The following is a 226,833-nucleotide window of genomic DNA, read 5'->3' on the forward strand; positions in this document are numbered from 1 at the left end:
CGAATCCGGGGTCGGTTCCGGGCAAGGATCCGGGGTCGGTTCCGGGCAAGGATCCGGGGTCGGTTCCGGGCAAGGTTCCGGGGTCGGTTCCGGGACGGATGCGACGGCCCGGGTCCGTCCGCTCGTACGCGGCCAGCACCAGATGCACGCCCTGGAGTTCACCGGGGACCACGACGCCGAGCGCGCGTTCCGGCACCGCAACGACGAGCTGATGTACGTGGCCGACGGCGCCGCCGAGGTCGAGGCCGACGGGCGGATCCACCGCCTGGGCCGTGGCGACACGCTGTACCTCACCGGCGGGGTGGAGCACCGCTGGCGGGCGGTGGAGGCGGGCACGCGGGTGCTGCTCGTCGCCGTCGCCGATCACGTCGAGGCCGTCGTGGACCCCCTCGGCTGAGGCGGGACCAAAAGCCCCCGGCTGAGGCGGGACCGGGCCCCTTCGGCTCCCGGGGGGGGGTCAGTCCCCCGTGCCGGCCTTGCGCAGGGACCGGTGCACGGACCAGGCGACGGAGACCAGGGGCACCGCCACCACGGCCCCCACGATCCCGGCGGCGATGGCTCCCGCGACCACCGACAGGGCCACCACCAGCGGGTGCAGGCGCACCGCCCAGCTCATCACCAGGGGATGCAGGAGGTGCCCTTCGATCTGGCCGATGACCACGATGAGCGCGACCACCAGGGCCGCCACGAGCGGCCCCTTGGTGGCGAGGGCGACGACGGCGGCCACGCCGAGGGCCACCGGGGAGCCGATGAGCGGGACGAAGGCGGCGACGAACTCCAGCAGGGCGAGCGGGACGGCCAGCGGGACGCCCAGGAGGTAGAGCGCGATGCCCACGAGGACGGCGTTGGTCGCGGCCACGAGCACGATGCCGTGGGTGTATCCGGTGAAGGTCCGCCACGCGGCGCGTCCGGCGACGGCCACCCGGTCCCGTACGCCCAGCGGCAGTTGTCCGCAGAACCAGCTCCAGTGCCGGTCGCCCGAGTGGATGAAGAAGACGGAGCAGAACAGCGCCAGGGCCACCACGGTGAACACCGCCACGACCCGTCCCGCACCGCTCAGCGCCGTGCTCAGCAGGGTGGAGCGGTGGCTGGAGAGGTAGTCGCCGATCTTCGACTGGACATCGCTCAGGGCGTGCGCGTCGAGCCGCAGCGGCGGACCCTGGAGCCAGGTCTGGATGCGGTCCAGCCCGACCTTGAACTCGCTCACCAGCGCCGGCCATTCCCCCGCGACGGCCTCGCCGACCAGCGCGAGGGCGCCCAGCACCAGGATCAGACTGCCGATCAGCGAGCAGGCCACGGCGAGCCCGCGGGGCATCACCCGGGCCAGCAGCCCGGCCGGCGGGCGCAGCATGGCCGCCGCGACCAGACCGAGGAAGAGGGCCAGGGCGATCTCGTGGAACCGTCCCAGGACGGCGAAGACCGCGTACGCCGCCGCGCCGACGACCAGCAGCCGCCAGGCGTACCCGGCCGCGGTCCGCAGGGCCGGGGTGACCGGGGTCGCCGCCCGTGCGGCGGCCGGTGACCCCGTGCGCCCCGGGGTACGGGCCCGGCCGGTCCGGCCGGTCCGGCCTTCGCCGAGGGGACGGCCGCCGGGCGGGAGCCGGCGGGCGGGCCGCGTCACGAGTCGCCTGGTCATGTGCGGCCGCACCTCCGGGGTGTGTTGGTCCCCTCGGGCTATCACCCCGGTGGCGGCGGCCCGGTGCGCCGCGCAGCGCGTTCGCCCGAAGGCCTCATCCGCGCTGGGCCGAAGGAGCGGGCCCGGCCGTTGCCCCTCCTTCGGCGAGTGCGCTGGTCACAGGGGGTTTCCCGGGCCGGACCGGCGACGGGCGACGGGAAACCCGTCGACCCCGGTGCCCGCCGGGGACAGGCTCTTGGTGTCAGCACGGAGCAAGACCCGAGGGGACACCCACCATGCGCAAGATGATCCGCGGCGCCGCCGCCTTCGCCACCGCCGCTGCCGCCGTCGTCGCCCTGAGCGGAGCCGCCGGGGCGTCCGGCGCGCAGCCGGCCGACACCTGGGCCGGGTGCCCGGACGGGGCGGTCTGCATCTACCCGCAGAACCAGAACCCGGCCGTCAGCCCGAGCCACGTCTTCTACAGCTACGGGGCGCACAACCTGAGCAACCAGTTCGGCAACCACTGGGTCCTCAACAACCAGTACGGCGGGGCCACCGCACGCCTGTGCGCCGGCTCCAACGGGGCCAACTGCGGCAACCCCATCGCCCAGGGCACCGGGGTCTACGCCGACCTCGGGCCGATCAACTCGATCACCCTCAACCGCTAGCGGCCCACGGGCGGGTCCGCCCGTTCGACACCCGCAAGGACGTTCCGGAGACCGGCCCGCGGCCGGGCTCCGGAACGCCGTCGTTTCACGCCACACCGCACGCTTGGCCGGTCGGCCGTCCGACCCCCGCGCTAGCCTGGGCACCTGCCTCTCACAGCCTGGGCGCACATTGCCATGGGGGACCTCTTGGAGGATCCGGACCGCGCGAGCGGGACAGCGGCTGCCTTCCCCGCCCAGTTGAGAAGGCTGCGCGTGCAGCGCGGCCTGTCGCTGGGCGAGCTCGCCCGCCGGACGCACTACAGCAAGGGCTACCTCAGCAAGATCGAGACCGGCGCGAAGCCGGTCACCCTCGACGTGGCCCGCAGTTGCGACCGGGCCCTCGGGGCCGAGGGCGAACTCCTGGGGCTGGTACCGGAACTCGCCCCCGACATCGACGGGTCCGGGCCGTCCCCGACAGGATCGCGAGCCGGGGCGGCCGGACCGGCCGCCCCGCCCCACCAGCGCGGTCCACAGGCGGACGGCGCGTGCCCCTACCGCGGCCTGTCGGCGTTCACCCCGCAGGACGCCCGGTGGTTCTTCGGCCGGGAGCGGGCCACGGCCGCCCTCGTCGAGCGGGTCCACGACCGGCTCGGCCAGGGCCCGTTGCTCCTCGTCGCCCGGTCGGGCGCGGGCAAGTCCTCGCTGCTCAGCGCGGGTCTGGTGCCGACACTGCGGAGCGGCGGTTTCCCGGCGGCGGGGGCCGACGGATGGCCGATCGTCCGGTTCACCCCCACCGCGCACCCGCTGCGGGAACTGCTCGACGCCACCGCCAAGGTGGTGGGGGGCGATCTCGACGTCAACCCGGGGCAGCTGAGGGCCCGCCCGGAACTGCTGCTCGAATCCGTCCACCGGCTGACGTACGGCGCCGGCACCCTCCCCGGCGCGGACGGGCGCAGGCTCCCGACCGTGCGGCCGGTGCTGCTGGTCGACCAGTTCGAAGAGCTGTTCACCCTCTGCTCCGACGAGGAGGAGCGCCTGGCCTTCGTACGGGTGCTCCTCGCCCTGGCCTCGCCGCCGGGCGTTTCCCCGGCCTCTCCCCCGGTTCCTCCCGCGGCCGCGCCGCCCGGGTCCGACCCCGCCGTCGTCGTGCTCGGCGTGCGGGCCGACTTCTCCGGGGAGTGCCTGGACCTTCCGGAGCTGGCCGCCGTGTTCAGCGACGGGCTGTTCGTCCTGCCCCCGATGTCCGTGGCGGAGCTGCGCGAAGCGATCACGCGCCCGGCGGAGCTCGCCGGGCTCGTCCTGGAGCCGGGGCTGGTCCCGCTGCTGCTGCGGGACGCGGACGTACGGGACCCCGTACGGGAACCGGGCGCCGGGGATCCCGGTGCCGCGGACCCCGCGGCGCGCCCCGGCAGCGGTCCGGAGGCCTGGCCCGGGGAGGCTCCCTCCAGCGCCCTGCCCCTGATGTCCCACGCGCTGATGACCACCTGGCAGCGGCGCGAGGGAGCCACGCTGACCGTCGCGGGATACGAGTACGCCGGCGGCCTCCAGGGCGCCGTGGCCCGCAGCGCCGAGCAGGTGTTCGCCAAGCTGGACCCGGCCGAGCAGCGGATGGCCCGGCGGCTCCTCGTCCGGCTGGTGCACATCGCCGACGGTACGGGGCCGACCCGGCGCCGGATGGGCCGCACCGCCCTGCTGGAGGGGCAGGCCGACACCGTGCGGGCCGCGGCCGCCCTGGGGCCTGTCGCCGAACCCCCGGCTGCCCCGCGACGCCTGGCACGCCCTTCGGGCGACGACGGGAGTTTGACGAGAGTCCTCGACGCCTTCGTCCGGGCCCGGCTGATCAGCGCGGACAGCGACACCGTCGAGATCACCCACGAGGCCCTGCTGCACGCCTGGCCCCGGCTGCGCGGCTGGATCCGCGCCGACCGGGCCGGGCTGCTCGTCCACCAGCACCTGGCCCAGGCCGCCGACGAATGGGTGCGCGAGGCCCGCGACCCGTCCGTGCTCTACCGCGGCAGCCGCCTCGCCACCGCCCGCACCTGGGCCGACGAGCTGGACGGCCGCAGCCGGCTGGGCCCCCGGGAGGCGGCCTTCCTCGACGCGAGCCGGGCCGCGGAGGAGGCCCGCCACCGTCAGGAGCGGCTCCGGGTCCGCCTGCACCAGCGGATGCTGGCCACGCTCGTCGTCCTGCTCCTGCTGGCGCTGACCGCCGGCGGGGTGGCGTACCAGCAGCGTGCGGGGGCGCTCGCCCAGGAGCGGACCGCCCGTTCCCAGGCGCTGGCGGCCCGGTCGCTGTCGCTGTCCGCCGGCCAGCCCGAGGCCTCCATGCTGCTCGCCGGCGAGGCCTACCGGGCCGAAGCGACGCCCGAGGCGCGCGGCGCCCTGCTCAGTACCCAGTCCCAGCCCTTCCTGGCACGGCTCGACGGACACGGCGGGCCGGTCAACGCGGTGGCCTTCGCGCCGGACGGCCGACTGCTGGCGACGGCCGGCTCCGACGGGAAGGTCCTGCTGAGGCGGGTGGCCGACCGGAGCACCGTGGCCGCCTTCACCGCGCCCGGCCGGGTGCGCGCGGTCGCCTTCAGCCCCGACGGGCGGACCCTGGCCGCCGGTTCCACCGACGGACCGGTCCGGCTCTGGCCCCTCGGAGCGGACGGCGGAGCGGGCGGCGGCTCCGTGTCGGTGCTGCCCCCGGGCACGGCGGGCGCCCGGGCGGTGGCCTTCGCCCCCGACGGGGGCACCCTCGCCGTCGCCACCGCCGACGGGACCGTCCAGTTGCGGGACACGGCCGGGGAACACGGCGTGCGCGCCGTCCTGACCGGGCACACCGCGCGGGTCAACACCCTGGCGTACGCCCCGGACGGCCGGAGCCTCGTATCGGCCGGCGCCGACGGGACCGTACGGCTGTGGGACACGCGGCGGGCGGAGCCGGCCGGTGTTCTGGAGGGGCACGCCGGGGAGGTGCTGGGCGCGGCCTTCGCACCGGACGGCCGTACGGTCGCCACCGGCGGGGTCGACCGTACGGTGCGGCTGTGGGACGTCGGCGGGCGGCGCGAGGCCGCGACCCTGGCCGGGCACAGCGACGACGTCAACACCGTGGCCTACACGCCGGACGGCACCACCGTCATCAGCGGCGGCGGCGACGGCACCACCCGGCTGTGGGACGTCCGCGGCGGCCGGCTCACGGCCACGCTGGCCGGCCACACCGACTACGTGCTCGCCGTCTCCGTGGATCCGGCGGGATCGGTGCTCGCCACCGCCGCGTTCGACCAGTCCGTCGTGCTCTGGGACCTGCGGGGTCCGGTGCTGACGGCGCGTCCGTTCACCGAGGTGTGGCACGCCGCGTACAGCCCCGACGGGAAGCTCCTGGCGACCGCGGACGCGGACCACACCGTGCTGCTGTGGGACGTGCCCGAACGGCGGGTTCTGGCCACTTTCTCGGGGCACGCCGAGACGGTGTTCTCGGTGGCCTTCGCCCCCGACGGACGCACCCTCGCCTCCGCCGGAGCCGACGGCACCGTACGCCTCTGGGACACCGCCGCCCGCACTCCCCTCGCCACCCTCACCGGACACACCGGGACCGTGTTCTCGGTGGCCTTCGCCCCCGACGGACGCACCCTCGCCTCCGCCGGAGCCGACGGCACCGTACGCCTCTGGGACACCGCCGCGCGCAGTCCGCTCGCCACCCTCACCGGGCACACCGACTTCGCCAACGACGTGGTCTTCAGCCCCGACGGACGGACCCTGGCCAGCGCCGGGGACGATCTGACCGTCCGGTTGTGGGACGTGGCCGGGCGCCGCCCGCTCGCCGCGCTCAGCGGTCACGCGGGAGCGGTGCGGGCCGTCGCCTTCTCCCCCGACGGGCGGACCCTGGCGAGCAGCGGCAACGACGGCACCGTACGGCTGTGGGACGCGGAGCAGCGGCGCGTCACGGCGGTGCTGAACGGGCACACGGGATCGGCACGGGCCGTCGCCTTCTCCCCCGACGGGCGGACCCTGGCGAGCAGCGGCAACGACCGTACGGTGCGGCTGTGGGACGTCCCCGGACACCGGCTGCTGGCCGCGCTGTCGGGTCACACCAACGCGGTGTGGGGGGTCGTCTTCTCCCCGGACGGGCGGACCCTGGCGAGCAGCAGCAACGACGGCACCGTACGGCTGTGGGACCCGGACCCCGGCGCCCGGCTGGCGGCCGTCTGCCGGACGGTGGGCCGCCTGGGACCGCGGGAGCGGCAGGCTCCGGCGCCCGGTCCGCCCGCCGGGGCGGCGCGCCGCTGCTAGGCCGTCTCTTTCGGATCTTGCCGCGGCCTAAGCCGTCCGGGGTTTCCTCCAGGGTTTCCCGTTGCCCGTTCGGGTGGTGCCACGTCCGGTCCTCGACGGGGCGCGGCGGGGGCCGACAGGCTGGTCGCGAGTGCGGCGCCGCCGGTCAAGTGCCGGTCGGACGGACGCGCTTCGCCACCACCGCCCCCGTGAAACGAGGTCTCCCATGGCGTCTCCCCTCGCGCCTCCCCCTGTGCCTCCCCTCGCGCCTCCCCTCCTACTGCGCCGAACAGGTCTCATCGGCACGCTCCTCGCGCTCTTGGCCGTGCTGCTCTGCACCCCCGCCACCCCGGCCGCCGCCGAGGGCGATTGCCGGGTCCTGGCCCCCGGGGCCTCGGCGGCGGCCGAGCGCGCCGTCGCCGCCGGCTGCGAACAGGTGGGAAAGGGGGTCTGGTACACCTGGGGCGGTGGTCACGGCCCCACGCCCGGTGCCACCTACGGGCAGGTGGACCCCACCGATCCGGCGAGCGAGCACGATCCCGAACGGCTCGGCTTCGACTGCTCGGGGTTCGTCCGCCACGCGTACGCGCGGGCCACCGGCTCGGACCCGCTCGACGGGGTGGCCAGTGCGCAGTACTACACGCACCGGGCGGCCGCCCGCTTCACGGCCGCCCAGGGGCTCGCGCCGCTGCTCCCCGGCGACCTGCTGGTGTGGGGGACCTCCCGCGACCTGCACCACATCGCCCTCTACCTCGGGGCGGGGAAGATCGCGGAGGCCCGCCAGTCGGGCACCAAGCTGATGGTCAGTGAGGTCACCGACGCCCGGCTGTCGACCGGCTATTACGGGGCGGTCCGCGTGGACACCGGCCCGGTCACGGGACACGTGTTCCAGACCTGGGGCACCGGTGTCTGGACCAAGGAGCAGCCCGCGACGGGGGCCGCCCGCGTCTACGCCTTCCCCGGGCCGACGACCATCCGCGTCGGATGCCAGAAGCACGCGGAGTCCGTGACCTCGGACGGCTACACCAATGACGCCTGGTCCTACCTTCCGGACTATCAGGCGTGGATGACGAATATTTACGTCCGCGGGGCGGCTTGGCTGGAAAACGTGCCTACCTGTCGTTGATCATCCGTAAGGTCGGAAACGAACCACAAACCCCCCAAGCCGGCCGACCCGGCCCATTTCGAGGAGCAACGTGCGTCCGTCCGCGTACCCGTCTTACCCGTCGCACCAGTCCACCCTTCCGTCCCTCCCCCGCGCACGGCGCCTGGCCGTCGGCGCCGCCCTGCTCGCCGTCGTGGCCGGCGGTACGCTGCCCGCCACCGCCGCCCACGCGGCGACCGCGCCCGGTTCCGCCTCCCAGGCTCCCCTCCAGCCGGCCGCCGCGCCCGATCTGGAGGCGCTGACGCAGGCGTTGCGCAATACGACGGCGGCCGGGGCCCCCGGGGCGATGGCCCGCTTCACCGGTCCGGACGGGGTCCGGACCCGGGTGGAGGGCGTACGGGACCGGACCACGGGCGCGGCGATGGACACGCGGGCCCGCTTCCGCATCGGCAGCGTCACCAAGACGTTCTCCTCGGTGGTCCTCCTCCAACTGGTGGACGAGGGGCGGATCGAGCTGGACCGGCCGGTCAACTCCTACCTTCCGGGCCTGCTGCCCGACGACCGGATCACGGTGCGCCACCTGCTCACCCACCGCAGCGGCCTGGCGGACTACACCAACGCGATGTTCGAACACACGGTGCCCGGCTTCGAGGCGGTGCGGAACAAGGTGTTCACGTACCGGGAACTCGTCGGCCTCTCGCTCGCCGAGCCGAGGACCACCGAGCCCGGGGTGGCGTACAAGTACTCGAACACCAACTTCGTGGTGGTGGGGATGCTGATCGAGAAGGCCACCGGAAAGCCGGTCGCCAAGGAGTACGAGCGGCGCATCATCAAGCCCCTCAAGCTGAAGAACACCTCTTACGTGCACCCCGGCACGGCCATCAAGGGCCTGCACGCCAACGGCTACCTCCACCCGGACGAGGAGGGCGCCCCGCTGGTCGACTCCACCGAGCAGACCGTCTCCTGGGCGCAGTCCGCGGGCGCGATGATCTCCAGCGCGGCCGACCTCAGCACCTTCATGTCCTCCCTGCTCGGCGGGAAGCTGCTGCGCCCGGAAACCCTGGACGCCATGCTCACCGTCACGCCGACCGACACCACGAACACCCGGTTCTACGGGCTGGGCCTGCGCCGCTACGACCTCTCCTGCGGTGCGCAGGTCTACGGGCACACGGGCACCGTGCAGGGGTTCTACACCTACGCGTTCACCACCCGGGACGGCAAGAGCTCCCTCTCCGCCATGGCGAACACCTCCAACCGCGGCCAGGCCAACACCGCCCTCGGCGGCACCCTGGAAGCCGCCTTCTGCGGCAAGGCGCCGGCCGTCGGCAAGGCCGCCGCGCGCGGCTTCGCCTTCGCCCCGGCCGCGGCGGAGGCGGACCTCCCCGAGAACCGCTGACGGCGATTCCCGGACACCGGGAGGCTCCCGCCCCTTGGCCTGGGGGCGGGAGCCAGGAAAGCTGAACTCCGCATTCCCGCACGGGCGTTGCCCGTGCGACCGATGAGGAGGACACGATGGCCGACGTACCGCCCGTGAAACGTTCCCGCAGGGGGCCGGGCCGGCGGGCCCGCAGGATGCTCGCCGCCACGGCGGGGGCCGTGACGCTGGTCCTCGCCGTCCCGGGGATCGCGTACGCGGCTCCGCCCCCGGCCCTGCCCGGCAACGCGGACGGGCTGGAGCAGAGCTTCCAGCCGGCCTACGACTACGACCGCGACGGCTGTTACTCCAGTCCCGCCATCGGTCCGGACGGCACCCTCAACGGGGGCCTGAAGATGGGCGGCGACGTCAACGGCCAGTGCCGCGACCTCTCCGACCTCGACAACACCAACGGCTACTCCCGCGCGAAATGCAACAACGGCTGGTGCGCCGTCATGTACGCGCTCTACTTCGAGAAGGACCAGGTCTCCCTCGGCCCCGGCAGCGCCGGGCACCGGCACGACTGGGAGCACGTCGTGGTGTGGATCCAGAACAACCAGGTCGCCTACGTCTCCACCTCGGAGCACGGCAACTTCAAGGTCCACGCCGCCTCACAGATCCGCTTCGACGGCACCCACCCGAAGATCGTCTACCACAAGGACGGCATCAGCACGCACTGCTTCCGCGCCGCGAACTCCAACGACGAGCCGCCGGAGAACCACAAGGGGACCTGGCAGTACCCGACGCTGGTCGGCTGGAACGGCTACCCGGCCGGGCTGCGCGACAAGCTGAGCCAGGCCGATTTCGGCAGCGCCCTGCTCGGCATCAAGGACGGCCAGTTCAACGGCCACCTGGCCAAGGCCAAACCGGCCGGCATCCCCTTCGACCCCAACGCGTGACGGTCGCCGCCCCCGGGTGCGCACCGCCGGGCGGACCCGGGGGCGGGCGGCGGCGGGGCTCCGGATAGGGTCCCCGTACCGCCCCTGCCCGGCCGACGGCCGCCCTGCCCGGAAACCTGCCGCCATGAGTACCGCGCTGCACCCCGCTTCGTCCCCCGACGCCTCCGGCTCCCCTGAGGCCTCCGGCTCCCCCGGGGCCGAAGTCCCCGGGGCGCCCCGCCGCCGGATGATCGGCGGCCGGGCTCCGGCCCGGCCCACGGCCGCCGCCGCGATCCACAGCATCAGCGCCGCGACGGCGGTCCTGTTGTGGCTCGTGGCGGTCGGAGCCATGATCCACGAGCCCATCCTCATCCCCCCGCTGGCCGCCAGCGCCGCCCTCGTGCACAGCGCGCCCACGCTGCCGCTGGCGCAGCCGCGCGGGGTGATCATCGGGCACATGGTGGGAGCGGCCGTCGGCTACGGCGTGCTGGCCGTGGCCGGAAGCAGCGCCTGGGGGGCCGCCGTGGCCGCCGGTGTGACGCTGGCGCTGGTCATGGCCGCGCGCACCCCGCATTCACCCGCCTGCGCCACCGCCGTGGTGGTCGTGCTCCAGAGTCCGGTGGCGGCCCGGTTCGTCCCGCTGCTGTTCGGCTCGACGGTCCTGATCGTCCTGACCGGGTACGCGGCCTCCCGGATTCGCCGCAAAGCGCCGAGGTACCCCGCCTACTGGTGGTGACCGTACGTGACCGCGGGCGGCGTTCGAGATGCGCCCGCGGTGTACTGCTGGTTCGCTGAAAGCCGCCCGGCGTCCCCCCACAGCGCCCAGGAGTGATCATGAGTGCAGGCGAATCCCACGGCCGGTCCCGGCAGCTGCGCGACAAGGCGCAGGAACTGGACGAGGCCGCCACCCGCTCGACCGACCCCGACGAGAGCCGGCGACTGAGGGACAAGGCGCGCCGGCTGCGCGAGCAGAGCGAGCAGGAGCGCGTCATCGACGACCCGGGCATGGACCTGCGGTAGCCCCGGCGGGCGAGCCGGGGCCCGGCCGAGGGGCTACGAGGCCATGGGGCTACGGGGCTACGGGGCTACGGCCGCCGCGGGGGCCTCGTCGAGCTCCCACGCGTGGCGCTTGAACTCGCGGACGAAGTCGGCGTGGTCCTCCCACTGGCGGGCGATGCCGCGCAGCACGTCCCAGTGGTGCTCCACCGCCTGGTCGATGACCCGGCGGACGGCCGGCTCGGCCGTCTCCCGCTGCGCGATGAGGCTCTTCGCCACCGAGGCCTCCAGGGCGGCGTTGCGCAGGGCGCGCAGGGCGCGGGAGGTGTCGTCCATCCCGAAGCCGTTCTCGCTGCCCGTCTCCTCGGCGAAGAGCGGGGTGAGCCGCGCCTCGATGAAGGCGGTGATCCGCTCGAAGTGGCGTACGTCCATCGGGGGCTCCATCTCGGGTCGCTGCGCTGTCCGGCGCGAACCGGGCCCGCACCGGCGATCATTATCCCGCAGCCGGGCACCCGCTCCGTTCCGGGGGCGGCCACTAACGTGGCCGCATGAACGAGCTGGAGGAGCCGGACGCGCCGGACGGCGTCGAGGTCATCGCGTTCGCCGACGGCGCGGCCTTCGAGGAGTGGCTGGCCGGGCACCACACCCGGCACGAGGGCGTGTGGGTCAGGCTGGCGAAGAAGGCGTCCGGGATCGCTTCGGTCTCCTCGGACGAGCTGGTCGACATCGGGCTCTGCTACGGCTGGATCTCCGGGCAGCGCCGCTCCCTGGACGAGCGGTACTACCTGCAGAAGTACGTGCCCCGCAGGCCCCGCAGCCTCTGGTCGCAGGTCAATGTCGACAAGGTGACCGAGCTGACGGCCCTGGGACGGATGCGCGAACCGGGGCTCGCCGAGGTGCGCAAGGCGCAGGAGGACGGCCGCTGGGCGGGGGCCTACGCCTCCCAGCGGACGGCGGAGGTGCCGCCCGACCTCGCCGCGGCCCTGGCCGGGGACCCGGCCGCCCGGGCGGCCTTCGAGGCCCTGGACCGGACCGGGCGCTACCTCGTCGCCCTGCCCCTTCTCCAGGCCCTCACCCCGGAGACCCGGCGGGCCCGCCTGGAACAGGCCGTACGTCTCCTGGCGCGGGGCGCCGCCGGCTGACCCGGCCCGGCCCGTCCGGTCCCGTTAATCCATTGCCGAGGAACCGGTGGCCCGGCTAGGTTCGCCCGAGCCGTCCGGGGCGTTCCGAGCCGGCACTGTCGACGAGGAGGTGTGGAGCACATGCGCACGAGTGCCCAGCAGGTGAGCCCGCGCACTGACCCTTTCCGCCTCCTCACGACGGAGACACCTTGTCGCTCCACATCACCCCACTGACCGACCCCGCTCACGGGGCACACAGCCGACGCCTCGCGTGGCTGGCGTCCGACGCCGATTCCGTCCCCGTCGGGACGGCCTTCCTGCGCCTGTTCGACGGCGGACAGGAGCACCTGGCCGAGCTGACCCTCCACGTCCATCCCACGGAGCGGCGCCAGGGCGTCGGCTCGAGGCTCCTCGACGCGGCCGTGGCCGCCGCTCGGGACAACGCCCGACGCTGCGTCACCGCGCAGGCCGAAGCCGGATCGCCCGCCGATCACTTCCTGCCGGCCCACGGCTTCCGCAAGGTGCTCACCTTGAGGTTCGCCCGCTTGCCGCTGGCCGACGTGGACCCCGCCGCCCTCGCCGCGATCATCGAACGTCCGCACCCCGGCTACCGGCTGGAGTCCTGGCGGGGAACCGTCCCCGACGGCCTCGCCCGGACGTTCGCCGCCTCGCGCCGCGCCATGGACGACATGCCCATGGAGGACACCGACCACGGCATCACGATCTGGGACGTGGACCGGGTCCGGGCCGCGGCGAAGGCCGTTGAAGACCGCGGGGAGCAGCTGCACACGGTCGTCGCCATCGACACGGCCGACGGCTCGATCGCCGGGTTCACCGAGCTCGTCGTCCCCGGCGACGGCAAGGGTGACGGCCAGCACTACGGCACCGCCGTGCTGCCCGAGCACCGCGGACACGGGCTCGGCCGATGGATGAAGGCCGAGTCCATCCGGCAGGCCCACGCGCGCCATCCGGACCTCGGCGGCCTCCTGACCGACACCGCCGACAGCAACACGCACATGAGGCACATCAGCGACAGCCTCGACTACGTGCCCACGCACACGACGGTCCAGTACCAACTCGACCTGTAGGGACGAGCGGCCGACAGGCCGGACCCGGCTTCACCTGGTCCGGCCCGTCGGCACGTTCACAACGGATCGGCCCCCGGCCTACCAGCGGACCGGAAGGCGGCTCACGCCGTGCATCAGGGTGCCCGGCAGCCAGGCCGGCGGGCCGGCCGCCGGGTCCTCGGCCAGGTCGGGGAAGCGTTCGAGCAGGGAGCGGATGGCGATGCGGCCCTCCATGCGGGCCAGCGGGGCGCCGATGCAGAAGTGGATTCCGTGGCCGAAGGCCAGGTGGCCCTGCGGGACGCGGCCGATGTCGAAGGCCCCGGGGTCCGCGAAGCGGGCGGGGTCGCGGTCGGCACCGCCCAGGGAGACGAACACGGTGGCCCCGGCCGGGATGACGGTGCCGCCCAGGTCGAGGGGTTCGCGGGCGTAGCGGTACGTGGTGTGCTGCACGGGGCCGTCGTAGCGGAGCATCTCCTCGACCGCTCCGTCGATCAGTCCGTCGAAGTCCCCGCGCAGCGCGGCCAGTTGTTCCGGGTGGGCGAGCAGGGCCCGTACCCCGTTGGAGATGAGGTTGACGGTGGTCTCGTGGCCCGCGATCAGCAGCAGGAAGGCCATCCCGATGACCTCGTCGGAGGACAGCGAGTCCCCGTCCTCGTCGCTGGCGCGGATCAGCGCGCTGAGCAGATCCTCGCCGGGGTCCTTGGACTTGGCCCCGATGAGCTCCACGAGGTACCTCCCCATCTCCCGGTTCGCGACGCCGTTCGCGTCGACCGAGGTGGGGGAGACGATCTCGTTGGACCAGTAGCGGAACCTGGCCCGGTCGAGGTCGGGGACGCCGAGCAGCTCGCAGATGACGGTCATCGGCAGCGGGAACGCCAGCGCTTCGATCAGGTCGCCGGCGCGCTCCGGCCCGGCGGCCATCGCGTCGAGCAGTTCGTCGGCGATCTGCTGGATCCGCGCCCGCATGCCCTCCATCCGGCGCGCGGTGAACTCCCTGGAGACCAGACGCCGCAGCCGGGTGTGGTGGGGCGGGTCGGATTCCAGCATGTTGGAACTCACGGCGCTGATCTGAACGTCCGCGAAGTCGCCCGCAGTGCGCCAGTCCTTGGACAGGGCCGGGTGGTTGAGCGCGCGGCGCCCCTCTTCGTGCCCGACGATCATCCAGCTCGGCTCGGGATCGCCGGCATTGAGGACGATCCGGTGGACGGGCCCCGCCGCACGCATCCTCTCGTAGAAGGCGTACGGGTCGGCGTCGAACTCTTCCGCGCCGGCGCTGATGTCCATGACTGGCATCGGACCACGGTACGCCCCCGGTTGGGGCCCGGCGAGGGTGGTTTCCGGACACTCCGGGGCAAGACTCCGATCACGGTAGTCTGCGGCCTTCGCCATACGAAAGAGGGGGACGGCCATGACGACCGCATGCGAGGTAGTCCGGACGACGGTGGAGGTCGTCACCCGGGACGGCGCCGCCGATGCCTATCTGGCCCGGCCCGACGGCGAAGGCCCGTACCCGGGGGTGCTGTTGTACGTGAACGCCCTCGGGATCCGTCCGCACGTCAAGTCCGTGGCGGACCGGATCGCGGCGGCCGGCCACGTGGTGCTGATGCCCAACCTCTTCTACCGCCACGGGCGCGCACCGGTGTTCGAGCTGCCGGAGTTCGTGGACTTCGACCGGCAGCCTGAGCTCTTCGACCGGATCGGACCGGCCCTGCGCTCGCTGACCGCCGAGCTGGCGATGCGCGACGCGGAGGCCTATCTGGAGCGGCTCGCGGGCCTCCCGGACGTGGCCGCCGGGCCCGTGGCGATCACGGGGTACTGCCTGGGCGCCCGGCTGGCCCTGCTCACGGCCGGTACGTATCCCGAACGGGTGGCCGCCGCGGCCGGTTTCCACGGCGGGTTCCTGGCCACGGACGCGGCGGACAGTCCGCACCTGGTGGCGCACCGGGTCACCGCCGAGCTCTACTTCGGCCACGCGGACCAGGATCCGACGCTGCCGGCCGAGGAGATCGACCGGCTGGGGAAGGCCCTGGCGGCGGCGGGCGTCCGCCACCGGGCCGAGGTGTACGAGGGCGCGGCGCACGGCTACACCCTGGCCGACACGAGCTCCTACGACGCGGCCGCGGACGAGCGGCACTGGGCCGCGCTGTTCGCCCTGCTGGACCGGACGTTCTGAACTCCGCGGGCCCGGCTTCCTGCCGGGCCCGCGGAGTCACGGGGCCGCGCCGCTACGGGGCCGCGCCGCTACGGAGCCGCCCCGCTACGGAGCCGCGATCACCGGCACTGGCCGGACCGGGGTCCGGCCACGGTCGTCGCGGTGACGCGCGGCGCCGGTTCGTTGGCCTCGCAGCGCAGCGGTCCGACGATCCGGCCGCCCGCGAACTCGACGCCTCCGGTGTTGGCTACCAGGGTCACGGGACCGGTGATCGCGTCGCCGGCGCAGTCGGGACCCGCCCCCTCGCCCGCGGCGGAGCCGATCACCACGGAACCGCTGGTGTCGCGCACCGTGACCGGGCCGTCCAGCGTGGATCCGCAGAGGGACACGGCGAGCGCCCCGTCGGCGGAGAACGGACCGGTGACGCGGGCGTCCGAGACGGACAGCGCGCCGCCGGGCCGGACGGTGAGCGGACCGCTCTGGCTTCCGCCGGAGGCGACGCAGAGCGATTCCCCGGCCGCCACGGTCAGCGGTCCGTGGTGGTCGGTGGTGACGCAGGGCCGGCTGAATCCGACGGTGACCTCGGCCGGTTCGCCGGTGGAGCTCGCCGTGTGGTCGGCGTCGGGGGTGTGGGCGGCGCTGATCCGGTGGGTGCCGGGGCGCAGGGCGCTGGTGGTGAGGCGGGCCTGCCCTCCGTCGAGTGGCACGGTGGCGAGCGGGGTGGTCCCGTCCGAGAAGGTGACGCTGCCGCCCGGGGCGGTGGCCGGGTCCTCGGAGCCCGTCACGGTCGCGGTCAGGGCGACGGCGTGCCCGAACAGCGGGGTGGCGGTGTCCGTGGTGAGGGTGGTCGACGTCCCGTAGCGGAAGGAGACGACGGCCTTGCCGTCGCCGTGCTGGACGCCCGACCGCAGGGTGGCCTCGGAGACACCGGCCTCGGCTCCGGCCGCGTAGCCGCTGCCGCCACCGCCGCCCGCGCCGTAGAGGTTGCCGGGGTTGCCGCCGCCGGAGCCGCCGCCACCGCCGCGCCAGCCGCCGCCACCGCCCCCGCCGCCGTTGCCGCCACGGCCGCCGTTGCCCCCGGTGCCGCCGGAGCCGGGGTTGGGCTGGCCCGTGTACTGGTCGATGTCGCTCGCGTTGCCTCCCCCCGCGCCGATCGGGTTGGTCCGGGTGCCGGTGCCGTGCTGGGTCTGGGTGCCGCCGGTGCCTCCGGCGCCGGATCCCTCGGGGCCGCCGCCCTCGCCGCCGTTCTCGCCGGCGGGCCCGCCGCCGTTGCCTCCGTGCAGCAGGGGGCCGCCGTTGCCGGCGCCTCCGCCGGCTCCGGCCACCAGGATCCGGTCGGCCGGGCCGAAGGCGCCGGTGCGCAGATCGGTGGCGCCGCCGCCGGAGCCGCCGCCGCCGTGCGCACCGCCGCCGCCGGTGCCGTGGCCGAAGCCGCCGGGCCGGGCGTACTCGCCGTGCCGGGAGGTTCCTGAGCTGCCGACACCTCCCCTGGTGATCTGGAGGGCCTGGCCGGGGGCCACGGCGAGGACCGCGCGGGTCCGGCCGCCGAGGCCGCCGGGCGCGCCCTCGTTCGGCGGGTTCGGGGAGACGAAGCCGGCGGCGCCGCCGCCTTCGGCTCCGTACAGGTCAACGGTGAGGGCGCTCACCCCGGAGGGCACGGTGAAGACGTCGGTGCCCGCGGTGGCGTACGTACAGGTGGGCGGGGAGCTGGTGAAGACGCCCGCCGGGCCGCAGGAGCCGGACGGCGCGTCCGCCGGGTCGGCGGACGCGGCGAGGGGTGCCACCAGAGCGGCGAGGAGGCCTGCCGTGCCGAGGACGAGTGCGGTCCGGGAGACGGGGCGGGGAGCGGGGGCGGGTCTGTGTGAAGTCATGGTCCTGATCGGGGTGGTGGGGAAACGGGGGCCGGCCATACCGGTCAGACGCCGTCGTCGGCGCACAGCGCCCAGGCGTCGGTGTAGGTGTTGGGCGAGCTTCCGCCGCCCGTGTGGCTGTAGGCCGTCCAGTAGGAGGCCGTGGTGGTCCCGTCGCCCACCGCGGTGCCACCGGAGTTGCTGGGGTAGCTGCCGCCCAGGTGGTCGCCCGGCGAGCCCGGTCCCGTGAAGGCGGTGGTCGTCACGCTGCCGCCGCTGATGGCCGCGCCTCCGCTGATCAGCTTGCCGTCGTTGCCGCCGCAGCCGACCGTCGCGGTCTGCCCCGACGTGGCCGCGGTCGGGCCGCTGACCTCGCTGTAGCGCACCTTGACCGTGGTGCCGCTGATGTTGATGTTGCTGCCGCTGCAGATCGCGTAGGCGTACGTCGTGTTGCCGGTGCCGCCGCCACCGCCGTTCCAGCCGACCGCGGTCCAGGAGTCGGGGTTCGTCTCGCCGTCGGCGGCGGCCTTCTGGCCGTAGGCGTGCCCGGCGTCGTTGAAGGTGGGGAAGGAGGCGATCGGCTTGAGGCTGCCGACGTCGGCCGGGGTGATCCGGGCGCCGCCGCCGAGCAGGCGGGTGTTGGCCGGGCAGGTGGCGGTGACGAGGCCGACCGTGGAGGCCGTGGTGGGTCCGGCGACCTTGTTCATCACCACCTGGGTGTGGTTGATCAGGTCGCTGGTGAAGCACACCGCGTAAGGGGTGCTGGAGAACGAGGCGTTGACCGCTCCCCCGCTGCCGCCGATGCCGAGCCAGTGCGTCACGTCGGTGCCGACGACGCCGGTCGAGCCGGTGTACTCGGTGCTGCCGTCGGGGCTGGGCGCGGTGCCGTCCACCTTGTTGCCGTTGGACGAAGTGCCGGTGCCGATGGCCTGGTTGATTCCGCCACCGGAGATGAGCCCCGAGGAGCAGTCCGCGTGGGTGGATATCTCGGAGAAGGTCGCTGCGGGTCCGGAGGTGGCCCCCGGAGTCTTCACCGTCACGCCGACGGTGTTGGCGTAGGCCGATCCCGGCACCAGAAGGGCCAGGAGGGTGCCGATGACCAGTGACTTTCCTGCGACGGCGCGCCGCAGAACTGTCTTTGGCATGTAATTTTCTCCCTCATCCAGAGTCGCGCATGCGGACATTAGCAGTCCATTTCGCGCGCATCTACAGCGAGAACCAGCTGTCTCACCTAGCAGATAAGGGCTTGTCGCGTCCGACCTGCGGTCAGGACGCGAAAAGGCGGCGGCTCCCGGCATGCCGCCCGGAACCGCCGCCCTGGAGGAGCGGACTACTCGACGACGAGCTCGACGGGGATGTTGCCGCGCGTGGCTCGGGAGTAGGGGCAGACCTCGTGGGCCTGCTTGACCAGCAGCGTGCCCGTCTCCCCCATCAGCGCCTCGGGGAGTTCCACGCGCAGGACCACGGCCAGACCGAAGCCCGCGCCGTCCTTGCCGATGGAGACCTCCGAGGTCACCGAGATCTCGCTGGTGTCGACCTTGGCCTGGCGGCCGACCAGCCCGAGGGCACTGGCGAAGCACGCGGCGTATCCGGCCGCGAAGAGCTGCTCGGGGTTGGTGCCCAGACCGCTGCCACCGAGGGCCGGCGGCATGGCCAGCGCCAGGTCGATCTGACCGTCGGAGCTGACGGCGCGGCCTTCGCGGCCGTTGGCGGTGGCGACAGCGGTGTAGATCGCGTCCATCTCGGGGGTTCCTCTCACGGGGCGGAGGCGGGGCCGTCGACCGACGACCTCGCCCCATCAATATGGCACACAATTAAGTTGTGCACAATTCAGTTGCCGACACGGCACCCCGGGTACACTTCCCTCCATGACCGAGCAACCGACCGACGCCCTACCCGACCAGGACTTCCTGCGCCTCGACGGCCAGATCTGCTTCGCGCTGGGCGCGGCGAACCGCGCCTTCGGCGGGCTCTACCGGGTCGTCCTGAAGGACCTCGGCCTGACCTACCCCCAGTACCTGGTGATGCTGGTGCTCTGGGAGCACGGCGAGATGCCGGTCAAACAGGTCGGGGAGCACCTGCGGCTGGACTCGGGCACACTCTCCCCGCTCCTCAAGCGCCTGGAGGCCGCCGGCCTGCTCGTGCGCGAGCGCAGCGCAGCGGACGAACGGTCCGTGCACGTACGGCCCACCGAGGCCGGTACGGCCCTGCGCGCGCGGGCCGTCGAGGTGCCCCGGCGCATCGCGGCCGCGACCGGCTTCCAACTCGGCGAGATCAAGGAGCTTCAGGACCGCCTGCGGCGGCTCACCGCCGCCCTGGACGCGGCGGCCGGGCCGGAGTAGGGCGTACGGCCCCCGAGGCGGAGGATCCGTCCGGGCGCCACAGCGGGTGCTCGCGCCGCGCCCAGTCGGCGGTCACCGAACCCGTCCGCATGCCGCGCCGGGCCTCCGGGTCGCGGACGGCCATCACGACGTGGCCCGCGACGGCCACCGTCATGGCGATGGCCAGCCAGTCGTGGACGAAGGTGGCCCCGGTCCGCCAGGTCAGCGGGGCCAGCCCGGTGAACCACATCAGCAGACCGGTGCCGAGCATCACGAGGGCGGCGCCGGTGCTCCAGCTCGCGTAGAGCTTCTGCCCGGCGTTGAACTTGCCCGCCGGGCGGGCGGCCGGCCGGTGGTCGCGGCGCAGGGCGGAGCGGAGCCAGGTGCGGTCGTGCGGGCCGAAGCGGTTCAGCCGGCGCAGGTCACCGCGGAAGGCCCGGGAGCCGAGCCCCAGCAGGACGGGCGCCGGGATCAGCAGTCCGGACCACTCGTGGACGGTGACCACGAGGTGGCGGCGGCCGACGAGTTCGGCGAGGGGCGGCAGGTAGAGGCAGGCCGCACTCGCCAGGCACACCCCGGTGAGGGTGGCGGTGGCCAGGTGGACCAGCCGCACGGCGGGGCCGAACCGGCGTACGCGGGCGGGGTGCCCGGCCGCGGACTCCTCGGGCGAGGCTACGGATCCGGCCTGCCCCACCTGTGCGGCGTGTTCGGTCTGTCCGGCGTGTCCGGCCTGTCCGGCCGGGAGTTCAGACGGTCGGGGCATCGTCGCGTCCGTTCGATTTGCCGACCCAGGCGTCGACGTCGTAGCCGAGCTTCTCCCAGTAGCCGGGCTGGACGTCCCGGGTGACGGTGATGCCCGACAGCCATTTCGCCGACTTGTAGAAGTACATGGGGGCCGCGTAGAGGCGCACCGGGCCGCCGTGGGCGTGGCCGAGGGGCTTGTCCTGCATGTTCAGGGCCACCATGACGTCCTCGCGGCGGGCCTGCCGGAGCGTGAGGCTCTCGGTGTAGGTGCCGTCGAAGCAGGTGAACCGGATGGCGCGCGCCTCGGGGTGGACCCCGGCGGCGTCCAGCAGCCGGAAGAGCGGGACGCCCTCGAAAGGGGTCTCGGGGACCCGCCAGCCCGTCACGCACTGGACGTCGCGGACGATCCGGGTCTGCGGCAGGGCCCGCAGCGCGTCGAGGGTGTACGTGGCCGGGCGCTCGACCAGGCCGTCGACGGTCAGCCGGTAGTCGGCCGGGCCGCGCTCGGGAACCGAGGACGCGACCGAGTAGTAGCGGAACCCGCCGCCGCCCGGCAGCAGTCCGGTGAGCCCGGTGGGGTCCTTGCTCGCGGCCGAACCCAGTACGGCGTCGAACCCGGCCTGGAGCTTCGGCGCGAGGGCCAGACCGAGGGCCCCGAGCCCCACCATCCCGAGGACCAGCCGCCGGCCCACGGGGGCACCGCGACCGTCGGGATCGGGATCGAGGTCGGCGTCGGGAACGGGGCCGAGGTCCGGGCCGGGTCGCTGGTCTGTGCTCACGTGGCGATTCGACCACCCGCGGGCCCCGGACCGCCAGGGTCCGGGCCCGCCCGTCAGACTTCCGTAAGACGCTCACGTGCACGTACGCCCCTACGCCCGGAGCCCGGCCGGGCCCGGAGGGGGGCCGGCTAGGCCCCGCTCGCCTTGAGCATGTCCTCGCGCTCGACGAGCTTCACGCGCTCGCGACCCTGCGGCTCGCCCAGCGCCTTCTCGGCGGCGTCGAGCTTGTACCAGCCCTCCCACGTCGTGAAGCGGACCGCCTTCTGCGCGAGGAAGGTCTCTACCGCCTCGGGCTCGGGAGCGGCCGGCGTCAGCAGGTTGCCGTCCGCGTGGTCGGCGAGCAGGCTGGCGACCGTCTCGTTCGCGTCGCCCTTGGTGTGGCCGATGAGGCCGATCGGGCCGCGGCGGATCCAGCCGGTGACGTACGTGGACGCCAGGTGCGCGCCGGCCTCCATGACGCGGCCGCCCTGGTCCGGAACCGTGCCGGAGTCGACGTCCCACGGCAGCTTGGGCAGCTCGTCGGAGAGGTATCCGACGGCTCGGTAGACGGACTGGACGTCCCAGTCGGTGAACGTGCCGGTGCCCTTGACGTTGCCGGTGCCGTCGAGCTCGGTGCGCTCGGTGCGCAGGCCCACGACCTTGCCGTCCTCGCCGAGGATCTCGGTGGGCGACTCGAAGAAGTGCAGGAAGAGCTTGTGCGGGCGCTCGCCTATGTCGCGGATCGCCCAGTTCTCCAGGGTCTTGGCGACCATGTCCGCCTGCTTGTTGGAGCGGCGGGTGGTGATCGAACCCTCGTCGTAGTCGATGTCCTCGGGGTTGACGATGACCTCGATGTTCGGCGAGTGGTCCAACTCGCGCAGCTCCATCGGGCTGAACTTGGCCTGCGCGGGGCCGCGGCGGCCGAAGACGTGGACCTCGAGGGCCTTGTTGGCCTTGAGGCCGTCGTGGACGTTCGCCGGGATCTCGGTCGGGAGCAGCTCGTCGGCGGTCTTGGCGAGGATCCGGGCCACGTCGAGGGCCACGTTGCCGACGCCGAGGACGGCGACCTTCTCGGCCTCCAGCGGCCAGGTGCGCGGGACGTCCGGGTGGCCGTCGTACCAGGAGACGAAGTCGGCGGCGCCGTAGGAGCCGTCGAGGTCGACACCGGGGATGGTGAGCGCGCGGTCCGCGGTGGCGCCGGTGGAGAAGATCACGGCGTCGTAGAAGGAGCGCAGCTCGTCGAGGCTGATGTCGTTCGGGTAGTCGACGTTGCCGAAGAGGCGGACCTGCGGCTTGTCGAGCACCTGGTGCAGGGCGGTGATGATGCCCTTGATGCGGGGGTGGTCGGGCGCGACGCCGTAACGGATCAGGCCGAAGGGTGCGGGCATCCGCTCGAAGATGTCGATGGACACACCCGGCTCGGTGGCCGCCTCGGACTTCAGCAGGGCGTCGGCGGCGTAGATGCCGGCGGGGCCGGCACCGACGATTGCTACCCGCAGGGGGCGAGGCATGGCTGGGTTCCCTTCGAACGGCGAAAGACTCGATCAAGGGGAACCCTAAGCTAAGGGCAGCCTAACCCGGCACCCACCCCCGGTTTATGACCCCATAACCCGGACTTATGACAACCCCAAGCAATGCTTTGGAGCGCTCAGCGGAGGCCGCGGCCGCCGCAATGCCCGGGACAGCCGTCGCGGCCGCCTGATATCCCTGGGCCGCATGGACACCGCGCCCACCGCCTCCACCGTCCCCGAGACCCCGCACGACCGCCGCCCCCTCCTCTTCCTGGACGTAGACGGCCCGCTCATCCCGTTCGGCTCCCCGCACGGACACCCGGTCCACGCGGCCCCGGGCACGGCCGACCTCTCCGGCGGCCACCCCCTCCTCACCCGGGCCGATCCGGCGCTCGGCCCCCGGCTGGCCGGGCTGCCGTGCGAGCTGGTGTGGGCCACGACCTGGGGCGAGGACGCGAACCTGTGCCTCTCCCCGCGGCTCGGACTGCCGGCCCTGCCGGTGGTGGAGTGGCCCGAGCCCTCCGCCGAGGACGGCCGCGGCGCGGTGCACTGGAAGACCGGCGGGCTCGTCGCGTGGGCGGCGGGACGGGCGTTCGCCTGGGTCGACGACGAGATCGGCGACGCGGACCGCCGCTGGGTGTCCTCCCACCACTCCGGCCCGGCCCTCCTGCACCGCGTCGACCCCCGGCTCGGCCTGGGTAACGCCGACTTCACCGTCCTGGAGGCGTGGCTGCGCGCCCACCGCGCCTGAAGCCGGGCGGCCGAGGCCGTCCCTTTCTGCCCACGGGCCGGCCCTGCACCGGGCCCGGCCCTGTAGCACCTCTGTAGCACCCCTGGACCACCCCCGGGCGCCACCCGGCGTACGCCCGGGGAACGTTCGCCGCCCGCCGCGCCAACGCGCCTGGCTTCGGCCGCCGTCCGGCATGGGTAGGCTTCCCGCGACACAGTGTGCGGGGCGGGGTTCGGGGTGGGGTCATGGGGCGTCAGATACGGGTGCGCGGTGCGGTACTGACGGCCGTGCTGCTGCTGGCGGCCGCCGGCTGTTCCGGAGCGGGGAGCGCAACCGGGGCGGATCCCCGCGACGACCCGAAGCCGGGCGGCGCCGCGCCCTCCGCTTCCGCGTCCTCCGGTGCTCCCGCCCGGTCCGGGGCTCCCGCGGACGGGAAGCCCCCCACCGGTGACGTGCTCCCCGGCATGGTCGCCGCCTCCGTGGCCCGTACCCAGCTGGCTGCGCTGAAGGTGGCGGCCCCGGGAACCATGTCCGGCTACAGCCGGGACAAGTTCACGCACTGGGCGGAGCAGGGCGACAAGTGCGACACCCGCGAGGTCATCCTCCAGCGGGACGGCGCGAACGTCACCCGGGACTCCCAGTGCAAGGCCGTGTCCGGCACGTGGAAGAGCCTGTACGACGAGGTGGTGGTCACCGAGGCCTCGAAGATGGACATCGACCACATGGTGCCCCTCGCCGAGGGCTGGCGCTCCGGCGCGGCCGGCTGGGACGCCGCGAAGCGCAAGGCCTTCGCGAACGACCTGACGCACCCCCAACTGCTGGCGGTGACGGCCTCGTCGAACCGGTCGAAGGGCGACCAGAGTCCCGATCTGTGGCAGCCGCCGTCGAAGGCGGCCTGGTGCCAGTACGGGCGGGCCTGGACCACGGTCAAGTCCGCGTACGGTCTGACCGTCACCGAACCCGAGAAGAAGACGCTCTCCACCATGCTGGACACCTGCGCGGGCTGACGCCGTTCACCCCACAAGCGTGCACCGCGGGACCGTGCACCGCGGGGCCGCTCACCCCAGGACCGCGATGCCCAGCGGACGCGACCCCGCCGCGAGCCGGCGGCTGCTCCCGCTGTCGAGGTCCACGACCGTGATGCCGTTCCAGTAGCCGTCGCGGGTGTAGCCCCCGGTGACGTAGGCCGTCCGCCCGTCCCGGGACACGGCCACGTCCTCGTGCGGCCCGTCCAGCGGGTACACCCGCTCCGAGCCGTCCGGGGAACGGACCGTGAGGGAGGGCCCCTTGCCCTTGCCCGGTTCCACCGCCCCCGTCCCGACCACGAGCAGGCGGCCGTCCTCCGTGACCGCGGCCCCGTGCTGATGGGTGTCGGCGGTCATCTCCTCCACCGTGGTGCGGCCCGTGGCCGGATCCACCACCGCGAGCCGCTCGCCCTCGAAGGGCAGCAGCAGCATCCCGTCCGCCGGCCGTACGACGGCGTAGTGCGGCTTCAGCCAGGAGCCGAGACCGCCCTCGGTCCCGTACGGGGCGACCTCGATGCGGCGCGGCGCCGCCGACGCCGTGCTCGTGCCGGGGCCGCCCGGCCCGACCGGCACGACGGTGACGTCGAAGGAGTCGTGGCCGGTGACGTACACCTCCGAGCCGTCGCGCGCGACGTCCACGTCGAAGGGACGCCGGCCCACCGGTACCACCGCCGTGACCTCGGTCCTCGCCGTGTCGATGACCTCCAGGACGCCGGTGGTCCCGGGCACGTTGACCCCGACGTACGCGTGCGCCCCGTCGGGCGAGAGCGCGATGCCCATGCCGCCGCCCCGGTACTCCCCGCCGGTGACAGGCCCGGTGCCGGTGGTGCGGTACGGGATCAGGGCCGACCGGGTCCGCGTCCGCGTGTCCACGACGGCGACCCCCTCGGCCGTGGCCACCCAGGCCCGGCCGTCCGCGCCGACCACCAGGCCGTACGGGGCCCTGCCCACCGGCACCGAGCCGACCGTGCCGCGTTCCGGGTTTACGAAGCTGACGGTGTCGGCGCCGAAGTCGGCGACCAGCAGGGTGCCGCCCGGAGTGGCGGAGGCCGTCGGGAGCGGAGAGGCCGCGGGGGCGGCGGCCCGCGGCGCGCCGGGGGTCGAGCAGGCCCCCAGCAGCAGCGCTCCGGCGAGGGCCGCGAGGGCGGTACGGGTGCCGCGTACGCGGCGGCGCGGGTGCGGGCGGTCGTACTGCGGCATGGCGGTGCCCCTCTCGGTTCCGGGGGCGGGGCCGGTGGTGCGCCCGCTCCCCCGTACCCATCCTCACCTCGCGGGGCCGCCCGGCCGCTCGGCCCGGCGGCCGACAGCGGGGTCGGCCGATCGGTCGATGCGGGGACGCGCCGGGCAGGGGCGGATCAGGGGTAGGGGCGGATCAGGTAGGGGCGGATCAGCCCTCGTACTCGGTCAGGTCGATGCCGTGGAGGTTGAGGAGGGCGTGCGTCTCCGGGTGGTTGATGTCCTTCTCGGCGGTCATGCCGAGCTTGCGGATCACGTTCTCGGACTCGTCGTTGCCCGCCCGGTTCACGGCGACGACCCGGTCGAGGCCACGTTCCTGGAGGGCGAACTCCAGGGTGGCGTGCGCGGCCTCGGAGCCGTAGCCCTGGCCCCAGTAGGAGCGGCCGAGCCGCCAGGTGATCTCGGCGGCGGGCAGGACCTCGGGCAGCCACCACGGCATGGAGAGACCGACGGCTCCGATCAGCTCGCCGGAGGCCAGCAGCTCCACGGCGAAGATCCCGAAGCCCTCCTCGTCCCACTCGTCCTCCCACCGCTCGATGGTCTCGGCGGTCTCCTCCAGGTCGAGGGTCTCGCCGTCGCCGATCCAGCGCATCACCTCGGGGTCGGCGAGGATCTCCGACAGGGGGACGAGGTCGTGCTCGGACCAGCGGCGGAGGAGGAGGCGGGGGGTACGGATCTCGGTCATGCCTCCCATCCTGCCGAACGCGCCGGACATCGCGTAATCGGGTCCCCCACGGGGCGGCCGGCGGGCCCCCGGGCGGGCCCCGCTAGGCCTCCGGAGCCACCTGGCCTGCCGCCTGAGCTGCGGCCTTACCCGCCGCCTGACCTGACTCCCGGCCTGCCGCCGGACCACCCGTCCGATCCCCCGCCTGATCCCCCACCGGGACGGTGATCGCGTCGAGCTGCGCCCGCAGGTGGACGTGCGAGTCGACCGGCTCGTGCACGATCCGTCCCAGCGGCGCCGGGAGGGATTCCACCCGGGTGTGCGGGTCGCACTCGTAGAAGTAGACGAGCGAGATCAGCTCCTCGGCGGGCGCGTCGGAGGGCGGTGGCAGCACCCGGTGGCGGCCCGCCCGCCACCGGTCGCCCGTCCAGCGCGCCATGAGGTCCCCGATGTTCACGGTGAGCGCGGCCGGATCGTAGGGGGCGTCCTGCCAGCCCTCGGCGTCGGTGTGGATCTGCAGTCCGCCCGCGCCGAGCTGGCGGTCCAGGACGGTGACGGTGCCGAAGTCGGTGTGCGCGCCGATGCGGAACTGGCCGGGCAGCGGCGGCCCGACGGTCTCGGTGCCGGGATACCAGTTGACGTTGAACCCCCAGGTGGGGTGGCCGGTGTGGCGGGTGAAATGGTCAGCGCCCAGGCCCAGGGCGCCGGCCAGCAGCTCCAGCAGCTCGTCGGAGAGCGCCCGCATCGCGGCCAGGTACTCCGTCACCAGCCCGCGCAGCGAGGGCACTTCGGCCGGCCAGGCGTTGGGCCGGAACCACTCGGCGTCCACCGAGGCGATCCCCGTCGGCTCCTCCGCGGCCCAGGACCAGGATTCCTTGAGGTCCGGCGGGGAGGCCGCGCCCTCCGCGTAGCTGTTGGCCTCGGCGCCCGGCCCGAGCCAGCCGCGACCGCCGACCGCGACGGCGTACGGGGCCTTGGCGGCGGCCGGGAGCCGGAAGAAGGTCCGCGCCGCCTCCCGGATCCGCCCGGGCAGCTCCGGATCCACCCCGTGCCCGGTCACCAGCAGGAATCCGGCCGCCTGGAGGGCCTCGTCGACGCGGGAGGCGACCTGCCTGCGGACCTCGGGCCCGCCGGAGCGCCACGGGCCGAGATCGATCACGGGGACCTGCGAACTCACCACGGCGGACCTGCTTTCCGGATCGGAGGGCTGCACCCAGGCCGTCCGGCCCGGCCCGGGCGGGCTCTTCCGGCCCCTGCCGGGCGGGCAGGATCCCGGATCCGAAAGGGACGGCCTAAGCGGGCGGGCTCAGGGTGTACCGGACCGTGCCTTCCCCGGAGCCCGCCCCCGTGAAACCGGCACGTCGCAGCACCCCGTGCGCGGGGTCGTCGGGATGGTCGGCCTCGGACGCCAGCAGGGTGCAGCCCGGCTGCCCGAAGGCCCAGCCGGCGAGGGCCTTCGCCGCTTCGGTGGCGTAGCCGTTGCCGCGCGCCGGCGGGAGGATGTCGTAGCCCAGCTCGGCGCGGCCCTCCGCGTCCGGGGCCCCGTGGAAGCCCATGGCGCCGATCGCCAGCCGGTCGCTCGCCCGGATGAGGGCGTACGGGCCCCAGCCCGGCCGGTAGGTCCCTTCCTCGCGCGCCTCGGCCGTCCTGCCCGAGGCGTACCGCGTGCCCTCGCCGGGCCCGTCTCCGGCCCAGACGAAGCCTCCGGCGCCGCCCGCGTACAGGTCGGCCGCCGCGTTCGGGGTGATCTCGCAGAGCACCAGGCGCTCGGCCCGGACGGGGTCGGCGTACCAGCGCCAGACCGTCAGGCGGGCCCGGCCGGGGAGTTCGCCCCGGCCCGTGGCCCAGAGCAGGGTGAGCCAGGGCTCGTGGCCGCGCGGGAGGTGCGGGAAGAGCCGGTCCAGGACCCGTTCGGCCAGTGCGGGGTCCGGCTCCCAGTCGTGGACGCCGAGTCCGCCGAGGATGTCGTGGGTGTGCAGCAGGGTCTCGACGACGCCCATCGCCGCGAAGCCGTCCGCGCCCGCGGCCCCGGCCGGGTGCCACGCGCGGGCACCGGGTCCGGCGAGTGCCACGGCGGCCGACAGGAACCCGCCGGAGGCCTCGATCATGTCGACCAGGCCGGCCGGGCCGGTGCCCTCCTCGGCCCGGATCTCCAGCGGGACGTACGCGGCGGTGGCGCGGACCGTGAGCTGGGCGGCGTACGCGGTGAAGTCCTCGGTCACGTGGACGGCGGTGTCGCGGCAGCTCCACTCCAGGCCGGCGGCCGGAACGTCCCAGTCCAGGTGCGCCACCTCCCGCAGCGCCCGGGTGGTGAGCGACACCGCTGTATCGATGTCCTTGGAATTCATGATCGTCATAGGCGGCACCCTAGGGGGCTGTCCGGGTGCCGCCAAGGGGATATCCGTGCCCCACGGCCGGTGGTCCCGGTGGCGCGCCTGCGGGCCAGGGCCGGGGCGGGGGCGCTACTGCTTGTGCTCGGACGGCGCGCTGACCGCGCCCCGGTGAAGGGCGGAGCAAAACGGTGGAGATTTCGACGAGGGACGTCTTCGGGGCGCCGTGCTGGGTGAGCCTGATGGCACGGGACCTCGGCGCGGCGCAGCGGTTCTACGGTGCGGTCGCGGGCTGGCGGTTCCGGACCGCGCGGCTCGGCGAGGCCTTCGCCGTCGCCGAGCTGGACGGGATGCCGGTGGCCGGGATCGGGGCGCTGGCCGGAGACCTCGCGGTGGCCGTGGCCTGGACCCCGTACTTCGCGGTCGACGACGCCGACGTGGCGGTGGACCGGATCCGCGAGCGCAGCGGCACGGTCGCGGTCGGCCCGGTCTCCTTCGAGTCGGGGGGCCGCGGGGCGCTGGCGGCGGACCGCGACGGGGCGGTGTTCGGGATCTGGGAGGGCCAGGTCTCCTCGGGCTGGCGGGTCGGTTCGGGACAGGCGCCGGCCTGGCTGGAGCTGCGCACCCGGGACGCCTTCGAGTCGGCGATCTTCTACGGGGAGGTGCTGGAGTGGGCCACCGGCCGCGCCGGATGCTGCGAGGTCGCCTACGAGGAGGATCGGGTCGTGCTGCGCCAGGACGGGGAGCCGGTGGCGCGCCTCGACAGCGGTCCCGTGGAGCCGGGTTCGTACAGTCCGTACACCCGGCCGCGCTGGCACGTGCACTTCCGGGTGCCCGCGCTGGAGCCGGCGGTGGAGGCGGCCGTCGCACTGGGCGGCCGCACGGTGTCCGAGCCCGCCTCGAGCGCGACCGACCGATGGGTGTCCCTGCGCGATCCCGACGGGGCGCTCTTCACCCTCACCGAGTCCCGGACGGACGGCGGGGCCGAGGGGTAGGCGGGGTCCGGCGGGTGGGCCTGGGCCGGCGGGTGCGTCGGGGCCCGCAGGTGCGTCGGGTCCCGCAGGTGCGTCGGGGCCGATGGGTGGGCCTGGGCCGGCGGGCGGGCCGGGGCCGGCGGGTGCGTCGGGTCCGGCAGGTGAGTCGGTGCCGATGGGTGGGCCTGGGCAGGCGGGTGGGCCGGGGCTACGGCAGTCGGCGGGTGCGGGTCCAGTCGATGAGCTCGGCCGCGGACCGGGTGTTGACGACCCGGTCGGCCGTCACCCCGCATTCCAGGGCGCGTTCGCAGCCGAGGGTCTGCCAGTCGAGCTGTCCCGGGGCGTGCGCGTCGGTGTCGATCGCGAAGAGGGTGCCCGCGGCGACCGCGAGCCGCAGCAGTCGGCGCGGCGGGTCCAGCCGCTCCGGCCGGCTGTTGATCTCCACGGCCGCTCCCGACTCGGCGCAGGCCGCGAAGACGGCCTCGGCGTCGAACTGCGACTCCGGCCGTGTCTTGCCCGTCACCAGCCGCCCGGTGCAGTGGCCGAGGACGTCGAGGTGGGGGTTGCGTACGGCGGCGACCATCCGCCGGGTCATCGCGGGGGCGTCCATCCGGAGCTTGGAGTGGACGGAGCCGACGACGAGGTCCACCTCGGCCAGGAGTTCCGGCTCCTGGTCCAGCGAACCGTCGTCGAGGATGTCGCACTCGATGCCGGTGAGCAGCCGGAACGGGGCCCAGGTCGCGTTGAGTTCGGCGACCGTGCGCAGCTGTTCCCGCAGCCGGTCCGGGGAGAGTCCCCGGGCGACGGTCAGGCGCGGCGAGTGGTCGGTGAGCACCGCCCAGTCGTGCCCGAGGGCGGCGGCGGCCCGGGCCATCGCCTCGATGGGGCTGCCTCCGTCCGACCAGTCGGAGTGCATGTGGCAGTCGCCGCGCAGGGCGGCGCGCAGGGCGAGGGCCTCGGGGCTGGGCGGCGGGCCCACGGGGTGGGCCGCGGCCTTCTCCTCGAGCCCCCGCAAGTAGGCGGGGATGGTTCCGCCGAGGGCTTCTCGGACGACCTGGGCGGTTTTCGGGCCGATGCCCTTGACCGCTTCGAGGGTGCCCGCGCGGACCCGGTCGGCCAGCTCGTCCTCGCCCATCCGGCCGACGGCGGCGGCCGCCGTGCGGAAGGCCTGGACCCGGTAGGTCGGCTCCTGAGCGCGTTCCAGCAGGAACGCGATCCGGTCCAGCGCGGCCACCGGGTCCATCTCGTGTCTCCCTCCGCGAAGCGGCGTAACGGCGGGGAGGGGGCGGGGCGCCTGGCCCGCGCCCCCTCCCCGCCCGGGTCAGGCCCCGTCGGCCGGGTCGGCCGACGGACGGAACTGCAGGGCCAGGCCGGCGAGTACGGCGCCGGCCGCCGCGCTCAGCACGGCCGTGGTGCCGGCCCATTCCAGGGAGCCGCCGACCGCGCCGCCGAGCGGGTCGAACCCGGCGACGCCGCCGACCACGTGGAGCCCGGCCACGCCGAGCGCGACCGCCGCGCAGGCCCGCCACGCACCGGCCGTGTCCCGTACCGCCAGCAGCGCGCCGGCCGTCAGGCAGAGCAGGGTGACGGCCAGGGCCAGCAGCCCGCCGGGGTCACCGGAGGTCAGGCCCGCCAGGTCGCCGGGGACGTGCAGCGCGCCGCAGAGGAGCAGGGCGAGTGCCACCGGCCAGCGCAGTATGTGGCGCAGCGCGCCGGTGCCCTGCCGGGCCGGGCCCCGGGACGGGGGCTGTGGCCGGACCTCGGCCTGGGCTTGGGCTTGGGCCTGCGGTGCGGGCTGATGGGCGGGGGTCCGTACCCCGTCCGCCTGCTCGGGACGGCGCTGCGGGGGCTGTTCGCCGGTGCCGAGGATGCTGACGAGCAGGGCCACGTCCTCGATGGGCCGGCCGAGTGCGGCGGCCCGCAGCGTGATGTCGGTCTCGACCAGCTCGTGCGGGGGCTCGCCCAGCAGGGTCACCATCTCGCGGACCTCGTGGACGGGTCGGGCCACGGCTGCCGCGCGCAGGGCCGCGTGGCCTGGGTTGGGGACCTGTCCGGACTCCTTGAGGAGGTTCACCAGATCGGTGACCTCCCGGACGGGACGGCCGGTGGCGGCGGTCTCCAGGAGGGTGTGCGCGGGCGCGGACGCGGAGGCCGGCGCGGGCCGGGGTACGGGGTCCCGGCCGGGTGCGGCCCCCGTCCCGGGACCGGCCGGCGGATCGGCCTGGGCCTCGGGAGCGGTCCCGGAGCCGGTCCGGGACTCCGGCTCGGGCGCGTACCCGGGGCCGAAGTCGCGGTCGCGGTCGAGGTCGTCCGTGTCGGGGTCCGACGGCCGGACGGCCGGGGGGTCGGGGAGCCGGCGCGGTTCTTCGTAGTCCGTCGCGGCGAGCGTGATCGGGTCATTCATGGAAAGCTCCGTTCGCCGACGCGCGGGTCTACACATCGCACGCCGGTCATCGTGCGTCATGGGAAGCGCACGCTTTGTTACATTCAGCGGCACCCGGCCCCGCTGCGCCATTCGGGGCGGGCAAACGGGGGTCCCCCGCGGTGCCGCGGGCCCGGTCGGCGGCCGTCCTGGGCATGGTGGGGGGCATGAAAGGTACGGAGGTACTGACCGACGCGTTCGGCCGGATCCGGGACGTGGTGCACGAGGCGGTCGACGGGCTGGAACCCGGGCGGCTGGACGCGCGGATCGATCCCGGTGCGAATTCGATCACCTGGCTCGTCTGGCACCTGACCAGGGTCCAGGACGACCACGTGGCGGATGCGGCCGGCTGGGAACAGGTCTGGCACGCACAGGACTGGGACGAACGGTTCGGGCTCGCGCTGCCCCGCGGGTCGACCGGCTACGGGCACACCGCCCGCGAGGCCGAGGCCGTCCGGGTCGCCTCCGGGGAGCTGCTGCTGGGGTACTTCGACGCCGTCCACGCGCAGACGGAGCGGTTCCTGCGGGGGCTGTCCGCCGCGGATCTGGACCGGGTCGTCGACGAGCGGTGGGATCCGCCGGTCACCCTCGGGGCGCGGCTGGTCAGCGTGATCGCCGACGACCTCCAGCACGCGGGTCAGGCGGCCTTCGTCCGGGGCGTGCTGTCGAGGGGCCGCTGATGGCTTCCGCGGGAGCCCTCCTCCTGGCCCTCCTCCTGACCACCACCCCAGCAGCCACGGCGACGGCCACATCCCCCTCGGGCCCCGGGCCCCGGGCCGGGGCCCAGGCCGGAGCCCAAGCCGGGGCCGCCCCCTTCGGCGGAGCCGGGGCCGCGTTCGGCGGGGTCGGGGCCGGGCTGAGCGAAGAGCGTTCGGGCGACGGCACCGGTGCCATCGTCGGTGAGCGGCCCGTCGTCGAGACCGACCGGGGAGCGGTGCGCGGGCGGGAGGCCGCCGGGTACTTCACCTTCGAGGGGATCCCGTACGCCGCCCCGCCGACCGGACCACTGCGCTGGCGGCTTCCGGAGCCCGCCGCGCGCTGGGCCGGCGTACGGGACGCCGGTGCGCCCGGGGCCCGGTGCGTGCAGCTGCCCGCGGTGGGGCCGGGAGCCCCCAGCGGCTCGGAGGACTGCCTGTTCCTCAACGTCACCGTTCCGGGTGCGGCCATCGGCGCCGGACGGCCCTCGTCCACCGCCGTGATCGGACCCGGCGCCCACCCGGCGCCGATGCTCCCAGCGGGGGCGGCCGGCCCAACGGGGGCGGCCGGCCCGGCAAGGGCAGCCGACCCAATGGGGGCGCCCGGCCCATCTGGGTCGGCCGACCCAACAGGAGCGCCCGGCCCGGCGGGGGCGGGTGTGGACGTCGGTGTTCGGGCGGTCGGGAGTTCGCAGGGTGCCGGGACCAGCGGCGTCCCGGCCCGGCCCGTGATGGTCTGGTTTCACGGCGGCGGGTTCATGAACGGCGCCGGGGATCTGTACCGGCCCGGCCGGCTGGCCTCGGCGGGAGGGGCCGTGGTCGTCACCGTCAACTACCGGCTCGGGATCTTCGGTCTCTTCGGGCATCCCGCCCTCCACGGAGCCCCCGCCTTCGCGCTCGCCGACCAGCAGGCCGCCTTGCGCTGGGTGCGGGCCAACGCCGCCCGGTTCGGCGGCGATCCCGGCAACGTCACCGTGTTCGGCGAGTCCGCCGGCGGCCTGAGCGTCTGCCTGCACCTCACCTCCCCCGCCTCGGCCGGCCTGTTCCACCGGGCGATCGTGCAGAGCGGGTCCTGCTCCCTCATCGTCCCGGCGCATTCGCTGCTCCCCGCGCTGCCCGCCTACGAGCCGTTCGTGCCGGAGTCCCGGACCGTGGCCCGGGGAGCCGAGGCGGCGGTCCGGCTCGGCTGCGGCCGCCCGGCCGACGCGGAGGTGCTGGAGTGCCTGCGCGGCCTCGCCCCGGAGGTCCTGGCGACCCCCGGGCTCATGACGCTCTTCTCCGCGGTGTCCTACGGCACCCCGCTGCTCCCCACCGAGCCCCGACGGGCCCTGGAACGCGGGGAGTTCCACCGGGTACCGGTGGTGCAGGGCTCGACCCGCGACGAGATGCGGATCTTCCTCGGGCAGACCCTGGCGGCCTACCCGGTCGCCGACGCGCAGGCCCACCGGGCCCGGCTGCGCGCCGCGTTCGGGTCGCGGTCGGCGGGTCTCGTCGAGGCCGCCTATCCGGTGACGGCCCATCCGACGCCCGCGCTGGCCTTCGCGGCCGCGCTGACGGACGCCTCCTTCGTGTGTCCGCAGCTGCGGGACAGCCGGGCGCTGGCCCGGCACGTGCCGACGTACGACTACGGGTTCGACGACCGGAGCGCACCGGACTTCACCGGGCTGCCGCCGGTGCCGGGGTTCCCCTACGGGGCCTCGCACGGGTCCGAACTGCCCTACCTCTTCGACACCGGGCTCCCGATGACCGCCGCGCAGCGGGTGCTCGCGGAGCGGATGACCGGCTACTGGACCCGGTTCGCGGCGACCGGCGATCCGAACGCCCCCGGGACGGGGCCCTGGTGGCCCCGCTCCCCCGCCGTACTCTCCCTGGCGCCGCAGGACTCGGCGCCGCAGAACTCGGGCGGCATCCGCCCCGTGGACGCGGCGGCCCGGCACCACTGCGGGCTGTGGGACTCCGTAGGACAGGCTCTCGAAAGGGCGGGCTCGTGACCGGTTTGACCGACATCCTTCAGCCGTTCGTGGACGACGGGACCCTGCCGGGGGCGGTGGCCCTGGTGGACCGGGGCGACGGCGGGGGGCCCGAAGTGGCCGCCGTGGGCAGCGCGGACGCCGGGGGCGAGGCCCCGATGGTCCGCGACTCGATCTTCCGGATCGCCTCGCTGACCAAACCGGTCACGGCGGCGGCGGTCATGATGCTGGTGGAGGACGGCCGGTTCGCCCTCACCGACCCGGTCGCGCCCTGGCTGCCGGAGATCGCCGGACCGGTGGTCGTACGGACTCCCGCGAGCCCGGTCGACGAGGTGGTCCCGGCGAAGCGGGCGGTGACCGTGGCCGACCTGATGACCTTCCGCGCGGGGTGGGGCTTCCCCTCCGACTTCGCGCTCCCGGCGGTCGCCCCGCTCTTCGGCGAGCTGCGGCAGGGTCCGCCGCGGCCGCAGGACGTCGCGGCGCCGGACGCGTGGATGGCCGCGCTGGGCCGGATCCCGATGCTGTACCAGCCCGGCGAGGCCTGGCTCTACAACACCTGCTCGGACGTCCTGGGCGTGCTGATCGCCCGGGTGGCGGGGTGTTCGCTGCCGGAGTTCCTGGCGGAGCGGATCTTCGAGCCGCTGGACATGCCCGACACCGGTTTCGCCGTACCGGCGGGGCAGTCGGGACGGTTCGCGCACCTGTACCGGCCCGGAGCGAACGGGGGCCTCGACCTCGTGGACGCCCCCGACGGGCAGTGGAGCGCCGTCCCCGCCTTCCCGTCCGGCGCGGGCGGGCTGGTCTCGACGGTGGACGACTACCACCGCTTCGCCCGGATGCTGCTGGACGGGGGCGGCCCGCTGCTCTCGGCCGATTCGGTGCGGCGGATGACCACCGACTGGCTGACCCCGGACCAGCGGGCGGGCGCCGAACTGTTCCTGGAGGGCCAGGGCTGGGGGTTCGGCGGTTCGGTCGACGTCACACCGGCCGACCCGTGGAACGTGCCGGGCCGCTACGGCTGGATCGGTGGCACCGGCACCGCCGCCCACATCGTCCCCTCTACGGGGGCCGTCGCCATCCTGCTGACCCAGCGGGAGATGACCGGCGCCTCGCCGGCCCCGGAGACGATGCGGGCGGTGTGGGCCTACGCGGCCGCCCCGTAGGGCGCCGCGCCCCGACCCCCTCCTGCCTCAGTGGTTCTCGGTCGGCCGCAGGTCGCGCGGGATCAGGGTCCAGGTGGTCGCCGCGGCGGCGATCGCGAGGACACCGGCCATCAGGAACGCCGGGGTGATCGCGAGGGTGTAGGCCTGCGAGGCGGCCTCGAGCAGGGTCCGGCCGAGGCCGCCGCCGAGCTGTTCGGCGGTGTGGGCGGCCTCGCCCACGGAGTCCCGTACGGCGGCCAGCGTCGTGGAGTCCAGGTCCAGGGCGGGGAGGTTGCCGCGGTAGAGCGCGGCGGCGGTGGAGCCGAGGATCGCGACGCCCATGGCCGAGCCGAGTTCGTAGCAGGTCTCCTCGATGGCGGCGGCGCTGGAGACCTGGTCGGCCGGGGCCGCGGAGATGAGGGTCACCGAGGCGACGGTGGTGGCGATGCCCGCGCCCAGGCCCATGATGGTGAGCGCGACGGCGAAGGCGGGGTAGCCGAGGCCGGTGAACTGCTGGAGGGTCCAGGGCAGGGCCATGCCCCCGGCGAGGACCACCAGGCCGCTGCCGAGCACGTGGCGGATCGCGAAGCGCTGCATGAGGGTCGGGGCGACCATCGAGGCGCAGATCAGCGCGAGCGGTGCGGGCAGCAGGCGCAGGCCCGCCTCCAGCGGGGTGTAGCCCTGGCCGTACTGGAACCACTGGGTGACCAGGAACAGGATCGCGCCCATGCCCACCATGGGCAGGAAGATCGCGGTGGCGGCCACGCTGAAGGCGGGCTTGGTGAAGAGACGGACCTGGAGCAGGGGGTTGTCCACGCGCAGCTGGCGGCGGACGAACAGGGTCAGCGACACGACAGCGATGACCAGCAGGGCCCAGGGCAGCGGGTCGGCGACACCGCTCTTGCCGAGCTGCTTGATGCCGCCCGCGAGAGCGAGCATGCCGACGATCGACTGGCCGACGCCCGTCCAGTCCCACTTTCCGGCGGAACGCGGGGAACGGGATTCGGGGAGGTAGCGCAGGCCGGCCGCGACGATCACCGCGGTGACGGGCAGGTTGAGGAGGAAGGCGGAGTGCCAGCCGTAGTCCTGGACGAGCAGGCCGCCGACGACGGGGCCGAAGGCCATGCCGCCGCCGAAGACGGCGGCCCAGACGGCGAGGGCGAAGGCGCGTTCCTTGGCGTCGGTGAAGACGGTGCGCAGGATCGACAGGGTCGAGGGCATGATCGCGGCGCCGCCGACGCCGAGGAGGGCGCGGGCCGCGATGACGTGCCAGGCCTCGGTGGACAGGACGGCGATGAGCGAGGCGAGGGCGAAGATGCCGAAGCCCGCCATGAGCAGGCGCTTGCGGCCCCAGCGGTCACCGAGGGCGCCGGCGGTGACCAGCAGCCCGGAGAGGGCGAGGGCGTAGATGTCGATGATCCACAGCTGCTGTACGGCGCCGGGCTGGAGGTCGCCGACGAGCGAGGGGAAGGCCACGTTGAGGATCGTGGTGTCCATCGAGATGAGCAGGAGACTGCCGGAGAGGATCGTGAGCACGATCCAGCGGCGCGGGTCCTGCGTGGGGGTGTGCATGTGGGTTCCGTTCACGGTTGTTTCACGGTCGTACGCGGGAGGGGTTCGTGGGCGTGGTCACGCGGCCGGGGAGGGCCGGGTCCCGCCGAGGAAGGAGGTGAGGACGAGCCGGCCGATGTCGCGGCGGGCGAGGTGGCCGTCGCGGACGCCCTCGGCGGCGGCGTCGAGCAGTCCCCACAGCGAGTACCAGATCCAGTACGCGGGCAGGTCGACGCGGAGCCGGCCGAGGCACTGGCCGAGGGCCAGGAAGGCGAGGGCCCGCTGGTCCTGGCGCTGGATCCCGGCCCGGAACTCGGGGTCGGCGAGCACGGTGGCGTCGCGCGAGGTGAACCCGTACAGGTGCGCGGCGGGCAGCAGCCCGGTGACGAGCCGCTCCAGCGCGGCGTCGAACTCCGCGCCGTCGGCGTCGGCCGGCAGGTCGGCGGGCGCCAGGCATCCGTCGACCACGTGGATCGCCCGGACGGCGACGGCCTTGAGGAGTGCCTCGCGGGTGGCGTAGCGGCGGCTGAGCGTGGCGCGACTGGTGCCGATGCCCGCGGCGATGTGCGCCATGGAGGCACTGTGGTCGCCTGCGAGCACGCGTGCGGCGCCGTCCAGCAGCTCTTCGTCGTTCATCATGCGATCCTCCTTCGTATCAAACGATACAAATTTGTCTCACATGAAGCAAGTTTGTTGCGCGACATGCGCAGGCGGATGCGCCCGTACGCTGTTCGGGTGATGACGGACGAGAAGCAGGGTCTCGAGCAGGCCCGTGCCGCGGCGGCCAAGTACGAGAAGTGGAAGGAGAACGGCGTGCTGCTGCGCGCGTTCTTCTACATCGCCGGCACGCACCTCTTCGCCGGGTTCGTCTGGCTGCTGTTCGTGCTCGGCGAGCACGCCGAGCGGTAGGCCCCGAACCCTCCGGGGCTTCAGCCCTGTTCTTCCGTGCCCGTACGGGCACGGGCGCCCGAGCGGGTGCGGCCCGCGGTCTGGGCGCGTTCCGGGTGGCGGCGCACGTACTCGCGCTCCAGTTCGTCCATCCGCCGGGTGTGCGTGAGCAGCGCGTCGTCCGATCCGTGCAGCAGGGTCTCGTGACGCGTGCGGTGGATGGCTTCGAGCTCCTTCATCAGGCGACCCTCTTCCAGCCCGTCCGCCGACGGCCCGGCCTCACGGGCCTCGCGCTCCGCCATGGCAGGTCACCTCTCCCTGGGCCGGGCCGGGCGCCTCGCCCGGCCGCACTCATCCCATCATCACCGACGGGAATGGATAGACACTGTCTACCGGCGAGTGGTAGACACTGTCTATGGATCAGCGTGATCATCAGGCCACCGGGCTGCGCGAGCGGCTGATCGACGTCGGCGTGGAGCTCGTGACGAGCGAGGGGACCGCCGCGCTCGGGCTGCGCGAGATCGCCCGCCGCGCCGGGGTCTCCCACGGGGCGCCCCGGCGCTACTTCCCCACCCACCACGCACTGCTCTCCGCCATCGCCCGGCGCGGTTTCGAGGAGTTCGGCTCCCGCGTCCCGGCCGCGATGGCGGGCCCGGACGCGGACGACCCGCGCGGGCAGGTGCGGGCGCTGGGATCCGCGTACGTCGGCTACGCGCTGGAGCACCCCGGCATGTTCGAGCTGATGTTCCGCCACGACCTGCTGGACGGCGGCGGGCGGGACGGGCCGTCGGGAGCCCGGCTCCGCGATTCCACGCTGCCGATGTTCGAGCTGCTCGTCTCCCTGGTCGCCCGGTGCGGGGCGGGCGACCAGCCCCGGATCACCGCCGCGGCGCTGTGGGCCAATCTGCACGGCGTGGCCCAGCTGTGGTCCCGGGGCAGTCTGCCGCTCGCCCTCGACGGCGACCCGGCGGCCTCCCTCGACCGGCTCGTCGACGCCGCCGTCGACGCCCACCTGCCGGAGCGCCGCCCGTGAGGCCCCGGCTCGCGCTCTGCGTCAGCGCGGCCGGCGCGATGCTCGTCGCCCTGGACGGGACCGTGCTGCTCATGGCGCAGCCCACCATGCGGCGAGACCTCGGCGCGAGTCTGGCCGGGGTCCAGTGGACCAGTGGTGCGTACCTGCTGAGCGTGGCCGCCTTCCTGGTCCTCGCCGGGCGGCTGGGCGACCGGTACGGGCACACCCGGCTGCTGTTCACCGGCGTACTCGGCTTCGCGGCGGCCTCGGCCGGCATCGCGCTGGCTCCCGGGGTCGGCTGGGTGATCGCCCTGCGCGCGGCCCAGGGGCTGTTCGGAGCACTGCTCCAGCCGGCGACGCTCGCCCTGCTGCGGCTCGCGTACCCGCCCGGCCGGATCGGCGGACCGATCGCGGTGCGGACCGCGGCGATCGGGCTGGCCGCGGCGGCCGGGCCGCTCATCGGGGGCGTGCTGGTCGAACGCTTCGGCTGGCGCGCGGTGTTCGTGGCGAACGTCCCCGCCGCCCTCGCGATCGCGGTGGCGGCCCTCTTCGTACGGGTCCCCGCGCCGCCGCCCACGGAGCCCGGCCGGATCCGGCCCGGCGGCGCCGCCCTCCTCGCGACGGCCCTCGCGGCGCTGGTCCACGCGCTGGCCGGCGTACCGGAACACGGCTGGTCGGGGCCCCGCACCCTGGCGGGCTTCGCCGCGGCGGGCGCGCTGGCGGCCCTGCTCGTACGGTCGGAGCGCCGCTCCGCCCAGCCCCTGGTGCCGCGCCCGGTGGCCCGCTCCGTCCCGGTGACGGCGTCCGTCGCGCTGCTGGCCGTCATCTCCGCCGCGGTGTTCGGGGCGCTGTTCGCGGCCGGCTTCGCGCTCCAGGACGCGGCGGGGCTGGATCCGTTCGCCACCGGGCTGCGCGTGCTGCCGATGACGGCCGCCATGGTCGTCGGCGCACCGGTGGCGGGGGCCCTGCTGCGCCGGTTCGGGGCCCGCGGGACGGCGATGGCGGGGACCGCGCTGGTGGCGCTCGGGATCACCGGGCTGGGTCCGGGCTGGGGGTTCGGGGTGCTCGGCGCGGGCTTCGCCGCGGTGATGGTGACGGCCACCGGCACCGTGGTCGGGGACGCCCCGGCCGGGTACGCGGGGGTGGTGGGCGGGCTCAAGCAGACGGCGATGAACGTCGGACCCGCGCTGGGCATCGCGGTGGCCGCGGGGACCGGGGCTTCGGTCGCGGTCCTGACGGTGCTGGCCGCGGCAGGACTGCTCCCGGCCTCCCGGCTGCCCACCTCACGACGGCCGACCCCCCAACGGCCGGCCTCCCGACGGCCGACCGCCCAGCCGACCGCCGCCCAGCCGCCCACCTCACGACTCCCCGCCCCGCCGCCGGCCCGGGACGGAGGCGCGGGCCACGCAGCCGCGGGCCACCTCGTCGGCGAAGGCGCGGGCGAGCGGGGCGAGGGCGGACCAGCGCCGGACGGCCCAGCCGACGGTGAGCGGCGGGAGGGCGGGGACCGGCACCAGGCGCAGCGGTCCCTCTGATCCGGGGACCTGCCAACCGGGCAGGGCGGGTACGACGGCGTGGCCGAGGCCCAGTTCGGCGAGGAGGAGGGCGGTGTCCCAGTCGGCGGCGCTGGTGTCGGAGCTGATCCGGATGCCGGCGTCGGCGAGGGCGGCGTCGAGGTGGGCGCGGGAGGCGGAGTTCTCGGGCAGCCGGATGTGCCGGATGCCGCCGAGGTCGGCCGGCTCAAGGCTGGAGCGGGCCGCGAGCGGATCGTCGGCGCCGACCGCGAGGACCCAGGGCAGTCGCATGACGGGGCGCTGCTCGATGCCCCGCACGGGGGCGCCGATGGTGATCCACGCGAGGTCGAGGTCCTCGGCGGCGAGGGCTTCGAAGCAGCTCCGGCTGGAGTTCTCGGTCCGGAACTCCAGGCTGACCCGCGGATGGCCGCGCCGGAAGGCGACGATCGCCTCGGCCATGAAGTGGCGCACCGTGGTGGCCCCGGTGGTGACCCGGACGGAGCCGCCGTCGCCCCGTACGAGGGCGTCGAGTCGGCGCAGGGCTCCATCGAGCCCGGCGATGCCGTCGGCGGCGGCCGCCCGCAGGATCAGACCGGCCCCGGTGGGCGAGACTCCGCGCGGATGGCGCTCCAGGAGCGCGGCGCCGGTCTCCTTCTCCAGGCGGCGGATGTGCTGGCTGACGGCCGACTGGGTGCGGCCGAGGTCGCGGGCGACGGCGCTGAGACTGCCGGCCCGGCAGACGGCGACGAAGACGCGGAGATCATCAAGGGTCACCACACCCAAGGTATCCCTTGGGTGTTGCCAGAAATCCGGAGGATTGACGTGGGTCCCCGGCTCCCCGACGATCAGTTCACGGCCCAGGGCGGCAACCCGGGTCCGCCATCGCGAGGGCGGACCCGGGTGTCGACCCGCCGGCGTCAGGCCTCAGCCGTACGGGCGAGCTTGGCCATCACCTCGTCGCGCAGGAGCTCGTACTCCGTGCGCAGACGGCGCCATTCGCCCTCCGGCGGACGGGACATGACGATGCCCTCGGTGATCTTCTCCTTCGGGCCGAACTGCTCGCGGGTGAGGTCGATCTCTATGCCCATACCCAGGCGGTTCCACCAGTGGTAGTCCACGCGCTCGCCGTCGACGAGGACCTCGCCGCGGATCAGCTCGCCGCCCAGCAGGTCGTTGAGGACCATGGCGGTCACACCGCACTGGTCGCGGGCCGGGTTCTCCCGGGTCCATCGATCGCGGTACTCGGGCGTGCACGTCTGCTCGCTCCAACTGCTGCGGACGGCACGGTCGATGTCGGTCAGAAGGAAAGGCGTCATGTCGCTCATCCTCGCAACCGGCACTGACATATATCCATACCCCGGCCGACCGTCCGGTCGGGTCTGTCGCGTTCTTGTCAGTCCCGCCGCCGATCGGTCGCGTTCCTGTCAGTCGCACACCGCTCGGCCGTGCGCCGGGTGGGTCCAGAGTCCCTCCCGGGCGAGCAGCGGGAGGACGCCTTCACCGAACCAGTACGCCTCCTCGAGGTGCGGGACGCCGGAGAGCACGAACTCGTCGATGCCGAGCCGGTGGTACTCGATGATCCGGTCGGCCACCTCCCGGTGTGCTCCCACCAGGGCCGTGCCCGCACCTCCACGGACCAGGCCGATGCCGGCCCACAGGTTGGGCGTGATCTCCAGGTCGTCGGAGCGCCCTCCGTGCAGGGCCCGCATCCGGTGCTGGCCTTCCGATTCGCTGTCGCGCAGGACCGCCTGGACCGATCGGATCGCCTCGGGGCCGAACCCGTCGAGCAGCCGCCGGGCCTCGGCCCACGCCTGCCCGGCGGTGTCCCGGGTGATCACATGGAGCCGGATGCCGAACCGCAGTCGCCGCCCCGCGCGTGCGGCGCGTGCTCGTACGCGGGCCAGCTTCTCCGCCACCTGCACGGGCGGTTCCCCGAAGGTCAGGTAGACGTCGCTGTGGAGTGCGGCGACCTCGATGGCCGCCGGCGACGATCCGCCGAAGTAGACGGAGGGCACCGGGTCGGGCAGCCGGCCGAGCCGGGCGCCCTCCACGCGCAGATGCGATCCGTTGAGATCGACCGACTCGCCGGCCCACAGCCGTCGCACGATCTCCAGGAACTCGCCGGTCCTGCCGTACCGGGCATCCTTCTCCAGGAAGTCACCGTAGGCGCGCTGCTCCCGGCTCTCCCCACCGGTGACGACGTGGAGGAGGAGCCGGCCCTCCGAGTGCCGCTGGAAGGTGGCGGCCATCTGGGCGGTGAGGGTCGGGGAGACGAAGCCGGGCCGCAGGGCGACCATGAACCGGAGGCGTTCCGTTTCGCGCGCGAGCATGGCGGTGGTCACCCAGGCGTCCTCGCACCAGGCACCGGTCGGGGTGAGCGCGCCGTCGAAGCCCAGCTGTTCGGCCGCGACGGCGATCTGCGCGAGGTAGCGGACGGTGGCGGGCCGCTGTTCCTCCTTGCCGCCCGCGGCCACGTCGTGGCCGCCGCCCACCACGTTGCGGCCGTCGCCGTACGTGGGCAGGAACCAGTGGAAGGCCAGGGTCACCGTTCGCCCGACCCGATGCGCCGGTTCGGGCCGGAGTCGTGGGCGGCCAGGAGGTCCAGGACGCTGTCGGCGCCGGCGATGTGCCGTACGAGCCGTTCCAGACCGAGCCCGAAGCCGGCCGTCTGTATCCCGGACCGCTTCTTCCATTCCGCGTACACGTGGTTCGGCTCACCGCCGAGCAGCCGGGACTGTTCGGAGATCTCGTCCGCGTCCTTCGGCCGGAGCCCTCCCGTGGCCAGTTCACCGTGGCCCGCGGGCAGCATCAGATCGTAGGTCTCCTGGAGCCCGTCCTCACCCTGCTGGTAGAGCGAATCGCGTACGCCGAGCGGATAGCGGTGGATCCAGAACGGTGAAGTGAATTTCTCGGTGAGGATCCGCTCCTCGTCATGGGTCAGATCGGTGTTCTGCGGCTCCCGCGGTCCCCTCCCGGCGAGATCGAGCGCCTCGGCGAAGGAAATGCGCGGGTAGGGGCCGCTCCGCAGGCCGGCCAGGCGCTCCGCGGCCCCGTGCCCCTCCTCCGGGAGGATCGGCGCCAGCTGGCGGGCAAGCCCTCCGAGGATGCCCTCGGTCACCGTGAACACCTCGTTCGCGTCCACGGCCCGCCACTCCACCACCACCTGAAAGAACGTGTACAGGTGCCTGCCCGAAGTGTCCTCGCCGTCCATGAGGAGACGCAGACAAGGGGTGACGCAGTAGACCCGGTCCGCATGTTCGAGAGCCATCTGCTTTTCCACCGAATGACTCACGGGAAGCTGATAGGCCCATTTACCCTCGACCGAAACGCGGTCGCCCTCGTCCTTCACGTGCGGGCGCGCCCGGTCCCCGAGGACCGCGACGGAGTGCCGTGCGCCCGGCTCGGCCTGAGAGGACAGCAGTGCGGGAAGAATTTCCAGGAAATCTTGATCGAGAAGGCTGCGGCGCAAGGCCTGAAGGATCCGGCCGGTCCACTGGTACGACTGCGCGGGCGAGAAACTCACTATCACTCCGAATCATTCCGGTGAAGTCGTGTCGATTACCGCTCCTCTCTTTTTTGCACCCCACCGGCAAGCCACAAACGCCAACCCGCCACTATGGCCTGATCCTTCTGCACACCCTTCGGCCTGCGCTCCCTTCGATGCCGGGAAGTGAACAGCGGCCCGATCAGTGCGATCCGTCACGAGAAGGAGCTCGTCGTCCGGCCCGGGACCTGAAATGGAGAATTCAATTCCTCAGCCCGATCCGGACAGTTTTCACCGGCGTGCCTTTACCCGTTGCCCGCCGAAAGTCTCCGCGATAGCGTGAGGCATTTCCATGACGGTGCTCTTGTCGAAGCAAGGATGTGCTCATGGCCGAAGTGCGTACGGGTGGCCTCGGATTCTTCGATCTGGCCGGCAAGGTGGCTGTCGTCACCGGCGGCAGCAGCGGCATAGGGGCCGCGTGCGCCCGGCGTCTCGCCGAGGCCGGAGCCCGGGTGGTCGTCGGCTACGACTCCGGCGAGGGCCGCGCGAAAGATCTTCTCGCCGCCCTTCCCGGCGAGGGGCACGTCGCGATACGCATACCGCTCGACGACTCCGCCGCCGTGCGCAGGGCCGCCGGCCTCGTCGCCGACCGCCACGGTGTGGTCGACGTACTGGTCAACTCGGCCGGCACCACCAAGCAGGTCGCCCATGCCGACCTCGACGGGCTGACGGACGCGGAGTTCGACCGGATCCTGACCGTGAACGTACGGGGCACCTTCTCCGTGATCCGCGCGTTCACCCCGCTCCTGCGGTCCTCCGGTGACGCGGTCGTCGCCACCATCTCCTCGATATCCGGCTCCACCGGGCTGGGGAGCAGCATCGCCTACTGCGCCGCCAAGGCGGGCCTGGACGTCATGACCACATCGCTGGCGCGCGTGCTCGGCCCCCAGGTGCGCGTCTTCAACCTCTCGCCGGCAGCGGTCGACACCGGCTTCGTCCCCGGCCGCGATCCGGCCGCGGTCCGTACCCAGGCGGCGTCGGCGCCGCTCCGGATCGCCGCGGACCCGGACGACGTGGCCTGCTCCTTGATCGGCGCCGTCACGTCGCTGCGGCTCAGCACCGGCACCGTCGTCGTCATCGACGGCGGCGTACACCTGTAGACCGCCTAGCCGCCGGCGAGGAGTTCGCCGATGACGTGGCGGGCGATGGCCGCCATGACCGGGTTCGTCTCCCGGTAGTAGGTCAGTTCCATGAGGGCGATCGACAGGGCCCAGCCGCGGGCGCGGGTCCACATCGCCCCGTCCGCGTCCAGTGCTGCCCGGAAGGCGGGGCGGGCGGAGGCCGGGAGGACGTACCAGGCGGCGATCAGGTCGACGGCCGGTTCGCCGAGGCCGGCGCAGCCGAAGTCGATGACGGCGGCGAGCCTTCCGTCCGCGAGGAGCAGGTTCCCGGGCTGTAGGTCGGCGTGGATCCAGACGGGCGGCCCGGGCCAGGGCCCGGCCCGCAGGGCCTCCTCCCACAGGGCGGTCGCCGCCCGCGCGTCCAGGCCGGCGTCGGCGCTCGCGCCCAGTTCCGCGATCGCGGTACGGGTCGCGGCGTCCCGGGCCGTCAGGGTCTCGCCGCGGTAGGAGGCCGGGGCGTCCGCCGGATCGGCCCGGTGCAGTGCGGAGACGAACTCCGCCAGGTCCCGGGCCAGGAGGTCCGGCTCCGCGATCCGGCCGGGTACGGGGTTCTCGCCGGGGACCCAGCCGAAGACGGACCAGGACCAGGGATAGCCCTCGGCCGGCCGGCCCATGCCGATCGGAGCGGGAATGGCGGCCGGCAGGCCCGGAGCGAGCCGCGGCAGCCAGACGTGCTCCATGGCCACGTCCCCGGCCGCGCCCGGCGTGCGCGGAAGGCGTACGACCAGGTCCGCGCCCAGCCGGTACATCGCGTTGGAGGTGCCGGCGGAGTCGACCCGCTCGACGGGCAGCCCCGCCCACCGCGGGAACTGGCCGGCGATCAGCCCGCGCACGAGGGCGGCGTCGATGTCGGGTTCGTCGGCGTGCATTTTCCCGGCGGGGGCTTTCGCGGCTGGGGTCTTCGCGGCCGGGGTCTTCGCGGCGGGCATGAGCACCTTCCTGAAAGATCCGAAGATCGTGGCCTCCACGGTAACCGCCGTGCCCCCACGCCCCGGAGCCCGGCTCGGCTGGGTGCCGGGCCGGGCTCGGTGGGGGTGTCGGGTGGTCCTCATGGGGCGGGGATCACGGGGACACCGCGAACCCCACGGGTCGCCGGGTCAGGGGGTGAACGTCCAGCGCTGGGCCGGGGTCGTGGCGCAGGCGACCCGGGTGAGCTTGGTGCCGTTGGCCGTGGCGGAGCCGGCCGGGGTCAGGCACTGGCCGGAGTTGCGCAGGCTGCCGTCCGGGCCGGTCTGCCAGCTCTGGCCGGAGCTGCCGTTGCAGGTCTGGACGGCGACGGCGGTGGCCGTGGCGGCGTCCAGGCAGACTCCGCCGAGGCCGGTCAGCCGGCCGTCGCCCTGCAGGGTCCAGCGCTGGTTGGGGCCGCCGTGGCAGCTGTAGAGGGTGGGCTGGGTGCCGGGGGTGGTGGCGCTGCCCGGGAGGTCGACGCAGGTGGCCGAGGCACCGTTGACCAGGGTGGCGGCCGCGGGCAGCGGGGTCGGGCGGCCGGTGAGGGTGATCTCGGCGGCGCTGGTCCAGGGGCCGCGGCCGCCCGCCTCGGTCAGGGCCTTGAGGCGGAGGTAGCGGCCCGCTTTGGCGGACAGGGAGACCGACTTGAGGGCCGCCGTGTCGGCGAAGGTGCCGGTGGCCACGGGGGATCCCCAGTCGGTGGTGGTGTCCGAGACGTAGACCTCGTAGCCGCCGATCCGGCCGTTGACCCCGCCGTCCTGGCGGGGCAGGTAGCCGAGGCCGTCGGCCGTGTAGCGGGCGCCGAGGTCGATCTGGATCTCGTGCGGGAGCGGCGCGGGGGCGGAGCCGGACCAGGCGGTGTGCCAGATGGTCCCGGTGTTCCCGTCGAAGGCATTGCGGGCGGCGCCGTTCTCGCCGCTGGTCTCCTGGCTGTCGGCGGAGACCAGGGTCCAGGCCGACTGCGGGACCGGGCTGGAGGTGACCGGGATGGGGTCCGCGGCCGGGACGGAGGTTCCGGTGGCCGAGACGCTGAACGCGGCCGACTTCGTACCGGTCTTGATCCACAGGATGCCGCCGCGGTCGGCCGCGTCGAAGAACCAGCCCGTGGCCGCGGCGTCGTAGGCGGCCTTGCCGGGCAGGCGGGTGAGGGCGGCGCCGTCCACGGTGACCGTGCCGGGCGCGGTGGCCACGTGGAGGCTGAACTCGTAGCCGCGCGAGGCCGGTTTGCCCGTGTAGCTGCCGGCCGGGGCGGCGACGGACACGCTGACCGTGCCGGAGCCGGAGGCCGGGGCGGTGACGTCCACCTGCTGGCGGGCGAAGGCTCCGCTCTGGTGGGCACGGGTGATGCCGTCGTCCTCGTACAGGCTGAAGGAGGTGGCTCCGCGCGGGTGGATGTCGTAGGTGAGGGTGGAGACGGGCTTCTCCCCCGTGTAGTTCATCTGCGGCCACATCGGGACGATGGCGCCGCCCTTGACGAACAGGGGCAGGGTGTCGAGCGGGGCCTGGTAGCCGTTGAGCCAGCCCGGCCCGGCGTAGGTCTTGCCCGTCCAGTAGTCCGTCCACGTACCGGCCGGGAGGTAGATGCCGTCGCGCACGGAGGTGTCGGAGACGACGGGCGCGACGAGGAAGGAGTCACCGGCCATGAACTGGCCGCTGGTCAGGTTGCCGCGCGCCACCGGGTCCTCGGGGTACTCCAGGACCATCGCGCGGGTGCTCGGGACGCCGGTCTCGTGCGCGGTCCGGCTCATCGTGTACAGGTACGGCATCAGCCGCATCTTGAGCTGGAGGTACTTGCGGTTGATCGAGAGGTAGGGCTCCGCGAACCGCCAGGGCTGCTTGTCCTGATAGCCGGCGGTCGGGCCGGTCGCGCCCCAGCCGGACATGGTCATGAAGGCCGGGGTGAAGGCCTTCCACTGGAGGTCGCGGGCGTACGTCTTGGGGCTGCCGGCGAAGATGCCGTCGACGTCGCCGGTGGCGTAGTTGAAGCCGGAGAGGCCGGCGCCGGTGACGGCGGGGACGTGCCAGCGCATGTCGTCCCAGGTGCCGTTGGTGTCACCGGTCCAGACGACGGCGTTGCGCTGGGTGCCGGCCCAGCCGTCGACGGTCCAGACGTAGCGGCGGGCGTCGGAGTTCTTCTCTATGCCGTCGACGGCCTGTTGCACTCCCGAGAAGGCCGTTTTGTAGCCGCCGCCGATCCAGGCGACGTCGGTCTTCACGCCCCGTGAACCGGCCACCCCCACCTCGTCGTTGATGTTGCCGAGGCCGGTCGAGGTCCACAGGCCGGTCTGGAAGCCCTTGGCCTTCAGCGCGTCGACCGTGGACTTCAGGGGCGCGGTGTAGCCGCAGCCGTAGCCGTCGTTGGGCAGGAACCAGCCCGAGGGCATGTCGGCGGCGCGGGCGTCCGTGGCGTAGCCGACGACGTCCGGGGTGGTCTGGTGGCGGAGCCGGTCGTGGTCGCCCTGATAGGTCGGGTTGGACGCGTTGAAGCAGTCGGCGTTGCCGAGCTCGAAGCCCCACGCCGGAGCCATGAAGGGCTTGCCGCTGACGTCGGTGTAGGCGTCCAGGACGGTTTTGAGGGAGTCTCCGGTGAAGTACCAGGCGTCGAAGCGCTTTTCGTCGTGGGTGAGGGTGGTGGGCGCGTTGAAGCCGTACGAGCCGGGGGCCCAGGTGTTGCGCATCACGCCGTAGTTGTTGGTCGACACGTAGAAGGGCGCGGGGCTGGCGTTGTTGTTCTCGCGCCACTTGTTGTCGACCGCGATCGGGACGGTCTTGCCGCGCAGCGCCCATTCGCCCAGCCGCAGGCCCGTTCCGTAGAACTGCTCGTCCGTCCCGCGCGCCAGGTACTGGGTGGTCTGGCTGCTGGTCCAGGAGGTGGGCTGGGTCTCCTGCCAGACGAGCGTGGAGTTGTCGGCCCGGTAGACGGAGAACTGTAGCGGGGCCTTGTTGGCTCGGATGGTCAGGGAACCGGTGGTGATCTTGTAGTACGTACCCGCGTCGGTCCAGGCGGTGCTCACCGGGCCGAAGTCGGTGGTGGGGGCGAGGTCGGTGCCCGCGGGGTCGTTGGTGAAGGCGCCGTCGGGCGAGAGCCAGAGCCGGAAGATGTCGGCGCGGGCGACGACCACCCGGGCCTTGGCCCCGCCGGCGGTTGCGATGGTGAAGGTGTTCCCGGACTGGGTGATGCCGGTGGCGTTGCCCGCCGTGGCGGGGGCCGGTGCCCGGGCGGCGGCCGAGGCCGGGGAGGAGAGGGATCCGGCGGCGGCCAGACCGGTCACGGCGAGGGCCGCGGCGAGCAGCGCCGCCACCGGCGCGCGGTGGCGCCGTGGGCTCCTGCGGATGCTGATGAGTCTCATGGGGCGGCTCCTCGTGCAGTCCGGACTACGGACACACCTTTTGGCATGCACCGGGCAACATAGCGCCCCGGAGGCCCCATTTGAAGGAAGTTGCTCGGAATAGCTGGTCAGCGAGCAGCTTTGAGCATGCGGAGCTCTGCCGGTCCTTCACTCGTATGGCCCACCCGCCCTGCGCGGACCGTCCGGCGCCACGACCCTGAGACGAACTACGGACTTTTCTGGAGGGCCCTGCACTCATGGAACAGGCGCGACAGCCCGCATCACCGCAGCAGCCCGCATCGCTCCGTCAGCTCCTCCTCGCCCCCGGGACCCTGCGACTGCTCGTCCTCTCGGCGCTCATCGGGATCCCGGTCTCACTGTTCGCCTTCGGCTTCGTCAGCCTCGAACACGAACTCCAGCACTGGCTGTGGCACACCGCGCCGGACCTGCTCGGCTACTCCCGCGCCCCCTGGTGGTGGGGCCTGCCCACGCTCACCCTCGCCGGACTGCTGGCCGCGCCGATCATCACGCGGATGGCCGGCGCCGGCGGACACGTCCCCGCCTACGGCTTCGGCGGCCCGCCGACCATGCCCCGCGAGACCCCGAGCGTGATCCTGGCCGCGCTGGCCTGTCTGCCCCTCGGTGTGATGCTCGGCCCCGAGGCACCCCTCATGGCGATCGGCAGCGGCCTCGCCCTCCTCAGCATCCGCGCCGCCCAGCGCGCCACCCAGCCCGAGCTGGCCACGGTGCTCGGCATGGCCGGATCCACCGCCGCCATCAGCACGATCTTCGGCAGTCCGCTGATCCCGGTGGTGATGGTGCTGGAGGGAGCCGCCCTCGTGGCCGGGGGCCCGCGCCTGTTCGTACTGATCCTGCCCGCCCTGCTCGCCAGCGGGGTCGGAGCCCTGGTCTTCACCGGCTTCGGCCACTGGACCGGCCTCGGCATCGGCGCGCTGACCCTCCCCCAGGAACCCGCCGCCGGCCTGCCCGACGCGGGCGACTTCCTGTGGGGCATCCCCATGGCCGCCCTGATCGGGGTCGTCGTCGCCCTGGGCAAGTCCGCAGGCCTGCGCGTCCACGCCTGGACGGGCACCTCCATGCAGCGGATCGTCCTGTGCGCGGTGGCCGTCGGCGTCTGCGTCACCGGCTACGCGCTGATCACCGGACGCTCCCCCGAGGAGGTGGCGCTGTCCGGGCAGAACACCGTCGGCCAGCTGGCCGCCGAGCCCTCGTCCTGGGCGGTGGGCGCGCTGGTGGCCCTCTCGGTCTTCAAGCTGATCGGCTGGAGCATCGCCCTGGGCAGCCTCCGGGGCGGCCCGATCTTCCCGTCCATCATGATCGGGGCCGCGATCGGCGTCGCCTTCGGCAGCCTTCCCGGCTTCGGCATGGGACCCGCCCTGGCGGCCGGCATCTGCGCGGCCGGAGTGGCCGGCACCCGGCTCCCGGTGACCGGCGTGGTGCTGGCCGCAGCCCTGCTGGGCAAGGAGGCACCCACGCTGATGCCGCTGCTGGTGATCTCGGCGGTGACGGCCCTCCTGGCCTCCTCCCTGATCGACCGCGCGCGCCCCGCCGACCCGGCCCACCTGCAGCCCGCCCCGGCCGACGCCTGAGCCCGCGGGCGGGCCGGGGCCGGCCCGCCCGGGCCGGGCCCCGGCGGCTCGGGCCGGCCCGCTCAGGCCGGGCACCTCAGGCCGGGCCGGCGGGCAGGGCCGAGTACGGGTGGACCTCGATCCGCATGGGCGGCTCGGCGAGCAGGCCGATGATCTCGTCGCGCAGTTCGTCGGCGAGCGGGCTGTTCTCGTAGGCGTCCTTCGCCTCGCGGCTCCGGAACACCTCCATGTTCCACAGCACGTCGGGGTCGGCGTCCTCGCGGGCGATGATGAAGCGGTCCGAGGACCCCGACTTCTCCATCCCGGCCGTGGCCAGCTCGAAGAGCTTGTCGCCGAGTCCGGGCTTGGCCCGCATCTTGATCAGGTACGCGGGCTGGTCCTGCAGTGCCATGGTTCCTCCTGCTGTTTCACGTGGGCGGTCCTTCGACGGCCCATCGGCCTGGAACGCCGTTCCACACTCAGTCTGGAACGACGTTCCATCCATGTCAAAATGGTGGAGTGACACCACCGACGCGCAAGAAGTCCGAGCGGCGCAGCGACGCCCTCTCCCGTGAGCGGATCGTCGAGGCCGCCGTCGACCTGCTGGACACCGCGGGCGAGAGCGGGCTGACCTTCCGGGCCCTGAGCGAACGTCTGGCCACCGGCCCCGGGGCCATCTACTGGCACGTGGCCGGCAAGGGCGAACTGCTGGCCGCGGCCACCGAGCACACCGTCACCACCGCCCTCGCCGGCGGGACGGACGGACCGCCGGAAGAGATCCGCGCCGTCGCCCTCGGCCTCTTCGACGCGATCGAGGGGCACCCGTGGCTCGCCGCCCAGCTCGCCACCCAGCTCTCCCACCACCCCTCCGGGCCGGTGGCACTGAGGGTCTTCGAGACCATCGGGCGACAGGTGTACGCGCTGGACGTGCCCGCGAGCAGCTGGTTCACCGCGACGTCCGCGCTGGTGCACTACATCCTCGGCGCGGCCGGCCAGCACGCCGCGAACCGGATGCGCGCCCGCGACCTCGGCCCGGAGGCCGACCGCGACGCCTACATCGACTCAGTGGCGCAGTCGTGGAAACAGCTCGACCCCGGGGACCATCCCTTCATCCGGGCGCTCGCGGACCAGGGACTCGACCATGACGACCGCGCACAGTTCCTCGCCGGTGTCGATCTCATCGTCGCGGGCATGACCGACCCTTTGCCCTTTTCATAGCCTTTGGTGACGAACCATCGCTTTCCTCGCGCGCTCTCACAGGCCGGCAGCCGTACCGGCCGCCTCCGCACAGGGCTCAGGAGTCACGCACGATGAAGCACGGCACACGCCGGGAGGCGCGGCACGGACACGGTCGGATCGAGGGACACAGCGGCGACCGGCCGCCCCGCTGGCGGCGGTGGCTCGGGGTGGCCGTCCCGCTGGTCACCGTGTGCGGGCTGGCCGCCGGGGTGCTGATCCACCTCGACCCGTTCGACGACACCGGCGACATCGTGCACCTCGACGAGCCCGGTACCAGGGCCCGGGGGAAGGGCGGTGGCGCGTCGGACGACCCGCTGACCCTGCTGCCCACGGGACCGGCGCCCGAGCTGAAGGTGTCCGGCACCATCCCCGAGGACGGCAGCAAGGTGATGGTGACCACCCTCGCGGGGAAGAAGTCCCATTTCACCGGCAAGGTCTGGCTCTGGGTGCCGCCGCAGTACCACGACCCGAAGTACGCGCACAGCGGCTTCCCGGTGATGATCGCGCTGCCCGGCGGGCCCGGCTTCAACGAGAACTACTGGAGCGGGAGCAACCTCAAGCTGGAGGCGAACATCTCCAAGTGGTCCAAGGAGGGCGCCAGCCTCCCCTTCATCCTCGCCATGCCCGTACTGAACCCCGGATCGGACAAGAACGGGCTCTACTGGGACGGCAGCGACATTCCCGGCCAGCCGAAGATGGGCACCTGGCTCACCGAGGACGTCCCCGACCTGGTCCGGGCGACGTTCCGTACGATCAAGTCCCGCGACGGCTGGGCCTTCATGGGCAGCTCCTCCGGCGGCTTCGCCGGGCTCAAGGCGGTGCTGCAGAAGCCCGACCGGTTCCGGGCCGTGATCGCCGGCGGGCCCGACATCGTCCCCGACTCCCGGTTGTGGAACGGCCACCCCGAGGAGAAGGCCCAGAACAGTCCGCCCGAGCTCGCGCGGAAGCTGATCGACCGGGACGGACCCGAGGTGGACCTCGCCTTCCAGGTCGGCACCAAGGGCAGCGACGTCCAGAACCGGCCGCCCATCGAGAAGTTCATCAAGGACTACGGCAAGGGGCCCGTGAAGACGAAGTTCCACGTCGACCAGGGCGGCGGCCACGACGCGTACAGCTACGTTCCCGGCATGTACGACGGCGGGCTCATCCAGTGGGTCAGCACGCTCATGCGAGGGCCCGTCCCCAGCCCGTGACGGGCGGCGGGCTCACGGCCAGGACCGGCGCCGCCGGGGAGCCGTGGCGGTGCCCGCAGGGGTCGAAGACCATGACCACCGGCTGCCCCGGACGCTGGCGCCAGGAGATGCGCTCGGGGGGTTCCTCGCACACCGGGCAGCACGGCAGCGGACCCGGCCGGCTCGCCGGGCCGGGCGGGCTCGCCGGGCTCGGCCGGCCCGCCGGGTTCAGCCGCCTCGGCTCCACCCGGTACTCGGGGGCGGCCGCGAGCTGCGTGGAGTACGGATCGCTCATGGAGACTCCCTGGTCGTGCGGTTGGGCTGATCGCACTGTGCCATGGACGTGCCCCGTTGCGCACGGGTGAATCCTCCAGTGTTCCGGCGATGTTCCGCAGGTCAGAGGTGTGCGCCGGGGGCTCCTCCCGGCCCTCCCGGGATCGCGCCCCTCAGCGCGGCCCTTCGGCGACCTCCACCACACCCGATTCGTACGCGGCGATGACCGCCTGGGCGCGGTCGCGGACCCCCAGCTTGCAGAAGAGGCCGGTGATGTGGTTCTTGACCGTGGAGACGCTGATGTCCAGCTCCGCGGCGATCTCCGTGTTGTCGTGTCCGGTGGCCAGTAGCCGCCAGATCTCCCGCTCCCGCGGGGTGAGTCCGGCCGGGACTCCGGCCGTCGGGCGGGCGGGCCGCTCGGGGATCCGTACGTACGTGGAGATCAGCCGGGTCAGCAGGCGCGGCGCCACGGCGGCCTCACCGGTGTGGACGGTCCGGATCGCGGCGGTCAGTTCCTCCGGGGAGACGTCCTTGGGCAGGAACCCGTAGGCCCCGGCCCGCAGGGCGGCGACCACGTACTCGTCCATGTCGAAGGTGCTCAGCGCCAGGACCCGGCACCGCGGCAGCAGCCCGGACAGTTCCGCGGTGGCCCCGACCCCGTCCAGGACCGGCATCCGGATGTCCATGACGGCCACGTCGGGCCGCAGCCGCTGCGCCAGGGCGACCGCCTCGGCGCCGTCCCCGGCCTCGCCGACGACCTCGAACTCCGGCTCGGGGGCCAGGATCAGCGCCAGGCCCCGCCGGACGAGCGGCTGGTCGTCCGCGATGAGCACACGGATCATCCGCGTTCTTCCTCTCCCTCTCCCCCGGACGCGTCCGGCCCGGGCGGCGCCGGCAGGCGCGCCGCCACCCGGAATCCGCCGCCGGCCAGGGCGGCCGCCTCCAGGGTGCCGCCCTGCAGGGCGACCCGTTCGCGCATGCCGATCAGACCGTAACCGGAAGCCTGAGCCGGCCGCGCGGGCCGGTCCCCCGACCCTTCGTCGCGGACCTCCACCGTCACCTCGTCCGGACGATACGTCAGCCGTACGTGGGCCCGGGTGCGCCCGGCGTGCTTGCGGGCGTTGGTCAGCGACTCCTGCACGATGCGGAACACCGTCAGGCCGAGGGCCGGCGGCAGCGGGCGGACCGGTCCGTCCACCGTGAACCCGGTCTCCAGGCCGCCGAGCCCGGCTTCGGCGACGATCCGGTCCAGGTCGCCGGGACCGGGCTGCGGGGCCGGCGGGGTGTGTTCCGGCTCCTCCCCCGCCCGCAGCACGTCGAGGAGCTGCCTCATCTCGCGCAGCGCCATCCGCCCGGAACCCTCCAGGGTGACCAGGGCCTCGCGGGCCGCCCCCGGGTCGTGCGCGAGGTTGGCCCGCGCCCCGCCGGCCATCAGCTGCATGGTGGTGATGTGGTGCGCCACGATGTCGTGCAGCTCGCGGGCGATGCGGCGGCGCTCGTCGGCCACCGCCCGCTCGGCGAGCAGGATGCGCCTGGCCTCGGTCTCCTGGTGCCAGCGGCGCGTCAGCAGCGCGGCGGCGACGACGAGGAGGACGGCGACGGTGTTGCCGAGCAGGCCCATGTACCCGGTCGTGCCGCCGGAGCCGCTGCCGACCACCGTCAGCGGCACGGCCGCCAGGGCGGCCGCCGCCGTGACCGCCGGGCCGCGCACGCGGGCCACGGAGTAGAGCGCGACGGTCGCTCCCGCGGAGAAGTGCGGGCCCTGTGCCGTGATCAGGTTCAGCGCCACGCCGAGGGCGAGGACGGCGCCGAGCACGGCGACCGGCCTGACCCGCCGGGCCAGCAGACAGGGCGCGGTCAGGACCACCAGGACGAGGGCGGACACCGAGAGGGGCCGGCCGTTCCCGGCCGCGCCGAACGCATAGCCGACCAGGTCCACGACGGCGGCGGCGATGGCCACGAGGGCGTCGTTGCGGGTCCAGTTCAGGGCCCGGACCCCGTTCGGGATCCAAATCCCGTTCGGAGTCCGGGCCCCGCTCGGAGTCCGGGCCCCGTTCGGAGTCCGGGCCCCGCTCAAGGGCCGGGCCCCGCTCAAGGGCCGGGCGCCCTCGGGGCGCAGGTCGTCCGTCGTGGTCATCGGCATATTCCCATCCTCCCATCGCGCGGCCCGCGGACCGTGGGCCCCGAGGAGGAGGGCGGACCAGGACCGGAGTCCTGGTCGGGGCCCGCACCGGTCTCTGGTCCCGGACGAGAGCTCCTCCCGGGACCCGACGTTCGGGGACGCGGCCGGTGATGAGCTGGTGAGCAGGCCGGGGACCCCCGGCCGCCGCCCCGTTACGGAGGACTCCTTGATCCGCGCCCTGACCGCCTTCGCCACCCGAAGTCCATGGAAGGTCATAGCCCTCTGGGCCGTACTGGGCATCGCCCTGACGATCCTCGGCCAGGCTCTGGTCTTCCGCGCCACGCAGCCGAGCGCCGGCGCGTTCCTTCCGGCCTCCTACGATTCGGCGGCCGCGCTCGAGGTCGCGGAGGAGCACTTCGGGGTCGAGCCCGATGCCAACCCCCTGACCGTGCTGGTGGCCCGCGCCGACGGTGCGCCGCTGACCGCCGCCGACGAGCGCAGGATCGACGCCGAGGCGGCGAAGCTCACCCGGCAGCGGATCGTCATGCCGCGGCCCGAGGACACCCCGCCCTTCCTGGTGCAGGACCGTTCCCAGCTGCCCCGGATCAGCCCGGCGATGACGGCCCCGGACCGGAGCTTCCGCTTGCTGTCGGTCGAGTTGACCGGCAATCCCATGGATCCCGGCATGCAGGACCTGTACCGGGCGTTCCGGGACCACACCCGGGCCGAGTTGGCGGAGGCGGGTCTGCGGACCGGGTTCACCGCCGGGCTCGCGGACACCGTGGACACCGCCGACGCGGAGGAGACCCGGTCGAAGATCGTGGGCGCCGTGATGCTCGCGGTGATCGTACTGCTGCACGTGCTGGTGTTCCGCGGCGTTCTGGCGGCGCTGCTGCCGCTGGTGGCCGTCACCATCATCGGCGGAGCGGCGGCCGGGGTCGTGGTCGGCGCCGCGCTGCTGACCGGCATCGACCTCGACGCGTCCACGCCCCAGTTGATCAGTGTGGTGCTGGTGGGCATCGGCATCGACTACTTCCTCTTCCTGCTCTTCCGCTTCCGCGAGCACGTGCGCGAGCACCCGGAGCAGTCGGGCCGGGCCGCGGCGGCCGAGGTCGCCGGCCGGGTCGGTACGGCGATCACCTGTGCGGCGCTGACCATCGTCGCCGCGTTCTCCACCCTCGCGGTGGCCACCTTCGGCCAGTTCCGGGTGCTGGGCCCGGCCATCGCCGTGTCCGTACTGGTGATGCTGCTCGGCAGCCTGACCCTGATGCCGGCCATCCTCGCGGTCACCGGCCGCAGGATGTTCTGGCCCTCGCGGGCGCTGAAGCGGGAGCCCCGCGAGGGCGTGGCCGCGCGGACGGGCGGCCTGGTGGCGCGGCGGCCGCTGATGCTGGTGCTCGCCTCGGTGGCCCTGCTGGGGGCGCTGGCCGCGGGGACGGTCGGAATGCGGGTGGACTACGGGCAGAGCGGCGCGGACGGGGGGCGTACGGCCGCGGCGGCCACGGCGGCCGAGATCGCCCGCGCGCTGCCCGCCGGGGTGTCGGATCCGGCCGGCGTGTTCGTGACCGCCTCCGACGGGAGCACGCTGACGGCCGAGCGCCTCGGTGGACTCTCCCGCGCGCTGGCCTCGGTCGGCGGAGTGGGCCGGGTGGCACCGGCGGTGCTGAGCGAGGACCGCCGGGCGGCCCGCATCGACGTGTTCCCGACCGCCGATCCGCACGGACAGGAGGCCCGCGACCTGGTGTCCGGACCGGTCCGGGAAGCGGTGGCCGCGCACCGGCCCCCCGGTACCGAGGCCCATGTCGGCGGTACGGCGGCGATCTTCTCCGACATCGCGTCCGCGGTGGACAAGGACCTGAAGGTGGTCTTCCCGGTGGCGGCGGCGCTGATCGCGCTGATCCTGTTCCTGCTGCTGCGCAGCCTGCTCGCGCCGGTGGTCCTGATGCTCGCGGTGGGTCTGGGCTTCGTGGCCACGCTGGGTGCCTCGACGCTGGTGTTCCAGCACGCGGCGGGCCGGCCGGGCGTGGACTTCTCGCTGCCGCTGGTGCTGTTCCTGTTCGTGGTCGCGCTGGGCACCGACTACAACATCCTGATCACCGACCGGATCAGGGAGGAGATGGACCGGCCCGGTCCGGCCCGTGCGGCCGTGGCCCGGGCCGTGCGCCACACGGCGCCCGCCATCGCGACCGCGGGCCTGGTGCTGGCGTTCTCCTTCGGGAGCCTGGCCGCGAGCCCGGGGTCCACGACGCGGCAGATCGGATTTGCGACGGGCCTCGGGATCCTGCTGTCCGCGTTCGTGCTGTCGATCGTGCTGGTGCCGGCCCTGGCCTCGCTGCTGGGCCGCTCCCTGTGGTGGCCGGTCGGGCCCGGCCGCGACGTGCGGGAGCCGGCGGCGGAACCCGTGCCGCGGCCGGCGCCCGAACCGCTCACGGCCCGCTGAATCACCCCCTGAGCCGGGGGGCCGGTGCGCGGAGCCTCGTAGAAGCTTCTCCGCGACACCGGCCCCCCCTCGCTCAGGCGAGCTTGGCGACCTCGGGGTGCTCGGCCAGCCAGGCGCGTACGGCCTGCTGTTCCTTGCCCTTGCCCGATTCCTGGATCTTGGCTTCCAGGCCGGTGAGCTGGGCCTCCGTCAGCTTGAAGGACTTCAGCCACTGGGCGACCTTCGGCTCGTCGGCCGCGAAGCCCTTGCGGGCGACGTTGTGGATGCCGTCGCCCTTGCCCCAGGCGCCCTGCGGGTCCCCGAGCTTCGTCAGCTCGTAGGAGGCGTACGCCCAGTGCGGCGACCAGAGGACGACCGCGACGGGCTCCTTCTTCTCGTAGGCCCGCTTGAGCTCGGCCAGCATGCCCGGGGTGGAGCCGTCGACGATCTTGTACTCGCCGTCGAGCCCGTACTGCGGCAGCACCTTGTCCTTGAGGAGGCCCATGGCGCCGGCGCTGGGCTCGATGCCGATGATCCGGCCCTTGAACTGGCCCGCCTTGCCCTTCAGGTCGGCGAGGGTCTTGACGTCCTTCACGTAGGAGGGGACGGCCAGCTCGATCGAGGTGGGTCCGAACCAGGAGCCGAGGTCGTCGAGCTTGTTCCCGTACTTCTTCCAGTACTCGGCCTGCGTGGACGGGAGCCAGGCGTCGGTCTGGAAGTCGACCTGGCCGCCCGCGAGCCCGGTGTAGAGCGCGCCGAGCTCCAGCTGGCGGGCGTCGACCTGGTAGCCGCGGCGCTCCAGGAGCTCCTTCCAGAGGAAGGTGGAGGCGATGCCCTCGTCCCACGGGATGTAGCCGATGCTGAGCTTGCGGCCCTTGCCGATGTTCTCGACGCCTGCCCCGCCGGCGGCGTTGACCTGGGACTTCCCGGAGTCGCCGAAGATGCCGATGCTGCCCGCGACCAGGGCCAGCACCACGGCCGAGGCCACGGCGAAGACGGGCTGCGGGCGGTGGCTCCACACCTTGGCGGTGCCGGTGGCTGCGGAGCGGGCCTTGGCGAGGGTGCGGCGGCCGAGCGGGGAGACGTGGCGGCCCAGGGCGCCGGTCATCCGGTCCAGGTACATGGCGAGGATGACGATGGAGATGCCGGCCTCGAAGCCGAGGCCGATGTCCACGCTGCCGATGGCCCGGTAGACGGCGCCGCCGAGGCCGCCGCCGCCGACCATGCCGGCGATGACCACCATGGACAGGCCGAGCATGATGACCTGGTTGATGCCCGCCATGATGGTGGGCAGCGCCAGCGGGAGCTGGACCCGTACGAGGGTGTCGCGCGGGGTGGTGCCGAAGGCCTCGGCGGCCTCGACCAGTTCTGCGTCGACCTGGCGGATGCCGAGTTCGGTCATCCGGACGCCGGGCGCCAGCGAGAAGATGATGGTGGCGATGATGCCGGGCACCACGCCGACCCCGAAGAAGATGATGCCGGGGATGAGGTAGACCATGGCCGGCATGGTCTGCATGAAGTCCAGGACGGGCTTCATGGCGGCGCTGACCTTGTCGGAGCGCGAGGCCCAGATGCCCAGCGGGATCGCGAAGACCAGCGTGACCAGGGTGGCGACCAGGACCAGCGCGAGCGTGGACATGGCCTCGGGCCACAGGGCGACGGAGTCGACCAGGGCGAAGCCGGCGAAGGCCAGCAGGGCGGCGAGCAGCCCGCGCAGCCACCAGGCGGCGACGGCGAGGATGCCGGCCAGCAGCAGCGGGTTCGGCGCGTTCAGGACGGCTTCGATGCCGTCGTAGAGCCCGGTGACGAGCGTGGCGATGGCGTCGAACAGCCAGGACAGGTGGCTCTGGAGGAAGTCGACACCGCTGTCGACCCAGGATCCGAGGTTCAGGCGGGGCATCAGGCCGCCACCTCCGTGCAGTCCAGCGCGGCGCGTCGCTCGTCGCCGATGAAGGCGACGAGGCGGCCCTGCGGGACGGAGCCGAGGACGGAGCCGTCGTCACCGGTGACGGTCACGTCGTGCGGGACGCGGGCGCTGACGGCGCACACGTCGGCGAGCGGGGTGCCCGCGGAGACGGTGGGGCAGCCGCAGTCGGGCCGGCCGCCGGCGGCTCCGGTCATGACGGCGTCGGCCGTCAGCACCCGCGAGCGGTCCACGTCCTGGATGAACGAGGCGACGTAGTCGTCGGCGGGGCGGGTGAGGATGTCCTCGGCCGTGCCCTGCTGGACGATGCGGCCGTCGCGCATGACGGCGATGGAGTCGCCGAGCCGCATGGCCTCGTTGAGGTCGTGGGTGATGAAGACGATGGTCTTGCCCAGGCTCTTCTGGAGTTCGAGCAGCTGGTCCTGCATGTCGCGGCGGATCAGCGGGTCGAGCGCGCTGAAGGACTCGTCCATCAGCAGCAGGTCGGCGTCGGTGGCCAGGGCGCGGGCGAGGCCCACGCGCTGCTGCATGCCGCCGGACAGCTCGTCGGGCCAGGACTTCTCCCAGCCGCCGAGCCCGCAGAGGGCCAGCGCTTCGGCGGCCCGCCGTTCGCGCTCGGCCCGGGGGACGCCCTGGACCTCCAGGCCGTAGCCGGCGTTCTCCAGCACGTCGCGGTGCGGGAACAGGGCGAAGTGCTGGAAGACCATGCTGATCTTGGTGGAGCGCACGCGGCGCATCTCGGCCGGCGAGAGGGCGGTGAGGTCCTCGCCGTCGAAGAGGATCCGGCCCGCGGTGGGCTCCAGCAGGCCGTTGAGCATGCGCAGCAAGGTGGACTTGCCCGAGCCCGACAGACCCATGACGACGAAGATCTGGCCGGGCTCGACGCGGAACGAGGTGTCGATCACCGCCGCCGTCGTACCCTCGGCGCGCAGCTCGTCGCGGTCGGTCTCGCCGCTTTCGAGCGCGCGGACCGCTTTCGCGACGGCCGCTCCGTTGTCGGGTCCTTTACCGAACACCTTGTACACGTGCTCGGCTATGAGCGTGGACACATACACCTCAAGGGTCGTACCGAAGACGACCCACCGGCGTGCGTGCGGCCGGCGGGCCGTGGAGCGCGACGGGATCCGCCCGTCACCCGCGCCCCGGCCGCTGTCGGCCGGCGGACGAGTCCGCTCCAGCAGCGCTGATGCCCGCACTTAACCTCTGCAAACGGTGAAGTGAGTCATGTCACTTACGCTGCGTCGCCGCCCGCATCCACGACCACGCCCGCGCAACCGGATTCCGCTTCCTGCGGGGCCGCGGCTTCGGGGCCCTCCGGGTCGGCGAGCATCGAGGCCCGCAGGTGCGCGAGCACCCGGGTCAGGAGGCGCGAGACCTGCATCTGCGAGATGCCGAGGGCGGCGCCGATCTGGGCCTGGGTGAGCTCCTCGCCGAAGCGCATCGACAGCATGCGCCGCTCGCGGTCGCTGAGGCGTTCCAGCAGCGGTGCCAGGGTCTGGATGTCCTCGACGCGCTCCAGCGCCGGCTCCTCGGCCCCCATGGTCTCGGCGAGGCTGTGGCCCTCGGTCCGGCCGTCGGCCCGTTCGGAGCCCGGGGCGTCCAGGGAGCCGCTGGTGTGGCCGTTGGCGGCGACGAGCCCCTCGATGACCTCCTCCTCGGTGAGCGAGAGGTGTGCGGCGAGGTCGGCGACCGTCGGCGGGTGGTCGAGGAGCGCGGTCAGCTCCTCCTTCGCCTTGGCCAGGTCGATGCGCAGTTCCTGGAGCCGGCGCGGTACGCGGACCGCCCAACTGGTGTCGCGGAAGTGCCGCTTGATCTCGCCTGTGATGTACGGCATGGCGAGGGAGGCGAACTCGACCTCGCGGGCCGGGTCGAACCGGTCGATGGCTTTGATCAGGCCTATGGTGCCGACCTGGAGCAGGTCGTCGAGGTCGCCTCCGTCGCCGCGGCCGCGGAAGGGGCGCATCGCGAACCGGACGAGCGAGATGTTCATCTCGATGAGGGTCTCGCGGACGTACCGGTACTCGGGGGTGCCCTCGTCGAGCTCGTGGAGCCGGCGGAAGAAGAGCCTCGTCAGCTCGCGCGCGTCCGCGGGGGCCACCTCGCGGGGCTCCGCGATCCGCGGCGGGAGCGCGGTGGCGGCGGGCTCCGCGGCGGGGCCCCGGTCTGCGGCGGGGCCGGTAACAGGGGCGGCGGGGCCGGGGGCGGGCACGGCGGGGGCGGGGGCGGGCACGGCGAGCCGGCCGGCGCAGGGGCCGGGGCGGCGCCCGGTGCGGGCACCGGCCCGGGCACCCGGAAGGGATCCGGGCTGGGAACCGGACACGGCGCCGGGCACGGCCCCGGAAAGGGACTCGGTGCGCGGACCGGGCAGGGCCCCGGAAAGGGAGCCCGGCAGGGGGCCGGAAGGGGGGCCGGCGGTATGGGAGAACGGGGCGGGCATGGGCACGGGGTCGCTCCTTGGGCTGGTCGGCTTGCGGCGCAGGACCTTGATGGGCGTACACCCTAGCCGGTTCCGGATCCGTTCCCCAGTTCCCTTCCTCCTAGATCAACCGGCCGGGGCCCGGCCATATTTGCAGCAGGCCCCGTTCCGGTCGCACATCGGCCGTCCGGCCACAGCACCCTCGACCGACCGGTCAATTCCCCTCGGCCGCGGGCCCGGTGGCGGTTGCCGGAGCGGCTTCGGGGGCCGCTCCCCCGGGGGCGCCCGAGGTGGTGCGCAGGGCCCGGATCAAGGCCTCGACACCGGCCTGCGCCTTGGCGCGCGGGCAGCCCACATTGAGCCGTACGAAGCCCGCGCCTTCGGGCCCGTAGGCGGTTCCGGGCATGATCGCCACCTTCTCGGTATGAATCAGCTCACGTTGGAGCACCTCGTCGGGAACTCCGAGGGGCCGGAGATCGATCCAGGCGAGGTAGCCGGCCTGGGGCGGCTGCCAGTCCAGCTCGGGGAAGGACCGCAGAAGCCGCTCCCGCACCAGGTCCAGGTTGCCCGCGACGTAGGCGTTGAGTGCGTCGAGCCAGGGCCCGCCCTCGCGGTACGCCGCGATGTGTCCGGCGACGGAGAGGACCGCCGGGGAGGACAGCCCGTCGGCGTCCTTGAGCAGGGTGAGGTAGCGCCCACAGGACTCCGCGTCGCCGAAGATCCCGTAACTGCCGGTCAGCGCGGGAATGTTGAAGGACTTCGAAGCGGAGGTCACGATCGCCCAGCGGCCGCCCGGGCGGCCGTGCAGCGCCCACGGGCGGTGCCGGTACAGGGCGTGCGCGAGATCGGAGTGGATCTCGTCGCTGATCACCGCGACCCCGTGCCGCTCGCACAGCGCGGCCATCCGCTCCAGCTCGGCCCCGCTCCACACGTGTCCGGTGGGATTGTGCGGGGAGCACAGCAGCAGCACGCTGGTGTCGGGGCGGGCCAACTCCCTTTCCAGGGCGTCCCAGTCGTGGAGCGGGACCCCGCGGAACTCCCGGCCGCGGGCCGCGAGCAGGCGCGGGAAGGCGTCGTAGGCCGGGGTGTGGACCACGACCCCGTCACCGGGCGAGGACCAGAGGTCCAGGATCCGGCCGACCTGGTAGAGGACGGCGGGGGCGTAGGCGATGCGGTCCACGTCGACGGGGGTGTCGTAGCGGGTGGCGTACCAGTGCCGGACCGCGGAGAGGAAGTCCTCGTGGCGCCAGCGGGAGTAACCGAGGACCCCGTGCTCCAGGCGGCCGCGCAGGGCGGCGAGCACCTCGGGGGCGGTCTCGAAATCCATGTCGGAGATGGTGAAGGGGAGCAGGTCGGGCACCCCGAAGCGGTCCTCGACGTAGTCCCACTGCGTGCACCAGGTGCCGTGCCGGTCGACCGGCACGTCAAAGTCGTACGCGTCTTCCATGTCAGCCGACCGGGGTGAGCTCGGCGATGGCGTCCTTCACGGACTGCACCTGGGGGCCGATGATGACCTGCACGTTGTGCTCGTCGAGCCGGACCACGGCGATGGCTCCGAGCTTCTTCAGCCGGGCGTCGTCCAGCAGCGCGGCGTCGCCGACGGTCATGCGCAGGCGGGTGATGCAGTTGTCGAGGGCGTGGATGTTGGCCGGGCCGCCGAGGGCTTCGAGGATGGCGACCGGGTCGTACTTGCCGGCGACCAGCTCGGCCTTGGGGGCGTTCGCGTCGGCGGCGTCCCCCGTGTCGGCCGTTTCGGGGCCGGTGGGCTCGTCGTCGCGTCCGGGGGTCTTGAGGTTGAACTTGGTGATCGCCCAGCGGAAGAGGAAGTAGTACACGGCGAACCAGATCGCGGCGATCACCGGGACCAGGTACCACTTGGTGGTCGTGCCCTGGAGGACTCCGAAGACCAGCAGGTCGATGACGTTGCCGTCGGTGTTGCCGATGTACACGCCGAGCACGGCGGAGACCAGGAAGCCGAGGCCCACCAGGACCGCGTGGATCAGGTACAGCCACGGGGCGATGAAGAGGAAGAGGAACTCGAGCGGTTCGGTGACCCCGCCGACCACGCAGGCGACGACACCGGAGATGAGCAGCGCCTTGATCTCCGGGCGCATGGTGCGCTTGGCGCAGTGGTACATGGCGAGCGCGGCGCCGGGCAGACCGCCGAGGTACGCGGCCATCTTGCCCTGGGACAGGAACTGGGTCGCGGTGTGCGCCGCGCCCGAGGGGGTGGGGCAGGAGAGCTGGGCGTAGAAGAGGTTCAGGGCCCCGCTGACGTTCTCCCCGCAGACCACCCCGGCTCCGCCGGCGTCGGTGAAGCGGAACAGGGCGACGAGGATGTGGTGCAGGCCGATGGGGCGCAGCAGCACCTCGCCCATGCCGAAGAAGAAGGGGCCGAAGACTCCGGCGTGCGCGATGCCCGTGCCGACGGAGGCGATCCAGCCGCCGAGGGTGGGCCAGACGAGCGGGACGAGGAGTCCGACGATGCTCATGGCCAGGGCGGAGACGATCGGGACGAAGCGCAGGCCGCCGAAGAAGGCGAGCGCGTCGGGCATCTGCTTGGTGCGGTAGCGCTTGTGCAGCAGGGCCACGATGACACCGACGGCGACCGCTCCGAGCAGTCCGGTGTCGATGGACTTCACGCCGAGCACGTCGGCGATGCCGTAGTGCGCGATCTCGCCCTTGTCCTCGAAGTCCACGCCGCGCGTGGTGAGGAAGAAGTTGACCGCGAGGTTCATGGAGGCGAAGCCGACGAAACCGGAGAAGGCGGCGACGCCCTTGTCCTCGCGCGCCAGGCCGAGCGGAATCGCCATCGCGAAGAGGACCGGGAGGAACTTGAAGGCCACCAGTCCCGTGTTGGACATCCAGGTGAAGGCCAGCTGGAGGGGTTCGTTGTCCAGGAAGGAGAGGTTCCGCAAGACGGCCGGGCTGGAGAGCGAGGAGCCGACGCCGAGCATGATGCCGCAGAAGGCCAGAAGGGCCACGGGCAGCATGAAGGTCTTGCCCAGGCCCTGGAGGAATTCCCAGAGCGCTGCCTTCGTCTTCTTCATGGTGGATCTTTCGTCCGGATTCGGAGGGGGTCGCACGTAAAGGGCTCGTACATAAAGATTCCGTTCTGTGAACGGACGTCGCTAAGAGGAGAAGGACCCCAATCCATGAGGCCCGAGTCCTCCCTCGCCGCCCTCTTGTGCGGAGCTTGTGAACGCAGCACTCTGAGCGGACGACTCAGGGGGGTCTGCATTCATGATCAAGAGATCGCGTTTATTACGGCGCTGTGGAGCCGTACTCGCACTCGCCTCGGCGCTCGCACTCGGGGCGGAAACCGGGGCCTCGGCCGCGGACCAGCCTGAGGGGGTGGTCCTGTACGCCGGAGCGCCCGGAGCCGTCGGCGACAGCTACCTCGTCCTGCTGGATCCGGCGCGCGCGGGTTCCCGTACGGACCGGGGCCGGTCCGTGGTCGAACGGTTCGGCGGCTCGGTCGCCCGGACGTACGACTCGGCGGTCAACGGCTTCTCCGTCCGGATGACGGAGCGCCAGGCCCGGCGGCTCGCGGCCGATCCGGCCGTGACCACGGTCGCGCAGAACCGGAAGCTGCGTCTGGACACCACCCAGCCGACCCCGCCGTCCTGGGGGCTGGACCGGATCGACCAGCGCAGGCAGCCGCTGAACAACGCGTACACGTACGCCTCTTCGGGCGGAACGGGCGTGACCGCGTACGTCATCGACACCGGGGTCAACATCGGCCACAAGGACTTCGGCGGGCGGGCCCGGTACGGGTACGACGCGATCGACGACGACAACGTCGCCGAGGACCTGCACGGGCACGGCACGCACGTGGCCGGAACGGTCGCGGGCACCACCTTCGGGGTGGCCAAGCGCGCCAAGGTGGTGGCCGTCCGGGTCCTCGACGCGAGCGGGTCGGGCACGACCGAGCAGGTGGTCGCCGGAATCGACTGGGTGACCCGCCACGCGGTCAAGCCGGCCGTGGCGAACATGAGCCTGGGCGGTGACCCGGACAGCGTCCTGGACGCGGCCGTGCGGGGTTCCATCGCCTCGGGCATCACCTACACGGTGGCCGCGGGCAACCAGGACAAGGACGCCTCGACCCACTCGCCGGCCCGGGTCTCCCAGGCGATCACGGTCGGGGCGACGAGCAGCCACGACGCCCGCTCCTCGTACTCCAACTACGGTTCGCTGGTGGACCTGTTCGCCCCCGGCGACTACATCACCTCGGCGGTGTACTGGGACGACGAGTGGAGCACCCAGATGTCGGGGACCTCGATGGCCTCCCCGCACGTCGCGGGCGCGGCGGCGATCTACCTGTCCCTCAACCGCACCGCCACCCCGGCCCAGGTGGCGACCTACCTGAAGTCCAAGGCCACCACCGGGGCCGTGCTCGACCGCGGTTCCGGCTCCCCGGACCGCGCCCTCTACCTGGGCAGCGTGGCGAACCGGGTGGTCACCAAACGCGTATCCAACACCAAGGACTACGCGGTCGGGGACCTGAAGACCATCAGGTCCCCGATCACGGTCAGCGGGGTCGAGGGCAGCGCCCCGTCCAAGCTGGAGGTGGAGGTGTCCGTCAAGCACCCGGACTCCGGCACCTTGCGGATCGACCTGATCGCACCCGACGGGACGGCGTACCCGATCAAGGACGAGTACACCGACTGGGGCGAGAGCGACCTCGTCGGGCTGTACTCGGTCAACGCCTCCTCGGAGACGGCGAACGGGGTGTGGCGGCTGCGCGTCTACGACGCCTTCGCCGGCAACACCGGGTACCTCGACTGGTGGGCGCTGCGGTTCTGAACGGCACGCTTCTGAACGGCAAGGTCTGAACGGCAAGGAGGCGCGCTCCAGGGCCAAGAGCCCTGGAGCGCGCCTCCGTTCACGTCCGCCGGATGCCGGCCGGATCAGCTGCCCGGGACGGTGTCCACGAAGGCCGTTCCCGCGGTGCGGTAGCCGCCGACCTTGGCCGCGACCTGGGCCGGGGTGAGGACCTGGTCCTTGACGTGCAGGACGTAGTCCACCTTCTGGTCGTAGGCGCGCGGGGTCGAGCCCGGCTGCCCGTTGAGGTCGATCAGCCACTGGTTGAAGTTGATCGACATGCCCCGCTCGGGCAGGTACTTGGCGTCGTGCGTGCCGAAGACCTGACCGTCGATGTAGTAGGTGATGACGCTGTTGTCGATGGTGAGCACCAGGTCGTGCCAGCCCGCGTAGCTCAGCCGGGACTCGGTGTGCTGGTTGACGGCCACCCACGGGTCGGCCTGGTACGTCTCCCACGAGGTGGTGTAGAGGATGTTCGAGGGCTCGCCCCAGCCGCCGTTGGGGAGGTACTCGAAGTCGTACTCCGAGTAGTCGTCGGCCAGCGGGGCCTTGAGGTCGTTGATGGGGAAGAAGGTCTGCACGAGGTGGTCCCCGTCCGGGCCGTACTTCGGGGCGTCGGAGAACTTCACCCGCGCCGCGTACGTACCGTTCTTGAACTTCATCGTCTTCGTGAGGATCTCGGTGTGCTTGGTGCTCTCGCCGGTGCCGGCCGTCGAGGTCTCCAGATTCATGATCGTGTTGCCGCCCTCGGCCGCGAAGGTGACGTTCTCAGGCGCCCAAGTGGCGCCCGGGACACCGGGCCCGCCCGCGTTGGAGCGCACGCTCCAGCCGTGGGCCCCTATCGCCGGGTCCGAGGAAGAGGTGTAGGTGAAATCGTCGAAGAGGGTGGCTCCGGCCGGTCCCGGGTCGGTCGGGGTCGGCGTGGGGTTGGTCGGCGTCGGGGTCGGGTCCGTCGGAGTCGGCGTCGGGTCGGGGACGTTGCCCCCGGGCGCGGTGCCCCAGACGGTGCCGGTGCCCAGCTTGGCGGTCACCTTGTCCCAGTCGGCGTACGCCGTGCGGGACCCGTCGAAGGAGTAGTCGTCGGACTGGCGCAGCGTCTGCCAGTCGGCGCGGTAGAAGCGCAGCTGCATGTCACCGGTGTCGGCGCCCGGGGCGAGGCTGCCGGCGCCACCGGTGAAGGTGATCTCCAGATAGCGGTCGGCGGTGGCCGTCGGGGTGGCCAGGGTGCCGAAGGTGCCGGTGATGTTGGCGCAGCCCTTGACCGCCCAGGAACAGGCGAACCGGTACTGGGTGGTGGGGCTGTCGGCCTTGAAGTAGTAGCGGAAGGAGACCTGGTTCAGGGCGACGGTGCCGGAACCGTTGTTGACCACCTTGAACCAGGGCTCCGCCTGGTCGGCGGTGGCGCCGGTCGCGCTGGTGCGGTACTGGACCTTGACGGAGTCGGCCGCGGCGGTCGCGGGCAGGGCGCCGAGGGCGGCCGAGCCGAGACCGGCGGTCAGGGCGAGGGCCAGGGCTACGGCCGTACGGCGCTTGCGGACGGGGGCACGGTCAGGGGTGTGGCCGGGGGCGTGGGTCGGGGTGCGCATGCTGCGTTCCTCTCGGGGTGGGGGGAGGGAAGGGATCGGCCGCGCACGCCGAGGGCGGCGAGCCGGGTCTGGTGGTGGCCTTGGCGCCGGAGGAAGTCCGGCCAGTCGCGGTGCGCCGACCAGGCGGTGTCGGCCAGGGCGCACAGGCGGGGGAAGGCCAGGTATTCGAGCTCGGCCGGGGTGCTCGCGTACTCGGTCCACAGCTGCGCCTGGGTGCCGAGCACGCGGCGCGCGGCCTCGGGCTCCCAGTGCGCGGGGGCGGGGTCGTTGTCGTAGACCCCGCGCAGGTCGAGCACGCCGCCGTCCTGGCCGCGCGGTTCGCCGGGGTCGGCGGACTGCGGGTAGTCGAGGTAGGTGGAGCGGTAGGGAGTCATGATCACGTCGTGGCCGCGCAGGGCGGCGGCCCGCCCGTGGTCGGCATCGAGCCAGGCCAGGGCCGTGAACGGGGCGGGCAGCTCGGTGCCGGTCCCGGTCCAGCCGAGCGGGCGGCGGCCGAGCCCGGCCAGGTGCTTCGCGGCCTCGCCGAGGAACCAGCCGTGGAGGGCGCCCGGGCCGGGCAGCCCCTCGGCGGCGACCCGGGCGCGGGCGGCCGGGGAGCGTTCCCATTCCACCCGGGGGCATTCGTCGCCGCCGAGGTGCACGTAGGGACCGGGGAACACGTCCGCGACCTCGTCCAGCACGCCCCGGCAGAAGTCGAGCACGGCGTCGTGGACCCCGAAGACGTTCTCGCAGACGCCCCAGCGGGTCCACGTGTCCAGCCTGACGGCGGGCCGGTTGCCGAGTTCGGGGTAGGCGGCGAGGGCGGCTCGGGCGTGGCCGGGCATCTCGATCTCGGGTACGACGCTGACCCCGCGCCGGGCCGCGTAGGCGACGAGCCCGGCGAGTTCGGCGCGGGTGTAGGCCCCCTCGTGCGGGATCCCGTCGCCCGCGGTCTCAGCGCGGCGGCCGCCGATCTCGGTGAGCCGGGGGTAGGCCGCGACCGGCATCCGCCAGCCCTGGTCGTCGGTGAGGTGGAGGTGCAGGACGTTCAGCTTGTGCAGCGCGAGCAGGTCCACGAAGCGGCGTACGTACGACACCGGCTGGAAGTGCCGGGCCACGTCCAGCAGGGCTCCGCGCCAGGCGAACCGCGGCCGGTCGGTGATCCGTACGCAGGGCAGCGACCAGCCGGCGGCCGGCGTACGGGGCTGCGCGCGCCCGGCGGCCAGCGCCTCGGGCGGCAGCAGCTGGCGCAGGGTCTGCACCCCGTGGAGCAGCCCCTCGGGGCGGGCTGCGCGCAGCAGGACGGAGTCGGGGCCGACGGTGAGGGCGTACCCCTCGGCGCCGAGGGGCTCCTCACCGGGGCCCGCGGAGGCCGTGTCGCCCGGGGTCAGGAGGAAGGCGATCCGCCCGTCGGGGTCCGGTGCCAGCGGCAACCCGGTCGCGGGGGTGAGCAGTTCGCGCAGCAGACCGGCCGCCGCCTCGGCGCCGGGACCGGCGCGCAGTCCGGTGCGGTGGTCCAGGGTGAAGCGGCCGGGCAGGACGGTCACCGAGTCGGGGCGCGGGACGAGCGCGAGGTCGGAAGGGAGGGAAGGGTCGGCAGCAGCGGCGGCAGCGACGGTCACGGTCTCGGGGATTCCTCACCTGGCCGTTCGTCAACTCCTCTGACAACTCATGCGAGAGGGAGTGGAGTTGACCAACTGACCAATTGGTTAGCTGAGTGGCTAGAAGGTGACACGCCCCGCGTGCGCCGTCAACCCTGCACGGGCCCACAAATTTCGGCGGACTCCTCGCGTCACCCTCCCCTGAGTGGTTAGATACACATGACCAGTTGGACAGGTGAGCAGAGAGAAATGGGGGCGGGCCATGACAAAGGACGCAACCGACTCGTCAGGATCCGTACTCAAGCGCGAACGGGTCCGCGAGCACCTGCTGGGGCTCATCGACATCCGGCGGCCCGGCGACGCGATCCCCTCGGAACGCACCCTGTGCGCCACCCTGGAGGTCTCCCGCCCCACCCTGCGCGCGGCGGTGGACGAGCTGGTGGCCACGGGCCTGCTCGTACGCGAGCACGGGCGCGGGATGTTCGTCGCGCCCGCCAAGATCACCCAGGAACTGGCCGCCGACGAGGCGGCTTTCGCGATGCGGCAGGCCGCCGGCCACTGGTCCAGCCGGATCCTGGAACACTCCACCGTCCAGGCGGGCGCCCGCATCGGCCGCCGCCTGCGCATCTCCCCCGGCGCGAGCCTGCTCTACATCGCCCGACTGCGGCTGGTGGACGGGGCCCCGATGGCCATCGAGCACCTGCACATCCCGGCCGACCTGGTACCGGCACTGACCCCCGCGGAGCTGGAGGCCGGGGACCTCTACGAGCACCTGCGCGACCACCACGGCGTGTACGTCCACGAGGCCCAGCAGTCCATCGAGCCGACCGTGGTGAACGAGGCGGAGGCGGGCCTGCTGGACGTCCCGCTGCTCTCCCCCGCCCTGCTCATCGAACGGCTCACCACCGATTCCACCGGCCGGCCCGTGGAGTACGTGCACTCCGTCTACCGGGGCGACCGCTACCGGATCGTCTCCCGCCTGGCCCTAGGAGCTTCCCCGGGCTCCGCACGGCCCGACGGCCACCACCCGGGGATCCCGCCCGGCGACCTCGGCCGCCGGACGGTCATCACCTCCACCACGACCGGGGACGTCCACACGAACAATTGACCGCCCCGAACGGCCGATGCAGGCTCGCGGACGGCCCGGTCAGGCGTGAGGGGCCCGGTCAGACGCGGACGGCCCGGTCAGGCGCGGACGAAGACCGCCTTGAGGTCGTGGGCCTTGTCCATCGTGACGTTCACCTGGTTCGCGGTGATCGCGTAGCGCTGCCCGTCCAGCTCCCACGCGGCGATCCGGTACCCGCGCGGCGGGGTGGCGGTCACCTTGATCGAGGTCCCCGGCCGGTACGGGCCCCAGGTGTCGGGGCGCAGTCCCTCGCCCAGCGTCAGGGCGTAGCGCCCGCGGAGCTCGGTGGGGGCGCGATAGCCGGCGATGAGCGGGGTGGTGATCCGGGCGACGGCCGCGTTGTTGTTGTAGGCGTCGCCGAGCGGCTGCCCGTCCCAGGTGTTCTCGGTGTTCGAGTACTGGTTGACGGCCGTGCAGGGACCGCCGCAGGCCGAGGAGTAGGCCATCAGCGTGTGGAACCGGCGGTCGGGCGTGACGTAGCCGGTGCTGTAGGGGGTGGTGAGGTAGGGGCGGTAGTCGGCGCCGCCCATCTGCTCGTCCAGGGTGGCGCGGTCGTGCCACAGCCCGAGGTTGTGGCCCACCTCGTGGCCGAAGTTGTACCAGAGCGCCACGGTCCGGTAGTCGACGACCGAGTACGCCTGGTCGTCGGTCTTCTCGCTCGGCGGCTGCGGCAGGCTGCCCTGCCCGCTGCTCGTTCCGTTCGGGACCTCGATCATCAGGGAGACCAGGTCGGCGCCGTACTTCTCGCGCAGCGCCGCGGCCGGGGCGCCCAGCCGGGGCTCCCTCGGGTTGGAGATCAGGCCGTGGACGACCGGCGCGGTCTCCTGGTCCGCCGGGGCGTAGTAGTTGGCCTTGTAGGTGGCCACGATGTCCACGCTCGCCTTGATGTCGCTGTCGGCGAAGGCGTGGTTGATGCTCGTCTCGGCGAAGGCGATCCGTGCGAGCATCGCCTCCTCGCCCCCCATGCCCCACTCGGCGCGCGGGGTGTAGCCGACGACCATGTCGATGACCACCGGCTCCGCGGACGCGGCGCGGGTCATCAACTGCCTGCGCGCCTCCGCGATGACCGCGGGGTCGGGGTTCTCGTACTGCGGGTCCGCGTCGTCCTGCGGGGGCTTGACGTGGAGGTCGGGGTCCTCCTCCGTGATCAGCAGCCGCCCCGGTTCGTTGCGGGGCTGCGCGATGCGGAACGCCGTCTCCCCCAGGTCGAGGAGGGCGTCCACCCCGACGGTGTCCGGCCTGGCCCCGGGGTCGCAGACTCCGGTGGTCGACAGCACCACCCGGCGGTGCACCCCGGACCCGACCGGGTGCCCGTCGAGCTTGACGACCTCACCGCTCCACTGGACGGTGCCTGCCGCGGGGTCCCGTTCCACGCCCGACTCCACGACCTCGACGGAGGTGTCGGGGAACGGCCTGAAGGTGTGCCTGCGGGGGGTGCCGAAGGGCTGGTCCGTGCACAGCCAGCGGTAGTCGGCCAGGTCGAGGTCGATGGTGCGGCTGCGCAGGACGTGGCCGGGCGGCGGGGGCTCGGCCGCCGGGTGCGCCGGCGCGGCGGCCAGGGCGGGCGGCAGTCCGAGGGCGGTGGCGGAGAGGGCGGCGAGCAGCCCGGTGGCCAGGCCGAGACGAGAGATGATCATGGGCGTACGAACGCACGTCCCACCGGCCCGGTCCACGCCGACACCCGCTCCCCCGAGCGCGTCACCCGGGCACGCCGCCCCCGCTCACCCTGACGGGCCCGGTGCGGCACGGTCGGCCGACCGGCCGTTGCGCCGGCCGCCGCTTCACCCTTCACCCCGCCCGCCGCGTCATCCGTTACGTCACCCGGAAGCCGATGGCGGCCGGGGACCGGTCGAAGGTCAGCCGGTCCCAGGTGGGGAAGGCGAGGTCGGTGACGGCGAGCAGCCGGCCGGAGGCGTCGTGCAGGGTGCGGCGTACGGTGAGGCCGCCGGGCTGGGACGCGGCCTGGGGCGAGTTGGTCCGGGTCATGGTGATGGTCTCGGCGACCCGGCCGGCCCGCGCGGCCCCCTCCAGCCAGTGGTGCAGGGGACCCAGGTCCTCGTCCCGGACGCCGGCCACCAGGCGGTCCCGGTAGCGGGCCAGCTCGGGGGTCCGTACGACGGTGCGGGGACAGAGGTACGTCACCGCGTGCCGCCGGGTCTGGCCCGTCGGGCCGCTCTCGCGGTGGTGATGGACCAGGGTCTGCTCCCCGCCCCGCATGCCGAGCTGGTCGGCGAGCGCCGGAGCCAGGGTGACGAGGGTGAGCCAGGCCTGGGCCTGACCCCCGGCGGGAGCCTGCGCGGGCGGGGCCACCGGGGCGGGGGCGGCCTGCGCCGCCGGGGCGGGGCCCGCGGTCGCGGCGCCCGCCTGGAGCGCCACCGGGAGCGCCACCGGGAGCGCCACCGGGGGCACCAGCGGGGGCGCAGCCGGGGGTTGCCGCTCCGCCGGCGGGAACGCCGGCCGGGTGCCCCGGCGCCCGGTGACGACCAGGCCGTCCTCCCTCAGGTACTGGAGGGCGGCCCTGATGGTCTGCCGGTTGACCTCGTAGCGGGCGGCGAGGCGTCGCTCGGAGGGAAGGCGGGCGCCGGGGGTGAGTGCGGTGAGGTCGATCTCGCGCCGCAACGCTGCGGCGATCCGCTGGTACTTGGGCATGGCGGCCGGGCCGCCGCCCCGCGAAGGGGAGGGCATGGCTTCTCCTCTGACGGGAGGTCAAGGACTGCGCGGTCTGCTCGACCAACGTAGCATTGGTCTATACCTGTCGGTGAGAGGGGATCCGCTATCCGGACCCTCTTTGGCCGGAACCGCACGCTCCCTCAGGACCGCAGCGGGTTGGGAAGCGGCAGGTAGCGGGAGTCCGCACCGTCGGCGCGGGTCCAGCGCAGCAGCAGGTTGGTCTTGGCCGGGAGGGTGGGGGCGGCCAGCAGGGCGGCGACCTCGGGCAGGTCGTGGGCCTCGCCGCAGCGTCGGAACTCCGCGCGGGCGGCGGGCCACAGGTCCCCGGCCGCCTCCGGATGGCTCTCCGCGAGCGCTCCCGCCACCTCGGTCAGGTGGTTGACCACCAGGCAGTAGACGAGGCGCTGCCAGGCGGCGTCCCGGTCCAGGTCCGGGAGGAGCTTCACGCCCTCCGCGTCCCGGAAGAGGGCCTGCGCGGGCACGCCCTGGGCATCGACGGCGACCAGGGTGTTCTGCAGGTGCGCCTCCAGGACCACGCCGTGCCGGGCGAAGAGGTGCAGCACGGGCGGCACCACCTGGCGCAGGTACGCCCGCCACCACTCGGCCGGGTCGGCGGTTCTCGCCAGCGGGCTGCCCGGGTACCCCTCCGCCAGCGCGGCCGCCAGCAAGGGGGTCAGCCCGGGCTCCGTGTGCGCCGCCAGGCCGTCGCGGACCAGGACGGCGAGCTCCTCGAAGGCGAAGGCGGCCGTCCGGTACCCCCGGTCGGGCAGCCAGGCCGCGACCGAACCGGACCGGCGCAGTTCCGCGAAGCCCGCCTCGACCGCGGCGTCCGTGCGGCGCAGTTTCAGCAGGTCGTGCCGCCACAGGCGGCGCACGTCGTTGGTGATCCGCACGTCGAGGCTGAACTTCACGAACAGATCGCGGGCCGCGCGGCTGCTGGTACCGGTCCCACTGCCGGTCTCGCTCACACCTCCGCCTCCGCCTCCGCCTCCGGTCCCGCTCCCGCTCCCGGTCCCGGTCCCGCCGGGAACGTAGAGGGTCCGGATCGAGGCGGTCGGCCAGACCGGCACCCGCCCCGTCCCCAGCGACAGCAGCCTCCCGTCCTCGAGGGCCTCGCGGACGGCGGGCCTGCCCACGACCAGGTCGAGCTGCCAGGGGTGGGCGGGCAGCAGCCGGTAGCCGGCCGGCGGGCGCGGTCCGCCGAGCGCCCGCGCCAGCGAGTCGATCGCGTCCGCCGCCGCAGGGCCCCCTTCCTCGGCCACCTGGTCCTCGCGCACGCCCAGGAAGGCCAGCGGGAAGCGGGCGTACGCCTCGGGGGCGTACGGCAGCCAGCCGTTGGCCGGCCCACCGCCGCGGGCCTTGGGGGCCGGGTGGTGGGGGTGCCCCATGACCAGCGACTGTTCCGACCGGACGTACGGGTCCGCCGGCGGCGGCGTGACCGCCCGGGCGGCCAGCAGCGCGGCGATGGTCGCGCGGCTGTCGGCGATCTCGACCGGGAGTTCGCCGTTGGACACCCCGGTGTACCGGCGCAGTTCGTCAGAGACGAGTTTGACCAGCTCGGTGTGGGTCAGCGGATGCCAGCCGGACCCGGTGCCCAACTCGGGCCGCTCGGGCCTGCGCCCGGAACGCACCCGCAGCAACCGCCCGCTGCCCGACAGCCGGTACGCGCACCAGCCGTCCTCCCCCGAAGCCCCGGAACCCACGGAACCCTCGGAGCCCGCGGACCCCCCTGCGGCTCCTGCCCCTGTGGCTCCTGCCCCGGCGGACCCGGTGAGCGGGACCGGTTCGGCGGCCTCCCGCAGGAGGCAGTTCAGGAGCGGGGCGGCCGCGAAGGTGTCGGCGGCGGCGTTGTCGGTGGCGTTGAGGTCCACGAATTCCATTCGGTCCAGCCGGAGCGCCGGAGGTGCGCGGGGCGTACCACCGGCCGTGATCTTCAGTATCCGCGATGATGAAGTGATCATCACGTCACCCGAGAGGACCGGGGCCCTGGATCCCAGCATGCACCTCCCCGCCCCCGCCGCCGAAGAGGCCGTGGCCGCCGCACTGGCCGCGACGGCCGAAACCGCCCCCGCCGGCCCGCCCGGCACGCCCGGCGCACGCCCCGGCCTCGGGGCGGCCTACGCCGCCGCACTCCCCGGCGCGCGCGCCGCCGTCCTCACCCGGCTCTGGCGGGCCTTCGCCTTCGAGCCGCTGCCCTGGATCACCCACCGGGAGCGTGGTTCCGGCGCGCTCGTGCTCCGGCTCGCCTCGGGTTCCCGGTTGGAAGGCCCCCTCCCCGACCCGTACGCGACGACCTTCTCCGCGGTCCGTACGAGCGCGCGACCCGTGACCGAGCTGCTGCTCGACGGGCGCCCCTACCGGCGGGCCGCCCCGCTCGTGGCGGCGCTCGGGCTGCCGTACGGGGAGGGGTTCGCCGCCGAACTCGACGAGAGCACGGCCTCCCTCGCCCTGTCCCGCGCCGGCCAGCCGGCCGATCCCGGGACCGGCGACATCCAGGGGCTCGCCGCCTGGGAGTGGGAGCAGCGGGTGGTGGACGGCCATCCGTACCACCCCAACTGCCGCTCCCGTCCCGGTTTCACGGTGTCCGAGCAGCTCGCGTACGCACCCGAGCACCGGCCGGTGGTCACCCTCGGGCTGGCCGTCGTACGGGCCCGCGAGTGCCAGGTGACAGGGGAGTGGCCGGACCGGTGGCGGGAGGCCGGGCGGATCCTCGTACCGGTCCACCCCTGGCAGGCCGCGCACGTGGTGAAACAGGGGCAGCCGGAAGGGATCGGACACGACGACGGGAACGGACAGGGGAACGGACACGGCGACGGGAACGGGAACGGACACGAGCTGCGGCCCGGGCCCGCCGCGCACCCGCTGATGGCCCTGCGCACCCTCTCCCCCGCCGGGGGCGGACCGCACGTCAAGACCGCCCTCAGCACCCGCCTCACCTCCTCCGTGCGTGACATCTCCGTCTACTCCATCGAGACGGCCGCCGCGGTCTCCGCCTTCGCCCAGAGCCTGTCCGAGCGGCTCGACGGCCGCCTGCACATCACCCGCACCCTGGGCGCCGTCACCGCGGGCGCCCCGGACCTGGCCGCCGTGCTCCGCGAGCCGCCCGAGGCGTACGCGGACCGGGGCGCGGGCGAGCGCGTCCTGCCCGTGGCCGCCCTGGCGCTGACCCCGTACGCGCGCTCCGACGCCTGGCGGGCCGGTTTCGCCCGCCTCGCGCTGTCGGTGTGCCTGCGGGTCCTGGACCTCGGAGTGGCCCTGGAGGCGCACGGCCAGAACCTCCTGGTCGTCCTGTCCGCCGACGGCGCCCCGCTGCGGCTCGTGTACCGGGACCTCGCCGACATCCGGATCAGCCCGGCCCGGCTGGCCCGCCACGGTCTGTCGGCGCCACCGCTGTCGGGGCGGCTGATCACCGACGACGTGACCCTGCTGCGCCGCAAGCTCTTCGGATCGCTGGTGGCGGGTGCGCTCGGCTCCACGGCCGGTTCGGCCGCCGCGCTCGCGGCGGACCTGGCGGCGGCCGGGCCCGGCCTGCCGTCCACCGCCGACACCCGGGCACTGCTGACGCAGCCGCTGCCGACCAAGGCGCTGACGCTGATGCGGCTGAGCCCGGGGGTGCCGGGCGACCAGTGGGCGGAGCTGGACAATCCGCTGACCCCGGCCTAGGCCGGGGCACGGGCGGCTACTGTCCGATGGCATGGGATCGACTTCGCACCTGAACTCCGTCCGGTCGTCCTACGACGCCGTCGCCGCCGACTACGCCGCACTGCTCACCCGGGAGCTGGAGGGCAAACCGCTGGACCGGGCGATGCTGGCCGCCTTCGCGGAGTACGTGCGCGGGGACGGGCCCGGCTCCGGCCGGGCGGTCGCGGACCTGGGCTGCGGCCCGGGCCGGGTGACCGCGCACCTGGACGGCCTGGGGGTACGGGCCTTCGGAGTCGACCTGTCGCCCGCGATGGTGGCCGTGGCCCGCCGGACGTATCCGGGGCTGCGGTTCGAGGTCGGTTCGATGGCCGCGCTGGACATCGCGGACGGGGTCCTCGGCGGGGTGCTCGCCTGGTACTCCACCGTCCACACGCCCCCGGCCGGGCTCCCCGCGCTGTTCGCCGAGTTCGCCCGGGTGCTGGCCCCCGGCGGGTACCTGCTGATCGCGTTCAAGGCGGGCGACCGGCAGCTCCGGCTGGACCACGCGTACGGCCATCCGGTCGACCTCGACGTGTACTGGACCCCGCCCGAGCTGATCAGCGAGCTGCTGGCGGGGGCGGGCCTGACCGAGACGGCCCGCCTGGTCCGGGAACCGGACGCCACCGAGAAGTCCCCGCAGGGCTTCCTGCTGGCCCGCCGGGCGGACTGACCGCGTACTGACCGCGTACTGACCGCGGGCGGAGCGCGGCGCGGCCGGGTCCGGACGGCGCCCCGGCCGCCCGCGCATGGGCCGTTCGGGGGGCAACCCGGCCCCCGTGGGCCCGCCTTCGCCCCGAACGGGCGGCGCGGTGGCAGGAAGGAGGGATGACCCTCCACCGCCGCCAGGTCCTCGCGGGAGCCGCCACGGGCGTCCTCGCCTCGATCGGCGCGACGGCCCCCGGCGCGAGGGCCCGTACGGCGCCCCAAACGGGGCCCCGCCGCGCGGACCCGGACTACGGGGCGCTGGCCCAGTCCCTCGACGGCCGGTTGGTGACACCGGGCGACCGGGACTACGACGAGGCCCGGCAGCTTTTCCAGCCCCGCTACGACGCGGTCCGGCCGGGCGCGGTGGCCTACCCCGCGCACCCGGGGGACGTGGCCGCCTGTCTGGACTTCGCCCGGCGCTCGGCCGTCCTCGTGGTGCCGCGCGGCGGCGGCCACGGCTACGCGGGCTGGTCCACCCGCGAAGCCGGACTCGTCATCGACACGGGCGCCATGGCGGAGGTGGCCCTGGATCCGGGGCCCGGGTCGGAGCCGGGGCCCGGGTCGGAGCCGGAGTCCGGGTCGGAGCCGGGCCCCGGGTCGGAGCCGGGCCCCGGGTCGGCGCCGGGGTCCGGGACCGGCGTCCGGATCGGCGCCGGCGCCCGGCTCGGGGACGTGAACTCCGTCCTCGCCGCACGGGGCCTGGCCGTCCCCACCGGCCTGTGCCCCTCCGTCGGCATCGCGGGTCTCACCCTCGGCGGCGGGCTGGGCCTGTCCTCCCGCTCCTGGGGCGCCACCTCCGACCGGCTCACCGGGATGACCGTCGTGACCCCCGACGGGACGGTCCGCGAGGTCGGGGCCGACCGCGAGCCCGAGCTCTTCTGGGCCCTGCGCGGCGGCGGTGGCGGCAACTTCGGGGTGGTCACCGAATTCCGCTTCCGTACGCACCCGGTCTCCGACTGCGCCTTCGCGGAACTGCGCTGGCCCGCCGACGGCTCCCCCGCCGTCCTGCGCGGCTGGCAGCGCTGGCTGGAGGCGCTGCCCGATCCGTTCTGGAGCCAGGTGGAATTCACCGTAGACGGCGGCCCGGTCGGCGCCCCGGCCGTGCGGGTGCTCTGCCTGGACGGCGGGCTCGCCGAGCTGGAACGGCAGCTGACCCGGCTGTCCGACCTGGTGGGCGGCCCGCCCCGGGACAGCTGGACCGTCGTGCGCGGCTACGGGGACACCGTCCGGGCGATGGCCGGCTGCCCGGACCGGAGCTCCGCCGCGTGCCGGCTGCCCGGCAGCCTGCCGGGCCACGATCCCCAGGGCCGGCTCGGCCGCGACTCCTACGCCGCCCGGTCCGATTTCTGGGCCCCGGACGGGCTCACCGAAGCGGCCGCGTCCGCCGTCCTGGCCGCCCTGCGGCGCTACGCCGGGAGCGTGCCGCGCGGCGGGTTCGGCGTGGTGCAGTTCGACGGGGTCTGCGGCGGGGCCCTCAACCGGATCCCGGCGCGGGCCACCGCCTTCGCGCACCGCTCGGCCGGGTTCCTCGCCCAGTACCTCGTCTACTGGCCCGGCGCGGCTCCGGCCGCCGACACCGTCCGGCACCAGGGCTGGCTCGACGGGCTCTGGCAGGACCTGCGGCCCTGGGCGGGCGGAGCCGCGTACCAGAACTACGCCGACCCGAAGCTGACCGGCTGGCGCGAGGCCTACTACGGGCCGAACCTGGCCCGCCTCGAAGAGGTCCGGCGCCGCTACGACCCGGACCGGCTGCTGCGCTTCCCCCAAGCCGTGTAGCCCTCCCTCCCGCGCCCTCGCCCTCCCTCCCATCCCCGAAGAAGGAGACGGACATGCGACGTACGTTGACGGTGGCGGCGGCCACCGCCGCCCTGCTGCTGCCCGGCGGACCCCTGCCCGAGGCCGAGGCCGGCACCGCCCCGGCCCAGGCCCCGGCTCCCGCCGTCGACCGCTGGTCGGCCCGGGAGGCGGAGACGTTCTGGACTCCGGACCGGATGGCGTCCGCGGTCCCGATCAGCCGGGGCGGCGCCCCGGCGGCGGTGGACGGGACCGGCCGGGACTTCGACGGCATCCCGGTCGTCGGCCGGATGTTCGTCATGAAGGGCGGCGGCGCGTACTTCTGCACCGCGAGCGTGGTCGCCTCCCCCGGCCGCGATCTGGTGCTCAGCGCGGCGCACTGCCTGCTCGGGACGGACGCCCGGCAGGTGGCCTTCGTACCGCAGTACACGGCCCAGAATCCCCAGCCGTACGGGATGTTCCCGGTCCTGCGGGACGCTGCGGGGCTCTCCAAGGTGTGGATCGACCCGCGCTACCGGAAGCTCGGCGCGGACAAGGGCGCCGCCCTCGACGTGGCCTTCGCCCAGGTCGGCCCGGACGCCGACGGCTTCCCCGTGGAGGACGTGGTGGGCGGGAACCGCCTGGTCACCGGCGCCGCGTACGCGCACCCGAAGGTCTCGCTGATCGGCTACCCGGCCTCCGCCGCCCGGCCGCGGCTGTGCGTGAACCGGACGACGAAGTTCACGAGCACCGATCCCGGGATCCCCGGATCGTTCCTGCGGATCGACTGCACGGGGTATCCGGGCGGCACCAGCGGCGGCCCGTTCCTGACCGCCTTCGACGAGCGGACCGAGACCGGCGACGTGGTCGGGGTGATCGGCGGCTGGAAGACGGGCGGGGACACCCCCGACACCTCCTACAGCTCCTACTTCGGCGCCGACATCAGGAAGTTGTACGAGCAGGCTCTTGCCGGGGCGCGGGTGGCGTGAGCACCCGCACCCGGCGGGTGCGGCGCGGGTTGCCCACCGTGCGCGGGGTCGCCGGCAGCCCCGCCGCGGTCAGCGCTTCGGCGGGCGCGAGGCCGAGCTGGCGGCGCAGGTCCGCGAGGGCGGTGTGCACGGGGCCGAGGATGACCTCGGCCCGCGGATGGGCGTACGCGAGGGCGTGCGCGGCCGTCTCGATGGCCTCGGCGGCGTCCTCGGCCGCGCCCCGGCTCCACCCGCCGGGGGCGGTGTGCCCCCAGGGCCCGAGGGCGTCGTAGAGGTGGCAGGCGGCATCGGCCACGGCGTCGGCCTGTTCACCGACGCCGGGCGCCGCGATCGTCGGGAGCTCCATACCCGCTCAACGAGCGGAGCCCGCCCGGGGAACGAAGGCCGCCCCGGGGCAGCGCAGGCCGCCGCGTCGCTCACCTGGACACCGGGTCACATGGACACCGCCTGCAGCCACAGCGGCAGCAGCAGGAGCGAGACCAGCGAACTCTTGATCACCACGGCGGCGGAGAGGTCCACGCCCACGTCGTAGCGCTGGGCGAAGATGAACAGGTTCTGGGGCGTCGGCATCGCGGCGATCAGCACGAGGTACGTGAGCCACTCGCCCCGGACCCCGAACAGGGCCCCGCACACCGCCCACGCGAGCAGCGGGAAGGCCAGGCACTTGAAGCCGATGAGCGCCAGCTCCTCGCGGGTGGTGCCCCGGACGTCGAGGCCGATTCCGCCGAGGTGGAGCCCGAGGGCGAAGAGGGCCACCGGTGAGGCGCTGTCGCCGACGAAGGCGGCCCCGTCGAGGACCACCGCGGGGACGTGTACGGAGAGCAGGTTGAGCAGGATCCCGGCGTTGCAGGCCAGCACCAGCGGGGTGACGAGCGAGGCCCTCACGGCGCGGGCCAGGCGGCGGGCGGGGCCGCCCGAGCCTGGTCCGGCACGGCCCAGTTCCATGATGGCGATGACGACGAGCGACAGGACGCAGACCTGGAAGAGCAGGACCGGGAAGATCGGCGCCGCCGTCCCGAAGAAGGTGATGAAGACGGGGACGGCGAAGTAGGCGGTGTTGACCTGGACCCCGGCCATCACGCGCAGCGCCACGGTCCGCGGGTCGCGCAGCCCGGCCGCCGCCGAGGCGGCGGCGACGGCCGCGACCGCGAGGGCGGCGGCCGCCGCGTAGCCGCCGATGGCCCGCCAGTCGAAGAGGGCGGCGAGGTCCGCGGCATAGATGTTGCCGAACAGGTAGCACGGCACCGCGAAGAGGAAGGCGTAGTCGGCGAAGGCCTTGGAGGCCTCCGCGGGGACCACCTTGCGGCGCGCGAGGAACACCCCCGCGCCGAAGGCCAGCGCCACCGGGATCAGCTTCTCCAGCGCGGCCGCCCCGCCCATGCGTACGTGCTCCCCGCTGTTCACCGACCAACCGACCATTCGTGCCGGGCGCAGTCTATGCCGGGCCGCCGCGGCGACCGGAGCGGGCTTGACCCTGACGTGCGGGTCAGGGTTTAGCGTCGGCGCACCCACCCGCCCCGGCCCGGTGGCGGCCGCCCGCGCCGCCGTCGGCCGCGCCCTGCCGAGGAGCCCCGATGGCCACGGACCTGCCCCGCACCGCACGCGAGATCCGGCTCGCCGCCCGCCCCGGAGGGCTGCCCGAGGAGGGGGACCTGGCCGTCGTCGAGGCACCGGTGCCGGAGCCCGGACCGGGCCGGGTGCTCGTGCGCAACCGCCACTTCCTGGTGTTCCCCGGGCTGATCACCCTGATGGGCGGTGCGGTTGAGGGGTTGCCGCTGCCCCCGCTGCGCGCCGGTGACACGCTGTTCGGTCCGGCCGTCGGCGAGGTGGTGGCCGCCCCGGCCGGCAGCCCGCTGCGGCCGGGGACGCTCGTCTCGCACCTGCTCGGCTGGCGGGAGTACGCCCTGGTGGACGCCGGCGACTGCGCCCCGCTGGACGACACGCTGCCCGACCCGGTGGCGTACCTCGCCCAGGGCTCGGCCCCGTACGGCGCGCTGACCCGGCTCGCCGGGGTCCGGCCCGGGGACACCGTCCTGGTCACCGGCGCGGCCGGCGCGGTCGGGACCCTCGCCGGCCAGACGGCGCGGCTGCTGGGCGCGGGCCGGGTGATCGGCACCACCGGCTCCCCGGAGAAGGCCGAACGGCTGGTGGCGGAGCTGGGCTACGACGCGGCCCTGCTGAGGGGTGGCGGGCGGTCCTTCGCCGAGCGGCTCGCCGGGGCGGCGCCCGGAGGGATCGACGTACTCGTGGACACGGTGGGCGGTGAGCAGTTGGCGGCGGCCCTCGGCGCAGCCCGGCAGGGCGCCCGCTTCGCACTGGTCGGCGCGCTCTCCGGCCAGTTGGCGCCGGGGCCGGCCGGGGGCGGGGCCGGGGCCGGGGGCGTCGCCCCGGTGGAGGTCGACTCGTTCCGCCTCGTCGTCCGGGGCGTCTCGGTGCGCGGGTACCTCGGTTCGGAGCATCCCGGCGTGGAAGAGGAGTGGACCGGCCGCTTCGGGGCCTGGCTGCGCTCCGGGGAGATCGGCTTCCCGCACGTACGGATCCCGGGCATCGAACGGGCTCCTCAGGCGTTGCGGGAGTTGACGGAGGGACGGCACTTCGGCGCCGTGGTGGTGGAATTGCCGGGGTAGGCCGGGTACGAACACGAGGGGGTCGGCACGGGATGCGGATCGGTGACGCCGCGGCGGCGGCGGGGACCACGCCGAGGGCGCTGCGGTTCTACGAACAGCGCGGACTGCTCGCCCCACAGGGCCGCAGCCCCTCCGGCCAGCGGGAGTACGGACCCGGGGACGTGGCCAGGATCCGGATCATCCGCGACCTGCTGGCCCACGGGTTCACCGTCGAGGACCTGCGCGGCGTGGCCGACCGGCTCCACCTGCTGGCGGCGGACCCGCCGCCGTCCTGCGGCTCCGGCGGCGGGGTCGTCGGCCACCGGCTCTCCGTCCTCGACGCGGAGATCGAGCGCCTCACCCGCCTGCGCGAGGCCCTGGCCCGCCGGGCGGGCGTCGCCGGCCCGACTGCCGCCCGCGCACCGCAGCCGGTGCCGGACCTGAAACGGGGGCCGAGGCCGTAGCCGGCACCGGAGTCAGGGCCGGGGTGCCGGACCCGAGGCGGGATCAGGGCCGGGGCCCGAGCCAGGGCCGGGGCCTGAACCAGGGCGAGGGCCAAGGCCGGGACGAGGCCCGGGGCCGGGGCCCGACCCAGGGCCAGGGCCAGGGCCCGAGCCAGGGCCAAGGCCGGGGCCCGAGCCGGGGGCGATGCCCTGCCCGGGCTGTCGGGGCCGGGCGGGGCGCGGTGTTCGGGGTCCGGGCGGGCCGCGGCCGCATACGCTGGGCCGATCATGAGCGAGCGCGCCCGATCCCGTTTCCGCACCCTCTTCCGAGCCCGGCCCGGATCCCGGTCCCCGGCCGGACCGCCGCATGGATCCGCGTCCGGGGCCCCGTCCGGGGATCGACCCGGATCGGTGCACGGGTTCTCCCCCGGGTCCCGGCCCGGATCGCCGCCCCGGTCCGGGCCGGTCGAACCGGGCTCTTCGCCCACCGCCCCGCGTGGGCAGTTCGCGGTGGCGCTGCGTACGCCGGCGCGGGCCGCCGAGCCGCTGCTCGCGCAGGCGCCCGCGGCCTGGCAGCGGGTGCTGCCGTACGCCGTGACCGCCGTGTGCGTGCTGACGCTGCTGCCGGTGACGATCGCGGTGCTGACCAACGACTACAAGGCGGGTGGCGGCTGGGCCGGGGCGCTGGGCGTGGCCCAGACCCTGCCGCTGCTGCTCGCGGTGACCCGGCCGCTGCCCGCGTGGGGGCTGGTGCTGACCGCCGATGTGGTGGGGGCCGCCGTACTGACCCAGGCCGACCGGGTGGCCGGGCACGCCTGGCCGTGGACCCCGATGGTGATCATCGGCTACCTGGTGCTGATGGCGTGCCTGGGGCTGCGCGAGTCCATCCGGACCCTGGTCGGGGTGTGGCTGGCGACCGGGGTGGCGGGGGCGGTGCTGTGGGGCTTCCGCCCGGACGGGACGACCAACACGGTCGCCCTGCTGTTCGTGCTGGCCGGGGTGGTGCTCGCGCTGACGGGGGCGCTGCGCGGGCTCGGCGACGCGCGCCAGAAGATCGCCGAGCAGGAGAGCATCAGCGAGGCCGAGCGGTCCCGTCGCACCCTGCTGGAGGAACGGGCCAGGATCGCGCGGGAGTTGCACGACGTGGTGGCCCACCACATGTCGGTGATCACGGTACAGGCGGACTCGGCGCCGTACCGGCTGCCCGGCATGGCGGAGCCGGTGAAGGAGGAGTTCGCGGCGATCGCTTCGAGCGCGCGGGAATCGCTGGGCGAGATGCGGCGGCTGCTGACGGTGCTGCGCGGCGACGAGGCGAACGGCGCCGACCGGACCCCGCAGCCGGGGATCGGCCGGTTGCAGCAACTGGTGGAGGCGACCGTACGGGCCGGGCAGCCGGTGGAGTTGGCGCTGGCCGCGGGCGCGGCCGGGGCGGCGCCGCCGGCCGTGGACCTGTCGGCGTACCGGATCGTCCAGGAGGCGCTGGCCAATGTGGTGCGGCACGCGCCGGGTGCCCCGACGCGGGTCTCGGTGACCTTCGACGAGGAGGAGGTCCTCGTCCTGGTGGTCAACGGCCCCGCGCGGGACGTGGTGATGGCGGTGGAGACCTCGGGCACCGGGCACGGGCTGGTGGGGATGCGGGAGCGCGTACGGTTGACGGGCGGGACGCTGGACACCGGTCCGCTGCCCGACGGCGGCTTCCGGGTCGCCGCCCGCATGCCCATCGACACCGCTTCCGAGGACCCAAGTTGACCATCCGCGTGATCATCGTCGACGACCAGGCCATGGTGCGGGCGGGTTTCGCCGCGCTCCTGTCGGCGCAGGCCGACATCGACGTGGTGGGCGAGGCGCCCGACGGGCGCCAGGGGATCCAGGTCTCCCGGACCGTCCACCCCGACGTGGTGCTGATGGACGTCCGGATGCCGGAGATGGACGGGCTCAGCGCCGCCCGCGAGCTCCTCGATCCCCCGCCGGGGGTGGTGCACCGGCCGAAGGTGCTGATGCTGACCACCTTCGACATCGACGACTACGTGTACGAGGCCCTGCGCGCGGGGGCCTCCGGCTTCTTGCTGAAGGACGCCCCGCCGGCGGATCTGATCGCGGCGGTACGGGTGGTCGCCTCGGGCGAGGCGCTGCTCGCCCCGTCGGTGACCCGGCGGCTGATCGCGGACTTCGTCGAGCGGCGGCCGGTGCCGCGCCGCGATCCCGCGCTGCGGCTGAACGGGCTGACCCCGCGGGAGACCGAGGTGCTGGAGCTGATCGCGCGCGGGTTGTCGAACCAGGAGATCGCCGGCCATCTGGTGGTCGCCGAGCAGACGGTCAAGACGCACATCGGCCGGGTGCTGGGGAAGCTGGACCTGCGGGACAGGGCCCAGGCCGTGATCTTCGCCTACGAGGCGGGGCTGGTGCGGCCGGGCGACGGCGGCTGAACCCGACCGCGACCGGACCCGACGGCGACCGACCCCGACGGCAGCCGAACCCCGTCCGGCCGTCGCGTCTCCTCCACCCCCTACCGGGGTATGACATCCGACTTGGCTCCACGGTGCGACGCCCGCCGCGGTACCTCCTTCTTACCTTCCTCCTCGTCACGAGGAGAGGAGAAGGGGCATGCGCCGCTTCGCAAGGACCCTGGTCACGGCCGCGCTGGCGGCGGCCGTCGTCGCCGGCACCGCGGGATGGGCCGCCGCGGACGCCCAGACGGCGGTCACCGGCCCGCCGCCGGGCACCGCCGCCTGGCGGGCCGACACCGTGTCCGGGCGGCCGCTGCCGGATCCGGCGCGGGCGGCGCCGGCCGAGGTCGCGCGGTTCTTCGCCGGGCTGGACGCGTCCCGGGCCCGGGAGCTCGTACGGGCCCACCCGCTGGTGGTCGGCAATCTGGACGGGGCTCCGCTCCCCCTCAGGTACGAGGCCAACCGGCTCGCGGTGACGGCGACCGGCGAGCCCCGCTTCGCCTCGCTGGCCGCGCCCGGCCGGCAGATCCTGGCCTTCGACCCGCGCGGACGGGGCACCGTCGCCGAGGTGTTCGGGGACCTGGAGCGGACCGTGCACGTGGCGGTGATCGTGCCGGGCTCGGACAACGACGCCACCACCTACGACCGTGCCCGGGCGGCGCACACCGGCCCGGCGGGCATGGCCGGCTCCCTGCGGTCGGAGACCGGGGAGACGGCCGCCGTCATCGCGTGGACCGGCTACACCACCCCCGTCGGGGTGGGGCTGGACACGGCCCGGGGGCGGCTGGCCCAGGCGGGCGCGGTCCGCCTCGCCCGGTTCACCGAGGGGCTCGACGCGGTCGGCGCACCCGACCCGGTGCTGTTCTGCCACAGCTACGGCTCGGTGGTCTGCGGGCTGGCGGCCCGGCACACGGACGCCACCGACATCGTCGCCTTCGGCTCCCCCGGGATGCGGGCCGGCAGCGTCGGGGGGCTCGGTACCGGCGCCCGCGTCTGGGCCGCGCGCGGGCCCTCCGACTGGATCGCCGACGTGCCCAACGTGGAGTTCGCGGGGCTCGGCCACGGCGCCGATCCCACCTCGGCGGCCTTCGGTGCCCGCCGGATCGACGCCGCCGACGTGGCGGGCCACACCGGCTACTTCACCCCCGGCACCCGGTCCCTGAAGGCCTTCGCCGCCATCGCGACGGGAGCGGCCCGATGAGCGCGCCCTCCGTCCTCACCAGGGCGCGGACGGCCGCCGGCCGGATCGACGCGAAGACGCCCGCCCACCGGGACCGGGCGATCGACGGACTGCGGGCACTGGCCCTGCTGGCCGTTCCGACCGGGCACTGGCTGCTCGGCGGGTTCACCCTCGACTCCGAGGGTGCCCTGCACAACGCGAGCCCCCTCTCCGCCTTCGGCGGCCTGGCCCCGGCCAGTTGGGTGCTGCAGATGCTCGGCGTCTTCTTCCTGGTCGGCGGCTACGCCTCGGCGCTCTCCTTCCGGCGGCACACCGGATCGGCCGGGGCCTGGCTGAAGGGCCGGGTGGCCCGGCTGGGGCGGCCGGTGCTCGGGGTCACCGCGGTGTGGGCGCTGGCCGCGCCCGTGCTGTACGCGGCCGGGGTGCCGGAGGCCACCTTGCGGACCGGGGCGAAGCTGGTGATCCAGCCGCTGTGGTTCGTCGGGGTGTACGTGGTGGTCACCGCGCTGACCCCGTACTGCGTGCGCGCCGCGCGGCGGTTCGGCGGCTGGGCGGCGGCCCCGCTGCTCGCCTCGGTCGCCGTCGTGGACTTCCTGCGCTACGGGCCCTTCGCGGACTCGGTGCCCGGATGGGTGGCCCTGCTGAACATCCTGCCGGGCTGGCTGTTCGCGTACCAGCTCGGCGTGGACTGGGGCGAGGGCCGGATCGGGCGGCGCGGCGGATGGCTGCTGCTCGCGGGCGGGAGCGTGTTGTTCGCGGCCCTGCTGATGGTCTTCCACTACCCGGCGTCGATGGTCGGCGTGCCCGGCGAGGCCCGGACCAACTCGCATCCGCCGTCGCTGCTGGTCCTGGCCCTGGCCGCGGCCCAGTCGGGTGCGGCGGTCCTGCTGCGGGACCGGCTGGCGCGGCTGCTGTCCCGGCCGCTGCTGTGGGCTCCGGTGGTCGTGATCAACCTGTGCGCGATGACGATCCTGTGCTGGCACCAGACGGCGATGCTGGCGGCCGCCGTACCGGGGTCGTTCGCGGGCGCTCTGGCCGGGCTGACGACGGCGCCGGACAGTGTGGGGTGGATCGTGGCGCGGCTGGCGTGGATGCCGGTGTTCGCTGCCCTGCTGGTGGGCATCGCCCGGTACGCACGCCTGTTCGAGCGGCCGAAGGCAGGCCTGACGCGGGCCACGGCGGTGCGCGGGACCGTGGCGGGCCTGCTGGCGGCCGGATTCGCGGTGTTCGCGCTGGGTCTGGCGTAGGGCCGCGGCCGGAGCACCCGTACGACCGGAGCACCCGTACGAAACGAGAGCGCCGCTTCCCTCGGGGAGCGGCGCTCTCGTGCGTTCTCGGTGCGCGCGGTCAGGCGATGGAGGCGGCGACGATCGCGGCGACCGCGAGGTTGCAGGAGGCCGTCACCCACACGGCGGGGTGCGGCTCGGGGTCGACCACGATGGCCCCGAGCTTGCCCGGGGTCACCAGGTCCAGCAGCAGGAAGGCCACGGCCATCAGGACCAGGCCGAGGACGCCGAACACCGCCGTGGACAGCAGGCCCTTGCCGAAGTCCTCGTAGGTGGTCCAGATCGAGGTGAAGACGATGCCGCCGATGCCGAGCAGCGCCGACGAGAGCATCACGGAGGCGTTCCGGTTGCGCTCTTCCCAGATCTGCTTCGGCAGTTTGCCGGGGGTCAGCACGTCCACCAGGACGATGCCGAGGATGAGCAGCACCAGGCCGACGCCGCCGAAAGCGGTGGTGCGGCCAAGTCCGTTGATGATGTCGCTCATTGGGAAGCCGTCTCCGGGGTGGGGTAGGAAGTACGTCGCGTGCCTGTCGGCGCGGTGGCCGAATCTATCGCACCGCATGGCACCCGACCATGGGGAGGTCAGGAAATGGCAAAGCTCAGGGCCGCGCGGGCCGGGGAGGCCGCGGAGCTGACGGAGCTGGTCATGCGCTCCAAGGCCCACTGGGGGTACGGGGCGCGGTTCCTCGCGGCGTGCGCGCCGGAGTTGCGGATCGGGGTCGGGGACGAGGTGCGTCGGCGGATCGTGGTCGCCGAGGGCCCGGCCGGGGCCGCCGGGTCGCGCTCCGGCGACGGCCCGGCCGCCGTGCTCGGACTCGCCTCCCTCGACGGGGAGCCGCCGTTCGGGCGGCTGGGGCTGCTCTTCGTCGAACCGGCCGCCATCGGCGGGGGCCTGGGGCGCCTGCTGTACCGGGACGTCCTGCGGCGCGCCGCCGGGCTCGGCTTCCGCCGGCTGCTGATCGACGCCGATCCGCACGCCGCGGGGTTCTACCGGGCGATGGGCGCGGTGGCCCCGGGGCCGGTGCCGGCGGCCGACCCGGGGGCCGCCCCGGGGGCGGAGGCATCCGGCGGCGGGCTGGTGCGGTTCGAGGTGGCGCCCGTGGCCCTGGCCGGCTGGGCGCGGGCCTGGACCGGCGGCGGGTCGGCCGTGCACGTGGGCAACGTCGCCGAGTACAACGCGCAGTTCGCGGACGCCTCCCTGGACCGGGAGCAGCGGGCCGCCCACCACTACGCCTGCCTGGCCGCCTTCTACAGTCCGCGGCCGGCCGCGCTGGTGCTGCCGCGCGCGGTGCCGCCGGGCTGGATCTCCCTGCTCGGCCGGCAACTGGACTGGCCCGCGGGGGTCGAGGTGTACGACGGGCTCGCGGAGCGGGATCCGGCCCTGTCGGACGCCGTACGGGCCCGGCCGGCGCTGGCGGCACGGCTGACCGGCGCCGGGATCGGGACCGGGATGGGGACCGAGACCGGGCCCGGGCCCGGGAGCGGAACCGGGACCGGCGCACGCCTCGTACCGTGGGGCCTGACCGCCCCCTTCGCGCGGCTGGCGGGGCAGGGCTGGCGGCCGGACGAGCTGCGGTACGAGTCGAAGTCGGCGGCGCACGGGCTGTTCGGGCGGATCCTCGCGGCGGGCGGGCATCCCGCGATCACGCTGCCCGCACAGTGGCGTGCGGACACCCGCAGGTCCGCGGTCCGGCTGCTGGCGGCCCGGACCCGGGCGGGGAAGAGCACCGTCCTCAAATCGGAGCACGGCGTGGGCGGCTCGGGCACCACGGTGCTGACCCCCGAGCGGGTCCGCGCGGCGGGCGGGGCCCGGGCCGTGCTCCGGGCCCTGCCGCGCGGGCCGCTGCTCGTGGAGGAGTACGTACGCGGACCGGCGGATCCGGCCGAGCCGCGCGACCTCACCTACGACGGGTTCGTGGACGCGGCCGGCCGGGTCCACGAGGTCGGCGGGGCGGTGATGGACGTGGCGGACGGCGGGTACCGCGGCGCGACGGTGGGGCCGGGGGTGGTCCCCGCGTGGGCGGAGGAACCCCTGCTGGCCTTCGGGCGGGCGGTGGGCCGGGAACTGTCTGCGGCGGGCTACCGGGGCTGGTTCGACGTGGACTTCGTCGCCGACGGCGCGGGACGGCTCGCCCCCACGGAGACGAACCTGCGCCTGACCGGGCCGTCGGTCGCCTTCGTGGTGGCGGCCCGGCTCGACGAACTGCGGGGCGCCGGGCACTTCGTCAGGATCGCCGACCGGGTGGAGCTGGGCGCCCGGCTGCCGGAAGCGGCCTTCGACGAGCTGTGCGGGCGGCTGTCCCGCCGGTGCGCGCGGATCGGCGCGGTGTTCCTCCCCGCCATCCCCACCGGCGCCTTCGAACCGGCGCCCTGGATGGGCGCCCTGGTGGCCGCGACCGGCAGGGAGCTGCTGGACGCGGCCGAGCGGCTGGTGCGGGAGGAGGCACGGTCCGTCGGGGCGATGTTCGAGCAGGCTCCCGGTGCTCAGCCGGCCGACGCGTCGGTGGCCCGGTCCGCGCCCCGGGCCGACGCCTGCGCCGGAACCGACCCCGATACCGGTGCCGAGTCCGGTTTCACGTCGAAGGCGCTGAGCGGCGGACGGGACGCGTAGACGGCCACGATCGCGGCGGCGATCATCAGCGGAATGTTGAAGGCGTAGACGAGCGCGGCCTGTCGGGGCCAGTCCTGCTTGGCCGCGAGCCGGTAGAAGTTGTCCTGCGGCCACCAGGCGGCCAGCAGGTAGACGATCGCCAGATGGGCGGCCGCGGTGATGCGGGGGCCGCGGCGCCCGTGGCGGCGCATCCGCGACCGGCCGGCGAACAGGAACCACAGGCCGGCCGCGAACGCCCAGCACTCGCACATGTAGAGGAGGAAGAAGAGCGTGGCGTACGGGTTCGGGACGCCGTGGAGGTCCGTCGAACCGGGCCAGAAGATCAAGGTGAGGATCATGGTGAAGCCCGCCACCAGGACCAGCCCCACCACCATGAAGAAGATGAGGTTGGCCCATCCCGCGATATTGGGCCCCGAGTCCCTCCACACGTACCTGCGGCCGTACTTGGCGCCGTACTTCCCGCTCCCGCCCCCGCGGGGATCCTCCCCGTCGCCCTCGCCCGCGCCCCGCCCCGGCGGCATCGGGAGCGCCGACCGCTGCTCGCGGCCCGCCCGGTCCCGGGGGATGCGGGGCAGCCGGACCACGGCGCTCGGCATCATGGCCCCGGGGAGCCTGCCCGCCAGGTGGCGGCGGAGTTCCGCGCCGCTGGGGAGGTCGAAGCCCGGGGGCCAGCTGTCGTCCTCCTCGGGCGGGGCGAGGAAGGCGACGAGCAGGGGCCGCGCGTTCACGCCCGTACCGGACCCCTTGACCTCGGCCAGGAGCGCGGCGCCCACGCTTTCGTGGCTGCGGATCGCGGACTCGACGGGATGCGGGTCGAAGGCCTTGCCGTCCGCGGTGAGCCGGTCGCGGATCCGGCCGCGGAACTCCAGCAGCCCGTCGGGGCGCAGCGCTCCGAGGTCCCCGGTCGGGACCGGTTCGCCGCCGCCGGGCACGGTGAGGTGGATCTCCCCGTCGCGGACGTCCAGGCGGCAGCCGGGGAAGGCGGTTCCGATCAGCGAGAGCTCCTCTGCCCCGTCCAAGGGGGCCGCGAGCTGCGGGAGTTCGAACCGGGCGCCGGTGCCCGCCGCTTCGGTCGGCCCGTAGACGTTGAGCAGCCGGGCGCCGGGCCGCAGCCGGGCGAGCAGGGCGGCCTGTTCGTCGAGGTAGAGACGGTCTCCGGCGACGGTGACCATGCGCAGGGACCGCAGCCCCTCGTCGGGGCGGCGCTGGGTCCGTGCCAGGGACGCCTCCCGGTCGCGCACGAGGAGCTGGGTGGCGGCGCCCGGGTCGGTGTGCAGGACGGTGACCCGCTCGGCGTCGACGGCGCGGCGCAGCGACTCCGGTGTCCAGCGCGGGCCTTCGGGCAGGACGAGCGCGCCGCCCTCGCACAGGGCCCGCGTCCATCCGGCGGCGAAGCCGGTGAGGTGCGGGGCGGCGGTGATCAGGTGCCGGTCCTCGGGAACCGGCCCCGCCACCGCGGCCCACCCTTCGTGGGCCGCGAGGAGCCGGTCGTGGGAGAGGGAGACGGCCCGCCGGTCCGCACCCCCGGTGAACAGCACGGCGGCGGCGTCGCCGCGCGGGGCCCGGTCCGGCGGGTCGGCGGGCAGCGCGCCCGTGGCGACCGCGTGCTGCCCGTCGGTGCGGATCACCCGCAGGGCGCCGCCGTCGTCGAGGCGGGCCTGCTCCGCGGCGTCGGCGAGCAGGGCGAAGGGCCGGACGGCGGCGAGCTGGCTCTGCCCGGTGCGCGGGTTCTCGACGTCGATGACGGCGTAGGCGGCGCCCGCCTTGAGGATGGCGAGGAGGAGGACGACGAGTTCGGCGCGCGGGGCGGAGCCCACGGCGACGACGGCCCCTTCGGGCAGTCCGCGGTCGAGCAGGTGGCGGGCCGACTGGTTGGCCCGCGCGTCGAGTTGTCCGTAGGTGAGGCTGTCCGTGCCCGCGGCGACGGCCTGGGCTCCCGGGGTGTCGCGGGCCCAGCGTTCGAAGCGGGAGAGAACGGTGTCGCCGGCGGGCCGGCCGGAGGGCGTGAAGGGCTCTGATCCCTGCGTCATGGGCCGATTCTGACACCGGGCACCGACAGGGCACGAGGGCCGCGAAAATCCCTCGCACGAGCGATGGTTGATCCACTATCGTCCTGCGCTGGTGCCAACCGGCTACCGGTGGACAGGTTTCGAATGGTCGGAGGCCACATGGCCAAGGAATTGCAGGTGGCGTACGACTGCGCCGATCCGGGCGCGCAGGCGGCGTTCTGGGCACAGGCGCTGGGCTATCGCGTCCAGCCGACGCCGGAGGGCCAGAACGACTGGGCGGCCCTCTCGGATCCGGACGGCAAGGGACCGCGGCTCTACTTCCAGAGGGTCCCGGAGGCCAGGACCGAGGCGAAGAACCGCCTGCACCTGGACGTGCGCTCGGCGCCCGGTCTGAAGGGGGACGAGCGGATGGCCGTACTGGAGGCGGAGGCAGCCAGACTGGAGGCGCTGGGTGCGAAGCGGCAGTACCGCCTGGAGTCCGACGAGGTCAACGAAGGGATCATCGTGATGACCGATCCCGAGGACAACATCTTCTGCCTCGACTGATCTGCCGCCCGGCCTGTCGGCTGACCGGTCGCCGGGCCTGCCGCCCGGCCTGTCGAACAGGGTTCCTGGTCACCCGGGGGCCCCTGCCCCTTGACCTCAAGTTTGGTCGAGGTCCTACCGTTCGGCTCATGGATATGGAAGTAACCGCCTGGACCTCGCTCCACAGCGCGATCAACGCCCAGCAGGACCGGCGCCCGCTCTCGCGGGCCGGACTGCGCCGGATCGCCGCCTTCGCCCGCCCGCACCGGCGCGGGCTCACCTTCTTCCTCCTCCTCAGTGTGGTGACCGCGCTGCTCGCGGTGGCCACTCCGGTACTCGCGAGCCGCGTGGTCACCGAGATCGTCGAGGGCCGCGACAGCGGTACGGTCACCCGCCTCGCCCTGCTGATCGCGCTGATCGCGGTCGCGGAGGCGGGGCTGGGGCTGGTCCTGCGCCGGCTGTCGTCCACCCTCGGCGAGGGGCTGATCCTGGATCTGCGAACGGCGGTCTTCGACCACGTGCAGCGGATGCCGGTGGCGTTCTTCACCCGGACCCGCACCGGGGCGCTCGTCAGCCGGCTCAACAACGACGTGATCGGCGCGCAGCGCGCCTTCAGCAACACCCTGTCGGGGGTGGTGTCCAACACCGTGACGCTGCTGCTGACCCTGACGGTGATGCTGGGCATCTCCTGGCAGATCACCCTGCTGGCCCTCGTGCTCCTGCCGGTGTTCGTGCTGCCGGCCCGCCGGATGGGGGTGCGGATGGCGGCGTTGCAGCGGGAGGCGTCCGCGCTCAACGCCTCGATGGGCACCCAGATGACCGAGCGCTTCTCGGCTCCGGGCGCCACGCTCGTCAAACTGTTCGGTCGGCCCGACGAGGAGTCGGCGGAGTTCGCGGCGCGCGCCGCCCGGGTGCGTGACATCGGGATCCGGACGGCGATGGCCCAGTCGGCCTTCATCACCGCCCTGACCCTGGTCTCCGCGCTGGCCCTGGCGCTGGTGTACGGCCTCGGCGGCCACTACGCGCTCACCGGCACCCTGGACGCGGGCTCGGTGGTCGCCCTCGCCCTGCTCCTGACCAGGCTGTACGCGCCGCTGACCGCGCTCGCCGGGGCGCGGGTGGAGGTGATGAGCGCGATGGTCAGCTTCGAGCGGGTCTTCGAGATCCTCGACCTGAAGCCGCTGATCTCCCAGAAGCCGGACGCCCGCCGGGTGCCCGAGGGGCCGGTGACGGTCGAGTTCGACAACGTCTCCTTCGGCTACCCCTCCCCGGACAAGGTGTCCCTGGCCTCCCTGGAGGAGGTCGCGACCCTCGACGCGCGGGGCGGCACCGAGGTGCTGCACGAGGTGTCCTTCCGCGCCGAACCCGGGCAGATGATCGCCCTGGTCGGCTCCTCCGGCGCCGGCAAGTCGACCATCGCGCAGCTGCTCCCCCGGCTGTACGACACCGACACGGGCGCGGTCCGCCTCGGCGGGATCGACGTACGGGACCTCACGGCGGACTCCATCCGCGAGACCCTGGGCATGGTCACGCAGGACGGCCACCTCTTCCACGAGTCGGTACGGGCCAACCTGCTCCTGGCCCGCCCGGAGGCGGGAGAGGACGAGATCTGGGAGGCCCTGCGCCGGTCCCGCCTCGACGGGCTCGTGGCCTCGCTCCCGGACGGGCTGGACACGGTCGTCGGCGAGCGCGGCTACCGGCTCTCGGGCGGGGAGCGCCAGCGGCTGACCATCGCCCGGCTGCTGCTGGCCGGCCAGCGGGTGGTGATCCTGGACGAGGCCACCGCCCATCTGGACTCCACCTCGGAGGCCGCCGTCCAGGAGGCCCTGGCCGAGGCCCTGTCGGGCCGGACCGCCGTGGTGATCGCGCACCGGCTGTCGACGGTGCAGGCCGCCGATCTGATCCTGGTGGTGGAGGAGGGCCGGATCGTGGAACGCGGCACCCACGCCGAGCTGCTCTCGGTGGGCGGACGGTACGAGGAGCTGTACCGGACCCAGTTCGCGGAGGCCGGCCCGGACGGGGACACGCCGGCGGCACGCGCCCTCCCGGGCGGCGCGGCGGCGGTCTCCGGCGGATGATGGCCAGCGGGGCGGCCGGGACCGGTCCCCCGCATCCGCCGGGACACGGAGTCAGGAGAAGCCGATGGACATCAAACTGGAACTGGTCGCCGTACCGGTCACCGACATCGACCGGGCCAAGGCCTTCTACGAACGCATCGGCTTTCACGCCGACCACGACATCACGGTCAGCGAGGAGATCCGCTTCGTCCAGCTGACCCCGCCGGGCTCGGCCTGTTCGATCGCCATCGGCAAGGGCCTGACCCGGATGACACCGGGTTCGCTGGACAACATGCAGGTGGTGGTCGCGGACATCGAGGAGGCCTTCGCCGACCTCAAGGGCCGGGGCATCGAGGTGACGGAGATCGAGGACATGCCCTGGGGCTCCTTCGTCTACTTCTCCGACCCCGACGGCAACGGCTGGGCCGTCCAGCAGACCACCCCGCGCACGCCCCCGACGGGCTGACCGCGCACGGCCGGGCGGCCCGGGGTCCGGGGTCCGGGGTCCGGGGTCCGGGGTCCGTCTTCAGAAGAACCCCCGTACGTCTCTGACGGAAACTCAGAGTCGTTTGTGCAGGGGGTGTTTGTCCGGCCGAAAACCGGTCAGACGCATGGACAGCGGAGCGCGCAGCCCGGACTGCAGCGAGGCTTCGCCGGTCGGGGCCGTGCGGGAGAACAGTGCTCACGCGCCCCGGCCACCGGCACCACGACTGCCGCACGGGATCCGTGCGGCGCCGGGACCGCCGCCGCCCCCGACCGCCTCGTCCCGGACGAGGCAGCGGGGCGGCTTCCCGGCAGCCCCCGACGACGGCGCTCAGACCGCCGTCCCCGGGCCTCGGATCCCGGCGGCAGGCACCGGGGAAGGCCGTCACGACCTTTCGTACGGGTGGGGTCGGGTGCGCAGGGCGTGGCCGTGCCGCAGGCCCTCGCGGAAGGCCTCCTCATAGGCCTGGTCGCCGAGCTCTCCGCGCGCGGTTCGCTCGAACTCCTCGCGTACGGAGGCAAGTTCGGGTGTGCCGCGTTGCGGGTGGCCGACCGCCTGCCAGTAGGCGTGGCCCGTGCCGTACGCGCGCGCCGCGCCGGCCCCGTCCCCGGTCGCCGCGCGGGCCGCGGCGAGCAGGTCCAGGCCCAGGGCCGTACCGAAGCTGTCGCCCAGCTCACGCTTGCTCTCCAGCATCGCGCGGGCGTGGACGGCGGACTCGGCGGGGCGGTCCTCGAAGAGGCAGATCAGGGCCAGTTGGTAGTCGGCGTAGGCCCGGGTCCAGTGCTCGCCGCGCTCCTCGCAGCCGGCGCGCAGCAGTTCCGCCTCTTCCCGGGCGTCGGTGAACAGGCCGGTTCCGGTGAGCGCGAAGACCCGTACGAGGTGGCAGCGGATCCGGGGACCCGAGTCGAAGGGCGTGCCGGGGTGGGCCTCCAGGGCGTTGTCGGAGACGATCCGCGCGGCCAGCGGGCGCCCGGCCAAGAGGTGGCTCAGGCCCAGCAGGTACGCGGCGTCCAGCGCCGGGCCCCCGTTCCCGTCCGGGCCCTCGTCGAGGCCGGCGGCCAGGGCCTCGCAGCCGACGGCGATCCGGTGGGCCTGCTCCTGCTCGCCCTGGAGCAGCAGGGTCACCCCGAGGGCCCACAGGGCGCGCGCCCGGACCCGCGGGGCCACCTCCTCGGGCCGTGCGGCGGCCAGGGCCCGTTCGAGGTAGCCGCGCGCCGCGTGCAGGTGGCCGCAGCAGGCCCAGTAGAAGCCGGCCCGGGCGGCCAGGTCCAGGGCCCGCTCCGGGGCGGCGGTGGCCAGGTGGTGGTCCAGGGCCGCGCACAGGTCTCCGTGCGCCGCCTCCACGCGCCGGTACCCGGTCCGCTGGGCGGAGCCGAGCCAGTCCCGTTCGGCGGCGTGCACGAGCTCGGTGAAGTACGCGGCGTGCGCGTCGCGCAGCGCCTCGCGCTCCCCGGCCTCGTCGCGCCACATGGCCCCGTACTCCCGGATCGTGTCCAGCATCCGGTACGAACCGTCCGCGCCCCGGCGTACGACGGACTTGGCAACCAGCGTGTCGAGCAGCGGCGGGACGTCCGCCGCGGTGAGCGGGGCGGCGGAGCAGACCGCGCGTGCGGCGGCCAGGTCGAAGGCGCCCCCGAACACGGACAGCCGCAGCCACAGCAGCCGTTCGCGCGGGGCGCACCACTCGTGGCTCCAGCCGATGGCGGTGCGCAGGGCGCGGTGGCGCGGCGGCCGGCCGGGAACGGGTGCGGACAGCGGGCCGATCCTGCGGGCGAGCCGCACGGCCAGTTCCTCGATGGTGTGGTCGGTCAACTGCGCGGCGGCCAGTTCCAGCGCGAGGGGGACCCCTTCGAGACGGGCGCACACGGAGCGGGCGGCCGCGAGCCGGGCCTCGGTCCAGGGCGGAGCCTGCCCGGGGGCGGCAGCGGCGGCCCGCCGGGTGAACAGGGCAAGGGCCTCCTCGGGACCGAACGGGTCCGCTGCGTACGGCAACGGGCCGATGTCCAGGACGCGTTCGCCCTCGAGTCCGAGGGGCTGCCTGCTGGTGAGCAGCAGAACGAGGTGCGGGGCCGCGTCGAGCAACTCCCGTACGAGGTCCCGCACGGCCGCCACCAGGTGCTCGCAGCAGTCCAGTACGAGGAGCAGCCGGCGCTCGCCGATCCATTGCCGCACCGCCGCGGCCGGGGTGCGCGCGGTGTGGTCGGCGAGGTCCAGGGCGTCGGCCACGGTGGCCACGAGGAGCCGCTCGTCGGGGAGCGGGGAGAGGTCGGCCCAGTGGACCCCGTCGGGGAAGGGGCCCACCGGCCGGGTGGTTCCCGCCTGTTCGGCGGGCGGTTCGGAGGGCGGTTCGGAGGGCGGTTCGGCGGGGTCGGCCGCGCCCGCACCCGTACCCGCCGCGAGGTCGGCCGCGCGGCGGGCCAGGCGGGTCTTGCCGACGCCGCCCGACCCGGTCAGGGTGATCAGTCGATCCTCGCGCAAAGCCCGTTCGATCCGGGCCAGTTCACGGGTCCGCCCCACGAAGGAGGCGGAGCCCCCGGCCTCGTACCCGTCGCCATGTCCCAGCACCCGCCCAGTGTGGCGTACGGGGCGGGTTCCGGGGGGCCGGTCACGATCGGGCGGGGTCCCGGGTCAGGCCGCCGGGGGCGGGGGCGGCACCGTTCCGGGCTGCGGATGCACGGGCGCCCAGGGTGCGTCGCAGATGACGCCGCGCCCGTTGGTCACGCAGTGGGTGTGGTAGAGCGTGCCCGTCTTGGTGACGGCCTTGACCTTCACGTCGTTGCCGTGGATGGCCAGGGCGACCGTGCAGACGTCGGCGGGGTAGCCGGTGACCGGCGCCACGGTGAGGTCGGTCCAGGCGAAGTCGCCCCACTGGCCCGTCATATCGCGGGTGCGGCGGCCGAGGTAGGTCTTGCCCTCCTTCAAGACGAGCGCGAACTCCTCGGAGTTGTTGGGCATCTGGTTGTCCACCGAGGCGCAGGGGCCGATCGGACCGGGCACCCCCTGCGGACCCACCGGGCCCAGCGGGCCGAGCGGCCCGGTGGCACCGGTCGGGCCCGGGGCCCCCTGCAGCCCGGCCGGTCCCCCGAACCCCTGCGGCCCCGCGGTTCCGGGAAGGCCGGGCAGCCCCTGCGTGCCCGCCGGACCGGCCGGACCCGCGGGGCCCTGCTGCCCCTGCGGCCCGGCCGCCCCGACGTCTCCGGTCCGCCCTACGTCCCCCTTGGGCCCCGGGTCCCCCTTGGGCCCGGCGAGCCCCTTCTCGCCCTGGAGTCCCGGAGGCCCGGCATCACCCTTGGGCCCGGCGAGCCCCTTCTCCCCCTGGAGTCCCGGAGGCCCGGCATCACCCTTGGCACCGGCGTTCCCCTTCCCGCCCGGCTCGCCCCTGGGACCCGGCGGGCCCGCGTCGCCCTTGGGTCCCGAGGCGCCCTTCTCCCCCTTGGCACCCTTCGGCCCCCGGGGGCCCTGGGCCCCGGCCGGAGCGGGGCATGCGTGCCCGCCCTCCGGCACCGCCTCGGCCCGGTCCCGCCCACATCCGCCGTCGGGCCCGACGGGCACCGACTCCGGCGCCCGGCCGGCCCGTAGCGGCTGCGGGGCACCCGACACCGGGGCGGCGTACGCCGCCTGCGGGGCGGCCCCTCCCCGGAACTCGGCGCCCCCACCCCCGACCGGGTCCCCGGCCGCGACACCCGCACCCGCACGCCCCCCAAAGCCCGAAGCCGGCCCTTCCGAGAAGGGCACCCCGCTCCCGGAACCCGACACCGCACCTTGACCCGAACTCGGCGCAGCACTTGCGCCGGCGACTGGCGCAGCGCCGCCACCGGAGTCCGGCACAACACCCCGGCCGGAAGCCGACGCAGCACCCCTGCCAGGGGCCGGCGCCGCACCCCTCTCGGACGCGACCGTCATGCCCCTCCCCGAATCCGGCACCGCGCCGCCGCCCGAACTCGGCACCGCACCCCCGCCGGAGGCCCGCGCGGCACCTTCCGAAAGCGAGGCCACGCCACCGCCGGAGGCCGCCGCGCCCTCCGAAGCCGACACCGCGACACCGTCGGAGGCCACCGCCGGGACCGTGAATCCGCCCAGTGCCACGGCCATCGGCAGTACGAGGCCGCCGGCCAGCCGGGCCCTTCGTCCGGTTCTTGCTGTGGAAGACATGCGAGTACCCCTTCGCCGAACGGAAATGGTCGTCTGCTCCGGCCGAAGCGAGGGGGAGCATCTCCCGGAAGGGGGTCCGACGAAGATCAAAAACGCCCATGCCGCCGCAGCGTCAGCGAGTTGGTCCAACGACACGCGGTACCGGTACGCCGGACGGCGGGAGGGCGACGCCCACGCCCGCGCTCTCTGTCGGACCGCCTTGATGGAACTTCCTCATGGCCTTCCGATTCACCGCCCGCGCCGCCGGAACCGAAATCGATCCGGACGGCTACTTCACCGAGGCCGCGGAATGGACACTCATTGCCTGGTCACGGCCGGGCAGGGGACGGCCTACGGCTGCGTGCGCGAAGCCGTCCTGGACGGCAACGTCCTTCGCGTCGTGCTGGACCCCCAGGCTCTGGCGGACCTTCGGCTGGAGGACAGCGAAATCGAGGCCGTCATCGAAGCGCCGGCGCACGAGGTGGCCCGGTTCCGGGAGATCCTCGCTCAGGTGCTCGCCTACGGGCGGGCGGACGCTTTGCCCACCCGGGTAGCGGTCCGATCCGAGGGGTGGGGCCACACCGCGCTTGACAGTCGGCATCGGGACGTTGCCACCGGCCAGGCCCCCGATCACCCCGCGGCCCGCGGCCGGCGGTCAGCGTACGTGGAGTCCGAAGCCCGCGCGGCCCTCGGGCTCCAGGCCCTGCCTCAGGTGGAGCGAGGGAATCTCGTAGTCGCCGAAGTTCTGCCGCCGGAAGGGGATGGGCTCCGTCGACTCCAGGGTGAGCAGCCGCTCCTCCCAGGCCTTGGCGGCGACCGCGTAGTCCTCGGCGCCCATCCGGTCGGCGCCGTACAGCACGAACGGTGGCAGCGGCTCGATGCCCGGGTAGTAGAGGATCCCGTGGTGGATCGGGAAGAGCAGGTCGTCGATGGGGCCGTTGATCCCGCGAGCGGCGTAGTGCGACTCCGGGCCGCCGGCGGTCACCGCGAGCAGGGCCCTGCGCCCCGCGAGGGTGCCTTCGCCGAAGCGCTCGCCGTACTTGGTGGCGCTGTGCTCGCCGACCCCGTACGCGAAACGGTAGGTGAACACCCGGTCCACCCAGCCCTTGAGGATCGCGGGCATCGAGTACCACCACAGCGGGAACTGGAAGATGATCGTGTCGGCCCACAGCAGCTTCTCCTGCTCGGCGAGCACGTCCGCGGTGAGCGCCCCGGCTTCGAAGGCCCGGCCCGAGTCCAGGGCGACCTTCAGCGGGCCGGACGCGTGGGGGCCGTAGTCCTCGGCGTCCACGACCGCCTTCCAGTTCATCGCGTACAGATCGCTCACCCGCACCTCGTGTCCGGCGGCCTCCAGCGTGGACACCGCCAGGTCCTTCAGCGAGCCGTTGAGCGATGCGCGCTCGGGGTGGGCGTGGACGATCAGCGTCTTCACGGGAACTCCTCGGGATCGGATGCCTTCGATCCTGGGCCCCGCGGCGCCCGTTGTTCAGGGGCGCGCCTTCCGTCGGACCGGGGTTCCTGGTATCGGCAGGGCCACCCTCGCGGGCGCCGCCGCGGCCATACTGGGCCCATGGACGATCTTGCGGGCTTCCTGCGGACCCGGCGCGCACGGGTCGACCCGGCGGCCGCCGGCATCCCCACCGACAGCCGCCGCCGGGTCGCGGGCCTGCGCCGCGAGGAGGTCGCACACCTTTCCGGTGTCAGCGTCGACTACTACGTGCGCCTGGAGCAGGGCCGCGCCACCCAGCCCTCCGAGCAGGTCCTCGACGCGCTCGCCCGCGTCCTCGGGCTCGACGAGACCGAGCGGGAGCACCTCTACCGGCTCGCCCGGCAGCGCCGCCGCCGCGCGAAGGCGCCGGGCGGGAGGATCCGGCCGGAGGTGCTGCGCGTCCTCGACCTCGTCGTCGGCGCGCCCGCGCTGATCATGGACCACCGGCTGAACGCGCTCGCCGGGAACCGCCTCGCCGGGCTCCTCTTCGGCCGGCCGATGCCGGGTCTCAACATCGCCCGGCACCTCTTCCTGGAAGAGGCCGAGCGCGGCCTCTACGCCGACTGGGAGCAGTGCACCCTCGACGTGGTCGGGCACCTGCGCCTGGCCGCCGGCCAGTACCCCGAGGACCCCGGGCTGACCGCGCTCATCGGCGAACTGGCCATGGGCAGCGAGCGCTTCCGCCGCCTGTGGGCCCGCGCGGACGTGCGCGCCCGCACCCACGGCCGCAAGGCGTACCGTCACCCGCTGGTCGGAGTGCTGGAACTGCACCAGGAGAACTTCGCGCTGCCCGGCGACTCGGGCATGGAGCTGCTGGTCCTGTCCGCGGCCCCCGGCAGCCCCGCCGAGGACGGACTGCGCCTGCTCGCGGGCCTGGGCGCGGACGGCGCCGACGCCCGTCCCCCGGCGAACGTCCCCGTACGCGACTGACCGCACGGGCGGCTCGCCCGGCCCCGGCCGCACCGGCCGACCCGCACGGCCGACCCGCACCGGCCAGCCACCTCCGGCCGCCCGGCTCCGCCCGGCCGTCTACGGCGCGAGCACGTCCAGTTCCTCCAGCGCGCCCACCGCGATCTGCCGCGTCAGCGCCTCCGCGCGGGCCGCGTCGCCCTCCCGTACGGCCTCGGCCACCCGCACGTGCAGGGTGACGGCCGCCGGGTCGGGGTCGTGGAACATCACCGCGTGCTGGGTGCGCCCGGTCAGGACCTCGGCGACGACATCGCCGAGCCGCGCGAACATCTCGTTGCCGGAGGCGTTGAGCACGATCCGGTGGAAGGCGATGTCGTGGTGGAGGTACCCGTCGAGCTGGTGACCGCGTGAGGTGCGGACCATGCCCAGGGCCGCCTCGGTGAGCTCGGCACACTGCTCCGGGGTGGCCCGCAGCGCCGCGAGTCCGGCCGCGACCGGTTCGATGGCCGAGCGCAGCACGGTGAGGGAGCGCAACTGCCGCGGTCGGTCCGCGCCGGCGAGGCGCCAGCGGATGACGCGCGGGTCGTAGACGTTCCACTCCTCGGTGGGGCGCACGGTGACGCCGACCCGGCGGCGGGACTCGACCAGCTGCATCGATTCCAGTACGCGGACCACCTCGCGGACCACCGTCCGCGAGGCGCCGAAGCGTTCCGCGATCTCGTCGGTGCGCAGCACGCTGCCGGGCGGGTGCTCCCCGGCCGTGATCGCCAGGCCGATGGTGTCCAGCACGTGGGAGTGGAGCCCTTGGCTGCCCTGCTCGGCCGGTCCGCCCGGTGCGCCCGGCACTTCAGTGGTCATGGCGTAAGCGTACGGTGACCAGCGAATGGCCAAAAGGTGTGATGTTTTACCGAGAACCTCTTGAATAAGTACTACGTAATGGGCTTCAGTGGTGCCCAGGCCCTCCGGGGCCCATGTCAACGAAGACGAAGAACGCGAAGAACGCGAAGAACCCCAAGAACAACGAAAACGAGGTGCGCGATGACGCGCGTCATTGTGGTGATGGGCGTGGCCGGGACGGGAAAGACGACCGTGGGCCGGCTCATCGCCGACGCGCTCGTCCTCCCCTATGCGGAGGGCGACGCCTTCCACCCGGCGGCCAACGTCGCCAAGATGTCCGCCGGCACCCCCCTGGACGACGCGGACCGCCGGCCCTGGCTGGACTCGATCGGTGAGTGGATGCGCAACCGGGCCCGCGTCGGGGGCGGGGTCATCTCCGCCTCCTCCCTCAAGCGGGCCTACCGCGACCGGCTCCGGGCCGTCGCGCCGGACACCGTCTTCGTCCACCTCACCGGCGACCGGCCGCTGATCGAGGAGCGGATGGCCGCGCGCAAGGGGCACTTCATGCCCACCACGCTGCTGGATTCGCAGTACGCCACGCTGGAGCCGCTCCAGCCGGACGAACTCGGCGTCCTCGTCGACGTGTCCGGGTCCCCGGAGGAGATCACCGCGCGGGCCCTGGCCGCCCTGCGCCGCCTGCCGTCGCCGGTCGCGTAGCCGCACCCGCCCGGGCCGCACCTCACGCCTCCCCCTCACCCACCCCACCCCACCCCACCCCCGCCCACGCCCCGCGCCACCCTGTCCTGCCCGCAAGCGAGAACGAAGGAACCGTCACCGTGACCAGTCTCAGCGTCGAGACTCTGGCAGCGGCCGCCACCGAGCCGATCACCTCGGCCGGCAACACCCAGCTGGGGATAGCCGTCCTCGCGGGCATCGCCGTCATCGTCCTGCTCATCACGCGCCTCAAGCTGCACGCCTTCCTGGCGCTGACGCTCGGATCGCTCGCCCTGGGGGTGTTCGCCGGCGCCCCCCTGGCCAAGACCGTCTCCAGCTTCACCACCGGGCTCGGCGCCACCGTCGCGGGCGTCGGCGTACTCATCGCGCTCGGCGCCATCCTCGGGAAACTGCTCGCCGACTCGGGCGGCGCGGACGAGATCGTGGACACCATCCTGGCGCGCGCCAAGGGCCGGGCCATGCCCTGGGCGATGGTGCTGATCGCCTCGGTGATCGGCCTCCCGCTCTTCTTCGAGGTCGGCATCGTGCTGCTGATCCCGGTGGTCCTGCTCGTGGCCAAGCGGGGCAACTACTCGCTCATGCGGATCGGCATCCCCGCCCTGGCCGGCCTGTCCGTGATGCACGGGCTGATCCCGCCGCACCCCGGCCCGCTGGTGGCCGTCGACGCGCTCCACGCCAATCTGGGCCTCACCCTGGCGCTCGGCGTGCTCGTCGCCATCCCGACCGTCGTCATCGCGGGTCCGGTGTTCTCCCGGTACGCGGCCCGCTGGGTGGACATCCCGGCGCCCGAGCACATGATCCCGCAGCGGCCCTCGGAGGAGCTGGAACACCGCCCGAGCTTCGGGGCGACGGTCTGCACCGTGCTGCTGCCGGTGGTCCTGATGCTGATGAAGGCCCTGGTCGACATCGTGGTCGACGACCCGGCCAACAGCGTCCAGCGGGTCACCGACGTGGCGGGCTCCCCGCTGATCGCGCTGCTCGCGGCGGTGCTCGTGGGCATGTTCACCCTCGGCCGGGCGGCCGGCTTCACCAAGGCGCGGCTGTCCGTGACGGTGGAGAAGTCGCTGGCCCCGATCGCGGGCATCCTGCTGATCGTGGGTGCGGGCGGCGGCTTCAAAGCCACGCTGATCGACGTGGGCGTCGGCCAGATGATCATGGATCTGTCCGAGAGCTGGGCGATACCGACCCTCCTGCTGGCCTGGCTCATCGCGGTGGCCATCCGCCTGGCGACCGGCTCGGCCACGGTGGCCACCATCTCCGCGGCCGGCCTCGTGGCCCCGCTCGCGGCGGGCATGCCGGCCACGGAGACCGCCCTGCTGGTCCTCGCCATCGGAGCCGGTTCGCTGTTCTTCAGCCACGTCAACGACGCCGGGTTCTGGCTCGTGAAGGAGTACTTCGGCATGACGGTCGGCCAGACCCTCAAGACCTGGTCGGTGATGGAGACCATCATCTCGGTGGTCGGCCTGGGCTTCGTCCTCCTGCTGTCACTGGTCCTCTGACCCCTGGCCCCTGGCCGCCCGCTCCCCTACCGCCCCCCGCCGGCCTACGGTCAGCCGGTCCGCCGGTGCCTGCCCCGCGTCCCCTCCCGGGGCCCGGGGCGGGCCAGTTGGGCCGCCGCCAGGTCGAAGCCGCCCGCCGCGGTGGCGCAGCGGGCCGCCAGGGACTCCACCTCGGCGCGGAAGGCATCGCCCCCCGGGCCCTGCCAGTTCAGGTCTCCGGCGGCGCGGCGCAGCCGCTCGGCGTGCGAACGCAGGGCGGCCGAGTGGGCGCGCAGGCCCTCGGCCGGGGCCGGACGGGTCTCGGCCCGGGGCACGGGCCCGGCGGTGTCCGTCACTGGGAGCTCCCCGGAACGTAGACGTCGGGATGGCCGGGCAGCCGTACGAGGTGGCTTCCGGTGACCCTGCCCCCGAAGGCGGCGAGGGCCGCCGCCGGACCGGGCTCGGGGCCGGAACCCACCCAGGTGACCCGGTAGACCGCGGTGAACTCCCGGCTCGCGGCCAGCCGTCCGGCCGTCCGCGCACCCGGACCGTGACCGAGCAGGGCGAGTTCGGTCCCGGACGGCACGAGGCGTCGTACGGTCGCGGCCACGTCCCGGACGTGCGCGGCCGGCCCTGCGTACGGAGCGCCGTACGGAGCGTCGAAAGGGGCGCCGTACGGGGTATCGGCGCGGCCCGACTCCTTTGGTGGTCCCGCGAGTTGGAGCACGCACCGCTCGACCCCGTCGGGGCCCGTGACCTGCTGGAGCAGGACCGCGCCCGGGGAACCGCCGATCCGGTCGGCGTTGCCCCGGTACCCGGCCGGGGTGCCGGTGGTGTCCAGCTCGGCCAGGAGGCGGCTCCCCGGATCGGAACAGGCGGGCCCCCCGTCGAAGAAGGCCCGCAGGGCGGCGGCGATCCCGAGGAACGGCTCCGGGGCCACGGCCCTGCCGGTGGCGACCTGCCAGCCGGCGTGGTCGTTGAACGGGTTGTCGTCGGTGAGCGCGTTCCACGCCAGGATGTCGGCGAAGGAGGGGTTCAGGAGTGCGAAGGCGGGCCCTTCGCCGCGTCGGCGCACGAGCTCGCGGAACGCCCGGACCGCGTCCGCCTGCCGGCCCTCCTCCACCGCGAGGAACACCTCGGCGGCGGCCGGGTCCTCCCACCTCGCCGGGTTACGGGTGCTCTCGGCCCGGATCCGGCCCCTGAGGCCGCACACCGCGAGGCTCACGGCCAGGCTCTCGCGGCCGGTGAACACCCCGGCGAGCCACCCGGCCCGCGCCACGCCCCGGCCCCGGGCGGCCCAGCCGAGTCCGTCCCGGTCGGTGAGGGTGCGCAGCAGGGTGCGCCAGGCCGCGCGGCGGCGGCTGCCGAGGCCCAGGGCGGTGACCGGCAGCCGGGAGCCGAGGGCCAGCCGGGAGGCGTAGCGGGCGGCTTCGCCCACGGCGTCGGCCGCCTCGGCCAGTTCCCGGCACAGGGCGCCCAGTTGATCGGCGTCCGGGTCGGAAGGCGCTGAGGTCGCGGAGGTCCCGGGGGTCGCGGCGTCGGACATGGATTCCTCGTCGGGTCGGATGAACGTCGGGCAGGACGGGGCGGGTCGGTGCGGGCAGGTGCAGGTGCAGGTGCAGGTCGGTGCGGGACGGACAGGTCTGCCGCGCAGGTGGATCGGGTGATACGGGTGATACAGGTGCTGCGGGTGGGCCGGATGCCCGGGCGCCGCCGGGGTGCGGGCGGGGCCGGTGGTGGGGTCAACAGCGGGTCAGCGGCAGGTCAGCGCCGGGTAAGGCGCAGGCGGATGCCCTGGGCGTCCAGGGCCGCGGGGAGCGGGCCGAGGGGGTCGAGCACGGGCCGGGCGGGCAGGACCCGGTGTCCGCGCAGCACCTCCGCGCAGAGCGCCGCGGTGACCAGCAGCCCCAGCTGTTCGCCGGGGCAGCGTCCGCCGGCATGACTGAACGGGGCCATCCGGACGTCCAGGTCGGCTTCCCGCGAGGCCCACCGGCCCGGTACGAAGACGTGCGCGGCGGGCACGTGTTCGGGGTCGCGCTGGTGGAACAGCACGGGAAGCACCACACAGGTTCCGGCGGGATGCCGCACGCCCCGCCATTCGGTCTCGGCCCGGGTGATCCGTATCAGGTCGGGCACCGCCGGATAGAGCCGCAGCGATTCCCGGACGCAGGCCCGCAGCCGGGGCAGCGCGCCCTGGGCACTGCCCTGCGCCCATCCGGCGGCCCGGGCCTCGGCGGCGACGGCGTCCTGTTCGGCCGGGTGCGCGCCGAGCAGCAGCAGGGTGCGCAGCAGGATGCCGGGGACGAGGTCGAAGGCGGCCAGCCACTGGCGGACCTGCCCGACCGGGTCCGGCCCGGCCCCGCCCCACCCCGCGAGGGGCTCCGCGTGGCGGCGGGCCCGCCCGATGAGGGTGTGCGGCTCCGCGAGGTCGGCGTACGCGGCGATCCTCGCGCCCGCCCTGTCGGGCAAACGCCCGAGCCGGCGGCCGAGTTCCGCGTCCTCGGCGGCGGCGTCGCCGAGGACGATGCGTCGGGCGGCGCGGGCCACGGAGTGCCGGACGCGGGTGAGTTCGAGGGAATCGCCGGCCGTCAGGCGCCGGGCCTCGTCGGCGAGGACCGAGAGGAAGGCCCCGCACGAGGGGTGCACGGTCAGCCCCGCGGCGAGCACGGAGTCGTCCACGGACCGCCGACCGGAGCCGAGCCCGGCGTGGGCGCAGCCGTCCGCCCCGGTGGCGGGCCGGCCGGTGGAGGCGACGGGTTCGGCGTAGAACTGCCGGATGTCCCGCGGATCGAGGATGAGCAGGACGGTGCCGGTCAGCCCGCGTACGAGCACGGGCGCCCCTCCGTGCCGCTCCCGCAGGGCCCGCAGGGTGGCGGCGGACCAACGGGGCCGGCCCGGCCCGGCGTGCCCGGGCGCCGCGCGGGGGCGGGCGCTCACGAAGCCCCGTACCAGGGCGGGCAGCGTGTGGGCGGCGGCGAACCGCGCGCTCTCGCCGCGCCCCGCCCGCGCCGTCATACGGGGACCTCCGCGGCCGGGGCCGGTGGCGTGCGCGCATCGCGGGCGATCTCGTGGGCCGTACGCATCCGTGTACCTCCGCGCAGCCTGGACTATACGGTCGGTGATCTCGCGCTCACCGTACGTCGCCCACCCCGCGTCCGCGCCCCGAGGACCACGGGGGAGGTACGCAGGCCCGCAGGCGGGCTACGGAGGGGCTGGGCGCAGAGCGGCGCGCCGACGCACAGCGCACCGTGGACGGGGCGGGGGCCGGCTCACCGGCCAGGGGCTCCACGCACGGATCGGGGCGTGGCCCGGGCGGGTGACGAGACTGGTGAGGGGTCGGCGATGCCCGGACGCGGCTCCCCGGCGGCGTCGGCCCGGCCGGGGCCGGAAAGGCGGACGGGCCTACGGTGGTGACCCTGCGGCCGGTGCGGGAAGGTCGAGCGCGCGGGCGAGCGCAGAGATGACCGGGGCGCGGTGGCCGGGCAGATGGCGCGGTAGCCAGTCGGTGGCCAGCGCGAGGAAATCGACCAAGTGGCGTTCGGCGGCGTCGAGCAGGGTGCGGAGCTCGGTCACGGACAGGGCTATCACCGGGCTGTCGTTCTGCTCGGCGTTGACGGTGAGCCGGACGGTGCTGCCGAAGCGCTCGGCCACGGGCGACACCGGCTCGTGGCCGAATCCGAGCAGGTCCCCACCGTCGGCGAACCGGTACCAGTCGCGCCAGTCCTCCAGCCCGTAAGGGTCAGCAACCCGTGGAAGAACGAGGCGAGCGGGTCGGCCGGCCGAGGCGGTCCGCCGCCGTCGGAGTCGCCGTCGGAGTCGCCGTCGGAGTCGCCGTCGGAGTCGCCGTCGTTCCAACGGGCGATGCTCGCAACAGCCGCCCCGACCTCAGCGGGTGAGAGCTCGCCACCGAGGGGCAGGAAGGCGAACCGCTCGAGCTCGGCCACACGCCAGAGGTCGAAGCCGTCGGGGATGAGGATTTCCAGTACGGGTCGCATCACGATCACCCGGCGAAGCGTTCCGCATCCCGCGCACGCACCGCCTCCCCCTTACGGCGCCCCGGCACCATGGGGTGGGGTTGTGGGGCTCAGGCGAAGACCGCGTCGCGGAAGGCGGTGCGGAGCGGGGCCGACGGGGTGGTCGGGAGGAGGGCTGCCCAGCGTCGTCCGCGCGGGGAGATCCACAGGGCCGGGCCCTCGCCGTGGGACCAGGAGCCGTGGGCGGAGGGGTGCCAGAGGAGGCCGCGGGCGGGTAGGAGTTCGCCGGTGCGGATGCGGAGCGACTGCGCCGTCCAAGCCCGGCTGACGGGGCCGCCGGCCGGGGCCAGGAGGTGACTCAGGAAGCGCCCGAGGTCGGAGACGGGCGCGTACAGGGTCCCGTCGGCGGCGAAGCCCGTACGGGTCATGCCGAGCGGGCGCCAGATCCGGTCGGCGGCGAACCCCGCGAGGGGGCTCCCGCACAGCCGCTCGGCGAGCCCGACGAGCGCGGGCGACACCCCGGCGCCGTGGGTGAGCAGATGGTGCGCGGTGATCCCGGCGGGCAGGCCGTCGCCCGCCCCGTAGGCGGTGAGCGGGGTGTGCAGGGCCAGTTCCCCCGCGTCCACGAGCATCCCGATGACGGGCCAGACGGCCAGCACCCCGACCAGCACGCCGAGGTCGGGGGCGGGTACTGGTGCGGGGGCCCGCTCCGCGGCCCGGAGGCCGGCTCCGGCAGGCTCCCCGGCCCGGGCGTCGGCTCCGGCGCGCTCGCCGGACCCAAGGTCGGCTCCCGCAAGGTCTCCGGCCCCAAGGTCGGCTCCCACAAGGTCTCGGGCCCGAAGGCCCGCTCCCACAAGGTCTCCGGCCCGAAGGCCCGCTCCGGCACAGGCCCCGGACCCGCGTCCGGCCCCGGCCCCGGCTCCGTCCCGGAAGCCGGTCGCGGCCTCCACCACCGCCTCCGGACCGTCCGCGCCGCCGACGGCCCACCCGGCCCCGGGGTCAGCGTCCCGTAAGGCTGATGCGATCCGGTCGACGGCCCCGGCCGCAGCGGGCCGTGTGGTCGGCTCGCGCTGCTCGGCGTGCCCGGTCCCGTCCGCCTGTCCGCGCTGCTCGGCCTGTCCGGCCCGGTCGCTCTGGAGCGTCATGGTCAGCCACCGTACGGCTCCCGCCGCACCCGGCACCGCGCGTCGCACGGTCCGGTCGCGGCGGGCCACCCGAATGCCCCGCACCCCCGGCTACCGCCGCCCTGGATGCGGGGCCCGGCCTCGGACGGGCCATTGGGGGCCGGCCCGTACGCCCGCCCCCGTACGCCCGCCCCCGTAAGCCCGTTCAGGCCGCCCCCGCCCCCTCCGCCGCCGGAGGCTCCGCGCGGAGGCCCGTGACGACCACCGTGATCAGGCAGAACGCGATGAGGATCTCCGCCCAGAGGAAGGCGAGGTAGTCGAGCAGGCAGCCGATCGGCGGGGTGCCCGGAGCGGTGTTGCGGAAGGCGGCCAGGGCGAACAGGGTGGCGGCCATCCAGCCGAGGGCGGGCCAGGTGAGCCCCTTGCGGCGGGTGACGAGGTAGTACCCGCCGATCAGGACGGACACCGCGAGCGCCCACATCGCGATCATCATGAACACCGCGAACACGAGCACGCTGTTGGAGCGGGCCAGCCCGATGTCGAGGACGGCGGCGCCGTCGCCCGCCGTCGAGGCCTCCACCGTGGACGAGAAGAGCACGTCGTTGTTGGAGAACAGGACCCGCACCGGAACCTTCTCGTGGCCCATGACGGCCGCGAACTCCACGTCCGCCCCGTAGGCGTCGAACGGGTAGTCCGTGATGGAGCCGCCCGTCATGGCCACCGGTACGTCCAGGGTGGAGATGCGCTGGTGGGCCTTGAAGGTCAGGTCGCCGCGGGTGGCCGTCGAGGTCTGGAGGGTGAGGTCCTCGGCGGGTGCGATCCCGCCGGCTTCGGCGAGCGCCCCTCGGGGCGTGACCAGGACCCGCAGCAGCAGCTCGCGCCCGGCCGCGTCGACCCGCTGGATCGTCGCCTCGACGTCCACCCGGTCCGGATCGGCCCGCCCCGCGGTGTGGACGGTGTCCTGGGCCTGGCGCTCGCCGAACTGCAGCCAGGACCCCACGCCCACCGCCGCCACGATGACGAGCAGGAGCAGACCGGGCAGCAGCGGGAAGCGCCGCCCGGACGACCGCCGTCGCACAGCGCTCACGCGGCGGGCTTGCCGGGCTGGTCGTGGGTCGAGCAGTGGATGCCGCCGCCGCCCGAGGCGATCGTGTCGATCGCGACGGGGACGATGTCCCGCTTGGGGAAGTGCTCCTGCAGGATGCCGCGGGCCCGGTCGTCGGCCTGGCGGTCCCCGAACTTCGGCATGAAGACGGAGTCGTTGGCGATGTAGAAGTTGGCGTAGGTCGACACGAAGTCGTCGCCCTCGCCCGTGATCTTGTCCAGGTCGGGCTGCGGCAGGTCGATGATCTCGAACTTCCGGCCGCGGGCGTCCGTGGCCTTCGACAGGACCGCCTTCGCCTGGTCCGCGGAGCGGGACCAGGAGTCCTTCGGGGTGTTGGGGTGCGCGCGGTCCAGCAGGACGACGCCGGGGGCGGCGAACCGTACGAGGCTGTCCACGTGGGCGTCGGTGATGTCCTGGCCGCGTACGCCGGCCAGCCAGACCACCGTCTCCACGCCCAGGGTCCGCTTGAGCTCGGCCTCGATCTGGTCCCGGCTCTTGCCGCGGTTGCGGTTGTCGTTGACGATCGAGCTCTCGGTGATCAGCAGGGTGCCCTCGCCGTCGGTCTCGAAGGAGCCGCCCTCGGCCACCAGCGGAGCCTGGACCCGGGGGATCCCGTACTTCTGGAGCAGGAGGCGCCCGACCTGGGCGTCGTTCTTGTGCTCCTGCTTGTTGCCCCAGCCGTTGAAGTTGAAGTCGACTCCGATGAGCTTGTCGCCCTCCTCCACGAAGACGGGGACGATGTCGCGGGCCCACAGGTCGTCCACGGCCAGCGGGATCACCTCGACGTCGGAGCCGCAGGCCTTCTGCGCCGCGGCCACCTGCTCGGGCCGGGCCATCATGACGACCTCCTCGTACCCGCCGACGGCCCGGGCGATCCGCGCGATGTCCTCGCGTACGTAGCGCAGGTCTTCCATCCAGACCGCGTCCAGGGCCGGCCAGGCCATGAAGGTGCGGGTGTGGCTGTCCCACTCGGCGCCGAACCGGCGCTCGGGGCCGGCCGGCGACGGCTGGGCGGAGCCTTCGGGGGCCTGGGAGTTCGGGGCGCTCTGCGAGGGGCTGCAGGCCGCGGCCCCGAAGGCGAGGGCTCCGAGCCCGGCGAAGGTACGGAGGGCGGTCCGGCGCGTGGGGGGCAGGTGGGACACGGGAGGGCTCCGATCAAGGGCCGGCAGGACGTCTGTGTCCGGCCGGGGCGGGCTCGGGAGGCACGGCACGGGCCGACCGTCCCGGGCCCCTGAGACAAGGGTGCGCCCTCCGTCCGCAAAGGGCCGCGACGCGGGACGGGTGGTGCGGGCACGTGTCGCCCACTCTGGCACTGACTGAAAATTCAGTCAATTCATGGCACGATGCGCGCAGGCCCCTGCCGCATCGCGGCGCGTCTTGTCTCGCCCCGCCTCGTTGAAAGAGCCACCGCATGTCCGAACAGCACTCCGGCGCACAGCCGGCCCGTACGGCACTGTCCGCAGACGATCCCCGGGAGATCGGCGGCTACCGCCTGAACGCCCGGCTCGGCTCCGGCGGCATGGGCGTGGTCTACCTGGCCCATACGCCCGGCGGCCGCCCCATCGCGCTGAAGGCCGTCCGCAGGGAACTCGCCTCCGATCCCGAGTTCCGCCGGCGGTTCGCCCAGGAGGTGGCCAGCGCCCGCCGGATCCACGGCCTGTTCACGGCCCAGGTGATCGACTCCGGGGTGGAGGACCCCACGCCGTGGCTCGCCACGGCGTACGTGTCCGGGCCCTCGCTGCACGAGGTCGTACGGCGGCACGGGCCGCTGCCGGCGCGCACCGTCCTGCTCCTCCTCGCGGGCATAGCCGAGGCGCTCCAGGCCATCCACGGGGCGGGCGTCGTCCATCGCGACCTGAAGCCGGCCAACGTGCTGCTCGCGGAGGACGGCCCCCGGGTGATCGACTTCGGCATCGCCCGCGCGGCCGACGCCGCCGCGCTCACCGGTACGGGGCTGCGGATCGGCACGGCGGCCTTCATGGCGCCGGAGCAGGCGCTCGGCCACCCGGCGACGCCCGCGACCGACGTCTTCGCGCTCGGCACGCTGGCCGCGTACGTCGCGTGCGGGATCGCCCCCTTCGGCAACGGGCCGGAGTCCAGCGCCCTCTACCGGGTCGTCCACGAGCATCCCGACCTCACCCGGGTGCCGCACGAGCTGTACGGCCTCGTGTCGTGGTGCCTGGCGAAGCAGCCCGGGGACCGTCCGCAGCCGGCGGAGGTGATCGCCTCCGTACGGGCGCACCCGCTGGTGTGCGGGCACCCGGAGTTCACCGACGGCTGGCTGCCCCGGCCGGTCCGGGAGGAGATCGGCGGCGGTGGCCCGGTCGCGGGGGCCGGCACGGCCGGCGGCGATACCGCTCGGCCCGCGCCCGCGCCGTTCCAGGCCACCAGGACGGCCACCGCGCTCCCGGGCGCGGCGGGGAGCACGCCGTACTCCCCCGGGGCGGCCTTCCCCGGACCGCGCACGGATTCCGGAGCCCGGCCCGACGGACAGGCGGCGCCGGCACCCGCGTCCGTACCCGGCCCCGCGTCCGTACCGGCACCCGCACCGTTCCCCGATCCGTTCCCCGCTCCGGCACCCGTCCCCGGTCCGGGCCGCGGCAGACCGGCCCGGGGGCGGCGGCTTCCGCTGCTGCCGGCCCTGCTCGTGGCCGGCACCCTGCTCGTCGCCACCGGAGCCTGGTACTACCTGGACGACCCGGCGGGCGAGGCCGGCAGCACGGGCGGCCCCGTCACCGGCCCGACGGCATCCGCAGCCGCCACGCCCCCGCCCGGTTCCGCCCCGCCCGGTACCACCGCGCCCGACCCGGCCGCCGCGTACCTCCCCGGCTACACGAAGGCCAGGCTCACCGCCCCCGACTCCGGATACGAGTTCGATCTCAAGGCCGGGCAGGTGGCGCCCGCGGAGACGGCCGCCTGGTACCTGGCGCGCGACGGACAGTCCCTGGTGCCCTCCGAGGACTCTGACTCCTTCGTGTCCGACACCGGCGAGCTGACGGTGGCCGACTGCCTCCGGGGCATCGAGACCCGCCCGGCCGCCGGCCTGCCGCTCGCCGCCCTCGCGAAGGCCCGCCCGTTCTGCGTGCGCAGCCCCGACCGCAGCGAGGTCGCGATCGTGAGGCTGGTCGAGGCCCCGGCCGACGATTCCGCAACGATCCTGGTGGACCAGTACCGCCGGAGCTGACGCCCCGTCCGGCGTCGAAACCCGGGTGACGCCGGCCCCGGCCTTCGGCAGGATCGCCGCATGACCCTGCTGCTCCCGCCCCGTGTCACCGCGTCCGCCGCCCGGATCCGGGACGCGGCCCACGCGCGCGGGCTGGCCACCGTACAACTGGCCGGCTTCACCGTGCCGGAGGGGGTGCGGGGCCGTCACGTGCACGCCGGGCCGCGGTTCGCCGATGCCGTGGCCCCCGGGCTCGGCATCGGTCTGCTGGAGGCCCCGTCCGACTGGCTGGCGCGGCTGCCCCGGGAGTTCACCGGGCGGGAGGTCCGGCTGATGCCGATCCGCGAGGCGTACGGGCTGCGCCGGCCCGTCTTCGTCAAATCGCCGAACGACAAGGACATCCCGGCCCTCGTCTACGCTGACGGCTCGCGCCTGCCGGGGCCCGACGCGGTGGATCCGGGGACGGAGGTGCTGGTCAGCGACGTGGTCCGGTTCACGGCGGAGTACCGCGTGTTCCTGCTCGACGGGGCCGTGCACACGGCGAGCCGCTATGCCCAGGACGGCCGTCTCAGCCTCGGCCCGGCCCCGGCCGACGCCCTCTCCTTCGCGTCCGGGCTGCCCTTCGCCACCCTCCCGTCCGCGATCGTGGTCGACGTGGGCCTCGCCGGCGGCCGGTGGTCGGCGATCGAGGCAACGCCGCATGGGCCGGCGGTACGTACGCCTGCGACCCGGCGCGCGCCCTGGACGTGGTCCTGCGCGCCGCGGCCCCGCTCGCCTCCTTCGCCGACCGCGACCGGGGTTTCTCCGCTGACCACCGGGCCGGACCGCAAGCCGGACGGAGGGCCGGATGACCGACGGCGAAGGGCGGGGCCCCCGGAGGAGCCCCGCCCGTGGCGCAGCCGCCCCGGGTCAGCTCTTGTCGGGGCGGTCCGTCACGCGCAGGGAGTTGAGCAGGGGTTTGCCGAATCCGGTGTGGGTGACGAAGCGGACGTTCAGGGTGCCGTCCGTGACCGTGACCGTGTAGGTGCGGGTCAGGGCCGTGTACGGGCCCGCCTCCAGGGCGATGTCCAGGGAGGGCAGTACCTGGGTGTTCTCCGCCAGGACGTCGAAGACGCGCTTGTTCGGCTTGGTGGAGGAGAGCTCCGCGAAGCCGAGTTCCACGGTGTAGGTGCCGTTGGGGACGTTGTCGAAGCGGTACTCGTACATGCCCTCACGCGCGTTGCGGAAGAGCTTCTGGTCCTCCGTGCCCGCGATCGTGCGGCTGGTGGACTGGGAGGAGCCGTTGCCCTGGTAGCCGTACGAGCCCGTCGTGTACTTGCGGTCCGGAGACCAGCCGTCGCCCAGCGAGTCCGTGCTCGCGCCGGTGGAGCCGGCGTCCAGGGCGACCTGGTAGCGCGGGACGACGAGCTTGACGGGGACGGTGAGCACCGGGGTCCGGCCGCTGGCCGAGGTGATCTTCAGGTCGGCCGTCAGGACGGTGCCCGGGGTCAGGCCCGTGGTGTCCACGGACAGGGCGAGCGGGGCCTTCCCGCCCGTCGGGAGGTTCCCGGCGCCCGGGGTCACCGTGAGCCAGGCCGCGTCCTCGGCGGCCGTGAAGGCCGTACCGAGACCGGGGTTGGCGAGGTCGAGGGTCCGCGTCCGTTTCTGGCCGGGCGGCAGGACGATCTCCACCGCCGGCTTCGACGCGGTCACCTTGCCGGTGCGCAGGGACCGGGTCACCTCGGTGACGTCGGCCGCCTTGACGTCCACGGTGGCCGCCGCGGGCTCGTACTGGGCGGCGGTCACGGCGAGTTCCCGCGCTCCCGAGGGGCTCTGGACCACGTACCCGCCGTCGGCCGCCGTGGTGGCGGAGACCGCGGTGGCGCCCGTGCCGACGGTGACGGTGGCTCCGGCGAGGCCGTTGCCGTCGTTCGCGTCCAGCACCCGGCCGGCCACGACCCCGCTCTTGGTGGTGCGGAAGGAGACGGACAGGCCGTCCGTGATCACGGGCGTGTTGAAGGAGTACTTGTAGGCGTCGGTGCCGGTCGCGTTCTCCACGCCGACCGTGGCGGTGGAGCCGCCCTTGATGCCGGCGCCGCCGGTGCCCTTGTAGGCGTACCGGACGGTGCCGTCCTCGCCGATCGCCGCCGAGAAGGAGAACTTGTCGGACTGCGCCGACCAGTGCGACACCTCGCGCCACTCGATGACGTAGCTGCGGTGCGGCGCGGTGCCGGTGACCGCCGTGAAGACGCCGGATCCGCTGCCGTCGGCGCCAACGACCAGGTCGTCCCAGAACGGGTACAGCGCCGCGTTGGGCGTGGCCGTGCTCGGGATGTCCCCGTTGACGTCCCCGGTGTTGTTGCCGCCGAGGCTGACCGTGCCGTTCGTGCCGATCCAGGCCTGCCCGTACGTCTTGCCGTAGAGCGGCAGCGGGAAGGGCAGGTCGACGCGCTCGGTGGTGTTGTCGCCGGTCAGCGCGAGCCGCCGGTCGCCCGGCTGGTACGGGCCGCCGCTCGAGGCGGCGCAGGCGTAGCCGTAGCCGTCGGTGCGTTCGGGCAGGTTCACCGCGACGGTGGTGTCCCCGGCGACGGTGACCGCGGCCGATCCGGCGGTGAGGCAGCGCGAGGAGTGGGTGGCGTCCACGGTGTAGGCGCCGTTCGGCAGGGTGACCTCGAAGCGGCCCTGGGCGTCGGTGGTCGCGGTCACCGGGGTGTCCGCCACGCTCACCACGGCGCCGGAGACCGGGCCCGCGGCTGCCGAGACGGTGCCGGTGAGCTTCCCGGAGTCCGCCTGGACGAGGTCGATGTCACCGGTGGCGGTGGCGTCCTCGGTCACCTCCACGGTCGCACCTTGCTGCCCGTAGCCGAACTTCGACGCGGTGAGCGCGTACGAGCCCACGGACAGGGTGGGGAAGCGGTACGTGCCGTCGGCGGCGGTGGTCGTCGTACGGTCGATGGGGCCGTCGGCGGCGACCTTCACCCCGGCTACGGGCTGCCCGCCGGAGCGGACGGTGCCGGCGAGCGCGCCGAGGGCTCCGCGCGGGGCCGCGTTGACGGCGGCGAGCACGTCGAGCTTGCCCTCGCCGAAGACGTTGTTGTCGGCGGCGCTCCCACCGCACTGGCTGCTGTCGGTGTCCTGCGCGGTGCCGTCGAGCAGCGCTTCGGTCTGCGCGATGTCGCCTTCGAGGGCGGGCGCGGCGGACCAGAGCAGGGCCACGGCCGCGGCGGTGTGCGGGGAGGCCATGGAGGTGCCGGAGAAGGACGCGTAGCCGCCGCCGGGGACGGAGGAGCGCACGTTCACGCCGGGGGCCGCGATGTTCGGCTTGAGGATCCCGCCGGGGCCCGCGCCGCGCGAGGAGAAGGAGGCGATGGCGCCGTTGATGTCGAAGGCGCCGGAGCTGTAGGAGCTCGCGTAGTCACCGGGCGATCCGCTGGTGGCGCAGCCGGGTCCGGAGTTGCCGTTGGAGAAGGCGGGGAAGATGCCGGCGGCCCGCCAGGTGTCGACGATCTGCTGGTACCAGGTGTCCGCGCCGGGGCCGCCCCAGGAGTTGTTGACGATGTGGGGGGCCAGGTCGGGGCGCGGGTTCTGGCCGTTCAGGTCGGTCGGGGCGACGATCCACTGGCCCGCGGCGAGCAGCGAGGCCTCGGAGCAGGAGGTGGTCTCGCAGCCCTTGGCGGCGATCCACTTCGCTCCCGGGGCGACGCCGGTCCGGTTGGCGCCGCCGTCGTCGCCGACCATCGTGCCCATGGTGTGGGTGCCGTGGTCGTTGTTGTCGCAGGGGGCGGCCGTGGGGCACACCCCGGCCGGGTCGAACCAGTTGTAGTTGTGGTCGTAGGACCCGTCCGCGCCCTTGCCGCGGTACTTGCCGGCCACGGCGGGGTGGGTGAAGTCCACGCCGCTGTCGATGTTGGCGACGACGATGCCCTCGCCGCGCACGCCGAGCTGGTCCCAGACCTGCGGTGCCTTGATCCGGTCGACGTTCCACTCGACGGCGTCGGCGGCGGTCTTCTCCCGGCTGCCCTCGGCGGGCTTCGCCAGGGCGATCCGGTCGTCGGCGTCGATCCGGGCGACCTCGGGGCGCTGGGCGAGGGCGGTGGCGAGCTTCTCGGTGCCGACGACGCGGACCGCGTTGACGATCCAGTACGAGGTGTACTCGGCCCGGGTGCCCTCGATGGCCTTGATCACCTCGGTCTGGCTCCGCGCGGCCTGCTCCTTCTTGAGCCGCAGCACCGTCCCGGCCTTCGCGGCGCGGGTCGGCTGGGCGGCCGCGGCGGTGAGGTCGGCGGCGCTGTCGAGGTAGACCCAGAAGACCGCCTTGGCGGAGCCGTCGAGCTGGGCCCGCAGCTCCGGCTCGATCTTGCGCTCGGCCGTGCCCGGAGCGGGGGCCGGATCGGGGGCGGCGGCGGCCACGCCCGCGCCGAGGGGCAGGAGCAGGGCCGCGGTGAGGGCGGCGAGCCCCGCGCGCAGGGGTCGTAATCGTGCTCGGGAGGATCGTCGGCTGTCGCTTGGGGCCACGTGTGTCTCCTCGTACGCCGTGTGCAGAACGTGCGGAAAGGGTGTGCGTGACGTGCGCGGGCCATGGTGCGGGAGATGTCATGACCCGTACAAGGGGGCCTAATGAGCCGCACCCCGCCTTATCCCGCCGCACCCCGCCACATCCCGCCACATCCCGCCGCGCCACGCCGCACCGGGTGGCCGATCCGGGCCGTGCGGGCCAGCCTGGGGGAATGACCGCCCCCGCCCCGTCCCCCGCCCCCGGGGTGCGCCTCGGCACCGCGCAGGGCCGGTGGATCGTGCTGACCACCGTGCTCGGGTCCGCCATGGCGCTGCTCGACTCGACCGTGGTCAATGTGGCCCTCCCCGCCATCGGCCGGGACCTCGGCGCCGATCTGGCCGTGCTCCAGTGGACGGTCAACGCCTACCTGCTGACCCTCGCGGGCCTGATCCTGGTCGGCGGAGCCCTCGGGGACCGGTTCGGGCGGCGCCGGATCTTCGTGCTCGGGGTGGTGTGGTTCGCGGCCGGCTCCCTGCTGTGCGGGATCGCGCCGAACGCCGGGGTGCTCATCGCCGCCCGCGCCCTGCAGGGCGTCGGCGGGGCGCTGCTGACGCCCGGTTCCCTCGCGCTGATCCAGGGGTCCGTCCATCCGGACGACCGGGCCCGGGCGGTGGGCCTGTGGTCGGGTTTCGGCGGGGTGGGCGCGGCCGTGGGGCCGTTCCTCGGCGGCTGGCTGGTGGACGGGCCCGGCTGGCGCTGGGTGTTCCTGCTGAACGTGCCGGTGGCCGCGCTCTGCGTCCCGGTCGCGCTGCGGCACGTACCGGAATCGCGGGATCCGACGGCGCACGGGCGGTTCGACGTGGCCGGGGCGGTCCTCGGCGCGGCCTCGCTCGCCCTGCTGACCTACGCGCTCATCGAGGCCCGGTCGGGCACCGCGCTCGTGGCGGGCGCCGCCGTGGGCGGTGTGCTGCTGGCCGGTCTGTTCGTGGTGGTCGAGCGGCGGCGGACCGATCCGATGGTGCCGCCGGACATCTTCTCCTCGCGCCAGTTCACCGCCGTCAACCTGGTCACCCTGTGCGTGTACGCGGCCTTCGGCGGGTTCTTCTTCCTCGTAGTGCTCCAGCTCCAGGTGGTGTCCGGGTACTCCGCCCTGGGCGCCGGGGCCGCCCTGCTGCCCACCACGGCGCTGATGCTGCTGCTGTCGGCCCGCTCCGCGCAGCTCGGGGAGCGGATCGGCCCGCGGATCCCGCTGACCGCGGGACCGCTGCTGTGCGCGGCGGGGATGCTGCTGATGCTTCGGGTGGGCCGCGAGGCCTCGTACGTACGGGACGTGCTGCCGGCGCTGCTGGTGATGGGCCTGGGCATGGCGGCCCTGGTGGCCCCGCTGACGGCGACCGTCCTGTCCTCGGTGGACCCCGGCCGGGCGGGTCTGGCCAGCGGCGTCAACAACGCGGCCGCGCGCGCCGCCGGGCTCCTCGCGGTGGCCGCGCTGCCGCTGCTGGCCGGGATGGGGCCGGACGCGTACCTGTCGGCCGGCGCCTTCGACGCGGCCTTCGGGCGGGCGATGTTCTGGTGCGCGGGGGTGCTGGTGGCCGGGGCGTGCCTGGCCTGGGCGACCGTACGCTCCCCCGCGCCCGGCGCCTGTCACCCGCAGTGCCGTACGAACTGCGCGGTGACCGCTCCGCCGCTCGAACCCCCGGGAGCGGCGGAGCGGTGATCACCGGGCCTCCAGGCCTCTACCAGGGGCTCGGCGCCGGCGGGGCGACGACCGGCGGGCGGTCGTCGCAGGTGATGGTGTTGGGGAGTTCCCAGCCGGCCAGCCAGGGTCCCGTCGTACCGCCGCCGTCGTTGCCGCCGCGGTCGACGAGGGTGAACTCCGATCCGGTGGCGGGGAAGTTGAAGGAGCCGCAGTTGTTGACGCCGACGGCCCCCACGCCCCGGGCGTCGACGTTCTCGAAGCTCGCCGAGCCGGCCACCCGGGCGCTGACCACGGAGGTGCCGGTGCCGTCGACCCGGACGTCCTTGAAGTGGACGTTCTCGATGCGGACCTTGTCCTTCACCGGCCAGTCGCTGACCAGCATGACGGCGTTGTAGGTGCTGTCGAGGAAGGAGTTGCCGGTGACCTGGATGTCGGCCTGGTCGATGCTGCGGTCCAGGGCGTAGAACCAGATCGCGCCGAGCCCGATGTTCCAGTTCAGTTCGTACGTCCCCGCCCGCACGGTGGTGTTGCCGTCGATCCGCAGGCCGCCGGTGAAGGGTTCGGCTCCGAAGCGGGAGCCGACGTGCAGGGCGCTGCCCTCGCGGACCGGGTCGGCCACGAGGTTGGCGCTGACGGTGGTGTCGGCGCCGCCGTAGATCGCGATGCCATTGGCCAGCGTGGGGCTCTGCACGGTGTTGTGGTCGAAGGTGTTGCGGGCGTTCGTGGTCTTCTCCGCCCACATGGCGAGGCCGTCGTCGCCCGTGTTGCGGACGAAGTTGTCCCGGACGAGGGAGTCGGTGACCCCGGTGTGGAAGTTCAGGCCGTCGGCGATCTGGTCGGCGATGACGTTGCGGGTGACCTTCACGTTGCCCATCGGGCCGTCGAACCAGAGGCCGACCTTGGTGTGGTGGATGTAGAGGGAGTCGACGGTGGAGTCGCTCATCGCGCCGCCGACCCCGTTGACCTGGTCGGTGTCCACGCGCTCGCGGACGTCGCCCTCGATGGCGAAGCGGGAGAGGTGGACGCCGCGGCTGCCGCCGTCCGCGGCCTCCTTGCCGTAGAAGCCGACGCCCTTGCCCTTGACGGTGGTGTACCAGCTGCCGGCGCCGGTGACGGTGACCCCGTCCACGATGATGTGGCGGTTGACCTGGTAGGTGCCCGGCGGCAGGTAGACGGGCAGCCGGTGGCGCTTGGCGAAGGCGATGGCCCGGTCGATGGCGTCGGCGGAGTCGCGGCGGCCCGTCGGGTCCGCGCCGAAGAGGAGGGCGTTCGCGGCGGCCGCCTCCACGTGCGGGGCGCCGACGCGCTGCGAGTCGAGGAGGTCGATCACCGTCCAGGCGGCGGGGCTGCCGGCCGGGACGGTGAGCCGGATCGTGTCGCCCGCCCGGTAGGTGCGGCCCAGGAGCAGGCGCTGCTCGTCGTACATGTGGGTGGGCCGGAACGGCTTGGCGATGACCGGGGCCGGGGTGGTGGCCGCCGGGACGCAGCCGCACTCGGTGATCCACCAGTCGGGGTGCAGGAGGCCGGCCTGCGGGTCGTTGCTGAAGGGGTACTGGTTGTAGAGCCAGGAGTACTGCGAGGTCAGCGTCATGGAGCGGCGGTTCTTGCCGTTGACCGTGACGTCGAGGGGGGCGGTGATGCCGCCGCCCGCCGGGGCGTCGGGCAGGCTGTAGCGGACGGTGATCGCGTCGGCCGCGGCGGGCAGGGTGAACTCCACGTACTGGCCCGGAACCAGCTTCACGGCCTTGCGGCCGGAGGCCTCGGCGGGCAGGGAGTACGCGGTGCGGTCGGGACCGATGAGCGTGCCGGAGGTGGCGGCGTTCTCCGCCTCCTGCTCGGCGAAGTCCACCCGGGCGCCGCGGCCCTCGGCCAGTGCGGGGTCGAGGGCGGCGCGGGTGACGGCCGTGGGCGGCGCGGGGTCCGCGGCCGCGGGCCGGGCCTCGGCCGCGCCCGCGCCCAGGGCGCCGAGGCCGAGGGCGGACGCGGCGAGCGCCGCGAGGACGGCGCCGGACCGTGCGGGGACGGCTCTTCTGCTTGCTGCGGCGGGGCGTGCGGCTCTTCTTGGGGGCATGGCCGGGACAGTAGGACCCCGCACACAAACACAGCAAGAGTCGTGCAGGATTCTTCTCCATCTTGTCGAGTTTTTCCATTGATCCGTATCGTGGCAGACACGTACGGACGCGTGGCAGACGTCCGCGCCTCGGCTTACCGTGGGATCGGGAGGGCCCATGTGCTGGAGCGCGACGGCCGACCTGACGGCCGGTACGGTCATCACCGCCGCCGGGATCGCCTGTCTGGCCCGCACCCGGCGCACCCGGGACCTGCCCCTCGCGGCGCTCCCGCTGATCCTGGGCGCGCACCAGCTGATCGAGGCCGCCGTCTGGCGCTCCGCCGACGGCGGCGGCTGCGGCCCGGCCACCACCGCCTGGGCGGTGATCGCCCTCCCGCTCCTGCCCGTATGGGTGCCGCTCGCCGTGCTGCCGGCCGCCGCGCCCGAGGTCAGGCCCCGGCTGCTGCCTCCCGCCGCCGTCGGACTCGCCACCGGCGCGTACCTCGCGTACTGCCTGGCGACCCGCCCGGTGAGCGCCGAGATCCGCGGGCACACCCTCGGATACGGGGTGAACGTTCCGTGGATGCCCTTGGCCCTCGCGGGCTATCTGTACGCCACGCTCGGCGCCCTGCTCCTCGCGGGGGACCGCCGGCTGCGCCTCCTGGGCCTGCTGATGGCGGTCGGGGCCCTGGTCTGCGCCGCCCTGTGGAGGCTGGAGTTCGCCTCCACCTGGTGCGCCTTCGCGGCGGCCGCCTCGACGCTGATCCTGGTCTGGACCGGCGACCGCGCGCGTTCCCCTTGTGTACGCGAGGGCGCCGGACGGGCGGCGCCGGACCTGTAACACCGGCCGGCGCGCCGAACAGGAGCATCCGCCGAAGGTAAAAAGATTCGGGCGCCGATCACGGGCCCACCTTGCGGTTTGTCGCTTTTCGGCCGCGGAGCCCCCGGGATGCAGCCACGGCGGAGTGGCTGGGTGCGCGCGGGGTTCCGACACCACGGCGCGGAGCCGGGCCCCGTAACACGTTCGACTTCTGACGTGGCGGATTCGAGCGGACGCACCCCGCCCGCGGATCCCTCCCCGGGGCCGCCGCGGTCACTCCGGGATGAACGGCCATCCACAGCGGGTCGTCGTTCCCAGCATCCGATGGGACCTTCAGAGCCCTTCCGCGGGCCGGGAAACGAGGCGGTCCGCGACCGCCACCGACGAAATACGCCTTGACGTATCTAGTGACTTCGCAAGCACTCGGCAGTAGAACTCGTTCTCATTCCGCCTAGAGTGAGGAAGCTCACATGAGCGACAAAGGCCTGCACAAAACGAACCAGAACGGCGTCTCCCGTCGAGGATTTCTCGGTAGAACGGGTTCCATCCTGGGTGCGATGGCCCTCGCCGGTCAGATCGCCCCGTCCCAGGCCCAGGCCGCCACGGCCGGCGCGGCCGCCGCCGGCCCGATAGACAACGGAGCGCACGTACCGGCCCTCGTGATCGGTACCGGATACGGCGGTTCCGTCGCCGCCCTGCGGCTCGCCCAGGCCGGGGTCGACGTCCACATGATCGAAATGGGCATGGCCTGGGACACCCCCGGCTCGGACGGCAAGATCTTCTGTAACACGACCAAGCCGGACTACCGCGCCTACTGGCTCCGGACCAAGACCAAGGCGCCCCTGAGCAACTTCCTGGGCTTCCCCATCGACTCGGCCGTCCCGCGCTACACGGGCATCCTGGACGCCGAGGAGATGGGCGGGATCATCGTCTACCAGGGCCGCGGCGTGGGCGGCGGCTCCCTGGTCAACGGCGGCATGGCGGTCACCCCGAGGCGCGAGAACTTCGGCGCCGTCCTGCCGACCGTGAACGCGGACGAGATGTACAACACCTACTACCCGCGCGCCAACGCGGGCCTCGGCGTCGGCCTGATCGACCCGGCCTGGTTCGACACCGTCGACTGCTACCAGTTCGCCCGCGTCGGCCGCAAGCACGCCCAGCGCGCCGGGTTCCCCTTCGTCTTCGTCCCGGACGTATACGACTGGGACTACATGAAGCAGGAGTCGGCCGGGACCGTCCCGAAGTCGGCCGTCGCCGGAGAGATCCTCTACGGCAACAACGCCGGCAAGAAGTCCCTCCAGAAGACCTACATCGCCCAGGCCAAGGCCACCGGCAAGGTCACCATCTCGCCCCTGCACAAGGTGACTTCGGTCTCCCCCGCCTCCGGCGGCGGGTACACGGTCGTCATCGACCAGATCAACACCACGGGCGACACCGTGGGCACCAAGACCGTCGTCGCGGACAAGGTGTTCTTCGCGGCCGGCAGCGTCGGCACGAGCAAGCTGCTCGTCCGGCTCAAGGCCACGGGCGCCCTGCCCAACCTGAACAACGAGATCGGCAAGGGCTGGGGCGACAACGGCAACGTCATGTGCGGCCGGGCCAACCACATGTGGGACGCGACCGGCAAGGTGCAGGCCTCCATCCCCTGCGGCGGCATCGACAACTGGGCCGCGGGCGGCGCGTTCGCCGAGGTGGCGCCGCTGCCGACCGGCATCGAGACGTACGCCTCGTTCTACCTGTCGATCACGAAGAACCCGAACCGCGCGGAGTTCACGTACAACGCGTCGACGGGCGGGGTCGAGCTGAACTGGCAGACGGCGTGGAAGGCGCCGTCCATCGCCATGGCCAAGACCATCTTCGACAAGATCAACTCGAAGGAGGGGACGATCTACCGGACCGACCTCTTCGGCACCAACAAGATCTGGGGCGACCACCTCACCTACCACCCCCTCGGCGGCGCGGTCCTGGACAAGGCCACCGACAACTACGGCCGCCTGCACGGCTACACGGGCCTGTACGTCATCGACGGCGCGCTGATCCCCGGCAACACCAGCGTCAACCCGTTCGTCACCATCACGGCGCTCGCCGAGCGCAACATCGAGAAGATCATCGCCACCGACCTCTAGGTCGTCTCGGGCTGTACACAGCGAGAAGGCCGGGGCCGTCGGATCGTCCGACGGCCCCGGCCCCGTGTGCGCACCGCACGCGCTCCGCGCCCGGTGGGCCGCCCTCAGTGACCCGGCAGCACGCAGACACTGTCCAGGCCGAGCACGTGGTTGAGCCGGCCGAAGGCCAGCCAGGAGCCGATGCTCATCGTCAGCTCCACGATCTCCACCTGGCTGTAGCGGGCCGTCATCCGGTCCCAGAACTCCTCGTCCAGGCCGTGGTGGTCCAGGCAGTACCGCTCCGCGTACTCCGCCGCCAGCCGGGTCCGCTCGTCAAAGCGGTCCGTGGTGCGCCAGTCGGTGACGGCCTCGGGGAACTCGTCCTCGACCTTCTCCCCGTCCCGGTCGGTGCGCCAGTCCAGGCAGAAGACGCAGCCGTTGATCTGGGCCACGCGCAGCCGCGCCGCCTCGAACTCCCGCAGCCCCAGGGTGGTGTGGGCGTACACGGAGAGGGAGAAGTTGGCGGCGGCCATGCCGATGCCGGGGACCAGGTCGCCCCACACGTACTCGATGGGGTGCTGGCCTTCGGGTATGTCGATCCTCATGACAGTTTCCTTCCGAGTTTGCCGACGGCGGGGCGCAGGGGGACGTCCAGGGCGTCGTAGAGCCCCGGTTCGGCTTCCACCAGCCAGTCGATGGCCCCGACGAGGCGTCCGACGGCGGTGGCGTTGCCGCCGGCGGAGCGGTTCTCGCCCTCGTCGGTGGCCTCGATGGTGACCTCGATGTGCGGGCGGCCCTCGATGATCACCCGGTGGGCGCCGTCCCCGCCGTCGGGCGGGCTCGGCCAGTCGGGGGCGCAGGAGGCGTGGATGCGGGTGACGTGCTCGATGACGATGCGGGGTTCGCCCTCGACGATCCCCTGCACCTCGAAGCGGATGGCGCCCTGGGTGCCCCCCTCGAACTCCCCCATCGCGCGCGTGGTGACGGTGGTGTCGAGGGCGCGGCGCTCCACCGTCTCGCGGATGTCGTCGAGTTCGACGCCCAGCGCGCGGGCCATCATCCGTATCTGCCCGCCCCACACCATGCTCGGGATGGACGGCATGAGCATCATCGGCTCGTAGTCCATGGGCTGGCCCATGCCGATGAGGTAGCGGACGGAGTCCGGCTGGTCGTAGGTGGAGTAGTCGAAGATCTCCTGGCAGCGGATGACGTCGATCCGGGTGCCGAGGCCGCTGAGCAGCAGCGGGAGCACGTCGTTGCCCCAGCCGGGGTCGACGCCGGAGGCGAAGAGCGAGCCGCCGCCCTCCGCGACCGCGGCGGTCACCGGGTCGAGGAACTCCGGTGGGGCGCTGCGGTAGTCGTAGAGCGGATAGAGGGCGGGGCTCACGACGACGGCCCCGGAGCGGATCGCCCGGGTGATGTCGGCGAGCGCGTCGTCGGGGCGGATGTCGCCGGACGCCGCGTAGACGACCGCCTGCGGTCGGGCCGCGAGGACCGCCTCGATGTCGTCGGTGGCCGCTACGCCCATCTCGTAGTCGAGTTCGCCGAGTTCACCGGCGTCGCGGCCGACCTTCTCTGGATTGTGGACGATGACGGCGGCCAACTTCAGCGCCGGATGGGCCTCTACGGCACGGATGGCCAAACGGCCGACGTTGCCGGTACCCCAGACAACCGTGGAAATCATGCGCGGAGGGTAGCTTCAGGACCTGTAGGTTCCTAGAGCCGTGTACGGAAATTCCGGCCCGCTGTCACTGGTTTTGCGCACCCAGCACGAACAGCAGGTAGACGAAGAACGCGAAGAGATGGCCTACGAACAAGTAGGCGATGAGCCGGATGATGAGACCGCGCGGGAACTTCGACTGCTGCTTCTGCCGGGGCTGCTGGGGCTGTTGCGCCTCCGGCATCTGCTGCGTCTGCTGCGCCTCCGGCGTGTGCTGCGTATCGGGCATGGCGTACGGGCTCCTCGCCTATCGGTGGTGTGTGGTCGTGCCGGTCCCGCCGCCGAGGCACAGGCCGGCGAGGCTGCTCTGCAGCAGGGTGTGGACGAACAGCAGCTCCGCCCCGGCGGCCGAGGCGGCGCCGATCCGGTGCGCGGTGAGCGAGTCGAAGTGGGCGCTGTCCCCGGGCTCCAGCAGGTGCTCGGTCTCCCCCAGGTGCAGCCGCAGCCGCCCCTGGAGCACGTACAGCCACTCCTCCCCGGGATGTACGCGGACCAGCTCGCCCTGGCTGCGCCCGTAGGGGACGTGCACGCGCAGCGCCTGCATTCCGCGGCCGGAGCCGCCGGCCTGCCAGTACGTCCAGCCGTCCGCCTCACGGGCGCCGGGGCCGCCGGCCCGTACGATGGGATCGGCTGCGGCCGGGGTCTCCCCGAGCAGTTCCGAGACGGTCGTGCCGTAGGTGCGGGCGAGTCCGAGGAGCAGGGGCAGCGAGGGCTGGCGGCGGCCGGTCTCCAGCCGCGACAGGTGAGCCGGCGAGAGCCGGGCCCGGGCGGCGGCGGCTTCCAGGGTGAGTCCGGCCCGGCGGCGCAGATCGCGCAGCCGCGGGGCCACGGTGGGCAGCTCGGCGTCGGTGGCGGGGTCTGGGTCGGCTGCTTCGCCGGGGGCAGGACCGGTTGTCATGCCCCGATTGAGCCAGATCCTTACCTCTCTGGCAATCCGCGTTGCCTCTGAGGCAAAGCATCCTAGGTCGGGTCGCCGGGTCCGGGCGGGCCCGCGAGCACCGTCTCCACCGTGTCCGCGTCCTGCGCCCGCTTGTCGGGGCGGTGGCGCAGGACCCGGGCGAAGCGCAGGGCGACCCCGGCCGGGTAGCGCGGGGAGCGCTGCAGGCCGTCGTAGGCGATCTCCACCACCAGTTCGGGGCGCACCCGGACCGTGTGTCCGTCGTCCTCGACCGCGAGCTCGCCGAGCCGCTCGGTCTGCCAGCGCAGCATCTCGTCGGTCAGGCCCTTGAAGGTCTTGCCCAGCATCGCGTAGCCGCCGTCGGGAGTCCGGGCGCCGAGGTGGAGGTTGGACAGCAGGCCGGTGCGGCGGCCGTGGCCCCGTTCGACCGCGAGCACCACCAGGTCCAGGGTGTGCACCGGTTTCACCTTGAGCCAGTGTTTGCCGCGCCGCCCGGCCGCGTAGGCGGAGTCGAGGGCCTTGCACATCACGCCCTCGTGCCCCCGGCTCAGGGTCCGCGCCCAGAACTCCTCCGCCTCGGCCGCCCGCGCCCGCGGGTCCTCGACCACGAGCCGCCCGACCCGGAACTCCTCCGGTACCAGGGCGGCGAGCTCCGCGTACCGTTCGCGCACCGGCAGGTCGAGGAGTACGCGGTCCCCCGCCACCAGTACGTCGAAGAAGTAGGGGCCCACCGGAAGGGTCCGCCGGGCGGCCTCGACGTCGGCTCGGGAGCCGACCCGGCTCGCCACCTCCTGGAACGGCACCGGCCGACCGTCCGCCGCGGAGCGTCCGATGACCTCCCCGTCGAGGATGAACCGGTCCCCCGGAAAGGTCCGGGCCAGCTCGGCCACTTCCGGCAGCCGGTCGGTGATCTCGTCGAGGGAGCGCGTGTACAGCCGTACGTCGTCCCCCTCGCGGTGCACCTGCACCCGGATCCCGTCGAGCTTCTCCTCCACGGCACACGGCCCGAGCGCGGCCAGGGCCGCCGCCACCGACTTGGCGGTGTTCGCCAGCATGGGCTGTACGGGCTGTCCCACGCGCAGGGTGATCCCGCGCAGGGCCGCCGCCCCGTCGGCGAGCACGGCCGCCGCGACCCGGGGCAGGGAGCCGTCGAGCATCGCGGCCCGGCGCAGTTCGGCGGCGGGCACCCCCGCCGCGGCGGCCACTCCTTCCAGAGCCACGGCGTCGAGCGCGCCCTGGCGCACCTCCCCGCCGAGCAGACCGCGCAGGAACCGCTGCTCGGCCGCGGTGGCGGCGCCGAGCAGGGCATCCAGGATCCGGCGGCGTTCGGCCTGGGAGCCGGTCCCGGACACGGCGGCGAGCCGGGTCACGGCCTCGTCGACGGCGGTCACGGTCAGGGTGGGCTCGGCGGCCGGTTCGCTCTCCGCGGCGAGCGCGCGCCAGCCGATCCCCGGGCGGCCCTGTGGAAGCCGGCCGGCGAGGTAGGAGACGACCAGCGCCGCTTCCTCCCGGGGCGCGGCGGCGAACAGCTCCGCGAGCAGGGCCGTCTTCCCGGACCTGGCGGAGGTCTCGGCGACCTCCCGTGACACGCGCGCGACCTCGGCCAGCAGCATGCGGCCATCCTCCCGCGGGGCGGCGGCCGCCGCAGCCCGGCGGGGGGCGTCCCGGTTCCGGCCCGGAGACCGGAACCGGAGACCGGAAGCGGGGGGCCGGCCCCCGGGCCGGACTCAGGGCCCCGCCCCGTCCCGGCGGGCATACCGCAGGCGCGGTACATGCCGCAGGGCGCGTAGTCCTTGAGGACGTCCGCAGTTCAGCCTGCGGGAGCGCGGCCACCGGCGGCCTGGCGCTTAGGGTTCCCGTATGAAGCTCCGACTGCCCCGGCGCCGCCGAAGCCGCCTGCTCGCGGGCGCGGCCGCGCTCGCCGTCGTCGCGGGGGCGGGCACCCTCACGGCCACCGCCGCGGCCGGCGACACCCCGGCCGTGCACCGCGAGGACACGGTCCTCGACATGCCCGGCGCCGGCATCGACATCTCGTACTTCACCGACGGGGAACCAGGAAAGGACGGTGCGGCGAAACGTCCCGCCGTGCTCCTCGCCCACGGCTTCGGCGGCAGCAAGGAGGACGTGCGCCCGCAGGCCGAGCGCCTCGCCCGCGACGGCTACGCCGTGCTGACCTGGTCCGCGCGCGGCTTCGGCCGCTCCGGCGGAAAGATCGGGCTGAACGACCCCGCGTACGAGGTCAAGGACGTCTCCCGGCTGATCGACTGGATCGCCGCCCGGCCCGGGGTGCGCCTCGACGCGAAGGGAGATCCGCGCGTCGGCATCGCGGGCGGCTCCTACGGCGGGGCGGTCTCGCTGCTCGCGGCGGGCGCCGACCCGCGCGTGGACGCCATCGCCCCCTCCATCACCTACTGGAACCTCGCCGACTCCCTCTTCCCGAACGGCGTCTTCAAGAAGCTGTGGGCGGGCCTCTTCTTCACCACCGGTTCCGCGGGCGGGCTGCAGCCGGGGGCCTCCGGCCCGGGCGCCGCCCCGCGGGCGGCCCCGGCCGCGCCCGGCTGCGGACGCTTCCAGCCGGAGCTGTGCGCCATGTACGAGCGCGTCGCGGTGGCCGGCAAGCCCGATCCCGAGGCCCGGGCCCTGCTGGAGGCGCGCAGCCCCTCGGCGGTCGGCGGCGCGATCAAGGTGCCGACCCTGATCACGCAGGGCCAGGACGACTCCCTCTTCCCGCTGGACCAGGCCGATGCCATGGCCCGGGCGATCGCCGCCAACGGCGCGCCCGTCTCCGTGGACTGGGCGGCCGGCGGTCACGACGGCGGCATGCGCGAGGCGGACCGCGTCGAGGACCGGGTGAAAACCTGGTTCGACCGCTACCTCAAGGACGACACGTCCGTGGACACCGGCCCCGCCTTCCGCGTCTCGCGCTCCGGCGGCATCGACTCCACCGACGGCCAGGTCACGTTGCGCGGAGCGAGCGGCTCCACCTATCCCGGGCTGCTGTCCGGGCCCCGCGAGTTCGCCCTGACCGGCCGGGAGCAGACCTTCGCCAACCCGGCCGGCGGGGCTCCGCCCGCGCTGTCCGCGCTGCCCGGCATCGGCGGGCAGCTCGCCGCCCTCGGAGGCGGCCTCTCGCTGGACTTCCCCGGGCAGAACGCCCGCTTCGACTCGGAGCCGCTGACGGCGGAAACCCGGATCACCGGGACCCCGACCATCACCCTAAAGGTGAGGTCTACAGCTGCGGACGGTTCGGCCGTCCTGTTCGGCAAGGTGTACGACGTCAGCCCCGACGGGCGCCAGCAGGTACTGCCCAGTCAGCTGGTGGCCCCGGTCCGGGTGGAGGGCGCCCAGCAGGACAAGACCGTCGAGCTGCGGCTGCCCGCGATCGACCACGCGGTCGAGGCCGGACACCGGCTGCGGCTCGTCGTCGCCGCCACCGACCTCGGCTACGCCTCCCCGGCCGCGCCGGCGGCCTACACCGTCTCGGCGCAGGGCCCGCTGGCCGTGCCCGTCGCGGGCGGGGTGCGCACGGCGTCCTCCGGGCTGCCCGCCTGGACCTGGTGGATGCCGCTAGGGGCCGCGCTGCTGGCCGCCGCGCTGGTGGGCATCCGCAGGACCGGCCGGGGGCCGGGCGGAGGCCGCGCGGGCGGGGCGCAGCCCGACCCGGCGCTGGCCGGCGTACCGCTGGAGATCACCGGGCTGACCAAGCGCTATGCCAAGGCGCAGGACCGGTACGCCGTACGGGACCTGTCGTTCCGGGTGGAGAAGGGCCAGGTCCTCGGCCTGCTCGGCCCCAACGGCGCGGGCAAGACCACGACCCTGCGGATGCTGATGGGCCTGATCAGTCCGGATGCCGGGGAGATCCGGGTCTTCGGGCACCAGATCCGGGCCGGCGCGCCGGTGCTCTCGCGGGTCGGGGCGTTCGTCGAGGGTGCCGGCTTCCTGCCGCACCTGACCGGGCGGGCCAACCTGGAGCTGTACTGGCAGGCCACGGGCCGCCCCGCCGCCGACTCCCACATGGAGGAGGCCCTGGAGATCGCAGGGCTCGGCGACGCGCTGGAGCGGGCGGTGCGCACGTACTCGCAGGGCATGCGCCAGCGCCTCGCGATCGCGCAGGCCATGCTCGGCATGCCGGACCTGCTGATCCTCGACGAACCGACGAACGGTCTGGACCCGCCGCAGATCCGTGAGATGCGCGACGTGATGATCCGGTACGCGGCCGGCGGGCGGACGGTCATCGTCTCCAGCCACCTACTGTCGGAGGTCGAGCAGTCCTGCACGCACCTGGTGGTCATGGACCGCGGCCGGCTCGTCCAGGCGGGCGAGGTCGCCGAGATCACCGGCGGCGGGGACGTGCTGCTGGTGTCGCTCGCCGAACCGGTGGACGAGACGGTCGTCGGAAAGGTCGCCGCGTTGGAGGGAGTGGAGTCCGTGGCGCGCGCCGAGGACGGTCTGCTCGTACGGCTCGACGGTGCGAGCGCCGCCGAGCTGATCGCCGAACTCGTACGACTGGAGGTGCCGGTCTCGGGAGTGGGTCCGCACCGGCGGCTCGAGGACGCGTTCCTCACCCTGATCGGAGGCGCGGCATGAACACCGTGACGGATGTGAACGCGGGCTCCGGCCCGGGCTCGGGCTCGCCCGCGAACGGCGACGTGACGCCGGACGGCATCGGCCGCGAGGTCGCCCACGGCTACCGGGCGAACCGGACGCTGCCGCTGCGCGTGGAGGCGCTGCGGCAGTGGCGCCGGCGGCGGACGCTGGTGATGGGCGGGATCCTGGCCGCGCTGCCCTTCATCCTGATGATCGCCTTCGCGGTGGGCGGCGGCCCGGGCAGCCGGAGCGGCGGCGACGGCCGGATCACCCTGATCGACACGGCGACGGCTTCGGGCGCGAACTTCGCGGCCACCTGCCTGTTCGTGTCGGCCGGGTTCCTGCTGGTGGTGCCGGTGGCACTGTTCTGCGGGGACACGGTGGCCTCGGAGGCCAGCTGGTCCTCGCTGCGCTACCTGCTGGCCTCCCCCGTACCCAGGGCCCGGCTGCTGTGGAGCAAGCTGGTGGTGGCCCTCGGGTTCAGCCTGGCCGCGATGGTGCTGCTGCCGCTGGTGGCGCTCGCCGCGGGTACGGCGGCCTACGGGTGGGGGCCGCTGGAACTCCCCGCGGGCGGCTCGCTGCCGGCCGGGGACACGGTCGGGCGGCTCGCGATCGCCGTGGCGTTCGTCTTCGTGTCGCAGCTGGTCACGGCCGGGCTGGCGTTCTGGCTGTCGACGCGGACGGACGCGCCGCTGGGCGCGGTGGGCGGGGCGGTCGGGCTGACGATCGTCGGCAACGTGCTGGACGCGGTGACGGCGCTGGGGTCCTGGCGGGAGTTCCTGCCGGCGCACTGGCAGTTCGCCTGGGCCGACGCCTTGCAGCCGCAGCTCGAATGGGGCGGGATGATCAAGGGGACCGTGGTGTCGGTGTCGTACGCCGTGGTGCTGTTCGCGCTCGCGTTCCGCGGGTTCGCGCGCAAGGACATCGTGTCCTGAGGCTGCGGGCCTCGGGGGCTGCCTCGGGCTCTGGCTCGGGCTCTGGCTCGCGGTCTGGCTCGGGCTCTGGCCCTGGTCGGACGGGACCGTGCTCCGGCGCACGGTCCCGTTCGGCCGTCGGGGGCCGACACGGGCGGCCCCGCGTGAGCCTGCCGGACCGGCGGCCCGTACCGCCCGAGAATCGCCCTCGGTCCGGGCGTACGGACGCGTCCGAACGGCACCGAGGGGTACGACCCGATGGACAGAGCAGGACTTCCGCCGCGCAGGCTCGTACTGACGGGTGGCCTCACGGCCGCCGCCGCCCTGCTCGCGGGATGCTCGGCGAAGAGCACCCCGAAGGCGACGACGGCCGCGCCCGAGCCCCGGCCGAGCACCCCCGAGGGGGCGTACAGCCGCCTGATGGAGGGCAACAAGCGCTGGGTGAGCGGCAGCCTCAACCACCCCGACCGGGATCCGGGCCGCCGTGAGCTGGTGGCGCAGGCGCAGGACCCCTTCGGCGTGATCCTGGCCTGCATCGACTCCCGGGTGCCGCCGGAGCTGCTCTTCGACACCGGGCTCGGCGACCTGTTCGTGCTGCGCACGGGCGGTCAGGCGGTCGGCCCGGTGGTGACCGGGTCGGTGGAGTTCGGGCCCATGACGGCGGGCACCCCGCTGATCCTGGTCCTCGGGCACCAGCGCTGCGGAGCCGTCGACGCCTCGTACAAGGCGCTGCGGGACGGCGACCCGCTGCCCGGCAACCTGCGGGCGATCGAAAGGGCGCTGGTGCCGGCCTACGAGCTGACGGTCAAGGACCCGGGCTCCGACCCGGTCGACACGATGATCCGCCATCAGATCAAGGTGACGGCGGACGAGCTGCGGGCCAACGCGGATCTGGCGCCCCTGGTGAAGAAGGGCTCGCTGGCCGTGGTCGGCGCCTACTACTCGCTGGACACCGGCCAGGTGGAGATCCTGACCGGGGCCCCGACGGGCACGGCTTCCGCCAGCCCGTCGGCCAGTACGTCGGCCGGCGCCTCGGGGAGCGCCTCGCCGAGCCCGTCGGAATCGGCATCGGCATCTGCGTCCGCGTCCGCCTCCGCGTCCCCCTCGGAGTCCGCTTCCGCGAGTCCGTCGCCCGACGCCTCCTGAAAACGGGACCACGGCAGGACTCCGGTCAGCCGGCGGCAGCCTCCGCGACGGCGTCGACCTCCGCGAGGAGTTCGGCGTCGAGCGGCCGGTCGGCGACGGCGGCGTTGGCCCGTACCTGCTCGGCCGAGGTGGCGCCGGCGATGACGGAGGCGCAGCCGGGCTGGGCGGAGAGCCAGCCGATGGCGAGTTCCAGCACGGTGCGCCCGTGCTTCTCGGCGAGCACCGCCAGGGCTTCCACGATGTCGAGGCGCTCGTCGGTGAGGTAGGCGTCGCGGCCCTCGAGGCGGGAACCCGCGGGGACCGGCGCGCCCCGGCGGATCTTCCCGGTGAGCAGCCCGTTGGCCAGCGGGAAGTACGGCAGCACGCCCACGCCGTAGTGGAGGGCGGCCGGGACGAGCTCGCGCTCCGCCGACCGCTGGAGCAGCGACCATTCGTTCTGGGCCGACACGAAGGGCGCCGCGCCGGTCTCGCGGGCCACATGGGCGGCTTCGGCGAGCTGCCATCCGCTGAAGTTGGAGTGTCCGATGTAGCGGATCTTGCCCTCGGTGACGAGTTCGGTGAGCGCGGCGAGCGTCTCGGCCACGGGAACGGCCGGGTCGGGGCTGTGGAGTTGGTAGAGGTCGATGTGATCGGTCCCCAGACGGGTCAGGGACGCTTCGACCGCGCGCCGGATGTACGCGCGGCCGGCCCGGGAGCCGGCGGCGGGTCCGTAGCCCATGTCCACGCCGTCGTAGCCGAACTTGGTGGCGAGGACGACCTGGTCCCGACGCCCCTTGAGGGCCTCGCCGAGGTGGCTTTCGGAGCCCCCGGCGCCCCCGTAGATGTCGGCGGTGTCGAGGAGGGTGATGCCCGCGTCGAGTGCGGCGTCGACGACGGCACGGGTGGCCCGGGCGTCGAGGCGGCCGCCGAAGTTGTTGCAGCCGAGCCCGATGGCCGAGACCTGAAGACCTGAACTGCCCAGGGGGAGATGGCGCATTCTTTCGTTCCTCCGCACTCGTCCGGCACTTGATCGACAGGACGGCAGTGTAGATCGCCGCCCGGCGCCCGAGGAGGGGGCGGGCGGCCCGTGCGGGCTCCTTCCGGGCTCCTTCCGGGCTCCTTCCGGGCTCCTTCCGGTTCCCTCTCGGTGCCCTCGGAAGAGGTAGGCGAGCCGTTTTCCGAGGGCCCGGCCCTCGTCCACGGAGCAGACCGCGAGGTCGGAGTCGGCAGCCGCTGCCGCCCCGGCCGGTTCGGGGGCGGCGTAGAAGTTCACACGATCGCAAAGGACCTCACGGACGGCCGGCCGAGCGGCAACCGTCGGGCGGTCGGGGCCCAGCTGGTCCCGCAGGGGCAGTGCGGTGCCGGGGCTCTCCCCTTTCCTCTTCCTCAGCGGCGAACAGCGTCCGGCCGACGTCGCCTTGACCTGATTCGATCGAATCGATCGTTTCGGCTTTCTGTGGTGGAATCGAGCGGCACACACCGCCGACCACGGACCAGGCAAGCCGCAGGGGGATCCTTGAGACCACATGTCGACCAGCGCCAGGCCCGAGTTCTCGCCCTCGTCCGGGAACGGGGCACTGCCCGTGTCGCGGACCTCGCCGGAGAGCTCGGCATTTCCCCCGTGACCCTGCGGCGGGACGTAGAGGCGATGGCGGCGCGGGGCGAGATCCAGCGGATGCACGGGGTGATCAGCCGGCTGGGGTCCGACCCGGCGGGAGCGGAGCCGGGCGCCGCAGCAGGCACGGGCGCCGGCACGGAGCGCGGCGCCGCCGGGCCGGTGATCGGGATGGTCGTACCGACCACCGAGTACTACTTCGCGGACGTCGTCCGGGGGGCCCGTGAGGTGGTCGAGGCGAGGGGCGCGCGGCTCGCCGTAGGGCTGACCCGGTACCTCGCGGGCGAGGACCGCACACAGGCGGACCGGTTGCTTTCGACGGGGGCCGACGGGCTGCTCCTGACCCCGACCTGGCAGGCCGGAACGCCCGGACCCGGCGAAGGGGCGTGGACGGCCGAACTGCCGGTGCCCACCGTCCTGGTGGAGCGATGGGCGCCGCCGGGGCATCCGGCGGCCTCCCTGGACCGGGTGGCCTCCGACCATGCCGACGGCGCGGCGCGGGCCGTGCGGCACCTGGCGGACCTGGGCCACAAGCGGATCGCGCTGGCCAGCCGCGAAACCCCGACGTCGGGCCGGCTGAGGACGGGCTTCGCGGCGGCTGTGGCCACCCTCGGGCTGGAGCCCGCTCCGGCGTGGCCCGCCACCGGGGCCGCCTCGTCCGCTGCCGCGGGCACGGCGGCCGGGGCGGCGTCGCTCGCGGAGGCGGAGGCCTTCGCGCGGACCCTGGACTACTTGTGCGCGGCGGTGGCCGAGGGTGGCGTGACCGCCGCCCTGATCCACAGCGACACGGACGCGATCATGCTGATCCCGCGGCTCCAGGCGCGGGGGGTGCGGGTGCCGGAGGACCTGGCGGTGATCACGTACGACGACGAGGTGGCCGAGCTGGCCGACGTGCCCCTGTCGGCGGTGGCCCCGGCCAAGCGGGAGGTGGGGGCTCGGGCGGCCGGGATGCTGCTGGACCGGCTGGAGGACCGCGCGGCGGGGCGGGAGGGGCCGCGGCAGCATCTGGACCTGCTTCCCCGGCTGACTGTCCGCCCGTAGTCCGTAGCCCGTAGCCCGTAGCCGCGGCCGCGGCCCGGCAGGGATCCGAGACCACATGCGCGTTTTGTGTGTTCGTTTCGATCGAATACTCGATGCGCCCTTGACGACATGATCGTCCGCGCAAAAGGATGAGGACCGCGAACAACTCCGGGGCCGCCTCTTTGGGGAGCGGCGGCCCCGGGGCCCCTTCGCCCGTGTCGCTCCCGGCGCCGCGGCCGGGGTTTGTGACCATCGGGACTTCGGATCTCACCGCAGGAGCCGTCAAGTGACCCACCCCGCCGCCGAGTCCGCCCCCTCCCCTCCCTCCTCTCCTTCCTCCTCCCCCCGCAGGCCGGTCACCGTGCTCGCCATGAGCCCCGTGACCCGGGCCGCCGTCCTCGGCGACCGGATCCTTCCGGAGCTGACCCGCGTCGCAGACGTGGACCCCGCGCTCCTCGTCACCGACTTCGGCCGGGCCCGCTCCGAGGAGACCCTGCGCCGGAGGCTGGCCGTGACCGAGGTCCTGTTCACCGGGTGGGGCTGCCCTCCGCTGGACGCGCGGGCGCTGGAGCTGATGCCGCAACTCCGGGCGGTCGTGCACGCCGCCGGAAGCGTCAAACACCATGTCACCCGCGCCTGTTGGGAGCGCGGGCTGCTCGTCTCCAGCTCGGCCGCCGTGAACGCCCTGCCGGTCGCGGAGTACGCGCTCGCCGCCATCCTCTTCTCCAACAAGCGCGTACTGGACTCCGCGCACGCCTACCGGGCGGCACGCGGCCACATCGACCCGCTCCGCCACTACCCCGCCGTCGGCAACTACCGCCGTACCGTCGGCCTGGTCGGCGCCTCGCTCATCGGCCGGCGCGTGCTGGAGCTACTGCGCCCCTTCGACCTGCGGGTGCTCGTGCACGATCCGTACGCGGATCCGGCCGGCCTCGCCGCCCTCGGCGCCGAGGCCGTCGCCCTGGACGAACTGCTCTCCCGCAGCGACGTGGTGAGCCTGCACGCCCCCGAGCTGCCGGAGACCCGCCATCTGCTGGACGCGGCCCGGCTGGCCCTGATGCCGGACGGAGCCACCCTCGTGAACACCGCGCGCGGCTCGCTCGTCGACACCCCGGCGCTGACCGCGGAGCTGGTCTCGGGCCGGCTGCACGCCGTACTCGACCACACCGAGCCGGAGGTACTGCCCGCCGACTCCCCGCTGTACGACCTGCCCAACGTGCTGCTCACCCCGCACGTGGCCGGTTCGCTGGGCGGCGAACTGGACCGCCTGGCGGCATCGGCCATCGAGGAAGTGGGGCGCTACGCCCGGGGCATCGACTTCCACCACCCCGTCGACCAGGCCCGGCTGACCCGCTCGGCTTAGACCCTTGCCCTACGCCGCCGCGCGGACCAGCCGCTCCAGGTACTCCCGGCCCGGCCCGAGCCGCTCGGGGAGTTCGTCGGCGGCGGGGTACCAGCGCTTCTCGTACTCCCAGCAGAGCCAGCCGTTGCGCGGTGCGAGGGCCACCGCCTCGGCGAGCGGCAGCGTGCCCCCGCCGAGCCCGAGCGGGGTCAGCTCCCGCGCGGACGCCACGTCCTTGACCTGTACGTACCCCAGGTGCCGGGCGAGGGCCCGGCTCGACTCGGCCGGTGACTCGCCCCCGAGCCAGGTGTGCAGTACGTCCCACAGCGCGCCCGCGCCCGGATGCGCGACCCGGTCGAGGACCCGGGCCGTGGCGGTCCCCGTGCGGTGCGAGTCGTGGGTCTCCAGCAGGATCCGCACCCCGTGCCGCTCGGCGAACGGTGCGGCGGCCCGGAGCCTGCGGACCGCGTGGTCGTCGGCGTCGGCCGGCGGCTGTTCACCGCCGCCGGGGAAGACCCGTACGTAGGGGGCTTCGAGGTCGGCGGCGAGCCGGACCAGGGCCTGGATCTCGGCGAGGACCGGCTCGTCGGGGTCGGGCGCAGCGACCCTGGCGTACCCCGCGACGCCGAGGACGGCGACGCCCGCGGAGGTCAGGGTGCGCCGGCCGGCCGCGCGGTCGGCGGCGGAGCTGGCGGGATGCAGGGGCTCCTCGGGGTGGGCGCGCAGCTCGAGGCCCTGGTAGCCGTGCGCGGCGGCGAGGCCGGCGCTGCGCTCCAGCGGGGTGCCGGGCAGGCCGAGGGTGGAGAAGGCGTACTTCACGGACGGCCCCCTTCGGTGGTGACGGCGGGCGGAGGCCCGGTGGAGGCGCGCACCGTCAGTTCGGCGGGAAGCGTGGTGATGCCGCCCGGGGGCAGGGCTCTGCGGCCCGTGACGAGCTGGGCCGCGAGCACCCCGGCTTCACGCAGCGGCAGCCGGACCGTGGTGAGGGCGGGGGCGGTGTCCACGCAGACGGGCAGGTCGTCGAAGCCCGCGACGGAGACGTCCTCGGGTATCCGCAGACCGGCTTCGCGCAGGGCCGCGGCGACGCCGGTCGCGACGGTGTCGTTGGCGGCGGCCACGGCGGTGAAGGGCGTCCCGCGGCGGAGCAGTTCGCGGGTGGCGTCGTATCCGGCGGAGCGCTCGAACCCGGCGTGCACGGTGAGCCCCGCGCAGTGCGCGGGCAGCGCGGGGTCGTGGTCGCGCAGGGCGTCCCGGTGTCCGGCGAGGCGTTCTCGGGTGGTGCTCAGGCCGGGCGGGCCGGCCACGTAGGCGATGTGCCGGTGCCCGAGCGTGAGCAGGTGCTCGGTGAGCCGGAAGGCGCCGCCCCGGTCGTCGAACATGACGGTGGCGACGGGGAGTCCGGCGGGCATGGGCAGCGGGGGCCGCCCGCACAGCACCACCGGGGCGCCGGTGGCCGCGATGCGGGCGAGCCGGGCGGCGAGCGCCCGGGTGTGGTCCGGTTCCTCCACGGCGCCGCCGGTCAGGACGACCCCGCCGGCCCGCTGGCCCTCCAGGAGGGCGAGGTAGTCCAGCTCTGCGGACGGGGCGCCCTCGGTGTTGCAGACGACGGCGAGCCGGCGCGGGCCGCCCTGTCCGCCGGGGGTCAGGGCGCTCTGCAGGGATCCGGCGAGGATCCCGAAGAAGCTGTCGGCGACATCGTGGACGAGGACGCCGATCAAATCCGAGGTCGCGGCGGCGAGGGCCCGCGCGGGACCGTTGGCGATGTAGCCGAGGTCCTCGATCGCCCGCTCCACGCGGGTCCTGGTGGCGCCCGCCACCGGGTATCCGCCGTTCAGCACGCGCGAGACCGTGGCGGGCGATACGCCCGCGTGCACCGCCACTTCGGCGAGTGTGACCGCCATGATCCCCTCCTTCCGATCTGTCCCGGGTCATCGTCTCACCCGGTGTGTGGATCTCCATAGTCGCCGATGAAGAAAGCGCTTTCTATCACCCGTAAGAGTCTTGCATCTCGCCGGGGAGCGGCCCTAGCCTGATCGCAGAGAAAGCGCTTTCTATCCGTTTTCTCGGCAGCTCCGCACAAGAACACGCAACAAGACGAAGGAGGGGACACCGTGCAGCGCAGGACGATCAAGATCGCCATGAACGGCGTCACCGGGCGGATGGGATACCGCCAGCACCTGGTCCGCTCCCTGCTCGCACTGCGCGAGCAGGGCGGTCTCGACCTCGGCGACGGCACGGTGCTGTGGCCGGAGCCGGTGCTGGTCGGGCGCCGCGAGGAGGCCCTGCGGGCCATCGCGGAGCGGCACGGCCTGGAGCACGTGAGCACGGACCTGGCCGCGGTGCTGGCCGACCCCGAGGTCGAGATCTACTTCGACGCCCAGGTCACCAGCGCCCGCGAGGCGGCCGTGCGGCAGGCCGTGGCGGCCGGCAAGCACGTGTACTGCGAGAAGCCCACGGCCCTCACCTTCGAGTCCTCCCTGGAGATCGCGCGGCTGGCCGACGCGGCCGGCGTCAAGCACGGGGTGGTGCAGGACAAGCTGTTCCTGCCGGGCCTGCTGAAGCTCAAGCGGCTCATCGACGGCGGCTTCTTCGGCGAGATCCTGTCCGTGCGCGGGGAGTTCGGCTACTGGGTCTTCGAAGGAGACTGGCAGCCCGCCCAGCGCCCCTCGTGGAACTACCGCTCCCAGGACGGCGGCGGCATCGTCGCCGACATGTTCCCGCACTGGGAGTACCTGCTGCACGAGCTGTTCGGCCGGGTCCGCACGGTGCAGGCGCTGACGCGCACCCACATCGGCCGCCGCTGGGACGAGGAGGGCAAGCCGTACGAGGCCACCGCGGACGACGCGGCGTACGGGATCTTCGAACTGGAGGGCGGCGCCGTCGCGCAGATCAACTCCTCCTGGGCGGTGCGGGTCAACCGTGACGAGCTCGTGGAGTTCCAGGTCGACGGGACGCACGGCTCGGCCGTCGCCGGACTGCGCGGCTGCCGGATCCAGCACCGCGCGACGACCCCTAAGCCGGTGTGGAACCCGGACCTGCCGCTGACCGAGACGTTCCGCGACCAGTGGCAGGAGGTCCCGGACAACTCCCCCGCCGACAACGGCTTCAAGGCCCAGTGGGAGCTCTTCCTGCGCCATGTCGTACGGGACGAGCCCTGGCAGTGGGACCTGCTGGCCGGGGCCCGCGGGGTACAGCTGGCCGATCTCGGGCTGCGCTCCTCCGCGGAGGGCCGGCGGCTCGTGGTCCCGGAGGTGGCGCTGTGAGCATCCGGCTCCCCTCCGCGGACGGCGGGCTGCGGCTCCACGCGCCCGTCACCGCTCCGCTGGCGCCGCTCACCTGCGGTCCGGCCCGCAGCCGCACCTTCTACTCGGCCGCGCACGTGGTGGCCGATCCCCTCGCCGCCTCGGCCGATTCCGGACCGGTCATCGACTGGGAGTCCACGCTGGCCTTCCGGCGCACGCTGTGGGCGCAGGGACTCGGGGTCGCCGAGGCCATGGACACGGCGCAGCGCGGGATGGGCCTGGACTGGCCGGCCGCGGCCGAACTGATCCGCCGTTCGACGGCGGAAGCCCGGTCGGTGGGCGGCCGGATCGTCTGCGGGGCGGGCACCGACCAGCTGGCTGCGGACACCACGCATTCCCTGGCCGCCGTCACCGCGGCGTACGAGGAGCAGCTGGCGCTCGTGGAGGAGTGCGGGGCGACGGCCGTGCTGATGGCCTCCCGGGCCCTGGCCGCGGCGGCGCGCGACCCGGAGGACTACCTGGAGGTGTACGGGAGGCTGCTGCGCCAGAGCTCCCGGCCGGTGGTCCTGCACTGGCTGGGGCCGATGTTCGACCCCGCGCTGGAGGGGTACTGGGGGCACGCCGGTCTGGACGAGGCCACGGACGTCTTCCTGAAGATCATTTCGGAGTGTCCGGAGAAGGTCGACGGCATCAAGGTCTCGCTGCTCGACGCGGGGCGCGAGGTGGACATCCGGCGGCGGCTGCCCGCTGGCGTGCGCTGCTACACGGGCGACGACTACCACTATCCGGAGCTGATCGCCGGGGACGGCGAGCTGGCCAGCGACGCCCTTCTGGGGATCTTCGACCCGATCGCCCCGATCGCGGCGCGGGCTGCGCTCGCCCTCGACCAGGGCGATACGGCCGGATTCCGGGAGCTGCTGGATCCGACGGTGGCGCTGTCCCGGCACCTGTTCGCTCCGCCCACCCGCTACTACAAGACGGGTGTCGTGTTCCTGGCCTGGCTCGCGGGACACCAGGAGCACTTCGCGATGGTGGGCGGGCTGCACTCGGCCCGCTCGCTCCCCCATCTGGCCACCGCCTACGAACTGGCGGACGATCTCGGGCTGTTCCCGGACCCGGAGCTCGCCGAGGCCCGGATGCGGCAGCTGCTGGCGCTGCACGGGGTGGCCTCGTGAGCCCGGCACCGGCGCCCGCCCGGTTCAGCCTGAACCAGGAGACGATCCGCCAGTGGTCCCTTCCCGAGCTGGTGGCCGGGTGTACGGCGGCCGGGGTCGGCGCCGTCGGGCTGTGGCGCGATCCCGTCCAGCGGTTCGGGGTGCGGGAGGCCGCGAAACTGGTCGCCGACGCCGGACTGCGGGTCAGCTCTCTGTGCCGGGGCGGCTTCTTCACCGCCGCCGATCCGGCCGGGCGGGCGGCGGCCCTCGAAGACAACCGCCGTGCCGTGGAGGAAGCCGCCGAACTGGGCGCCGACGCTCTGGTCCTGGTCTCGGGCGGCCTGCCGGACGGCGACCGGGATCTGGCGGGAGCGCGGCGGCGGATCGTCGACATCCTGGGCGAGCTGGTCCCGTACGCCGCCGGGCACGGGGTGCGGCTGGGGATCGAGCCGCTGCACCCGATGTACGCGGCGGACCGCTGCGTGGTCTCCACCCTCGGTCAGGCCCTGGACATCGCCGAGGAGTTCCCGGCGTCGCGGGTGGGCGTGGTCGTCGACTCCTACCACCTGTGGTGGGACGAGCGGCTGCCTTCCGAGGTCCGGCGGGCCGGGGAGGCCGGACGGATCGTGTCCGTCCAGGTGGCCGACTGGGTGACACCCCTCCCCGAGGGCGTGCTGCTGGGGCGGGGACAGCTGGGCGACGGCTCGATCGACCTGAGGGCCTTCCGGGAACTGACCGAGTCCGCGGGGTACCTGGGGCCGGTGGAGGTGGAGATCTTCCATCCCGGGCTGTGGGCCCGGGACGGCGCGGAGGTACTGCGGGAGGTGATCGACCGCTACCGCGAGCACGTCGCATGAGGTGAAGGGGGGTGCGTGAGCCGAAGTTCACGGGGACGAAGTTCACGGGGACGAGGCGCACGGGGACGAGGCGCACGGGGGACGCAGCACACGGACCAAGTACACGGGGGACACAGCGTTTCGGGCGAGTCAGCGTTTCAGTCAAAGGAGACTGTGATGACAGATGTGTGGAGCCGCCGTGCCTTCCTCACGGCGGTCGGCGGCAGCGTGGTGCTGCTCGGTACCCCCGTCCTCCCGGCGACCGCCGGGACGGTGACCTCGGTGCACGCCGCCATGCGCGCGGTGTGGCAGGGCCTCGTCCTGGGGACCGTGTCCTCCCCCACCGCGGAACCCTTCCGCACCCGGCTGGCCGCGCTGGGTGCGCAGGCCGGACAGTGGCGCACCTCGATGGCCCCTTCGACCGGCTCGCTCTGGCCCGATCAGGTCTTCACCACCGACCCCGAGTGGATGGCCCAGAGCTACTACCGGCTGCGGACGATGGCGGAGGCCTATGTCAGACCGGGCACGGGGCTCACCGGCGACGCCGCGCTGCGGACGGCCGTGCTGACCGGGCTGGACCATCTCCACGCCCAGGTCTACAACGCCGGCCAGGCGCGGTACGGAAACTGGTGGTGCTGGCAGATCGGAGCCCCCCAGGCGCTGCTCGACACGGTCGTCCTGATGTACGGCCAGCTCTCCGCGGCCCAGCTCACCGCCTACTGCGCCGCCGTGGACCACTTCGTACCGGATTCCACGGTCGGCTCGTACACGGGGACCAGTACGGGAGCGAACCGGGTGGACCTGTGCCGGGTGCTCGCGCTGCGCGGTGTGGTCGGCGGCGACGACGCGAAGATCGCCCTGGCCCGGGACGCGCTCACGCCGGTGTTCCCGTACGTCACCTCCGGCGACGGGCTCTACCGGGACGGCTCCTTCATCCAGCACACCTACGTGGCGTACACCGGCTCCTACGGCTCGGTCATGCTCGGCGGACTGGGCATGCTGTTCGGCCTGTTGAAGGGAACGGCCTGGGAGGTGACGGACCCCGGGGCGCAGATCGTCTTCGACGCGGTGGAGCACGCGTGGGCGCCGTTCCTCTACAACGGGCTGATGATGGACGCCGTATCGGGGCGAGCCCCCAGCCGGGGGGTCCAACTGGCCGACCCCCTCCAGGCCCAGCTGGACGACCACACCCGCGGGCACTCGGTCCTCGCCGCGATCCTGCTCCTCGCCGAGGGCGCGTCCACCGCCGAACGGACCCGCTGGCGCGGACTGGTGAAGGGCTGGACGGCGCGGGACTACTACAGCCCCCCGCTGGCGGACGCCACGCAGGGCCTGTCGGCCCTGGCCCGCCTCGCGGAGGTCGCGGCGGACGCCACGGTGACGGCGGTGCCCGAGCCGGTGGCGCACCGGCTGTTCCCCTCGATGGACCGGGCCACGCACCGCAGGCCGACGTGGGCGGCCTCCCTGTCCATGGCCTCGAAGCGGATCACGCACTACGAGACGGGCAACGGGGAGAACCTGCGCGGCTGGCACACGGGCAGCGGCATGCTCTCCTGGTGGGGCTCCGCCTCCGGGAACGGCCAGTACTCGGACGCCTTCTGGCCCACGGTCGATCCCTACCGGCTGCCCGGGACCACCGTTTCCCGCAAGGCCCTGGCCGACGGGGCCGGGGGTGACTGGGGCGCCTCCCGGCCCGACGCCACGTGGGTGGGCGGCACGACAGACGGGGAGTTCGCCTCCGTGGGCCAGCACCTGAAGGGGCTGGGCAGCACGCTCACGGCCCGCAAGTCCTGGTTCTTCCTCGACGACACGGTGGTCTGCCTGGGCGCCGGGATCAGCTCCACGGACGGCGCCGCGGCCGACACGGTCATCGACAACCGGAACCTGGGCGCGACGGGCACCCACGCCCTGACCGTGGGCGGCACGGTCCAGCCGGCCACCCTGGGCTGGACCGCGTCCTTCCCCGGGCCCGGCTGGGCGCATCTGGCGGGCTTCGGCGGCTATGTGATGTCGGGTTCGGGCACCTTCCGGGCGCTGCGGGAGGCCCGCACCGGTCGGTGGAGCGACATCAACCGGAGTGCTTCCACCACGGCCCTCACCCGGCGCTACCTGACCCTCTGGTACGACCACGGGACGAACCCGGTCGCCGGCAGCTACGTCTACCAGCTGATGCCGGGCGCCTCGGCCGCCCAGACCTCGGCCCGGTCCGCCGCCACCGGATGGCTCACGGTGCTCGCCAACAACACGACCGCCCAGGGCGTGACGGTGGGCTCGCTCGGCTTCACCGGGGTGAACTTCTGGCAGCCCGCGACGATCGGCGCCCTGCAGGCGAGCGCGCCGTGCTCGGTCACGGTGCGGGAACTCGGCGACGGCACGGCCGTGGTCTGCGTCTCGGATCCGACCCGCACCCTGCCGGGACTGACCCTGGTGTGGAACCGGCCCGTCACCCAGGTGCTGTCCCAGCCGGCGAGCGTGGTCTCGGCGAGCACCGGGTCCGGCCTCCAGCTCGGCTTCGGCAGCCTCACGTCCCTGGAGGGAGCGAGCCAGGCGGTGCGGGTCAAGCTGGGATGATCTCCGGCCCATCCGGTCCCCGGACCGTCCGATCCCGGGACACTCCGCGGGGCGACAAAAGCCAGGCCCACAGGGTGACATAGCGTGACCCGTATGGATCAGGAGCACATATCCGGGGACGGCGAAGGCGCGGGCAGGCGGCGGTTCCTCGCCCTGGCGACGGGGGCCGCGGCCACCGCCGCCGGGCTGGCAGCCGTGGCCGGCTGCGCGAACGGCGACGCCGGGAAGCGGGACGGGGCGGACGGGGCGGGGACCGGCGAGAGCCCGGCACCGTCCGGTCCGCCGGGAAAGAAGGAGGGGCCGCACGGCTTCGACGTCCGGGCCGAGAACGCCCGCCCGGGGAACGCCGACTGGCAGGTCTCCAAGGCCGGCCCGGCCCGCGCCATCGAGGGCTTCGCCGACCGGGTCAGTGTGCTGCCCGGCGAGTCCTTCGGCCTGCACGTCTCCACCACCGCGCCCCGGTTCACCGTCTCCGCGTACCGCATGGGCTGGTACGGCGGCGCCCGGGCCCGCCTGGTCTGGCGCTCCGAGGCCCTGCCCGGGGTGCGTCAGCCGGACCACACCGTGGAGGCCTCGACCCGTACGGTCCGCACCCGGTGGGCCCGTAGCACCACCGTCGAGACCAAGGACTGGCCCGAGGGCTGCTACCTGCTGCGCCTCGACGCGCAGGGCGGCGAGGGCCAGCGGTTCGTCCCCGTCACGGTGCGGTCCGCCGCCACGGCCGGACGTACCGTCGTGGTCAACGCGGTGGCGACCTGGCAGGCGTACAACCGCTGGGGCGGCTACGGCAGTTACGACGGCCCCAGCGGCGGATACGCCTCGCGCGCGCTCGCCGTGACCTTCGACCGGCCCTACGAGTACGACGACGGCGCGGGTCTCTTCCTCGTGTACGAGGCTCCGCTGCTCGCGCTCGCCGAGCGGCTCGGCATCCCGCTGGCGTACACGACGACCACCGACGTGGCCCGGGAGAAGCGCCTGCTGGAAGGCGCCGCGGCGGTGCTCTCCCTCGGCCACGACGAGTACTGGTCGCCCGAGCAGCGCGCACACGTCACGGCGGCCCGGGACGCGGGCACCAACATCGCGATCCTGGGCGCGAACTGCTGCTACCGCCGGATCCGGCTGGAGGCCTCCGAGCTCGGACCGGACCGTACGGTGGTCTGCTACAAGTCCTCCTACGCGCAGGACCCCGGCTTCAAACGCGGCCACCCCGCCACCGTCGACTTCCGTTCCGCGCCGGGCGCTGACCCGGAGAGCTCGCTGCTCGGCGTGATCTACGACGGCTACCCGGTAGACGCCCCGTACGTGGTGACCAACCCGGGCCACTGGCTGTTCGAGGGCACGGGCGCGAAGGCCGGCGACAGCTACCCGCACCTGGTCGGCGTGGAGTACGACAAGGTCAACACCGGTTTCACCACTCCGCGTCCGATCGAGATCCTGGCCCACTCCCCCGTGGTCTGCGAGGGCCGCCCCAGCCACCAGGACACGGCGTACTACACGACTCCGAGCGGCGCCGCCGTCTTCGCGACGGGGACGATGCGCTGGGTGGAGGCCCTCGACGCGAAGGGCGACGGGCGCAGCGGAACCAACCACGGCCTGGACGCGCGCTCGGGCGCTCTGACCACCCGGGTGACGGAGAACCTGCTCCGCGTCTTCGCGGCCGGCCCGGCGGGACGGACCCGTGCGGCGCAGGACAACGTGAAGGCGGTGTACGGGGGGTAGACCCGGCCCCCCGCGCCGAACGCACTGGACTCCGCCCGTAAGGGATGTTTAGGATCATGTCGCGGCATCGCGTGTCGGTCACCGGCCGGGTGAGGCATGGAGGTGCCGAGATGTGCCTTTCGGAGGCATCCACTCATGGCTGTTCAGCTCAACCACACGATCGTCCAGTCCCGTGACCACCGGGAGTCGGCCGAGTTCCTGGCGTACTTCCTCGGCCTGGAGGTCGGAGCCCCCTGGGGCCCCTTCATCCCGGTCGACGTCGCCAACGGCGTCACCCTGGACTTCGCGACCATCCCCGCCGAGTCCATCACCCCGCAGCACTACGCGTTCCTCGTCTCCGAGGCCGAGTTCGACGAGGCCTTCGAGAAGATCAAGCGGGCGAGGATCACCTACTTCGCCGACCCGCACGGGCAGCTCCCCGGCGAGATCAACCACAACGACGGCGGCCGCGGCGTCTACTTCCAGGACCCCTCGGGCCACGGCATGGAACTGATCACCGTCCCGTACGGCGGCTTCAAGAAGTAGGGCCGCCCCGGCCCGCCCCGGCCCGCACGGGCCCGCACGGCCCCACCCCGGCGCTCCGTTCAGTCGAGCATGCGCCGCATGACCCACTCCGGCAGCGCCGGGTTCCGGGCCGCCGACCGGGCCGTCTCCTCGTCGGCGAGCAACCCGGCCAGCGCGGGCCCGGGAAGCCGCGGATGTTCCGCGGCTTCCCGGCGCACCGCCGGCGACGGGTCGCCGAGCAGCCGCAGCGCCGACTCCCCGGACAGCCGGGGGTCGGTCGCCGCCCGGGCCCGGACCTCCTCGTCCTCGTCCCGGCTGAAGCGTTCCACCAGCTCCGCCGTGGAGTCGGGGTCGTCCAGCGCGAGCTGCCGCAGCCGCCGGTCGGGGTCCTCGGCGTAGCGGAGCAGGTTCCGGCCGGGGAAGTTCGGGTGGCCGTAGGGGCGGTTCGGGGTCGAGAAGCTGCCGGTCCACCAGGTGAACACCTCCAGCAGCATGTCCGCCGGGGCGTCGTCGCACCGCTCCGCGAGGAACAAGCGCACGGTCCGGTCCTCGTCCCGGGCGAGCCGCTCCACCACGTCGGCCGGCAGCCGCCGGGCCATCGCGACGCTGCCGCGCAGCACGGGGTGGACCGAGCCGGCGAGCCGCCGCATGGCCTCGGGATCACCGTGCAGGGCCGTCACCCAGGGGGCTGGGCGGCGCATGCCGTCCTTTTCCAGTCCCGCCAGGAGGCCGGCCCGCTCCTCCTCCGTCAGCTCGGGCCTCAGCGATACGGCGAGGCGTACGGCGTGCTCCGGATCGGCGGCGAGTACGGCGACCTGCCCGGGCTCCAGGTACGGGTTGCGTGCGAGGCAGCTGCGCCAGGTGGTGTCCGGGTCGGCGCCGAGGCGGAGCACCAGTTCCGGTGCCAGCCGCCGGGTCTCCACGAGGTCGAAGGTCACCCGCGCCCCGTCGAAGAGCGCGCAGGTGACGGGGACCTCCTCGTGCCGGGCCAGGCCGACCGCCGTCCGCACCGCTTCGGCGGGGTCCGCGGTCAGGCGGGCCCGGACCCCGTCGTCGAAGCCCGCCCAGCCGGCCTCGACCGCCGCCGCGCGCACGGCGGCCACCGGGTCAGCGGACAGGGCCCGCAGCAACCGCTCCGGCATCGCGGCCAGGCTCGCGGCGGCCGCCCGCGCCTCGTCGGAGCGGGCCGCGGCCAGCGCTTCGTAGACATCCGGCGCGGGCCGTCCCCCGGCGGCCTCCGCCGCGGACGCCAGTTGGTACCGGCGCCGCTCGGACGGCTCTCCCCGTACGAGCCGGGACCACTGTTCGGTGGTGAGCGTGACGCAGGTCCGGGTGCCGGTCCTGGAGAAACGCAGCGTGGTGCCCCGGTGCTCGGCCAGACTGCCGCGCACGCCCCACGCGGGGTGTGCGATCGCCGCCTCCACCACCGCCTGCGGCAGGTCCGCCCGGTACAGCAGCTGGTCACTGATGCCGAGCATCGCCACCAGGATCCCGTCGGGCGCGGCGCGGTTCATGCTCAGGCCCTCCAGGCGCTCCTGGCGCAGCCGTGGGCCCACGGCCTCCCCGAACCGCAGCCCGTCCCAGCTCGCCGTCACGCCGCTACCCCGTTCGCTCCCCATGCTCCGGAAGGTAGACGATGTGCGGCGCGCCCGTCGTCGGGTGGGCGGTGACGCGGGTGCGGACCCCGTAGACCTCGGCCAGCAGGGGTTCCGTCAGTACCTCCGCCGGGGTGCCGGAGGCCGCCACGCGGCCTCCCTCCAGGACGTACAGGCGGTCGCAGTACAGGGCCGCCAGGTTGAGGTCGTGCAGGACCAGCAGGGCGGAGGCCGGCAGGGCACGGACCAGGCCGAGGATCTCCAGTTGGTAGCGGATGTCCAGGTGGTTGGTCGGTTCGTCCAGGGCGAGCAGGCCGGGATCCTGCACGAGGGCGCGGGCCACCAGGGCGCGCTGGCGCTCGCCGCCCGAGAGCCCGTCGAAGCGGCGGCCCGCGAGGGCGGCCGCGCCGACGGTCTCCAGGGCCCCCGCCACGCGGCGCACGTCCTCGGGTCCGTCCTGCTCCCAGAAGCGCTTGTGCGGGCTGCGCCCCATGGCCACCACCTCGCGCACGGTCAGCCCGAAGGTGCCGGCCGCGTCCTGGGGCACCACCGCCACCCGCCGGGCGCGGTCCCTGACGCCCAGCGAGGCCGCGTCCACGCCGTCGAGCAGCACGCGGCCGCCGGTCGGGCGCAGGGCGCCGTAGACGCAGCGCAGCAGGGTGGTCTTGCCGCTGCCGTTGGGGCCGACGACTCCGACCGTCTCACCGGGGCGGGCGGTGAGGTCGATCCCGTGCAGCAGCGGCTGCCCGTCGATCTCGTACCGGACGCCTTCGACGGCGAGTTCCGCCGCCTCGGCCGCTGCCCGCGCCACCGGACCGGTCGGCCGTCGCGCCCTCATCCCACGACCCCTTCGGTACGGGTGGACCTGCGCAGCATCCACAGGAAGAACGGCCCGCCGACGAGCGCCGTGACCACGCCCACCGGGATCTCCTCCGGCGCGGCGGCGGTACGGGCGATCAGGTCGGCCAGGGTCAGGAACACCGCCCCGCCCAGCGCGGCCACGGGCAGCAGCGCCCGGTGCCCGGCGCCGACGACCATCCGTGCGGCGTGCGGGACCATCAGCCCCACGAATCCGATCGCCCCGCTGTAGGCCACCAGTACGCCGATGACGAGCGAGGTGAGGACGAACACGGCGGCCCGGAACCGGCCGGTGTCCAGGCCCAGCGTCTGCGCGCCCTCCTCTCCCGCGAGCAGCAGGTCCAGCGGCCGGGCCAGGGCGACGAGCGAGCCGGTGCCCAGGAGCAGGGCCCCGGCGGGCAGGGCCAGTTCGCTCCAGCGTGCCCCGCCGAGCCCGCCGAGGGTCCAGAACAGCACGCTGCGCACCTGATCGGGCCGCGCGGACAGCACGAGGACCAGGCTGGTCAGCGCGGACAGCACGTACTGGACGGCGACTCCGGCGAGGATCAGCCGGCCGGTGGTCATCGCACCGCCGCGCCGGGCCATCGCGTAGACGGCGACGAGTGCGCCCATCGACCCGGCGAACGCGGCGAGCGGTAGGGCGGCGGTGCCCGCGAAGCCGAGGAATCCGGCGCCGAAGACGATCACCAGCACCGCTCCGGCGGAGGCCCCGGAGGAGGCCCCGAGCAGGAACGGGTCGGCGAGCGGGTTGCGTACGAGGGCCTGGAGCACGGTTCCCGCGACGGCCAGTCCCGCGCCGACGACGGCCCCGAGCAGGACCCGCGGCATGCGCACGTCCCACACGATCGCCCCGAAGGCGCCCCCTCCGGCCCGGGGCCCCGGCCCCGCGAGCACGAGGTCGAGCACCCGGCCCGGGGGGATCCGTACCGGCCCCAGGACCAGCCCCGCCAGGGCCGACGCGGCCAGGGCGGCGGCCAGCAGGGCCAGTACGACCGGGGTACGGGTGAACGCGCGGGCGGCCCGGAGCCTCACGCGGCGTCGGGGTGGAGCCGGGCGCCCAGCGATTCGACGGCGTCCGCGACGCGTACGCCGAGCACGGCGGAGGACAGCGGCAGCACGACGAACCGCTGGTTCCTGATCGCGGGGACCTGCGCCAGCGCGGGGTCCTTCAGCAGGCGCTGCTTCTTGGCCTCGACGGTGGTGCCGCCGTAGTCGTAGATGAGGACGACCTCGGGCTTGCGCTCGATGACCTTCTCCCAGGACACGTCGCCGAAGGTGTCCTGGAGGTCGGCGAACACGTTCGTGCCGCCCGCGAGTGAGACGATCTCGTTGCCGATGCCGTTGCCGCCGGAGGTGAAGGCGGAGGCCTCGCCCGAGTCGTAGACGAAGACGGCGGGCCTGCCCTTGTCCTTCACGCGCGCGGTGACGGCGTCGATGCGTCGCTGTTCGTCCGCGATGAGCCGCTCGCCGCGCTCGGGGACGCCGAAGGTCCGTGCCACCTCGGTGATTTCGGTCCTGAGCTGATCGAGGCCGACCTTGCCCTGGGTGCAGTACTCGACGCTGAGGCGGGAGTTGATGCCGGACTTGGCGAGTTGCTCGCGGTCGCGTCCCTGCGCCTTGTCGAAGGCGCTGGAGTAACCCCCGTACACGAAGTCGGGGTTGGCTCCGAGGAGGACCTCCCGGGAGGGGTACTCCTTCGCCAGCACCTTGATCTTGTCGTACGCGGGCCGGTAGGCGGGCAGTACCGCGTCGTCCAGGTAGGCCGTCCCGGCCGTCTTCCCCTCCAGCCCGAGGGCCAGCAGGATCTCGGTGGCGTGCTGGTTCATGGCGACCGCGCGCCGCGGCGGTGCCTGATAGGTGCTGGTGACACCGCAGTTGGTGACCGAGTACGGGAAGCCGGGCGCGGCGCCCGCCGTGGCCTTCGCGTCCTGCGCCGCGGGGGATCCCCCGCACGCGGCCAGCGGTATCAGGAGGGGTACGGGCAGGAGCGCGCGCAGCAGCGCACGGGGGTACGAAGACATGGTGGAGCCTCTCCCGGGGATCCGCGTCCCCTGGTCGAACCGAAAGAGGCGGTGCGTCAGTGTCTGACTCCCGGGTCCCCGCGCGGCAAGCGCGGGGCGTCCGGTCACAGTGGCGGGACCGCACCGGATTCGCACCGGTTTCCTGTCCTGCACCGCCTGGATAACCCGGCCCAGTGTGCCAGAAGGACGACGTCAGCGTTCCGCGCGCACCGCGCCGGCCACCCGGGAGGCGAGGGCGCGCAGCGCCTCGTCGGAGGGGGATCCGGGCTCGGCCGTGTAGAGGTAGAGGGTCTGGTCGGGGTCGTCCGGGAAGGCCAGGGACTCGTACTCCAGGGCCAGTTCACCGACGACGGGGTGCCGGAATCGTTTGGTGCCGTGGGTGTGTTCGAGTACGTCGTGACCGGCCCACCAGCGCCGGAAGTCCCGGTCGAGCGAGCTCAGTTCCTCGACGAGCGGACTCAGATCCGGATCGTACGGGTGCCTGCCGGCGTAGAACCGCAGCGCGGCCACGACTCCGCGCGCGGCGCCCTCCCAGTCGGCGAAGAGCTCGCGGGCGGCGGGGTCGCGGAAGAGGAACCGCGCCAGATTGCGGCCGCGTTGATCGGGCGCACCCGACTCCGGGGTGCGCGACCCCTGGGTACGCGACTTCGGGTCGCCCGGCCCCGGGGCGCCGAAGTCGGCGTACAGGGCCTCGGCGAGCCGGTTCGCGGCCAGGACTTCGAGCCGGCGCCCCATGATCATCGCCGGGGTGCCGTCCTCCAGGGCGTCCAGGACCCGGTACAGGCCCGCCCGCACCCGCTGCGGGCCGTCGGCGTCCGCGCGGCCGGGGGCGCCGGCGGCGCGTCCGGGCCCGGTGGCCCGCTGGGGCCGGGCCAGCTCGAAGAGGTGGGACCGCTCGGTGGCGTCGAGCCGCAGCGCACGGGCCACCGCGTCGAGGACCTCGGCGGAGACGTGCTGGGTACGGCCCTGCTCCAGCCGGGTGTAGTAGTCGACGCTGACCCCCGCGAGCTGCGCGACCTCCTCGCGCCGCAGCCCGGGCACGCGCCGCCTTCCCGGGTGGGCGGCGGCCCCCACCTCCTCGGGGCCGATCCGGGCGCGCCGGGAACGCAGGAAGTCCCGCAGGTCGGAACGGGGCTCGGGCCCGGCGGTGGCGTTCATTCCCCCAGGCTAGGCGTTCTTCCCGGGTTCCTCCGGCACCTCCGCACCGGTCCGGCCGGCTTCGCACCGGGCCGGCCGGCTTCGCACCGGGCCGGGGGGCGGCGCGGCGCGTCACAGCCCGGTCACAGCGGCCCCCACGGGGCCCCACCGGGCCCCGCCCCGGGTGACGATGACCCGATGCGCAGACACCACGTGATCACCGCCCTCACCGGCGCCGCACTCCTCGCCCTCGCCGGGTGCGGCGACTCGGACGCCCCGGCCCCCGGCAAGTCCTCCGGCCCGGCCCCGGCCTCGACCGTACCGAGCGTCGATCCGAGCGCCGGACGGCCCAGCGCCGATCCCAGTGCGGCCCGCCCCGACAGCGGTCTCCCTCCGAGCCCCGCACCTGCGCAGCGCGCCGCCTACCTGGCCGCCCTGAACGCGATCGACCCCGAGATCGTCAACGGCAAGGAAGACAAGGCCGTTTCGCGCGGCCTCGACCAGTGCCAGTCCATGAAGGGCGAGAAGGACCCGGCCAAGCGCGTGGCCGGTGCCAACCAGCGCTTCATCGGCCCCAACGACCCCGACGGCTTCGGCCCCGTCAAGTCCGCCCTGATCGTCGCGGCCGCCCAGGCCAACCTCTGCCCGACGTACTGAGCCCCGCCGGGGGGCGCACGCCGAGCCGGGCCACGCCGAGGAACCGAAGGGGCCGGGCATGGCCTGGTGCCGTCCCGGTGTCAGACCCCCGCCCTATGGTGCGCAGGTGATGATTCCTGATGCGTTCGACCGCCGGGTCGCAGAGGCCGCGGCCGCCGATGTGCGGCTGGCAAGGATCCACCTCGACGGCGCCGGCCAGTGGTTGACCACCGAAGGCCAGGGGTCCACGGCGCCGCTCGCCGCAGAGGTGTGGGTCTTCGACGAGGATCTCGCCCGGGTGCTCCTGGTTCATCACCGGTGGCGTGGCTGGGTTCCGCCGGGCGGCAGCGTCGAGCCGGGTGAAACCCCCCGCGAGGGAGCACGTCGCGAACTCTTCGAGGAGACCGGCATCGCGGTGGAGCTGCTGCCCGAACCCGCGGCGGCGACGGTGCGTTCCTACCGCGCGGAGTGGGCGGCGACCCTCGGGCTGTCGTTCGTCGCGATCGCGAGTGCGGCGACCCCCTTGGCAGCGGAGAGCGGACAGCCCGCCGCCTGGACGCCCCTCGACGAGGACTGGGCCGGCTACTTCCCCCAGGACGCGTCGCACGTCCGCCGGCACGCCCGATGGCTGCGCGAGACCTCTGGCCGCCGACAGGCCCTGTGATCCTCTAGATCACGTGGTGTTGTGCCCAATCGGAGACACCGCCCAGCCGGACGGCGGCCTTGGCAGGGTCACCGGTTCGGGTGGGCTGGCCCACCTCGAAGTCGTGTCCGGTCAGGCCGGTTTCGTCCTCCACGATCCGAGCGATGCGATAAGCCAGTTCCATCACTTCCAACGCCGCCGCACCCGAGTGGCGGTAGGGGATCTCGATGTGGGCCGTGTCCCCGTAGTAGTCGAGCTGTACGCGCCCCGGCGGACCGAGCGTCTCAAGGGTGAGGCTGTACAGGTACTCCGCTGACTCGACAGGACCGATGTCCCGAGAGACTCGGCGCAGGGTCCGGTCCCACTCGCCGCGTTGCGCGTCGGTAACGCGAAGCAGCGGCAGGTCGGCATCGGGATCGAAGTCGGCGTTGAGGCCCTCGAGCGTTTCCTGAAGCGTCAGGCCCGGCCGCACCCGCACGAGCATGATGTCGTAGGTCACCGGGTGAATCTACGGTGTCCGTGAAGTCGCGGCGGATGGTGTCCGCTTGACAGGCCGACCCGGCATTGGTCAGGGCATGTTCGAGTCCGACACGCCTTCTTCTTCGGTCTTGAAGGTACGAAACCCGTGGCGGTGGTAGTTGGGCAGCGCGTTCGGGTTGTCGGCCGACGACGTGTGCAGCCACACCCGGCGCACGCCGGGCACCAGATTCCAGCCCTGCCGGATCGCGAGCGTCAGCGCATGACCGCCGAGCCCCTTCCCGGTGAACTCGGGCAGGAGCCCGAACGTCCTGATCTCGACGTCGGCACCCGGGTGGAGGTCGTAGCAGACCACGCCGGCCGGCTCGTCCCCCAAGTGCAGCAGCCAGCAGGTCCGGTCCGGATGCCCGGCGAACCACGCCTGCCACTCCTGGGGACTCCGGCGGGCGCTGCGCCACCGGTACGGAGCACCGATCCTGGCCATCAGGCCGGGAACCAGCGACAGGTCCGCGTCCACAGCGACGAGCGCGAGTTCCGGAACCGGAACACCGGGCACGAGCTGACCGGGGTCCGTCATCTCTACATGCGTCACGGTCTTCGTCACCCGGAGAAGGCTACGCGCCCTGTCCGAGGGGAAGGGGCCTCTGCCTCCTAGGCCGTCTCTCTCGGATCTTGCCGGGCCCGCGACGCCTGGCACCGCGCCTGGCCGCACTGCCGAGGCGACCACGTACACCCAGTACGCGAGCGCCCCGACAGCACGCCCAGGCACGGCACCAGACGCCGCGGACTCGGCCGACAAGATCCGAAAGAGACGGCCTAGTAGTGCTTCGTTACGTCGGGTGATCTCGCCTGGTGGTGGGCATCTTCCGGTTATGAGGCTTGGGGAGGTGGAACGACTCCGAGGTGAGTTGGCGGAGTTCGTTGCCGATGTGTTCGCTTCGCTTCCGCGGCGGGATCAGCGCAGGTGGGGCGGGTGTTATCTGCGGGGTTTGATGTTGGACGGGCGGCGTAAGTCGATCCAGCCGATGGCCGAGCGATTGCCGGACGGGAACATGCAGGCCCTGCAACAGTTCGTGAATCAGTCGCCGTGGGATCCGCTGCCGGTGCGGCAGCGGATCGCCGAACGGCTGACGGAGGCTGTCGGGCCTGAGGTGTGGGTGGTCGACGACGTGTCCTTCCCCAAGTGCGGGACGGCATCCGTGGGGGTGGCCCGACAGTACTGCGGCGCGTTGGGCAAGACGGCCAACTGCCAGGTCGCGGTCAGCGTCCACGCGGCAACCGACCTCGCGTCCTGCCCGTTGGAGTGGGAGTTGTTCCTGCCGGAGGACTGGGCGGCGGACGAGGGCCGGCGGCAAAGGGCCGGGGTGCCCGACGAGATCGGGCACGTGTCGAAGACCCGTCTGGCTCTGGGCCTGCTCGACCGCCTCGCCACCTGGTTGCCGCGGGTGCCGGTGATCGTGGCCGATGCCGGCTACGGCCGCAGCGTCTCCTTCCGGCTCGCGCTGGAGGAACGCGGCTGGTCCTACGTGGTGGCGGTCGATCCCAAAGAGGTCGCACGGCCTGCCTCCGCCGAGCCGTTCCGGCCGGCTTACGGCGGGCTGGGGCCGCCCACGCTGCCCCGCTACCGCGATGCGGCCCAGTCCCTGCAGAGTTTCATCGATCCCGGCACCTGTTTCCAGGACATCACCTGGCGCCATGGCAGCAAGAGTGCGATGACCTCGCGTTTCGCTGTCCTGGAAGTGCGTCCGTCGGGCAAGGAAGCCTGCCGGACCGCCCAGGAACAGGCCGGTGGACGCAGCCAGTGGAACGGGGTCCTGCCGCTGCGAACCCTGCTGGTCGAACAGCCCGCAGGAGCGGACGAGCCGACCGGCTACTGGATGACCAACCTGCCCGCCACTACCCCGATCGCCGACCTGGTGCGGTGGGCGAAGATGCGCTGGCGGATCGAACACGACTACCGCGAACTCAAGCACGGCCTGGGCCTGGACCACTTCGAAGGCCGGACCTGGCGCGGTTGGCACCACCACGTCACCCTCGTCACCGCCGCACAGGCCTTCCTCACCCTCAGGCGGCTCGACCCAAAAGCACCCACGCCGGCCTGACCCTCTACCAAGTCCTGGACGTGCTCCAGAACCTGCTGAGGTGCTGGACCGGCACCTGCACCACCTGCGGCCGCCCCCTGACCGCCAGCAGATCCAGAACCTAACGAAGCACTACTAGTGACCTGAGTCTGAGGTTTGTCGTTAGTTCGGCATGAGTCGTCCCGGTCCGAAGATTCCGCCGTTGTCGGTGACTGATGCCCAGCGTGCTGTGCTGGAGGGCTGGTTACGTCGTCGTTCGACAGCTCAGGCTCTGGCTCAGCGGTCGCGGATCGTGCTGGAGTGCGCGGGCGGGCATTCGGTGATGGAAGTTTCGCGGCGGCTTGGGATCGCGCCGGACACGGTCCGCACCTGGCGGCGGCGGTTTCTGGAGCACGGCCTGGACGGGCTGGGCGACGAGCCGCGGCCGGGTGTCCCGCGGAAGATCACCGACGCTGATGTCGAGCGGGTGATCGTCAAAACACTGGAAGAGACGCCGAAGAACGCGACGCACTGGTCGACGAGGTCGATGGCCGCGGCCACGGGAATGTCGCAGTCGACCGTCTCAAGGATCTGGCGGGCGTTCGCGCTGGCTCCGCATCGTTCGCAGACGTTCAAGCTGTCGACGGACCCGCTGTTCATCGACAAGGTCCGCGACGTGGTCGGCCTCTACCTGGACCCGCCGGAGAAGGCTCTGGTCCTCTGCGTGGACGAGAAGTCGCAGATCCAGGCCCTGGACCGGTCCCAGCCGGTCCTGCCGATGATGCCTGGCGTTCCAGAGCGCCGCAGTCACGACTACATCCGCGCCGGCACAACCACCCTCTTCGCGGCCCTGGAGGTCGCCACCGGCAAGGTCATCGGGTCTCTCCACCGCCGCCACCGGGCCGCCGAGTTCAAGAAGTTCCTGGCCAAGATCGACAAAGAAGTGCCGGCGGATCTTCAGATCCATCTGATCCTCGACAACTATGCGACCCACAAGACGCCGGACATCAAGAAATGGCTGCTGGCACACCCGCGGTTCCACCTGCACTTCACACCGACGAGTGCGTCGTGGCTGAACCTGGTGGAGCGGTGGTTCGCCGAGCTCACCCAGAAGAAGCTCAAGCGTGGAGTCCACCGCTCCGTCCAGGCTCTCGAGCGCGACATCCGTTCATGGCTGGCCGACTGGAACGACCAGCCCAAGCCCTTCCTCTGGACGAAGACAGCCGACGAGATCCTCGACAAAGTCGCCGCCTACTGCCACCGAATCTCTGACTCAGGTCACTAGTGGACTCCAGAGACGAAGAAGTCCCCCGGCCCTGATCGGCCGGGGGACTAAAAACAAGCTTTCACCTGCTACTTCGTCTGGCAGGGGTGGCAGGGCTCGAACCTACGACAACCGGTTTTGGAGACCGGTGCTCTACCAACTGAGCTACACCCCTTCGGTGAGACCAACCATGCCACGGCGCACACCGAAGATCCACTGAATTCGGTGGTCAACCGCGGGAAATTTCGCCCCGGGTCCGCGCGCCGGAAGATTCGAGCCGGTCGACGAGCGGACCGTCTTCGCTGGTCAGGGACATGACGAGTGGGGCCTGCCCGCCGGGGACGATCCAGTTGACGTCCGCAGGTTGAGACGGCGCGTATCGGGTCGTGGACAGCTGACCCCCGCACCGCCACCCTCGACCCCGGCCGCAGTGCGACCGACTCCGCCGCCTTCCGGGTGTTGCGGGACGCGGGCCTCGCCGGGGTCCGGTTCACCTCGACTGCGGGCTCGCCGACGATGTCGGCCAGCGGGGCCTGCCCTGATCCGGGATCAGGCCGAACGTCCCCCCGTGTGGAACGAGTTGCCCCACCCCCTTGACCCGCTGTGGTCCAGACCAATAGTTTCCGCATGCACAGCGCACGCGCCCCGGCACCACTCACCGCATCCGCAAAGGAAGCCCATGCGCCGCAGCATGCTCGGCAAGCTGGCAGTCGCCGCCTGCTCCCTCTCCCTGCTGACCGCCTTCGCCCCCGCCCACGACGGCTCCGGCCACGAGGGCTCCGGGCACGGCCGCTCGTACAAGAAGGTCGGCTACTTCACCCAATGGGGCGTCTACGGACGGGACTTCCAGGTTCAGGACCTGGAGAAGAACGGCAGCGCGAGCAAGCTCACGCACATCAACTACGCCTTCGGCAACATCAGCGCGGAGGGCAAGTGCTTCACCGGCAACATCCCCGGTGAGGCCGACGCCTGGGCCGACTACGTCCGGCCGCTGGACGCCGAGAACTCGGTGGACGGCGTCGCCGACGACTGGGTGCAGCCGCTCGCCGGCAACTTCAACCAGCTCCGCGAGCTCAAGGCCAAGCACCCCGGCCTCAAGGTCCTGCTCTCCCTCGGCGGTTGGAGCTGGTCGACGCACTTCTCGGACGCCGCGCTCACCCCGGCCTCCCGCAAGGCCCTCGTGTCCTCCTGCATCGACCTGTACATCAAGGGCAACCTGCCGCAGGACGGCACCCGCGGCGGCGCGGGTTCGGCTGCCGGGATCTTCGACGGGTTCGACATCGACTGGGAGTGGCCCGGCTCTTCGGGCGACACCGACACCACCTACCGCCCCGAGGACAAGAAGAACTTCACCGCGCTGGTCAGCGAGTTCCGCACGCAGCTCGACGACTACGCCCGCGGCCAGAAGCGGAAGGCGAAGTACGAGCTGTCCGCCTTCGTCCCGACCGCCCCCGCCAAGATCGACGCGGGCTTCGACGTCCGCCGGATCATGCGCGACCTCGACTTCGTGACCCTCCAGGGCTACGACTTCCACGTCTCCGGCGAGGCCACCACCGCCCAGCAGTCCGCGCTGTACGCGAGGAACGACTTCAGCGTCGACGGCACGGTGGACGCCTGGGAGCGGCGCGGCGCGCCCGCGCACAAGCTGGTGATGGGCATGCCGTTCTACGGGCAGGGCTGGACCGGCGTCAGCGGCGGCGGGGACGGCATGGGGCAGCCCGCGACGGGTCCGGCGCCGGCCGCCTGGGCCAACGGGTACGCGGACTACAAGGAGCTCAAGCAGCTCGCGGCGTCCGGTACTTACAAGCTGCACCGGGACCGCCGCAACGGCAGCGCCTGGCTGTTCGACGGCACCACCCTGTGGACGTACGACGACCCGACGGTGCTGCGCACCAAGACCCGGTACATCCGGGAGGAGGGCCTCGGCGGCGCGATGTTCTGGTCGCTCGACGCGGACACCGCCGACGGCGAGCTGATGACCGCGGTCGACGAGGGCCTGCGCGGCCGCTGACGGCCCCGCCCCTGAACAGCGCCGCCGGGCCGCGGAAAAACGACGCGGCCCGGCGGCGCCCAACCCTTACGCTCCCCGCATGAAGACGCAGACGGTACGAGCGGTCAACGCACTGACCTCGCGCTGGGCCGGCCGGGCCGTGACGGGCGGCGAGGGCACGGTCCTCACCGCCGCCGGGGTCTGGCCGCTGCTGGCCCTGCTCGCCGACGGGGCCGCGGGACCCGCCCGAAGCGAGCTGGAGGAAGCCCTCGGCATACCCGCCGGCACGGCGGCCGAAGCCGCCCGGGAGTTCCTCGCCGCCCTGGACGGCGTACGGGGCCTGCGTGCCGCCACCGGCCTGTGGACGGGCCGGGACCTCCCGCTGGAGGCGGCCTGGTCGGCCCGGCTGCCCGCCGGGACCCGGGCCACGCTGACCGGGGACGAGGACACCGACCGCAAGGCCCTGGACGCCTGGGCCGCCGACCGCACCGACGGCCTCGTCGAGAAGATGCCGGTCCCGGTCGACGAGGAGACGCGCTGCGTGCTCGCCTCGGCGCTGGCGCTGCGCCTGCGGTGGATCCAGCCCTTCACCCCCTGGCCGACCTGGATCGACGAAGGCCCCTGGGCCGAAGGGATCGTGGGGACCGTGCAGGGGCTGAGCCGCTGTACGGCCCTGCTGGACCGGGCCGGCGTGGCGCATGCGCCGACGGGTCCGGTGACCCTGCTGGAGGTGGTGGGCGACGGCGGGGTCGACGTCCACCTAGTCCTGGGCGAACCGCAGGCCCCGCCGGGCCAGACCCTCCGGGCGGGCATCGCGGCGGTCACCCGGGCGATCCCGACCACGGGCGCGAGCCTGCTCCCCGAGGGGAATCCCGGGCCCGGCCTGCACATCGGCCGGGTTGCCTCCGTCGACCGCCACCCCTGGCTGAGCATCCGGACGGTGGCCTTCGAGGCGCGGGCCGAGCACGATCTCCTCGCCTCCCCCGGGCTGTTCGGGCTGGCGAGCGCCTCGGACACGCGGACCGGACACTTCCCCGGCATCAGCAGCGATCCCCTGGCCGTCGGGTCGGCCCGGCAGGCGGCCGTGGCACGCTTCCACGCCGAGGGTTTCGAGGCGGCGGCCGTCACCGCGATCGGCACGGTCGGCGCCGGCCTGCCCCGTGTCACCTACCGCGTCCGCCGGGCCCAGGTCAGCTTCCACCGCCCCTTCGGCTTCCTCGCCGTCCACCGGACCTCCCGCCTGGTGCTCGCCGCGGGCTGGGTGGCGGCCCCCCTCCCGTACGAGGAGGAGGAGAAGGACCACGAGGCGGAGGAAGCCGAGGCCTGGGCGAAGCTGGATGCCGAGGAATGGGGTTGAGCCGCCCCCGCTCCGCCCGGCCCCTCCCCGTAGGCTCCGTTCCATGGACAACTCGACGGTGGAGGCGGTCAACCGCCTGACGGCACGCTGGGCGGCGCGGTCCGCGGACGCGCACGCGGCCGAAGGCACGGTGTTCACGGCGGCCGGGCTCTGGCCGCTGCTGGCCCTGCTCGCGGACGGCGCCGACGGCCCGGCCCGCACCGAGCTGCAAGAAGCCCTCGGCATACCCGCGGACACGGCCGCCGAGGCCGCCCGCGAACTGCTGACCGCCCTGGACGGCGTACGGGGCCTGCGGGCCGCCACCGGCCTGTGGGCACGGCGGGACCTCCCGCTGGAGGAGGCCTGGTCGGCCCGGCTGCCCGCCGGGACCCGGGCCACGCTCACCGGGGACGAGGACACCGACCGCAAGGCCCTGGATGCCTGGGCCGCCGAGCGCACCGACGGCCTCGTGGAGAAGATGCCGGTCGAGGTCGGTCCGCACGTCGAGCTGGTCCTGGCCTCCGCGCTCGCGCTGCACCTTACCTGGGAGCAGCCCTTCTCCGAGCGGCAGGTGCGGCCGGCGCTCGGACCGTGGAGGGAGCGCCGCCTGCGCGGGCTGGCCGTCACCCACGCCTTCCCCCAGCGGATCCGGGTGGCCCGGGGGCCCTCCGGCCCGGTCACCCTGCTCCGCGTGCCCGGCGCCCTCGGCGCGGACGTGCACCTGCTGCTCGGGGAGCCCGGGGCCGCGCCCGGGGAGGTTCTGACGACCGGGATCGCCGAGGTCACCGGCGCGCTCTCCTCCTCGACCGCGGCGGAGCTTCCCGACGGCGCCGCGGGGCCCGGGCTGTCCCTGAGCACGGTGGACTCCACCAGTCCCGAACCCGTGGTCCGGATCTGCACGGTGGCCTTCGACATCCGCGCCGAGCACGACCTGTTGCGGCGGGCCGAACTGTTCGGTCTCAGCTCCGCGGCCGCCGGCCCCGGCCACTTCCCCGGGATCTCCGCCGTCCCGCTCGCGGTCGGCTCCGCCCGCCAGTCGGCCGTGGCCCGCTTCCACGCGGAGGGGTTCGAGGCCGCGGCGGTCACCGCCGTCGGCATGTTCCGCGGGGCCCGGGTGGTCCCCACGCACCGGGCCCGGCAGGCCGCGTTCGACGTGGACCGGCCCTTCGGCTTCCTCGCCGTCGACCGGGAGTCCGGTCTGGTCCTGTTCGCGGGCTGGATCACGGACCCCGACACCCTCACCGGTACCCTCACCCGATGACTTCCGACAAGATCAACGCGGCCGACTCCGGCACCTGGCTCCTCGGCGACCTCCCGGTCCGCCGCGTCGGGTTCGGCGCGATGCGCCTCACGCACCTCGCCGACGGCTCCCCCAGCGACCGCGACCGGGTGACCGGGGTGCTGAGGCGGGCCGTCGAACTGGGCGTCAACCACATCGACACGGCCGCCTTCTACTTCTCCCCGACCCGCTCCGCCAACGAGCTCATCAACCGGGCCCTCGCCCCGTACGCCGACGAGCTGGTCATCACCACCAAGGTCGGGCCGGGCCGCGACGCCGCCGGCGAGTGGTGGTGGGCCGAGCCCGGGCAGCTGCGCGGGCAGGTCGAGGAGAACCTGCGCCAGCTCGGCCGCGACCACCTGGACGTGGTCAACCTGCGCGTCCCGCGCCAGGCCACGACCGGTTCGATCGCCGAGCACTTCGGGGCGCTCGCCGAACTGCGCACCGCCGGGCTGATCCGGCACCTGGGCGTGTCCAACGTACGGCCGGACCACCTGGCCGAGGCGCGGGCCATCGCGCCCGTGGTCTGCGTGCAGAACGCGTACGGGATCGGTTCGCCGGCCGAGGAGCACGCCTTCCTCGACGCCTGCGGCGAGCAGGGCATCGCCTTCGTCCCCTTCTTCGCGATCGCGGGCGCGGGCAAGGAGGCCGGAGGGGTCACCGAGGAGGGCCCGGCGGTACGCGATCTCGCGCGGGCCCACGGGGTGTCCCCGGCCCAGCTCCGCCTGGCGTGGACCCTGAGCCGGGGCCCGCACGTCCTCGCCATCCCGGGCACCGGGAACCCGGACCACCTGGCCGAGAACGTCGCCGCCGGCGCGCTGCGGCTGTCGGCCGAGGACACCGCCCGGCTCGCGGCCGCGTAGCAGCCGTCCTTATCTCCGCCGAGGCGGCAGCACCCCCTGGGCACGATGCTCATGTCTTCGCCCGCCCCGTCCCGAGGATGTCCTCCCGGTGGGCCGCCGCCAGGGCGGCCGTCTCGGTGAAGTGCGGGACGCGTCCGGTGCCGCCGCGGCCGGACACGGAGAGGGAGGCGGCCGCCGTCGCGTACGCGACGGAGTCCGCGAGGCTGTCGCCCAGGGTGAGCCGGGCGGTGGCGGTGCCGGTGAAGCAGTCCCCGGCGCCGGTCGCGTCGACCGGGTCGGGGTTGACCGGGACGGGGAGGTACGCCGCCCCCGTGCCGTCGTCCAGCAGCAGCCGGTCGGCGCCCGCGGTGACCGCGACGGTGCGGGCGCCCAGGGCCCGGAAGCGGGCGGCGGCCTCGGCCGGGTCGTCGGTGTCGACCATGGCCAGCGCGTCGGCCGGGCAGGAGGTCTTCAGCAGCCCGGCCAGCGGGGCGATGCGGGCCAGCAGTGTGCGCGCCTCGCCCCGACCGGTCAGCCGGGAGCGGAAGTTGGGGTCGTAGGAGAGGTGCCCGCCGGCTCCGTGCACGGTCTCGGCGGCCAGCAGGACGGCCTCGCGGCTGCTCGGTGACAGGGCGCCGGTGATGCCGCTGGTGATGAGGGCCTTGGAGCCGGTCAGCAACTCCCGCCAGGACTCGACGTGTTCCACCGAGAGGGTGGATCCGGCGCTGCCGGTGCGCCAGTACACGAACGCGCGGTCGCCCTCGGTGTCGGCGGCCAGCAGATAGGCGCCGTTGGGGCGCGGGGAACGGCGTACGTGGGAGACGTCCACGCCGAGTTCGGCGGCGCGGGCCAGCAGCGGGACGCTCAGCTCGTCCTCGCCGACGACGGCGAGCAGGGCGGTGCGGGCGCCGGCGGCGGCCGCGGCGGCCGCGGCGTTGAGGGCGTCCCCGGAGAAGGAGACGCGGGCGGGGGTGCCGTCGGCGGCGTCCCGCAGGGCCGTCTCGGCGTGGATCTCGACGAGGACCTCGCCCAGGACCAGGACGTCGTACGCCTCCGGCGCGCTCACGGCCGGGGCTCCGAGCCGGCGCAGGCGCCGCAGCAGGGCCGGGCGAGGTCGGCGAAGACGGCGGCGAGTTCGCCCGGGTCGGCGGGCAGGCCGCTGCCTATCCCGACGGCGGCGGCCCCGGCGTCGAGCCAGTCGCGGACCTCGCCCGGCGCGATCCCGCCGGTGGGGATGATCAGGGCGTCGGGGAGGACCGCCTTGAGGGAGCGGATGAACCGCGGGCCGCCCACGTGCGCGGGGAACACCTTCGCCGCACCGCCGGACCGGACCGCGGAGGCGATCTCGCCGGGGGTGAAGCCGCCCTCGATGAAGACGGCCCCGCGCTCCAGGGCGACCTCGCGGACCTCGGGAGCCGGGTACGGGGAGATGAGGAAGGCGGCGCCCGCGTCGAGGGCGGTCCGGGCGGCCACCGCGGTGGTGACGGTGCCGACTCCGATGAGGGCGGGCCGCCCCCGCGCGTCGGTGAGCGGCACGGTGCGGGCCACGGCCTCGGCCCAGCCGGGGGTGGAGGTGGTGAGTTCGACGGCGCGGCAGCCGGCGGCGAGCAGGGCGGTGGTGTGGCGGACGGCCTCGTCCGCGTCGGCGTTGCGCAGGACCGGCAGCAGGCGCTGCGCGGTGATGGCCGCATACGGGTGACAGGACAAAGGATCCTCCATTTGTTCCACGTAATGGAACTTGGTATCGTGTAACGGAACTCTGGTGCAGACCATACCCACCTTTGGAGACCCGTTGTCCATGGACGAAAGGCCCGAGACCACGGAGGGCGAAAGCACCGCCCGGGGCGGCCGGACCTCCACCGCGGGCACGGCGCTGGAGAAGTCGATGCGGATCCTGGAGGCCGTGGCCGCGCCCGGCGGCCCGCACCGGCTCACCGATGTCATGGCGGCGGCGGCCGTGCCGAAGTCGAGCACCTTCCGCATCCTGGCCTCGCTGATCGAGCAGGGCTTCGTACGCTCCGAGGGCGAGAGCCGCTACGGCGTCGGCCCCCGGCTGCGCGGACTGTCCGCCCTGGTCAGCGGCGGGGAACCGGCCAGCATCGAGCAGATCCTGCGGGAACTGCGGGAGGCCACCGGTCAGGCGGTCCACCTCGCCCTGCACAGCGGGGAGACCATCACCTACATCCGGAAGCTGGAGAGCGAGCGGCAGCCCTTCCAGACCGCCTCGCGGATCGGCATGCGGATGCCGCTGCACACGACCGCGATCGGGAAGAGCATCCTGGCCGGGCTGCCCGCGGCCGAGGCCCGCGAGCTGGTCGCCGCGGCCGGGCTGCCGCGTCGCACCCCCCACACGCTCACGACGTGGCAGGACCTGGAGGCGGAGCTGGAGCGGGTGCGGGAGCGGGGTTTCGCCCTGGACGACGAGGAGAACGAGGCGACCATCCGCTGCATCGGCGCCGCGATCCCGGGCGCCGGCGGCCGTCCGATCGGCGGTGTCAGCATCACCACCGTCACGTTCCTGGTCTCCCGCACGGAGATCGAGGCCTACGCGCCCGCCCTGCTCGCCGCCACCCGGGCCCTGACCCCGCTGCTCTGAGCCTAGGGGGCGTCTTGCCGGTCAGGCCGGGCTCGCGCCCGACTCAGCAGCTCCCGGGCCGTCCGCAGGTGCCGGTGGCCCGGTTCGAGGACGGACCCGGACCGCGCCAGGGCCCCGGTCAGCACCGCCGCCGCCTCGGCGGCCCGGTTACGGGCGAGCAGGGCGCGGGCCCATTCCAGGTGGGAGTAGAACACGTGCGGGTGGTCCTCGCCGAGCACCCTGGTCCGGTCGGCGGTGAGTTCCGCCCAGGCCTGCGCGGCCTCGGCGGTGCGCCCGGCGCGGGCCGCCAGCGCCGCCAGGCTTCCCCGGACGGCGAGCGTGTGCGGATCGTCGGGCCCGATCCCCTCGGCGGCTTCGGCCTCGGCCAACAGGTTCCGCAACTCGGCTTCCGCGTCGGCCGGTTCCCCCGGCCGGAACCAGATCAGACTGCGCCGGGTCGCCAGTACCTGCGGGTGCCCGGCACCCTGGACCCGTAGGCGGTCGGCGAGCAGCCCTTCCAACTGGCGGGCGGCCGCGCGGGGATCGCCTCCCTCTCCGGTGAAGTAGGCCAGCTGGTGCCGCGCCGCCAGGGTGTCCGGGTGATCGGGCCCCAACACCTCCAGGGCGTCCACGAGCAGCTCCGCGAACTGGGAGGCGGCGGCCCGTTCGTTCCCCGACTCCCCTACGAAGAAGGCAAGTTGATGCCGGGCCGCCAGGGTGTCGGGGTGCCGGGGCCCGAGCAGGCCGGCCCGCCGGCGGGCGATCCCGGCGAGATCGGCGGCGGCCCGGCGCGGTTTCCCGGAGTCCCCGATGGCGATGGCCAGCGGCAGTTCGGCGCCGGGGACCCCGCCGCGCGAGGCGATGGCGAGGGCTTCGACGGCCCGCGCGAGGCGGCCGTCCTGATGGGCGACGAGCCCCATGTCGTAGGCATCGGCGGGCTGCACCAGGGGCAGCAGCCCGCGCCACAGGTGGTCGGGCACCGGAGCGCTGCCCGGCGCGTTCAACAGGTAGTCGAAGGCGGTGAATCCGGCCCCGAAGTTGCCGATGAGCAGCCCGCTCGTGGCGTAGGCGGCGGCGCAGGCCCAGTCCATCGCCTCGGCGAAGGGCTCGGGCTGGAGGTCCCCGCCGCCGCGGGCCGCCAGATAGGGGGCGTGCAGTTCGCGGAGCCACGCGCGGCTCACCGGGCGGCGCAGTCCGGCCCGGCGGCAGTCCACCGCCGCCGCGACCACGGCGGCGCCGCGCGGATTGGCGCCCGGGGCCCAGGCGTTCTCCCAGGCCGCCAGGAGTTCCGGCCCCGCCGCCAGCACCTCGGCGACCCCGAACCGCTCGCCGGCGCGCAGGGCCGCCCCGATGCGCGGGTCGCCCCGGTGGGCGGCGGCCCGGCCGCGCTCCGCCCTGGACCAGTGCCGGGGCAGCCTGATGACGGCCGCCCGGTGGAGCAGGTCGCGCTGGGCCCGCCAGGCGTCCCGGTCGGAGCCGGTGAGCCGGCTCTCCTCGCGGGCGTCGTAGCGCCGGTACTCCTCCACCCGCATCGTCGCGATGACCACCGCCGCACGCAGGGAGGCCAGTTGCGCGGTGCTGAGGCCGCCCGCGCCGAGGTGGTCCTCCAGGTCGTCCAGCCACAGCACGGCGCGGCGCCGGCGCCCGGCGATCCGTACCGCTTCGGGCAGTGCGGCGCGGGAGAGCGGCCGGACGAAGGCGTGCCGGGGGTAGCGGGTGCGGGCCACCTCGCAGGCGAGCCGCGTCTTGCCCGCCGTGGACTCCCCCACCACGAGGACGAAGCGGCTCCGCTCCAGGGCGGCGCGCAGCCCCGGTTCGGCGTCGCGCCGGATGTACGCGGGCGGGGCCGCGGGGGCCTCGGCCGGGTGAACTCCGGCCAGTTCGGGGCGGTCCACCTGGCGCAGCAGCGGGATCCGGCCCGCCGCCGTGCGGAGCACCTCCCCGGCGGCCCGGGGGTCGGCGCCCTCCCCGGGAGCGGGAGGCCGCGTCAGCTCGGCGGCGAGTCCGGACAGCGTGGTGACGGCCGCGCCGATCCCGGCGGCCCAGGGCCCCGAGGTCCACACCGCCGCCAGCGCCACCGCACCTGCTCCGAGCCCTACCGAACCGAGGTATCCGGCCCAGCTCCTCGCCCGGCCGGATCCCCTCAAGAGCAACGCCGACATGCCGCCCCCAACACGTCCCGTGGGAGCCCCATTGTCACCCCGCACCCGGCCGGGGGAACCCCAACGGCGTTGACTCAGGCGGATGTTCGCCGGTACATGCGGAGGTCCTTCAGTACATGCGGAGGTTCTTCAGTACGTGCGGACGTTCTTCAGTACGTGACGAAGACGCGGCGGGCCGGACCGTCCACCCGGACCCGCCCCCCGACGGGGATGACGATCTGCGGGTCGGTGTGCCCGAGTTCCACGTCGAAGACGGCCATGGTGTCGGGGGCGTACTCGCCGAGGGCCCGCAGGACCGCCTCGCGCTGCCCGCGGCGGTAGCGCTCCCGCTCCCCGGCCCCGTAGGGCTTCTCGAAGGACCAGCTCTTCGCCCGGCCCATCAGCAGGGCGGGGAACCGCCTGAGCAGTCCGCGCTCCCCCATGGTGCGCAGGATCCAGTAGACGTCCCGGGCGCTCGGCATGTCCTCCGAGGTCTCCAGGAAGAGCACCCCGCCGGCGTACTCCCCGACGGGCCGCACGCGGTCGGCCATCAGGAGCCAGGAGATGATCTCCAGGTTGCCGCCCCAGCTGTTGCCCTCGACCACCCGGTCGGCGTTGTGCCAGGTCCAGCCCCCGGCCGGCTCCAGTTCCGGTGCGGCGTCGAAGGTGCGGGGGTCGTCCCAGGGGCCGTTGACGTCGCCGACGGCGTCGGCGGCGGTCAGCTCGTACTCGCCGGAGGTGAACAGCGCCGCCCGCAGGGACCGTTCGGTCAGCGGGTGCAGGGCGCCGGGCCGTCCGAGCTCGACCATCACCGAGCCCCCGTGGTAGGCGACCAGTCCCAGGTCCCTCAGGTGCAGGAGCAGGTTGGTGTTGTCGCTGTAGCCGAAGAACGGCTTGGGGTGGGCGCGCAGGATGTCGGCGTCGAGGTGCGGGAGCACCGTGATCTGGTCGTCGCCGCCGATGCTGGCGATCACCGCCTTGATGCCGGGGTCCGCGAAGGCCGCGTGGAGGTCGGCGGCCCGCTGCTGCGGGCTCGCGCCCATCTTCCGGGTCGTCGGGTACTCCACCGGCTCCAGTCCGAACTCCTCCCGGAGCCGCCTCAGGCCCAGTTCGTAGGGCTGCGGGAAGAGCTCGGGCAGGCCCGCCGAAGGGGAGAGCACCGCGACGCGGTCGCCGGGGCGGGGCTTGGCGGGATAGCGGGGATCCGTCATCCGGTGATCATAGGAGCGGGGCCGCCCCCGGCCGAAGCGGATTTCCGGGGCGCCCCCACTCCTCTCGGCGGATGCGGCGCCGTGATCGAATCGGGGGCATGACCACCGAGTTGATCCACGTCACCGGCGGAGGCCGCGTCGCCGCCGAGAAAGCCGGGGACGGCCCCCCGCTCGTCCTGCTCCACGGAGCGGTCCACGACAGCCGCCTGTGGGACAGCGTCTTCGCCGCGCTGGCCCTGCACCACACCGTGGTGCGCTACGACGCCAGGGGCCACGGCCGCTCGACGCCCCCGACCGGGCCCTTCCGCTACGAGGACGACCTGCTGGCGGTGCTGGACCGGTTCGGCTTCCGGACCGCGGGGCTCGTCGGCTTGAGCATGGGCGGCGAGGTCGCGCTCGACTTCACCCTGGAACACCCGGAGCGGGTCCGGTCGTTGACGCTGATCGCGGCGTCCGCCGGCGGGCACGAGTGGCCCCGTAGCCCCGGGACGGACGCGTACGCCGCGGCGCGCCGCGGATCGGTCGGCAGCCGCATCGCCGAGCTGGAGCTCGGGCTCTGGGCGAGCCTGGGCGATCGGGCACCCGGTTTCGAGGTGATCGAGCCCATGGTGCGGGAGAACGCCGAAGCCGGAGCCGCCGCGGAGAAGGGGCACGCCCTCGACCCCGACGAGGTCGCGGTCGAGCGTCTGGACCGGATCCGGGTCCCGACGCTGGTCGTCGTCGGCGATCACGACCACCCCGAGATCGGCGTCATCGCCGGCCGGCTCGCGGGCGGCATCCCCGGTGCGCGACTGGAGGTGGTCGCGGACGCCGATCACTACCTGCCCTTGCGTGCCCCCGGGCGGCTCCTCGAGCTCCTCCTCCCCCTCCCCCTGACTCCGTAACCTTCCCCATCAGGCTGCATCAGTACCTCTTGGGGTAGGATGCGGAGTCATGAGTGACGAAGGACGTGAGTTGTACTCGGTGGGCGAGGTCGCCGAACTGCTCGGTCTGCACGTGCGGACGGTGCGGAACTACGTGCGCGACGGCCGGCTCAAGGCCGTCCGGATCGGCAAGCAGTACCGGATCAGCCGGGCGGACTTCGAGGCCCTGACGAGCCGCCCCGCCCCGGGCGCCGGGGATCCCTCTCCCGCCGGGGAGGCGCCGCGGCGGCACGTGGAGGTGTCGAGCATCGTGCAGATCGACGCGATCGGCCCCGACGCGGCGAACCGGCTCGCGAACCTCGTCACGGCGAGCGCGCAGTCCCCCCGGGCCACTCCGGCGGCGCTGCGCGTCCAGACGGTCTACGACAAGGAGCGGGCCCGCATGAAGATCGTGATCCTCGGCGACGCCGCCACCACCGCCGATCTGCTGCACCTGGTCGACGGGGTGCTCGGCCCCGGCAACGGCATGGGGAACGACCTGGACGGCGGCGCGGAGCCGGTGCGCCGTGGCTGACCTCCTCGTGGAACACCACGGCGTACCGGTCCTGGTCTGCGCCGCCGACGGCCCGACGGTCGCCACCGAGCAGGACGCGCTCGACCAGCTCATCGGCAGCGCCTTCTACCGGACCGACATCGTCGCCGTCCCGGTGGAACGACTGGACGCCGGCTTCTTCGACCTGCGCGGCGGCCTGGCCGGGGCGATCATGCAGAAGTTCGTGAACTACCGGGTCCGCCTGGTGGTCGTGGGTGATCTCTCTCACCACCTGGAGACCAGTGCGGCCCTGCGCGATCTCGTACGGGAGTCGAACGAGGGCCGCCACATCTGGTTCCTGCCCGACCTCGACGCCCTGGCCGCCCGGCTCGCCCCGGCCGGGGAAGCGGGTCGAGGGGCTCCGGATTCCGCGTCCGCGGAACCGTTCGGCGGATAAGCGTTATCGAAGTCCCCCTCGACGGTCTCCCAGGTATTGGGCATCATCGAGCGCCGGCACGGACAGGGACTTTTCTATGAGCACTCAGCACACGGCAGCGCTGGTCGCCGCGGCCCGCGCGGGCGATCCCCGCGCACAGGACGACCTGGTCAGCGCCTATCTGCCGCTGGTCTACAACATCGTCGGGCGGGCCCTGAACGGGTCCGTCGACGTGGACGACGTGGTCCAGGACACGATGCTGCGGGCACTCGACGGGCTGGGCGGCCTGCGCGACGACCACAGCTTCCGGTCCTGGCTGGTCGCGATCGCCATGAACCGGGTGCGCGCCCACTGGCAGGCCCGCCGGAGCGCCCCCGGCGAAAGCGGCCTCGAAGCCGCCTGGGAGCTCGCCGATCCGGGCGCCGACTTCGTGGACCTGACCGTCGTACGGCTCCAGCTGGAGGGCCAGCGGCGGGAGACGGCCCGGGCCACGCGCTGGCTGGAGCCCGACGACCGGGCGCTGCTGTCCCTGTGGTGGCTGGAGTGCGCCGGTGAGCTGACGCGCGCCGAGATGGCGCAGGCGCTGGAGCTGTCCCCGCAGCACACGGCGGTACGGGTGCAGCGGATGAAGGCGCAGCTGGAGGCGGCCCGCGTGGTGGAGCGGGCGCTGGGCGCCCAGCCGCCCTGCGAGGACCTGCGCGCGATGGCCGCGAGCTGGGACGGGCTGCCCTCGGCGCTGTGGCGCAAGCGAATAGCCCGGCACGCCCGCGAGTGCCTGCGCTGCGGCGGGCTGTGGAACGGCCTGGTCCCGGCCGAAGGACTGCTGGCCGGGCTGGCGCTGCTGCCGGTCTCGGCGGCGCTGCTCGCCGGCGTACGGGCCGCCCTGGACTCCGGCTTCGCCTCCGCGGGCCTGGCCACGACCGCTTCGGCCGCGGCGTACGGCGGGGACGCGGCCGGGGGTGGGGGCGGGACCGCGGGCGAAGCGCGGTTCGCCGTCACGGACGGGGCCGGGGACGGGCGTGCCTCGCTGCGCAAGCGGCGGCGCGTCCGCGGCCGGCGCCGGGTCATCGGCGGCGCGGTGCTCGCCGCCTGTGTCGTGGGAGGCGGGCTGACCTACCTCGGCACCCGGCCCGGCACCGGCTCCGTCGAGGCGCCCGCGGCCGCGCTCGTGGCACCGGAATCGGGGACCTCCCTGCCCCCGGAGCCGGCCTCCCCCACCCCGAGCCCCTCGGCGTCCGCCTCTCCGAGCACCTCGCCGAGCCCCAGCCCCAGCCCCAGCGCGAGCCCGAGCCCGACGCCGAGTCCGACCCCCACGCCCACCCCGAAGCCCAGCCCGAAGTCCACCCCGCCGAAGAAGCCCGCTCCCGCCCCGCCGGGCGGCAGCACCGCCGCCCAGGTGATCTCCCTGGTCAACTCCGAGCGCGCGAAGGCCGGCTGCGGGCCGCTCAAGGAGGACGCGCAGCTGCGTACGGCCGCCCAGGGGCACTCCGACGACATGGCGCGGCGGGACTTCTTCTCGCACACCAACCCGGACGGCGCGGACCCGGGCCAGCGGACCACTGCCGCCGGGTACCGCTGGTCCACCTACGGGGAGAACATCGCGATGGGCCAGCGGACCGCGGCCCAGGTGATGGATTCCTGGATGAAGAGCCAGGGCCACCGGGAGAACATCCTCAACTGCTCCTTCAAGGACATCGGCGTGGGCATCCACACGGGCTCGGGCGGCCCGTGGTGGACGCAGAACTTCGGTGCCCGGATGTAGGGAACTCCCGGCCCGGCTCCGCGCCGGGAGCCCGGCCCGCCTCCCGCTCCATGTCCTTGACCGCCTCCCGCTCCATCTCCCTGACCGCCTCCCGCTCCGCTCCGCCGCGCTCCACCACACCCCTCCCACGCGATCCGCCCGCAATGATTCAAAATGGGGGGCAAGATAGGAGCTGGAAGCAAACCAGCAGATCACGTCGGTAGATCACGGTGGAGGTGGAGCGCATCAGCAGGCAGAAGCTCCGTCCGCACCAGCGCGAGGCCGTCGACGCCGCCGTACGGGCGCTGGAACTGCCCGCCGGGCGCAGGGTCCCACGGACCGGGCTCCGTACGCAGGTCATCATGGCAACGGGCTCCGGCAAGTCGCTGGTCGCCGTGCACACGGCCGAGGAACTGCGGGCCGGCCGGGTGCTGGTGCTGGTCCCCTCGCTGGACCTCCTCGTGCAGACCGCGGCGGCCTGGCGCGAGGGCGGCCGGACCGGCCGCGCCTTCGCCGTGTGCTCGCTGCGCGCCGAGGACGCGGGGGTGCCCACCACCACCGACCCGGCCGAACTGGCCGGCTGGGCGGGCCCGTCCGTCGACCGGGTGACGGTGTACGCCACGTACGCCTCGCTGGGCCTCGGCACCATCGAACGCGCGCACCACGAGGGCCTGCCCGGCTGGGACCTGATCGTGGTCGACGAGGCGCACCGGACCTCGGGGCGCATCGGCAAGCCCTGGGCGGTGGTGCACGACAACACCCGCATCCCCTCGCTGCGCCGGCTGTACATGACGGCCACGCCCCGGGTCTGGCAGGACGGCGAGGACCCCGGGCCCGCCGGGAGCGAGGAGCCCGAGGAGGGCTCCGACCGGCCGGAGGCTGTACGCGGCCGCGGCGACCTGGTGGCCTCCATGGAGGACGATCCCGACGGGCCGTTCGGCGCGCGCTGCCACACCCTGACCCTCTCGGAGGCCATCGACCGGGGCATCTGCGCGCCCTACCGGGTGGTCTGCGTGGACGTCAGCGACCCGGAGTTCCAGGCGGCCGTGCTGCTCGGACCGGACGGCCGCTCCGACGCCGTGCGCGGGGTGCGGCTCGCGGCGCTCCAGACGGCGCTGATGACGGCGGCCGTGCAGCAGGGGTTCCGGCGCACCCTGGTCTTCCACCACCTGACCAAGGAGGCCGAGGCCTTCGCGGCCGGTCTGCCGGCGGTCGCCGCCCGGCTGCGCGCCACGAGTTGGGCCCCGCGGCCGGTGTACCCCCGTACCGTCTGGGCGGACTGGCTGTGCGGGCAGCACACGGCGGCGCACCGGCGCCGGGTACTGGCCGCCTTCGCGGACGACCGGGTCGCGGACAAGGCCTTCCTCGGCAGCGTCCGGGTGCTGGGCGAGGGCGTGGACACCAAGGAGTGCGACTCGGTCTTCTGGGCCGACGTACGGGGTTCCATGCCCGACCTGGTGCAGGCCGTCGGCCGGGCGCTGCGCATCCGGCCCGGGGAGGGCAAGGTCGCCTCCCTCGTGGTGCCGGTGCTGCTGGGACCCGGGGAGTCCCCCGAGACGATGCTGACCTCACGGGCGTACGGGGACCTCGCGCGGCTGCTGGAGGCGCTACGGGCCCACGACACCCGGCTGGTGGAGTCCCTGGCACAGCCCCAGGCCCCGAGCCGGCGCGCGGCCGCGGGCGCGGCGGAGTCCGTGGGCGGCTCCGGTCTGCGGGGCGGCGCGGAGTCCCTGCTGAGCTTCTCCACCCCGCGCGACCCGGCGTTGCTGGCCGCCTTCGTCCGGCTGCGCGTCCTGCACCCGGAGCACGAGCACTGGCGGCGCGGGGTGGCGGCCGCCCGGATCTACGCCGGGCTCGCCGGGGACCTCAAGGTGCCGTTCGCGTTCAAGGTGCCCGAGGGCCCGGAGGCGGACGCGGACGCCCCCGGGGACCGGGAAGCCGGGACTCCGTGGCCGCCGGGGCTGGCCCGGTTCCCGCTCGGCCAGTGGATCGCGGACGCCCGGCGCACGTACCGCCGCGGGGCGCTCGGCCACCGCCGGGTGGCTCAGCTCGACGAACTGGGCATGGTGTGGAGCCACTTCGACGTGGCGTTCGAGGAGGGGCTCGCGGCGGCGGGCGGCTGGGCGGCCGAGCACGGTCACCTGCTGCCTCCCGTGGACGCCACCTGGCGCGGCGCCCCCGTCGGGGTCTGGGTCAAGAACCAGCGGGCGACGGCCCGCCGGGAGGGCCCCGGCGCCCTGTCCGAGGAGCGCCGGGAGGCCCTGGATGCCATCGACGCCTCCTGGTGTCCGTCCTGGGAGATCTCCTGGCAGCGGGCCTTCCACCTGACCCGGGTCCACCTGGACGCGGGCGGCCGGCTCCCGGCGCGCCCCGGGGAGGCCGTGGTCCAGGGCGAGGACCTCGGCGTGTGGCTGCGCGGGCAGCGCGCGGCCTGGGAGCGCCTGGCCCGGGCCCAGCGCTGGCTGCTGGAGCACACCCTCGGGGTGACCCCGGCCGAGGGCGCGGACCGGCCGAAGCCCCGGGTCGCGCACGCGGACGCGTGGGCCGCGCACCTGGAGGCGGCCCGGCTGTTCCACGAGCGCGAGCGGCACCTGCGGGTGCCCCGTACGCACGTGGAGCGGGTCGGCGACCGGGACCTGCGCCTCGGTTCCTGGATCGCCAACCAGCGCTCCCGCGCCGCGTCCCTCACCCCGGAGCGGACGGCGGCGCTGACGGAGCTCGGGATGCGCTGGTCGGCGTCCTGAGGGGCCGGGCGGTGCCCGGCCGGGCTCGGTGGCAAGAACCCGCCGGGCTCAGTGGTGGAAGCCCGACCGGGGCGCCGCCGCGGGCACCGGCTGCGGATGGGCGACCAGGTGGTCCACGGCGCCCCGCAGGTCGGTGACGAGCAGCGCGATCTGGTCGCGGGTCACCCCGTGCCGGATCAGGACCCGCTGGATGACGGTGTCGTCGCGGTCGGCGGGCAGGGGGTACGAGGGCACCTGCCAGCCGCGCATCCGGAGCCGGTCGGAGAGGTCGTAGAGGGTGAAGCCCGCCCCCTCCGGGTCGGTGAGCCGGTAGGAGACGGCGGGCAGCGCGCCCTGGCCGTCGTAGAGGAGGGTGAAGGGGCCGATGGTCTCGATCTCCCGGGCCAGGTACTGGGCGGTGTCGGCGCAGGCCTGCTGGACCCGTCGGTAGCCGCCCCGGCCCAGCCGCAGGAACAGGTAGTACTGGGCGATGATCTCGCCGCCCGGCCGGGAGAAGTTCAGGGCGAAGGTGGGCATGTCCCCGCCGAGGTAGTCCACGGAGAAGACCAGGTCGGCCGGGAGCAGATCGGCGGTGCGCCAGACGATCCAGCCGACGCCCAGCGGGGCGAGGCCGTACTTGTGCCCGGAGGTGTTGACGGAGGCCACGCGCGGCAGCCGGAAGTCCCAGACCACGTCGGGGTGGAGGAAGGGTGCCACGAAGCCGCCGCTGGCGGCGTCCACGTGGATCGGCACGTCCCAGCCGTGCTCGGCCTGGATCCGGTCGAGTTCGGCGGCGATCTCGGCGACGGGCTCGTAGACGCAGGTGTAGGTGACCCCGAGGATGGCGACGACGCCGATGGTGTTCTCGTCGACGTTCGCGGCGAGCTGCTCGGGGCTCAGACCGGTGGCTCCGGGCAACAGGGGGAGCTGGCGGAGCTCGACGTCGAAGTACCGTGCGAACTTCTCCCAGCAGACCTGGACCGGCCCGCACACCAGGTTCGGCCGGTCGGTGGGCAGGCCGGCGGCTCGGCGGCGCTCGCGCCAGCGCCACTTGAGGGCGAGGCCGCCGAGCATGGCGGCCTCGCTGGAGCCGGTGGTGGAGCAGCCGGTGCCGGTGGTGCCGGCGGGGGCGTTCCACAGGTCGGCCAGGATGTTGACGCAGCGGGCCTCGATCTCGGCCGTCTGCGGGTACTCGTCCTTGTCGATCATGTTCTTGTCGAGGCACTCGTTCATCAGCCGGTGGACCCCGTCGTCCGACCAGGTGGTGCAGAAGGTGGCCAGGTTCTGGGCGGCGTTGCCGTCGAGGAGCAGCTCGTTGTGGAGGAGCTCGTAGACCACCTCGGAGGGCGAGTGGTCTTCGGGCATCCGGTACTTGGGGAGGATCTCGCCGCTGAGGGTGGACGCGAACACGTCCGTCTCGGCGTCGCGGGCACGCAGGTCCTTCGTCTCGTGGAGAGCCATATCGGGACTATAACGGGATGGAACGGGACAGATCATCCTGAAGCGGTCTTCAGGATGCTTCAGGGAGGGTTCAGGAGGGCCCTGGAGGGTGGAGTCATCACCAACCGGTGAGACAGCCGCTCGGGAGGGCCCCCCATGAACGTCCGCACGACCGTCACCGCGAAGAGCCCGGCCGGCGCGAAGGGCCCCGCCGGCGCGAAGAGCCCCGCCGGCGCGAAGGGCCCCGCCGGCGCCAAGGCCCCGACATGCGCGAAGGCCGCGGCCGCCGTCCGCCGGCGTCGGCTGCCGGCCGCCGGCCTCGCGGCCGGAGCCCTCCTCCTCTCGCTCACCGCCTGCGGAGGCGCGGGCTCCGACCCCGGGGTGGACAAGGCCCGCGCCGCCGGCAACGCGGCCCCGGCCGCGGCCGCCTCGACCGCACCCGAGTCCCCCGCGGCGACTCCCGAGCCGGCCACCGCCGAACAGGGCGGCCCGAAGACCTCCCGCACCCAGGCCATGGCGACCGCCGAGAACTCGGTGCCCGGCGGCCGGATCACGGACGTGGAGCTGGAGACCGAGGACGGCACCCAGGTCTGGGAGATCGACGTCATGACCGCCGAGCCGCGCGTGCACCACCTCACGGTGGACGCGACCACCGGCGCGCTGCTCGGCAACCGCGCCGACCGGATGCCGGAACGCGCCCGCCCGTACCTGGAGATCCCGCTCGCCACACTGGCCGCCGCGAGCGTGGACCGCGAGGACGCCGTCCGCACCGCCGTGGCCGCGGCGGGGGCGGGCTTCGTCTCCGAACTGTCCATCGAGGGCACCGAGGCCGGGCCGCTGTGGCGGATCGAGGTCAGCGACGGCGCCGTCCGGCACGAGATCGACATCGACGCGAAGACCGGCGAAGTGGCCCGCCACCAGAAGGAAGCGAAGGGAGAGAGGGAACAGCGCCAGGGCCGCGACCGCTCCGCCGACGAGGACGGCGGCGACAGCGGCGACAGCGGCGCCTCCGGCCGCCCCTCCCAGCAGGAGATCCGCGACCGCTCCGGCAACCTCGGCCAGGACCACTACGACTGGTCGCAGCACGCCCGCCGCTGAGAGCATCCCCCACCAATAGGTAGGATCCGGACAATGAGCAGCATATTGATCGTGGAGGACGAGGTCTCCCTGACCTCCGTCCTGCGCCGCGGATTCGAGGCCGAGGGGCTCCGGGTCGACGTGGCCCACGACGGACACGAGGGTCTGCGGCTCGCGCTCACCGGCGCCCACGACGCGATCGTCCTCGACGTGATGCTGCCGGGCCTCGACGGACACCGCGTGTGCCGGACCGTACGGGCCGCCGGGCTGTGGACGCCGATCCTGATGCTGACCGCCCGGGACAGCGAGTACGACGAGGCCGAGGGCCTCGACACCGGCGCGGACGACTACCTCACGAAGCCCTTCTCCTATCTGGTGCTCCAGGCCCGCCTGCGTGCCCTGCTGCGCCGCGGGGGCGCCGCCCAGCCGGCCGTCGTCGAGGCGGGCGACCTCGTCCTGGAGCCCGGGAGCAAGAGGTGCACGCGGGCCGGGGCCGAGATCCCGCTCACCGCCAAGGAGTTCGACCTCCTCGCGGTGCTCGCGCGGCGGCCGGGGGTCACGGTCTCCAAGGGCGCCCTGCTGGAGGAGGTCTGGGACCTGCCCGCCGACAGCGATCCGAACGTGGTGGAGGTGCACGTGAGCGCGTTGCGCCGCAAGCTCCAGGACCCCTTCGGAGACACCGCGCGGCCCCTGCTGCACACCGCTCGCGGGATCGGCTACCGCCTCGTCCCGCGGCCCGCCGCCACCCCGTGAAGCGCCCCGGCCGGCGGTCGCGGTTCCGGCTCCCCCCGCTACGGATCTCCCCGCTACGACTCTCCCGGCCACGGCTCCCTCAGTTCCGGCTCCCCCTCGGCTCGGTCCGCGTGCGGACCACCCTCGGCGCCGTCTCCATCGTCACCGTCGCGCTGCTCGCCGCCTGCGCGGGCCTGCTCGGCGTGATCCGGCACGGGCTGGTCGGCTCCGCCGAGCGCACCGCGCTGACCCGCGCCGAGGCCGTCGCCGCGGTGACCGGGTCGGGGCGCCTCGTCGACCGCCTCGCCGTGCCCGAGGGCGAGGACAGCCTGCTCCAAGTGGTCACCGACGACGGGCGGATCCTCGCCGCGAGCCACAATCTGGCCGGCCGCGGACCCGTGGCCTCCTTCGAGCCCGCCGACGGCCACGACGCTGCCGCCCGCAGTCTGGACCTGGCACCGCGCTCCGATCCGCGGCCCCACCCCTTCCGGATCGTCGCCGTCCGGGCGACGACCGCCGAAGGCTCCGGGGTCACCGTGTACGCCGCCACCAGCCTGGAGACCGCCCGGTACACCCAGGACCTGATCCTGCGCTCGATGGTCTGGGGCATCCCGCCGCTGCTCCTGCTCGTGGCCGCCGTCACCTGGCGCTCCACCGGCCGGGCCCTGCGTCCGGTGGAGGCGATCCGCACCGAGGTCGCGGAGATCACCGAGCGGGACCTGGGCCGCCGGGTGCCGGTCCCGGCCTCGCGCGACGAGGTCGCCCGGCTCTCCCGCACGGTGAACTCCACCCTGGACCGGCTGGAGGAGTCCATGGACCGTCAGCGCCGGTTCGTCGCGGACGCCTCGCACGAGCTGCGCAATCCCATCGCCGCGCTGCGCGCCCACGTGGAGGTGGGGATCGCCCACCCGCGGCTCCTGCACGGCGGCGAGCTGCTGGACGACGTGATCCGGGTCCAGCAGCTCGCCGACGACCTGCTGCTGCTGGCCCGCCTCGACGCCGGCCAGTCCCCCGAGCGGTCCGCCCTCGATCTGCGGGACCTCGTACGGGACACCGTGGCGCGGCGCCCCGAGGGCCGGGTGCCGGTGTCGGTGGAGGCCACCGGACCGGCCCTGGTCCACGGCAACCGGGGGCAGTTGGCCCGGGTGCTGGACAACCTCCTCGACAACGCGCAGCGGCACGCCCGTGAGGCCGTCGTGGTGACCGTCGGCGCCGGGCCCCGCGGGTCCGCCGCGCCCGGCGGGGTCCTCCTGGAGGTCCGCGACGATGGCGCCGGGGTCCCGGAGGCGGACCAGGAGCGGATCTTCACCCGCTTCACCCGGCTCGACGCCTCGCGCAGCCGGGACGCGGGCGGGACCGGGCTGGGGCTGGCCATCGCGCGGGACATCGCGGCGGCGCACGGCGGCACGCTGGGCGCCGGACCGGGCCCCGGAGGGCGGTTCGCACTGCGGCTTCCGGCCGACTCCGCGATGTGACCCCTCCCATAGCCACCCCGTGTGACGAGAGAATCTCCTGTCCGTTAAGCTTTTTCGTACAGGTCTTCCCGTCCGGGTGGTTGGAGCCAGTCCGGACGGGAAGATCATCCAACTAGTTCGACGGGCAACTTATCCGCGCATGTCCGGATAGCAGCCCTGTGTTCTCCGCGCCCTGATACCTCTTCGGGCCATGAACAAGATCACCCGCCGACAGGCCTTGAGCGCCTCTGCCGGCGCACTCACCGCCCTCGGCCTCGCAGGCGCCACCGCGCACGCCGCCGTCACCGGACCCCGTACCGCCGCCCCCACCACCCCCGCGGGCACCATCGACGAGGTCTACCAGGGCCGCCGCATACGGATCGTCCCCGCCTCGGGCGGCGGGAACGACCACGGGGGCCACCACGGCGGCCACCAGTCCCCCGGCCAGCCCACCGTCCTCATAGACGGCCGCGAACTGCACGTGATGCGCAACGCCGACGGCACATGGATCAGCGTGGTCAACCACTACGAGACCTTCTCCGGCCCGCTTCCGCTCGCCCGCGCCGCCGTGCGCGAGCTCCAGGGCGCCACCCTCGTCCCGATGGGCGGCATGTGATGACCATTCGCAAGAACCAGGCCGCGCTCACCACCGAGGAGAAGCGGGCGTTCACCGCGGCGCTCCTCGAACTGAAGCGCACCGGCCGCTACGACCGCTTCGTCACCACGCACAACGGCTTCATCATGAGCGACACCGACTCCGGCGACCGGGTCGGCCACCGCTCCCCCTCCTTCCTGCCCTGGCACCGCCGGTTTCTGCTGGAGTTCGAGGCGGCGCTGCAGGCGGTGGATCCGTCGGTGGCCCTGCCCTACTGGGACTGGACGGCCGACCGGACCGCCCGCTCCTCCCTCTGGGCCGCCGACTTCCTCGGCGGTACCGGACGGGCCCGGGACGGGCAGGTGCTCGACGGACCGTTCGCGTACGCGGCGGGCAAGTGGGAGATAGCCGTACGGGTGGACGGGCGCTCCTACCTGCGCCGCGCGCTCGGCACCGGCGTCGCCCAACTGCCGACCCGCGCCGAGGTGGACTCCGTCCTCGCGATGCCGGTCTACGACGCGGCGCCCTGGAACAGCTCTTCCGGCGGCTTCCGCAACAACCTGGAGGGCTGGCGCGGGGCCAACCTGCACAACCGGGTGCACGTGTGGGTGGGCGGCCAGATGGCCACCGGGGTCTCCCCCAACGACCCGGTGTTCTGGATGCACCACGCCTTCATCGACAAGCTGTGGGCCGACTGGCAGGCGCTGCACCCGCAGTCGGCGTACCTGCCGGCGGCCGGCACCCCGAACGTCGTGGACCTGCACGACACCATGCGGCCGTGGAACGACGTGACCCCGGCCGACATGCTGGACCACCGGAAGTTCTACACCTTCGACACCGAGCCGGCGCCCGCGCCGGCCGGGGCCGCCGCCAGCCAGCGGTAGTGCAGTTCGGGGCGGCCGACCTGGCCGTACCGGGGGGTGCGGTCCGCGCGGCCGGTGTCCACCAGGTGCTCCAGGTACCGGCGGGCGGTGATCCGGGAGATCCCGGCCGCCTCGGCCGCCCCGCCCGCGGTCAGCCCCTCGGGGGCCGCCCGCAGCAGGGCGGCGACCCGCTCCAGGGTGGGGCCGCCGATGCCCTTGGGCAGTTCGGCCGGCCGGGGTGAGCGCAGGGCCGCCATCGCGCGGTCCACATCGTCCTGGCCGGCCGCCTCGCCCGCCGCCGTCGCACGGAACTCGGCGTAGCGCAGGAGCCGTTCGCGCAGGGTGGGAAAGGCGAAGGGCTTCAGTACGTACTGCACCACCCCGAGCGAGACGCTCTCGCGGACCACGCCCAGGTCCCGCGCCGAGGTCACCACGATCACGTCGGCGGGGTGCCCCGCCGCCCGCAGGCCGCGCGCGAAGCGCAGCCCGTGCCCGTCGGGCAGGGTGAGGTCGAGCAGCAGCAGGTCGATCCGGGTGCGCTCCAGGACGCGGGTCGCCTCCGCGAGGGAGTGGACGACCGCGACGGCGGTGAAGCCGGGCACCCGCCCCACGTACAGCGCGTGCGCGTCGGCGGCCACCGGATCGTCCTCGACGACGAGGACCCGCACCTCGGGCGTGCTCATGCGTCCCCTTCCCCGCGCGGCTCCCTGCGCGCCGGCAGCCGTACGGTGAACCGCGCGCCTCCGTCGGGCAGTTGGTCGGCGGCCGCGCTTCCGCCGTGCCGGTGGGCCACCTGGCGCACCAGCGCGAGGCCCAGGCCCCGCCCCTCACCCTTGCCCGACCAGCCGCGCCGGAACACGTCGGCGCCCTCGGGAAGTCCGGGGCCGTTGTCGGCCACGCCGATCAGCACCCCGCGCCCGTGCGGGCCGGCCGGGCCGTCGGGGCGGATGGTGACGGAGATCCGGCCGCCGGGCACGCCGGTGAGGGCGTCGACGGCATTGTCGACGAGGTTCCCGAGGACGGTGACGAGGTCGCGCGCGGGCGGCCCGCCGGGCCCGGCGTCGATGGCCCCGCTGTCGGGGGTGACGACCAGCTCGACCCCCCGTTCGTGGGCCTGCGCGGCCTTGCCGAGGAGCAGGGCGACGAGCACGGGCTCGCCGACGGCGGCGATCACCTCGTCGGTCAGGGCCTGGGCGAGGGAGAGTTCGGCGGTGGCGAAGTCCACCGCTTCGCGGCTGCGGCCGAGTTCGATGAGGGAGACCACGGTGTGCAGCCGGTTGGCCGCCTCGTGGGCCTGTGCGCGCAGCGCCCGGGTGAATCCGCGTTCCTGATCCAACTCACCCGTCAGCGACAGCAGTTCGGTGTGGTCGCGCAGGGTGATCACGGTGCCGCGGCGGCCGCCGCCCGCGACGGGCGCACTGTTGAGCACGAGGACCCGGTCCGCCGTCAGGTGCACCTCGTCCACCCGGGGCCGGTCGGCGAGCAGGGCCCCGGTGAGCGGGGCGGGCAGGCCCAGGTCGGCGACCCCGGTCCCCTTGATCTCCCCGCGCAGACCCAGGAGTTCGCGGCCCGCGTCGTTGACGAGGGTGATCCGGCGCCGGCCGTCGAGCATCAGCAGCCCCTCGCGGACCCCATGCAGGGCGGCCTGGTGGTAGTCGTACATCCGGCTCAGCTCGTCGGCGTTCATCCCGTGGGTGTGACGGCGCAGCCGGGCGTTGATGACGTAGGTGCCCGCCCCGCCGAGGGCGAGGGCACCGCCGGCCACCCAGGCGAGGGCGGAGAGCCGCTCGGCGAGCCGGGCGCTGACCGCGCGGACGGTGATGCCGGCGGCGACCATGCCGATGACCCGGCCGTCGTCGGTGATCGGGGTGACCACACGGAGCGAGGGGCCGAGGGTGCCGGTGTAGGTCTCGCTGAAGGTCTCGCCCCGCAGGGCGGGGGCGGTGTTGCCGAGGAAGCGTTCGCCGATGCGCATCGGGTCGGGATGGGTCCAGCGCCGTCCGTCCGGAGCCATGATCGTCACGAAGTCCACGCCCGCGTCCACGCGGACCCGCTCCGCGTAGGGCTGCAGGGCGGCGCGACCGTCCCCCCGTGCCGCGTCCCGGACCGACGGGGAGTCGGCGACCGCGCGGGCCACCGCTCCGGCCTGGCGCCGGGCGGCCTCCTCGGCCTGGTCGCGGGCGGTCGCGTAAGCGAAGACCGCGCAGCCGGCGACGACCGCGGCGACCAGCACCACCTGCATGGCGAAGAGCTGGCCGGCGAGGCTGCGCGGCGGCCGGGGGAAGCGGAACATGGCGCTCAGTGTGCACCCGGGCGTGAACTCAATGAACGCAAGGGTGACCGGGGTCACAGCGGCGGGCCATGGTCCTCCCGGGACGCCTTCGCCATCGGGGAGGCGAAGGCACTACCGGGAGGCATCGTGGCCGCCAGGCGCGACAAGACGCATTATCTGTACATCGCGGTGATCGGCGCGGTGCTGCTCGGCATCGCCGTCGGCTTCGCCGCACCCGGCACGGCCGTGGAGCTCAAGCCGCTGGGCACCGGGTTCGTCAACCTCATCAAGATGATGATCTCGCCCGTCATCTTCTGCACGATCGTGCTGGGCATCGGTTCGGTGCGCAAGGCCGCCAAGGTCGGCGCGGTGGGCGGGCTGGCGCTCGGCTACTTCATGGTGATGTCCACGGTGGCGCTGGCCATCGGCCTGCTCGTGGGCAACCTGCTGGAGCCGGGCAGCGGGCTGCACCTGACCGAGGCGGCCCGGCACGCCGGCGAGGCGCAGGCGAAGGCGGGCGGAGCGCAGAGCACGCCCGAGTTCCTGCTGGGGATCATCCCGACCACGATGGTGTCGGCCTTCACCGGGGGCGAGGTGCTCCAGACGCTGCTGGTGGCGCTGCTGTGCGGGTTCGCGCTCCAGGCCATGGGCGCGGCGGGCGAGCCGGTGCTGCGCGGGATCGGGCACGTGCAGAAGCTGGTGTTCCGGGTGCTCGCGATGATCATGTGGGCGGCGCCGGTGGGCGCCTTCGGCGCGATCGCTGCGGTGGTCGGGGCGACCGGAATGGACGCCCTGAAGTCCCTCGCGGTCATCATGATCGGGTTCTACACGACCTGCCTGCTCTTCGTCTTCGTGGTCCTGGGCACACTGCTGCGGCTGTGCACGGGGATCAGCGTCTTCGCCCTGCTGCGCTATCTGGGCCGGGAGTTCCTGCTGATCCTGTCCACCTCCTCCTCGGAGTCGGCGCTGCCCCGGCTGATCGCGAAGATGGAGCACGTGGGCGTCTCACGGCCGGTGGTCGGCATCACGGTCCCGACCGGCTACTCCTTCAACCTGGACGGAACCGCGATCTACCTGACGATGTCCTCGCTCTTCGTCGCGGAGGCGATGGGCAAGCCCCTGGCCCTGGGCGAGCAGATCTCCCTGCTGCTGTTCATGATCGTGGCCTCGAAGGGTGCGGCCGGGGTCACCGGCGCGGGACTGGCCACGCTCGCCGGAGGGCTGCAGTCGCACCGGCCTGAACTCATCGACGGCGTCGGCCTGATCGTGGGCATCGACCGGTTCATGAGCGAGGCGCGGGCCCTGACGAACTTCGCCGGCAACGCGATCGCGACCGTGCTGATCGGCACCTGGACGAAGGAGTTCGACCGGGCCCGGGCCACCGAAGTCCTCGCGGGACGAGTGCCGTTCGACGAGAGCACGCTGACCGACGACGGACACGAGCAGGCCACGGCCGTACCCGCCCAGCCGGGCGGCGCCAAGGACGGCGTACCCGTCTGACGGGGACGCCCCGCGGACCGGCCGGGCAGGGCTCGCCCCCACGGTGCCCAGCCCGGTCGGTCCCGACACCTCGGGCAATAGTCTTTTTTCAGCCAAGATCGGATCAACCGTCTAGCGGTAAAAGGTACTTCCATATCGGGGCACGCTTCTGACATCTTGCGTCCACCACTCGTTTCGTACGGCCCGGTAGGTGCCACCCGCACCGCAGGGCCGTCTTCGGAGGACGCATTGATACCCCACATATCCAGCCGACCTCGACGCACCCTCGTGCTGGCGGCCGCCCTGGCCGCCCTGGCCTTCGGGGCCCCGGCCGCGCTCGCCGGCACGGCGCCCGTCTCCCCGGCGGGCATCCCCGGAACCTCCGCCCCCGCCAAGGCCAAGGCCCCGGCGCCGACTTCCCAGAGTGCGACCTGGGCTGCCGGCACCCGCGCCTACGTGGTGATCACCGCCGCCGGTGACAGCTCCGCGGTCCGTTCGGCCGTCACGGCGAACGGCGGCACGGTCTTCTCGTACTACGACCAGATCGGCGTGATCGTCGCCCACTCGACCTCCTCGACCTTCGCCGCCACCATGCGCGGCGTCAGCGGGGTCCAGAAGGTCGGCGCGACGCGCACCTCGGACGTACCGGCCGACGCCTACAACCCGGCGCTGCCCGCCAACCCGTCCCAGTCGACGACGCCCGCCGGCGAGCCGCTGCGGGCCGACATGACCCAGATCAAGGCCGACCAGGCCTGGGCCGTGACCACCGGCTCGGCTTCCGTCAAGGTCGGCATCCTGGACACCGGCGTGGACGACCAGCACCAGGACCTGGCGCCGAACTTCAACGCCGCGGACTCGGCCTCCTGCGCCTACGGCAAGGCGGACACCCGGGTCGGCGCCTGGCGCGACGTGGACACCCACGGCACGCACGTGGCCGGCTCCGTGGCCGCCGCCAAGAACGGCAAGGGCGTCATCGGCGTCGCCCCGGGCGTGAAGATCTCTTCGGTCCGCGTGGCCGAGCCGGGCACCTCGCTGTTCTTCGCAGAGAACACCATCTGCGCCTTCGTGTGGTCCGGCGACCACGGTTTCAAGGTCACCAACAACAGCTATTACACGGACCCGTGGCAGTTCAACTGCCCGGACAACATCGATCAGGCCGCGATCATCGAGGGCGTCAAGCGCGCCCAGGAGTACGCGGAGAGCAAGGGCTCGCTCCAGGTCGCCGCGGCGGGCAACGAGGACTACGACCTCGCCAACAAGACCACGGACTCGGCGAGCCCCAACGACTCGACGCCGACCACCCGGACCATCACCAACGCCTGCCTCGACATCCCGACCGAGCTCCCGGGCGTGGTCACGGTCGCCGCCAACGGCACCGGAACCACCAAGGCCTCGTTCTCCAACTTCGGCCAGGCCGTCATCGACGTCGCGGCCCCGGGCAGCAACGTCTACTCCACCGCTCCGGGCGGCGGTTACAGCACCAAGAGCGGCACCTCGATGGCCACCCCGCACGTCGTGGGCGTCGCGGCGCTCATCGCGAGCGCCAACCCGACCTTCACCCCGGCACAGATCCGCACCGCGCTGGCCACCCAGGCCAACGACACCGCCTGCCCGTCGGACAGCCGCTGCAAGGGCACCACGGCCAACAACGGGTTCTTCGGCGAGGGCCAGGTCGACGCGCTGAAGGCGGTGGGCGGTACGACCACCCCGCCCACCGGCAAGTACTTCGAGAACCTCACCGATGTCGCGATCGCGGACAACGCGACCGTGAACAGCGCCATCACCGTCAGCGGGGTGACCGGCAACGCGCCGGCCACCCTCAAGGTGGGCGTGGACATCAAGCACACCTACATCGGTGACCTCAAGGTCGACCTCGTGGCTCCGGACGGCTCCGTCTACGTCCTGAGCAACCGGACCGGCGGCAGCGCGGACAACATCATCCAGACCTTCACGGTCAACGCCTCCTCCGAGGTCGCGAACGGCGTCTGGACCCTGCGCGTGAACGACAACGCCAGCCAGGACACGGGCAAGATCGACGCCTGGAACCTGACCTTCTGATCCTCTGATCCTCCGATCAGCAGGGCGCGAACGGCCTACGGGGGCCACCGGGAGCGGTACGCCGCTTCCGGTGGCCCCTTGCCGTCTACTTGGTCCGCAGTACGCAGTCCCCGCAGAGGCCGCCGCCGGGCACCTTGTAGTACAGACAGCAGCTGCGGCGCAGGAAGGCCACCCCGAGGCCGGGTTCGTGCAGATAGGTGCCGGTCCCTTCGAGCGGGCCGCCGTCGGCGAGGAGCCCGGCGGCCAGCAGCGCGGCCGCCTCCCCCGGCACCCGGTCCGTGAGCACCCGGACGGCGCCGACCAGCCCGGAGGCGGCGTTGCCGCGCAGCACCCGCGGCGAGACGCCGAACCGCTCGCGCAGCGCCGTGTCGAGCACCGCGAGGTGGCCGAGCACGCTGTCCGCGAGGGCCCGCTCCGGGGTTTCCCCGGGGAGTTCGGCGGGCTCGGGCAGCCACAGCTCCAGCGACCCCGCTCCGGGCAGCCGCCACCACAGGCCGGCGGGGCGCAGGTCCGGCACCCGCCCGGACAGGACGGCGCAGCCGAGCGCGAGCGACCAGAGCCGCGACACGATCCCGAACTGCGCGGTCGAAGCCGCCACCCGGCCGGACCCGCTCCCGATCCGCCGCCCGACCTCGCCGACGTAGGCCCCGAGCCCTTCCCCGTACAGCTCGCCGACCGGCCGGAAGCCGGCCCCGGGCGGCTCCTTCCCGTACGCCACGGTGAAGAAGGGCCCGACGGCGCGCAGTTCCCTCAGTACCTCGTCCACCTCAGGCTCCGTAGCCGTCGTCGGGCAGGTTCGGGTCCGGCTCCGGACAGGCGCCGTGGTGCAGTCCGTACATGCCCGCCTTCTCCAGCGGCCAGTCCGCCGTGACCGGATCCTCGCCGTCGGGCGCGACGAAGACGAAGTCGGCGACGATGCCGGGAGCCGGGTCGGTCAGGAGCGTGCGCTGGTCCGGCAGCGCCGGCGACCACTGCGTGCGCCAGGCGATGCCGGCGGCGGTGAGGGCGGCGGTGAAGCGCGACTCGGTGACCGGTGCGGTGACGGTGTATCCCGGTGCGCGGCCGGTTCCCGGGATCTCCAGCCCGTCGCGCCAGACGGGCACGAACATCCGGTCCAGCAGCCGGCACCGGCAGAAGACGATCTCCAGACCGCCGTAGCAGAACCAGTGCGGCCAGCGCCGCTTCTCCTGGATGCGCCCCGACCACTCGGGCTCCCCCTTCGCCGCGATGAGATCGGGCAGCCGGGCACCGACGAAGAAGTCTCCGAACCTGCCGGTGGCGGCGAGGCGGGTCAGATCGGTCGACAAGGGATCCATCCGAGCATGATCCCAGGCCGCCCGCGCGGGTCCCGGGCCGGGGAGCGAGGCGGGACGCGCGCAGCGGGCTCCGAGAGGCGGCGCGGCCCGCACATGCCGCGGCCCGCGGATCCTCCGGATCCTGCGGGCCGCGGCATGGGGGCGGGGCTCAGGCCTGGGTGAAGGCCGCGACCTCGAAGTCGGACATGTCGAGGCCGCCCTGCTTGGTGTCGTCGTTGGCGAAGACGAAGGACTCGATCGGGACGTCCCGCTCGGCGCTGAGCTGGGCCACCAGTTCCTGGAGGACCACCGTCTCCAGGACCACCCGGACCGCGTCCGCGACCTCGGGCAGGCGGATGACCGACAGGCTGTCCGCGGGCTCCACCTCGGCCGTGGTCAGCAGCAGGGTGAGGTGGCCGGCGCCCGCCAGCGAGCGGGCCAGCTCGATCTCGCGGCCGTCGCCGTAGACGAGGTGGAGGGTGTTGCCCGCCGACTCCATCTCGCCGTGCAGGTAGTTGCGGGTCGCCGAGTGGGCCGCGGTCATCCGCACCACCTCGCGCAGCAGCAGCGCGCCCTCCTCGGCGGAGGCCCGGGAGGCCCCGGCCGCCACGCCGTCGGAGGCGATGCAGCGGGCGCCGCGCTCCCGCAGGCCCGCCACGACCTCGGTGGCCTGCGAGTGGACCGCGGTGGTCTGCTCGGCGATCTCGCCCCACGGGTCGCCTTCACGGCCCGCGACGGCCCCGGCGATCAGGTCCAGGGCGACGATGGTGCCGGTGTAGCCGATGGTCGAGGCGTACGAGTCGGGCTCGTTGCCGAGGTCCACGGTGAGGTCCGCGAGGTCGCCGAGCGGCGAGGGGACCACGTTGAGCAGCGCGGTCTTCGTGATGCCGGGGGCGGCGCACTCGAAGGCGGCGATGGTCTCGGAGCTGCGGCCGCCCTGGGAGACGGCGATCAGGCAGTCGGTGTCGAAGCCGGCGGTGCCGGTCTCGATCTCGCTGGACAGCACCCGCTGGGAGACGATCCCGGCTTCGCGGAGCTGCTGCACGGGGACGGCGAGGGCGGCGTACGAGGCTCCGATGCCGGTGAACAGGGGGCGCTCGGCGGCACGCAGCCCGGCGAGGTCCGGGGAGGCGAGCTGGGTGCGGACGCGGTCGGCGATCCGGGCGAGGGCCGCGCCCTGGTCGGCCTGGCCTTCGAGGAACGTGATGCGGGATCCGGACATGGTGGGGGGTCCTTAGCGAAGTCTGGGGGTCGCGGGCCCCCGCCGGGTCGGGCGGGGCGGGGGCGGGCGATCGTACGGGGGCGGGGCGGGGCGGGCGGAGCCCGGCCGGCCGGGGCTACCGGCCGGGGCTCAGATGGTGGCGTCGGCCTTGGAGATCGGGTTGCCGTCCTCGTCGCGTTCGCGGCCCGGTGTCGGGAGGTCGAACTTCACGATCGCCCAGCGGAAGAGCACGTAGTAGATGGCGGCGAAGGCCAGGCCGATCGGGATGAGCAGCCAGGGCTTGGTCGCGATGCCGAAGTTCACGATGTAGTCGATGGCGCCGGAGGAGAAGCCGAAGCCGTCACGGATGCCGAGGGCGTAGCAGACGGCCATCGAGACGCCGAAGAGGAAGGCGTGGATCGCGTAGAGGAGCGGGGCCACGAACATGAAGGCGAACTCGATGGGCTCGGTCACGCCGGTGACGAAGGAGGTCAGCGCGACGGAGATCATCATGCCCTTGACCATGGCCCGGTTCTCGGGGCGCGCGGTGTGGGCGATGGCCATGGCGGCGGCCGGCAGGGCGAACATGTAGATCGGGAAGCCGCCGGTCATGAACTGGCCCGCGGTCGGGTCGCCGGCCTGGAAGCGGAAGATGTCGCCGTGGACCACGTCGCCGGTGGCCGGGTTGACGAAGGAGCCCGCCTCGAACCAGGGGAAGAACGAGAAGAAGTGGTGCATCCCGATCGGGATGAGGGCCCGGACGACGAGGCCGAAGAGGCCCGCGCCCCATGCGCCGGTGCCGACGAGCCACTCGCCGAAGTGGAAGAACCAGTTGCCGACGGTCGGCCAGACCACTCCGAAGACCACGCCCATGCCGACGCCGGCGAAGGCGCTCAGGATCGGCACGAGCCGGCGGCCGCCGAAGAAGCCCAGCCAGTCGGGCAGCTTCTTGCGGCTGTAGCGCTGGTAGAGGACTGCCACGACGAGGCCCATGACGATGCCGCCGAGCACCTTGGCGTCCAGCCTCTCGCCGTCGGCGCCGGCCGGGAAGGCCTTGCTGGCCAGTACGGCCTTGAAGACGAGGTAGCCCACCACGGCGGCCAGGCCGGTGGAGCCGTCGGACTTCTTGGCGAAGCCGACGGCCACGCCGACCGCGAAGAGCAGCGGAAGGTTCTCGAAGACCGTGGTTCCGGCGGCCCCCAGCACCATCGCGAGCTTCTGGATGATCATCGGGAAGTTCTCGCGACCCAGCAGGTCGGCGCCGCCGAGGCGGGTCAGCAGGGCTGCGGCCGGCAGCGTGGCCACGGGCAGCATCAGGCTGCGGCCGATGCGCTGCATGACCGGCATGATCCGGCCCGGCTTCTTTCCGGCGGCCGGTGTGACCGCGGCGGTGGCCGTACTCATCTGGTGCTCCTCGTCGAGCGGGGTGGTGGGGACGACTCGAAGGTAGCCAGTGGTTTTGGATTGGTCAACGGTGGTCTCTTGTGGTCTTTAAGGAAATATCAAGATGGGGCCCTAGGTCCCGAGCCCACCGGGACTGAAGCCGAAGCGAAGTGGTAGTAAGTGGTATGGTTTGCCCCATGACCGACGACGCTGCCATCGCCGCCGCCTCCTCCCCGATCGCGTCGCACGCCCGCGCCGCGGACCCCCTGTGGGCCCAGGCCGCCGACCGCATCCGCGAGGAGATCGCCCGCCGCGGCCTGTCCGAGGGCAGCAAGCTGCCGCCCGAGCGCGAGCTGTGCACCCGGCTGGACGTCTCCCGCGTCACCCTGCGCCGCGCGCTCGCCCGGCTCGTCGAACAGGGCCTGGTCACCGCGTCCCACGGGCGCGGCTGGTTCGTCGCGGCGCCGGTGGCGCCCGCACCCGCCCGCGAATGGCCCAAGGACCTGGAGTCCTTCACCGCCACCGCGCGGCGCAAGCACATGCGCGCCAGTTCGGTGGTCCTGCGCCACGACACCGTCACCGCGTCCCTGGACGACGCCGACCGCCTCGATGTGCCCGCCGGCACCCCGCTCCTGCGTCTGGAGCGGGTCCGCATGCTCAACGACGTCCGGATCGCCGTCGACCGGACCCTGGTCGTCGCCGACCTCGCGCCCGACCTCGCCCGCACCGACTTCCGCGAGACCTCCCTCTTCGAGGAACTGCGCCGCTGGGGCGTCGAACCCGACCGCGCCGAGGCCACCATCGAGGCGCGCAACGCCGACGGGGAACTCGCCGGTCACCTGGGCATCGCCGAGGGCGCGCCCGTACTCGTACTCGACCAGACGGTGTACACCAAGGACCAGCGGCCGCTGCTGCTGTCCACGGTGGAGTACAGCGGGGACCGCTACCGGCTGCGCACCACCCTGCAGACAGACTGACACCGCCCGTCCGGCACGCGGTAGCCCCGTTCGACACCCTCCGGACAGCCGAAAGCCCCGGCCCGGGGCGGTCCTGCGGCCTGGCCAGGGCTATCCGGGGGGCGGGGGCGGTCAGATTCCCGCGAGGAACTCCAGCAGCGCCCGGTTGAAGGCCTCCGGCTGCTCGACGCCCGGCAGGTGACCGGCCCGCTCCACCACGGCGAGCACCGAGTGCGGAACCAGCGCGTGCAGGGACTCGGCCTCGGCGACCGGGGTGTAGACGTCGTCCCGGCCGACCACGATCAGGCAGGGCACCTCGGCCGGCAGCGCCGCGAGCACCGGGGCGTAGTCGGGCCGTTCGGCCCGCCCCCGCAGGGCGGCGGCCGCGCCCTCGGGGTCGGTGGCGTACATCATCCCGGTGACCTCGGCCGCGGCCTCCGGCATTCCCGTCACGTTGTAGGGCGCCAGCATCTTGTCGATGACCTCGTCGGCATAGGGCTTCATTCCCTCCGCGAGGAGCCGCTCGGCGAGGTTCCGGCGGAAGGTTTTGCCGTCTTCCGTTTCCGGCGGGGCGGAGGTGTCGGAGAGGACGAGTGCCCGCACGCGGCCCGGGTGGCCGAGGCACATCTCCATGGCGATCTGCCCGCCCATGGACACACCGCCGACGACCGCTTGTTCGACGTCCAGACGGTCGAGCAGAGCAACCAGATCATCGGCGAAGTCGGCGAGCAGGGTTTTGCCGGGCAACACCGGACTTTGCCCGTATCCCCGCAGGTCAGGGGTAATCACGCGGTAACCGGCCGTGGTCAGTGCGGCCGTCTGGGGGGCCCACATCAAGTGGCTGAACGGATGTCCGTGGATCAGGATTACGGGGGCTCCGTCGCGGGGACCCAAGTCCTCGAAAAAGAGTGTCGCGCCATTGCCAATCAGGGGGTTCATGGAAGGACTCTAAGGGGCTACATTGAGCCACTCGCGTTCACCTGACAGCCCGTTGCCTTTCACCCGTGTTTTGCACTGGGGGCGACGTCAGGGACGCAGACTGTGCAACCACCCCACCGCCCAGAAGGACCGAAGGCTCCGTGCCCGTACCCGTACTCCTCGCCGGCCGCTCCGTGCGGCTTGAGCCCCTCGCCCCCCACCACACCGAGGCCTTGGCCCTGGCCGGGGCCGAGGATCGTACGACTTACGCCTTCACTCCCGTGCCCCACGGGTTGCAGGCGTCACACGAGTACATCGACCGTGCCCTCGCCGATCAGGCGGCGGGTCGATCGCTCCCGTTCGCGGTGGTCAGAGCCACCGACGATCGGGTGGTCGGTTCGACCCGGTTCCTGGAACTCGACTACTGGCAGGGGCCGCTGGTGTGGCCCGCCGTGCCGGGGGTCCCGTTCGGCGATCCGGCGACGGCGATCCCCGATGCCGCCGAGATCGGCAATACCTGGCTGTCTCCCGCGGCCCAGGGCACCGGCATCAATACCGAGGCGAAGCTGCTCATGCTCCGCCATGCCTTCGAGACCTGGGGGGTCCGGCGGATCTCGCTCCGCGCGGACGCCCGCAACGGACGCTCGCGCGCCGCGATGGAGCGGCTCGGGTTCACCAGCGAGGGGGTCCGCCGGGCCCATTCGCGGGGCCTGGACGGCGCCGTGCGCAGTACCGCCTTCTACTCGATCCTCGACGAGGAGTGGCCGACCGTGCGGTCGGTCATCGAGCTGAGGATCTCGGCTGCCGCGCAGCGCAAGCGGCGCCGCAAGACGCTCATCCCGGCGTAACGGTCCTCCTCGGGCCTTCTCCGAGGATCCGAAGGCCCTGCCCCCCGCCCCGCCCCCTCTTCCCGGTGTCAGCCGAGGAAGGCGGGGGCGAGGGCCGAGGTCATCAGCCGGGCCGGGGCCCCGGAGCCGTCGGCGGGCAGCGAGTACAGGTCGGCGCCGAAGTCCCCGGGCAGCGAGTAGACGACGGTCCTGTCGTCGGTCCACACCACCTGGTCGTCGACGCTGCGCTCCTCGGCGAGCGGCGCCTCGGCCATCGTGGCGAGGTCCAGGACGTACAGCCGCCAGGGAGCGTCCGGCGACAGGCCCGCCACCCGCTTCTTGAACACCAGCCGGGTCCCGTCGGGCGACAGGGACGGGCATTCCAGGTTCTCGCGCAGCGTGGTCACCGTGCGCGCCGCGAGATCGCCGCGGACCAGGTGGGTCCGGCCGCCGGTGGCGAGCGTCGCGTAGAAGGTCCGCTCGTCGGCGGCGAAGGTGACCCCCCAGAAGTTGACGTCCGCGTTGCGGTACGTCTTGCCGTCCTTGTGGATGGTGAAGTCCTCCAGCGAGGCGTCGTACCTCCCGCTGCGCAGGTCCAGCAGGGAGGTCCGGGTCGAGAAGTTCGTACCGGCGTACGAGTCCCCGCCCACGAACACCGTCCAGGCGACCAGGTGGCCGCCGGGCGAGACCCGGGCCCGGGTCGGGATGCCGGCCAGCGGGCGCGAGGCGACCTCCTTGAGCCGGGCGTCGAGGACCACCGCCTTATAGGCGTCCTGCACCCCGCCCTTGTCGGCCCGGAGGCAGATCCCGGTGCCGGCGGCCGCGTGGAAGCGCAGGCAGCTCACCCCGGAGGCGGTGCGCGGGCCTTCGGGCGCGCCGGCCGCCGCGGTGGCGAGCTCGTCGCGGTGCGGCCCCCAGGCCATGTTCCGGAAGACGATCCGCCGACCGCCGTCCCCCGCGGCGAGGGACACCTCGCCGCGGGTGATCGCCGGCCCGCCCGCCTGCGTCCGGTCCTTCTCCCCGGCCCGCGAGGAGGCCCGTACGACGGCGAGCGCACCGATGACGGTGAGCAGGACGACGGCGGAGACCAGGATCAGGATCCGGCGCTGGAGGGGCATGGGTGGGGCCTTTCGTCGGCTACGGGGGGATTCAGGCGGCCGCGGCGTCGGGCGCCCGGGTGTCGGGCGCCGGGGTGTCGGGCGCCGGGGTGTCGGGTCCGCCGCCCTGCCGCAGCAGCCGGACGCAGAGCGCGACGGCCCCGGCCAGCAGGACGACGGCGGCGCACAGGGCGGGGCGGGGACCCCAGAGGGTCCAGGCGGCGCCGAAGCCGAGCGAGGCGGCGAACCGGGCCAGGGCCTGGCCGGTCTGGACGAGGGCGAGGCCGCCACCCAGGTGTTCCTCCGGGACGGCTCCGGCGGCCGCGGCCATGAGCACCCCGTCGGTGGCGGCGTAGAAGCCGCCGTGCAGCAGGAGGACGGCGTAGGGCAGCGCGGGATGGGAACCGCCCGCGAGCAGGATCCCGTACGCGGCGAGCAGCGCGAGGTGACCGCCGAGGAAGACGGCGCGGCGGCCGATCCGGTCGGCGAGCCGGCCCAGCGGCAGCGCGAGCAGGAAGAAGGCGGCGGCGGTGCCCAGCGGCAGCAGGGCGAACCAGCGGTCGGCGATGCCGGTGGACTCCTGCAGCAGCAGGAAGACGAAGCCGTCGCTGACCGTGCACAGGCCGAGCAGCAGGGCGCAGAGGCTTATGCGGCGCAGGTCGGGACGGCGCAGGAGGCCGAAGGCGGCGCGCAGCGAGACGGGGGCCGCGCCGGCCGCGGGCACGGTGCGCCGGCCGGGTACGAAGAGCACCAGCACGAGGACGCCCAGCGCGGCCACACAGGCGCTGACGGTGAAGACGGCGTCGTAGCCGTCGGCGGCGCCGCGCAGGATCAGGAAGGCCAGGACGGGCCCGATCAGGGCGCCGGCGGTGTCCATCGCCCGGTGGACGCCGAAGGCCCGGCCTCGCTCCCCGGGCGCCGCGGCCAGGGAGATCAGGGCGTCGCGCGGGGCGGTGCGCAGGCCCTTGCCGGTGCGGTCGAGGGCGAGGACGGCCCCGATGGCGGGCAGGGTGGTGGCGAGCAGCAGCAGTGGTTTGCACAGGGCGGAGAGCCCGTAGCCCAGGCCGGCGAGGGCCTTGTGGCGGCCGAAGCGGTCGCCGAGGTGGCCTCCGGTGAGCCGGACCAGGGCGCTGACCCCGTTGTAGAGGCCGTCGAGCAGCCCGAAGCCGAGCGGGGTGAGCCCGAGTCCGGCGACGAGGTAGAGCGGGAGCACGGCCGTGACCATCTCCGAGGAGACGTCGGTGATGAGGCTGACCGTGCCGAGCGCGAGCACCGTGGGGGCGAGCGCGGCGCGCCGCCCGGGGCGGATGCCCTGGGCGGCGGCCTGCGGCTCTGGGGTCACGGCGGACGCGGGGGTGGCGCGACTGTCCGCAACGTACATGGTCAGGAAGTCCAGATCCCCGTGATGTCCTTGGCGGTGGCCGCGTTCCCGGCGTGGGCGGTCAGACCGGCCAGGCCTTCCAGGGTGCGCAGCACGTCGTAGTGGTTGTAGGTGGTGGAGGTGCTGGATCCGGGGGTCACGGACTGGCCGTAGAACACCGTCGGGATCTTGTTGCCGGCGAGGCGGTTGTCCTCGTCGAAGGTGACGACGAGCAGGCTGTTGTGGGTCTTGGCCCAGTCCGCGTAGGCCTTGACCTTGTTCTTGAGCCAGGTGTCTCCGGTGCCGACGGAGCAGTCGTGCATGTCGTTGCAGAGGTCCGGGACGACGAAGGACACCTTGGGCAGGGTGGTGAAGTCGGTGGGGAACTGGGTCATCGTCTTCGCGGTGCCGGTGGGCACGTTGGAGAAGGCGAACCAGGGGTTGTGCTTGCGCGCGTACTTGCCGCTGGAGCAGGTGGTGGAGCCCGCGCTGGGCAGCCCCTCGTTGTAGCTGCCCCAGGTCTTGCCGGCGGCGATCAGCTCGGAGGCCAGGTTGGGCGCGGAGCTGAAGCCGGGCGTGTAGCAGCTGTCACCGGTCACGCCCTGGTTGGAGCCCGAGAAGAGCTGCATGTAGTTGGCCTGGCTCGGGTGCGTGATGCCGTAGGAGGCGGTGAGGTTGGCTCCCCCGGTCTTGAGGGAGTTGATGTACGGGGCGCTGGAGCTGCCGATGACCTGGTTGTAGGCGTGGTTCTCGAAGACCACGACGACTATGTGGTCGGGTGCGGGCAGGCCGGCCGCGTGCGCGGGCTGGGCGGAGCCGATGCCCGCCCACAGCGCGGCGCCGGCGGCGGTGACGCCGAAGGCGGTGGCGAGGGCGGTCTTGCGGCGGGACCGTGAAAAGGGCATGCCGAACACGGGAATTACCTCCGGGCAGGGTGGTCTGGGGGCGGCGCGGACGTACCGTACCCACCGGCATGTGCAGAGGCCAGGGATTCTCGGCGAACAGAACGGGAACTCCACAGGCCCTTTTCGCGTAGGGCAACGTGATCCTCTTCGGAACACCAAGAGACGTAAAAATCGGGAACCTGCGGGCACGTACGCTCATCTTTCGATCGAAAGCAGTCCCAACCCCGCCCCCACGGGGCAGCACCAGCCGGAGAGCACCCGCACATGTCGCACTCACCCGACGGACAGCAGCAGCCGTACCGCTCGGAAGGGCCTTACCAGCAGCAGCCGTACCGCTCCGATGCGCCCTATCAGCAGCAGTACGGCGCTGAAGGGCCCTACCAGCAGCAGTACGGCCCGCCCCAGCCCGAGGAGCCGCGGCAGCCCGAGAGCTCGCGCCGCCGGCCGTCCCGGGTCCGGCGGTGGGTGATCGCGGGTGCCTCCGTCCTCGCGCTGGCGGCCGTCGCCTCGCTCGTGATGAGCCACTACGAGATACCGCCCTTCACCGACAAGGGCGACTCCGTCTCCTTCGGCCGGCTGCCGCCGTCCGGCTCCGCCGGGGGCGACACCGGTGGAGCCGCGCTGCCCACGCCGCCGCCGCACTCGAAGATGTCGATGCCCACCGGCCCGGCGGCCGACTTCAAGAACGCGATGACCCTGCCCGACGGCACGCACGTCGCCGTCACCACGATCACCGGCAAGAAGTCCGGCTTCAAGGGCAAGGTCTGGGTGTGGGCGCCCAAGGAGTACGGCGACCCCAAGTTCGCCAAGAGCGGGTTCCCGGTCATGATCGCGCTGCCCGGCGGCGCCGGTTACCCGAACAACTACTGGATGGGCACCGACCTGGGCCTCCAGAGCAGCATCAGCAAGTGGTACGCCGCGGGGAAGAGCAAGCCCTTCCTCCTGGCGATGCCGGTGCTGAACCCGGGCCCGGACGACAAGGGCGTCTACTGGGACGCCTCCGACATCCCGGGCCAGCCCAAGATGGACAGCTGGCTCACCGATGACGTCCCCGACCTGATGCGGCAGAACTTCCGCACGGTCAAGTCCCGTGACGGCTGGTCCTACATGGGCTCGTCCACGGGCGGCTTCGCCAGTCTCAAGGCGGTGCTGAAGTACCCGGAGAAGTTCAAGGCCGCGATCTGCTCCGGCCCGGACATCCTCCCCGACTCCCCCCTGTGGAAGGGCCACGACAAGGAGAAGGCGGAGAACAACCCCGAGTTGCTCGCCAAGGCGCTGATCGGCAAGAAGGGCAGCCCGGACGTCTACCTGGCCTTCCAGGTCGGCACGAACGAGAACAACAAGAACACCCTGCCGAACGTGCAGAAGTTCATCGCCGCTTACGGCAAGGGGCCGATCCACACCAACCTGAGGATCATCCAGGGCGGCCAGCACAACGCCAAGACCTACGTGCCCAACATGGGCGAGGGGCCGATCCAGTTCATCAGCAAGGTCATGGAAGGGCCCGTGGAGTAGTCGCCCCGCCGGCCCGTACGGGCTCCCCGGATCCCGGCTCCTCGCGCCCCGGCCCGCCGAACACCTTCGGCGGGCCGTCGCCATTCCAGGGCGACCAGCCGGGATCCCCCTCGGCTGCGAAGCGCACCCAGGCCGCGTGCATCTCCCCGGCCAGCTCCCGCGGGGCGTCCGGCCCGGCCAGCCAGGAGGCCTCGGGCACGTCCAGGGTGTCGAAGACGAAGCCCAGTTCCAGGGCGTGGCAGGACCCGAGGCCGGGGACGCCGGACGGCCAGGCGAACTCGTACACGAAGCTCGGCGCGCTCCTCCCGGCCGCGCCCGCCAGCGCGCGCAGCGGATCGCGCAGCAGCCGGTCGGTGAGCAGGTGGCCGAGGAGGTCGGCCGGTCCCGCGCCCGGCCGCTCGGCGCGCAGGGCCCGTACGGCGGCCCGGTCCTTGCCGGAGCGGATCCGGCCCAGGGCCACGGACAGCGGCCCCAGCCGGTCCAGCAGCCGCATCGTGCCGGTCGGGGCCAGCCAGAGCCGGTACTCCTCGGCGGTCCAGCCCAGCAGCAGCGGTACGTCGCCCCGCGCGGCCGCCGCTTCGAGCGGATCGAGCGGCAGCGTCCCGGGGTCCGCGACCAGGCCGAAGGCGGGGCCGCCGAGCAGCGGGGAGGAGCGGCGCAGGACGGCCGCCTGGGCGGCGAGCAGATCGGGCAGGGCGGCCTTGGCGAAGGCCTCCGCGGTGGCGGGGACCTTCAGCAGCGCGGCCATCCGGCGGACCATGGTGCGCACCCGGTCCCGCGGCAGCACCTCGGGGGCGCCGCTCTGCAGGACGGCCTGCCGGAAGAGGCCCGCGGCGCGGGGTGCGGCGAGCAGGGCGCCGATGCTGATGGCCCCGGCGGACTCGCCGAAGACGGTGACCCGGCCGGGGTCGCCGCCGAAGGCCGCGATGTTGTCCCGCACCCAGGCCAGGGCGGCGATCTGGTCGAGCAGCCCGCGGTTGGCGGGGGCGTCGGGGAAGAGGCCGTAGCCGAGGACGCCCAGGCGGTAGTTGACGGACACGAGCACCACCCCGTCCCGGGCGAAGGCGGAGCCCTCGTAGACGGGGACGGCCGAGGAGCCGCGGGTGAGGGCGCCGCCGTGGATCCACACCATGACCGGCAGCCGGGCGGAGGGCGTCGGCTCCGGGGTCCAGACGTTGAGGTTCAGGCAGTCGTCCCCGGGGACCTCGGGGTCCGGGAGCAGCGCGGCGAACGGCTCGGGGTAGGGCGCCTTGGGCGCGGTGGGGCCGTACGCCCCCGCGTCGCGCACCCCGTCCCAGGCCTCGGGCGGCTCGGGCGCGGCGAACCGGCGGGCTCCGACGGGCGGGGCGGCGTAGGGGATGCCCCGGAAGACGGCGATGCCGTCCGGCCCGGTCCTGCCCTCGACCTCGCCGTGGGCGGTCCGGACCCGGGGACGGGAGCCGGGGCGGTCCCGGTCCGGGGTCCCGCTCGCCGCTGCGGCCATCGCGTCCTCCTGCTGTCGGGGCGCCCGGGGCCGCTGGATCCGGTGTTCCGCGGAGCGCCGGTCGCACCGTCGCACAGGCATGCGCGGGGTGACAAGGCGTGACCCCGCCCGGGGCGCGCCGGGTTGGGCGGGGCATGCGATCCCTGTCTCTCCCCCACACCCTTCGGAGCCTCGTGCGCACCGGATCGGTCCCCGTTCTGCTCCTCGCGGCCGCGGCCACGGCCGGAGCGGCGGCCGGCTCCGGCGCGTACGCGGCCGACGGCCCGACCGCCGCCCTCGGCACCCCGACGGCCGTCGGGCCCGCCTTCCAGTACCTCGGCACGGACGACCGCCCGCACGGCATCGACGCCCCGAAGGGCTGCGTGGCGGCCCTGGGCGGCGGCGGGCGGGCGGTTTCGAACAAGACCCGGAAGTCGGTGGCCCTGTACCGGGAGCCGGGCTGCGCGGGTACCCCGGTGGAGGTGCTGGCACCGGGTGCGGTCAAGCAGGTGCCCCGGTACTTCTCCTCCGCCCGCTTCTCGGCCGGCTCGTAGTCCGGAGTCCGGAATCGGCGGGTGGACCGGGATCACGGGGCAGGTCGACCGGGATCACGGGGCGGTCGGAGATCACCGGCGGCCCAGCGACCGTGACCCTTGGGCTCTCTCCGCGTTGTATGCCATGTCAAACGCCGCAGCTTCGGTTTTCTGCGGCACCCCATTCCTTTCTAGGAGATCTTGATGTCGCGTATCGCGAAGGCATTCGTCATCACCGCTGCCGCCGGTAGCGCCCTGGCCGCCGGTGCGGGTCTGGCGGCTGCCGATGCCGGAGCGCACGGTGCGGCGGTCGGCTCCCCCGGTGTCCTCTCGGGCAACCTGCTCCAGGTTCCGGTGCACGTCCCGGTCAACGTCTGCGGCAACACCGTCAACGTGATCGGCCTGCTGAACCCGGCGTTCGGCAACACCTGCATCAACGCCTCGGGCCACGACGGCGACCACCACACCGAGGGCAACTACGGCGGCTGATCGCCCAGTAGCCCGAAGGGCCCCCGCCGGACGGCGGGGGCCCTTCTTCGTGTTCTTCCTCGCGTTCTTCCTCGTGTTTCCCGCCGGGACCGGCTGCGCCCGGGGCTCACTCGTAGCGGTAGAGCCCCTGGTGGCCGAGCATCTCGCGCGGGGTCACGTCCCACGGCGGCATCGGCTCGTCGAGGGAGATCACCCGGCCGCGCTGGAGGTCACCCGGCGAGAGCGGGGCGGCCGGCAGGTAGCCGGAGGCCGGGTGCTGCAGCTGCCAGCGGTCCCAGAGCAGGTCCACGAAGGCGTGGTGCAGCCAGAAGGCCGGGTCGTTGGGGGCCGTGCCGCCGGTCATGTGGCCGCCGATCCACTGGTGCACCTTGTTGTGGTTGCGCCACTTCTCGCTCTTCGGGGCGGCCCAGCCCTCCAGTTTGTTGCGGAAGCCGCCGCGCCCGGCCGTCGAGTCCCAGGGCGAGCTGTCGTACAGCGGATCGTCGAGCGCCCACTGCAGCTCGGCCGGGGTCGGCAGGCTGATCGGGTTCTGCGGCCGGCCCAGGTTGCGGGTGAGGAAGGCGGCCTCGGTGATGCCGACCGTGACCGTCCAGTTGCCCTTCCCGTAGGCGAACGGGCCGGTCATCACCTGGCGGTCGCTCGCGCGGCCGGTCCCGCCGAGGAAGTCCTCCGCCCACAGGGAGGAGGCCGGGCTGTTGTCGGTGGTCCAGTCCCAGTAGGGGATGGTGACGCCCGGGTCGACGCTCTGGAGCTGGGCTTCGAACTCCAGCAGGTAGCGCCGGTGCCACGGGAAGAAGGACGGTGACATGTGCCCGACGCGCAGTTTGCGTTCCCGGTCGGGGACGAAGTACTTGTCGTGGGTGCGGACGAAGGCGTCGTAGGTGCCGTTGCGCTTGAGCTCGATCACGGCCGCCGTGAAGCGCTTCTTCTGCGCGCTGGTCAGGTTCTTCTGGTTCTGCCGGATGTACACGCCCTGCTACTCCTGTCGCCCGTGGTGCGCGGCGGCGAACGCCAGCTGGGTGGTGCCCAGTTCGTCGACGGCCGCGCGGGCGAGCTCCAGCGGGGTCGCGTAGGACTGGAAGTGGTTGATCCCGCTCAGGTACGTCCCGTCGGAGCGGCGCATGACGTGCAGGGCCCGGCCGTCGATGCGGACGGAGGTCCCCGCCGGGTCGACGGCGATGTGCCTGCCGCGGTACGTCTCCTCGCCCGCCGGGATCAGCGGGGCCGGTGTGAGCGTCTGCCGGGGTCGGCGGGCGCGCAGTACGGGGGCCAGCGCCGCGGCCGTGCCGGCGAACACGGCCGCGGTGAAGGCCGTACGGAGGACCGCGCGGCGGGTGAGTGGTGCGGCGGGTGCTGCGTACATACGGTCTCCCTCGCTCGGTGGCCGGTGGCTACGGGTCTAACGCGGCGCGGCGGGCGAGGTCACCGGGGAGACGGGCGCCGCTTCGTGTGGTTGTAGGAGGAGACCGGCGCCACCGGCGGCGAAGATCACCCGGAGAGCCCAGCCGAACGCGCGGATCCGGCGGCCCTGTGTGTCCCATGGGACACAAGCGCGTCTTCGTCTGCGTCGTCCCCGGGAGTGCCATGAGCGTGCCGTCCGATCTCCCCGACGACGTGCCCGCACCGGGTCGGACCGGAGGATCCCGTGCCCGGCGGATCTTTCTGAGCTCGGTCTCGGCGGTGCTGATCACGCTCACCTGCGTCCTCGTGCCGGTCTCCCTGATCACCGTCTGGGTGCACGACATCGTGCTGGACACCGGCCGCTACGTGTCCACGGTCTCCCCGCTCGCCTCGGATCCGGCGATCGAGGCGGCGGCCGTCCACCGCATCACCGAAGCCGCCGACGTCCGGGTCGACGGCTCCCAGGTCACCTCGGACCTGGCGAAGTGGCTGGAGGCCCAGGGGCTGCCGCCCCGCGTGGGGACGGCGGTCAAGGCGCTGGGGCCGCAGCTGGACTCGGCGGCGGACGCGGCCGTCTCCAAGGTGGCGACCCGGTTCGTCGAGAGCGATCGGTTCGAGACCGTGTGGACCACCGCCAACCGTGCCGCCCACGCCGCGGTGGTGCACGCGCTCACCGGTGAGGGCCGCGGCGCGGTGGGCGTGGAGGGGGGCACCGTCACCCTCGATGTCGGCGCCGCCGTGGAGACCGTCAAACAGGACCTCGTGGAGGCCGGCCTGTCCCCGGCCGAGAAGATCCCCGACGTCGACAAGCAGATGGTGCTCTTCCAGTCCGAGAAGCTGGGGAAGATCCGGGGTGCGGTCCACCTGCTCGACGTCGTCGGCAACTGGCTGCCCGTGCTCACGGTGGTCCTCGGCGCCGTCGGAGTGCTGCTCGCCCGGCGGCGCCGGCGTGCCCTGGTGACCACGGCGCTCTGCGCGGCCGCCGCCTGTCTCGTCTTCGCCATCGGGCTGATCGTCGCCCGCCACTACTACCTCGACCACCTTCCGGCGAAGGTCCAGTCACCAGCGGCGGCAGCGGCGGTCTTCGACACCCTGGTGCGGTTCCTGCGGGTCAGCATCCGGACCGCGCTGGTCCTCGGCGTCGTCGTCGCCCTCGGCGCCTACCTCTCCGGCGCGGGCCGCCTGCCGCGCGGCCTGCGCGGCGGCGCCGAGCGCGCGGCCGACTCCGCCGCCGGGTGGGGCGCCGCCCACGGAGTGCGCACCGGACGCGTCGGCACCTGGGTGGAGGCGCACCGCGGCCCGCTCACCATCGGCGTACTGCTCGTGTGCGCGCTCGTGTTCGCGCTGTGGAACCACCCGACGGTGCTCACCGTCCTGCTGCTGGTCCTGATCCTGCTGGCCGTGCTCGCCGTCCTCGCCCTGCTCGCGGCCGGTGGCCGCTGCGCAGAGCGCACCGACGGCGCCGACCGCGCCGCACGGCCGTAGCCGCGTGCCGTCACGGCGTCACGGCGTCATGGGGTCCGCGGGCGTGCCGAGCCAGGCCGCCGGCCGCGGTTCGTGGGCCACCACGTACCCGACGGCGATGGCGAGGGTGACCACGATGAAGAACGCGATGAGCCAGGACAGCAGGACGAAGACGGAGCCGAGGCTGCCGAACTGCTGCAGGCTGCGATCCACGGCATGGGGCATGTAGACCCGCGACGCCACGGTCAGGAGCTGCTCCCCGAACCCGGCCAGCAGCGCACCGGGCAGCAGCGGCAGCCAGGGGATCCGGGAGCCGAGCAGCAGGTGCTGCGTCCACCACCACAGCAGGGTGCCGCTGACCGCGGCGAGGGTGAACCCGGTGATCCGGCCGGTGCCGAACGCCGTCTGCACCAGCCCCTGGAACAGCAGGGCGACGAGCCAGACGACGAGCCAGGCCAGCCATCGCCAGGCGGCGACCCGCGCCTTGGACTTGGGCAGGTGCCAGGAGCGCTCGCACGTCTTCTGCAGGGCCCGGCTGCACGCGGTCGCCGACAGCAGCGTCACCACGATTCCCACCCCGCCGGTGCTCGCGACGGCCGTGACATCGGCCGAGGAGTACACCGACTGCACCTGGTCCAGCGTGGCGTCCGAGAGTCCCAGCGTCGTACGGATGGACGTGACCAGCTGTTGCTGGAGCCAGTCAGGTGCGAGGGCCCCGATGACGAAGATGGCCGGCACCGCGCCGAGGAAGGCCTGGGCCGCCAGCCTGGTCGCACAGTCCAGCACCCTGACCGCGGCGAGCTGCGCCAGGAGCCGGCCCAGCAGCGGGGTGTGCTTGCGCATCCAGCGGGGTACCACGCGCATCTGAGGGATCGTCGCCGGTCCGGACACGGTGAAACTCCTCGGGACGCGGTTCCCGGCGGCTGCGACCGCCCTTCCGAGAACCATGCCGGAAGACCCCGATTCCGGCATTTCGCCACTCTGGCGGCGTCAGCCCGTGGTGCGCTGGAGCCGGGGCAGGTGCAGATCGCGGAAGATCGCGGTCATGCGCAGGGCGAAGACCAGTCCGGCCGACACCACGATGTTCGCGGTGTCCGGAACGCCGGCCCAGTGCAGGCCGAGGTAGCAGAGCGCCCCGGCAAGCGCGGCCGTCGCGTACACCTCCTCGCGCAGCAGCAGCGGCGGGAACTCCCCGCAGAGCACGTCGCGGACGACCTCGCCGGTGACGCCCGTCAGGACGGCCAGGATGAGCACGGCGACGGGGGTGACGTGGGCGTCGATGGCGGCGCGGGCGCCGATCACGGTGACCACGGCGAGGCCGACGGCGTCGACGACCATGAGCGCGCGCTGCGGGAGCTCCCAGCGGCGCAGGTAGAGCATGGTGGCGACGGCGACCGACCCGATGAGGACGAGCAGCAGCCAGTCGTGCGTCCAGTAGAGCGGGTGCCGGCCGAGGATGAGGTCGCGCAGGGTCCCGCCGGAGATGCTGGCCGCGAAGGCGAGGACGAGCCCGCCGAAGGGGTCCATGTTGGCGCGGTGCGCGGCGAGGACGCCGGAGGCGGCGAAGGCGGCGATGCCGAGGAGGTAGAGGGCGTGCAGCATGGCGCCTCCTTCGAGGGACGGCGTACGGGGGACCCGTAGAGGCTGCCCGATGCGGGCGCGCGTCCGCATCGGCCGTTCGGCCGGAACCCGGTGCCGCGGTCGGAGCGGGTGTCCGCGCGCCCCGACCCGCCCCGCCCCCGCCCCCGCCCCCGCCCCGTCAGGTGCCGTCGCCGAGCCGGTCGCGCTGGATCCGGTGGGCGAGGGTGCGGCGCACCGAGGCCGGGGTGTCCGTGGTGGCCCCCGAAGGGACGTCGAGGCCTCGGCTGATGGCGTCGTACGCCTCCCGGTAGCTGCCGGGCAGGTCCTCGCGGTGCAGTCTCAGGTCCTCTTCGACGAGGCGTCGCAGCTCGTCCACGTCCCGGGGCGCGAAGCGCTTCCTGCCCCGGGCGACGGCATCGACGTGGCGGGCGCAGCGCGCGGTGTCCGGGTGCGCCGCGGCGATCTCCTCGGCCAGGCCCCACAGGCGCCCTTCGAGCCAGGGCGCGTCGCCCTGGTCGAGGGAGAGTCCGATCGGCGGGAGCGGCTCCTGCGCCTTGTACTTCGCCACCTGCTTGGACACGGCGGGCTGGCTCATGTCGGTGAGCCGGGCGATCTTGTCCTGCGTCCAGCCGAGGCCCGTGAACACCTTGATCATCTCGGTGCGCAGCTTGCGCATCTCCTCGCCCGCGCGGATGACCTCGTTCATCTCCGCGAGCATCCGCCCGGCCTGCTCCTCGGTCAGCGACCCGGCGATGGGGCCGGGGATGGGGATGGGGCCGGGGATGGGGCGCACGCCCTCGTCACCTGTCATAGCTCGGTTATACACCGGAACCGCGCACCGGAGACATCCATTCACAACCGAGTTGTACAACCTGGTTATGAATGGCAGGCTGCACTCATGCCCACCTTCTGCGCACCCGATGGAACCCGGCTCGCCTACCGCACGGCCGGAGACGGCGACCCGCTCGTCTGCGTTCCCGGAGGACCTGCGGACTCCCGCTACCTCGGGGACCTCGGCGGCCTGTCCCGCCACCGCCGGCTCATCCTCCTCGACCTGCCCGGCACCGGCGGGTCGGCGGTGCCCGAGGACCCCGCCTCCTACCGCTGCGACCGGCTCGTCGAGTACGTGGAGGCGCTGCGCGAACACCTCGGGCTCGCCCGGACCGACATGCTCGGCCACTCCGCCGGGGCGAACGTCGCCCTGGGGTACGCGGCCCGGTACCCCGGCGCCATCGGAAAGCTCGCCCTCATCGGCCCGGGCACCCGGGCCGTCGGGATCGAGACCACCGGCGCGACGCGGCTCGAACTGGCGCGGCTCCGCGAGGACGAGCCGTGGTTCCCGGCCGCGTTCGCCGCCCTGGAGGCCGTCTCCGCGGGCACGGGCGGCGACTGGGACGCCCTCGCCCCCTTCTTCTGCGGCCGCTGGGACGACGCCGCGCGGGAGCACCACGCCGCCGGCCAGCCGGTCAACCGGGAGGCCGTCGCCCAGTTCGGCGCCGACGGCGCCTTCACCCCGGAGGCCACCCGGGCCGCGCTCGCGTCCTTCGGGGCGCCCGTCCTGCTGCTCACCGGGGAGTTCGACCTGAACAGCCCCCCTCGGTCGACGGCCGAGCTCGCGGCGCTGTTCCCCGGCGCCACGCTCTCGGTGCAGGCCGGAGCGGGCCACTACCCCTGGATCGACGACGCCGGACGGTTCACGGCGGCCGTCGAGGCGTTCCTGGGGTAGCGACCCGCTCGGCGCCTACGGCTCCTACGGCGCCGGGAGCTCCGCGAAGTCCGCGACCAGGCCCCGGTGGTGGCCGGCCGTACCCAGGGCGAGGGAGTCGGCCTTGGCGCGCTTGAGGTACAGGTGCGCCGGGTGTTCCCAGGTCATGCCGATGCCGCCGTGCAGCTGCACGCACTCCTCGGCGGCCCGGACCGCCACGCCCGAGCAGTAGGCCTGGGCCACCGCCACGGTGAGCGGCGCGTCGGCGGCGCCGGTCGCGAGGGCGTCGGCCGCGGCGCGGGCCGCCGCACGGGCGGAGGCCACGTCCAGCCACAGCCGGGCGAGGCGGTGCTTGAGGGCCTGGAAGGAGCCGAGGGGCCGGTTGAACTGGTGACGGGTGCGCAGGTACGCCACCGTCTCCGTCAGGCACCACTCGGCGATCCCGAGCTGTTCCGAAGCGAGCAGCCCGGCCCCCGAGAGCAGGGCTCCGGCGATGGCCGCGCGGGCGGTGGCCGGATCAGCGAGCAGGGTTCCGGCGGCCCCGTCGAGGTGCACGGCGGCCAGCGGGCGGGTCAGGTCCAGGGCCACGAGCGGGGTCCGCGAGACCCCGGCCGCGTCGGCCGGGACGGCGTACAGCCCGGTGTCGGCGAGGACCAGCAGCACGTCAGGGCAGACGGCGTCGGCGACGGAGCCGACGCTCCCGCCGAGCGAGCCCCCGCCGGAGTCCCGGACCGGCGCCGGCAGAGGTGCGCCCGGGGCCAGGGTCAGGGGCAGCGCGGGCACGCAGACGCTGCGGCCCGCCGCGAGTTCCCGTAGGAGATCGGCGGACTCCGCGCTCTCGCAGCCGAGCAGGATCTCCGTCGCGAGGACCGCGCTCGTCAGGTACGGGACGGGCGCCGCGGCCCGGCCGAGCTCCTCCAGCACCACGGCCGCCTCGCGGTGGCCCGCCCCCTGGCCGCCCAGCTTCTCCGGGACGAGGAGTCCCGCCGTGCCGATCTCCGCGGCGAGCACCCGCCACAGTTCGGGGTCGTGGGGGCCGCCCGCCTCGATCCGGGCGAGGACGGCCGCGGGGGCGCTGCGGGCGGCGAGGAGGGACCGTACCGCCGTGCGGAGTTCCTCCTCGGTCTCGGAGTACAGCAGGTCCAGCGGGGCCGCCGCGGGAGAGCTCATCGGGCCAGGTCCTTCCACGCGAGGTCCTTGTCGTCGCGCGGCTCGGCGGGCAGGCCGAGGACGCGTTCGGCGACGATGTTGAGGAGGATTTCGCTGGTGCCGCCCTCGATGCTGTTGCCCTTGGCGCGCAGGTAGCGGTAGCCGGCGTCGCGGCCGGTGAAATCGACGATCTCGGGGCGGCGCAGGGTCCAGTCCTCGTAGAGCAGGCCCTCCTCACCGAGGAGTTCCACCTCCAGGCCGCTGATCTCCTGGTTGAGGCGGGCGAAGGTCAGCTTCATGCCCGAGCCCTCGGGGCCCGGCTGGCCCTGGGCGAGCTGCTGGCGCAGCCGTTCGCCGGTCAGCCGGGCGACCTCGGCCTCGACCCACAGCTCCAGGAGCCGTCCGTGCAGGTCGTGCGTCCGCAGCTCCGGCCGCTCGCGCCAGGCGGCGGCGACCGGGGCGATCATGCCGCCCTCGCGCGGGATCCGCATGCCGCCGATGGAGACGCGTTCGTTCATCAGGGTGGTGCGGGCCACGGCCCAGCCCTGGCCGACCTCGCCGAGGCGGTGGGCGTCGGGGATCCGGACGCCGGTGAGGAAGACCTCGTTGAACTCGGCCTCGCCGGTGATCTGGCGCAGCGGACGCACCTCGACTCCGGGGGCGGTCATATCGCACAGGAAGTAGGTGATGCCCTGGTGCTTGGGCAGCGCCGGGTCGGTGCGGGCGATGAGGATGGCCCAGCGGGCGGTGTGGGCGCTGGAGGTCCACACCTTCTGGCCGTCCACCACCCAGTCTCCGCCGCCCTCGCCCTCGCTCTCATTCTCCCCTTCGCGCACCGCGCGGGTGCCGAGGGCGGCCAGGTCGGAGCCGGCGCCGGGCTCGCTGAAGAGCTGGCACCACACCTCCTCGCCGAGCCACAGGGGGCGCAGGAAGCGCCGCTTCTGCTCCTCGGTGCCGTACGCGAGGATCGTGGGCGCGGCCATGCCGAGGCCGATGCCGATCCGGCGCGGGTCGTTGTCGGGGGCTCCGGCCGCTTCCAGCTCGGCGTCCACGACGGCCTGCAGGGAGCGGGGCGCACCGAGGCCGCCGAGGCCTTCGGGGTAGTGCACCCAGGCGAGTCCGGCGTCGAAGCGGGCCCGCAGGAACTCCGCTCGCGCGGTGGTGGCGGGCGGGTGCGCGGAGAGCAACTCCCTTACCCGGGAGCGCAGGTGGTCGGCGGTGAGCGCGGCGGCCGTCATCGGGAGCCTCCTGCCGGAGAGCCGAGGAGCACGGTGTCCAGGGCCGGTACGACGACCAGGCGGCCGGTGGTGGTCCCGTCGGCGAGGCGCTGCACGGCGTCCGCGGCTCCGGCGAGCGGTACCCGCTCGCTGACCAGCGGTTTGATGGAGCCGTCGGCGGCGAGCCGGGTGAGCTCGGCGTGGCAGGCGGCGATCGCGGCCGGGTCCTTGGCGGCGTACAGGCCCCAGTGGAGGCCGAGGATCGCGTAGTTCTTGACGAGGGCGTGGTTCAGCGCGGGGGCGGGGATGGTGCCGCTCGCGAAGCCGACGACGATGATCCGGCCCTCGAAGGCCACGCACTTGGCCGAGGCGGTGTAGGCGTCTCCGCCGACCGGGTCGTAGACCACGTCGGCCCCGCGTCCGCCGGTGAACTCCTTGACGCGGGCGACCAGTTCCTCGCTGGTGCGGTCGATGACGAGGTCGCAGCCGAGCTCCTCGGCGGCGCGCACCTTGGCCTTGCCTCCGACGACCCCGATGACGGTGGCTCCGGCGGCCTTGCCGAGCTGGACGGCGGCGCTGCCGACCCCGCCGGCGGCGGCGTGCACGAGGAGGGTCTCCCCGGCCCGGATCCGGGCCCGGCGGTGCAGGCCGAACCAGCCCGTCTGGTAGCCGATGTGCAGGGCGGCCGCCTCGGCGTCGTCGAGGGTGTCCGGGGCGGGGAGCAGGGCGCGCGCGGGGGCGGTGACGTACTCGGCGAAACCGCCGTGCGGCAGGCTCGGGTTGGCGATGACGCGGCGGCCGTCCTCGGTTTCGCCGCAGATCTCGACGCCGGGGGTGAAGGGGAGCGGCGGGCGGATCTGGTACTGGCCGCGCACGAGCAGCGCGTCGGGGAAGTTGACGTTGGCGGCGAGCACCTTGAGCCTCACCTCGCCCTCGCCGGGCACCGGTTCGGGAACCTCTTCGAGGCGCATGGCCTCGCGGGGCTCGCCGGGTGTGTGTACTCGCCATGCCTGCATCCGGGGCCTCCAGCCGCCGACGGGAACCGCGCCTCGCGGGCATACTAAGCGGTCGCTTGCGCCTGTGGGAACCAGTGGGAGTCCACGGGAACGGGGCGGTCCGCAACGACACGCGCCGATCCGGTCGCATCCCGCCTCCTTTCGGGCAACATATGACACGGGCACGTCATAAACAGGCAGGACTGACGGGCACGGGGACCCCGCCGTCGGGGCGGGGCGTTTCACACATCCTGGGGGAAGCACCACATGAGCAGAAGCATGTCCGCGGCAGGAGCCGCCGTCGTCCTGGCCGGCCTCATCACGGCGGCCGCTCCCGCCTCGGCCGCGCCGGCCGCGCACTCGGCAGCCGCCCCGACGGGCACCCCGACGGCCGCCTCCGCCGCCGCGTGCGTGCCGGACGTCGTCAAGCTGCCGTCCCTGCCCTCCGGCCCCTGGACCTCCGGGGTCGTGAACGGCCTCGGAGCGGACGGCCTCGCCGTCGGCGAGAGCCTCGGCCTCCCGGCGTACTGGACCGCCGACCACGCGGTCCACGCCGTCCCGCTGCCGGCCGGCTTCCAGAACGGCAGGGTCACGGCCGTCAACGCCAAGGGCCTGATGGTCGGCACCGTGGAGCGCTCCTCGGACCGCGCCCGCGCCGCCTTCACCTACCGTCCGGGTGACACGGCGATGCGGTTGCTGACCGGCGCCGCCACCGCCACCGACGCGGCGGACGTCAACGACGCGGGCCGGGTCGTCGGCATGGACGGCGGCACCCCGAAGGAGTGGGCGAACGGCACCGTGGTCCGCGAACTGCCGGTGCCCGAGGACGCGCACCCCAGCACCCGGATCGTGGCGGTGGACGGCATCAACAAGCGCGGGGACGTGCTCGGAACCGCCCACACGGAGTACGAGGACCTGGAGAACGACCGGATCATCAGCAAGACCTTCCCGGTGGTCTGGCCGGCCGGTGGCGCCTACCCGCCCTACAGCCTGCCCGTCTGGAACGAGACGGACTGGACGACGGGCACCCAGGCGAGCGGCATCGACGACAAGGGCCGCGTCGTCGGCTTCGAGGCGGAGAGCTACCGGGAGTTCCGGCGCCGGACCCCGGCCGTCTGGAAGAAGCCGTACGACGCGCCGCCCGCCGCCCCCGGACTGGTCACCGGCTACGAGACCCTGACCTTCGAAGCCATCAGCCCGGCCACGAACGTGACGGTCGGCACCGCCGCCAGCTTCGTCGAGGGCTACGCCCGCTACGTGCAGGCGGCCTACTGGCCGGGCACGGGCGCCCCGCTCGTCCTCCCGAACCCGGCGGGCGCGAGCGCCGACGTCAACACCGAGGCCCATGCCGTCTCGGACGACGACCGGGTGGGCGGCTCCTTCCGCGATCTGACCGTCTTGGCGGACAACCCGATCGTCTGGACCTGCGCGAGCAAGCAGGCGTACGCCCCCACGAAGTAGCGGGAGGCAACTGCCCCCGGCACGGGCATGGCGCTCTCGGCGCCCGCACGCTATCGATGGGCGCATGGAGACCCCCACGCGCGGCCTGCCCGCGCCGCCCCCGCTCGGCTCCGCCGCCCTGCCGCCCGGCACGTTCACCGGCCGGGCGGTGCTCGTGACCGGCGGCGGGACCGGGCTGGGCAAGGCCATCGCCACCGAGTTCGCGCGCCTCGGGGCGGATCTGGTGATCGCCGGCCGCCGGATCGAGCAGTTGAAGTCGGCTCAGGACGAACTGGCGGCCGTCCCCGGAGCGGGCCGGGTGACGGCCGCGGTCTGCGACATCCGCGACCCCGAGCGGGTCGCCGAGGTCTTCGACGCGGCCGGGGCGGCCTTCGGCGGGGTCCCGGACGTCCTCGTCAACAACGCCGCCGCGAACTTCCCCTCCCCCGCAGAAGACTTGTCCCCCAACGCCTGGCGGGCGGTGGTCGACATCACCCTGACCGGCACCTGGTTCGTGACCCGGGAGTTCGGCCGCCGCCACCTCGCCGCGGGCAGCGCCGGGTCCATCGTGAACATCGGCGCCTCGTACGCCTGGACCGGCGGGCCGGGCTACGCGCACAGCGCCGCAGCCAAGGCGGGGGTGAAGAACCTCGTCGAGACCCTCGCCGTCGAGTGGGGCCCGTACGGCATCCAGATCAACGGCCTGGTCCCGGGACTCTTCCCGCACGCGGACATGACCGAGGACATCCGGGGCGGCCTGGAACGGGCCGCCCCGGACGACAAGGACACCAGGCAGCCCGCCCTGCGGGTCGGCGCACCGCGCGAACTGGGCTGGGCGGCCACCTTCCTGGCCTCGCCCTACGCCCGCTTCATCACCGGGCACACCCTGGTGGTGGACGGGGCGAACTGGCAGCGGCGCTCGCTCGTCAACCCCGAAGTGGTGACGGTGCGCGAGCAGTTGGGGAGGGGACCGTTCGCCCCGTGACGTAGCGGGGGGGGCGCCGGGGTGCGCGGGGACGCCACGGCGCGCCGGACGCCGCGTGCGCGCGGCCTTCCGGCTCGTTCGGCCGGTTCGGCCCGATACGTCATTTCGGCGCGATGCGCCATGGCGCGATCGTGTGGCACATTGACGCCGTCTACAACCCCTGTCCCTCCTTGGAGGTGTTGCGGTGAGCACGGTGAGCACGGGCCGCCCGTCGTTGACGGCACGGCGCAGGGAGGCCACGTGGTACGAGATCGCGGAGGCGGCCGCCGACCTCTTCTCCGAGCGGGGGTTCGAGGCCACCACGGTGGACGACATCGCGCGGGCGGCCGGCATCTCGCTGCGCACCTTCTACCGCTACTGCCCGACGAAGGAGGACGCGCTGACCCCGGTCCTGACCGCCGGCGTGGCCACCCTGGTCGAGGAACTCGCCCTGCGTCCCGCGTCGGAGCCCCTCACCGAAGCGGCCCAGGCCGCCTTCACCACCGCCACCGCGGGCACGCGCTACGAGGGGCCGGGCCAGACGGCCCGCCTGATCCAGGTGATGGGCGGCGTCCCCGAGATCCGCATGCGCTGGCTCGCGGCCGCGCGGGCGATGCAGGACCGCCTGGTGCCGGTCCTGGCGGTCCGCACGGGGCGCCCCGAATCCGCCCTGGAGACCCGCGTCCTGGCGGCCGTCCTCATCGACGCCGTCACCGTCGCCCTCGAACACTGGGCCGCCGAGGGCGGCCGCGAACCCCTGCCGGCCGTCTCGGCGCGCGCGCTGGCCCTCCTGCGCCTGGAGGAGTAGCGGGGCCCGAGGGGTAGCGGGGCCCGGCTGTCAGTGGTCCGGGGCATCATGGGCGCCATGTCCTTCGCTGATCTGACCCTTGACCGGTGGCGCTCGTTCGACCTGCCGGAGGCCCTGCGCTTCGCCCGGGAGGCCGCCGGCTCCGTGGGCGGCCGGGTGAGCCTGGTCGACACCACCGAACACCTCGGCGGCCCGCTCCACCGCGTGCGCGTCGAACGGGACGGGCGGGAGTTCGCCCTGATACCCGGAGGGACGGTCCGCCTCGGCTTCGACCTGGACGCCTGGGAGCCGACGCCCGAACAGACCGCCGACTTCGAGCAGAGCCTCGCCGAGGAGTACGGCTACGGCCCCGATCTCACGTCGCACCTCGCCGAGTCGCTGAGCCCGCCCCGGACCGTCACCCTGGCGACCGTGTTCATGGCCGTGGCGAACGAGCCGCTCACCGAGCCCCCCGCCGCCGTGCCCGCGGCCCTCGCGGAGCGCGGGCTGCGGATGCCCGGCGCCGACGAGTGGGAGCACGCCTGCGGGGCCGGGGCGCGCACCCTCTTCCGCTGGGGCGGCACCTGCCCGATCGGCGAACCCTCCTACGGCGCCGGGACGTTCGCTCCGCGGTGCGAGCCCAACGCCTTCGGGCTGCGCATCGCCTACGACTCGTACACCGCCGAGATCGGCGCCGATCCGGGCGCCGTGCACGGCGGGGACGGCGGCGAGTCGGTGTGCGGCGGGTACGGGGACCTGTGGGCCTGGCTGACACTGGCCACGGCGAACCGCAACCCGGCGATGGCCGAGCTGGTGTACGGCCCGGAGGACGGGTCCCCCTGGGAGGCGTTCTCCGTCCGGCCGGTGCTCAGCCTCCGGTGAAGTGCGGGGGCCGGCCCTGCGCCTTGGCGGTGTAGCCCTCGCGGATGTCTTCCGAGGTGAGGGTCAGGGCCGCCGTCATCGCGACGCGGTCGAGGGCCGCGGGCAGGGCGGCGTCCGCGTAGGAATCGATGCCGCGCTTGATGCCCTGGACGGCGAGCGGGGCGTTGGCCGCGATCTCCGCCGCGAGCGCGCGGGCCTCCTTGTCCAACTCCTCCATGGGAAACACCTGTTGGACGAGCCCCAGGCGCTCCGCCGTCCCGGCGTCGATGCGGCGGCCGGTCAGCGCCAGGAACTTGGCCCAGCCGGCCCCCGCCTCGCGGGCGATGCGCAGGTCGCCGCCCGCGTCCACCGCGACGCCCAATTGGGCCTCCGGCAAGGCGAAGACGGCGTCATGGGCCGCCACCCGGATGTCCGCCATCAGGGCCAGCTCGAAGCCGAAGCCGAGGCAGTAGCCCTGCACCGCGGCCACGACCGGCTGGGGCAGCCGGGCCAGGACGGCGAAGCGTTCGTGGACCCAGCGGATGCCCTCGTAGTAGTTGCGGCCCAGCTCGGCCGCCGAGGCGCCGGTGATCGCGCCGCCCGGGGCCGTCACGTCGATGCCCGCGCAGAACGCCCGGCCTTCGGCCCGCAACAGGACCACCCGTACGGCGGGGTCGAAGCGGATCCGGTCCGCCAGCAGGCCGAGCTGGCGCGTGGACTCCCAGCTCCAGCCGTTGAGCTTCTCCGGCCGGCAGAGGGTGAGTTCCGCGATCCCGTCCGCGACGTCCAGACGGATCCGTTCCTCACCCTCCGCGATCTCCGTGCTCAGGGTGTCGATCACGCGGACACCTTAAGCGTGTCCGCCTAGCGCGGGAAGACTTCGAACGCCACCGCCGGACGGCCGCCGAACCGGGCGGCCGCCTGCTGGGCGTTGCCCGTCAGGAAGGTGCGCACGTACGTCTCCGGGTCCTCGTCGGTCAGGGCCGCGATGTACGCCTTGTGCTCCATGAGGGACTTCACCGACCGCTCCAGACCGGGTCCGGCGTCGGCCGCGTGCGTGGGCGTCGTGGTGCCGGAGACCGCCACCCAGCGCACCCCGTTCCACGGCTCCAGGCCCTGTTCCGTGAGGAGTTCGGGGAAGATCCAGCGGTTGCCCGCGTCGCCCGCCGCGTCCAGGGTGGCCCGGCCGACCGCCTTGTGGTCGGGGGTGTTCCAGTAGCCGCCGCCCTCGGCCCCGCCCCAGGTGTCGCGGTGGTTCATCGTGATCACCAGCTCGGGGCGGTGGCGCCGGATGGCGGCGGCGATGTCCCGGCGCAGGTCCAGGCCGTACTCCAGGACCCCGTCGCGGTGGTCGAGGAACTCCACCGTGGGGACGCCGACGACGGCCGCGCTCGCGCGCTGCTCCGCTTCGCGCAGCGGGGCGCAGGCGGCCGGGTCGATGGTGTCGATGCCGGCCTCGCCGCGCGTGGCGAGCAGGTAGACGACCTCGCGGCCGCCGTCCGTCCAGTCCGCGATGGCCGCGGCGCAGCCGTATTCCAGGTCGTCCGGGTGTGCCACGACGGCCAGCGCGCGCTGCCAGTCGGTGGGCATGGGCTCCAAGGGCGCGGGCCCGTGCAGTTGTTCGTTCATGGGTCGCACAATAGGCGAATGGACAGTCAGGAGCTGGTCGTGGCCCTGCTCGACGCCACCGGGTCGTTCTTCGAGCCCGCGGTCACCGCCTTTCCGGGGGCGGACGCCGCCGCCTGGGAGCGGGCCGCGCTGCTGGATCCGGGCGCGGCCGGACCGGAGGGGTCCTGGCGGCTGGACTTCCGGTGCTTCGCCGTGCCCCGGCCCGGCGGCCGCTGGGTGCTGGTCGACGCGGGGGTCGGCCCGGCGCGGGGCCCGGCGGCTGGCTGGGCCCCGGTCCCGGGCCGGCTGCCCGCCGCGCTCGGGGAGGCCGGGATCGCCCCGGCCGACGTGGAGGCGGTGGTCCTGACCCACCTGCACGAGGACCACACCGGCTGGACGCAGGACGAGGCCGGGCGGCCGTTCTTCCCCGACGCGCGGTACCTCGTACAGAGCGCGGAGGTGGCGGCCCTGGACCGGGCGGATCCCGTGTGGGACTGGACGGTGGCCCCGCTGCGGGCCGCCGGCCGGCTCCAGGAGGTGGCCGGGGAACACCGGCTCGCTCCGGGCATCACCCTGCTGCCGACACCGGGGCACACGCCCGGCCACCAGTCGGTACTGGTGGAAGGGCCCGCCGGGCCGGGCGGCGGGGGCCGGGGCCACGACCGGGACGTGCTGATCACCGGTGACGTACTGGTCCACGCGGTGCAGCTGGCCGATCCGGCGGTCCCGTACTCCCACGAACGCGACCGGGCCGCCGCCCGCGCCTCGCGCGAAGGGCTCCTGGCCCTGGCCGTGCGCCGCCGCGCCCTGCTGGCCACCGCGCACCTGACCCGGGCCTTCGTGGAGCCGCCGGGCCTTTGAGACGGACCGCCTTGAGGCGAACCGGTCAGGCTTCGTCGCGTACGAGGGCCAGCAGCCGGTCCAGGACGCGCGGGCCGCCGGCGCGGACCCCGTCGTGCTCGAACTCGTCCGTCACCCAGGTCTTCAGACCACGGATCGCCCGGGCGGTGGCCAGGGAGTGCGCCGTGTCCACGTACATGTCGTCGTGGTAGACGGCCGCGGCCACCGGCACCTCGTTGACGGCGAGCCGTGCCCGGTCGTACAGCGGGGTCCAGCCGGTGCGGGCGGTCAGCAGTTCGGCGGTCTCGCGCAGCGGGGCGAGCGCCGGGTCGCAGTCGAAGTGCCAGGGGTGGATGGTCTCGCCGGTGAAGTACAGCGGCTCCGGGCCCGCGAGGGTCTTGGCGGCGTCGAACCTCGGGTGTCCGGAGCGGACCCCCTCGGCGGCCCAGCCGATGGGGGTGACCGGGTCCTGGGCGTAGATCGCCTCGTGCATCAGGGCGTAGAGGGGGTGCCCGGCGAAGGAGAGCTGGCCGTGGACCGCCTCCAGGAAGGCGTCGGAGAGGGCGGGCCCGTCCGGGGTGGGGACGAAGGCGTCCTCGAGCAGGTAGTGCAGCTGGTGGCTGCCGTCGGAGCCGCCGAGGAGCAGACCGAGGGACTGGAAGGCCTCGGCCGTCAGCAGGTATCCGCCGGGGAGTTCGGCCGGACGCTCGAGGAGGTGGGCGGCGATGCGGCGGGCCCGCTCCACGTCCATGGGGTAGCGGGCGTAGTGCGCCCGGTTCTTGCGCTCGATCCGGGGGTACGCGGCCTCGTACACCTCGGCGGCGGTGGCGTCGAGGGAGGGCAGCCCGCCGGTGATGAGGGCGGCGGCCAGCCCTTCGGGGGCGGCGCCCAGGTAGTGGGTGACGCAGAAGCCGCCGAAGCTCTGGCCGAGGACCGTCCAGGGCGCGCCGCCGGTGAGCAGCGGGCGGATGGTCTCGGCGTCGCGCACGATGGAGTCCGCGCGGAAGTGGGCGAGGTACTCGGCCTGCTCCGCGGGGCCGCCGCGCAGCGGCAGGGTCTGCCGGTTGACGGGGGTGGAGCGACCGGTTCCGCGCTGGTCGAGCAGGAGCACCCGGAACTCGGTGAGGGCCCGCTCCAGCCAAGCCTGCCGGCCGACGAACCGGCGGGCGCCGAAGCCGGGTCCGCCCTCCAGGTAGAGCAGCCAGGGCAGGGACTCCGGGTCCTTGCCGGTGGCGACCAGCTCGCGGGCGTACAGCTCGATCCGCTCGCCGTCGGGGCGGGCGTGGTCGAGCGGGACGGCGAAGTGGTGGTCGGTGAAGACGACGCCGGGCTGGCGGTAGCTGCCGGGGGCGGCGCTCTCTCGGAGCACGGGGGTCACTGAGGTCACGGGGGTCACGGGGGTCACGGGAGGTCCCTGGGGTCGGCGCGGTGCGGTGGTGTGCGCGGCAGCCGTCCCGGGGCCGGTGGGTGGTGACGACCGGGGCGGCGGGCCCGCCCGAGCTTACGCGAGGCCCACGGCGGGGCGCGGGTCCCCGGGGTGCCGCGCGGACCGCTCGGGCTGCTCGGACCGCTCGGACCGCTCGATGAGTGCTTCCACTCCGTCCAGCAGGCGCGCGAGCCCGAACTCGAAGAGCGTGCCGAGTTCGAGTGTGAACTCCTCCCCTTCGAAGAGGGTGGACAGGACCGGGAAGGAGCCGGCGGTCTGGATCGATTCCATCCGCGGTTCGTTGGCGGCCATCCATTCCTCGGGGGTCATGCCGGTGTCCTGCCGCGCCTGCGATTCCAGCTCGACGGCGGCCGCGACGCCCTGGGCGTAGCCGATGAGGGCGAGGTGGACGTGGATGATCTGGTTCGGTGTCAGCCCCAGGCCGGTCAGGGCGGCGAGGACCCGCTCGGTGTACCGCATCGCGTGCGGCGAGGCCATCGGCCGGGTGAGGCCGGCCATGGCTCGCGCCAGCCACGGGTGGCGCTCGCACAGGCCCCACAGCCACCGCGCCTCCTGCTCCAGCCGCGCACGCCAGCCCGGCGGTCGCGGCCCCGGCGGCTCCGCGCCGAACACCGTCTCCGACATCAGCCGTACCAGTTCGCCCTTGCTCGGGACGTGCCGGTAGAGCGCCATGGTGGAGACGCCGAAGTCGGTGGCGACCCGGCGCATGGACAGTGCGGCGAGCCCTTCGCCGTCGGCGAGAGCGATCGCGGCGCGGATGACGCGCTCCCGGGTGAGTCCGTGAGGGGGAGCCGGGGGTCGCTCTCGTCCCGACTCGGCGACGACGGTGCCGACACCGGGTACGGGCCGCACCAGACCCTCCTGGTTCAGGGTGGCGAGCGCCTTCGTCGCGGTCGCCATGGCGACCCCCCACTCCTGGGTGATCCGCCGGGTGGAAGGGATGCGGGCACCGGGTGCGAGCTCGCCCGAGGTGATCCGCCGACGGATGTCGCCGGCGATGCGGAGGTAGGGCGGTTCCATGGCCATGAGTACACCGTACTAGTGCACTCATACAGCGTTCAGGCCGCTCCAGGACGCGTGTTGGCGTAGTGCACTAGGCAGGTGTTTGCGGCGCACACCGTGACCCCGGTCTCCTGCCGTTCATGGACAACACGCCAAGCCCCCGCGCGGGGCGCAAGGAATGGACCGCCCTCGGGGTCCTGATGCTGCCCCTGCTCCTCGTCTCGATGGACGTCTCGGTCCTGTACTTCGCGATCCCCTACGTCAGCCGGGACCTGGAGCCCAGCGCGACGCAGCAGTTGTGGATCCTGGACATGTACGGCTTCGTCCTCGCCGGGCTCCTCGTCACGATGGGCGCCCTCGGTGACCGGATCGGCCGGCGCACGCTGGTGCTCGCGGGAGCGGCGGTTTTCGGAGCGGCCTCCGTCGCCGCCGCGTACGCGTCCTCGGCCGAACTGCTCATCGCCGTGCGCGCGCTGCTGGGGCTGGGCGGCGCCGCCCTGATGCCCTCGACCCTCGCCCTGATCCGCAATCTCTTCCACGACGCGGAACAGCGCGGCAGGGCGGTGACCCTGTGGACCGCCGTCATGACGACGGGCATCTCCCTGGGGCCCGTGGTCAGCGGTCTGCTGCTGGAACACTTCTGGTGGGGCGCGGTCTTCCTGATCAACCTGCCCGCGATGGTGCTGCTGCTCGCGCTGGTGCCGTTCCTGGTACCGGACTTCAAGTCGGCGAAGCGCGAGCCCTTCGACCTGCCGAGCGCCGGGCTGTCGCTCGGCGCGGTGCTCCTGGTCATCTACGGCATCAAGGAATGGGCCCGGCACGGGTACGAGCCCCTGCCCGCGCTCGCCATCGGCACGGGGCTGGTGCTCGGCCTCGTCTTCGTACGCCGCCAGCGGCACCTCGCGCATCCGGTGATCGACCTGGACCTGCTCGGGCGACGCGCCTTCGGAGGCCCGGTGTTCGCCAATCTCCTCGCGATGTTCGCCACGGTCGGGATGGCCGTCTTCCTGACCCAGTACCTGCAGTCCGTCCTCGGCCTGAGCCCGTTCGACGCCGCCCGGTGGAGCCTGGTGCCGGCCGCCGGAGTGGCCGTCGCGGCCCCGGTCGGAGCCGCCCTCGCTGGGCGCGTCGACCGGGCGTACGTCATGGGCGGCGGCTTCCTCCTCTCCGCGTGCGGCTTCCTCTGGCTGACCCAGGTGCGCGCGGACTCGGCGCTCTGGTTCAGCCTCGCGGGCGCCTCCCTGTACGTGGGCGGCCTCGTCGCCGCCATGACCCTCGCCAACGAACTCGCCCTCGGCGCGGCCCCGCCGGAGCGCGCCGGATCAGCCGCGGCCGTGCTGGAGTCGGGCCAGGAGCTCGGCGGAGCCCTGGGCATGGCGATCCTGGGGTCCATCGGGGCCGCGGTCTACAGCCGGGACATGGCGGCGGCGCTGCCGCCGGGCGTGCCGCGGGCCGAGGCCGTACGCGAAACGCTCGGCGGAGCGACGGCCGCCGCGGCCCAGCTGTCCTCGGGGCCCGCGGACGCCGTACTGACGGCCGCGCGCGAGGCCTTCACGCACGGGATGGGCTTCGCGGCCGTGGGCGCGGCCGTCGCCATGGCCGGCGCCGCCTTCTTCTCGTTCACCTGGCTGAGGGGTGTGGGCACGACGGGACGCCCGGCGCCCGCACCGGCCGCCCCGCGGTCCGCCACCCGCACCCCCTGACGGCCTGCTTCAGCGGGCGTCGCGCCACCAGTAGCGGCCGACGATGAGCTCCTCCAGCGAGCGGAGCCGGTCCGCGGCCATGCGCGCGTGGACCTCGGGGCGTTCCAGTGCGACGCGGAGGTCGGCCGCGAGGTGGGTCGCTTCGCGGACCTCGCAGCCTGCCCGAAGGGTGTCCGGAGAGGTGTCCGTCGCACGGGCGACGACGTCGAGGACGCTCTCCATGTGCGGGCCGCTGAACCGGATCAGGAAGAACCAGTCGTCGAGCGGATCCCCGAGGCGGGCCCATTCGAAGTCCAGCAGGGCCGTCACGCTCCGGCCGTGCGCGAGCCAGTTGTCCCAGTGGCAGTCCGCGTGGACCGGGACGGCCGTACGGGCCTGCGGGGGCGCGTCCCGCGCGATCGCCCGCAGCCCGTCGAGCAGGCGGGGAGGTACGGCTTCGTGCCGGTCGCGCTCGGCGAGGCCCTCGATCTCGGCGAGGAACGCGGCCCGGCCGGTGAACCCTCCGTGATCGAGGGTTTCCCTCAGCGTCCGGTCGGCGTCGCCCTCGGGCACCCAGGCGTGGAGTCGGCCGAGCCGCTCGACCGCCTCCCCAGCCAACGCGCGCGCGGTCGCCGCGTCCACGCCGGGCATGCCCATGCCGGGAGCCGTTCCCGGCACGCGGGTGTAGCAGGCATAGCGGAGGTCGCCCGCCCCCAGCCGGTGGGTCCCGCTGTCGAGCAGCGGGGCCGTGAGTCCGGCGGGCAGGTGGGGCGCGAGCGCGATCTCCCGGTTCAGCCGCGTGTGGGAGGCCGCATCGATGACCTTCACGACCACGTCCGGGCCCACGTACACGTGGTGGGAGCCGCTCGCGGCGGTGGCCATGGGGCCGGGATCGCGCCCCAGGGCCGCCGCCGCGATCGCGCGGGCGGCGGCGTGCGCCGTGGCCGGGTCGGCCATAGGTTCGCGGGCGGTCAGCGGCCCCTCGGTCGCCGGAGGCACTTCGGTGGACATGGGGCCTTCGGTGGTGGTCACGGGGCCTTCGGTGGTCACGGATCCTTCGGCGGTCACGGGTCCGTGGGTGCTCAGAACTCGACCACCGAGCGCAGTACCTCGCCGCGCTCCATGCGCGCGAAGGCCGCCTCGACATCGTCCAGTGCGATCCGCTCGGAGACGAACGCGTCGAGGTCGAGCCGGCCTTGCAGGTAGAGGTCGATGAGCAGCGGGAAGTCCCGCTCGGGCAGGCAGTCCCCGTACCAGGAGGACTTCAGGGCGCCGCCGCGGCCGAAGACGTCCAGGAGCGGGAGTTCGAGCTTCATCTCCGGCGTCGGGACGCCGACCAGCACCACCGTGCCGGCCAGGTCGCGTGCGTAGAACGCCTGCTTGTACGTCTCGGGGCGTCCGACGGCCTCGATGACCACGTCCGCGCCGTTGCCGCCGGTCAGCTCCTGGACGGCCTTGACCACGTCCTGCGTACCGGCGTTGACGGTGTGCGTGGCGCCGAGTCCGCGCGCCCACTCCAGCTTCCGGTCGTCGAGGTCCACGGCGATGATGCGGGAGGCTCCGGCCAGCTTGGCCCCCGCGACGGCCGCGTTGCCCACTCCCCCGCAGCCGATGACGGCCACGGAGTCGCCGCGGCCGACGTTGCCGGTGTTCAGGGCGGCGCCCAGGCCGGCCATCACCCCGCAGCCGAGCAGCCCGGCGGCGGCCGGCGAGGCGGCCGGGTCCACCTTGGTGCACTGGCCGGCGGCGACCAGGGTCTTCTCCGCGAAGGCCCCGATGCCGAGGGCCGGGGAGAGCGGGGTGCCGTCCTCCAGG

The 226,833-nt window shown here is 73.7% G+C and carries 192 protein-coding genes, 1 tRNA gene, 3 pseudogenes and 1 riboswitch (2 of these 197 running past the window's edge); of the genes and pseudogenes, 95 read left to right on the top strand and 101 right to left on the bottom strand.

What is annotated here, in order from left to right:
- On the top strand, nt 1–397 hold the 3' portion of the coding sequence (locus tag OG730_RS02280) for a helix-turn-helix domain-containing protein (protein ID WP_327302525.1). 266 nt of this gene lie to the left of the window's left edge; 397 of the gene's 663 nt are visible here — the last part of the coding sequence; the start codon falls outside the window, past its left edge; it ends in the stop codon at nt 395–397.
- A gap of 60 nt (nt 398–457) precedes the next feature.
- On the opposite strand, the gene OG730_RS02285 is transcribed toward OG730_RS02280, so the two are convergent.
- Nucleotides 458–1,636: an AI-2E family transporter gene (locus tag OG730_RS02285; protein WP_327302526.1), complete on the bottom strand. Its 1,179-nt coding sequence runs from the start codon at nt 1,634–1,636 to the stop codon at nt 458–460.
- 275 nt (nt 1,637–1,911) lie between these two features.
- Here OG730_RS02285 and OG730_RS02290 point away from each other — a divergent pair, with 275 nt between their 5' ends.
- The 7 genes from OG730_RS02290 to OG730_RS02320 all read left to right on the top strand — a co-directional run bounded on the left by OG730_RS02290 (nt 1,912) and on the right by OG730_RS02320 (nt 10,933).
- On the top strand, nt 1,912–2,283 hold the full coding sequence (locus OG730_RS02290; protein WP_327302527.1) for a hypothetical protein: 372 nt from the start codon (nt 1,912–1,914) through the stop codon (nt 2,281–2,283).
- Nucleotides 2,284–2,457: 174 nt separating this feature from the next.
- Complete coding sequence (locus OG730_RS02295; protein ID WP_327302528.1) at nt 2,458–6,537, top strand: nSTAND1 domain-containing NTPase; 4,080 nt, start codon at nt 2,458–2,460, stop codon at nt 6,535–6,537.
- Between the two features lie 205 nt (nt 6,538–6,742).
- Nucleotides 6,743–7,642: a C40 family peptidase gene (locus OG730_RS02300; RefSeq protein WP_442814803.1), complete on the top strand. Its 900-nt coding sequence runs from the start codon at nt 6,743–6,745 to the stop codon at nt 7,640–7,642.
- 160 nt (nt 7,643–7,802) lie between these two features.
- Entirely contained in the window at nt 7,803–9,017 is a 1,215-nt protein-coding gene (locus OG730_RS02305) for a serine hydrolase domain-containing protein (RefSeq protein ID WP_327309122.1), read from the top strand.
- 176 nt (nt 9,018–9,193) lie between these two features.
- Nucleotides 9,194–9,934: an NPP1 family protein gene (locus tag OG730_RS02310; RefSeq protein WP_327309123.1), complete on the top strand. Its 741-nt coding sequence runs from the start codon at nt 9,194–9,196 to the stop codon at nt 9,932–9,934.
- Between the two features lie 124 nt (nt 9,935–10,058).
- A complete protein-coding gene (locus tag OG730_RS02315; protein ID WP_327302530.1) occupies nt 10,059–10,649 on the top strand; it encodes an HPP family protein in 591 nt (196 codons plus the stop codon).
- A gap of 98 nt (nt 10,650–10,747) precedes the next feature.
- Nucleotides 10,748–10,933 (top strand): DUF6381 family protein, encoded by a 186-nt coding sequence (locus tag OG730_RS02320; RefSeq protein ID WP_284717145.1) that lies wholly within the window; start codon nt 10,748–10,750, stop codon nt 10,931–10,933.
- Nucleotides 10,934–10,990: 57 nt separating this feature from the next.
- Here OG730_RS02320 and OG730_RS02325 read toward each other — a convergent pair whose 3' ends face one another.
- On the bottom strand, nt 10,991–11,341 hold the full coding sequence (locus OG730_RS02325) for a hypothetical protein (protein ID WP_327302531.1): 351 nt from the start codon (nt 11,339–11,341) through the stop codon (nt 10,991–10,993).
- Between the two features lie 116 nt (nt 11,342–11,457).
- Here OG730_RS02325 and OG730_RS02330 point away from each other — a divergent pair, with 116 nt between their 5' ends.
- A complete protein-coding gene (locus OG730_RS02330; RefSeq protein ID WP_327302532.1) occupies nt 11,458–12,051 on the top strand; it encodes a YdeI/OmpD-associated family protein in 594 nt (197 codons plus the stop codon).
- 188 nt (nt 12,052–12,239) lie between these two features.
- On the top strand, nt 12,240–13,118 hold the full coding sequence (locus OG730_RS02335; protein WP_327302533.1) for a GNAT family N-acetyltransferase: 879 nt from the start codon (nt 12,240–12,242) through the stop codon (nt 13,116–13,118).
- 78 nt (nt 13,119–13,196) lie between these two features.
- On the opposite strand, the gene OG730_RS02340 is transcribed toward OG730_RS02335, so the two are convergent.
- On the bottom strand, nt 13,197–14,390 hold the full coding sequence (locus OG730_RS02340) for a cytochrome P450 family protein (RefSeq protein ID WP_327302534.1): 1,194 nt from the start codon (nt 14,388–14,390) through the stop codon (nt 13,197–13,199).
- 115 nt (nt 14,391–14,505) lie between these two features.
- Here OG730_RS02340 and OG730_RS02345 point away from each other — a divergent pair, with 115 nt between their 5' ends.
- Nucleotides 14,506–15,270 carry a dienelactone hydrolase family protein gene (locus OG730_RS02345; RefSeq protein ID WP_327302535.1) on the top strand — a complete coding sequence of 255 codons (765 nt, stop codon included), beginning with the start codon at nt 14,506–14,508 and terminating at the stop codon, nt 15,268–15,270.
- Nucleotides 15,271–15,368: 98 nt separating this feature from the next.
- Here the strand turns inward: OG730_RS02345 and OG730_RS02350 are convergent, their stop codons facing one another.
- The 3 genes from OG730_RS02350 to OG730_RS02360 form a co-directional block, all read right to left on the bottom strand.
- Nucleotides 15,369–17,120, bottom strand: a complete 1,752-nt coding sequence (locus OG730_RS02350) for an Ig-like domain-containing protein (protein WP_327302536.1) — start codon at nt 17,118–17,120, stop codon at nt 15,369–15,371.
- Nucleotides 17,121–17,164: 44 nt separating this feature from the next.
- Nucleotides 17,165–18,244, bottom strand: a complete 1,080-nt coding sequence (locus OG730_RS02355) for a hypothetical protein (RefSeq protein ID WP_327302537.1) — start codon at nt 18,242–18,244, stop codon at nt 17,165–17,167.
- 185 nt (nt 18,245–18,429) lie between these two features.
- Nucleotides 18,430–18,840, bottom strand: a complete 411-nt coding sequence (locus OG730_RS02360) for an organic hydroperoxide resistance protein (protein WP_250741571.1) — start codon at nt 18,838–18,840, stop codon at nt 18,430–18,432.
- Between the two features lie 127 nt (nt 18,841–18,967).
- On the opposite strand from OG730_RS02360, the gene OG730_RS02365 reads away from it, so the two are divergent.
- Nucleotides 18,968–19,441, top strand: coding sequence for a MarR family winged helix-turn-helix transcriptional regulator (locus OG730_RS02365; RefSeq protein ID WP_327302538.1), 474 nt, complete (start codon nt 18,968–18,970; stop codon nt 19,439–19,441).
- On the opposite strand, the gene OG730_RS02370 is transcribed toward OG730_RS02365, so the two are convergent.
- From OG730_RS02370 to OG730_RS02380, 3 genes are all read right to left on the bottom strand, one after another.
- Nucleotides 19,404–20,114, bottom strand: coding sequence for a cytochrome b/b6 domain-containing protein (locus OG730_RS02370; RefSeq protein WP_442815169.1), 711 nt, complete (start codon nt 20,112–20,114; stop codon nt 19,404–19,406). The two genes, OG730_RS02365 and OG730_RS02370, sit on opposite strands and share 38 nt — an antisense overlap.
- Nucleotides 20,115–20,166: 52 nt before the next feature.
- A complete protein-coding gene (locus OG730_RS02375) occupies nt 20,167–20,832 on the bottom strand; it encodes a molybdopterin-dependent oxidoreductase (RefSeq protein ID WP_327309124.1) in 666 nt (221 codons plus the stop codon).
- Between the two features lie 239 nt (nt 20,833–21,071).
- Nucleotides 21,072–22,433: an FAD-dependent oxidoreductase gene (locus tag OG730_RS02380; protein WP_327302540.1), complete on the bottom strand. Its 1,362-nt coding sequence runs from the start codon at nt 22,431–22,433 to the stop codon at nt 21,072–21,074.
- Between the two features lie 205 nt (nt 22,434–22,638).
- Here OG730_RS02380 and OG730_RS02385 point away from each other — a divergent pair, with 205 nt between their 5' ends.
- Together OG730_RS02385 and OG730_RS02390 are read left to right on the top strand one after the other, a co-directional pair.
- Entirely contained in the window at nt 22,639–23,184 is a 546-nt protein-coding gene (locus OG730_RS02385; RefSeq protein WP_327302541.1) for an HAD domain-containing protein, read from the top strand.
- 224 nt (nt 23,185–23,408) lie between these two features.
- Entirely contained in the window at nt 23,409–24,170 is a 762-nt protein-coding gene (locus OG730_RS02390) for a GmrSD restriction endonuclease domain-containing protein (protein WP_327302542.1), read from the top strand.
- A gap of 51 nt (nt 24,171–24,221) precedes the next feature.
- On the opposite strand, the gene OG730_RS02395 is transcribed toward OG730_RS02390, so the two are convergent.
- The 4 genes from OG730_RS02395 to OG730_RS02410 all read right to left on the bottom strand — a co-directional run bounded on the left by OG730_RS02395 (nt 24,222) and on the right by OG730_RS02410 (nt 28,445).
- Nucleotides 24,222–25,388 carry a YncE family protein gene (locus OG730_RS02395; protein ID WP_327302543.1) on the bottom strand — a complete coding sequence of 389 codons (1,167 nt, stop codon included), beginning with the start codon at nt 25,386–25,388 and terminating at the stop codon, nt 24,222–24,224.
- Between the two features lie 187 nt (nt 25,389–25,575).
- The gene (locus OG730_RS02400) at nt 25,576–26,109 is read right to left on the bottom strand and encodes a GNAT family N-acetyltransferase (RefSeq protein WP_327302544.1); all 534 of its coding nucleotides are present in this window, start codon (nt 26,107–26,109) and stop codon (nt 25,576–25,578) included.
- Nucleotides 26,110–26,191: 82 nt separating this feature from the next.
- Nucleotides 26,192–27,268: an isopenicillin N synthase family dioxygenase gene (locus tag OG730_RS02405; RefSeq protein ID WP_327302545.1), complete on the bottom strand. Its 1,077-nt coding sequence runs from the start codon at nt 27,266–27,268 to the stop codon at nt 26,192–26,194.
- Nucleotides 27,269–27,380: 112 nt separating this feature from the next.
- Nucleotides 27,381–28,445, bottom strand: coding sequence for a GNAT family N-acetyltransferase (locus OG730_RS02410; protein ID WP_327302546.1), 1,065 nt, complete (start codon nt 28,443–28,445; stop codon nt 27,381–27,383).
- 215 nt (nt 28,446–28,660) lie between these two features.
- Here OG730_RS02410 and OG730_RS02415 point away from each other — a divergent pair, with 215 nt between their 5' ends.
- Complete coding sequence (locus tag OG730_RS02415) at nt 28,661–29,413, top strand: VOC family protein (RefSeq protein ID WP_327309125.1); 753 nt, start codon at nt 28,661–28,663, stop codon at nt 29,411–29,413.
- Between the two features lie 187 nt (nt 29,414–29,600).
- On the opposite strand, the gene OG730_RS02420 is transcribed toward OG730_RS02415, so the two are convergent.
- Nucleotides 29,601–30,635: a PHP domain-containing protein gene (locus OG730_RS02420; RefSeq protein ID WP_327302547.1), complete on the bottom strand. Its 1,035-nt coding sequence runs from the start codon at nt 30,633–30,635 to the stop codon at nt 29,601–29,603.
- A 78-nt stretch (nt 30,636–30,713) separates the two neighbouring features.
- Entirely contained in the window at nt 30,714–31,796 is a 1,083-nt protein-coding gene (locus tag OG730_RS02425; protein ID WP_327302548.1) for a hypothetical protein, read from the bottom strand.
- 185 nt (nt 31,797–31,981) lie between these two features.
- Here OG730_RS02425 and OG730_RS02430 point away from each other — a divergent pair, with 185 nt between their 5' ends.
- From OG730_RS02430 to OG730_RS02440, 3 genes are read left to right on the top strand one after another with little or no spacing between them, the layout of a single operon-like run.
- Nucleotides 31,982–32,494 carry a mycothiol transferase gene (locus OG730_RS02430; protein ID WP_327302549.1) on the top strand — a complete coding sequence of 171 codons (513 nt, stop codon included), beginning with the start codon at nt 31,982–31,984 and terminating at the stop codon, nt 32,492–32,494.
- Nucleotides 32,494–34,500: a carboxylesterase/lipase family protein gene (locus OG730_RS02435; protein ID WP_327302550.1), complete on the top strand. Its 2,007-nt coding sequence runs from the start codon at nt 32,494–32,496 to the stop codon at nt 34,498–34,500. Before OG730_RS02430 ends, OG730_RS02435 begins: the two co-directional genes overlap by 1 nt.
- Nucleotides 34,497–35,642 carry a serine hydrolase domain-containing protein gene (locus OG730_RS02440; protein WP_327302551.1) on the top strand — a complete coding sequence of 382 codons (1,146 nt, stop codon included), beginning with the start codon at nt 34,497–34,499 and terminating at the stop codon, nt 35,640–35,642. The genes OG730_RS02435 and OG730_RS02440 overlap by 4 nt, the downstream gene beginning before the upstream one ends.
- Nucleotides 35,643–35,669: 27 nt before the next feature.
- Here OG730_RS02440 and OG730_RS02445 read toward each other — a convergent pair whose 3' ends face one another.
- On the bottom strand, nt 35,670–37,193 hold the full coding sequence (locus tag OG730_RS02445; RefSeq protein WP_327302552.1) for an MFS transporter: 1,524 nt from the start codon (nt 37,191–37,193) through the stop codon (nt 35,670–35,672).
- A gap of 57 nt (nt 37,194–37,250) precedes the next feature.
- Nucleotides 37,251–37,811 (bottom strand): TetR/AcrR family transcriptional regulator, encoded by a 561-nt coding sequence (locus OG730_RS02450; RefSeq protein WP_327302553.1) that lies wholly within the window; start codon nt 37,809–37,811, stop codon nt 37,251–37,253.
- Nucleotides 37,812–37,910: 99 nt separating this feature from the next.
- Between OG730_RS02450 and OG730_RS02455 the strand changes: the two genes are divergently transcribed.
- Nucleotides 37,911–38,081 carry a DUF6126 family protein gene (locus OG730_RS02455; protein ID WP_327309126.1) on the top strand — a complete coding sequence of 57 codons (171 nt, stop codon included), beginning with the start codon at nt 37,911–37,913 and terminating at the stop codon, nt 38,079–38,081.
- 20 nt (nt 38,082–38,101) lie between these two features.
- Here OG730_RS02455 and OG730_RS02460 read toward each other — a convergent pair whose 3' ends face one another.
- Nucleotides 38,102–38,362 carry a DUF6158 family protein gene (locus OG730_RS02460; protein WP_327302554.1) on the bottom strand — a complete coding sequence of 87 codons (261 nt, stop codon included), beginning with the start codon at nt 38,360–38,362 and terminating at the stop codon, nt 38,102–38,104.
- A 113-nt stretch (nt 38,363–38,475) separates the two neighbouring features.
- Between OG730_RS02460 and OG730_RS02465 the strand changes: the two genes are divergently transcribed.
- Nucleotides 38,476–39,093 (top strand): TetR/AcrR family transcriptional regulator, encoded by a 618-nt coding sequence (locus OG730_RS02465; RefSeq protein WP_327302555.1) that lies wholly within the window; start codon nt 38,476–38,478, stop codon nt 39,091–39,093.
- An 86-nt stretch (nt 39,094–39,179) separates the two neighbouring features.
- Nucleotides 39,180–40,205 (top strand): annotated as a pseudogene (locus OG730_RS02470) (MFS transporter); the annotation flags it as partial.
- A 225-nt stretch (nt 40,206–40,430) separates the two neighbouring features.
- Here the strand turns inward: OG730_RS02470 and OG730_RS02475 are convergent.
- The 4 genes from OG730_RS02475 to OG730_RS02490 form a co-directional block, all read right to left on the bottom strand.
- Nucleotides 40,431–41,360: a LysR family transcriptional regulator gene (locus tag OG730_RS02475; RefSeq protein ID WP_327302556.1), complete on the bottom strand. Its 930-nt coding sequence runs from the start codon at nt 41,358–41,360 to the stop codon at nt 40,431–40,433.
- Between the two features lie 143 nt (nt 41,361–41,503).
- Nucleotides 41,504–41,902, bottom strand: coding sequence for a YunG family protein (locus OG730_RS02480; protein WP_327302557.1), 399 nt, complete (start codon nt 41,900–41,902; stop codon nt 41,504–41,506).
- Between the two features lie 108 nt (nt 41,903–42,010).
- Complete coding sequence (locus OG730_RS02485; protein WP_327302558.1) at nt 42,011–43,132, bottom strand: LLM class flavin-dependent oxidoreductase; 1,122 nt, start codon at nt 43,130–43,132, stop codon at nt 42,011–42,013.
- On the bottom strand, nt 43,129–44,109 hold the full coding sequence (locus OG730_RS02490) for an amino acid--tRNA ligase-related protein (RefSeq protein WP_327302559.1): 981 nt from the start codon (nt 44,107–44,109) through the stop codon (nt 43,129–43,131). The genes OG730_RS02485 and OG730_RS02490 overlap by 4 nt, the downstream gene beginning before the upstream one ends.
- Before the next feature lie 347 nt (nt 44,110–44,456).
- Here OG730_RS02490 and OG730_RS02495 point away from each other — a divergent pair, with 347 nt between their 5' ends.
- Nucleotides 44,457–45,230, top strand: a complete 774-nt coding sequence (locus tag OG730_RS02495) for an SDR family NAD(P)-dependent oxidoreductase (protein WP_327302560.1) — start codon at nt 44,457–44,459, stop codon at nt 45,228–45,230.
- A 5-nt stretch (nt 45,231–45,235) separates the two neighbouring features.
- On the opposite strand, the gene OG730_RS02500 is transcribed toward OG730_RS02495, so the two are convergent.
- Together OG730_RS02500 and OG730_RS02505 are read right to left on the bottom strand one after the other, a co-directional pair.
- Nucleotides 45,236–46,180, bottom strand: coding sequence for an aminoglycoside phosphotransferase family protein (locus OG730_RS02500; protein ID WP_442814805.1), 945 nt, complete (start codon nt 46,178–46,180; stop codon nt 45,236–45,238).
- A 168-nt stretch (nt 46,181–46,348) separates the two neighbouring features.
- A complete protein-coding gene (locus OG730_RS02505) occupies nt 46,349–49,549 on the bottom strand; it encodes a TIM-barrel domain-containing protein (protein WP_327302561.1) in 3,201 nt (1,066 codons plus the stop codon).
- Between the two features lie 236 nt (nt 49,550–49,785).
- Here OG730_RS02505 and OG730_RS02510 point away from each other — a divergent pair, with 236 nt between their 5' ends.
- Entirely contained in the window at nt 49,786–51,138 is a 1,353-nt protein-coding gene (locus OG730_RS02510; protein WP_327302562.1) for a chloride channel protein, read from the top strand.
- A gap of 76 nt (nt 51,139–51,214) precedes the next feature.
- On the opposite strand, the gene OG730_RS02515 is transcribed toward OG730_RS02510, so the two are convergent.
- Nucleotides 51,215–51,529, bottom strand: a complete 315-nt coding sequence (locus OG730_RS02515) for a putative quinol monooxygenase (RefSeq protein ID WP_327302563.1) — start codon at nt 51,527–51,529, stop codon at nt 51,215–51,217.
- 107 nt (nt 51,530–51,636) lie between these two features.
- On the opposite strand from OG730_RS02515, the gene OG730_RS02520 reads away from it, so the two are divergent.
- Both OG730_RS02520 and OG730_RS02525 read left to right on the top strand, forming a co-directional pair.
- Nucleotides 51,637–52,335, top strand: a complete 699-nt coding sequence (locus tag OG730_RS02520; RefSeq protein ID WP_327302564.1) for a TetR/AcrR family transcriptional regulator — start codon at nt 51,637–51,639, stop codon at nt 52,333–52,335.
- Between the two features lie 92 nt (nt 52,336–52,427).
- Complete coding sequence (locus OG730_RS02525; protein ID WP_327302565.1) at nt 52,428–53,549, top strand: alpha/beta hydrolase; 1,122 nt, start codon at nt 52,428–52,430, stop codon at nt 53,547–53,549.
- On the opposite strand, the gene OG730_RS02530 is transcribed toward OG730_RS02525, so the two are convergent.
- The 3 genes from OG730_RS02530 to OG730_RS02540 form a co-directional block, all read right to left on the bottom strand.
- Complete coding sequence (locus tag OG730_RS02530; protein WP_327302566.1) at nt 53,521–53,823, bottom strand: hypothetical protein; 303 nt, start codon at nt 53,821–53,823, stop codon at nt 53,521–53,523. The genes OG730_RS02525 and OG730_RS02530 overlap by 29 nt on opposite strands.
- 151 nt (nt 53,824–53,974) lie before the next feature.
- The gene (locus OG730_RS02535) at nt 53,975–54,643 is read right to left on the bottom strand and encodes a response regulator (RefSeq protein ID WP_327302567.1); all 669 of its coding nucleotides are present in this window, start codon (nt 54,641–54,643) and stop codon (nt 53,975–53,977) included.
- Nucleotides 54,640–55,944, bottom strand: a complete 1,305-nt coding sequence (locus tag OG730_RS02540; RefSeq protein WP_327302568.1) for a sensor histidine kinase — start codon at nt 55,942–55,944, stop codon at nt 54,640–54,642. The genes OG730_RS02535 and OG730_RS02540 overlap by 4 nt, the downstream gene beginning before the upstream one ends.
- Nucleotides 55,945–56,149: 205 nt before the next feature.
- Between OG730_RS02540 and OG730_RS02545 the strand changes: the two genes are divergently transcribed.
- A complete protein-coding gene (locus OG730_RS02545; protein ID WP_327302569.1) occupies nt 56,150–58,363 on the top strand; it encodes an MMPL family transporter in 2,214 nt (737 codons plus the stop codon).
- A 73-nt stretch (nt 58,364–58,436) separates the two neighbouring features.
- Here the strand turns inward: OG730_RS02545 and OG730_RS02550 are convergent, their stop codons facing one another.
- The 5 genes from OG730_RS02550 to malX all read right to left on the bottom strand — a co-directional run bounded on the left by OG730_RS02550 (nt 58,437) and on the right by malX (nt 65,732).
- Nucleotides 58,437–60,242 (bottom strand): ABC transporter permease/substrate binding protein, encoded by a 1,806-nt coding sequence (locus tag OG730_RS02550; RefSeq protein WP_327302570.1) that lies wholly within the window; start codon nt 60,240–60,242, stop codon nt 58,437–58,439.
- A complete protein-coding gene (locus OG730_RS02555) occupies nt 60,242–61,315 on the bottom strand; it encodes a quaternary amine ABC transporter ATP-binding protein (protein WP_327309128.1) in 1,074 nt (357 codons plus the stop codon). The genes OG730_RS02550 and OG730_RS02555 overlap by 1 nt, the downstream gene beginning before the upstream one ends.
- Before the next feature lie 182 nt (nt 61,316–61,497).
- A complete protein-coding gene (locus tag OG730_RS02560) occupies nt 61,498–62,475 on the bottom strand; it encodes a SigB/SigF/SigG family RNA polymerase sigma factor (protein WP_327309129.1) in 978 nt (325 codons plus the stop codon).
- 421 nt (nt 62,476–62,896) lie between these two features.
- The gene (locus tag OG730_RS02565) at nt 62,897–64,129 is read right to left on the bottom strand and encodes a MalY/PatB family protein (RefSeq protein ID WP_327302571.1); all 1,233 of its coding nucleotides are present in this window, start codon (nt 64,127–64,129) and stop codon (nt 62,897–62,899) included.
- A gap of 1 nt (nt 64,130) precedes the next feature.
- Nucleotides 64,131–65,732, bottom strand: coding sequence for a maltose/glucose-specific PTS transporter subunit IIBC (gene malX, locus OG730_RS02570; protein ID WP_327302572.1), 1,602 nt, complete (start codon nt 65,730–65,732; stop codon nt 64,131–64,133).
- 193 nt (nt 65,733–65,925) lie between these two features.
- Between malX and OG730_RS02575 the strand changes: the two genes are divergently transcribed.
- The gene (locus tag OG730_RS02575; RefSeq protein WP_327302573.1) at nt 65,926–67,488 is read left to right on the top strand and encodes a S8 family serine peptidase; all 1,563 of its coding nucleotides are present in this window, start codon (nt 65,926–65,928) and stop codon (nt 67,486–67,488) included.
- 104 nt (nt 67,489–67,592) lie between these two features.
- Here the strand turns inward: OG730_RS02575 and OG730_RS02580 are convergent, their stop codons facing one another.
- Together OG730_RS02580 and OG730_RS02585 are read right to left on the bottom strand one after the other, a co-directional pair.
- Complete coding sequence (locus tag OG730_RS02580; protein WP_327302574.1) at nt 67,593–69,092, bottom strand: cellulose binding domain-containing protein; 1,500 nt, start codon at nt 69,090–69,092, stop codon at nt 67,593–67,595.
- Nucleotides 69,020–70,693: a beta-N-acetylhexosaminidase gene (locus OG730_RS02585; protein WP_327302575.1), complete on the bottom strand. Its 1,674-nt coding sequence runs from the start codon at nt 70,691–70,693 to the stop codon at nt 69,020–69,022. The genes OG730_RS02580 and OG730_RS02585 overlap by 73 nt, the downstream gene beginning before the upstream one ends.
- A 241-nt stretch (nt 70,694–70,934) precedes the next feature.
- Here OG730_RS02585 and OG730_RS02590 point away from each other — a divergent pair, with 241 nt between their 5' ends.
- A complete protein-coding gene (locus OG730_RS02590) occupies nt 70,935–71,780 on the top strand; it encodes a GntR family transcriptional regulator (protein ID WP_327302576.1) in 846 nt (281 codons plus the stop codon).
- 77 nt (nt 71,781–71,857) lie between these two features.
- On the opposite strand, the gene OG730_RS02595 is transcribed toward OG730_RS02590, so the two are convergent.
- The 3 genes from OG730_RS02595 to OG730_RS02605 form a co-directional block, all read right to left on the bottom strand.
- Nucleotides 71,858–73,435 (bottom strand): reprolysin-like metallopeptidase, encoded by a 1,578-nt coding sequence (locus OG730_RS02595; RefSeq protein ID WP_327302577.1) that lies wholly within the window; start codon nt 73,433–73,435, stop codon nt 71,858–71,860.
- Between the two features lie 175 nt (nt 73,436–73,610).
- Nucleotides 73,611–74,483 carry a winged helix-turn-helix domain-containing protein gene (locus OG730_RS02600; RefSeq protein ID WP_327302578.1) on the bottom strand — a complete coding sequence of 291 codons (873 nt, stop codon included), beginning with the start codon at nt 74,481–74,483 and terminating at the stop codon, nt 73,611–73,613.
- 125 nt (nt 74,484–74,608) lie between these two features.
- Nucleotides 74,609–76,348: an IucA/IucC family protein gene (locus tag OG730_RS02605; protein ID WP_327302579.1), complete on the bottom strand. Its 1,740-nt coding sequence runs from the start codon at nt 76,346–76,348 to the stop codon at nt 74,609–74,611.
- Between the two features lie 118 nt (nt 76,349–76,466).
- Between OG730_RS02605 and OG730_RS02610 the strand changes: the two genes are divergently transcribed.
- The 4 genes from OG730_RS02610 to OG730_RS02625 all read left to right on the top strand — a co-directional run bounded on the left by OG730_RS02610 (nt 76,467) and on the right by OG730_RS02625 (nt 81,616).
- On the top strand, nt 76,467–78,131 hold the full coding sequence (locus OG730_RS02610) for an IucA/IucC family protein (protein ID WP_327302580.1): 1,665 nt from the start codon (nt 76,467–76,469) through the stop codon (nt 78,129–78,131).
- A gap of 31 nt (nt 78,132–78,162) precedes the next feature.
- Nucleotides 78,163–78,819 carry a class I SAM-dependent methyltransferase gene (locus tag OG730_RS02615; RefSeq protein WP_327302581.1) on the top strand — a complete coding sequence of 219 codons (657 nt, stop codon included), beginning with the start codon at nt 78,163–78,165 and terminating at the stop codon, nt 78,817–78,819.
- A 155-nt stretch (nt 78,820–78,974) separates the two neighbouring features.
- Entirely contained in the window at nt 78,975–80,630 is a 1,656-nt protein-coding gene (locus tag OG730_RS02620) for an FAD-binding oxidoreductase (protein WP_327302582.1), read from the top strand.
- A gap of 53 nt (nt 80,631–80,683) precedes the next feature.
- Entirely contained in the window at nt 80,684–81,616 is a 933-nt protein-coding gene (locus OG730_RS02625) for a S1 family serine peptidase (RefSeq protein WP_327302583.1), read from the top strand.
- Here OG730_RS02625 and OG730_RS02630 read toward each other — a convergent pair.
- Both OG730_RS02630 and OG730_RS02635 read right to left on the bottom strand, forming a co-directional pair.
- Nucleotides 81,570–81,962, bottom strand: coding sequence for a hypothetical protein (locus tag OG730_RS02630; protein WP_327302584.1), 393 nt, complete (start codon nt 81,960–81,962; stop codon nt 81,570–81,572). The two genes, OG730_RS02625 and OG730_RS02630, sit on opposite strands and share 47 nt — an antisense overlap.
- Nucleotides 81,963–82,048: 86 nt before the next feature.
- Nucleotides 82,049–83,020: an AEC family transporter gene (locus tag OG730_RS02635; protein WP_327302585.1), complete on the bottom strand. Its 972-nt coding sequence runs from the start codon at nt 83,018–83,020 to the stop codon at nt 82,049–82,051.
- A gap of 170 nt (nt 83,021–83,190) precedes the next feature.
- On the opposite strand from OG730_RS02635, the gene OG730_RS02640 reads away from it, so the two are divergent.
- The 6 genes from OG730_RS02640 to OG730_RS02665 all read left to right on the top strand — a co-directional run bounded on the left by OG730_RS02640 (nt 83,191) and on the right by OG730_RS02665 (nt 89,539).
- The gene (locus OG730_RS02640; protein WP_327302586.1) at nt 83,191–84,243 is read left to right on the top strand and encodes an MDR family NADP-dependent oxidoreductase; all 1,053 of its coding nucleotides are present in this window, start codon (nt 83,191–83,193) and stop codon (nt 84,241–84,243) included.
- A 32-nt stretch (nt 84,244–84,275) separates the two neighbouring features.
- Nucleotides 84,276–84,686 (top strand): MerR family transcriptional regulator, encoded by a 411-nt coding sequence (locus OG730_RS02645; protein ID WP_327302587.1) that lies wholly within the window; start codon nt 84,276–84,278, stop codon nt 84,684–84,686.
- A 390-nt stretch (nt 84,687–85,076) separates the two neighbouring features.
- Nucleotides 85,077–86,414, top strand: a complete 1,338-nt coding sequence (locus OG730_RS02650; RefSeq protein ID WP_442814806.1) for a sensor histidine kinase — start codon at nt 85,077–85,079, stop codon at nt 86,412–86,414.
- Nucleotides 86,411–87,091 carry a response regulator gene (locus tag OG730_RS02655; RefSeq protein ID WP_327302589.1) on the top strand — a complete coding sequence of 227 codons (681 nt, stop codon included), beginning with the start codon at nt 86,411–86,413 and terminating at the stop codon, nt 87,089–87,091. The genes OG730_RS02650 and OG730_RS02655 overlap by 4 nt, the downstream gene beginning before the upstream one ends.
- A 178-nt stretch (nt 87,092–87,269) precedes the next feature.
- Nucleotides 87,270–88,313 (top strand): alpha/beta hydrolase, encoded by a 1,044-nt coding sequence (locus OG730_RS02660; protein ID WP_327302590.1) that lies wholly within the window; start codon nt 87,270–87,272, stop codon nt 88,311–88,313.
- Nucleotides 88,310–89,539: an acyltransferase family protein gene (locus OG730_RS02665; RefSeq protein WP_327302591.1), complete on the top strand. Its 1,230-nt coding sequence runs from the start codon at nt 88,310–88,312 to the stop codon at nt 89,537–89,539. The genes OG730_RS02660 and OG730_RS02665 overlap by 4 nt, the downstream gene beginning before the upstream one ends.
- A 100-nt stretch (nt 89,540–89,639) precedes the next feature.
- Here the strand turns inward: OG730_RS02665 and OG730_RS02670 are convergent, their stop codons facing one another.
- A complete protein-coding gene (locus OG730_RS02670; protein WP_327302592.1) occupies nt 89,640–90,062 on the bottom strand; it encodes a DUF350 domain-containing protein in 423 nt (140 codons plus the stop codon).
- A 105-nt stretch (nt 90,063–90,167) separates the two neighbouring features.
- Between OG730_RS02670 and OG730_RS02675 the strand changes: the two genes are divergently transcribed.
- Nucleotides 90,168–92,189: a GNAT family N-acetyltransferase gene (locus OG730_RS02675; RefSeq protein ID WP_327302593.1), complete on the top strand. Its 2,022-nt coding sequence runs from the start codon at nt 90,168–90,170 to the stop codon at nt 92,187–92,189.
- 938 nt (nt 92,190–93,127) lie between these two features.
- On the opposite strand, the pseudogene OG730_RS02680 reads toward OG730_RS02675, so the two are convergent.
- Nucleotides 93,128–94,219 (bottom strand): annotated as a pseudogene (locus tag OG730_RS02680) (AMP-binding protein); the annotation flags it as partial.
- A gap of 138 nt (nt 94,220–94,357) precedes the next feature.
- Between OG730_RS02680 and OG730_RS02685 the strand changes: the two are divergent.
- From OG730_RS02685 to OG730_RS02695, 3 genes are all read left to right on the top strand, one after another.
- On the top strand, nt 94,358–94,744 hold the full coding sequence (locus OG730_RS02685) for a VOC family protein (protein WP_327302594.1): 387 nt from the start codon (nt 94,358–94,360) through the stop codon (nt 94,742–94,744).
- A gap of 128 nt (nt 94,745–94,872) precedes the next feature.
- Nucleotides 94,873–96,801, top strand: a complete 1,929-nt coding sequence (locus OG730_RS02690; RefSeq protein WP_327302595.1) for an ABC transporter ATP-binding protein — start codon at nt 94,873–94,875, stop codon at nt 96,799–96,801.
- 64 nt (nt 96,802–96,865) lie between these two features.
- On the top strand, nt 96,866–97,246 hold the full coding sequence (locus OG730_RS02695; protein ID WP_327302596.1) for a VOC family protein: 381 nt from the start codon (nt 96,866–96,868) through the stop codon (nt 97,244–97,246).
- Between the two features lie 402 nt (nt 97,247–97,648).
- Here the strand turns inward: OG730_RS02695 and OG730_RS02700 are convergent, their stop codons facing one another.
- From OG730_RS02700 to OG730_RS02710, 3 genes are all read right to left on the bottom strand, one after another.
- On the bottom strand, nt 97,649–99,829 hold the full coding sequence (locus tag OG730_RS02700; RefSeq protein ID WP_327302597.1) for an ATP-binding protein: 2,181 nt from the start codon (nt 99,827–99,829) through the stop codon (nt 97,649–97,651).
- 63 nt (nt 99,830–99,892) lie between these two features.
- On the bottom strand, nt 99,893–100,864 hold the full coding sequence (locus OG730_RS02705) for a collagen-like domain-containing protein (RefSeq protein WP_327302598.1): 972 nt from the start codon (nt 100,862–100,864) through the stop codon (nt 99,893–99,895).
- A gap of 1,186 nt (nt 100,865–102,050) precedes the next feature.
- Nucleotides 102,051–102,827: an NAD(P)H-dependent oxidoreductase gene (locus tag OG730_RS02710; RefSeq protein ID WP_327302599.1), complete on the bottom strand. Its 777-nt coding sequence runs from the start codon at nt 102,825–102,827 to the stop codon at nt 102,051–102,053.
- A gap of 138 nt (nt 102,828–102,965) precedes the next feature.
- On the opposite strand from OG730_RS02710, the gene OG730_RS02715 reads away from it, so the two are divergent.
- Nucleotides 102,966–103,814, top strand: a complete 849-nt coding sequence (locus tag OG730_RS02715) for a helix-turn-helix transcriptional regulator (protein ID WP_327302600.1) — start codon at nt 102,966–102,968, stop codon at nt 103,812–103,814.
- 99 nt (nt 103,815–103,913) lie between these two features.
- Here the strand turns inward: OG730_RS02715 and OG730_RS02720 are convergent, their stop codons facing one another.
- Nucleotides 103,914–104,651 carry a FadR/GntR family transcriptional regulator gene (locus tag OG730_RS02720; protein WP_327302601.1) on the bottom strand — a complete coding sequence of 246 codons (738 nt, stop codon included), beginning with the start codon at nt 104,649–104,651 and terminating at the stop codon, nt 103,914–103,916.
- Nucleotides 104,652–104,831: 180 nt separating this feature from the next.
- Here OG730_RS02720 and OG730_RS02725 point away from each other — a divergent pair, with 180 nt between their 5' ends.
- Both OG730_RS02725 and OG730_RS02730 read left to right on the top strand, forming a co-directional pair.
- Nucleotides 104,832–105,347, top strand: coding sequence for a gluconokinase (locus OG730_RS02725; protein WP_327302602.1), 516 nt, complete (start codon nt 104,832–104,834; stop codon nt 105,345–105,347).
- 119 nt (nt 105,348–105,466) lie between these two features.
- Nucleotides 105,467–106,864, top strand: coding sequence for a GntT/GntP/DsdX family permease (locus OG730_RS02730; protein WP_327302603.1), 1,398 nt, complete (start codon nt 105,467–105,469; stop codon nt 106,862–106,864).
- Nucleotides 106,865–106,914: 50 nt separating this feature from the next.
- Here OG730_RS02730 and OG730_RS02735 read toward each other — a convergent pair whose 3' ends face one another.
- The 7 genes from OG730_RS02735 to OG730_RS02765 form a co-directional block, all read right to left on the bottom strand.
- Nucleotides 106,915–107,199, bottom strand: coding sequence for a hypothetical protein (locus OG730_RS02735; protein WP_327302604.1), 285 nt, complete (start codon nt 107,197–107,199; stop codon nt 106,915–106,917).
- The gene (locus tag OG730_RS02740; protein WP_327302605.1) at nt 107,196–108,389 is read right to left on the bottom strand and encodes a hypothetical protein; all 1,194 of its coding nucleotides are present in this window, start codon (nt 108,387–108,389) and stop codon (nt 107,196–107,198) included. Before OG730_RS02740 ends, OG730_RS02735 begins: the two co-directional genes overlap by 4 nt.
- 218 nt (nt 108,390–108,607) lie before the next feature.
- Nucleotides 108,608–109,858: a cytochrome P450 gene (locus OG730_RS02745; RefSeq protein WP_327302606.1), complete on the bottom strand. Its 1,251-nt coding sequence runs from the start codon at nt 109,856–109,858 to the stop codon at nt 108,608–108,610.
- Between the two features lie 387 nt (nt 109,859–110,245).
- Entirely contained in the window at nt 110,246–110,494 is a 249-nt protein-coding gene (locus OG730_RS02750) for a hypothetical protein (protein WP_327302607.1), read from the bottom strand.
- A gap of 433 nt (nt 110,495–110,927) precedes the next feature.
- Nucleotides 110,928–111,962: a serine hydrolase domain-containing protein gene (locus OG730_RS02755; RefSeq protein ID WP_327302608.1), complete on the bottom strand. Its 1,035-nt coding sequence runs from the start codon at nt 111,960–111,962 to the stop codon at nt 110,928–110,930.
- A 184-nt stretch (nt 111,963–112,146) separates the two neighbouring features.
- Nucleotides 112,147–113,028 (bottom strand): DUF4436 domain-containing protein, encoded by an 882-nt coding sequence (locus OG730_RS02760; protein WP_327302609.1) that lies wholly within the window; start codon nt 113,026–113,028, stop codon nt 112,147–112,149.
- Nucleotides 113,025–114,188, bottom strand: coding sequence for an agmatine deiminase family protein (locus OG730_RS02765; protein WP_327302610.1), 1,164 nt, complete (start codon nt 114,186–114,188; stop codon nt 113,025–113,027). Before OG730_RS02765 ends, OG730_RS02760 begins: the two co-directional genes overlap by 4 nt.
- A gap of 269 nt (nt 114,189–114,457) precedes the next feature.
- Between OG730_RS02765 and OG730_RS02770 the strand changes: the two genes are divergently transcribed.
- Both OG730_RS02770 and OG730_RS02775 read left to right on the top strand, forming a co-directional pair.
- Entirely contained in the window at nt 114,458–116,230 is a 1,773-nt protein-coding gene (locus OG730_RS02770; RefSeq protein WP_327302611.1) for a protein kinase domain-containing protein, read from the top strand.
- Nucleotides 116,231–116,290: 60 nt separating this feature from the next.
- A pseudogene (locus tag OG730_RS02775) lies at nt 116,291–117,060 on the top strand (ATP-grasp domain-containing protein).
- A 58-nt stretch (nt 117,061–117,118) separates the two neighbouring features.
- Here the strand turns inward: OG730_RS02775 and OG730_RS02780 are convergent.
- Nucleotides 117,119–120,703 carry a S8 family serine peptidase gene (locus OG730_RS02780; RefSeq protein ID WP_327302612.1) on the bottom strand — a complete coding sequence of 1,195 codons (3,585 nt, stop codon included), beginning with the start codon at nt 120,701–120,703 and terminating at the stop codon, nt 117,119–117,121.
- A gap of 212 nt (nt 120,704–120,915) precedes the next feature.
- Between OG730_RS02780 and OG730_RS02785 the strand changes: the two genes are divergently transcribed.
- Complete coding sequence (locus OG730_RS02785) at nt 120,916–122,400, top strand: MFS transporter (RefSeq protein ID WP_327302613.1); 1,485 nt, start codon at nt 120,916–120,918, stop codon at nt 122,398–122,400.
- Between the two features lie 19 nt (nt 122,401–122,419).
- On the opposite strand, the gene OG730_RS02790 is transcribed toward OG730_RS02785, so the two are convergent.
- Nucleotides 122,420–124,453 carry a glycosyl hydrolase family 28-related protein gene (locus OG730_RS02790; protein WP_327302614.1) on the bottom strand — a complete coding sequence of 678 codons (2,034 nt, stop codon included), beginning with the start codon at nt 124,451–124,453 and terminating at the stop codon, nt 122,420–122,422.
- Between the two features lie 157 nt (nt 124,454–124,610).
- Here OG730_RS02790 and OG730_RS02795 point away from each other — a divergent pair, with 157 nt between their 5' ends.
- Nucleotides 124,611–125,273 (top strand): DUF6629 family protein, encoded by a 663-nt coding sequence (locus tag OG730_RS02795; RefSeq protein ID WP_327302615.1) that lies wholly within the window; start codon nt 124,611–124,613, stop codon nt 125,271–125,273.
- Nucleotides 125,274–125,722: 449 nt separating this feature from the next.
- A complete protein-coding gene (locus OG730_RS02800) occupies nt 125,723–127,378 on the top strand; it encodes a GMC oxidoreductase (RefSeq protein WP_327302616.1) in 1,656 nt (551 codons plus the stop codon).
- 104 nt (nt 127,379–127,482) lie between these two features.
- Here OG730_RS02800 and OG730_RS02805 read toward each other — a convergent pair whose 3' ends face one another.
- The 5 genes from OG730_RS02805 to OG730_RS02825 all read right to left on the bottom strand — a co-directional run bounded on the left by OG730_RS02805 (nt 127,483) and on the right by OG730_RS02825 (nt 131,588).
- The gene (locus OG730_RS02805; protein ID WP_327302617.1) at nt 127,483–127,962 is read right to left on the bottom strand and encodes a carboxymuconolactone decarboxylase family protein; all 480 of its coding nucleotides are present in this window, start codon (nt 127,960–127,962) and stop codon (nt 127,483–127,485) included.
- Entirely contained in the window at nt 127,959–129,041 is a 1,083-nt protein-coding gene (locus tag OG730_RS02810; RefSeq protein WP_327302618.1) for an NAD(P)H-dependent amine dehydrogenase family protein, read from the bottom strand. The genes OG730_RS02805 and OG730_RS02810 overlap by 4 nt, the downstream gene beginning before the upstream one ends.
- A 64-nt stretch (nt 129,042–129,105) precedes the next feature.
- Nucleotides 129,106–129,306, bottom strand: coding sequence for a DUF6126 family protein (locus OG730_RS02815; protein WP_442814807.1), 201 nt, complete (start codon nt 129,304–129,306; stop codon nt 129,106–129,108).
- A gap of 18 nt (nt 129,307–129,324) precedes the next feature.
- Nucleotides 129,325–129,975, bottom strand: coding sequence for a helix-turn-helix domain-containing protein (locus OG730_RS02820; RefSeq protein WP_327302619.1), 651 nt, complete (start codon nt 129,973–129,975; stop codon nt 129,325–129,327).
- Nucleotides 129,976–130,037: 62 nt separating this feature from the next.
- Nucleotides 130,038–131,588, bottom strand: a complete 1,551-nt coding sequence (locus tag OG730_RS02825; protein ID WP_327302620.1) for an ATP-dependent DNA ligase — start codon at nt 131,586–131,588, stop codon at nt 130,038–130,040.
- Between the two features lie 247 nt (nt 131,589–131,835).
- On the opposite strand from OG730_RS02825, the gene OG730_RS02830 reads away from it, so the two are divergent.
- From OG730_RS02830 to OG730_RS02840, 3 genes are all read left to right on the top strand, one after another.
- Nucleotides 131,836–134,562 carry an alpha/beta fold hydrolase gene (locus OG730_RS02830; RefSeq protein WP_327302621.1) on the top strand — a complete coding sequence of 909 codons (2,727 nt, stop codon included), beginning with the start codon at nt 131,836–131,838 and terminating at the stop codon, nt 134,560–134,562.
- Nucleotides 134,559–135,497 (top strand): ABC transporter permease, encoded by a 939-nt coding sequence (locus OG730_RS02835; RefSeq protein WP_327302622.1) that lies wholly within the window; start codon nt 134,559–134,561, stop codon nt 135,495–135,497. The genes OG730_RS02830 and OG730_RS02835 overlap by 4 nt, the downstream gene beginning before the upstream one ends.
- 237 nt (nt 135,498–135,734) lie before the next feature.
- Nucleotides 135,735–136,622, top strand: a complete 888-nt coding sequence (locus tag OG730_RS02840; RefSeq protein WP_327302623.1) for a carbonic anhydrase — start codon at nt 135,735–135,737, stop codon at nt 136,620–136,622.
- 25 nt (nt 136,623–136,647) lie between these two features.
- Here the strand turns inward: OG730_RS02840 and OG730_RS02845 are convergent, their stop codons facing one another.
- Entirely contained in the window at nt 136,648–137,598 is a 951-nt protein-coding gene (locus OG730_RS02845) for an aldo/keto reductase (protein WP_327302624.1), read from the bottom strand.
- A 519-nt stretch (nt 137,599–138,117) separates the two neighbouring features.
- Here OG730_RS02845 and OG730_RS02850 point away from each other — a divergent pair.
- Nucleotides 138,118–139,257 carry a substrate-binding domain-containing protein gene (locus OG730_RS02850; RefSeq protein WP_327302625.1) on the top strand — a complete coding sequence of 380 codons (1,140 nt, stop codon included), beginning with the start codon at nt 138,118–138,120 and terminating at the stop codon, nt 139,255–139,257.
- Nucleotides 139,258–139,606: 349 nt separating this feature from the next.
- On the top strand, nt 139,607–140,599 hold the full coding sequence (locus OG730_RS02855; RefSeq protein ID WP_327302626.1) for a hydroxyacid dehydrogenase: 993 nt from the start codon (nt 139,607–139,609) through the stop codon (nt 140,597–140,599).
- 9 nt (nt 140,600–140,608) lie between these two features.
- On the opposite strand, the gene OG730_RS02860 is transcribed toward OG730_RS02855, so the two are convergent.
- Nucleotides 140,609–141,397 (bottom strand): sugar phosphate isomerase/epimerase family protein, encoded by a 789-nt coding sequence (locus OG730_RS02860; RefSeq protein ID WP_327302627.1) that lies wholly within the window; start codon nt 141,395–141,397, stop codon nt 140,609–140,611.
- A complete protein-coding gene (locus tag OG730_RS02865) occupies nt 141,394–142,479 on the bottom strand; it encodes a LacI family DNA-binding transcriptional regulator (protein WP_327302628.1) in 1,086 nt (361 codons plus the stop codon). The genes OG730_RS02860 and OG730_RS02865 overlap by 4 nt, the downstream gene beginning before the upstream one ends.
- A gap of 237 nt (nt 142,480–142,716) precedes the next feature.
- On the opposite strand from OG730_RS02865, the gene OG730_RS02870 reads away from it, so the two are divergent.
- The 6 genes from OG730_RS02870 (at nt 142,717) to OG730_RS02895 (ending at nt 150,625) form a co-directional block, all read left to right on the top strand.
- Nucleotides 142,717–143,841: a Gfo/Idh/MocA family protein gene (locus OG730_RS02870; RefSeq protein ID WP_442815170.1), complete on the top strand. Its 1,125-nt coding sequence runs from the start codon at nt 142,717–142,719 to the stop codon at nt 143,839–143,841.
- Nucleotides 143,838–144,995: a dihydrodipicolinate synthase family protein gene (locus OG730_RS02875; RefSeq protein WP_327302630.1), complete on the top strand. Its 1,158-nt coding sequence runs from the start codon at nt 143,838–143,840 to the stop codon at nt 144,993–144,995. Before OG730_RS02870 ends, OG730_RS02875 begins: the two co-directional genes overlap by 4 nt.
- Nucleotides 144,992–145,831 (top strand): sugar phosphate isomerase/epimerase family protein, encoded by an 840-nt coding sequence (locus tag OG730_RS02880; protein WP_327302631.1) that lies wholly within the window; start codon nt 144,992–144,994, stop codon nt 145,829–145,831. Before OG730_RS02875 ends, OG730_RS02880 begins: the two co-directional genes overlap by 4 nt.
- Nucleotides 145,832–145,987: 156 nt before the next feature.
- The gene (locus OG730_RS02885; protein ID WP_327302632.1) at nt 145,988–148,381 is read left to right on the top strand and encodes a polysaccharide lyase 8 family protein; all 2,394 of its coding nucleotides are present in this window, start codon (nt 145,988–145,990) and stop codon (nt 148,379–148,381) included.
- Nucleotides 148,382–148,474: 93 nt separating this feature from the next.
- Entirely contained in the window at nt 148,475–150,100 is a 1,626-nt protein-coding gene (locus tag OG730_RS02890) for a N,N-dimethylformamidase beta subunit family domain-containing protein (RefSeq protein ID WP_327302633.1), read from the top strand.
- A gap of 135 nt (nt 150,101–150,235) precedes the next feature.
- Nucleotides 150,236–150,625 (top strand): VOC family protein, encoded by a 390-nt coding sequence (locus OG730_RS02895; protein WP_327302634.1) that lies wholly within the window; start codon nt 150,236–150,238, stop codon nt 150,623–150,625.
- A 59-nt stretch (nt 150,626–150,684) separates the two neighbouring features.
- Here OG730_RS02895 and OG730_RS02900 read toward each other — a convergent pair whose 3' ends face one another.
- From OG730_RS02900 to OG730_RS02920, 5 genes are all read right to left on the bottom strand, one after another.
- Nucleotides 150,685–152,223 (bottom strand): PE-PGRS family protein, encoded by a 1,539-nt coding sequence (locus tag OG730_RS02900; protein WP_327302635.1) that lies wholly within the window; start codon nt 152,221–152,223, stop codon nt 150,685–150,687.
- Nucleotides 152,204–153,037 carry an ABC transporter ATP-binding protein gene (locus OG730_RS02905; protein ID WP_327302636.1) on the bottom strand — a complete coding sequence of 278 codons (834 nt, stop codon included), beginning with the start codon at nt 153,035–153,037 and terminating at the stop codon, nt 152,204–152,206. Before OG730_RS02905 ends, OG730_RS02900 begins: the two co-directional genes overlap by 20 nt.
- Nucleotides 153,034–154,089 carry a FecCD family ABC transporter permease gene (locus OG730_RS02910; protein WP_442814809.1) on the bottom strand — a complete coding sequence of 352 codons (1,056 nt, stop codon included), beginning with the start codon at nt 154,087–154,089 and terminating at the stop codon, nt 153,034–153,036. The genes OG730_RS02905 and OG730_RS02910 overlap by 4 nt, the downstream gene beginning before the upstream one ends.
- On the bottom strand, nt 154,086–155,078 hold the full coding sequence (locus tag OG730_RS02915) for an ABC transporter substrate-binding protein (RefSeq protein WP_327302637.1): 993 nt from the start codon (nt 155,076–155,078) through the stop codon (nt 154,086–154,088). Before OG730_RS02915 ends, OG730_RS02910 begins: the two co-directional genes overlap by 4 nt.
- 57 nt (nt 155,079–155,135) lie before the next feature.
- Nucleotides 155,136–155,223: riboswitch (cobalamin riboswitch) on the bottom strand.
- Between the two features lie 47 nt (nt 155,224–155,270).
- Nucleotides 155,271–156,236 carry a helix-turn-helix transcriptional regulator gene (locus OG730_RS02920; RefSeq protein WP_327302638.1) on the bottom strand — a complete coding sequence of 322 codons (966 nt, stop codon included), beginning with the start codon at nt 156,234–156,236 and terminating at the stop codon, nt 155,271–155,273.
- A gap of 177 nt (nt 156,237–156,413) precedes the next feature.
- On the opposite strand from OG730_RS02920, the gene OG730_RS02925 reads away from it, so the two are divergent.
- Both OG730_RS02925 and OG730_RS02930 read left to right on the top strand, forming a co-directional pair.
- Nucleotides 156,414–156,872 (top strand): DUF732 domain-containing protein, encoded by a 459-nt coding sequence (locus OG730_RS02925; protein ID WP_327302639.1) that lies wholly within the window; start codon nt 156,414–156,416, stop codon nt 156,870–156,872.
- A 109-nt stretch (nt 156,873–156,981) separates the two neighbouring features.
- A complete protein-coding gene (locus OG730_RS02930) occupies nt 156,982–157,515 on the top strand; it encodes an NUDIX domain-containing protein (RefSeq protein WP_327309133.1) in 534 nt (177 codons plus the stop codon).
- Between the two features lie 4 nt (nt 157,516–157,519).
- Here the strand turns inward: OG730_RS02930 and OG730_RS02935 are convergent, their stop codons facing one another.
- Both OG730_RS02935 and OG730_RS02940 read right to left on the bottom strand, forming a co-directional pair.
- A complete protein-coding gene (locus OG730_RS02935) occupies nt 157,520–157,993 on the bottom strand; it encodes a hypothetical protein (RefSeq protein ID WP_327302640.1) in 474 nt (157 codons plus the stop codon).
- 69 nt (nt 157,994–158,062) lie between these two features.
- Complete coding sequence (locus tag OG730_RS02940) at nt 158,063–158,575, bottom strand: GNAT family N-acetyltransferase (protein WP_327302641.1); 513 nt, start codon at nt 158,573–158,575, stop codon at nt 158,063–158,065.
- A gap of 268 nt (nt 158,576–158,843) precedes the next feature.
- Between OG730_RS02940 and OG730_RS02945 the strand changes: the two genes are divergently transcribed.
- Together OG730_RS02945 and OG730_RS02950 are read left to right on the top strand one after the other, a co-directional pair.
- Nucleotides 158,844–160,073: an IS701 family transposase gene (locus OG730_RS02945; protein WP_327302642.1), complete on the top strand. Its 1,230-nt coding sequence runs from the start codon at nt 158,844–158,846 to the stop codon at nt 160,071–160,073.
- 151 nt (nt 160,074–160,224) lie between these two features.
- Nucleotides 160,225–161,316 (top strand): IS630 family transposase, encoded by a 1,092-nt coding sequence (locus OG730_RS02950; RefSeq protein WP_327302643.1) that lies wholly within the window; start codon nt 160,225–160,227, stop codon nt 161,314–161,316.
- A gap of 78 nt (nt 161,317–161,394) precedes the next feature.
- Here OG730_RS02950 and OG730_RS02955 read toward each other — a convergent pair.
- Nucleotides 161,395–161,470 (bottom strand) — tRNA-Trp (locus OG730_RS02955).
- Nucleotides 161,471–161,974: 504 nt separating this feature from the next.
- Between OG730_RS02955 and OG730_RS02960 the strand changes: the two genes are divergently transcribed.
- The 4 genes from OG730_RS02960 (at nt 161,975) to OG730_RS02975 (ending at nt 166,763) form a co-directional block, all read left to right on the top strand.
- Entirely contained in the window at nt 161,975–163,306 is a 1,332-nt protein-coding gene (locus OG730_RS02960; protein WP_327302644.1) for a glycoside hydrolase family 18 protein, read from the top strand.
- 79 nt (nt 163,307–163,385) lie between these two features.
- A complete protein-coding gene (locus OG730_RS02965) occupies nt 163,386–164,642 on the top strand; it encodes a serpin family protein (RefSeq protein ID WP_327302645.1) in 1,257 nt (418 codons plus the stop codon).
- Between the two features lie 43 nt (nt 164,643–164,685).
- Nucleotides 164,686–165,882, top strand: coding sequence for a serpin family protein (locus tag OG730_RS02970; protein ID WP_327302646.1), 1,197 nt, complete (start codon nt 164,686–164,688; stop codon nt 165,880–165,882).
- The gene (locus OG730_RS02975; RefSeq protein WP_327302647.1) at nt 165,879–166,763 is read left to right on the top strand and encodes an aldo/keto reductase; all 885 of its coding nucleotides are present in this window, start codon (nt 165,879–165,881) and stop codon (nt 166,761–166,763) included. Before OG730_RS02970 ends, OG730_RS02975 begins: the two co-directional genes overlap by 4 nt.
- A 49-nt stretch (nt 166,764–166,812) precedes the next feature.
- Here the strand turns inward: OG730_RS02975 and OG730_RS02980 are convergent, their stop codons facing one another.
- Entirely contained in the window at nt 166,813–167,808 is a 996-nt protein-coding gene (locus OG730_RS02980; RefSeq protein ID WP_327302648.1) for a sugar kinase, read from the bottom strand.
- Nucleotides 167,805–168,449, bottom strand: coding sequence for a bifunctional 4-hydroxy-2-oxoglutarate aldolase/2-dehydro-3-deoxy-phosphogluconate aldolase (locus OG730_RS02985; protein ID WP_327302649.1), 645 nt, complete (start codon nt 168,447–168,449; stop codon nt 167,805–167,807). Before OG730_RS02985 ends, OG730_RS02980 begins: the two co-directional genes overlap by 4 nt.
- 91 nt (nt 168,450–168,540) lie before the next feature.
- On the opposite strand from OG730_RS02985, the gene OG730_RS02990 reads away from it, so the two are divergent.
- Nucleotides 168,541–169,338, top strand: coding sequence for an IclR family transcriptional regulator (locus tag OG730_RS02990; protein ID WP_327302650.1), 798 nt, complete (start codon nt 168,541–168,543; stop codon nt 169,336–169,338).
- A gap of 2 nt (nt 169,339–169,340) precedes the next feature.
- Here the strand turns inward: OG730_RS02990 and OG730_RS02995 are convergent, their stop codons facing one another.
- Both OG730_RS02995 and OG730_RS03000 read right to left on the bottom strand, forming a co-directional pair.
- On the bottom strand, nt 169,341–171,395 hold the full coding sequence (locus OG730_RS02995; RefSeq protein WP_327302651.1) for a tetratricopeptide repeat protein: 2,055 nt from the start codon (nt 171,393–171,395) through the stop codon (nt 169,341–169,343).
- Between the two features lie 233 nt (nt 171,396–171,628).
- Nucleotides 171,629–172,669, bottom strand: a complete 1,041-nt coding sequence (locus OG730_RS03000) for a S66 family peptidase (protein ID WP_327302652.1) — start codon at nt 172,667–172,669, stop codon at nt 171,629–171,631.
- 98 nt (nt 172,670–172,767) lie between these two features.
- On the opposite strand from OG730_RS03000, the gene OG730_RS03005 reads away from it, so the two are divergent.
- From OG730_RS03005 to OG730_RS03025, 5 genes are all read left to right on the top strand, one after another.
- Nucleotides 172,768–173,553, top strand: coding sequence for an alpha/beta fold hydrolase (locus OG730_RS03005; protein WP_327302653.1), 786 nt, complete (start codon nt 172,768–172,770; stop codon nt 173,551–173,553).
- A 49-nt stretch (nt 173,554–173,602) separates the two neighbouring features.
- Complete coding sequence (locus OG730_RS03010) at nt 173,603–174,106, top strand: helix-turn-helix domain-containing protein (protein ID WP_327302654.1); 504 nt, start codon at nt 173,603–173,605, stop codon at nt 174,104–174,106.
- Nucleotides 174,099–174,521, top strand: coding sequence for a DUF4180 domain-containing protein (locus OG730_RS03015; RefSeq protein WP_327302655.1), 423 nt, complete (start codon nt 174,099–174,101; stop codon nt 174,519–174,521). The genes OG730_RS03010 and OG730_RS03015 overlap by 8 nt, the downstream gene beginning before the upstream one ends.
- A 76-nt stretch (nt 174,522–174,597) precedes the next feature.
- The gene (locus OG730_RS03020) at nt 174,598–176,262 is read left to right on the top strand and encodes a sigma-70 family RNA polymerase sigma factor (protein ID WP_327302656.1); all 1,665 of its coding nucleotides are present in this window, start codon (nt 174,598–174,600) and stop codon (nt 176,260–176,262) included.
- 215 nt (nt 176,263–176,477) lie between these two features.
- Nucleotides 176,478–178,985: a helicase associated domain-containing protein gene (locus tag OG730_RS03025; protein ID WP_442814810.1), complete on the top strand. Its 2,508-nt coding sequence runs from the start codon at nt 176,478–176,480 to the stop codon at nt 178,983–178,985.
- A 48-nt stretch (nt 178,986–179,033) separates the two neighbouring features.
- On the opposite strand, the gene OG730_RS03030 is transcribed toward OG730_RS03025, so the two are convergent.
- Nucleotides 179,034–180,425: a glutamate decarboxylase gene (locus OG730_RS03030; RefSeq protein WP_327302657.1), complete on the bottom strand. Its 1,392-nt coding sequence runs from the start codon at nt 180,423–180,425 to the stop codon at nt 179,034–179,036.
- A 135-nt stretch (nt 180,426–180,560) separates the two neighbouring features.
- On the opposite strand from OG730_RS03030, the gene OG730_RS03035 reads away from it, so the two are divergent.
- From OG730_RS03035 to melC2, 5 genes are all read left to right on the top strand, one after another.
- On the top strand, nt 180,561–181,502 hold the full coding sequence (locus OG730_RS03035) for a PepSY domain-containing protein (protein ID WP_327302658.1): 942 nt from the start codon (nt 180,561–180,563) through the stop codon (nt 181,500–181,502).
- Nucleotides 181,503–181,535: 33 nt separating this feature from the next.
- Entirely contained in the window at nt 181,536–182,234 is a 699-nt protein-coding gene (locus tag OG730_RS03040) for a response regulator transcription factor (RefSeq protein ID WP_327302659.1), read from the top strand.
- A gap of 110 nt (nt 182,235–182,344) precedes the next feature.
- Entirely contained in the window at nt 182,345–183,688 is a 1,344-nt protein-coding gene (locus OG730_RS03045; RefSeq protein WP_327302660.1) for a sensor histidine kinase, read from the top strand.
- Between the two features lie 190 nt (nt 183,689–183,878).
- Nucleotides 183,879–184,283, top strand: a complete 405-nt coding sequence (gene melC1 / locus OG730_RS03050) for an apotyrosinase chaperone MelC1 (RefSeq protein ID WP_327302661.1) — start codon at nt 183,879–183,881, stop codon at nt 184,281–184,283.
- Nucleotides 184,283–185,146 (top strand): tyrosinase MelC2, encoded by an 864-nt coding sequence (melC2, locus tag OG730_RS03055; protein WP_327302662.1) that lies wholly within the window; start codon nt 184,283–184,285, stop codon nt 185,144–185,146. Before melC1 ends, melC2 begins: the two co-directional genes overlap by 1 nt.
- On the opposite strand, the gene OG730_RS03060 is transcribed toward melC2, so the two are convergent.
- Nucleotides 185,086–185,808 carry a response regulator gene (locus OG730_RS03060; protein WP_327302663.1) on the bottom strand — a complete coding sequence of 241 codons (723 nt, stop codon included), beginning with the start codon at nt 185,806–185,808 and terminating at the stop codon, nt 185,086–185,088. The genes melC2 and OG730_RS03060 overlap by 61 nt on opposite strands.
- Nucleotides 185,805–187,418, bottom strand: a complete 1,614-nt coding sequence (locus OG730_RS03065) for a sensor histidine kinase (RefSeq protein WP_327302664.1) — start codon at nt 187,416–187,418, stop codon at nt 185,805–185,807. Before OG730_RS03065 ends, OG730_RS03060 begins: the two co-directional genes overlap by 4 nt.
- Before the next feature lie 126 nt (nt 187,419–187,544).
- Here OG730_RS03065 and OG730_RS03070 point away from each other — a divergent pair, with 126 nt between their 5' ends.
- Nucleotides 187,545–188,897 carry a cation:dicarboxylate symporter family transporter gene (locus OG730_RS03070; RefSeq protein WP_327302665.1) on the top strand — a complete coding sequence of 451 codons (1,353 nt, stop codon included), beginning with the start codon at nt 187,545–187,547 and terminating at the stop codon, nt 188,895–188,897.
- A gap of 267 nt (nt 188,898–189,164) precedes the next feature.
- Nucleotides 189,165–190,934: a S8 family serine peptidase gene (locus OG730_RS03075; RefSeq protein ID WP_327309135.1), complete on the top strand. Its 1,770-nt coding sequence runs from the start codon at nt 189,165–189,167 to the stop codon at nt 190,932–190,934.
- 85 nt (nt 190,935–191,019) lie between these two features.
- Here the strand turns inward: OG730_RS03075 and OG730_RS03080 are convergent, their stop codons facing one another.
- The 4 genes from OG730_RS03080 to OG730_RS03095 form a co-directional block, all read right to left on the bottom strand.
- Nucleotides 191,020–191,700, bottom strand: a complete 681-nt coding sequence (locus tag OG730_RS03080; protein WP_442814811.1) for a (2Fe-2S)-binding protein — start codon at nt 191,698–191,700, stop codon at nt 191,020–191,022.
- Between the two features lies 1 nt (nt 191,701).
- Complete coding sequence (locus OG730_RS03085) at nt 191,702–192,250, bottom strand: hypothetical protein (RefSeq protein WP_327302666.1); 549 nt, start codon at nt 192,248–192,250, stop codon at nt 191,702–191,704.
- 148 nt (nt 192,251–192,398) lie between these two features.
- Nucleotides 192,399–193,451, bottom strand: a complete 1,053-nt coding sequence (locus OG730_RS03090; protein ID WP_327302667.1) for an SIS domain-containing protein — start codon at nt 193,449–193,451, stop codon at nt 192,399–192,401.
- Between the two features lie 129 nt (nt 193,452–193,580).
- Nucleotides 193,581–194,834 (bottom strand): PTS transporter subunit EIIC, encoded by a 1,254-nt coding sequence (locus tag OG730_RS03095; RefSeq protein WP_327302668.1) that lies wholly within the window; start codon nt 194,832–194,834, stop codon nt 193,581–193,583.
- 176 nt (nt 194,835–195,010) lie between these two features.
- On the opposite strand from OG730_RS03095, the gene OG730_RS03100 reads away from it, so the two are divergent.
- On the top strand, nt 195,011–195,790 hold the full coding sequence (locus OG730_RS03100) for a GntR family transcriptional regulator (RefSeq protein ID WP_327302669.1): 780 nt from the start codon (nt 195,011–195,013) through the stop codon (nt 195,788–195,790).
- A gap of 111 nt (nt 195,791–195,901) precedes the next feature.
- On the opposite strand, the gene OG730_RS03105 is transcribed toward OG730_RS03100, so the two are convergent.
- On the bottom strand, nt 195,902–196,708 hold the full coding sequence (locus OG730_RS03105; RefSeq protein WP_327302670.1) for an alpha/beta fold hydrolase: 807 nt from the start codon (nt 196,706–196,708) through the stop codon (nt 195,902–195,904).
- 140 nt (nt 196,709–196,848) lie between these two features.
- Here OG730_RS03105 and OG730_RS03110 point away from each other — a divergent pair, with 140 nt between their 5' ends.
- Complete coding sequence (locus OG730_RS03110) at nt 196,849–197,535, top strand: GNAT family N-acetyltransferase (protein ID WP_327302671.1); 687 nt, start codon at nt 196,849–196,851, stop codon at nt 197,533–197,535.
- Between the two features lie 68 nt (nt 197,536–197,603).
- Here OG730_RS03110 and OG730_RS03115 read toward each other — a convergent pair whose 3' ends face one another.
- From OG730_RS03115 to OG730_RS03125, 3 genes are read right to left on the bottom strand one after another with little or no spacing between them, the layout of a single operon-like run.
- The gene (locus OG730_RS03115; protein ID WP_327302672.1) at nt 197,604–198,632 is read right to left on the bottom strand and encodes a TolB family protein; all 1,029 of its coding nucleotides are present in this window, start codon (nt 198,630–198,632) and stop codon (nt 197,604–197,606) included.
- A gap of 31 nt (nt 198,633–198,663) precedes the next feature.
- Nucleotides 198,664–199,992 carry an MFS transporter gene (locus OG730_RS03120; RefSeq protein WP_327302673.1) on the bottom strand — a complete coding sequence of 443 codons (1,329 nt, stop codon included), beginning with the start codon at nt 199,990–199,992 and terminating at the stop codon, nt 198,664–198,666.
- Nucleotides 199,993–199,994: 2 nt separating this feature from the next.
- Nucleotides 199,995–200,876, bottom strand: coding sequence for an alkaline phosphatase family protein (locus OG730_RS03125; RefSeq protein WP_327302674.1), 882 nt, complete (start codon nt 200,874–200,876; stop codon nt 199,995–199,997).
- 264 nt (nt 200,877–201,140) lie between these two features.
- Between OG730_RS03125 and OG730_RS03130 the strand changes: the two genes are divergently transcribed.
- Nucleotides 201,141–202,391, top strand: a complete 1,251-nt coding sequence (locus OG730_RS03130; protein ID WP_327302675.1) for an alpha/beta hydrolase — start codon at nt 201,141–201,143, stop codon at nt 202,389–202,391.
- On the opposite strand, the gene OG730_RS03135 is transcribed toward OG730_RS03130, so the two are convergent.
- On the bottom strand, nt 202,369–203,874 hold the full coding sequence (locus tag OG730_RS03135; RefSeq protein ID WP_327302676.1) for a carboxylesterase/lipase family protein: 1,506 nt from the start codon (nt 203,872–203,874) through the stop codon (nt 202,369–202,371). The genes OG730_RS03130 and OG730_RS03135 overlap by 23 nt on opposite strands.
- Before the next feature lie 173 nt (nt 203,875–204,047).
- On the opposite strand from OG730_RS03135, the gene OG730_RS03140 reads away from it, so the two are divergent.
- Both OG730_RS03140 and OG730_RS03145 read left to right on the top strand, forming a co-directional pair.
- Nucleotides 204,048–204,407 carry a hypothetical protein gene (locus OG730_RS03140; RefSeq protein WP_327302677.1) on the top strand — a complete coding sequence of 120 codons (360 nt, stop codon included), beginning with the start codon at nt 204,048–204,050 and terminating at the stop codon, nt 204,405–204,407.
- A 183-nt stretch (nt 204,408–204,590) separates the two neighbouring features.
- Nucleotides 204,591–204,875: a chaplin gene (locus tag OG730_RS03145; RefSeq protein WP_327302678.1), complete on the top strand. Its 285-nt coding sequence runs from the start codon at nt 204,591–204,593 to the stop codon at nt 204,873–204,875.
- 106 nt (nt 204,876–204,981) lie between these two features.
- On the opposite strand, the gene OG730_RS03150 is transcribed toward OG730_RS03145, so the two are convergent.
- Both OG730_RS03150 and OG730_RS03155 read right to left on the bottom strand, forming a co-directional pair.
- A complete protein-coding gene (locus OG730_RS03150) occupies nt 204,982–205,845 on the bottom strand; it encodes a tyrosinase family protein (protein ID WP_327302679.1) in 864 nt (287 codons plus the stop codon).
- A gap of 6 nt (nt 205,846–205,851) precedes the next feature.
- Complete coding sequence (locus tag OG730_RS03155) at nt 205,852–206,238, bottom strand: tyrosinase family oxidase copper chaperone (RefSeq protein WP_327302680.1); 387 nt, start codon at nt 206,236–206,238, stop codon at nt 205,852–205,854.
- 176 nt (nt 206,239–206,414) lie between these two features.
- Here OG730_RS03155 and OG730_RS03160 point away from each other — a divergent pair, with 176 nt between their 5' ends.
- Nucleotides 206,415–207,761, top strand: a complete 1,347-nt coding sequence (locus OG730_RS03160; protein WP_327302681.1) for a hypothetical protein — start codon at nt 206,415–206,417, stop codon at nt 207,759–207,761.
- Nucleotides 207,762–207,779: 18 nt separating this feature from the next.
- Here OG730_RS03160 and OG730_RS03165 read toward each other — a convergent pair whose 3' ends face one another.
- The 3 genes from OG730_RS03165 to OG730_RS03175 form a co-directional block, all read right to left on the bottom strand.
- Nucleotides 207,780–208,604, bottom strand: coding sequence for a YhjD/YihY/BrkB family envelope integrity protein (locus OG730_RS03165; protein ID WP_327302682.1), 825 nt, complete (start codon nt 208,602–208,604; stop codon nt 207,780–207,782).
- Nucleotides 208,605–208,730: 126 nt separating this feature from the next.
- Complete coding sequence (locus OG730_RS03170; RefSeq protein WP_327302683.1) at nt 208,731–209,342, bottom strand: trimeric intracellular cation channel family protein; 612 nt, start codon at nt 209,340–209,342, stop codon at nt 208,731–208,733.
- Between the two features lie 157 nt (nt 209,343–209,499).
- Nucleotides 209,500–210,132, bottom strand: a complete 633-nt coding sequence (locus tag OG730_RS03175) for a sigma-70 family RNA polymerase sigma factor (protein ID WP_327302684.1) — start codon at nt 210,130–210,132, stop codon at nt 209,500–209,502.
- 87 nt (nt 210,133–210,219) lie between these two features.
- Between OG730_RS03175 and OG730_RS03180 the strand changes: the two genes are divergently transcribed.
- Nucleotides 210,220–211,047, top strand: coding sequence for an alpha/beta fold hydrolase (locus OG730_RS03180; protein WP_327302685.1), 828 nt, complete (start codon nt 210,220–210,222; stop codon nt 211,045–211,047).
- A gap of 24 nt (nt 211,048–211,071) precedes the next feature.
- Here the strand turns inward: OG730_RS03180 and OG730_RS03185 are convergent, their stop codons facing one another.
- From OG730_RS03185 to OG730_RS03195, 3 genes are read right to left on the bottom strand one after another with little or no spacing between them, the layout of a single operon-like run.
- Complete coding sequence (locus OG730_RS03185; RefSeq protein ID WP_327302686.1) at nt 211,072–212,196, bottom strand: acyl-CoA dehydrogenase family protein; 1,125 nt, start codon at nt 212,194–212,196, stop codon at nt 211,072–211,074.
- Nucleotides 212,193–213,413 (bottom strand): acyl-CoA dehydrogenase family protein, encoded by a 1,221-nt coding sequence (locus tag OG730_RS03190; RefSeq protein WP_327302687.1) that lies wholly within the window; start codon nt 213,411–213,413, stop codon nt 212,193–212,195. The genes OG730_RS03185 and OG730_RS03190 overlap by 4 nt, the downstream gene beginning before the upstream one ends.
- Complete coding sequence (locus tag OG730_RS03195) at nt 213,410–214,408, bottom strand: NADPH:quinone oxidoreductase family protein (protein WP_327302688.1); 999 nt, start codon at nt 214,406–214,408, stop codon at nt 213,410–213,412. Before OG730_RS03195 ends, OG730_RS03190 begins: the two co-directional genes overlap by 4 nt.
- A 246-nt stretch (nt 214,409–214,654) precedes the next feature.
- On the opposite strand from OG730_RS03195, the gene OG730_RS03200 reads away from it, so the two are divergent.
- The 4 genes from OG730_RS03200 to OG730_RS03215 all read left to right on the top strand — a co-directional run bounded on the left by OG730_RS03200 (nt 214,655) and on the right by OG730_RS03215 (nt 218,460).
- Nucleotides 214,655–215,848, top strand: a complete 1,194-nt coding sequence (locus tag OG730_RS03200; RefSeq protein ID WP_327302689.1) for a hypothetical protein — start codon at nt 214,655–214,657, stop codon at nt 215,846–215,848.
- Nucleotides 215,849–215,912: 64 nt separating this feature from the next.
- A complete protein-coding gene (locus OG730_RS03205) occupies nt 215,913–216,812 on the top strand; it encodes an SDR family oxidoreductase (RefSeq protein WP_327302690.1) in 900 nt (299 codons plus the stop codon).
- 184 nt (nt 216,813–216,996) lie between these two features.
- Nucleotides 216,997–217,599 (top strand): TetR family transcriptional regulator, encoded by a 603-nt coding sequence (locus OG730_RS03210; RefSeq protein WP_327302691.1) that lies wholly within the window; start codon nt 216,997–216,999, stop codon nt 217,597–217,599.
- 57 nt (nt 217,600–217,656) lie between these two features.
- Nucleotides 217,657–218,460, top strand: coding sequence for a hypothetical protein (locus OG730_RS03215; protein WP_327302692.1), 804 nt, complete (start codon nt 217,657–217,659; stop codon nt 218,458–218,460).
- Here OG730_RS03215 and OG730_RS03220 read toward each other — a convergent pair.
- Nucleotides 218,447–219,280, bottom strand: a complete 834-nt coding sequence (locus OG730_RS03220) for an enoyl-CoA hydratase/isomerase family protein (protein WP_327302693.1) — start codon at nt 219,278–219,280, stop codon at nt 218,447–218,449. The genes OG730_RS03215 and OG730_RS03220 overlap by 14 nt on opposite strands.
- Before the next feature lie 23 nt (nt 219,281–219,303).
- On the bottom strand, nt 219,304–220,068 hold the full coding sequence (locus OG730_RS03225) for a PIG-L deacetylase family protein (protein WP_327302694.1): 765 nt from the start codon (nt 220,066–220,068) through the stop codon (nt 219,304–219,306).
- Nucleotides 220,069–220,086: 18 nt separating this feature from the next.
- On the opposite strand from OG730_RS03225, the gene OG730_RS03230 reads away from it, so the two are divergent.
- A complete protein-coding gene (locus tag OG730_RS03230; RefSeq protein ID WP_327302695.1) occupies nt 220,087–220,908 on the top strand; it encodes an MBL fold metallo-hydrolase in 822 nt (273 codons plus the stop codon).
- Nucleotides 220,909–220,933: 25 nt separating this feature from the next.
- On the opposite strand, the gene OG730_RS03235 is transcribed toward OG730_RS03230, so the two are convergent.
- Both OG730_RS03235 and OG730_RS03240 read right to left on the bottom strand, forming a co-directional pair.
- Nucleotides 220,934–222,274, bottom strand: coding sequence for an alpha/beta fold hydrolase (locus OG730_RS03235; protein ID WP_327302696.1), 1,341 nt, complete (start codon nt 222,272–222,274; stop codon nt 220,934–220,936).
- Nucleotides 222,275–222,388: 114 nt separating this feature from the next.
- A complete protein-coding gene (locus OG730_RS03240; RefSeq protein ID WP_327302697.1) occupies nt 222,389–223,360 on the bottom strand; it encodes a TetR/AcrR family transcriptional regulator C-terminal domain-containing protein in 972 nt (323 codons plus the stop codon).
- Between the two features lie 116 nt (nt 223,361–223,476).
- Between OG730_RS03240 and OG730_RS03245 the strand changes: the two genes are divergently transcribed.
- Nucleotides 223,477–225,039 carry an MFS transporter gene (locus OG730_RS03245; RefSeq protein WP_327302698.1) on the top strand — a complete coding sequence of 521 codons (1,563 nt, stop codon included), beginning with the start codon at nt 223,477–223,479 and terminating at the stop codon, nt 225,037–225,039.
- A gap of 9 nt (nt 225,040–225,048) precedes the next feature.
- On the opposite strand, the gene OG730_RS03250 is transcribed toward OG730_RS03245, so the two are convergent.
- The gene (locus OG730_RS03250) at nt 225,049–226,068 is read right to left on the bottom strand and encodes a phosphotransferase family protein (protein ID WP_327302699.1); all 1,020 of its coding nucleotides are present in this window, start codon (nt 226,066–226,068) and stop codon (nt 225,049–225,051) included.
- Nucleotides 226,069–226,100: 32 nt separating this feature from the next.
- Nucleotides 226,101–226,833, bottom strand: the 3' portion of a protein-coding gene (locus tag OG730_RS03255; protein ID WP_327302700.1) for an S-(hydroxymethyl)mycothiol dehydrogenase. 353 nt of this gene lie beyond the right edge of the window; the window shows 733 of its 1,086 coding nt (coding positions 354–1,086); the start codon falls outside the window, past its right edge; its stop codon occupies nt 226,101–226,103.

Origin of the sequence: Streptomyces sp. NBC_01298 (assembly GCF_035978755.1) — a bacterium.
Classification (GTDB): domain Bacteria; phylum Actinomycetota; class Actinomycetes; order Streptomycetales; family Streptomycetaceae; genus Streptomyces.

What these genes read in the sequence shown, in the direction of transcription:
- OG730_RS02580 (WP_327302574.1), bottom strand. Translation starts at nt 69,092, where the DNA reads ATGCGCACCCCGACCCACGCCCCCGGCCACACCCCTGACCGTGCCCCC.
- OG730_RS03060 (WP_327302663.1), bottom strand. Translation starts at nt 185,808, where the DNA reads ATGAGCACGCCCGAGGTGCGGGTCCTCGTCGTCGAGGACGATCCGGTG.
- OG730_RS02375 (WP_327309124.1), bottom strand. Translation starts at nt 20,832, where the DNA reads ATGGTGGGGCTCGGGGCCCTCGGTCTGGCCCTCGCGCCGAAGCTCCAG.
- OG730_RS03205 (WP_327302690.1), top strand. Translation starts at nt 215,913, where the DNA reads ATGGAGACCCCCACGCGCGGCCTGCCCGCGCCGCCCCCGCTCGGCTCC.
- OG730_RS02595 (WP_327302577.1), bottom strand. Translation starts at nt 73,435, where the DNA reads ATGATCATCTCTCGTCTCGGCCTGGCCACCGGGCTGCTCGCCGCCCTC.
- OG730_RS02830 (WP_327302621.1), top strand. Translation starts at nt 131,836, where the DNA reads ATGAAGCTCCGACTGCCCCGGCGCCGCCGAAGCCGCCTGCTCGCGGGC.
- OG730_RS03100 (WP_327302669.1), top strand. Translation starts at nt 195,011, where the DNA reads ATGACCGACGACGCTGCCATCGCCGCCGCCTCCTCCCCGATCGCGTCG.
- OG730_RS02540 (WP_327302568.1), bottom strand. Translation starts at nt 55,944, where the DNA reads ATGCCGATGACCACGACGGACGACCTGCGCCCCGAGGGCGCCCGGCCC.
- OG730_RS02615 (WP_327302581.1), top strand. Translation starts at nt 78,163, where the DNA reads ATGGGATCGACTTCGCACCTGAACTCCGTCCGGTCGTCCTACGACGCC.
- OG730_RS02600 (WP_327302578.1), bottom strand. Translation starts at nt 74,483, where the DNA reads ATGCCCTCCCCTTCGCGGGGCGGCGGCCCGGCCGCCATGCCCAAGTAC.
- OG730_RS03010 (WP_327302654.1), top strand. Translation starts at nt 173,603, where the DNA reads ATGAGTGACGAAGGACGTGAGTTGTACTCGGTGGGCGAGGTCGCCGAA.
- OG730_RS02435 (WP_327302550.1), top strand. Translation starts at nt 32,494, where the DNA reads ATGGCTTCCGCGGGAGCCCTCCTCCTGGCCCTCCTCCTGACCACCACC.
- OG730_RS02525 (WP_327302565.1), top strand. Translation starts at nt 52,428, where the DNA reads ATGAAGCACGGCACACGCCGGGAGGCGCGGCACGGACACGGTCGGATC.
- OG730_RS02620 (WP_327302582.1), top strand. Translation starts at nt 78,975, where the DNA reads ATGACCCTCCACCGCCGCCAGGTCCTCGCGGGAGCCGCCACGGGCGTC.
- OG730_RS02950 (WP_327302643.1), top strand. Translation starts at nt 160,225, where the DNA reads ATGAGTCGTCCCGGTCCGAAGATTCCGCCGTTGTCGGTGACTGATGCC.
- OG730_RS02450 (WP_327302553.1), bottom strand. Translation starts at nt 37,811, where the DNA reads ATGATGAACGACGAAGAGCTGCTGGACGGCGCCGCACGCGTGCTCGCA.
- OG730_RS03215 (WP_327302692.1), top strand. Translation starts at nt 217,657, where the DNA reads ATGTCCTTCGCTGATCTGACCCTTGACCGGTGGCGCTCGTTCGACCTG.
- OG730_RS02865 (WP_327302628.1), bottom strand. Translation starts at nt 142,479, where the DNA reads ATGGCGGTCACACTCGCCGAAGTGGCGGTGCACGCGGGCGTATCGCCC.
- OG730_RS02785 (WP_327302613.1), top strand. Translation starts at nt 120,916, where the DNA reads ATGACCGCCCCCGCCCCGTCCCCCGCCCCCGGGGTGCGCCTCGGCACC.
- OG730_RS02535 (WP_327302567.1), bottom strand. Translation starts at nt 54,643, where the DNA reads ATGATCCGTGTGCTCATCGCGGACGACCAGCCGCTCGTCCGGCGGGGC.
- OG730_RS03185 (WP_327302686.1), bottom strand. Translation starts at nt 212,196, where the DNA reads ATGAGCTCTCCCGCGGCGGCCCCGCTGGACCTGCTGTACTCCGAGACC.
- OG730_RS02505 (WP_327302561.1), bottom strand. Translation starts at nt 49,549, where the DNA reads ATGAGACTCATCAGCATCCGCAGGAGCCCACGGCGCCACCGCGCGCCG.
- OG730_RS02355 (WP_327302537.1), bottom strand. Translation starts at nt 18,244, where the DNA reads ATGCCAAAGACAGTTCTGCGGCGCGCCGTCGCAGGAAAGTCACTGGTC.
- OG730_RS02345 (WP_327302535.1), top strand. Translation starts at nt 14,506, where the DNA reads ATGACGACCGCATGCGAGGTAGTCCGGACGACGGTGGAGGTCGTCACC.
- OG730_RS02400 (WP_327302544.1), bottom strand. Translation starts at nt 26,109, where the DNA reads ATGACCGAGATCCGTACCCCCCGCCTCCTCCTCCGCCGCTGGTCCGAG.
- OG730_RS03115 (WP_327302672.1), bottom strand. Translation starts at nt 198,632, where the DNA reads ATGCCCCTCCAGCGCCGGATCCTGATCCTGGTCTCCGCCGTCGTCCTG.
- OG730_RS02500 (WP_442814805.1), bottom strand. Translation starts at nt 46,180, where the DNA reads ATGCCCGCCGCGAAGACCCCGGCCGCGAAGACCCCAGCCGCGAAAGCC.
- OG730_RS02755 (WP_327302608.1), bottom strand. Translation starts at nt 111,962, where the DNA reads ATGACGCTCCAGAGCGACCGGGCCGGACAGGCCGAGCAGCGCGGACAG.
- OG730_RS03005 (WP_327302653.1), top strand. Translation starts at nt 172,768, where the DNA reads ATGACCACCGAGTTGATCCACGTCACCGGCGGAGGCCGCGTCGCCGCC.
- melC2 (WP_327302662.1), top strand. Translation starts at nt 184,283, where the DNA reads ATGACCATTCGCAAGAACCAGGCCGCGCTCACCACCGAGGAGAAGCGG.
- OG730_RS03155 (WP_327302680.1), bottom strand. Translation starts at nt 206,238, where the DNA reads ATGTACGCAGCACCCGCCGCACCACTCACCCGCCGCGCGGTCCTCCGT.
- OG730_RS03135 (WP_327302676.1), bottom strand. Translation starts at nt 203,874, where the DNA reads ATGGCCGCAGCGGCGAGCGGGACCCCGGACCGGGACCGCCCCGGCTCC.
- OG730_RS02805 (WP_327302617.1), bottom strand. Translation starts at nt 127,962, where the DNA reads ATGAGGATCGACATACCCGAAGGCCAGCACCCCATCGAGTACGTGTGG.
- OG730_RS02285 (WP_327302526.1), bottom strand. Translation starts at nt 1,636, where the DNA reads ATGACCAGGCGACTCGTGACGCGGCCCGCCCGCCGGCTCCCGCCCGGC.
- OG730_RS02800 (WP_327302616.1), top strand. Translation starts at nt 125,723, where the DNA reads ATGAGCGACAAAGGCCTGCACAAAACGAACCAGAACGGCGTCTCCCGT.
- OG730_RS02840 (WP_327302623.1), top strand. Translation starts at nt 135,735, where the DNA reads ATGGACAGAGCAGGACTTCCGCCGCGCAGGCTCGTACTGACGGGTGGC.
- OG730_RS02715 (WP_327302600.1), top strand. Translation starts at nt 102,966, where the DNA reads ATGGACGATCTTGCGGGCTTCCTGCGGACCCGGCGCGCACGGGTCGAC.
- OG730_RS02720 (WP_327302601.1), bottom strand. Translation starts at nt 104,651, where the DNA reads ATGACCACTGAAGTGCCGGGCGCACCGGGCGGACCGGCCGAGCAGGGC.
- OG730_RS02590 (WP_327302576.1), top strand. Translation starts at nt 70,935, where the DNA reads ATGACAAAGGACGCAACCGACTCGTCAGGATCCGTACTCAAGCGCGAA.
- OG730_RS02630 (WP_327302584.1), bottom strand. Translation starts at nt 81,962, where the DNA reads ATGGAGCTCCCGACGATCGCGGCGCCCGGCGTCGGTGAACAGGCCGAC.
- OG730_RS02445 (WP_327302552.1), bottom strand. Translation starts at nt 37,193, where the DNA reads ATGCACACCCCCACGCAGGACCCGCGCCGCTGGATCGTGCTCACGATC.
- malX (WP_327302572.1), bottom strand. Translation starts at nt 65,732, where the DNA reads ATGAAGAAGACGAAGGCAGCGCTCTGGGAATTCCTCCAGGGCCTGGGC.
- OG730_RS02895 (WP_327302634.1), top strand. Translation starts at nt 150,236, where the DNA reads ATGGCTGTTCAGCTCAACCACACGATCGTCCAGTCCCGTGACCACCGG.
- OG730_RS02990 (WP_327302650.1), top strand. Translation starts at nt 168,541, where the DNA reads ATGGACGAAAGGCCCGAGACCACGGAGGGCGAAAGCACCGCCCGGGGC.
- OG730_RS02930 (WP_327309133.1), top strand. Translation starts at nt 156,982, where the DNA reads ATGATTCCTGATGCGTTCGACCGCCGGGTCGCAGAGGCCGCGGCCGCC.
- OG730_RS02480 (WP_327302557.1), bottom strand. Translation starts at nt 41,902, where the DNA reads ATGACGCCTTTCCTTCTGACCGACATCGACCGTGCCGTCCGCAGCAGT.
- OG730_RS02890 (WP_327302633.1), top strand. Translation starts at nt 148,475, where the DNA reads ATGGATCAGGAGCACATATCCGGGGACGGCGAAGGCGCGGGCAGGCGG.
- OG730_RS03095 (WP_327302668.1), bottom strand. Translation starts at nt 194,834, where the DNA reads ATGAGTACGGCCACCGCCGCGGTCACACCGGCCGCCGGAAAGAAGCCG.
- OG730_RS03230 (WP_327302695.1), top strand. Translation starts at nt 220,087, where the DNA reads ATGGACAGTCAGGAGCTGGTCGTGGCCCTGCTCGACGCCACCGGGTCG.
- OG730_RS02360 (WP_250741571.1), bottom strand. Translation starts at nt 18,840, where the DNA reads ATGGACGCGATCTACACCGCTGTCGCCACCGCCAACGGCCGCGAAGGC.
- OG730_RS02925 (WP_327302639.1), top strand. Translation starts at nt 156,414, where the DNA reads ATGCGCAGACACCACGTGATCACCGCCCTCACCGGCGCCGCACTCCTC.
- OG730_RS02350 (WP_327302536.1), bottom strand. Translation starts at nt 17,120, where the DNA reads ATGACTTCACACAGACCCGCCCCCGCTCCCCGCCCCGTCTCCCGGACC.
- OG730_RS03065 (WP_327302664.1), bottom strand. Translation starts at nt 187,418, where the DNA reads ATGTTCCGCTTCCCCCGGCCGCCGCGCAGCCTCGCCGGCCAGCTCTTC.
- OG730_RS02575 (WP_327302573.1), top strand. Translation starts at nt 65,926, where the DNA reads ATGATCAAGAGATCGCGTTTATTACGGCGCTGTGGAGCCGTACTCGCA.
- OG730_RS02855 (WP_327302626.1), top strand. Translation starts at nt 139,607, where the DNA reads ATGAGCCCCGTGACCCGGGCCGCCGTCCTCGGCGACCGGATCCTTCCG.
- OG730_RS03085 (WP_327302666.1), bottom strand. Translation starts at nt 192,250, where the DNA reads ATGGATCCCTTGTCGACCGATCTGACCCGCCTCGCCGCCACCGGCAGG.
- OG730_RS03240 (WP_327302697.1), bottom strand. Translation starts at nt 223,360, where the DNA reads ATGGCCATGGAACCGCCCTACCTCCGCATCGCCGGCGACATCCGTCGG.
- OG730_RS02810 (WP_327302618.1), bottom strand. Translation starts at nt 129,041, where the DNA reads ATGATTTCCACGGTTGTCTGGGGTACCGGCAACGTCGGCCGTTTGGCC.
- OG730_RS03170 (WP_327302683.1), bottom strand. Translation starts at nt 209,342, where the DNA reads ATGCTGCACGCCCTCTACCTCCTCGGCATCGCCGCCTTCGCCGCCTCC.
- OG730_RS02790 (WP_327302614.1), bottom strand. Translation starts at nt 124,453, where the DNA reads ATGCCCCCAAGAAGAGCCGCACGCCCCGCCGCAGCAAGCAGAAGAGCC.
- OG730_RS02675 (WP_327302593.1), top strand. Translation starts at nt 90,168, where the DNA reads ATGGCAAAGCTCAGGGCCGCGCGGGCCGGGGAGGCCGCGGAGCTGACG.
- OG730_RS02295 (WP_327302528.1), top strand. Translation starts at nt 2,458, where the DNA reads ATGGGGGACCTCTTGGAGGATCCGGACCGCGCGAGCGGGACAGCGGCT.
- OG730_RS02290 (WP_327302527.1), top strand. Translation starts at nt 1,912, where the DNA reads ATGCGCAAGATGATCCGCGGCGCCGCCGCCTTCGCCACCGCCGCTGCC.
- OG730_RS02605 (WP_327302579.1), bottom strand. Translation starts at nt 76,348, where the DNA reads ATGGAATTCGTGGACCTCAACGCCACCGACAACGCCGCCGCCGACACC.
- OG730_RS02320 (WP_284717145.1), top strand. Translation starts at nt 10,748, where the DNA reads ATGAGTGCAGGCGAATCCCACGGCCGGTCCCGGCAGCTGCGCGACAAG.
- OG730_RS02325 (WP_327302531.1), bottom strand. Translation starts at nt 11,341, where the DNA reads ATGGACGTACGCCACTTCGAGCGGATCACCGCCTTCATCGAGGCGCGG.
- OG730_RS03120 (WP_327302673.1), bottom strand. Translation starts at nt 199,992, where the DNA reads ATGTACGTTGCGGACAGTCGCGCCACCCCCGCGTCCGCCGTGACCCCA.
- OG730_RS02530 (WP_327302566.1), bottom strand. Translation starts at nt 53,823, where the DNA reads ATGAGCGATCCGTACTCCACGCAGCTCGCGGCCGCCCCCGAGTACCGG.
- OG730_RS02820 (WP_327302619.1), bottom strand. Translation starts at nt 129,975, where the DNA reads ATGACAACCGGTCCTGCCCCCGGCGAAGCAGCCGACCCAGACCCCGCC.
- OG730_RS02870 (WP_442815170.1), top strand. Translation starts at nt 142,717, where the DNA reads ATGAACGGCGTCACCGGGCGGATGGGATACCGCCAGCACCTGGTCCGC.
- OG730_RS02330 (WP_327302532.1), top strand. Translation starts at nt 11,458, where the DNA reads ATGAACGAGCTGGAGGAGCCGGACGCGCCGGACGGCGTCGAGGTCATC.
- OG730_RS02915 (WP_327302637.1), bottom strand. Translation starts at nt 155,078, where the DNA reads ATGTCTTCGTACCCCCGTGCGCTGCTGCGCGCGCTCCTGCCCGTACCC.
- OG730_RS02300 (WP_442814803.1), top strand. Translation starts at nt 6,743, where the DNA reads ATGGCGTCTCCCCTCGCGCCTCCCCCTGTGCCTCCCCTCGCGCCTCCC.
- OG730_RS02425 (WP_327302548.1), bottom strand. Translation starts at nt 31,796, where the DNA reads ATGAATGACCCGATCACGCTCGCCGCGACGGACTACGAAGAACCGCGC.
- OG730_RS02625 (WP_327302583.1), top strand. Translation starts at nt 80,684, where the DNA reads ATGCGACGTACGTTGACGGTGGCGGCGGCCACCGCCGCCCTGCTGCTG.
- OG730_RS02430 (WP_327302549.1), top strand. Translation starts at nt 31,982, where the DNA reads ATGAAAGGTACGGAGGTACTGACCGACGCGTTCGGCCGGATCCGGGAC.
- OG730_RS02825 (WP_327302620.1), bottom strand. Translation starts at nt 131,588, where the DNA reads ATGCTGCTGGCCGAGGTCGCGCGCGTGTCACGGGAGGTCGCCGAGACC.
- OG730_RS02515 (WP_327302563.1), bottom strand. Translation starts at nt 51,529, where the DNA reads ATGGCACTGCAGGACCAGCCCGCGTACCTGATCAAGATGCGGGCCAAG.
- OG730_RS02815 (WP_442814807.1), bottom strand. Translation starts at nt 129,306, where the DNA reads ATGCCCGATACGCAGCACACGCCGGAGGCGCAGCAGACGCAGCAGATG.
- OG730_RS03145 (WP_327302678.1), top strand. Translation starts at nt 204,591, where the DNA reads ATGTCGCGTATCGCGAAGGCATTCGTCATCACCGCTGCCGCCGGTAGC.
- OG730_RS03130 (WP_327302675.1), top strand. Translation starts at nt 201,141, where the DNA reads ATGTCGCACTCACCCGACGGACAGCAGCAGCCGTACCGCTCGGAAGGG.
- OG730_RS02665 (WP_327302591.1), top strand. Translation starts at nt 88,310, where the DNA reads ATGAGCGCGCCCTCCGTCCTCACCAGGGCGCGGACGGCCGCCGGCCGG.
- OG730_RS02795 (WP_327302615.1), top strand. Translation starts at nt 124,611, where the DNA reads ATGTGCTGGAGCGCGACGGCCGACCTGACGGCCGGTACGGTCATCACC.
- OG730_RS03175 (WP_327302684.1), bottom strand. Translation starts at nt 210,132, where the DNA reads ATGACAGGTGACGAGGGCGTGCGCCCCATCCCCGGCCCCATCCCCATC.
- OG730_RS02460 (WP_327302554.1), bottom strand. Translation starts at nt 38,362, where the DNA reads ATGGCGGAGCGCGAGGCCCGTGAGGCCGGGCCGTCGGCGGACGGGCTG.
- OG730_RS02725 (WP_327302602.1), top strand. Translation starts at nt 104,832, where the DNA reads ATGACGCGCGTCATTGTGGTGATGGGCGTGGCCGGGACGGGAAAGACG.
- OG730_RS02395 (WP_327302543.1), bottom strand. Translation starts at nt 25,388, where the DNA reads ATGCCGCAGTACGACCGCCCGCACCCGCGCCGCCGCGTACGCGGCACC.
- OG730_RS03125 (WP_327302674.1), bottom strand. Translation starts at nt 200,876, where the DNA reads ATGCCCTTTTCACGGTCCCGCCGCAAGACCGCCCTCGCCACCGCCTTC.
- OG730_RS02960 (WP_327302644.1), top strand. Translation starts at nt 161,975, where the DNA reads ATGCGCCGCAGCATGCTCGGCAAGCTGGCAGTCGCCGCCTGCTCCCTC.
- OG730_RS02740 (WP_327302605.1), bottom strand. Translation starts at nt 108,389, where the DNA reads ATGTCCGACGCCGCGACCCCCGGGACCTCCGCGACCTCAGCGCCTTCC.
- OG730_RS02770 (WP_327302611.1), top strand. Translation starts at nt 114,458, where the DNA reads ATGTCCGAACAGCACTCCGGCGCACAGCCGGCCCGTACGGCACTGTCC.
- OG730_RS03195 (WP_327302688.1), bottom strand. Translation starts at nt 214,408, where the DNA reads ATGCAGGCATGGCGAGTACACACACCCGGCGAGCCCCGCGAGGCCATG.
- OG730_RS02465 (WP_327302555.1), top strand. Translation starts at nt 38,476, where the DNA reads ATGGATCAGCGTGATCATCAGGCCACCGGGCTGCGCGAGCGGCTGATC.
- OG730_RS02905 (WP_327302636.1), bottom strand. Translation starts at nt 153,037, where the DNA reads ATGAGGGCGCGACGGCCGACCGGTCCGGTGGCGCGGGCAGCGGCCGAG.
- OG730_RS02365 (WP_327302538.1), top strand. Translation starts at nt 18,968, where the DNA reads ATGACCGAGCAACCGACCGACGCCCTACCCGACCAGGACTTCCTGCGC.
- OG730_RS02640 (WP_327302586.1), top strand. Translation starts at nt 83,191, where the DNA reads ATGGCCACGGACCTGCCCCGCACCGCACGCGAGATCCGGCTCGCCGCC.
- OG730_RS02340 (WP_327302534.1), bottom strand. Translation starts at nt 14,390, where the DNA reads ATGCCAGTCATGGACATCAGCGCCGGCGCGGAAGAGTTCGACGCCGAC.
- OG730_RS02660 (WP_327302590.1), top strand. Translation starts at nt 87,270, where the DNA reads ATGCGCCGCTTCGCAAGGACCCTGGTCACGGCCGCGCTGGCGGCGGCC.
- OG730_RS03105 (WP_327302670.1), bottom strand. Translation starts at nt 196,708, where the DNA reads ATGAACCCCCTGATTGGCAATGGCGCGACACTCTTTTTCGAGGACTTG.
- OG730_RS02385 (WP_327302541.1), top strand. Translation starts at nt 22,639, where the DNA reads ATGGACACCGCGCCCACCGCCTCCACCGTCCCCGAGACCCCGCACGAC.
- OG730_RS03200 (WP_327302689.1), top strand. Translation starts at nt 214,655, where the DNA reads ATGAGCAGAAGCATGTCCGCGGCAGGAGCCGCCGTCGTCCTGGCCGGC.
- OG730_RS02970 (WP_327302646.1), top strand. Translation starts at nt 164,686, where the DNA reads ATGGACAACTCGACGGTGGAGGCGGTCAACCGCCTGACGGCACGCTGG.
- OG730_RS02745 (WP_327302606.1), bottom strand. Translation starts at nt 109,858, where the DNA reads ATGACGGCGCGGGCGGGGCGCGGCGAGAGCGCGCGGTTCGCCGCCGCC.
- OG730_RS02565 (WP_327302571.1), bottom strand. Translation starts at nt 64,129, where the DNA reads ATGGAAGACGCGTACGACTTTGACGTGCCGGTCGACCGGCACGGCACC.
- OG730_RS03040 (WP_327302659.1), top strand. Translation starts at nt 181,536, where the DNA reads ATGAGCAGCATATTGATCGTGGAGGACGAGGTCTCCCTGACCTCCGTC.
- OG730_RS02550 (WP_327302570.1), bottom strand. Translation starts at nt 60,242, where the DNA reads ATGCCCCGCCTGAACCTCGGATCCTGGGTCGACAGCGGTGTCGACTTC.
- OG730_RS03030 (WP_327302657.1), bottom strand. Translation starts at nt 180,425, where the DNA reads ATGGCTCTCCACGAGACGAAGGACCTGCGTGCCCGCGACGCCGAGACG.
- OG730_RS03225 (WP_327302694.1), bottom strand. Translation starts at nt 220,068, where the DNA reads ATGAACGAACAACTGCACGGGCCCGCGCCCTTGGAGCCCATGCCCACC.
- OG730_RS02315 (WP_327302530.1), top strand. Translation starts at nt 10,059, where the DNA reads ATGAGTACCGCGCTGCACCCCGCTTCGTCCCCCGACGCCTCCGGCTCC.
- OG730_RS02670 (WP_327302592.1), bottom strand. Translation starts at nt 90,062, where the DNA reads ATGAGCGACATCATCAACGGACTTGGCCGCACCACCGCTTTCGGCGGC.
- OG730_RS02975 (WP_327302647.1), top strand. Translation starts at nt 165,879, where the DNA reads ATGACTTCCGACAAGATCAACGCGGCCGACTCCGGCACCTGGCTCCTC.
- OG730_RS03180 (WP_327302685.1), top strand. Translation starts at nt 210,220, where the DNA reads ATGCCCACCTTCTGCGCACCCGATGGAACCCGGCTCGCCTACCGCACG.
- OG730_RS02390 (WP_327302542.1), top strand. Translation starts at nt 23,409, where the DNA reads ATGGGGCGTCAGATACGGGTGCGCGGTGCGGTACTGACGGCCGTGCTG.
- OG730_RS02885 (WP_327302632.1), top strand. Translation starts at nt 145,988, where the DNA reads ATGACAGATGTGTGGAGCCGCCGTGCCTTCCTCACGGCGGTCGGCGGC.
- OG730_RS03190 (WP_327302687.1), bottom strand. Translation starts at nt 213,413, where the DNA reads ATGACGGCCGCCGCGCTCACCGCCGACCACCTGCGCTCCCGGGTAAGG.
- OG730_RS03090 (WP_327302667.1), bottom strand. Translation starts at nt 193,451, where the DNA reads ATGTCCGGATCCCGCATCACGTTCCTCGAAGGCCAGGCCGACCAGGGC.
- OG730_RS02310 (WP_327309123.1), top strand. Translation starts at nt 9,194, where the DNA reads ATGCTCGCCGCCACGGCGGGGGCCGTGACGCTGGTCCTCGCCGTCCCG.
- OG730_RS02835 (WP_327302622.1), top strand. Translation starts at nt 134,559, where the DNA reads ATGAACACCGTGACGGATGTGAACGCGGGCTCCGGCCCGGGCTCGGGC.
- OG730_RS02845 (WP_327302624.1), bottom strand. Translation starts at nt 137,598, where the DNA reads ATGCGCCATCTCCCCCTGGGCAGTTCAGGTCTTCAGGTCTCGGCCATC.
- OG730_RS02965 (WP_327302645.1), top strand. Translation starts at nt 163,386, where the DNA reads ATGAAGACGCAGACGGTACGAGCGGTCAACGCACTGACCTCGCGCTGG.
- OG730_RS02410 (WP_327302546.1), bottom strand. Translation starts at nt 28,445, where the DNA reads ATGACGATCATGAATTCCAAGGACATCGATACAGCGGTGTCGCTCACC.
- OG730_RS02920 (WP_327302638.1), bottom strand. Translation starts at nt 156,236, where the DNA reads ATGAACGCCACCGCCGGGCCCGAGCCCCGTTCCGACCTGCGGGACTTC.
- OG730_RS03165 (WP_327302682.1), bottom strand. Translation starts at nt 208,604, where the DNA reads ATGCGCGTGGTACCCCGCTGGATGCGCAAGCACACCCCGCTGCTGGGC.
- OG730_RS02685 (WP_327302594.1), top strand. Translation starts at nt 94,358, where the DNA reads ATGGCCAAGGAATTGCAGGTGGCGTACGACTGCGCCGATCCGGGCGCG.
- OG730_RS02900 (WP_327302635.1), bottom strand. Translation starts at nt 152,223, where the DNA reads ATGGGGAGCGAACGGGGTAGCGGCGTGACGGCGAGCTGGGACGGGCTG.
- OG730_RS02455 (WP_327309126.1), top strand. Translation starts at nt 37,911, where the DNA reads ATGACGGACGAGAAGCAGGGTCTCGAGCAGGCCCGTGCCGCGGCGGCC.
- OG730_RS02695 (WP_327302596.1), top strand. Translation starts at nt 96,866, where the DNA reads ATGGACATCAAACTGGAACTGGTCGCCGTACCGGTCACCGACATCGAC.
- OG730_RS03000 (WP_327302652.1), bottom strand. Translation starts at nt 172,669, where the DNA reads ATGACGGATCCCCGCTATCCCGCCAAGCCCCGCCCCGGCGACCGCGTC.
- OG730_RS02420 (WP_327302547.1), bottom strand. Translation starts at nt 30,635, where the DNA reads ATGGACCCGGTGGCCGCGCTGGACCGGATCGCGTTCCTGCTGGAACGC.
- OG730_RS03160 (WP_327302681.1), top strand. Translation starts at nt 206,415, where the DNA reads ATGGGACACAAGCGCGTCTTCGTCTGCGTCGTCCCCGGGAGTGCCATG.
- melC1 (WP_327302661.1), top strand. Translation starts at nt 183,879, where the DNA reads ATGAACAAGATCACCCGCCGACAGGCCTTGAGCGCCTCTGCCGGCGCA.
- OG730_RS03245 (WP_327302698.1), top strand. Translation starts at nt 223,477, where the DNA reads ATGGACAACACGCCAAGCCCCCGCGCGGGGCGCAAGGAATGGACCGCC.
- OG730_RS02945 (WP_327302642.1), top strand. Translation starts at nt 158,844, where the DNA reads ATGAGGCTTGGGGAGGTGGAACGACTCCGAGGTGAGTTGGCGGAGTTC.
- OG730_RS02495 (WP_327302560.1), top strand. Translation starts at nt 44,457, where the DNA reads ATGGCCGAAGTGCGTACGGGTGGCCTCGGATTCTTCGATCTGGCCGGC.
- OG730_RS02690 (WP_327302595.1), top strand. Translation starts at nt 94,873, where the DNA reads ATGGATATGGAAGTAACCGCCTGGACCTCGCTCCACAGCGCGATCAAC.
- OG730_RS03035 (WP_327302658.1), top strand. Translation starts at nt 180,561, where the DNA reads ATGAACGTCCGCACGACCGTCACCGCGAAGAGCCCGGCCGGCGCGAAG.
- OG730_RS02510 (WP_327302562.1), top strand. Translation starts at nt 49,786, where the DNA reads ATGGAACAGGCGCGACAGCCCGCATCACCGCAGCAGCCCGCATCGCTC.
- OG730_RS02415 (WP_327309125.1), top strand. Translation starts at nt 28,661, where the DNA reads ATGGCACGGGACCTCGGCGCGGCGCAGCGGTTCTACGGTGCGGTCGCG.
- OG730_RS02645 (WP_327302587.1), top strand. Translation starts at nt 84,276, where the DNA reads ATGCGGATCGGTGACGCCGCGGCGGCGGCGGGGACCACGCCGAGGGCG.
- OG730_RS02380 (WP_327302540.1), bottom strand. Translation starts at nt 22,433, where the DNA reads ATGCCTCGCCCCCTGCGGGTAGCAATCGTCGGTGCCGGCCCCGCCGGC.
- OG730_RS03020 (WP_327302656.1), top strand. Translation starts at nt 174,598, where the DNA reads ATGAGCACTCAGCACACGGCAGCGCTGGTCGCCGCGGCCCGCGCGGGC.
- OG730_RS02610 (WP_327302580.1), top strand. Translation starts at nt 76,467, where the DNA reads ATGCACCTCCCCGCCCCCGCCGCCGAAGAGGCCGTGGCCGCCGCACTG.